The organism is Planomicrobium stackebrandtii (genome assembly GCF_030814955.1).
Classification (GTDB): Bacteria; Bacillota; Bacilli; order Bacillales_A; family Planococcaceae; genus Planococcus; species Planococcus stackebrandtii.
Genome location: NZ_JAUSWB010000007.1, coordinates 115092 through 294658, shown reverse-complemented (window position 1 = coordinate 294658; position 179567 = coordinate 115092). Strand labels below are relative to the sequence as shown.

At 44.7% G+C, this 179567-nt stretch carries 182 protein-coding genes and 1 riboswitch (1 of these 183 only partly in view); of the genes, 33 read left to right on the top strand and 149 right to left on the bottom strand.

The window, feature by feature from the left end:
* Positions 1-512: 512 nt before the first annotated feature.
* On the bottom strand, positions 513-875 hold the full coding sequence (locus tag QOZ98_RS14880) for a hypothetical protein (protein ID WP_308788164.1): 363 nt from the start codon (positions 873-875) through the stop codon (positions 513-515).
* A 236-nt stretch (positions 876-1111) separates the two neighbouring features.
* Here QOZ98_RS14880 and QOZ98_RS14875 point away from each other — a divergent pair, with 236 nt between their 5' ends.
* A complete protein-coding gene (locus QOZ98_RS14875) occupies positions 1112-1609 on the top strand; it encodes a hypothetical protein (protein ID WP_308788163.1) in 498 nt (165 codons plus the stop codon).
* 183 nt (positions 1610-1792) lie between these two features.
* Here QOZ98_RS14875 and QOZ98_RS14870 read toward each other — a convergent pair whose 3' ends face one another.
* The 9 genes from QOZ98_RS14870 to QOZ98_RS14830 all read right to left on the bottom strand — a co-directional run bounded on the left by QOZ98_RS14870 (position 1793) and on the right by QOZ98_RS14830 (position 12070).
* A complete protein-coding gene (locus tag QOZ98_RS14870) occupies positions 1793-2758 on the bottom strand; it encodes an oxidoreductase (RefSeq protein ID WP_308788162.1) in 966 nt (321 codons plus the stop codon).
* Positions 2759-2805: 47 nt separating this feature from the next.
* Complete coding sequence (locus tag QOZ98_RS14865; protein WP_308788161.1) at positions 2806-3957, bottom strand: DUF6688 domain-containing protein; 1152 nt, start codon at positions 3955-3957, stop codon at positions 2806-2808.
* A 679-nt stretch (positions 3958-4636) separates the two neighbouring features.
* A complete protein-coding gene (locus QOZ98_RS14860) occupies positions 4637-5386 on the bottom strand; it encodes a hypothetical protein (protein WP_308788160.1) in 750 nt (249 codons plus the stop codon).
* A 262-nt stretch (positions 5387-5648) separates the two neighbouring features.
* Positions 5649-6539 (bottom strand): gluzincin family metallopeptidase, encoded by an 891-nt coding sequence (locus tag QOZ98_RS14855; RefSeq protein ID WP_308788159.1) that lies wholly within the window; start codon positions 6537-6539, stop codon positions 5649-5651.
* 300 nt (positions 6540-6839) lie between these two features.
* Positions 6840-7304 carry a GNAT family N-acetyltransferase gene (locus tag QOZ98_RS14850; protein ID WP_308788172.1) on the bottom strand — a complete coding sequence of 155 codons (465 nt, stop codon included), beginning with the start codon at positions 7302-7304 and terminating at the stop codon, positions 6840-6842.
* Positions 7305-7414: 110 nt separating this feature from the next.
* Positions 7415-9901, bottom strand: coding sequence for an FtsX-like permease family protein (locus QOZ98_RS14845; RefSeq protein ID WP_308788158.1), 2487 nt, complete (start codon positions 9899-9901; stop codon positions 7415-7417).
* Positions 9898-10656 carry an ABC transporter ATP-binding protein gene (locus QOZ98_RS14840; protein WP_308788157.1) on the bottom strand — a complete coding sequence of 253 codons (759 nt, stop codon included), beginning with the start codon at positions 10654-10656 and terminating at the stop codon, positions 9898-9900. Before QOZ98_RS14840 ends, QOZ98_RS14845 begins: the two co-directional genes overlap by 4 nt.
* A 359-nt stretch (positions 10657-11015) precedes the next feature.
* Positions 11016-11684: a hypothetical protein gene (locus QOZ98_RS14835; protein ID WP_308788156.1), complete on the bottom strand. Its 669-nt coding sequence runs from the start codon at positions 11682-11684 to the stop codon at positions 11016-11018.
* Between the two features lie 227 nt (positions 11685-11911).
* The gene (locus tag QOZ98_RS14830; protein ID WP_308788155.1) at positions 11912-12070 is read right to left on the bottom strand and encodes a hypothetical protein; all 159 of its coding nucleotides are present in this window, start codon (positions 12068-12070) and stop codon (positions 11912-11914) included.
* Positions 12071-13199: 1129 nt separating this feature from the next.
* On the opposite strand from QOZ98_RS14830, the gene QOZ98_RS14825 reads away from it, so the two are divergent.
* Positions 13200-13388: a hypothetical protein gene (locus QOZ98_RS14825; RefSeq protein ID WP_308788154.1), complete on the top strand. Its 189-nt coding sequence runs from the start codon at positions 13200-13202 to the stop codon at positions 13386-13388.
* Positions 13389-13541: 153 nt separating this feature from the next.
* Here QOZ98_RS14825 and QOZ98_RS14820 read toward each other — a convergent pair whose 3' ends face one another.
* From QOZ98_RS14820 to QOZ98_RS14810, 3 genes are all read right to left on the bottom strand, one after another.
* Positions 13542-13733 (bottom strand): hypothetical protein, encoded by a 192-nt coding sequence (locus QOZ98_RS14820; RefSeq protein ID WP_308788153.1) that lies wholly within the window; start codon positions 13731-13733, stop codon positions 13542-13544.
* 206 nt (positions 13734-13939) lie between these two features.
* Complete coding sequence (locus QOZ98_RS14815; RefSeq protein ID WP_308788152.1) at positions 13940-14209, bottom strand: hypothetical protein; 270 nt, start codon at positions 14207-14209, stop codon at positions 13940-13942.
* Positions 14210-14518: 309 nt separating this feature from the next.
* Positions 14519-15679 carry an SAP domain-containing protein gene (locus QOZ98_RS14810; RefSeq protein ID WP_308788151.1) on the bottom strand — a complete coding sequence of 387 codons (1161 nt, stop codon included), beginning with the start codon at positions 15677-15679 and terminating at the stop codon, positions 14519-14521.
* Between the two features lie 150 nt (positions 15680-15829).
* Here QOZ98_RS14810 and QOZ98_RS14805 point away from each other — a divergent pair, with 150 nt between their 5' ends.
* Positions 15830-16108 (top strand): colicin immunity domain-containing protein, encoded by a 279-nt coding sequence (locus QOZ98_RS14805; protein WP_308788150.1) that lies wholly within the window; start codon positions 15830-15832, stop codon positions 16106-16108.
* A gap of 120 nt (positions 16109-16228) precedes the next feature.
* On the opposite strand, the gene QOZ98_RS14800 is transcribed toward QOZ98_RS14805, so the two are convergent.
* From QOZ98_RS14800 to QOZ98_RS14785, 4 genes are all read right to left on the bottom strand, one after another.
* The gene (locus QOZ98_RS14800) at positions 16229-16423 is read right to left on the bottom strand and encodes a hypothetical protein (protein WP_308788149.1); all 195 of its coding nucleotides are present in this window, start codon (positions 16421-16423) and stop codon (positions 16229-16231) included.
* Positions 16424-16684: 261 nt separating this feature from the next.
* Positions 16685-17479 carry an aminoglycoside phosphotransferase family protein gene (locus QOZ98_RS14795; RefSeq protein WP_308788148.1) on the bottom strand — a complete coding sequence of 265 codons (795 nt, stop codon included), beginning with the start codon at positions 17477-17479 and terminating at the stop codon, positions 16685-16687.
* Between the two features lie 212 nt (positions 17480-17691).
* Entirely contained in the window at positions 17692-18063 is a 372-nt protein-coding gene (locus QOZ98_RS14790; protein ID WP_308788147.1) for a type II toxin-antitoxin system PemK/MazF family toxin, read from the bottom strand.
* Between the two features lie 79 nt (positions 18064-18142).
* The gene (locus QOZ98_RS14785) at positions 18143-18424 is read right to left on the bottom strand and encodes an AbrB/MazE/SpoVT family DNA-binding domain-containing protein (protein WP_308788146.1); all 282 of its coding nucleotides are present in this window, start codon (positions 18422-18424) and stop codon (positions 18143-18145) included.
* Positions 18425-18845: 421 nt separating this feature from the next.
* On the opposite strand from QOZ98_RS14785, the gene QOZ98_RS14780 reads away from it, so the two are divergent.
* Positions 18846-19286 (top strand): YybH family protein, encoded by a 441-nt coding sequence (locus tag QOZ98_RS14780; RefSeq protein WP_308788145.1) that lies wholly within the window; start codon positions 18846-18848, stop codon positions 19284-19286.
* Positions 19287-19339: 53 nt separating this feature from the next.
* Here the strand turns inward: QOZ98_RS14780 and QOZ98_RS14775 are convergent, their stop codons facing one another.
* The 5 genes from QOZ98_RS14775 to QOZ98_RS14755 form a co-directional block, all read right to left on the bottom strand.
* Positions 19340-19714, bottom strand: coding sequence for a YciI family protein (locus tag QOZ98_RS14775; protein ID WP_308788144.1), 375 nt, complete (start codon positions 19712-19714; stop codon positions 19340-19342).
* A gap of 120 nt (positions 19715-19834) precedes the next feature.
* Positions 19835-19990 carry a hypothetical protein gene (locus tag QOZ98_RS14770; RefSeq protein ID WP_185960044.1) on the bottom strand — a complete coding sequence of 52 codons (156 nt, stop codon included), beginning with the start codon at positions 19988-19990 and terminating at the stop codon, positions 19835-19837.
* Positions 19991-20189: 199 nt separating this feature from the next.
* Positions 20190-20819: a class I SAM-dependent methyltransferase gene (locus QOZ98_RS14765; RefSeq protein WP_308788143.1), complete on the bottom strand. Its 630-nt coding sequence runs from the start codon at positions 20817-20819 to the stop codon at positions 20190-20192.
* A gap of 409 nt (positions 20820-21228) precedes the next feature.
* Positions 21229-22941, bottom strand: a complete 1713-nt coding sequence (locus QOZ98_RS14760; RefSeq protein ID WP_308788142.1) for a sensor histidine kinase — start codon at positions 22939-22941, stop codon at positions 21229-21231.
* Positions 22928-23644, bottom strand: coding sequence for a response regulator transcription factor (locus QOZ98_RS14755; RefSeq protein ID WP_308788141.1), 717 nt, complete (start codon positions 23642-23644; stop codon positions 22928-22930). The genes QOZ98_RS14760 and QOZ98_RS14755 overlap by 14 nt, the downstream gene beginning before the upstream one ends.
* A gap of 175 nt (positions 23645-23819) precedes the next feature.
* Between QOZ98_RS14755 and QOZ98_RS14750 the strand changes: the two genes are divergently transcribed.
* The 3 genes from QOZ98_RS14750 (at position 23820) to bsh (ending at position 26638) form a co-directional block, all read left to right on the top strand.
* Complete coding sequence (locus QOZ98_RS14750; RefSeq protein ID WP_142827976.1) at positions 23820-24509, top strand: ABC transporter permease; 690 nt, start codon at positions 23820-23822, stop codon at positions 24507-24509.
* Positions 24509-25414: an ABC transporter ATP-binding protein gene (locus QOZ98_RS14745; protein WP_308788140.1), complete on the top strand. Its 906-nt coding sequence runs from the start codon at positions 24509-24511 to the stop codon at positions 25412-25414. The genes QOZ98_RS14750 and QOZ98_RS14745 overlap by 1 nt, the downstream gene beginning before the upstream one ends.
* Before the next feature lie 249 nt (positions 25415-25663).
* The gene (gene bsh, locus QOZ98_RS14740) at positions 25664-26638 is read left to right on the top strand and encodes a choloylglycine hydrolase (RefSeq protein ID WP_308788139.1); all 975 of its coding nucleotides are present in this window, start codon (positions 25664-25666) and stop codon (positions 26636-26638) included.
* A gap of 52 nt (positions 26639-26690) precedes the next feature.
* Here the strand turns inward: bsh and QOZ98_RS14735 are convergent, their stop codons facing one another.
* Positions 26691-27596 carry a LysR family transcriptional regulator gene (locus QOZ98_RS14735; protein WP_308788138.1) on the bottom strand — a complete coding sequence of 302 codons (906 nt, stop codon included), beginning with the start codon at positions 27594-27596 and terminating at the stop codon, positions 26691-26693.
* Between the two features lie 105 nt (positions 27597-27701).
* On the opposite strand from QOZ98_RS14735, the gene QOZ98_RS14730 reads away from it, so the two are divergent.
* Positions 27702-28736, top strand: a complete 1035-nt coding sequence (locus QOZ98_RS14730; RefSeq protein ID WP_308788137.1) for a YeiH family protein — start codon at positions 27702-27704, stop codon at positions 28734-28736.
* A 57-nt stretch (positions 28737-28793) separates the two neighbouring features.
* Here QOZ98_RS14730 and QOZ98_RS14725 read toward each other — a convergent pair whose 3' ends face one another.
* The 6 genes from QOZ98_RS14725 to QOZ98_RS14700 form a co-directional block, all read right to left on the bottom strand.
* Entirely contained in the window at positions 28794-29354 is a 561-nt protein-coding gene (locus QOZ98_RS14725; protein ID WP_308788136.1) for a GNAT family N-acetyltransferase, read from the bottom strand.
* 34 nt (positions 29355-29388) lie between these two features.
* Positions 29389-30270, bottom strand: a complete 882-nt coding sequence (locus QOZ98_RS14720; protein ID WP_308788135.1) for a DMT family transporter — start codon at positions 30268-30270, stop codon at positions 29389-29391.
* Between the two features lie 49 nt (positions 30271-30319).
* The gene (locus QOZ98_RS14715; protein ID WP_308788134.1) at positions 30320-31180 is read right to left on the bottom strand and encodes a phosphotransferase; all 861 of its coding nucleotides are present in this window, start codon (positions 31178-31180) and stop codon (positions 30320-30322) included.
* Positions 31181-31320: 140 nt separating this feature from the next.
* A complete protein-coding gene (locus tag QOZ98_RS14710) occupies positions 31321-31761 on the bottom strand; it encodes an NUDIX hydrolase (RefSeq protein WP_308788133.1) in 441 nt (146 codons plus the stop codon).
* Between the two features lie 59 nt (positions 31762-31820).
* The gene (locus tag QOZ98_RS14705) at positions 31821-32345 is read right to left on the bottom strand and encodes an NUDIX hydrolase (protein ID WP_308788132.1); all 525 of its coding nucleotides are present in this window, start codon (positions 32343-32345) and stop codon (positions 31821-31823) included.
* Between the two features lie 108 nt (positions 32346-32453).
* Positions 32454-34505 carry a GAF domain-containing sensor histidine kinase gene (locus QOZ98_RS14700; RefSeq protein WP_308788131.1) on the bottom strand — a complete coding sequence of 684 codons (2052 nt, stop codon included), beginning with the start codon at positions 34503-34505 and terminating at the stop codon, positions 32454-32456.
* Between the two features lie 368 nt (positions 34506-34873).
* Between QOZ98_RS14700 and QOZ98_RS14695 the strand changes: the two genes are divergently transcribed.
* The 4 genes from QOZ98_RS14695 (at position 34874) to QOZ98_RS14680 (ending at position 37087) form a co-directional block, all read left to right on the top strand.
* Positions 34874-35299, top strand: a complete 426-nt coding sequence (locus QOZ98_RS14695; RefSeq protein WP_308788130.1) for a DMT family transporter — start codon at positions 34874-34876, stop codon at positions 35297-35299.
* Positions 35300-35310: 11 nt separating this feature from the next.
* The gene (locus QOZ98_RS14690) at positions 35311-35976 is read left to right on the top strand and encodes a Crp/Fnr family transcriptional regulator (protein WP_308788129.1); all 666 of its coding nucleotides are present in this window, start codon (positions 35311-35313) and stop codon (positions 35974-35976) included.
* An 11-nt stretch (positions 35977-35987) separates the two neighbouring features.
* The gene (locus QOZ98_RS14685) at positions 35988-36479 is read left to right on the top strand and encodes a DMT family transporter (protein ID WP_308788128.1); all 492 of its coding nucleotides are present in this window, start codon (positions 35988-35990) and stop codon (positions 36477-36479) included.
* A 74-nt stretch (positions 36480-36553) separates the two neighbouring features.
* A complete protein-coding gene (locus QOZ98_RS14680) occupies positions 36554-37087 on the top strand; it encodes a 2'-5' RNA ligase family protein (protein ID WP_308788127.1) in 534 nt (177 codons plus the stop codon).
* A 107-nt stretch (positions 37088-37194) separates the two neighbouring features.
* On the opposite strand, the gene QOZ98_RS14675 is transcribed toward QOZ98_RS14680, so the two are convergent.
* A complete protein-coding gene (locus QOZ98_RS14675; RefSeq protein ID WP_308788171.1) occupies positions 37195-39144 on the bottom strand; it encodes a fructose-1,6-bisphosphatase in 1950 nt (649 codons plus the stop codon).
* 316 nt (positions 39145-39460) lie between these two features.
* Between QOZ98_RS14675 and QOZ98_RS14670 the strand changes: the two genes are divergently transcribed.
* Positions 39461-39889, top strand: a complete 429-nt coding sequence (locus QOZ98_RS14670) for a hypothetical protein (protein WP_308788126.1) — start codon at positions 39461-39463, stop codon at positions 39887-39889.
* Positions 39890-39916: 27 nt separating this feature from the next.
* Here QOZ98_RS14670 and QOZ98_RS14665 read toward each other — a convergent pair whose 3' ends face one another.
* The 6 genes from QOZ98_RS14665 to QOZ98_RS14640 all read right to left on the bottom strand — a co-directional run bounded on the left by QOZ98_RS14665 (position 39917) and on the right by QOZ98_RS14640 (position 49183).
* The gene (locus QOZ98_RS14665) at positions 39917-41722 is read right to left on the bottom strand and encodes a M3 family oligoendopeptidase (protein ID WP_308788125.1); all 1806 of its coding nucleotides are present in this window, start codon (positions 41720-41722) and stop codon (positions 39917-39919) included.
* 161 nt (positions 41723-41883) lie between these two features.
* Entirely contained in the window at positions 41884-42447 is a 564-nt protein-coding gene (locus tag QOZ98_RS14660) for a DNA-3-methyladenine glycosylase I (protein WP_308788124.1), read from the bottom strand.
* A 170-nt stretch (positions 42448-42617) separates the two neighbouring features.
* The gene (ilvA, locus tag QOZ98_RS14655) at positions 42618-43907 is read right to left on the bottom strand and encodes a threonine ammonia-lyase IlvA (protein WP_308788123.1); all 1290 of its coding nucleotides are present in this window, start codon (positions 43905-43907) and stop codon (positions 42618-42620) included.
* Between the two features lie 349 nt (positions 43908-44256).
* Positions 44257-46683: a DNA topoisomerase IV subunit A gene (gene parC, locus QOZ98_RS14650; protein ID WP_308788122.1), complete on the bottom strand. Its 2427-nt coding sequence runs from the start codon at positions 46681-46683 to the stop codon at positions 44257-44259.
* Entirely contained in the window at positions 46680-48650 is a 1971-nt protein-coding gene (gene parE, locus QOZ98_RS14645) for a DNA topoisomerase IV subunit B (RefSeq protein WP_142827943.1), read from the bottom strand. The genes parC and parE overlap by 4 nt, the downstream gene beginning before the upstream one ends.
* A 119-nt stretch (positions 48651-48769) precedes the next feature.
* Positions 48770-49183, bottom strand: a complete 414-nt coding sequence (locus QOZ98_RS14640) for a CoA-binding protein (RefSeq protein ID WP_185960052.1) — start codon at positions 49181-49183, stop codon at positions 48770-48772.
* A gap of 130 nt (positions 49184-49313) precedes the next feature.
* Between QOZ98_RS14640 and plsY the strand changes: the two genes are divergently transcribed.
* Together plsY and QOZ98_RS14630 are read left to right on the top strand one after the other, a co-directional pair.
* Positions 49314-49904: a glycerol-3-phosphate 1-O-acyltransferase PlsY gene (plsY, locus tag QOZ98_RS14635; protein WP_142827939.1), complete on the top strand. Its 591-nt coding sequence runs from the start codon at positions 49314-49316 to the stop codon at positions 49902-49904.
* Between the two features lie 22 nt (positions 49905-49926).
* Positions 49927-50217 (top strand): HesB/YadR/YfhF family protein, encoded by a 291-nt coding sequence (locus QOZ98_RS14630; RefSeq protein WP_142827937.1) that lies wholly within the window; start codon positions 49927-49929, stop codon positions 50215-50217.
* A gap of 14 nt (positions 50218-50231) precedes the next feature.
* On the opposite strand, the gene QOZ98_RS14625 is transcribed toward QOZ98_RS14630, so the two are convergent.
* The 4 genes from QOZ98_RS14625 to QOZ98_RS14610 all read right to left on the bottom strand — a co-directional run bounded on the left by QOZ98_RS14625 (position 50232) and on the right by QOZ98_RS14610 (position 54409).
* The gene (locus tag QOZ98_RS14625) at positions 50232-50540 is read right to left on the bottom strand and encodes a hypothetical protein (protein WP_308788121.1); all 309 of its coding nucleotides are present in this window, start codon (positions 50538-50540) and stop codon (positions 50232-50234) included.
* Positions 50524-50964 carry an acyl-CoA thioesterase gene (locus QOZ98_RS14620; RefSeq protein ID WP_308788120.1) on the bottom strand — a complete coding sequence of 147 codons (441 nt, stop codon included), beginning with the start codon at positions 50962-50964 and terminating at the stop codon, positions 50524-50526. Before QOZ98_RS14620 ends, QOZ98_RS14625 begins: the two co-directional genes overlap by 17 nt.
* Before the next feature lie 97 nt (positions 50965-51061).
* A complete protein-coding gene (gene acnA, locus QOZ98_RS14615; protein ID WP_308788119.1) occupies positions 51062-53776 on the bottom strand; it encodes an aconitate hydratase AcnA in 2715 nt (904 codons plus the stop codon).
* 141 nt (positions 53777-53917) lie between these two features.
* Positions 53918-54409 carry a DinB family protein gene (locus QOZ98_RS14610; protein ID WP_308788118.1) on the bottom strand — a complete coding sequence of 164 codons (492 nt, stop codon included), beginning with the start codon at positions 54407-54409 and terminating at the stop codon, positions 53918-53920.
* Positions 54410-54632: 223 nt separating this feature from the next.
* Here QOZ98_RS14610 and QOZ98_RS14605 point away from each other — a divergent pair, with 223 nt between their 5' ends.
* The 3 genes from QOZ98_RS14605 to QOZ98_RS14595 all read left to right on the top strand — a co-directional run bounded on the left by QOZ98_RS14605 (position 54633) and on the right by QOZ98_RS14595 (position 56659).
* Positions 54633-55493 carry a site-specific integrase gene (locus QOZ98_RS14605; RefSeq protein WP_142827928.1) on the top strand — a complete coding sequence of 287 codons (861 nt, stop codon included), beginning with the start codon at positions 54633-54635 and terminating at the stop codon, positions 55491-55493.
* A 273-nt stretch (positions 55494-55766) separates the two neighbouring features.
* Positions 55767-56309, top strand: a complete 543-nt coding sequence (locus QOZ98_RS14600) for a cysteine hydrolase family protein (RefSeq protein WP_308788117.1) — start codon at positions 55767-55769, stop codon at positions 56307-56309.
* Positions 56310-56398: 89 nt separating this feature from the next.
* Positions 56399-56659 (top strand): GlsB/YeaQ/YmgE family stress response membrane protein, encoded by a 261-nt coding sequence (locus QOZ98_RS14595; RefSeq protein WP_142827924.1) that lies wholly within the window; start codon positions 56399-56401, stop codon positions 56657-56659.
* Between the two features lie 42 nt (positions 56660-56701).
* Here the strand turns inward: QOZ98_RS14595 and QOZ98_RS14590 are convergent, their stop codons facing one another.
* Positions 56702-57340, bottom strand: a complete 639-nt coding sequence (locus tag QOZ98_RS14590; protein WP_308788116.1) for a lytic transglycosylase domain-containing protein — start codon at positions 57338-57340, stop codon at positions 56702-56704.
* A 156-nt stretch (positions 57341-57496) separates the two neighbouring features.
* On the opposite strand from QOZ98_RS14590, the gene mscL reads away from it, so the two are divergent.
* Positions 57497-57886: a large conductance mechanosensitive channel protein MscL gene (gene mscL, locus QOZ98_RS14585; protein ID WP_308788115.1), complete on the top strand. Its 390-nt coding sequence runs from the start codon at positions 57497-57499 to the stop codon at positions 57884-57886.
* Positions 57887-57894: 8 nt separating this feature from the next.
* On the opposite strand, the gene QOZ98_RS14580 is transcribed toward mscL, so the two are convergent.
* From QOZ98_RS14580 to QOZ98_RS14565, 4 genes are all read right to left on the bottom strand, one after another.
* Positions 57895-58458 carry an SCO family protein gene (locus QOZ98_RS14580; RefSeq protein WP_308788114.1) on the bottom strand — a complete coding sequence of 188 codons (564 nt, stop codon included), beginning with the start codon at positions 58456-58458 and terminating at the stop codon, positions 57895-57897.
* A gap of 94 nt (positions 58459-58552) precedes the next feature.
* Positions 58553-58681, bottom strand: coding sequence for a YvrJ family protein (locus QOZ98_RS14575; RefSeq protein ID WP_142827916.1), 129 nt, complete (start codon positions 58679-58681; stop codon positions 58553-58555).
* A gap of 86 nt (positions 58682-58767) precedes the next feature.
* The gene (locus tag QOZ98_RS14570; protein WP_308788113.1) at positions 58768-58983 is read right to left on the bottom strand and encodes a DUF2922 domain-containing protein; all 216 of its coding nucleotides are present in this window, start codon (positions 58981-58983) and stop codon (positions 58768-58770) included.
* Positions 58984-59006: 23 nt separating this feature from the next.
* A complete protein-coding gene (locus QOZ98_RS14565; RefSeq protein WP_006831432.1) occupies positions 59007-59225 on the bottom strand; it encodes a DUF1659 domain-containing protein in 219 nt (72 codons plus the stop codon).
* A gap of 119 nt (positions 59226-59344) precedes the next feature.
* Here QOZ98_RS14565 and QOZ98_RS14560 point away from each other — a divergent pair, with 119 nt between their 5' ends.
* The gene (locus QOZ98_RS14560) at positions 59345-59779 is read left to right on the top strand and encodes a DUF2621 domain-containing protein (protein WP_142827912.1); all 435 of its coding nucleotides are present in this window, start codon (positions 59345-59347) and stop codon (positions 59777-59779) included.
* 14 nt (positions 59780-59793) lie between these two features.
* On the opposite strand, the gene QOZ98_RS14555 is transcribed toward QOZ98_RS14560, so the two are convergent.
* The 9 genes from QOZ98_RS14555 to QOZ98_RS14515 form a co-directional block, all read right to left on the bottom strand.
* Positions 59794-60294 carry a CcdC family protein gene (locus QOZ98_RS14555; protein ID WP_308788112.1) on the bottom strand — a complete coding sequence of 167 codons (501 nt, stop codon included), beginning with the start codon at positions 60292-60294 and terminating at the stop codon, positions 59794-59796.
* The gene (locus QOZ98_RS14550) at positions 60287-60610 is read right to left on the bottom strand and encodes a thioredoxin family protein (protein WP_308788111.1); all 324 of its coding nucleotides are present in this window, start codon (positions 60608-60610) and stop codon (positions 60287-60289) included. The genes QOZ98_RS14555 and QOZ98_RS14550 overlap by 8 nt, the downstream gene beginning before the upstream one ends.
* A gap of 24 nt (positions 60611-60634) precedes the next feature.
* Entirely contained in the window at positions 60635-61345 is a 711-nt protein-coding gene (locus QOZ98_RS14545) for a cytochrome c biogenesis CcdA family protein (RefSeq protein ID WP_142827907.1), read from the bottom strand.
* A gap of 289 nt (positions 61346-61634) precedes the next feature.
* Positions 61635-63419: an ABC transporter ATP-binding protein gene (locus QOZ98_RS14540; protein ID WP_308788110.1), complete on the bottom strand. Its 1785-nt coding sequence runs from the start codon at positions 63417-63419 to the stop codon at positions 61635-61637.
* Complete coding sequence (locus tag QOZ98_RS14535; RefSeq protein ID WP_308788109.1) at positions 63419-65173, bottom strand: ABC transporter transmembrane domain-containing protein; 1755 nt, start codon at positions 65171-65173, stop codon at positions 63419-63421. The genes QOZ98_RS14540 and QOZ98_RS14535 overlap by 1 nt, the downstream gene beginning before the upstream one ends.
* 407 nt (positions 65174-65580) lie before the next feature.
* Positions 65581-66954 carry an argininosuccinate lyase gene (gene argH, locus QOZ98_RS14530; protein ID WP_308788108.1) on the bottom strand — a complete coding sequence of 458 codons (1374 nt, stop codon included), beginning with the start codon at positions 66952-66954 and terminating at the stop codon, positions 65581-65583.
* Positions 66951-68186, bottom strand: coding sequence for an argininosuccinate synthase (locus QOZ98_RS14525; RefSeq protein WP_308788170.1), 1236 nt, complete (start codon positions 68184-68186; stop codon positions 66951-66953). Before QOZ98_RS14525 ends, argH begins: the two co-directional genes overlap by 4 nt.
* 131 nt (positions 68187-68317) lie before the next feature.
* On the bottom strand, positions 68318-68878 hold the full coding sequence (locus tag QOZ98_RS14520) for a DUF3221 domain-containing protein (protein WP_308788107.1): 561 nt from the start codon (positions 68876-68878) through the stop codon (positions 68318-68320).
* A gap of 97 nt (positions 68879-68975) precedes the next feature.
* The gene (locus tag QOZ98_RS14515) at positions 68976-69923 is read right to left on the bottom strand and encodes an MBL fold metallo-hydrolase (protein WP_308788106.1); all 948 of its coding nucleotides are present in this window, start codon (positions 69921-69923) and stop codon (positions 68976-68978) included.
* Positions 69924-70296: 373 nt separating this feature from the next.
* Here QOZ98_RS14515 and proC point away from each other — a divergent pair, with 373 nt between their 5' ends.
* Entirely contained in the window at positions 70297-71100 is an 804-nt protein-coding gene (gene proC / locus QOZ98_RS14510) for a pyrroline-5-carboxylate reductase (protein ID WP_308788105.1), read from the top strand.
* 47 nt (positions 71101-71147) lie between these two features.
* Positions 71148-72164 (top strand): NADPH dehydrogenase NamA, encoded by a 1017-nt coding sequence (namA, locus tag QOZ98_RS14505; RefSeq protein ID WP_308788104.1) that lies wholly within the window; start codon positions 71148-71150, stop codon positions 72162-72164.
* Positions 72165-72552: 388 nt separating this feature from the next.
* Here the strand turns inward: namA and rnz are convergent, their stop codons facing one another.
* The 5 genes from rnz to mce all read right to left on the bottom strand — a co-directional run bounded on the left by rnz (position 72553) and on the right by mce (position 77938).
* Positions 72553-73512, bottom strand: a complete 960-nt coding sequence (gene rnz / locus QOZ98_RS14500) for a ribonuclease Z (protein WP_308788103.1) — start codon at positions 73510-73512, stop codon at positions 72553-72555.
* Between the two features lie 7 nt (positions 73513-73519).
* Positions 73520-74755, bottom strand: a complete 1236-nt coding sequence (locus QOZ98_RS14495; protein WP_308788102.1) for a DNA polymerase IV — start codon at positions 74753-74755, stop codon at positions 73520-73522.
* Positions 74756-74844: 89 nt separating this feature from the next.
* The gene (locus QOZ98_RS14490; protein WP_308788101.1) at positions 74845-75963 is read right to left on the bottom strand and encodes a M20/M25/M40 family metallo-hydrolase; all 1119 of its coding nucleotides are present in this window, start codon (positions 75961-75963) and stop codon (positions 74845-74847) included.
* A gap of 20 nt (positions 75964-75983) precedes the next feature.
* On the bottom strand, positions 75984-77525 hold the full coding sequence (locus QOZ98_RS14485) for an acyl-CoA carboxylase subunit beta (RefSeq protein WP_308788100.1): 1542 nt from the start codon (positions 77523-77525) through the stop codon (positions 75984-75986).
* A 14-nt stretch (positions 77526-77539) separates the two neighbouring features.
* Positions 77540-77938, bottom strand: coding sequence for a methylmalonyl-CoA epimerase (gene mce / locus QOZ98_RS14480; protein WP_308788099.1), 399 nt, complete (start codon positions 77936-77938; stop codon positions 77540-77542).
* Positions 77939-78103: 165 nt separating this feature from the next.
* Between mce and prli42 the strand changes: the two genes are divergently transcribed.
* The gene (gene prli42 / locus QOZ98_RS14475) at positions 78104-78199 is read left to right on the top strand and encodes a stressosome-associated protein Prli42 (RefSeq protein WP_185960040.1); all 96 of its coding nucleotides are present in this window, start codon (positions 78104-78106) and stop codon (positions 78197-78199) included.
* Between the two features lie 326 nt (positions 78200-78525).
* On the opposite strand, the gene QOZ98_RS14470 is transcribed toward prli42, so the two are convergent.
* From QOZ98_RS14470 to QOZ98_RS14410, 13 genes are all read right to left on the bottom strand, one after another.
* Positions 78526-79518, bottom strand: coding sequence for an aromatic acid exporter family protein (locus QOZ98_RS14470; protein WP_308788098.1), 993 nt, complete (start codon positions 79516-79518; stop codon positions 78526-78528).
* 54 nt (positions 79519-79572) lie between these two features.
* Complete coding sequence (locus QOZ98_RS14465; protein WP_308788097.1) at positions 79573-80013, bottom strand: BrxA/BrxB family bacilliredoxin; 441 nt, start codon at positions 80011-80013, stop codon at positions 79573-79575.
* 65 nt (positions 80014-80078) lie between these two features.
* On the bottom strand, positions 80079-81146 hold the full coding sequence (gene meaB, locus QOZ98_RS14460; protein WP_308788096.1) for a methylmalonyl Co-A mutase-associated GTPase MeaB: 1068 nt from the start codon (positions 81144-81146) through the stop codon (positions 80079-80081).
* Positions 81146-83293 carry a methylmalonyl-CoA mutase gene (scpA, locus tag QOZ98_RS14455; protein WP_308788095.1) on the bottom strand — a complete coding sequence of 716 codons (2148 nt, stop codon included), beginning with the start codon at positions 83291-83293 and terminating at the stop codon, positions 81146-81148. The genes meaB and scpA overlap by 1 nt, the downstream gene beginning before the upstream one ends.
* Position 83294: 1 nt before the next feature.
* Positions 83295-84989 carry a methylmalonyl-CoA mutase family protein gene (locus tag QOZ98_RS14450; protein WP_308788094.1) on the bottom strand — a complete coding sequence of 565 codons (1695 nt, stop codon included), beginning with the start codon at positions 84987-84989 and terminating at the stop codon, positions 83295-83297.
* Between the two features lie 97 nt (positions 84990-85086).
* Positions 85087-86421 (bottom strand): dihydrolipoamide acetyltransferase family protein, encoded by a 1335-nt coding sequence (locus QOZ98_RS14445; protein WP_308788093.1) that lies wholly within the window; start codon positions 86419-86421, stop codon positions 85087-85089.
* Positions 86422-86876: 455 nt separating this feature from the next.
* On the bottom strand, positions 86877-87860 hold the full coding sequence (locus QOZ98_RS14440) for an alpha-ketoacid dehydrogenase subunit beta (protein WP_191715829.1): 984 nt from the start codon (positions 87858-87860) through the stop codon (positions 86877-86879).
* The gene (locus QOZ98_RS14435) at positions 87860-88864 is read right to left on the bottom strand and encodes a thiamine pyrophosphate-dependent dehydrogenase E1 component subunit alpha (protein WP_308788092.1); all 1005 of its coding nucleotides are present in this window, start codon (positions 88862-88864) and stop codon (positions 87860-87862) included. The genes QOZ98_RS14440 and QOZ98_RS14435 overlap by 1 nt, the downstream gene beginning before the upstream one ends.
* Positions 88865-88879: 15 nt before the next feature.
* Positions 88880-90307, bottom strand: a complete 1428-nt coding sequence (gene lpdA, locus QOZ98_RS14430; RefSeq protein ID WP_308788091.1) for a dihydrolipoyl dehydrogenase — start codon at positions 90305-90307, stop codon at positions 88880-88882.
* Positions 90308-90373: 66 nt separating this feature from the next.
* On the bottom strand, positions 90374-91462 hold the full coding sequence (buk, locus tag QOZ98_RS14425) for a butyrate kinase (protein ID WP_308788090.1): 1089 nt from the start codon (positions 91460-91462) through the stop codon (positions 90374-90376).
* 127 nt (positions 91463-91589) lie between these two features.
* Positions 91590-92684: a Leu/Phe/Val dehydrogenase gene (locus QOZ98_RS14420; RefSeq protein WP_308788089.1), complete on the bottom strand. Its 1095-nt coding sequence runs from the start codon at positions 92682-92684 to the stop codon at positions 91590-91592.
* Positions 92685-92686: 2 nt separating this feature from the next.
* Positions 92687-93619: a phosphate butyryltransferase gene (gene yqiS / locus QOZ98_RS14415; protein ID WP_308788088.1), complete on the bottom strand. Its 933-nt coding sequence runs from the start codon at positions 93617-93619 to the stop codon at positions 92687-92689.
* Between the two features lie 134 nt (positions 93620-93753).
* The gene (locus QOZ98_RS14410) at positions 93754-95799 is read right to left on the bottom strand and encodes a sigma 54-interacting transcriptional regulator (protein WP_308788087.1); all 2046 of its coding nucleotides are present in this window, start codon (positions 95797-95799) and stop codon (positions 93754-93756) included.
* Between the two features lie 125 nt (positions 95800-95924).
* On the opposite strand from QOZ98_RS14410, the gene QOZ98_RS14405 reads away from it, so the two are divergent.
* Positions 95925-96158 (top strand): DUF2627 domain-containing protein, encoded by a 234-nt coding sequence (locus QOZ98_RS14405; protein ID WP_008499061.1) that lies wholly within the window; start codon positions 95925-95927, stop codon positions 96156-96158.
* Between the two features lie 10 nt (positions 96159-96168).
* On the opposite strand, the gene QOZ98_RS14400 is transcribed toward QOZ98_RS14405, so the two are convergent.
* From QOZ98_RS14400 to QOZ98_RS14305, 20 genes are all read right to left on the bottom strand, one after another.
* The gene (locus tag QOZ98_RS14400; RefSeq protein WP_308788086.1) at positions 96169-96903 is read right to left on the bottom strand and encodes a glycerophosphodiester phosphodiesterase; all 735 of its coding nucleotides are present in this window, start codon (positions 96901-96903) and stop codon (positions 96169-96171) included.
* Positions 96904-97284: 381 nt separating this feature from the next.
* Entirely contained in the window at positions 97285-97416 is a 132-nt protein-coding gene (locus tag QOZ98_RS14395) for a hypothetical protein (protein WP_268951304.1), read from the bottom strand.
* 285 nt (positions 97417-97701) lie between these two features.
* Positions 97702-98469 carry a sporulation transcription factor Spo0A gene (gene spo0A, locus QOZ98_RS14390; RefSeq protein ID WP_308788085.1) on the bottom strand — a complete coding sequence of 256 codons (768 nt, stop codon included), beginning with the start codon at positions 98467-98469 and terminating at the stop codon, positions 97702-97704.
* An 80-nt stretch (positions 98470-98549) separates the two neighbouring features.
* The gene (gene recN, locus QOZ98_RS14385; RefSeq protein ID WP_308788084.1) at positions 98550-100247 is read right to left on the bottom strand and encodes a DNA repair protein RecN; all 1698 of its coding nucleotides are present in this window, start codon (positions 100245-100247) and stop codon (positions 98550-98552) included.
* A 16-nt stretch (positions 100248-100263) separates the two neighbouring features.
* Entirely contained in the window at positions 100264-100713 is a 450-nt protein-coding gene (gene ahrC, locus QOZ98_RS14380; protein WP_142827854.1) for a transcriptional regulator AhrC/ArgR, read from the bottom strand.
* A gap of 150 nt (positions 100714-100863) precedes the next feature.
* Complete coding sequence (locus tag QOZ98_RS14375) at positions 100864-101685, bottom strand: TlyA family RNA methyltransferase (protein WP_308788083.1); 822 nt, start codon at positions 101683-101685, stop codon at positions 100864-100866.
* Positions 101682-103586 carry a 1-deoxy-D-xylulose-5-phosphate synthase gene (dxs, locus tag QOZ98_RS14370; protein WP_308788169.1) on the bottom strand — a complete coding sequence of 635 codons (1905 nt, stop codon included), beginning with the start codon at positions 103584-103586 and terminating at the stop codon, positions 101682-101684. Before dxs ends, QOZ98_RS14375 begins: the two co-directional genes overlap by 4 nt.
* A 92-nt stretch (positions 103587-103678) precedes the next feature.
* The gene (locus QOZ98_RS14365) at positions 103679-104560 is read right to left on the bottom strand and encodes a polyprenyl synthetase family protein (protein WP_308788082.1); all 882 of its coding nucleotides are present in this window, start codon (positions 104558-104560) and stop codon (positions 103679-103681) included.
* Complete coding sequence (xseB, locus tag QOZ98_RS14360) at positions 104557-104793, bottom strand: exodeoxyribonuclease VII small subunit (RefSeq protein WP_142827851.1); 237 nt, start codon at positions 104791-104793, stop codon at positions 104557-104559. The genes QOZ98_RS14365 and xseB overlap by 4 nt, the downstream gene beginning before the upstream one ends.
* A complete protein-coding gene (gene xseA, locus QOZ98_RS14355; protein WP_308788081.1) occupies positions 104786-106147 on the bottom strand; it encodes an exodeoxyribonuclease VII large subunit in 1362 nt (453 codons plus the stop codon). Before xseA ends, xseB begins: the two co-directional genes overlap by 8 nt.
* An 84-nt stretch (positions 106148-106231) precedes the next feature.
* A complete protein-coding gene (gene folD, locus QOZ98_RS14350; RefSeq protein ID WP_308788080.1) occupies positions 106232-107092 on the bottom strand; it encodes a bifunctional methylenetetrahydrofolate dehydrogenase/methenyltetrahydrofolate cyclohydrolase FolD in 861 nt (286 codons plus the stop codon).
* Positions 107093-107106: 14 nt separating this feature from the next.
* Positions 107107-107496 carry a transcription antitermination factor NusB gene (gene nusB, locus QOZ98_RS14345; RefSeq protein ID WP_308788079.1) on the bottom strand — a complete coding sequence of 130 codons (390 nt, stop codon included), beginning with the start codon at positions 107494-107496 and terminating at the stop codon, positions 107107-107109.
* Between the two features lie 207 nt (positions 107497-107703).
* Entirely contained in the window at positions 107704-108099 is a 396-nt protein-coding gene (locus tag QOZ98_RS14340; protein ID WP_142827847.1) for an Asp23/Gls24 family envelope stress response protein, read from the bottom strand.
* A 15-nt stretch (positions 108100-108114) separates the two neighbouring features.
* Positions 108115-109464, bottom strand: a complete 1350-nt coding sequence (gene accC / locus QOZ98_RS14335; protein WP_308788078.1) for an acetyl-CoA carboxylase biotin carboxylase subunit — start codon at positions 109462-109464, stop codon at positions 108115-108117.
* Positions 109465-109481: 17 nt separating this feature from the next.
* Positions 109482-109988 carry an acetyl-CoA carboxylase biotin carboxyl carrier protein gene (gene accB / locus QOZ98_RS14330; RefSeq protein WP_308788077.1) on the bottom strand — a complete coding sequence of 169 codons (507 nt, stop codon included), beginning with the start codon at positions 109986-109988 and terminating at the stop codon, positions 109482-109484.
* Between the two features lie 126 nt (positions 109989-110114).
* Positions 110115-110675 (bottom strand): elongation factor P, encoded by a 561-nt coding sequence (gene efp / locus QOZ98_RS14325; RefSeq protein WP_308788076.1) that lies wholly within the window; start codon positions 110673-110675, stop codon positions 110115-110117.
* Between the two features lie 17 nt (positions 110676-110692).
* On the bottom strand, positions 110693-111760 hold the full coding sequence (locus tag QOZ98_RS14320) for a M24 family metallopeptidase (RefSeq protein WP_308788075.1): 1068 nt from the start codon (positions 111758-111760) through the stop codon (positions 110693-110695).
* Positions 111757-112197, bottom strand: coding sequence for a type II 3-dehydroquinate dehydratase (gene aroQ / locus QOZ98_RS14315; RefSeq protein WP_308788074.1), 441 nt, complete (start codon positions 112195-112197; stop codon positions 111757-111759). Before aroQ ends, QOZ98_RS14320 begins: the two co-directional genes overlap by 4 nt.
* A 484-nt stretch (positions 112198-112681) precedes the next feature.
* Complete coding sequence (locus QOZ98_RS14310; protein ID WP_308788073.1) at positions 112682-115240, bottom strand: vitamin B12-dependent ribonucleotide reductase; 2559 nt, start codon at positions 115238-115240, stop codon at positions 112682-112684.
* A 186-nt stretch (positions 115241-115426) separates the two neighbouring features.
* Positions 115427-116206: a lipoate--protein ligase family protein gene (locus QOZ98_RS14305; protein WP_308788168.1), complete on the bottom strand. Its 780-nt coding sequence runs from the start codon at positions 116204-116206 to the stop codon at positions 115427-115429.
* 156 nt (positions 116207-116362) lie between these two features.
* On the opposite strand from QOZ98_RS14305, the gene QOZ98_RS14300 reads away from it, so the two are divergent.
* A complete protein-coding gene (locus QOZ98_RS14300; RefSeq protein WP_142827840.1) occupies positions 116363-116746 on the top strand; it encodes a rhodanese-like domain-containing protein in 384 nt (127 codons plus the stop codon).
* A gap of 196 nt (positions 116747-116942) precedes the next feature.
* Positions 116943-118217: an ATP-binding protein gene (locus tag QOZ98_RS14295; RefSeq protein ID WP_308788072.1), complete on the top strand. Its 1275-nt coding sequence runs from the start codon at positions 116943-116945 to the stop codon at positions 118215-118217.
* 46 nt (positions 118218-118263) lie between these two features.
* On the opposite strand, the gene gcvPB is transcribed toward QOZ98_RS14295, so the two are convergent.
* From gcvPB to comGA, 11 genes are all read right to left on the bottom strand, one after another.
* A complete protein-coding gene (gcvPB, locus tag QOZ98_RS14290; RefSeq protein ID WP_308788071.1) occupies positions 118264-119727 on the bottom strand; it encodes an aminomethyl-transferring glycine dehydrogenase subunit GcvPB in 1464 nt (487 codons plus the stop codon).
* Positions 119720-121087 (bottom strand): aminomethyl-transferring glycine dehydrogenase subunit GcvPA, encoded by a 1368-nt coding sequence (gcvPA, locus tag QOZ98_RS14285; protein ID WP_308788070.1) that lies wholly within the window; start codon positions 121085-121087, stop codon positions 119720-119722. The genes gcvPB and gcvPA overlap by 8 nt, the downstream gene beginning before the upstream one ends.
* A gap of 27 nt (positions 121088-121114) precedes the next feature.
* Complete coding sequence (gene gcvT / locus QOZ98_RS14280) at positions 121115-122215, bottom strand: glycine cleavage system aminomethyltransferase GcvT (protein WP_308788069.1); 1101 nt, start codon at positions 122213-122215, stop codon at positions 121115-121117.
* 167 nt (positions 122216-122382) lie between these two features.
* Positions 122383-122474, bottom strand: a riboswitch (glycine riboswitch).
* A 142-nt stretch (positions 122475-122616) separates the two neighbouring features.
* The gene (locus QOZ98_RS14275; protein ID WP_308788068.1) at positions 122617-123129 is read right to left on the bottom strand and encodes a shikimate kinase; all 513 of its coding nucleotides are present in this window, start codon (positions 123127-123129) and stop codon (positions 122617-122619) included.
* A gap of 22 nt (positions 123130-123151) precedes the next feature.
* Positions 123152-123355: a hypothetical protein gene (locus QOZ98_RS14270; RefSeq protein ID WP_308788067.1), complete on the bottom strand. Its 204-nt coding sequence runs from the start codon at positions 123353-123355 to the stop codon at positions 123152-123154.
* On the bottom strand, positions 123336-123773 hold the full coding sequence (gene comGF / locus QOZ98_RS14265; protein WP_308788066.1) for a competence type IV pilus minor pilin ComGF: 438 nt from the start codon (positions 123771-123773) through the stop codon (positions 123336-123338). The genes QOZ98_RS14270 and comGF overlap by 20 nt, the downstream gene beginning before the upstream one ends.
* Positions 123761-124081, bottom strand: a complete 321-nt coding sequence (locus QOZ98_RS14260; RefSeq protein WP_308788065.1) for a hypothetical protein — start codon at positions 124079-124081, stop codon at positions 123761-123763. Before QOZ98_RS14260 ends, comGF begins: the two co-directional genes overlap by 13 nt.
* Positions 124050-124493 (bottom strand): competence type IV pilus minor pilin ComGD, encoded by a 444-nt coding sequence (comGD, locus tag QOZ98_RS14255; protein WP_308788167.1) that lies wholly within the window; start codon positions 124491-124493, stop codon positions 124050-124052. The genes QOZ98_RS14260 and comGD overlap by 32 nt, the downstream gene beginning before the upstream one ends.
* Positions 124475-124792 carry a competence type IV pilus major pilin ComGC gene (gene comGC / locus QOZ98_RS14250; RefSeq protein ID WP_142827832.1) on the bottom strand — a complete coding sequence of 106 codons (318 nt, stop codon included), beginning with the start codon at positions 124790-124792 and terminating at the stop codon, positions 124475-124477. Before comGC ends, comGD begins: the two co-directional genes overlap by 19 nt.
* Before the next feature lie 11 nt (positions 124793-124803).
* Positions 124804-125847 (bottom strand): competence type IV pilus assembly protein ComGB, encoded by a 1044-nt coding sequence (comGB, locus tag QOZ98_RS14245; protein ID WP_308788064.1) that lies wholly within the window; start codon positions 125845-125847, stop codon positions 124804-124806.
* Positions 125819-126844 carry a competence type IV pilus ATPase ComGA gene (gene comGA, locus QOZ98_RS14240; protein WP_308788063.1) on the bottom strand — a complete coding sequence of 342 codons (1026 nt, stop codon included), beginning with the start codon at positions 126842-126844 and terminating at the stop codon, positions 125819-125821. The genes comGB and comGA overlap by 29 nt, the downstream gene beginning before the upstream one ends.
* 316 nt (positions 126845-127160) lie before the next feature.
* Between comGA and QOZ98_RS14235 the strand changes: the two genes are divergently transcribed.
* Entirely contained in the window at positions 127161-127403 is a 243-nt protein-coding gene (locus tag QOZ98_RS14235; RefSeq protein WP_308788062.1) for a DUF2626 domain-containing protein, read from the top strand.
* An 85-nt stretch (positions 127404-127488) separates the two neighbouring features.
* On the opposite strand, the gene QOZ98_RS14230 is transcribed toward QOZ98_RS14235, so the two are convergent.
* Entirely contained in the window at positions 127489-128127 is a 639-nt protein-coding gene (locus QOZ98_RS14230; RefSeq protein WP_308788061.1) for an MBL fold metallo-hydrolase, read from the bottom strand.
* A 152-nt stretch (positions 128128-128279) separates the two neighbouring features.
* Here QOZ98_RS14230 and QOZ98_RS14225 point away from each other — a divergent pair, with 152 nt between their 5' ends.
* Positions 128280-128462, top strand: a complete 183-nt coding sequence (locus QOZ98_RS14225; protein WP_142827827.1) for a DUF2759 domain-containing protein — start codon at positions 128280-128282, stop codon at positions 128460-128462.
* A 79-nt stretch (positions 128463-128541) separates the two neighbouring features.
* On the opposite strand, the gene QOZ98_RS14220 is transcribed toward QOZ98_RS14225, so the two are convergent.
* From QOZ98_RS14220 to QOZ98_RS14160, 13 genes are all read right to left on the bottom strand, one after another.
* Positions 128542-130446, bottom strand: a complete 1905-nt coding sequence (locus QOZ98_RS14220; RefSeq protein WP_308788060.1) for an LTA synthase family protein — start codon at positions 130444-130446, stop codon at positions 128542-128544.
* Positions 130447-130747: 301 nt separating this feature from the next.
* Positions 130748-130945 (bottom strand): YqgQ family protein, encoded by a 198-nt coding sequence (locus QOZ98_RS14215; protein WP_308788059.1) that lies wholly within the window; start codon positions 130943-130945, stop codon positions 130748-130750.
* Complete coding sequence (locus QOZ98_RS14210; RefSeq protein ID WP_308788058.1) at positions 130942-131517, bottom strand: 5-formyltetrahydrofolate cyclo-ligase; 576 nt, start codon at positions 131515-131517, stop codon at positions 130942-130944. The genes QOZ98_RS14215 and QOZ98_RS14210 overlap by 4 nt, the downstream gene beginning before the upstream one ends.
* A gap of 64 nt (positions 131518-131581) precedes the next feature.
* The gene (rpmG, locus tag QOZ98_RS14205; protein WP_006830468.1) at positions 131582-131731 is read right to left on the bottom strand and encodes a 50S ribosomal protein L33; all 150 of its coding nucleotides are present in this window, start codon (positions 131729-131731) and stop codon (positions 131582-131584) included.
* 233 nt (positions 131732-131964) lie between these two features.
* Positions 131965-132624 carry a phosphate signaling complex protein PhoU gene (phoU, locus tag QOZ98_RS14200; RefSeq protein ID WP_308788057.1) on the bottom strand — a complete coding sequence of 220 codons (660 nt, stop codon included), beginning with the start codon at positions 132622-132624 and terminating at the stop codon, positions 131965-131967.
* A 20-nt stretch (positions 132625-132644) separates the two neighbouring features.
* A complete protein-coding gene (gene pstB / locus QOZ98_RS14195; RefSeq protein ID WP_308788056.1) occupies positions 132645-133457 on the bottom strand; it encodes a phosphate ABC transporter ATP-binding protein PstB in 813 nt (270 codons plus the stop codon).
* 29 nt (positions 133458-133486) lie between these two features.
* Positions 133487-134365: a phosphate ABC transporter permease PstA gene (gene pstA, locus QOZ98_RS14190; RefSeq protein WP_308788055.1), complete on the bottom strand. Its 879-nt coding sequence runs from the start codon at positions 134363-134365 to the stop codon at positions 133487-133489.
* 1 nt (position 134366) lies between these two features.
* Positions 134367-135293, bottom strand: a complete 927-nt coding sequence (gene pstC / locus QOZ98_RS14185) for a phosphate ABC transporter permease subunit PstC (protein WP_308788054.1) — start codon at positions 135291-135293, stop codon at positions 134367-134369.
* 73 nt (positions 135294-135366) lie between these two features.
* Positions 135367-136341, bottom strand: coding sequence for a PstS family phosphate ABC transporter substrate-binding protein (locus tag QOZ98_RS14180; RefSeq protein ID WP_308788053.1), 975 nt, complete (start codon positions 136339-136341; stop codon positions 135367-135369).
* Between the two features lie 173 nt (positions 136342-136514).
* Entirely contained in the window at positions 136515-138692 is a 2178-nt protein-coding gene (locus QOZ98_RS14175; RefSeq protein WP_308788052.1) for a peptidoglycan D,D-transpeptidase FtsI family protein, read from the bottom strand.
* Positions 138693-138803: 111 nt separating this feature from the next.
* Positions 138804-139412 (bottom strand): superoxide dismutase, encoded by a 609-nt coding sequence (locus tag QOZ98_RS14170; RefSeq protein WP_308788051.1) that lies wholly within the window; start codon positions 139410-139412, stop codon positions 138804-138806.
* 154 nt (positions 139413-139566) lie between these two features.
* Complete coding sequence (locus QOZ98_RS14165; protein ID WP_308788050.1) at positions 139567-140046, bottom strand: DUF456 domain-containing protein; 480 nt, start codon at positions 140044-140046, stop codon at positions 139567-139569.
* A gap of 385 nt (positions 140047-140431) precedes the next feature.
* A complete protein-coding gene (locus QOZ98_RS14160; RefSeq protein ID WP_308788049.1) occupies positions 140432-142063 on the bottom strand; it encodes a Na/Pi cotransporter family protein in 1632 nt (543 codons plus the stop codon).
* A gap of 168 nt (positions 142064-142231) precedes the next feature.
* Between QOZ98_RS14160 and QOZ98_RS14155 the strand changes: the two genes are divergently transcribed.
* The 3 genes from QOZ98_RS14155 to QOZ98_RS14145 all read left to right on the top strand — a co-directional run bounded on the left by QOZ98_RS14155 (position 142232) and on the right by QOZ98_RS14145 (position 144658).
* The gene (locus tag QOZ98_RS14155) at positions 142232-142750 is read left to right on the top strand and encodes a DUF1189 family protein (RefSeq protein ID WP_308788048.1); all 519 of its coding nucleotides are present in this window, start codon (positions 142232-142234) and stop codon (positions 142748-142750) included.
* A gap of 182 nt (positions 142751-142932) precedes the next feature.
* Positions 142933-144054, top strand: a complete 1122-nt coding sequence (ispG, locus tag QOZ98_RS14150) for a flavodoxin-dependent (E)-4-hydroxy-3-methylbut-2-enyl-diphosphate synthase (RefSeq protein WP_142827814.1) — start codon at positions 142933-142935, stop codon at positions 144052-144054.
* 13 nt (positions 144055-144067) lie between these two features.
* Entirely contained in the window at positions 144068-144658 is a 591-nt protein-coding gene (locus tag QOZ98_RS14145; protein WP_308788047.1) for a hypothetical protein, read from the top strand.
* Positions 144659-144703: 45 nt separating this feature from the next.
* Here QOZ98_RS14145 and QOZ98_RS14140 read toward each other — a convergent pair whose 3' ends face one another.
* The 5 genes from QOZ98_RS14140 to QOZ98_RS14120 all read right to left on the bottom strand — a co-directional run bounded on the left by QOZ98_RS14140 (position 144704) and on the right by QOZ98_RS14120 (position 149132).
* Positions 144704-145114, bottom strand: a complete 411-nt coding sequence (locus QOZ98_RS14140; protein ID WP_308788046.1) for a Fur family transcriptional regulator — start codon at positions 145112-145114, stop codon at positions 144704-144706.
* Positions 145111-145965, bottom strand: coding sequence for a metal ABC transporter permease (locus QOZ98_RS14135; RefSeq protein WP_142827811.1), 855 nt, complete (start codon positions 145963-145965; stop codon positions 145111-145113). Before QOZ98_RS14135 ends, QOZ98_RS14140 begins: the two co-directional genes overlap by 4 nt.
* A complete protein-coding gene (locus QOZ98_RS14130; protein WP_142827810.1) occupies positions 145962-146729 on the bottom strand; it encodes a metal ABC transporter ATP-binding protein in 768 nt (255 codons plus the stop codon). Before QOZ98_RS14130 ends, QOZ98_RS14135 begins: the two co-directional genes overlap by 4 nt.
* 201 nt (positions 146730-146930) lie before the next feature.
* On the bottom strand, positions 146931-147824 hold the full coding sequence (locus tag QOZ98_RS14125) for a deoxyribonuclease IV (protein ID WP_308788045.1): 894 nt from the start codon (positions 147822-147824) through the stop codon (positions 146931-146933).
* Positions 147825-147836: 12 nt separating this feature from the next.
* Positions 147837-149132: a DEAD/DEAH box helicase gene (locus tag QOZ98_RS14120; protein ID WP_308788044.1), complete on the bottom strand. Its 1296-nt coding sequence runs from the start codon at positions 149130-149132 to the stop codon at positions 147837-147839.
* Between the two features lie 130 nt (positions 149133-149262).
* Between QOZ98_RS14120 and QOZ98_RS14115 the strand changes: the two genes are divergently transcribed.
* Entirely contained in the window at positions 149263-150243 is a 981-nt protein-coding gene (locus QOZ98_RS14115) for a 4-hydroxy-3-methylbut-2-enyl diphosphate reductase (RefSeq protein WP_308788043.1), read from the top strand.
* Between the two features lie 163 nt (positions 150244-150406).
* Here QOZ98_RS14115 and QOZ98_RS14110 read toward each other — a convergent pair whose 3' ends face one another.
* The 9 genes from QOZ98_RS14110 to QOZ98_RS14070 all read right to left on the bottom strand — a co-directional run bounded on the left by QOZ98_RS14110 (position 150407) and on the right by QOZ98_RS14070 (position 160822).
* Positions 150407-152047 (bottom strand): thiamine pyrophosphate-binding protein, encoded by a 1641-nt coding sequence (locus QOZ98_RS14110; protein ID WP_308788042.1) that lies wholly within the window; start codon positions 152045-152047, stop codon positions 150407-150409.
* Between the two features lie 305 nt (positions 152048-152352).
* Complete coding sequence (locus QOZ98_RS14105) at positions 152353-153465, bottom strand: Nif3-like dinuclear metal center hexameric protein (protein ID WP_308788041.1); 1113 nt, start codon at positions 153463-153465, stop codon at positions 152353-152355.
* Positions 153452-154165, bottom strand: a complete 714-nt coding sequence (locus tag QOZ98_RS14100; RefSeq protein WP_308788040.1) for a tRNA (adenine(22)-N(1))-methyltransferase — start codon at positions 154163-154165, stop codon at positions 153452-153454. The genes QOZ98_RS14105 and QOZ98_RS14100 overlap by 14 nt, the downstream gene beginning before the upstream one ends.
* A gap of 63 nt (positions 154166-154228) precedes the next feature.
* Positions 154229-154627, bottom strand: coding sequence for a cytochrome c550 (gene cccA / locus QOZ98_RS14095; protein WP_308788039.1), 399 nt, complete (start codon positions 154625-154627; stop codon positions 154229-154231).
* A gap of 266 nt (positions 154628-154893) precedes the next feature.
* On the bottom strand, positions 154894-156033 hold the full coding sequence (locus QOZ98_RS14090; RefSeq protein WP_142827802.1) for an acyl-CoA dehydrogenase: 1140 nt from the start codon (positions 156031-156033) through the stop codon (positions 154894-154896).
* 148 nt (positions 156034-156181) lie between these two features.
* Positions 156182-157336, bottom strand: coding sequence for an RNA polymerase sigma factor RpoD (gene rpoD, locus QOZ98_RS14085; protein ID WP_142827801.1), 1155 nt, complete (start codon positions 157334-157336; stop codon positions 156182-156184).
* A 33-nt stretch (positions 157337-157369) separates the two neighbouring features.
* Positions 157370-159169: a DNA primase gene (dnaG, locus tag QOZ98_RS14080; protein ID WP_308788038.1), complete on the bottom strand. Its 1800-nt coding sequence runs from the start codon at positions 159167-159169 to the stop codon at positions 157370-157372.
* A 197-nt stretch (positions 159170-159366) separates the two neighbouring features.
* The gene (locus tag QOZ98_RS14075; RefSeq protein ID WP_142827799.1) at positions 159367-160173 is read right to left on the bottom strand and encodes a pyruvate, water dikinase regulatory protein; all 807 of its coding nucleotides are present in this window, start codon (positions 160171-160173) and stop codon (positions 159367-159369) included.
* A 10-nt stretch (positions 160174-160183) separates the two neighbouring features.
* Positions 160184-160822: a helix-turn-helix transcriptional regulator gene (locus tag QOZ98_RS14070; RefSeq protein WP_142827798.1), complete on the bottom strand. Its 639-nt coding sequence runs from the start codon at positions 160820-160822 to the stop codon at positions 160184-160186.
* A gap of 324 nt (positions 160823-161146) precedes the next feature.
* Here QOZ98_RS14070 and QOZ98_RS14065 point away from each other — a divergent pair, with 324 nt between their 5' ends.
* Positions 161147-162523 carry a glycine--tRNA ligase gene (locus QOZ98_RS14065; RefSeq protein ID WP_308788037.1) on the top strand — a complete coding sequence of 459 codons (1377 nt, stop codon included), beginning with the start codon at positions 161147-161149 and terminating at the stop codon, positions 162521-162523.
* 334 nt (positions 162524-162857) lie between these two features.
* Here the strand turns inward: QOZ98_RS14065 and recO are convergent, their stop codons facing one another.
* From recO to hrcA, 18 genes are all read right to left on the bottom strand, one after another.
* Positions 162858-163640 (bottom strand): DNA repair protein RecO, encoded by a 783-nt coding sequence (recO, locus tag QOZ98_RS14060; RefSeq protein WP_142827796.1) that lies wholly within the window; start codon positions 163638-163640, stop codon positions 162858-162860.
* Between the two features lie 12 nt (positions 163641-163652).
* Positions 163653-164570 (bottom strand): GTPase Era, encoded by a 918-nt coding sequence (gene era / locus QOZ98_RS14055; RefSeq protein ID WP_308788036.1) that lies wholly within the window; start codon positions 164568-164570, stop codon positions 163653-163655.
* Complete coding sequence (locus tag QOZ98_RS14050; RefSeq protein ID WP_308788035.1) at positions 164554-164964, bottom strand: cytidine deaminase; 411 nt, start codon at positions 164962-164964, stop codon at positions 164554-164556. The genes era and QOZ98_RS14050 overlap by 17 nt, the downstream gene beginning before the upstream one ends.
* Positions 164965-164983: 19 nt before the next feature.
* A complete protein-coding gene (locus QOZ98_RS14045; RefSeq protein ID WP_308788166.1) occupies positions 164984-165337 on the bottom strand; it encodes a diacylglycerol kinase family protein in 354 nt (117 codons plus the stop codon).
* Positions 165324-165806 (bottom strand): rRNA maturation RNase YbeY, encoded by a 483-nt coding sequence (gene ybeY / locus QOZ98_RS14040; protein WP_308788034.1) that lies wholly within the window; start codon positions 165804-165806, stop codon positions 165324-165326. Before ybeY ends, QOZ98_RS14045 begins: the two co-directional genes overlap by 14 nt.
* A gap of 14 nt (positions 165807-165820) precedes the next feature.
* Positions 165821-167941 (bottom strand): HD family phosphohydrolase, encoded by a 2121-nt coding sequence (locus tag QOZ98_RS14035; RefSeq protein ID WP_308788033.1) that lies wholly within the window; start codon positions 167939-167941, stop codon positions 165821-165823.
* A gap of 183 nt (positions 167942-168124) precedes the next feature.
* Entirely contained in the window at positions 168125-169084 is a 960-nt protein-coding gene (locus tag QOZ98_RS14030) for a PhoH family protein (RefSeq protein ID WP_308788032.1), read from the bottom strand.
* 230 nt (positions 169085-169314) lie between these two features.
* The gene (locus tag QOZ98_RS14025; RefSeq protein ID WP_308788031.1) at positions 169315-169809 is read right to left on the bottom strand and encodes a hypothetical protein; all 495 of its coding nucleotides are present in this window, start codon (positions 169807-169809) and stop codon (positions 169315-169317) included.
* 30 nt (positions 169810-169839) lie between these two features.
* Complete coding sequence (gene floA / locus QOZ98_RS14020) at positions 169840-170826, bottom strand: flotillin-like protein FloA (protein ID WP_142827788.1); 987 nt, start codon at positions 170824-170826, stop codon at positions 169840-169842.
* A gap of 4 nt (positions 170827-170830) precedes the next feature.
* Positions 170831-172156 carry an NfeD family protein gene (locus tag QOZ98_RS14015; RefSeq protein ID WP_308788030.1) on the bottom strand — a complete coding sequence of 442 codons (1326 nt, stop codon included), beginning with the start codon at positions 172154-172156 and terminating at the stop codon, positions 170831-170833.
* A gap of 371 nt (positions 172157-172527) precedes the next feature.
* A complete protein-coding gene (rpsU, locus tag QOZ98_RS14010; RefSeq protein ID WP_008431605.1) occupies positions 172528-172701 on the bottom strand; it encodes a 30S ribosomal protein S21 in 174 nt (57 codons plus the stop codon).
* Positions 172702-172796: 95 nt separating this feature from the next.
* Positions 172797-173465 (bottom strand): deoxyribose-phosphate aldolase, encoded by a 669-nt coding sequence (gene deoC / locus QOZ98_RS14005; protein WP_308788029.1) that lies wholly within the window; start codon positions 173463-173465, stop codon positions 172797-172799.
* A gap of 109 nt (positions 173466-173574) precedes the next feature.
* A complete protein-coding gene (locus tag QOZ98_RS14000; protein WP_308788028.1) occupies positions 173575-174312 on the bottom strand; it encodes a 16S rRNA (uracil(1498)-N(3))-methyltransferase in 738 nt (245 codons plus the stop codon).
* Between the two features lie 12 nt (positions 174313-174324).
* Positions 174325-175266 (bottom strand): 50S ribosomal protein L11 methyltransferase, encoded by a 942-nt coding sequence (gene prmA / locus QOZ98_RS13995; protein ID WP_308788027.1) that lies wholly within the window; start codon positions 175264-175266, stop codon positions 174325-174327.
* Between the two features lie 130 nt (positions 175267-175396).
* Positions 175397-176506 (bottom strand): molecular chaperone DnaJ, encoded by a 1110-nt coding sequence (dnaJ, locus tag QOZ98_RS13990; RefSeq protein WP_142827783.1) that lies wholly within the window; start codon positions 176504-176506, stop codon positions 175397-175399.
* 113 nt (positions 176507-176619) lie between these two features.
* Positions 176620-178446: a molecular chaperone DnaK gene (dnaK, locus tag QOZ98_RS13985; protein ID WP_308788026.1), complete on the bottom strand. Its 1827-nt coding sequence runs from the start codon at positions 178444-178446 to the stop codon at positions 176620-176622.
* A 21-nt stretch (positions 178447-178467) separates the two neighbouring features.
* On the bottom strand, positions 178468-179073 hold the full coding sequence (grpE, locus tag QOZ98_RS13980) for a nucleotide exchange factor GrpE (protein WP_308788025.1): 606 nt from the start codon (positions 179071-179073) through the stop codon (positions 178468-178470).
* Between the two features lie 17 nt (positions 179074-179090).
* A protein-coding gene (hrcA, locus tag QOZ98_RS13975) for a heat-inducible transcriptional repressor HrcA (protein WP_142827780.1) crosses the window boundary here: on the bottom strand, positions 179091-179567 show its 3' end. Its footprint extends 558 nt past the window's final position; the window shows 477 of its 1035 coding nt (coding positions 559-1035); its start codon lies beyond the right edge, outside the window; its stop codon occupies positions 179091-179093.

Genomic DNA, 179567 nt, shown 5'->3' with positions numbered 1-179567 from the left:
CATGGGACATCGCTCCTTCATTTTCTTTTAGTTTACCTCAAAAAAATATCAAAATAAACAAAAAAAGGCTGTCGAGAGGGTTTCTCGACAGCCTGTAAATGGAAACTTGTTTTTATACAAGTTTCCATTTTTTCTATCTATTAGAATTTTGAAGAAAGTTAAAGAAGTTATCTGCGGTATTTATTTATAACTTTTACCATCCACTCTTGGGAGACATTCTATTGCGTATTACCAAGAGAGAAATATTTAGTTCTGTTAAAACTTCAATAACCTTGACGACAACAAAACCTAATTTTGGAAAATAGATAATAGCTAAAATCCGGATTTTTTGTAGTTATAAGTGGAAGGTTGATGCCGCTCATTATTCATCTTGTTCTATAGGTTTTGCACTTAAACTTACCACTTCCGATAACTCAATGATATGTTAACTAGTTTTTTAATTCCTTCTCTATCCGATTCATTTTAGCCTTAGAAATTTCAACGTGTTTTGTTCTCAGTGAGAGTAAAGCTGCTTAGTCAAAATACTTCTTGATAAGCTCCATTTGCACATCAGGGTTCACAGTGTGCTCGTCAGATTCATCAATAAACACCTTTGCCTGAAGTTCCTTCATATAATAACCCATAGTTAACCCGATATCATCTGCAACATAGCCTATTATTTTTCTCATTGCCTGATTATACTTTTCTCGATCCTCTTCTGAAGTGCTGTCTCCTCCATCCTCTCTTGAAGTGTAGTCAATCATACCAATCAGCGCTTTTATGCCTGCTAATATCATGGCCATTTCTTCTGTTTCATCGCTCTTGATCTCTACCTGTACGGCATACTCCCCTTTATTAGTTAATCGGGACTGGATTATGTAATCATTTTTTTTCATCTTTGTGCGCATCCCTCTGGTTATGACTTGTGTAACAGCAGTCTTCTGCTATTACATTCTACCACCTACCAGAAAGTTAAAAAAAGGTATTCAGCTGCCTATTCACTGCTTGGGAAAGTCACTAAACACCTACGGATGGGATTTCCATAAACAGAGCTTCCCAATTAAGATGGTGCTGTATAATGAATGTAGAAGAAAAGAATGCCTAGAAAACTTACTTTGAAAGCGGGTGCCAGATGTTTGTTGTCGATGATTATATCGCTTTAGTAGCCAGTAATTTAGCGGAGAAGGATGACCTTTTGCTCGCGTACCTTCGCAAGGTTAGTGAGCTGAAAATTTCGCCGGATGTAAAGAATCTACTATTTACCCTCTACATCGAACCTTCCAGATTCGAGCTCACTTTTGTTCTCTTTGCGTATGATAACCACGCAAATGAAGTAATGGGACTCACGGAAGGCGGAAATCTCATCAGCAGTGTCTCTTCACAAGAGATCCCTTACCTTTCCCTGTCCAACTCCGAATTCAAGGAGTATGAGGAGTTTTATGAAGAACATGAATGGGAAATTGACACCAAACGGCAGGAAGTCTTTTTTAGCTGGTTTCTTGCCAAGTGGAAAGTTGGAGGACAGGCCCAACATCCGATGCCCATGTACTTGCAAATCCACGATGAAGAACGGACGCTGGACCTAAACCAGGAAAAATGGATTTCTTCCGAGAAAATCTGGAAACGATAATTCCTTTGATAAAAGAACCGTTCGTAAAAGGACACCTTTACAAACGTCCTAAAATAGCTAAATAGGACCAAAAAAAGATAACTCCGGCACAATACCGAAGCCATCTGATTGCAGCCTAGCTGCAGGGTGCTTTTATTAAACTGTCCATTAAATGGGGCTCAGTTCATAGGAACCGCACTTTTTTTATTTCGGATCGACAACTTTCGCAAATGTCCATGAAGCACCATTGTCTGCCGAGGTAAATTCAGCGAGCACTTTGCCGCCTTGATAATCGCCCATCGGCCCTTGATTGACATGCAAAGTTCCTTCAGAGCCTTCGAAAACCGGCATTTCTGCTATCGTAAAAATCCCTTTATATTCCTCTGGAACCGGCACTTCCACCTCTTCCCAATTTACGCCGCCATCCGCTGTCCGGTATAAAGACGGGCGTTCGGGTTCAAAATTGACACTGACGGCCCCAAAGGAAATAAAGCCCAGATTCTTGTCAATAAACGCGCCGTCCGTTACATGCTGATTTGTTTCTTCGACAGAACCAGCACGCCGCCAAGTGTTTCCTGCGTCATCGGTTTTGTAGACGGCATTCGCTTCAAAGCCCATGGTCCGGTCGTTCGTAACAATCGCATAGCCATCCTGCGCCGAGGTGAAGCCAAAGAACCGCGCCCGGATGCTCGGTAATTGAGTGATTTCTGCTTTGCTCCACGATTTTCCTTTATCAGTGGACACAAGCAGCTGCAAATGAACCGTCGAGTAAGAATTATCGCTGCTCATTATTTCTTCCCCTATTACAAACGCTGTCCTGCTCTGCGTGATCTCATAGCTTTCATCAATCAGCTCCTGACTGGACCCGCTGTAATCTCCCGCAAACAATTCTTCCATCGATACAGGAACGGTTTCCCAGTTGGCACCGTTGTCATACGTCACTTTCAGTTCTCCATTTCCAAGCTGGTAGCGGCTGTTTTCATCCGGCAAGGTGAATGCCATGTCTTCTTCAATGCTTCCAGCGTTGTCTTCAACTGATTCTGTAGACAGATTCAAGTCATCTTTGGTGAAAAAATAATAATAACCTGCAGCTCCCGCTGTAATGGCCAGGAACAGCACGATATTAATCAGCCAGATTCTCGGCTGCCGCTGTTTTTTATCTGTTTCCATTTAGAACTCCTCTAAGATAAAGTTTAGTGATTCCAACGTATCAGATTTCATTTTCTCAATTCACTATATTGTACGTTGATTCTATTTTCAGGATTTTTGTCAACCGTATACAAAACGAGCAAAAACAGCCATTCCAAAGGTTTCATCAATATATACACGATATCTGCAGTCCATTTCGAATTGATGTGCCTGCTGAGGGGATAACCATGTTTATCATAAAATTTCCGAATCGCTTTATGGCATTTCGGCGTGTACTCTTCAAGAATGTTTTCAAATGCGTTTGCCACAAGCAGCTGGCGGTTGACGACGAATCTGTTGCCGTGGCGGACTCCTGCCCGAACCGGCTTGACCAGTTCTTTATGCCCTTTGACAGAAACGGTGCAAAGGTAATGACCGTCTCCTTGAATAATTTCCGGTTTTGGCGCCGGCAGCCTGGAATAAGTGAAGCTGCTGGTATCGAGAAAGACGCGAATCGCGCTGTCGGGACGCTGGCCGAAAAGGATCAAAACCAATTGAACGGCAATGAGGACGGGGAATAAAAGCAAACTCCATAAAACAGGCAGCCTTTGATAGCTGAATGATATGCGATACAGAAATAACATGAATTTATTGTCTGGTTGATGTTCTTGTTTTTCTTGCTCTTTCAAAAAATGGTCCAGTGAATCTTTCAGTTTGGCGATATACAAAAAGCTTAAAGATGCATAGCCGATTTGAAGAAGGAAAATAGAAAAATCGATGCCAAATACTGCTTGATTATATAGAAAACCCGTATGTGTAAAATAAATGATTGTGAATATTATATTCAAAATCAGCAGCGAACTGCAGACGGCGTTTACAACAGGCGATAAATTGCCTTTTTCCGCAATCAGCAGCGAGTAAGCCAAACTGCTTAAAACCAAAAATGCGGCTATAGTAAAAATGCTTTCCTGCGAAAGAGCAGCATACGATGTTGCTGCCTTACCTGTCATTTCATAGACGTTAAGCGGCATCCCTCCTTCAACTCCCAAATCATTCAGCAACAGCCCGAGAGCAATGATGCCGAGAACCAAAAAGTAATAACAGATTTCAATAGCTTGAGACTTTGTATCGTTTATAACAGCGGCATCTTTTTTGTTTTTACCGGTCAAACTCCAAACCATCCGCATAAAAGTATAGATAGGTATGGAGAAAAATAGAATACCGAGCAGGATATAGAGCAAGTTGATGTTACTCTCCTCCTTTCTTCCAACATAAAGACCGCTTCCATCCGAGGAAAGTTCCTCGATAATAAGAATATCCGGAAGATTTTGACTGATGAGCTGCTTTAGTGGATGCACTTTTTCCAGAAGTTCCCAAATGTTCCCTGTGTATCAAACATTTATGAATACTTTAGCTAAGACACGAAACTGCATGAAGAATCTCTCCTATTTCTGAATGCGGAGGATTCTTCATACAGTATTTTTGTATAATTAGAATTTTGCCTGACACAGGGATGCTTTTATGAGGAAAATGTTTTGAATATAAATTAAAAAGTTTAACGAAAAAGTAGCATTCGTTCTCATTAACAATGAATTTTCCATTCCTTCTCCTTCTCCCTTTTCACTGCCCTACCGATTAATCTGCGTATCACTATCTACCTTCATTTTATCATCTTTGAAAATTAAAAACTTCTAAACTAAAGCATTCAGCGAGCATCATTACAAACCTACGCTCAAAGCAACTATTTGTAAAATTATACTTCCACATATAAAAAGGGAGAAAATAAGCTTTAATCAGCCTATTCTCCCCTTCTATTTATGCAGCTTTTGATAACCTCATGATATGTAAACTTTTTAATACATCATTAATTAAGAGTACTTTATATTGCTAGATTATCGACGTGAAATTCTAGATAAATACTTACAGCGAAGTTTTTTCTAACTTGAAATATTCAGTAAGGGAAACTTTTCGTCCTTCTGAATCCCATTTGTGATATTCTTCAAAAACCAAATTTACATTATTATGAAATCGATTTTCTACCAAATACTTAATGGCAAGAAAACTTCTCCAATAATCAAACATGATGCTCGATAAACTTGCTGTATAGGAATTGCTTCCAAATTCATCTAAAGACCGATTTCCGTATTCTCTTGTAAACACGTCCACTAATTCCTTCTCTATCGTTGATATTTCATTGAATTCCCTATCAGTTAAAAGAAGTTTTCGTGGCAAATACTCACACATTCCTTCTTCAAACCAAATACTATCTTCTCGTTCATCTTCAAATTCATCTAAAAACAAGTCTGAATGGTGGGTTAATTCGTGACCTAATATTGTAAGTATGTGATTCTCAGAAAGCTGTTCGTAAAAACGTTGAATATGAGGAAGGTCTTTCCCGTCCAGTTGCTGCATAAATAGTTTTCTCCAAGCCTTTACATCCGGTGTTATGTAAATCGTGTCTTTATTCGTAAATGCAGGAATCGGCAGATCAGAAAAAATAGATGTTGCTGCTTCTGCTGAAGTCCAAACCACGCCTTTTGGTTTGTCTACTAAGGCATACTCTTCTTCTAAGAGTAATTGGTACTCGTCTAACCGTTCACTAAAACGCTGAATAACATCTTGATGCTTTTCATATTCCCTTATCTCTTCAAAGGCATAAATATGCTTCATTTACTAAACCCCTTCTTTTCGCATTATTTCTTTGAATAGATAAAAATTAGCATTTCTCAAATTGATCAAATACTCTTACTTTAACTTTAACATAATTTGGATGAAGTTTTTTGAGGAATAAACCGTTCGTAAAAGTACACTTTTCCAAACAAAAAGAAGAGAAAAGCTCAACTAGCTTCTTCCCTTCAGGTCAGTTTGATATGTTCATCCTAATCTCTTGAAATCTTCTTGGATAGTTATATTGAAATGGCGGTAAATTATTTCAGTCTTTATAAGAGCTTAGAAACATACTTTCTAATTCAAGAACTGTTAATCCGGTGATTTCAGTAAAACTTTCTTCAAAATTTCGAGTTTCATCCACTGAATCGATGATTTGTTTAATCACTTCTTCCCCATATTTCGATGTTAGAAACTCGAAAGCATAGTAGCTTTGCACATAGGGGTCACCCGTCGGGATTGTCCGAGCTTCCTGCCATTGTTCAGTGCTTTTTAGTTGATCAAAAGAAATCTTCTCAAAATATGGGAAGTTTACTTCGTTAGGGTCAGTTCCTATGTATTCAGCCGCCCCTTCTATAAACCACATGGGATAATCAGCTGGATTTTGCGCTTTCCGAGCAAATACATAATGAGTGTATTCATGCAGCACCATTTTCTGAAAAGCGTATAAGGCAAGTTTGTCCTCTGCCAGTATAAGTTCCTTCTTTGAGTTATGAAAAGCCAACACTTTATCGAAATCAGAATAGAATCCATCTACAGCTTCAAGTTCAGAGAATCCTCTCAACTCTTCAAGATTCTCAAAGACCAGTAAATCAATCGGGACCAGACTGGTTCCACCGAAGAGTTTTTCATTTTTGGCGATGGCCAAGTCCAGTATTTCTTTGGTAATTGGCAAAAGGGCAGAGAAATTTTTTTCATAGTAGATGGAAATGTGTTGATAATCCTGCCGCATGGAGGATTCTTTTATTTGCTTTTCACTTTCTCCTTCTGCATTTTGAGTTAGAAAGGCCTTCATCGACTGAATATATGTAATATCTGGGTCAATTTCTTCCTCTAAGACTTTATGTAAAAAGAAACTTCCGCCTAGCAGCAGTAGAAATCCTAAAGAAAAAATTAGAACCGAAATGAGAAAGAAAATTTTAATCGGTTTCTTCATGGAATACCCCTTTGTATGATGATTATTTCACTTTTTCTATTGTATTATACATTCGAGAAAAATGGGTCTTTTTGTAAATAAGATTATCTCTCGAAGTGACACTGAATAGTCACCGAAAAATTCATAAGTTCTCTAAAGTAACCGTTCGTAAAAGTACACTTTTGCAAACTAAAAAGACAAGAAATTCGTTTATGAATTTCTTGTCTTACGATAACTGCTGATATGTAAGCTAATTTAAGATGAATTGTTCATTTAGATATTTTTCTTCTTCCATTCAATTAGAAGAGCAGAAGTTATAGATCAGCAAAGAAGAACCATTTTTAAAAATTCAAAACTGCTGCCATTAGTAGCTTGTACAAAAGTTCCTTCTTCTTTAAAACCCACTTTTTTATAGACTTTTATGGCTCTCTGGTTAAAAGTCGCTACGGATAATGTGATTTTTTTTGGATTGTATTTTGATTTAGCGAATTCTAGTCCATTTTTCAAGAATTCTAAACCGTTTCCATTCCCAGTTAAGTTAGGTTTCATGCCTAATCCTATATCAATCGTATCCTCAGTGATTTGATTGAAACTATAAAAACCTATTACCTCTTTATTTTTAGTGACTATAAAATAAGATTCATTTCGCTTTTGTGCATCAAGAAATTCCTTCAAATCTTCTTGATCTGCATCCATATCGTAGAAAGAATATTCACCGTTGTAATGCCAGTTAGTTGCGATGTCTTCTGCCTGCTCCTGAGTCATTGCTTGAAATATGTAATTCATCATTTCTTCCTCTCTTCCATCAAACAAGACCAAAAGCTCATACTTAAGTTTCTTGTCCTTCTGATAATATGGTTATATGTAAACTCATTTATCAGCATTTGAAATTTCCTTTACTTATTGTCACTTAGAATTTCCATACTTATTTTCTTATTTCCCATAACCCATCCTATGGGTATAAAGATAAACAAGCTAACTACCCACATACTCGCTGCTACTCCCAACATCAAAGGAAAGTCGATCGCTACTCTGCCAGAATCAATCAGTGAAACGATAAGAGAGAACACCAACCCGCATAACGCCCCGAAAACAAGGCCAATCAAAAGATAGAAAGAGATTTGTGTGACAATAATTTTCACGATTCCCATTGGCCTGACTCCGATTGTCCGGAGTACTGCAAACTCTTTTCGTTTAGCCAGTATGTTGTTCAGAAGGGTATTCAGGACACCTGCCATGACGGAAACAACCAGTATAATCAGAACCAAAATGAAGATGGCCCATCGCTGCAAGAACATGTTTGAAGCTTCTTCCAGTGCAGCAGCATGCGTATTGACTATGAGTTCTGGATACATACTGGTTAGGGTTTCAAGAGAACTCATGGCCACGGATTCATCAACTGCATTTACATACGCTTTATTGAAGTTAGTGGAAGAAGTATTTAATGCTTTCGCCTGCCAATCAAAAAGCACTTCTCCATTGCCAACTGCGTCAGAAACAGCACTTACCACCATAGTCGCCACATATTCAGCCTGTTGCTTTTCATCCGAGTAGATGCCAATTGATAAGGAATCGCCGACTTTTAAATCGTGCTTTTCAGCAAATGCAGGAGATACAATCGCTGCCTCTGCTAAATTCTTCTCTGCTAATTCCGGTACAATCTTCATACTCTCCAATGCTTTTAGGTCGCCTAGCGTATAGTCAAAAGACATCGTTCCTTCTTCAACGAACAACTCTCCCCCACCAAAAGTGCTGACAGAGGCGACTTGCACGCCATGGACTTGGTTACGTACTTCTTCGCTCAATTTTACCGGATCGATTTCCGATTGGTGAATCCGACTTGTAATGACCACTGAAGTAGAAAACTGTTCATTGATATAGTCTGTATTATTATGCTCTATCGTACTTAGCATAACTGAACCGAAAACAGCGATAATCATGACAACGCTAATCGAAAGAATCACGAAGCTATTCTTTTTGACTTGCGGCTTTAAATTCTGAAGCGCAATTAACACATTGCGGGAGAAGAATTTTCCGGACGTTGGTATTAATGCATCTAGTAGGCTAATCAGCCACATGGGCAATGCTAAGAAAAGACCGGCTAATAGCAAAAAACCACTCAATAAAATCAGCATTGCCCTCGCGCTTTCATCCACGGCGAGAATAACGCCAAACAGAAGCGATACAAGGGATGAAATCCATAGAATTTTGAGTGCTACCTTTCGCATTCCATTGTTTTTAAAATCCAGCTCTTCATTTTCCTGCAGAATCGTCAACGGCAAAATTTTTGATGATTTGAGAACCGGGATATAGAGGAAAAGTTGAATCACCAAACTCGCTACAGCGAGTACAGGAATTGCTACTTCCCATGCAAATGACTCCTGAGTCAAGGAAACGGAAAACCAGCTCCCAAAAATTGACTGTAGGAATTGGTCCGCGGCATAAGCAATTGCTAACCCGAGTAAAGCGCCTGCAACGGTAATCATCGTGCTTTGGATTCGAATGATCTTTGCCAGCTGCGACGTTTTCGCTCCAAGCGCCCGCATAATCGCAAACTGGTTTTTATTCTTATAGATGAACAAGTCAAAATTGGAAATGACCATGATGGCCGTGACAATCAAAATAAGTATTGAAAGAATAACAATAAATAACGTCAGGGAATTCAAGTTACTTTTTGCTGTTTCATCCTCTTCAATAATGTCCACTCGCAAGTCCGGCTGAATTTTTTTGAATTCATTAGCCATTGCAATCAAGTCGGTTTCTTCTGCGGTTTTTACCATTAAAGCGGTTGTTTCATTCTTAAAATAGGACAGTTCCTCTTCATGGAACAGCTTCGCTCTCTCCAATGCGAAAATCACCATATCAGGAGCGATCCCTGTCCCTTGAGCATTCTTCAAAATTTCAGCAATTTCAAAGGAATCTTGTTCAATTTCGATTTGATCTCCCACCGAAAGCTTAAGGGAAGCTGCCAGATTTTCTGTAATGACGACTGTTTCTTCCGTTAAATCTGCGCTTGTTTTATACCTGCTTTTCGCAATTGGATCGTTTTCGATTCCCAGTGTGTAGACTTCTCCACCTAGCGGCGCCACATACGTTTGAGTGACCAATGCTTGCGACACAGCAACTGTTGAAGGATGGTCCGATATCATTTGCAACAATTCCTGCTCATTTTCCACTGGGTTCTCATCACTATAAACAAGGGCTAGATCCATATCGCCATACATTTTTCTCAGGTCATCTTGCAGGGTTTGTTTCGCATTTACGGCAAATAGAGCCATCGTCATCACCAGAGAGACAGCGATGGCAATGCTCATAACCGAAGTGAAGACCAGAAACTTGTTTTCTCTAAATAAACGGAATGCCAACTGATTGAGTGATTTCATACGGCTGAACCTTTTAAAATATCTTGGGAGATTCTCATGATGTGTTCAAGATCTTGTTCACCCATACATTTATACTCATTAATGATGGCTCCGTCGTGGAAAAACAGGACCCGATCTGCATAGGTGGCCACTTTCGGATCATGCGTCACCACTAGTATGCTTTGGTTCAGTTCTTCCTTCATGGAAGTCAATACATCCAAGATTTCTTCGGACGTATTGGCATCTAAGTTTCCGGTCAATTCGTCTGCCAATAGAATTGGAGGTTCACCGATAAGTGCCCGACCAATAGCGATACGCTGTTGCTGTCCGCCCGATAATTGGACCGGACGATGAGCTTTCCACTTTGTTAACCCCATCCGTTCAATCATATTGGTTGTTTTTCTATCAATAACTTCTTTTGATTCCTCTTTCAAGAGCAACGGCAGCGAAATATTCTCTTCCACCGTCAAGTCTTTCAACAAGTTATAGGCTTGGAAGATGAAACCGATGTTTTCACGGCGGTAGTCCGTCGCTTTCGGTTCTGTAAAGAAACTTTCCGAATCTACTCCGTTCAAACGTATTTTGCCACTGGTTGGTTCATCCAATGCGCCGATTACATTGAGCAAAGTGCTTTTTCCGGAGCCACTAGTTCCCATAATTGCAACAAATTCCCCCGCATATAAATTGAAAGAAATACCTTTTAATGCCTCAACTTCGAAGCCTTTTCCTATGTATTTCTTTACTAAATTATTAACTTCCAAAACTACTTTTCTCATTAAAATCGGTAGCCTCACTTGTTATATATAGTTTTTTCTATATTCTGCTCGACTTCAGCTATTGATAAATCAACCAAAAAGCCAGTTCTAAGATTTGAAAATGATTTCTATTACTATATTTAGAACTCATACCATATAAATACAATATCATATATTAAATAGGTTTCTGCCAATATCACTAGTCTCAGTCAAAGTTTATTCAAACTTTCAATTTATTTATTATTTAAAGCTCAATAAAAAGCCGTTTTTGAAATAAAAAAAGAAAAGAACTCTATATTAAGCTCCTTTTCTTATGATAACTCAATGATGTGGAAGCTAAAAATTCTTTAGAATATAGTTTCCGCCTTTACAATAATCTACTACAAAGTGCGTGTTTTCTCAGTGTCAGTTAGTTTAAAATGAATATCAGATGATTCCCCCGCATCGATATGTCTTGGAACACCTGATAAATCGAGCAATTCGTTTAGATGAATAGCTTTTTTTTGATTAGCTTCTATCGTGATCCGATACGGACCCGCTAAATTCATAAGAGATTCCATTCGTACTTTGTCTTCCATAAAAAATGAATCTATAAATTCCAATTCAAATGACACAGCCTCATTACTTCGATTATGTAATACCAGATTGCATTCGCCAGTCATTTTTTGGTCTATCAACTCAAAATTGCATTGACCATTATTATCGTATGATATCGCTGTAATGCCACTTGCTAAGGTTTCTTGATATGTCGTGATTAGAAGATTTGGTAAAAATGTGTATACAAGGACAACTATGAGTAATGCTCTAAATTGGTATTTCTTCATGCCGATGAAAAGTAAAACTAAGGCGATTACAAACAGAACCGACCCCATTATCCCAAGTGAAATATAACCATTTTGATTCTCGATTGGAAATGACATAAACGTAGTTCGCGCTTCTACCATCACATTATTTGGAAACGGAAAAAACAAATACATACAGATACATAAAATAATGAACGAACTAAAGAGTGCTAGTTTATTTTTTACCATTCCATCCCTGTTCTCCACTTTTTCTCCCCCTCCATAACGTGTTGATTTATAAACTATGCCCTTCATAATTCCAGATTAAATGCCGGACAGTATAGCCTTTTGAATGTATCATTTTTTTCTAGAAAATTCACTTTCTCTTGTGGTGCTTTTAATTTCTTTAGAACAAGGGTTTTGAATGTAACTTAATTGTAGTTATGTTACATTCAAAAGCATTAAAAATTTCCTTCAAGTAACTGCTAGCTGCATTAAAAACGTTCTCCTTTTTTCCCAAGCAAAACGGATAAAGCAATAAAAATATAAGGATAAGACAAAAGCGTCAATTCGAGGAAACCGATCCCGAATATCAAATTCGTTGATGGTTCATCCGAATAATACCCAACGCCAACCATATAAGTTCCAAGCAATAAATAACTCCCTATGGATATAACAATGAAAATAAGGCCGATTATGTTTAATTTAATTTAAAGAGCGTATAAAGAAAAACAGGTACATAGATCAGCCCTAATATGAGCAAAAATCCGAAAATATATAATGGCTCAAAAACATCCACTTTCTTTTCCTCCCTTCCAGAAAATTAGGTTTCTCATTAGTTTTTAGGAGCCACGAAAACCCCTGTCATTGATACTAATAACAACGACAAAGGTTTACAAAAGTTTCCATTAAGTGAAAATCACTAAATAAATTGACCTTACTTTATTGGCAGTTTGAATAGAAAAATCCATATGAAGTTCTTTTTTAGAAAAAACGAAACCTTACTGGAAATAAATAGGTATAACAAAGTGCATTATTATTTCTTTAGCGTATGTATGAAAGGTGGAGAAACCAATTGTTCATTTATTTTCTAGTAACGTTCGTTGTCGTCTTTTTAGCTATTTTAATCATTAATTTTATCGTGAATAAACTTTTAAGAATAACGAACAAGACTCATTGGGTAATGTCCATCGTTGCAAGTTTCGTGTTCACATTAATTTTCATAGCAATACTTGGCTTATAAACTGAAAATCATAGGGTTATAAACATTGAATCTGAATGTAACTTAATTGCTAATAAGTTACATTCAGATTCAATAAAAAATCAACTTAAGATAAGCTGATTTTAGTGCTTCCTATGTAATTTAATTTTGATGATTCTGAGTACGCTTTTTGCTCAGGGTATAAGTGTAAAGTAACGCCCCCACAACAAATGGAAGTACAGCAATCAATATGCTCGTCGTCTCTGTATAGATCAGAATGGCAGGTAAAAACATGAGAATTACACTTAAAACTTTTAAAAAAGTAATCATTGATCTTCCACCCCTAAAATTTTTCTCGGCTAGCGAATGAAACAGGCTTACTTGCCTATAACAATTCCTTTCCCTCTAAAAAAATGAAAAACACTTTTAAAGGCGGCAGCAACAAACTGAATGTAATTAGAACTGCTTGGCCATATATCTGCTCTTTTTTATTTAGTTATCTTTATATTTAGTAGGGTAATTACTCAATATAAAGGGAACTTTTTTAACACTGATTAACTACTTTACAAGGAGAGACTCCAATGCAAAAAAAGAGTGGAAAGAAACTAAAAAATCAGCAGATAACCGGCTTTTTTTTCCTGATTTTATTAGTTGTTTTAAGTCCTTTTCTATATGAAAAATTTTCTCTCATCCCTCTCACAATAGGTGTAGCTATTGTCTCTATGGGAATTCTCTATATTGTAGGTAAACTAACAAAAGAAACCGAATAGAGAGGTTTCATACATAATACGAGAAGAGAAATCCTACGATGAAATTCGCTGAGATTTCTCTTTTTAATGTTGAATTTGAATGTAACTAAATTCACAATAAGTTACATTCAGATTCGAAATGAAAATTAATACGAATTTAAATTTTAATATGAATTACATACTCTCTTTTTTTCTCTCTTCTTTGAAAAAATTATACAGGCTAACAATTCCAATCACGCCTAAAGTAAGCATGCCGATGCCAAAGAATATTGATTTAGCTGTTTGGCTAATTGAATCAGCACCACTAATCGCAGCTGATCCTAAGACAAAAAATAAGATAACCGCGAACAAGATTCTGTTTTTCATATAAATCTCCCTTCTTGTTTGAACTAAATAATTTGTTGAATGTAACTTAACTTCACATAAGTTACATTCACTTCCCCAAGATTAGTACCTTTATTTGTTCCAAATCCTTGCCCACAAACTTCGGGGATCCTCCTTAGGTGTTATCGGCTCCGGTTCGCTTTTTTCCTCCTGTGAGGACGGTTCTGACGCATCTAACTCGGATTCTTCTAGTACTGTGCAAGTAATTGTTTTTGTTGTTCTTCCATCCGATCAATCTTCTTCTGCATTTTTTCCAGAACTTCTACAAACATGAGATCTCGTTCTATTTGGTTCTCTTCTTGTTGCTGTAACTGTATTTTCAGCTGTTTTACTTCATCTAGCTTAGCAGCTGCTATGTCGTCGCTACCGCGCTCGCGTGGCGCTATAGAGACGCCCTTTTTTATTTCCCTAAATGCTTCTATGACGGCATCTTCAAGCGATTTCTTACCGCTATGCAATGTTGCTATGATGCTTTTAATCGCTATGTACTCGCTATCCGTTTAAAGAAGGACATTTTTATGGGTTCTTTTGAATTGAATGCCTTCCTGTTCCAGCAAGGCCGAATATTTTCGTAACGTGGAGGGCTGGATCTGTAATTTCGCGCTTACTTCACTTGGAGTCAACACCGAACATTCGCCTCCTTTTCTTTTTCTCCACGTTATAAGAGTCCAATCAATCCTGGATCTTCTTTTTCGGTAAAAAATTGCTAGAAATATAAAAGGACCAAAGAAAATAAAAACTTCTAACCTTCTAGTTTTAGATAATATTTAATTCGTAAGTCTATTGTCAATTTTCACTTTCATTTCCTTTATTACTTCTAAATCTAGAAGATCTATCAGCTCAAACACCATTTCTAACTTTCTATTTTCATCAATAAAAAATAAATCTAGTATGTCCATTAAGGTCTCTTCTTTCTCTTCTATATCATCAAAACCTTTCTGATGATAGTTATTTATATCTTCTTGATAATGTTCATGACCAAATTTTTCTCTATTACTTTGATATAAGTTTCCAAGTAATTCTCTATATAGTTCATCATCAGGATTAGTCATTAGAGCAATAATAATTTCATGAAAGTTGGTAAAGGTTACCAATGAAGGATCTTTTATTGCAAAGTCGTAGATATATTTTAAAATTTCATCTAAATTATCATCACTAATATTTAAGCTCTTGAAGATTGGTTTAAGGGACATAGCCTGAAATTCGCCTAATCCAGCACTTGTGTTAAACCAACCAACTTCTTTACATTTTTCTAATTGCAAATTAATTTCCTCTGTTAATGTCCTAAGCCCATAAAGAAATGATTTTTCTAAATTGTTTTCTATCTGATATATACGTGCTACTATTCCACTATTATCTGATTCATAATAATCAATTATTGTATTTGGCGCATCTAAATCCCAATGATTCATAAAATAATATTCATCAAACTTACTCTCGGAGTTAATTGGATACATAAAAATATACTCTTTATTTTTATGTATCCAAACGACATTCTTATATTTTTCCAGCACCTCTAGACCGAGTTCTGTAAGAACAAAACAACTCTTATCGGTATTATTACTAATATCTTCATCACTTGCATGTGTCTCTATTCTTTTAATTAATACAGCTTTTGTACGATGAACTGGTTTAGATATTGCCTTAAGGATAACTTTCAGTTCTACAATTGTTAAATGCTTTAATATTTCTCTAGGTAGATTCGCTCTTATCAATTCATTTTCTTTTAAATTTGAAACCACTTGAACAAAATCAAGAAATATATTTCTTGATTCAAACGAGTATATCGAGTGTGAATGACCAGTAAAGGTTTTTAAAGGAGCATTTACAAAAGTAGGTCTTTTATTTAACTCATGTAACACTAGAATATCTTCGACTTTATATTTACTATTCTTGTTGTTTATTGCAGGTGGGCTAAATTTCGTCATGACAACACTCCTTAATATTTTTTGATCGCAGGCTTTCGTAATTGACAACGTGCTGATTACATATTATAAATAATAACATTTTCGTAGATTCTGTATTCACGCTCTATACAGTTCTACTTGACATAAAAACGGTTATAGAAAGGGAGAAAAATGTTAGAAGCCAAACATGAAGACCTCATGGTGAAGTTTCTTACTGGTGAACTATCGGCCGAAGAATTTCAAACAGTGTACATGAAAAAATTTATTGAGTGGGATGACCGAATGACGGAAGCTCAATTTAAGATTTTGAATGCGGTCTTTGAAGCTGCAGACTGCTACTGGTACAAATGTCTTCCAGGACAAGAAACTACATTTGAAATTTCCGAGCAACAACTTCGAAAAGAGGTCACGGAAGCGTTATTTAAATTAAATCAATTGATGGCCGATTAATAGGTTATCAATTGAAGCAGAGAAAGAAGATGCTAATAACCAGCATCTTCTTTTTATATAACTGCCTATAATTCTTGATATGTAGACTCATGTTACTATTTTTTTAAATTGAGTAACTCGCTAGTTTAAATTAAGCAAATCGGCAACCACTTCTGCACTTCCTGGTGAAAACATGAAGAGCGCAAATGATGTGCAGATTAGTCCTGTTACTACTAAATTAAGTTTTCTTACAGACGAATAATGCTTTTTCTTAAATAATCCTATAAATAAGAAAACCAACCCCACGAGCAAAATCAAGAAATACCAAAAACCCATTTTTTTACCTCCTTTATACCATATTGATAGAAGATGTTTTTTGTGATCAAAGGTTCTCCTAAATTCTGGATTTCTGATATGTTCGAAGCAAACTGTCACCAGAACTCGGTATTTGAGAAGCTCTGATTCTGTAAATTAAGAAAATAAAGCGTTCGTAAAAGTACACTCATACAGAAAACAGAATTGGAAAGAAGCTATTATGCTCCTTCCCTTCCGATAACTCTTGATATGTAAAATAAGAAAGAGCCTTCACAATCTTCCCTAAGTCCATTCATGACCATGTTCCAGAATAAATTTTACTTCGTTTTGATAATGTTCAACGTGGCCTCCATCAATCATTTTTTGAAAAGCCAAATCCCCTTCACTTGCTTTTCTTACTATTGTTTTGCATAAACCTTCTAGTCGCAGCACGACCATTTCCAAATAATTTTCTTCTACTGCCTCGCCGTAAGCATCAAAAAATAACTTAACCCGCTGTTTTATACGATCTGCATCTTGAACAGAATCATAATAAACTATTTCCTCAGCAGTTTTTGTTAAATTATATCTACTTAATGGAACACACGTGTAAAGTGTATAAGCTATGTCCCAAAGTCTAGGGCCGGGACCAACATTATCGAAATCAATAATAGCTACTGGATTCTTATCTTTAAAAATAATGTTGTATATAGCAAAATCATTATGGCATAACACTTCATGATTTGTTGGCGCATTATCTAACGATTGCCAGGTTTCATCAAATGAAAAATCGCTTACAGCATCGTGGTAAAGACGAAGCATTTTCGCTATTTCTTTTAGAGCATTGTTCGACCACATGTATTCCTTAATTGGGTAATTGCCAGCTTCCCCTTCCACATATGTTAGTATTTCTCTTCTGTCTTTATCTATTCCTAAAAATCGGGGTGCATGAGGATAGCCTTTATTTTCTAAATGCTTCAAGAGCCCATGAATTCTATAACTTTCCGGCTTTAAATCTCGACGTACAGTGTTTCCCAAGCGATATACATTCGAAACATTTCCACCTGTCAATTTTTCTTCATCTTTGTGATTGGACATCCTCTTGTTCCCCTTTTTTAAACTTCTTTAACCCATAATGGAAGTACTGATAGTAATAGTATAAACCAGTGACCTAAATACTATTTCATGTAAGCCAGTAGAAAAAATTGGATACAGTCCCATCCTTTCGTAAAAGAACACTTTCATTTCACAAACAAAAAATGAATTTCAGTACTCAAAAAGACCAATCATGATGATTGGTCTTACTTTCTTTACCCTATAAAAGTAATGGCATCGATAATAGCCTTGCATTCTTCAATCAACTCTTGATCGGCCTTGTCTGTTAATCTTGCAGCTCTGGCCAATGGATCAATTGCCTTTATCTTTTCACACAATACATACCCAGTTGTCTGATTGTTTGCTGCGCTGTTCTTGTTATTCTTGGTTCTTCCATTTACCGGTACATGAGTTGGATACCCTTTATTCGTATTGTTGATTGGCAAGACCCAAATTAAGTCGGTCTTTTTATGTACATTTTCTTCTGAAACTACGATGGCGGAACGATAACCTTGCTGTTCGTGCCCTTTCGCCGGGGACATATCGACCTTTATAATATCCCCAACTTTAAAAAATCTTGTCATCATTACTCCTTCAATTAAATAGTGCCTGTACTTTTCCATTAAGGATTAGTACAGGCAAACGATTTTTGATCCTATTAACCGCTTACCAATCTTCTTTTCCGACTGGTTCTACTTCATCCCAAAGTGTTTCAGGCTCAGGTTTTTCACCATTATAACCAACAAATAACTTTTGAAACGGAGTTAACTTGCTTTTTCGAACTAACGAAATTCGATTTGGTTCAATCTCTACATCAAATACAGCATCATCAGTTGCTTTGAATCCGGCTTCCTCAAGGATATCTCTTGTAAGTCGAACTGCTTTACTGTTACCCCAATTCTGAAGTTTAGCCTCTCGGCGACTAACTTTCTGCTTGATTTGCGGCATGTGAATCAACTCCTCAGAGTGCTATTTATATACAATGTATCTATATTCAGTAAGCAATAGTTCCCTTAAGATTCTTTCTACAATGGAACTTGATTAAAAAAATAGTCACTCTTCGCAATAGATTCTTTTAATTAATCCAGCTGTTTATTTTACTTCAGATAATCCCTCATATATTAACTTATTAAACATCCAACGCTTTATTTCTGTAAGTTTAAGAAATCCCACTTCTTTAAAGAAATCTTAATAAAATACTTCACCTTCTGTTTAGAAAGTTGCCACCTGTTCAGCGCTCCCTATATTAAAGAGATAAATCGGCATCTTTGAAGAAGGAAAAACGTGACAGACCTCGAATTTAGACTAGAGAACTTAAAGAGCTGAGACGTATACTTTTGTTTCGAAGGCAGGAAAGGGGAATACATTAGTGGTGCAAAATTTTTCTAAAGTACACGATGTTCTTGAAACTTACAGAACCGCAATTTATGAAAAAGATGTCGAGAAATTATTGTCCCTGTATGCTTCTGAAATCCACATTTATGACTGTTGGGGGAGCTGGGAAAGCAAAGGAATTCCTTTATGGAAGGCGACTGTATCCGATTGGTTCAATGGCTTGCGTGAAGGAAGCGTTCTCCTTGAAGTTGCTTTTAACGATGTTGTCATTGAAGAGACCTCAACCTTAGCATTTGTACATTGTGCAGTTACATTTACCGGAATCCAAGAAGAATCGGGCATGCAGCTTCAGCAGATGACCAACCGGTTTACCTATGGACTGAAAAAAGCAAAGGGCACATGGGTGATTGTGCACGAACATTCCTCTTTGCCGATAGATTTTGAAACGGGAAAAGGCATTTTTGATTTAAAGTAAAACAGACTCCGAAGATAGTGAAGATGAATAAATGGATTGCAGCTGCAATCCCTTTATTCTTTCATGTCGAAGGAGTCGATTGCGCGGATTTCAATTTCCCACCCCAGCTGTTCTCCATAACCGACTTGAACGGTCGGATGCAAAGAAGCCACTTGGATTGCTTCCTCAATGTCCCGAGCTTGTAATATGAACGCACTGCCGATCATCTTTTCCATCTGTGTGAAGCGGCCATTGTCAACTTGTAACTGTCCATCAACCCGTCGCAAGCTTTTCACTTCTTGTGCAACGCCAGTATCTACCAGCACATGACCACTTTTGTCTAATTCCTTGAGATGAACTCGGCACTCTTGCATGATAGCATCAAATTTTTCCTTAGGCAGCACATCCATCTTCTCCTTATTGAAGCAACCCAAGCACAAGTACTTCATCTGAAAACCTCCCTTGTTTTATATTTTGCTTTCCACTATTCTCAAACTTTTTTAACAGTTGGCTAAAGTCAAAGCCCATAATATCAGTTTTCAATAAAAATTGGCTGCACAATCATTTTACTAAATACCCTCCTTCAAATAACTTTCCAATTCTTCTTTTTGGCGCAAATGATGCCGGAAATGCATGTCAACCAGTTTGTGCCATTCTTTCGCATTAAGCCAGCCAAATCCGCCGTGTTCCACCTTATGATTCGGATCGATGGAAGCTAATTTCACTTCCCCATACAACAGTCATTCATCGACTTCTTCCCTTCATGCCTCCAGTTTTTCTTTGCTATCTGAATTGTTGGGAGGCGCATTCATTTCATCAGGAATATTGCTGATAAGTGCTGATATTTAACTAATTGGAAATGTTAATTGCTCCAAGAAAGCATAATCCCCTCTGATGCTATTAGTGAATAAGCTGATATCTGGGTTAGAGCTTCTTTTTAACAGAAACTGCTACCGTATGAAATTCCCTTGAATCAGGACCTTTTACTAATGCTACATCAGAAAAACCCTTGCCCTTCATAAGCGGAATCAACTGATCGTCTATCATACTATTTATCCCTTCCCACTTTTCCTCGTTCTTGCCATTACAGAACGTAATTGTGCAATCACCCCCAGGTTTTAAGACTCTAAATATTTCTGTTATTGCGGCAGATAATTCATCCCAAAAATATATGGTATGAATGCTAAATACTTTTTCAAAATGTTCGTCTTCACAAGGCAAACTTTTCAGATCTCCTTGCATCAATTTCGCTTTTTTATGTTTTAGTGCTTTTTTGTTTCTAATCGCAGCTGACCGAATAACTGCAGGAGAAAGATCCAAACCTACTACTTCTTTAACCACATTTTTTTCTAAAATAAGTTTCATTGCGTAACCAGAACCACATCCGAGTTCCAATACACTTTCCCCTGGTTGTAGGTTTAACAATTCAATTGTCCAAAGTGTTTCAGGTTTATGTTGCCATACCATCTTCTCGCCGATATAAGTACCGACTAAGCCCTTTGGAGTTTTGTACTGGTTATCAATAAACTTTTTAACTTTACCTTTTAGTTCCATAATTCACCAACTTCATTTTGTTTAGTAAGTTCAGTATCTACTTAATTCTCTTGGGGTACTATAATTTCCTGCTTCACCATCTTGTCACAAAGTTTAGTTGTATTCTTTCATTAAAATTTCTTTTTTGAAAATCAATATCTTTCCATAGATTAAAAAGCAAAAAGGAAGTCAAAAAAATTTAGTAAATAGTGGGTTGCTTTGATTCAAAGAACATAGAAATACTTTAATAACTTCTAGCTCGATGTTTCTAAATATCCAAAATAACCGTTCGTAAAAGTACACGTTTACGAACACTCTATTAACACCACGAAACCAAAACAAAGAACGTTCGCAAACGTGTTAAAACACTTTACAAATGTTCACTAACTAGCATGCACGTTTACGAACTATTTTTAAATACGCCGTTTCTTTAAACCGGAACTATAATTCTCACCGAAGTGCCTTTTTCAGGCGTACTTTCTACATGAATCGACCCGTCATGAAGCTGGATCAGCTGTTTAGTAATTGCCAGTCCAAGTCCTGTTCCTGTCGGCGTGGTATGGGTATTTGTGCCGCGGTAATAGCGATCGAAAAGTTTATCCAGTACATCCGTTTCCATTCCTATACCGTCATCTTCAATAACCACTACAAACAAATGCTGTTCAATAGCTGAGACAGAAATTTTGATTTCCGTTCCTGCTGAATTGTATTTTACTGCATTCGAAATTAAGTTTTCAATGATGCGCTGAAACCATATCGGGTCAATATGGGCGTGAATGCTTTGCGGAGCCGGCACAAATGAAAACTTCATTTCTGTGTTCGACGGATCATTGATAAACTGAATGACAATACGACGGATAAATTCATTGATGTCTGCATGCTCTTTGGCCAAAGGCAGCGCTTGATTTTTTAACCGAAACGTTAAAGTCAACTCTTCCAGCAACTCCATCATATAAGAGGATTTCTTGTTCATGATGGAAGCAAATTCTCGGGTTTCTTGTGCTGACCAATCGTAACTGGATGACTCGAGCATCTGGGCATAGCCTGAAATTGACGACAGCGGTGTTTTCAAATCGTGCGATAGTCCGCTAATCCAATCCTCGCGTGTACGTTCCAGTGTTTTCTGCTGGTGCTGATGAAGTTTCAATGTTGTGGTCAATTGTTCCAGCGTAGCGACCAAGTCTTTATAAAGTTGGAATTTTCTCTTGACCTTACCTTTTTTATTGGTAATCAAAGAGCCGTTATTCTCATTTTTTGGTTGTTCGTAATGGCCTTCTCCTAAGTTTTGGATCCACTGCATCAGCACAAGGAGCGGCAAGCCGAATTTCCGGGCATACCAAAATGTTCCAGCAGCTAATAGGATTAGCGATATTAAAAAAAACAGAAAGAGATTTCGATTTGAGAATGTTTTCTCCCAAGCTGTCGATGGTACGTTTTGGAGTCCTGAGATTACTGTTAATCCTGTTTCCGGATTTGTCAAAGATGCAAGCGACTGATTTTCATTTTTCAAATCGCCCAGCAGTTGGAGGCTATATTGTCTGTTCTTTCCAACTTCTCCAAAACTGTCCAAAACCTTACCTTCAGTACTAAGGAGCTGCATCCACGCTTGCTCTTCTGCCATCTGCTCTTTGTTTTCGGGTGTTAAGTTCAACTTTGCCTGTTGCCAGTCGATGGCTGGCGCAACAGACATTACAAAGTCTTCAGCCAAGTTTCTCTTGCCATACAATAAAAAAAGTGAATCCTCGTCCAGAAATTCAATTTCCCAATAATGGAACTGCTGGTTATCTTCGATGTTTCCCCATAACCGATCCGTAAAATCTCCAACGGTAAATTGCGTTGGCAGTACCTCAGGCGGGTTGAAAGAATCAACCACTGCTCCGCCTGCATCCAATAGGACCAGCCAGCCGTTTTGGCTCTCGGCTAATTCCTCCAGTTCTTTTTTAAGGGAATACTGATTTCTATCTTCCTCAATTCGATTGGTGAAATAGCTGGCATCCGCTTCGGTCAGATCGGTTTGAATCTCGTCTTCTGAAATGGCGAAGCCAATCACTGCCCATACGGTCAACATCAACACCAGAAAAATCAGCGACAGCAAGAATAGCTGGATGAAAAACTGCACCATAAAACGCTTATGCAGATTCATGGCCGCCTCCTTCCGGAATGAACTTATAGCCCAGTCCCCTGACTGTGACAATAAACTTCGGGCTGCTTGGACTAGCTTCGATTTTCTCTCGCAACTTACGGATGTGAACCATCACCGTGTTGTCTTCTCCAAAAAATTCTTCGCCCCATACCTTTTCGTAAAGCTGGCTCTTGCTGAACAATTGATTGGGGTGCCTGCAGAAAAACAGCAGCAATTGATATACTTGAGCAGGAAGTTCAATAGGCTGTCCGTGAAGTTTCACTTGTCCTGCCTTCGTATTGACTGAGAGCGGACCATATTCAAACAAATTCGCTTCGGTTTTCGGTTCGTTTCCAAAGCGCCGTCTCAGGTGGGCTTTAATGCGGGCTGCAACTTCAAGCGGATTGAACGGTTTGGTGATGTAATCATCCGCGCCAACGGCAAAACCAGAAAGCTTGTCCAAATCCGTCGACCGTGCTGTCAGGAAAAAAATAGATGCATCTGAAATTTCTCTAATAAGCGGACAGACTTCAAGGCCGCTCTGTCCGGGCAGCGTAATATCAAGCAAAATCAGATCATACGATTTCGTCCTGCATAAAGTCAAAGCCTCTTCTGCTGATCCTGCTTTATCAATATGAAGAAAACTCTCTCTTTTTAAAATTGTAACCAGCATGAATAAAATTGTTTGCTCATCTTCAACAATCAATAATTGCGGTTCTATCATCTTGACCCGCCCTTTCAAATAGTTTCCTGTAAACTATAATATCATTCTCTTATGTAAAAAAAGGAGAATTAAGGAAAAATTAAGGTAACGGTTCATTCCACTTAAGGAAAAAGTTCTATAATAAAAACATGCCTCACATAGAGGACATCGAAAAGAAAGTTGGAGGGAATTCACCATGATCGCGATTGGAAAAAGAGAATTTATCAGTATGTTCAAAAGCATTAAATCCATTATCATCATTGCAATATTGCTCATTACTTCTTATTATTCAGCAAAATACTCGGAAATTTTGGCTACGGCCATTGCGCTGACAGAAAAAGAAATGGCAAATATCCATACTGTCGGACTTCTGTTCGTCCTGATGTTCTTCGGTCAGCTGTTTGTGATGGGCCTGTCACATGACAGCATCAACAAAGAAAGCCATGAACGTACGATGCGTTTTCTCGTAACACGCACTTCCCGGCTTCGCATTTTGTTTGGCAAATTTGCCGGCGCCTGGTTCTTCTGGTTTGCCTCCATTCTTGTTTCGTTTTTGTTGATTTCCATATTTTCGCTTAAATTTGATTTTTTTATTTTTTCACAAGTGATCGCTTTGTCGACATTCCAAATCTCTTTGGCAATATTAATGTCTGTTGTGGTTCCCAAACCATCGATCACCATGTTTTTGGGCATCCTGATTGGGTTGCTTGCGCCAATTCTTGGAGCATGGATTGCACTGACAGATAACACTTGGATAAGCTGGCTTAAGTTCGCCAGCCCTTATTACTACCTTGTGGAAGACAATTACTTGTTTCTGATTATTTTTTGCCTTGCCGGATTGATGCTGGCAGCTGCAGCAACGATTTTTAATAGGAGGGAATTTTGATGAAAGCGATTGAAACCAGATTTTTAAATAAAACTTACGGTTCTACCCCTGTGGTTGACGGTATCAATCTTATTGTGGAGGAAGGGGAAATTTTTGGATTTCTCGGCCGCAATGGCGCAGGAAAGTCCACTTTCATCAATATGCTGACGGGCATTACGCTTCCGACGAGCGGCAGCTTTTCTCTGCTCGGTGTAGATGGACCGAGTGAACGCATTAAAAAACATATCGGCGTAATGCCTGATTATTCCACACTTTTTAATTCGATGTCAGCTATGAAACATTTGAAGTTTCTTTCTTCCCTGTCTGGCAGATCCGTTTCTGTGGCAGAATGCCAACATGTATTAAAGCTTGTTGGGTTAGAAGAAGCAGGCAAGAAAAAAGTCAGCAAGTTTTCGTTTGGCATGAAGAAGAAATTAGGGATTGCACAAGCCATCATTCATGATCCAAGCCTGATTTTTCTGGATGAACCCACTTCCGGGCTGGATGCCGAATCCGCCTTGCACATACATAAGCTGATCGTTTCATTGCAGCAGCAAGGAAAGACTGTTTTCATGACGTCCCACAACCTTGATGAGGTCGAAAAGATATGCTCCACCATTGCCATCATGAAGGACGGGGGCATCATCAAAAGCGGTACAATGGATGAACTGCGCTCCTATTACCGATCCGCAATCACCGTTCAGCTGAAGCATGATCCAATTCCAGCCGGCGAAGCTCAAAAACTGTATGCCTGGCTGGAAACTGCCGGTACAGAACTTCAGAAAACACCGGCATTCACCACCATTACTGTTGGAAGTGAACTAAAGATTGCCGAAATCATTCGTGCTTTCACAAACTGCCATGTGAACATCTTCCGGGTAGAAGTCAATGAGCCCTCTTTAGAAGAGATGTTCCTAGCAGAGTAGCAATAAATAGTTAAATTGTAGAACAGCGTCACAGAGATGGTTTTTCCATTTCTGTGACGCTGTTCATTGCAAGTTAGATGAAAAATTATTTTAAATGAAACTAATCTTCAGGCCAGCTTAATCCTTTAAAAATTTGCCAGCTATCATGTTCTTTAAGCTATACTACAAGTAATACACTACTCGAGATGCTTTGTCAGTGCCGTTGTCATAGTCTAACAAAATACTAATATCTGATAGGAGTCTAAAGCTATGTGCACATCGCTTACTTATTCGACTAAAGACCATTATTTCGGACGCAATCTGGATTTGGAGTTGTCTTATGGAGAAGCAGTCACCTTTACTCCCAGAAACTTCCCTTTTGAATTCCGAAAGGCCGCTAGTTTGCCCAATCATTATGCTTTGATTGGCATGGCAGCTGTCGTAGATAACTACCCACTGTATTTTGATGCAACGAATGAAAAGGGATTAAGTATGGCAGGATTGAATTTCCCTGAAAATGCTTATTTTTTCCCTGAAGTGGATGGCAAAGATAACATCTCTCCTTTTGAATTTATCCCATGGATTCTTGGACAATGTGAAACAGTCATTGAAGCCAAAAAACTGTTATCAAAAATCAATCTTGTGAATGTTAATTTCAGTGAGCAATTGCCTCTGTCTCCTTTGCATTGGATGATCGCCGATCAATCCCAGTCAATCGTGGTGGAATCTGTAAAAGAAGGCTTAAAAGTGTATGACAACCCTGTTGGCGTTTTGACAAACAACCCGCCTTTTGACTATCAATTGTTCAATTTAAATAATTACCGCCATATTTCCCCAACAGTTTCGGATAATAATTTTTCCCAACAAGTCGAGTTGACTGTTTACAGCCGCGGCATGGGCGGACTGGGGCTTCCAGGGGATTTATCCTCCGCTTCCCGATTTGTCAAAGCGGCTTTTACGAAATTGAATTCCGTATCAGGCGATTCCGAATTTGAAAGCATCGGCCAATTTTTTCACTTGTTAAAGTCAGTAGAACAGCAAAGAGGCGCATGTGAAGTAGAAGAAGGGAAATTCGAATTCACGATTTACTCTTCCTGCTGCAATATGGATAAAGGGATTTATTATTACACTACTTATGAAAACAGCCAAATTTCGGCGGTCAATATGCACCATGAAGATCTGGACGGCTTGGAATTGACGACTTATCTCCTGGTAAACTCGCAGCAAGTCAATTCTATAAATTAATACTCGCAATATAAAAACGATCCTGCATAATATTGCAGAATCGTTTTTTCATTTATTGAATCTTAAAATCAGTGAGTTCCTTATGACTCTTCAACAATTCCAAAAATGCGGAAAGCGCCTTTGTCTGGAATGGCGAACGGGTGACGATGGAAAAATTGCGAGTATAAGGCAACTCTTTCACATCCAGTACTTTTATGTCTCCATAGCGCAGTTCTTTTTGAACCGCCCATTCTGATAAGAGGCTGATGCCCATACCCGCTTCAACCATGGCTTTGATTGGCTGGGTACTGCTGAAATGCATGATGGACTGGGGAGCGATTGAAAATTGCTTGAAGACGTTTTCGGATGCTTCCCTTGTGCCGGAGCCAAGCTCTCGCAAGATCCAAGTTTCTTCGATCAATTCTTTCATTGTTATCGGCTCTTCGCGGCCTGCCAACGGATGATCGGCTGATGCCACAATAACCATTCGATCTTCCGCGAACGGTTCGGTCTTCAATTCCTGCACTCCTTTGAAGTGGCCTTCTACTATGCCGACATCCAGCTGATGGCTGAGCACGAGTCCAGCAATCGTTGTCGTGTTGCCGATGGTGACGGTCGGCTTAATGTCTGGATACTGTTGTTTGGCCTCTGCGATTATCCGCGGCAGCAAGTATTCGCCAAATGTGTAGCTCGCACCGATGGCAATTGACCCGCTTGCTTTGTTGGTCAAGTCGTCAAGAAGGTGGTTCATTTTAGCGTAAAGCTCTTTGATTTCAATGGCGTGGTGATAGACGATTTCCCCTGCTTTGTTCAGCCGCACGTATTTATTGGTTCGCTCCAGCAATTTGACGCCCGTGCTGTCTTCCAATGACCGGATATACTGGCTGACAGCAGGCTGCGTCATGTGCAGCTCTTCCGCTGCTTTGGAGAAATTCTTCTTTTCAATGACTTTGAGAAACACTTCCAACCGCTGATCCATCCTGATCCCCACTCTCATATAGCAGAATACTTATTATCACTATATTAAATAATTATTTTACTAATGTATAGCCTTTTTCTATACTTACTTGCAGGAGGTTTCACCATGACTGCAAACAACACAAACTCTTTCCAACCCAACTCTAATCCTTTGACACCAAAAACTGCCTGGATTGGCGGCGTCCTGTTTACATTCCTGATTGCATTTCTCGGTTATGGATTGGCTCAGGTGCCCGGCTTTGATCAGGTCGGCCAACTGGCTTGTGCCATTATCATCGCTGTTTTCTATCGGCAGATTTTCGGCTACCCAAATGCCATCCGTTCCGGGATCACCTTTTCTTCAAAACGCTTGTTACGTGTTGCCATCATTCTTTATGGATTAAAATTGAACATTGATACGGTCTTTAGCGATGGGCTGGGTTTATTGCTGCGGGATATGGTCGTCATCGCTTTCGCGATTCTACTTACCGTATGGCTGGCGAAACGCTTTAAGGCAGATAAGACCATTTCGCTGCTGCTCGGCGTCGGTACAGGCGTTTGCGGAGCGGCGGCCATTGCGGCAATCGCCCCGATCATCAAAGCAAAAGACGAAGATACGGCAATCAGCGTCGGCATCATTGCGCTTATGGGCACGGTCTTTGCCATTTCCTATACCATTCTTCGTCCATTCTTGCCGCTTGATGACATTGAATACGGCATGTGGGTCGGCATCAGCCTTCATGAAATCGCCCATGTGGCTTTGGCCGGAGCACCTGCTGGAGAAGACGGCTTGGCCATTGCGCTTCTAGGAAAATTGGGCCGCGTCTTTCTGCTCGTCCCTCTTTGCTTTATCTTTATATTCCTGATGAAACGCAAAAACAAAGAGGAGAAAACAGACGCTTCGATCCAATTCCCTTGGTTTCTTCTCGGGTTCATCCTCTTGAGTGTTCTGGGAAGCTACGTCTTTGGACATTCTGTTCCTTTCCCGGAAGCGCTGCGTGAGTTTGTGTCGACAGCGACGACTTGGCTGTTGACGGCGGCAATGGTCGGGCTCGGTTTGACGGTCAGCCTGCGCGATTTGCGGGAACGCGCCATGCTGCCGCTGGCTGCGATGACTATCACATCCATTTTGCTGTCCGTCTTTGCGTATTATGCAGTTTGATGAGATTAGAATACATAAAAAGGAAATGCACTGGCCAATAGGCTGTGCATTTCCTTTTTATGTTTGGTTCCGCGCTGTCCATTCCTCGCGCAGCACCCCCATTTTAATGGCATCAAAATGTTTCCCATCTACAATGCGTGCCTTACGGATGCGTGCTTCTTCCTTCATCCCCAGTCTTTCAGCGACTTTCATCATGCGCTCATTGCCCGACCAAGTCGACATGCCCAGCCGGTGCAAATCGGTGTATGTAAACAAGAAGTTTATCCATAAACGATAGGCCTCAGAACCATACCCGCCGTTCCAGTAATCGGTGTCGTAAATGACTTCACCCGTTTCCAGCCAGTTTGTATGCGGGTCCACCCAATAACCTCCTACATAGCCGATCGCTTTGCCGTCGGCTATGATGACGAGCGATGCCGGAACGCCTTTGGCAATCTCTTGCTCTTCCAGCCACTTGTTTCGGTGTTGCTCTCTATTCAGCCAAGCTTCAGGAATATAAGGACCGTTCCATTTTTTCGCTTCCTGCTGTGGATCTTCATAGCGCCAGTAGTAAAGCTCGCCCAGCAGCGCTTCTGTTGCTCCTGTAAGTTCGATCTTTTTTCCAGCAATCTTTACCAAAATAGAATACATCCTTTCTTACTTGCTTTCTGCTTTAAACCGTTACTTTTACCGCTATTCGCTTTTCTGGCCAATTCACTAAGAAAATTCCCGCAAAGATCAAACTTCCGCCGATCAACAGAGGCAACCCGATTTCTTCTCCCAGCACAAGCCATCCGGAAACGATGCCGAAAAAAGGAGCCAAAAAGAGAAAAGCACTCACTTTTCCAGAATCCCCTTTCTGCAGCAAATGGAACCAGATTGTAAATTGAACAATTGAAGCAGGAATGGTAAGCCATAACAAAATGGATAGGGATGTAGAATTGACGACAAAATAGGCATTTTCCAGTAAGGCAGAACCCACCAGTAAAATGATTCCGCCAAACAGCATCTGGTAGGCGGTCAATACCCACATATCTATGGAAACTCCCCATCTCTTAATCAACAGCGTTCCTACTGCCCAAAAAACTGCGCTTGAAAAGCCAAATAAAGTGCCAATTCCGATGCCTAACTGGCTTCCCATCGTGACGAAAACACCTAGAAATCCGATAATGACCCCTATCCACTGGATCAGCCGGTAGCGCATGCCAAGTGCCAATGTTCCAAATATCACAACCAATAATGGATTCATAAAAGTTAAAATGGCAGATTCCCCGGAAGTGATGGTCCGTAAACTCAAAAAGATGGCACCCATGACGCCTGCGGTTTGAACAGCACCAATCACCACTACTTTTCCCCATTCGACTGCCGTTTTTGGATGTTTTCTTTTAAACAGCAGCACAAAGACGATCATGATGCCGCCGGCAATGGTAAACCGCGTCCCTGCCAACAGCAAAGGTGAGACGTGGATCAAGCCGATTTTCGCCACGACAAAGGAAGATCCCATTAACCCGGTCGTCAAGATTACCAGAAATGAGAAAATCAGTTTTTCTTTCAATCTGCCACACTCCTTTGCATACTAAAACTCAGTTACCTTGGAACATCGTTTAACAATTCCTGCCCTGTGCAAGTCGGCTCCAGTAATCCCATGCCTTCACATATGCGGGAAAGTCTACCGGATGGTGTTTTACACAAATCGCGAGCCGCACGTATAAACCGATCAATACTTCTTCATAAAGCTGCTTTTTCTCAGGCAGATCCGCGGACATGCCTGAGAAAGCGAAATCCAAAGTTTCTTTCGTCAAGCTGGCTGGCGATGAAAAGAACGCATAGATCAAGTCGTAATGCGGCAGCCCTAAGATTGGGGTGGGGTCGATGACACCTGCCAGTTGCTTTTCACGCATAATAAAATTATGGAATCCACAGTCCCCATGAATGAGAAAAGGTTCCCTGTTCCAATGTTGTTCAACTGGAAATGGTGCAGTAATATGTAATTTTTTCTTTTTTAAAAATGGAACTAAAATTTGCTGAGCTGCCTGTACTTCTTCTGTTAAAAATTGTTTCCATGAACTAGCTGGTGCATCCTGCCACCCCCAGGATTCATTTACAGAAACAGGCTGGTAGTGGTTGATCAAACGTTCAACGAGTGTTTGGAGAAGCTCTCCCTTGCCCCCGATAAGGGATGTGGCGGTGGATCCAGGAATGTATGTATAGACTATATACCGATGGGAAACATCCACAGCCACTAACTCTGGCAAAAGGGATGCCTTTTGGTAGGCGATAAGAAATTCAGCTTCTGGCCTGGTTACGTGGGCTTTATTGAATTTCAGGACATAAGCCGCATCCTTTCCGTGGTGAAGGAGAAAAACTTGGCTCATTGTTCCTCCGGTCAAAGCTTTGTATTTCCAATTAGCCGGCGGCAGAAGTTTCTCTTTAGTCAATTGGGTAATAATCGTTGAAATATCCATTTGGAGCCTCCCAACTAGAGTCAACTGGATGCAATAATCATACCATTATTCCGTTTGGCAATTTGCAATACATAATTTATTCCAACCAAACTTAAAAGGCCAGGAGCAGATTCAATCGCTCTTGGCCGAATTGGATGATGCTAAAATTCTATGTAAAACGGATGGCTGCTGCTATCGAGGCAATACTCGATTCGTTCCCTGAAGTTTTTACATGTGACCATAGTGAGGGCCTCGGCAACTGGATAAAAGGCTACTTCCAAGCTTTCAGCCGAGGTGGTTTCTATGCCGCCAACCGGTTTTGCCAGGAAAAGTGTGTTGCAGATGGAACCTTCCACATTTTGAAAAACCCCACAAAACTTTTCGATTCTAATGTCTATACCTGTCTCTTCTTTTGCTTCCCGGATAGCTGCCTCTTTAAGCGATTCTCCTTCCTCAACCTGACCGCCAGGCATTTCCCAACCTCTCCGTGGCCCCTTGATCAGCAAAATTTCACCTTGGTCATTAAGGACGATTGCAGCTGCAGAGAGAATATGTTTTGGCGGTGAAAAATCTGAAGCCACATTGTGTTTTTGTATACTCACGGCATACCCCTCCTAAAATTTCAGAATTTCAATTCATATTAGTCAATCACATCAGTCATTCAATTAATATTTAGTGTCTTTGCCTTTTTACTGATGCAGTTGTTGTAGAGCTTATATCGCTCCCATACTTTTGGGACAACTAGCTGGTCACTATTCATTTCTTCCCATTCAGCCAATGTGACAAATTTGGCTCCGCATACTTCTCCATCTTGGAGGTTAAGATCCGTCAGCTCTAATTGCTTCGGGCTCTTCCACATATAACTGTCCAAAAAGTAGACGTCTTTTTTCAAACTGCCGATAAGCTGTAGGTCTTTCGGATCCGCAACAAGCCCGGTTTCTTCTTCCAGCTCACGAACCGCTCCGACCAAACTTGTTTCCCTGGCAGTAACCGAGCCGCCTGTACATTCCCATAACAACGGATACGTCTTCGCACCATCACGTTGGGTGACCAGCAATTTGCCATCCCTGTTGAAAGTGAAGATTTCCACCACAATGTGGTATTCACCTGGCGTCATTGCTTGACCTCTCATGTGCTGCTTACCAAGCAGCTTTCTTTCATCATCAAATAAGTCCCAGATTTCCATAGCGTTACTCTCTCTTTCTTGTCTGTAAATGACGAATGAATTGTCCGTCCTGTGGAGAAAAAGACAAGATGCAACTGCACCTTGCCTTTTTCTCCTTCCATTTACTTATTATTCAAGATGAAACTTGATTGAAAATACGGTACCTTCATTGCTTGATTGCACTTCGATTTTCGCATTGTGGCGCGCGGCAATGGCATATGAAACACCCAGTCCTAGGCCAGTGCCATTGTCTTTTGTCGTATAGAAGGGCGTGCCGATTTTTCTTAACACTTCCTCACTCATACCGGCACCTTGATCTTGAATTTCAAGAACCACTGTATGCTCGTCTTCCATATAGGTGCGGATAGAGAGCATTTTTCCCGGTTCCATCGCTTCCAAGCCATTTCGGCAAAGGTTAATAAGCAATTGGCGGATTTCGTCACGGTTCAAGAACATTTCAGGGATGCTTCTATTTTCAAACTGGATTACTTTGTTTTGATTGAAGGTATCAATCTCTAATAACGGAGAAATGTCACAAATTATGGCATTCAAATCCAGCATTTCCAAATCTGATGACCGGGTATTGCCCATCGACAAAAATTCCGAAATGATGGAATTGGCACGATCCAGCTCATCAATCATAAGGTCAAAATACATATTGAAATGCTGCAATTCTTTATTGCTTGTCAACAGTTGCAAAAATCCGCGGACAGTTGTCATCGGATTGCGGATTTCGTGGCTGATTCCTGCAGCCATCTGTCCGATCAGTTCCAAATTGGACAAGCGCTTTAGTTCATTTTCATAGATTTTTTTCTCAGTGGTGTTTTTGCATAAGCAGCAAATGCCATCATCAAATGGATACACGACTACGTCGAACCAATAGGAATCCGCTGCAGAAGATACCTCGAAATGCACCGGCAATCGCTCTGACATGGCTCGAGACAACTCTTTATGGAGAATGCCGTGGAATTTGTCAGGAAAGATGGACCAAATCGTCTCACCCATGACACTTTCCGCCGTTTTTCCATGTGGCAGCGGCTGATGGCGATTGATATAGATAACTTCCCACTCTTTGTTCAAGGCGAAAAAACCGTCCGTTATGCTGTCGATTACATTGGTGACTTTTTCATTGGCATTGGCCAATTCACTGGTCCGTTTTTTCACACGAAGCTCCAGGAGGTCCATATACGTTAAATTGGAATACGTTAATGCCGTTGCATCAACGATTGACTGTGCCAAGTGCACCTGTGACTTTTCATCAGACTGCAGCGTTTCCATCAAACAGGCAATGGCGACAAAGCCAAAAGCGTCTCCTTTGGAAATTAAGGGAATGAGCAGCAGCCTGCATCTTTCCTCGCTCGGAATAAATTTGATCTTTTGCTGGACGATCACTTCATCGACAACATTTCCATGCTCCCGATTTGATTGAATATCAATTAACGCTCTTTTCCATTCGTCCTCTGTCCAGTCAGCTTCCTTGCTCATTCCCTTAAAGCAAAGAGCGTCGGCATCGTTCGGATCGTTTAAATAAACCGCAACGTTTTGGCAATCCACCGCTTTGTTTAAATAATAAAAACAAGTATCCAAACTTTCCTCAACGGTTGAACACCTGGAAAGCTCACGATTGGCATCAAGCAGCAGCTGCTTTTCAGCAATCAGCTGTTCTTTCTGCTTTAAGTTGTTAGCGTTTTGGATGGCCACTGCTGCCATATTGACATACGCTTCTACGCTTTGGATCTGAACCTCTGAAATATTCATCGGTTTGCCGCAATCAAACAAAAACACGAGTCCAAATAAGTGATCTTCATAAATGATGGGGAGCCCAAGAAGGGAGTGAATGTTAAATGCAGCGACTGCCCCTGGGTTTGGCCGGTTGTCCCTGAATGTATCCGGAATATAAATGGTCTGTTTAGTAGTGACGACATCTTTTGCAAATGGATCTGTTTCAAGGTCGATTTTTTGTGACAGAATGGAATGTCCATTGATGGATTCCGGTTTCCCTGCCACCGCCTTAAAGTTTCCGGTGCCATCCGGCAAGTATATCCCGACAGAATCACATTGAACGATTTCTTCGGATATAGCGGTGGTGACATGCTTCAGCATCTCGTTCAGTTCAAGCTTCGTATTAATGATTTTCGTTAGATCTGCCAGCCTGGAATATCTATTTTGTTCTTTCAACATGGCTATTCGCTCCGCTCTTGATCATCATGAAATGAAGATTTTCGTATTTGTTGTTGCAAAACCACTCTATTTCATCAAGATATTATGTCAGTAGCTTACCATATATTAATTTATCGGGGCTGATAAATTTTAGCTTCCTTCGGTGAAGAGCTATTTTTTTATTGTTTGTTGTTGCTTGTAAAGAAAAATTGCCTCCAGCAGAATCACACTTAAATAGTTCTCTATCCTCTTCTATGTTTTTAACAAAGTTTAATTATGTCCTGCAGATTTAGCCAGCATCCGATACAATAAACCAAAAGGGACATATGTCCTTTTATACTCCTATTTTGTTCCTGTACATTAAAATGAAAGAAAGGCGGGTGGACGGAATGAAAGGTATCTTTTTTGCACTGGCAGGCGGTTTTTTCCTGACGTTTCAAAGTGTCGCCAACGCGACAATCAGCGACAGCATTGGCACTTGGCAGGCAGCGACCATGACACAATTCACAGGTTTTGTACTGGCGCTCTTGATCGTCCTCTTGCTGCGGGATCAAACCTACCAAAACTTAACGCAAGTTCCACTCCTGTATGCGTCTGGCGGAATGCTGGCAGCCGTGGTCCTTTACAGCAATATGACCGCCGTACACCGGATGGGCGTTACGTTGACCATTGGGATATTCCTGATCGCCCAGCTCATCACCGCCGTGCTGATTGACGGCAAAGGCTGGTTCGACATGACAAAGCAGAAGATTGGCCGCACTCAGATTGCCGGATTAGCATTGATGATCGCAGGTGTTATTGTATTGAAGTGGTAAGGAGGATGACAATGGATCAAGCCATCAACGATTATCTTCATCGGTTTGAACTGGCAGATTTATTTCCGAAACAGATCCAGCAGTCTATGCAGATCGTAAGTTTATCGGGCGGGGAGCGTTTGCTGTCTCAAGGGGACGATTCCGAAGCGTTTTACCTGCTGGTTGAAGGAAAACTGAAGATTTCCATGCTGTCTCCGGAAGGAAAACGGCTGATTTTGGCATTTAAAAGCCCATTCGATTTGGTAGGTGACATCGAATACGTCCAGCACTGTCCGCTCATTAACACGGTAGAAGCCGTTTCCAACACCCGGGTCATCCGGATCCCTTATGATGTATTGCGAAAAGAGATGGGAGACAATGCCGCATGGCTCCAGTTTCTCCTGAAAATCATTACGCAGAAATTCGAAATGAAGTCATCTGCCATGAACTTCAACTTGCTTTATCCGGTAGATGTTCGTTTGGCGAGCTACCTGCTGTCCATGACACCGACGCAGCCGAAGCTTGATGCAACTTCCCTTGTTGATATGGCAGACTTGATTGGCACAAGCTACCGGCATTTGAACCGGGTCCTGCTGCAATTCCAAAAAGCCGGCTGGATCACCAAGAAGCGTGGCAAGATCACCATTCTTGACCGAGCCTCCCTGCTCGCTCAGGCGGGTCAAAATATTTACGAATAGGAGCACACTATATGGCAATCGGCATCTTACTGGCATTACTCGGCGGCGCGTTTGTCTGTCTGCAAAACACATTTAATGCCAACGTCAAAAAACGGGTCAGCGTCTGGTCTACCACGGCCCTTGTTTTGCTGCTCGGATTTTTGGCATCTCTTGCTGCAGGACTGGCTTTTGAAGGGACAGGCCTGTTTAGATTCCAGGCACAGCCCTGGTTCTGGTTCAGCGGCATTCTCGGAGTTGGCGTCGTCGCCTGTGTGACCCAAGGCGTCCAAATTCTTGGTCCGAGCCGCGCCATTTCCCTCATCATGGTATCGCAAATTTTCTTCGGCTTGATGTGGGACACGCTCGGCTGGTTCGGCTTGGAAAAAGTGCCTTTTACTTGGCAGTCCATGTTCGGCGTGCTGTTGATCAGCGGCGGCGTTTTGCTGTTTCAACTGGGTCCGAAACTGGAACATCCTGAACGGAGCCGAAAATCTGTCAGAGTTCGCGAATCTGTAAAAGAGTAAATAAAGTAGAACATGATACTTCTAAAGTTCAACTTAAATGGATTGGTAAAACTAGTTTCATTAGGGGGATTTGTTTGCAGTATTTCATTGGCATTGTGCCGCCAGAAGAGTTTAAAAACAAAATCATAGAATTCCAACAGAAATATAGTTCACCTAAACTTACGGCTAGAGTCGAACCGCATCTCACTTTAAAAGCACAAGGTGGATTGGCCGAGGATAAGGCATGGATTGATCAGGTCAAAATGATATGTGCCAGTTTTTCTTCTTTCAAATTGAGGATTAGTGATCCACAAATTTTTGGAGACGATATTTTATATCTAAGCGCACGCTCGCCTGAACTTTTCAATCTTCACAACAAAATAGTTCAAGAGATCTCTCCAACCCAAGAAACAATAAAAAAATACTTTGAGTCGGAAGATTTTACCCCTCATATAACTTTAGGTAAAACTGTTTACGGAACATCCCAAAAAGAATTGATCGATATGAAAATCCAAGCTGAAAAAGAACTGGGTCCATATCCTTCTTTTGAAGTAACATTTATTAGAATTTACGAAGAAAGCGAATTTGGAAACTACACAACATATTTAGATATCGAGTTGAAACAGTGACATCAAAAGGTTCGACAGATGAATCGCGAAGCATATTTTCAGATTCACTTTTATCCCGACAAAAAAAGGAAGAGCCAGCCCAATCGCTGAAGCTCTTCCTTTTCCTGTTACACTTTAAATGAGGTTCTCTGCATATATCGGTATTCTCTTAAACTGTTCAAATTAAAAATTTCCTGCAACAGCCCTTCACCAATATTCGTTTCCCGCACTTTTTTGCGTTCCAGTTCTTCGTCAACAAGCCGCTTGATGGACAATACATCCGTTCCATTTTGCAGCACTTCTTCTTTTGAGTTAAACAGCTGATGGGCGACCAGCTGCATGCCGTATGAATTGTACAGCAAGGTATAACCGGCGATTCCTGTAGTAGACTGATAAGCTTTTGAGAATCCGCCATCGATGACCAGCATTTTGCCATTCGCTTTGATCGGGTTTTCCCCATCCCGCTCTTTGACAGGCGTATGGCCGTTAATAATGCGGCCATAATCTGGATTCAATTCAAATTCCTCCAGTATTTTGCGGCACATTTCCTCGTCTTCACGCAAATAATAATAAGGGTTTTTACGTTCCTTATGGGTCTCTTTGTCCTTGATAAAGTAACGCTCAAAAGTCGTCATTTCCCGCTTCCCGAAAAGGGATGAATATTCTCCGGTCCACAAGTACCACACCATATCGGTCGCGAAATCATCGGTTTCTTCCGGATGGGCGAAGGAATAGCGCAAATAATGTTCGAAAAGATCCAGCAGTTCCCTGCCAGCATAGCTTTTTCCTTCGATCTCCATTTTCTCCATATTGCCTTCTTCATCAAGCGGAATACAGCCATGAATAAGCAAATTGCCGTTGTATTTTAAATAAAGGCTGCCTTTTTTCATAAGGAAGTTCATATGCCGCGTCATTTTTTCTGAATGCTGCATAGAAAACAGTAGCTTATCCATCACCAGTTTTTCTTCATCCAATAATTCATCCGGCTGCTCGGGATTGATCGTCGCAAAACACGTATTTTCCAACGGGTAGGTTTTGCCGTGGATCGTCGCTTCCTTTTTCTCGTAATCGACTTTTTCCAACAACAAGCGGTCTTCCATCGCAAAGCACGGACGCCTCTTAATGATCGGGCTTTCCAGCTTGAACTGAATAACGGAAATCGCCTGATGAATTTTGGTGATCTGCAGCTGCTCCTGCTCGGTCAGTTTTTCATCTGAAATCCGTTTTGGATGGAATGCCGGATTGTCGTCGTAATACTTCTCCGCAAGATTCAGCAATGGTCTCAAGTTGATGCCATATACATCTTCGATAATATCCAGATTATTGTAGCGTGCACAGATACGAAGAATGTTCGCCAGGCACACTTTCGATCCGGCATAAGCACCGATCCACAGAACGTCATGATTTCCCCATTGAATGTCCACGGAGTGGTAATCGATGAGTGTATCCACAATCTTGTGCGGATCCGGACCCCGGTCGTAAATGTCGCCAACTACATGCAAATGGTCCACCGTTAAGCGCTGCGTCGTATAGGCAAGCCCAACAATCAGTTTATCAGCTTGGCCCAAAGCGATGATTTGTTCAACCATTTTGGCGTAATAGTCTTTTTTGTTTTTAAACTCATCAGTCTTGTACAGCAGCTCTTCAATGATGTAAACAAACTGCTTGGGCAGCGCTTTGCGCAGTTTTGAGCGGGTGTATTTGGAAGCTGCATAGGAAATAAGCTTCAGCATCCGCTCAATCACTTCTATGTACCATGCCTGCAATTCCTTTTTGCTGGTGTAATTGCTTTTGATCAGTTGCAGTTTTTCTTCCGGATAATAAACCAGTGTCGCAAATTCATTAAGCTCTTTTTCGCTCAGTTCATTCTTGAATAAGTCTCTTATTTTCACTTTCACATTGCCGGAACCGTTTCGCAGAACGTGCTGAAAAGCCTGGAACTCCCCGTGTAAATCGCTTACAAAATGTTCCGTTCCTTTGGGCAGATCCAGGATGGCTTCAAGATTGATGATTTCAGTTGCGACTTTTTCTTCACTGTCGTATTTTTGCGCTAACAAATCCAAGTATTTTAAGTTCAACATCACGTAATCCCCCTTCGTGTCTCGCTCCCATTCTTCCATCGGAACAACAGAAACGGATAGTTTAAGAATTCTAATTAAGGATCAACAGCTGGCTAAACTCATTGTACAGATGTCTTTAGACATTTCATAAAATGGTTTTATTTGGATAGAAAAAATCGTATTATTAATTACATAGGTCGCCTTAACCAAATCGTGAAAAAGAAGTATCTCTTATGACTCAGTTTACAGCAGAAATGCGGTAAGCTCTAGTGCAAAAAAACAGGACGGTAAAAAAAAAGCATTCCATCCATCTAGAGAAAACGAGGTAGTTGCCTTGATTAAATTTTCGGTGATCCAAAGTATTGATTCATTTCCCAGATGGGAAGAAATTTTGGCGGTCGCACTTGGCCTGGCTAATGAATTTAGTGTTGTATTCCCAAACGGAGATCCTGATCCAGAAAATCCTTTAATGAACGGCAAACCTGAAATTGAGTCTTTGCCGGATTTAAAAGTGGGGCGCTGGCCAGATATGGAGAACAGCTCGATTTATTTTGGAAGTCTTGACGATTCCATACGCAAGTTGATGATGGAGTTTAACCGCCAAAATCCGGACCAGGACTTCAGCTACCTGTGGCATTACAGCCTGTACCGAAACGGAATTGAATTGCTGAATGTCCAAGATTTTACTGTTTGTCTAACGGATTTGGATACCGAATTGACCGACAGTCTTGAGAAACTGCAGATAGACTGGCGGGATGATTAGGATTGAACCTATATGTTATAACAAAGTTTATTCGGATTTGAAGCCATACTTATCGGTCAGCTTCAGATACATTTCTATCGCTTCTTTCAACGATTGCTGGGCAGCATCCCAAAATTCCTGGTTTGTAAGATCAACCCCTAAAAAGGATTCTGCCAGTTGTTCGATGGTCATTTTACCTGAATGGCGCAAGAGCTCATCATACTGCTTGGAAAAGTCAGCCTCTTCCCTTTGAGCACGAGCGTAAACACCGTTGCTAAACAAGTAGCCTATAGTGTACGGAATGTTGTAGAAGGATTTTTCCGCATCGTAGAAATGGCTGATGTACATCCATTGATAAGCAGCCGGCTCCTCAATGGAATCTTCATAAAACACATTTTCAGTCTCAATGAGCAGGCTGGAGATTTCTTCCGCGGAAAGCAATCCTTCCTTCCGCTTTTCGTAAAACCGCTGCTCAAAACGGAACATATTGGGCACCGTGACAAGGTATTTAAGGCCCTCGATGATTTTAATTTCAAGCAATGCTAACTTTTCCTCATCGCTATCCGCTTGGCTGATGACGGCATCCAGCACGAGGTTTTCCATGAACGTAGAAGCCGTTTCCGCTACGCTTGTACCTTTTTGCTGAGCCAGGGCCGGCTCTTCATGTAGGATGAAGTTGTGATAGGCATGGCCCAGTTCATGGGCAAGTGTAACAATGTCCTGGTACGTTTCACGGTAAGTCAGGAAAATACGGCTTTCCTTGGAAAGCGGCATCGATGCACAAAACCCGCCTTCCGCCTTATTTGGCCGGTTTTCTGTTTCAATCCAACCTTCTTCAAATGCCTTTTCGGCAAAGCACCCCAGCTTTTCACTGAACTGATGGAATTGTCTGCAGATCAGACTTTTAGCGTCAGCATAAACTATTTTCTCAGCTGCAGCAAAACTTGGAGATTCTACGTCAAACCAACTGGTTTTTTTATGCTGGTCCACTTTAATTTTTCGTTGGAAATAAGCCTGGTACAGACTCTTGTTGGCATCAATGGAAGCCATCATCGACTCAATGGTACCCTCCTGAATACGGTTGTGATCCAGCGTTTCTTTCAGGTCATTGTCCCATCCCCGCTGCTTGTAAACATCCAGCCGAAATCCTGCAATTCGGTTCCAAATAGCTGCGAATGCATCAGCTTCTGCAGCACAAACCTTTTCAATAGCCGACGCAGCCGCCTGGCGATCTTTCTGTGCAGCAGAGTAAACCGCTCTGTGGAGACCCTCCCCAATTGACACTTCCTTCCTCTCTCCATCGATTTCCAAAGAAACTTTTAATTTAGTCAGCATTAACTCGTGCTGCTGCTCCCACGCCATAATTCCGTTGACAGACAAGGCATTGATTATTTTTTCCAGTTCAATCGGCAGAAGATTTTTGCTGGCTGCTCTTCGTTCCTCCAAATAAAAAGACAGGGGCCGCACGTCTTCACTGCAAATCCATTTATTCCAAACTTCCTGCGGGATTCCACCAAGAATTCGATCCAGCTCACTTTGTGCAGAAGTTAGCTTCACTTTCACGACGGCACTTTTTTCCATCAATGCAGCTCCTGCCGAATCCGCAACATCCTCGGCGTATACGCAGATTGAATAATCATCGACTTCTTCCCAGCCGCTTAATGCAAATTGGAATTGCTGCAAGATTTCTAATAGTAGCGGCAGTTCAGCACGCGCTTGATAAGCTTGAAGATTGCTTTCCAACTTTTCAAGCGTCTCGGTTAACTCTTCGAACAAACCCATCAACTTACTTGAATGACCTTTTCCCTCGTATAAAGAATCCAAGTTCCAGTTTTGCATAGCTGCCTGTTCCAATCCAATTCCCCTTTTTGTTTGCGTCATTTTCTTGTTTTGAACTTACTCACCTTCTTTACCTTTATTCTGCATTTATCTGGAAATTCCTTGTGAAAATAAAAAAGAACAGAGAAGAAATAAACGGGCTTCTCTGTTTCTTATTTTTTGAGCACTGGAATTCCTCAATCTTTTGGCGTTCGGTAAGCACAGCTTTCGATATGGTCATTGACCATCCCGATAGCCTGCATGAACGAGTACGTAGTGACAGGGCCCACAAATTTAAAACCACGCTTTTTCAAATCTTTGCTCAGTTGGACTGATAACGAAGACTGGGCCGGAATTTCTGCGTCGGTCTTCCAATTGTTGAGGATCGGCTTGCCGTCTGTATAACTCCATAGAAACGCTGCAAAACTGTCCCACTCTTTTAAAATATTCAGAACAGCTTGAGCATTGGTACGGACTGATTGAATTTTAACCTCATGCTTGATGACCGAGTAATTTTCTTTAACCGCTGCCAAATCCTCATCTGTCAGTTCTGCGCATTGCAAGATATCAAAGTGATTGAAAGCCTCCAAGTAAGCTTCGCGTTTGGATAGTACAATATTCCACGACAACCCAGCCTGTGCGCCTTCCAGCGTCAGCAATTCAAAAATATAGCGATCATCCCAGCTGGGGCGGCACCATTCCTCGTCATGATAGTTTTGCATAAGCAAGTTGCTTTCTGCCCATGAACATCGTTTTTCCATTTGCTCCACCTCGTTCCTCTAGATGATTCCACTATACCATTAGATATGCCCGTACAGATGATGATTCCCAGTTGGCTGTCATGCAAAAGGGCGTTCCCCGTTGTGCTGAAGCACACGAAGAACGCCCTTTTTATCTCGGCCAGGCAAAACTGGCCAAACCTGTAGATTTGTTAAATCAATAAATTAAACAATAGTGAATCGTTGTTGATGTCTTTGTATGGAAATCCGTTTTCTGCCATGCGCTTGACGAGCGGTTCATAGTCTTCCCGGCATTTCAATTCAATGCCGACCAGAACCGGTCCTTCTTCGCGGTTTGTCCGTTTCGTGTATTCAAAATGTGTGATGTCATCGGTTTCGCCCAGTACCTGTTCCATAAATTTGCGGAGTGCACCTGCACGCTGTGGGAACGTAACGATGAAATAATGCTTGAGCCCTTCGTAGATCAGGGATTTTTCCTTGATTTCCTGCATCCGCTCGATGTCGTTGTTGCCGCCGCTAATGATGCATACCACGTTTTTGCCTTTGATATCATCCTTGTAGAAATCTAGTGCAGCGACGGACAACGCGCCAGCCGGTTCCGCGACAATGGCATTTTCGTTATACAGCTGCAAGATTGTTGTACAGACCTTGCCTTCCGGTACCAGTGCAATGTCATCCAATACATCCGAACAAATCGCCATCGACAAGTCCCCGACTTGCTTGACTGCAGCGCCGTCAACAAATGTATCGATTGAATCGAGACGCGTCACTTGGCCATTGGCGAGTGAGGTTTTCATGCCAGCAGCACCAGCTGGTTCGACGCCGATCAGTTTTGTCGATGGGCTGATGCCTTTCAAGTAAGAGCCGACGCCTGATGCCAATCCGCCTCCACCAATTGCACAAAATAGGAAATCGACCGGTTCTTGCATATCATTCAAAATCTCTACTGCGACCGTTCCTTGCCCCGCTATGATGCGGCTGTCATTGAACGGATGAACAAAAACTTTTTCTTCTGCCGTGCAATATTCCATTGCCGAAGCGAAAGAGTCGTCAAAGGTATCTCCTGTCAAAACCACAGACACTTTGTCTCCGCCAAAGCGTTTGACTTGCGACACTTTTTGGCGCGGCGTTGTAAGCGGCATAAAGATTTTCCCTTCAATGCCAAGGGCGAAGCATGAGTAGGCGACGCCTTGTGCGTGGTTGCCGGCACTGGCGCAGACAACTCCTCTGGCGCGTTCAGAAGCATTCAGGCTGCGGACAAAATTATATGCGCCTCGCAATTTAAAAGAACGGACGACCTGCTGATCTTCCCGCTTCAAGTAAACATTGCAGCCGTATCGTGCGGACAGCAGCTCGTTTTTTTGCAATGGCGTCTTGATGACGACATCCTTGAGCGCCTGGTTGGCAACCATAATTTCTTCCACCGATACTTTTGAAAATGCTACTTCCCTGTCAAGCTCTGTGATGTTGGTTTTAGCCATAGATGTCACCCTCTTATTTTTATTTATCTCACTACTCTAACACATCAACGCGCTGAATTGGCGACAAAATTGCGACAACTCCACGAAAAGTTTTCGACGTACTTGATTTTAAGAATCCCCATGGCCTAAGACATGCCTGCCAACTTGGCCGTATAGACACTGATCTTAGATAAATGCTTTTTAAAAGCCGGAAAAGTTATTCTGGATGAATCATTCATATGAATAAACAATGAACGGAACTATTGATAATACATATGAATAAATTTAGACGAAATTATTCACAAGTGATATTTTGGATTCAACAAAAATAAGACCCTAACTCTTGAATAAGAGTTAGGGTCTTATGCATTCATTCTTTTTTGTCAAACCGGTAGGCTGCGGTCACTTTTCCGTCAGTTGCTTCATCTGCAATGAAGGAACCGTTTGAATAACGATCCACATTTTTCAATGAATTGGCCACCAAAGGCATGCGAAGCCCTTTGTCGGTTTCTAAAATAATTTCTTCTTTACCGGTTGCGCCAATCACTGCAACAACGCGGTGAGGATTCGATTTCAACTCCCGGAGCATGACCACGCCGCGCTTGGCACGGCTGCCGCTTTCAAATTCCTGGAGTTTCATTTTTTTCGCTGCCCCGCGGTGCGTAATCAGGACAAGTTCCTGTTTAATTTCCGGATGGATCATGACAGCGGAAACTGCCTCATCGCCGTCTTTCAAGTTAACGCCTTTGACGCCTCCAGTGCGAAGACCGGTAAGCGGCACTTCATCCATTGGAAAACGGACACCGTAGGCTTGTTTTGTTCCAATGAACAATTCGGTTTCATTCGTCACCAATGCTGCATAGATCATTGCATCGTCAGATTTCAGGTTCATGGTCTTAATGGCGCGTGAATAGCGCTGAATCTGATAATCTTTTAACGCCGAACGTTTAACCTGGCCCAGTTTCGAAACGGTCAGAATGCTGGCATCTGCATCAAAGCTTTCGAACGGGAAGACTGCAAGAACAGATTCATTGGCATCCAATTGCACGATGCTCGATAAATGCTGGCCAAGATCTTTCCATTTGATATCAGGCAGCTCGTTAATCGGCTGGAAAACGAAATTTCCGGCGGTAGTGAAAATCAGAATGGTATGCTGCGTGTTCAAATTGCCTTCGAACAACAGGTAATCCGATTCTTTCATCGCAAAGTCCTTGCCGTTTGAAGCAGCGTGCGAACGTGTACTGGTCCGCTTGACATAGCCTTCTTTTGTCACCGTCACCACGACTTCTTCACTCGGAATCATGATTTCGCGTGTGATGGTGATTTCTTCGATCTTGTCTTCTATAACCGAACGGCGCGGTTCCGCGAACTGCTTGCGGATGCTGGCCAGTTCTTTTTTGATGACATTTTTCAACTTGGTCGGGCTGGTCAGGATGCCCGTCAGTTCAGCGATCAGTTTTTTCAAATCACTTTCTTCTTTTTGCAAGTCAGTAATATCTGTATTGGTCAATCGGTAAAGTTGCAGCGACACAATCGCTTCCGACTGAGCTTCTGAAAAATCAAAAGACGAAATCAGGTTATTCTTCGCATCGCGTTTGTCTTTTGAAGAACGGATGGTTTTGATCACTTTGTCCAGAATCGACAGGGCTTTCATCAAACCTTCCACAATGTGCATACGGTCGCTCGCTTTTTGAAGATCAAATTCCGAACGCTTGGTGATGACTTCTTTTTGGTGCTCGATATAAGCATCCAGCATCGTTTGCAACGTCATCATCGTTGGACGGCGCTTGTAAATAGCGACCATATTGAAATTGTAGCTGACTTGCAGATCGGTGTTTTTATAAAGATAGCTTAAAATGCCGAGAGCCTGTACGTCTTTTTTCAGTTCGATGACGATGCGCAATCCGCTTCGATCGGATTCATCCCGCACTTCAGAGATGCCTTCAAGCTTGCGGTCAAAGCGGTGGTCATCGATTTTCTTGATCATGTTGGCTTTATTGACCTCAAAAGGAATTTCTGTGATGACGATTTGCTCTTTCCCGCCTTTTAGCGGTTCCACTTGGGCTTTTGAACGGACGATGATCTTGCCTTTGCCGGTTTCGTAAGCTTTCTGGATGCCGTCTATCCCCTGGATAATGCCGCCTGTTGGGAAATCTGGCCCTTTTATGACCGTCATCAGCTCGGCAACTGTCGCCTGTGGATTGTCCATGCGCATCAGTACTGCATCAAGCACTTCATGAAGTGCATGCGGAGGAATGTCAGTCGCATAACCGGCAGAAATACCAGTCGATCCGTTGACCAAAAGGTTTGGGAAACGGGCCGGCAAAACGGTCGGTTCCATGTCGGAATCATCAAAGTTTGGAATAAAATCCACAGTGCGTTTGTCGATGTCACGAAGCAGTTCAGAAGAAATAGCAGACAATCGGGCCTCGGTATAACGCATTGCAGCCGGTGAATCGCCGTCCATCGAACCGTTATTGCCGTGCATTTCAACGAGCATGTGACGAATTTTCCAATCCTGGCTCAAGCGAACCATCGCTTCATAAACCGAGCTATCACCGTGCGGATGATAGTTACCGATCACATTACCGACAGTTTTGGCAGATTTACGGAACGCTTTGTCGTTGGTATTGCCTTCGTGGTACATCGCATATAAAATCCTGCGCTGAACAGGCTTTAACCCGTCGCGGGCATCCGGCAGCGCCCGGTCTTGGATAATGTATTTGCTGTAACGGCCAAACCGATCGCCGATCACTTCTTCGAGCGGCAAATCCTGGTATCTTTCGGTTTGTGTCATACGAGTTCCTCCTCAGCGTGAATCAAATCATTTTCAAGAATATTGCTGTCGTCTTCCATTCCGAAATCGACATTATTTTCAATCCAGCGGCGTCTCGGTTCCACTTTATCGCCCATCAATGTGGTGATGCCGCGTTCTGCACGCGCACTGTCTTCAATGGTCACGCGAATCAACGTACGGGTTTCCGGGTTCATGGTCGTTTCCCATAACTGGTCTGCGTTCATCTCACCCAACCCTTTATAGCGCTGGAGCATATAGCCTTTGCCGACTTTTTTGATGGATGCATCCAAATCTGCTTCGGTCCACGCATAGTCGATCACTTCTTTTTTGCCGATGCCTTTGGATACTTTGTATAGCGGCGGCAATGCGATAAACACTTTGCCGGCTTCGATCAATGGCTTCATGTAACGGAAAAAGAATGTCAGCAGCAGCACCTGGATGTGAGCGCCATCGGTATCGGCATCGGTCATGATGATGATTTTGTTGTAGGCAATATCGTCAATTGAAAAATCGGACGACACGCCTCCGCCAATGGCATGGATAATGGTCGAAATCTCTTCGTTTTTCATAATTTCTTCAAGCTTCGCTTTTTCGGTATTGACGACTTTCCCGCGCAGCGGCAGGATTGCCTGGAAAGTCCGGTCGCGTCCTTGTTTTGCCGAACCGCCGGCCGAGTCTCCCTCAACCAAATACAGTTCGTTTTTAGAGGCGTTGCGTGATTGGGCAGGCGTCAATTTACCGGACAGCAAGGCATCCGATTTTTTGCGTTTTTTGCCGTTTCGCGCATCTTCCCGTGCTTTTCTGGCCGCCAATCGCGCTTGCGATGCCCGGATTGCTTTGCGCACAAGGGACGCGCTGAGATCTGCGTTTTCTTCCAGGAAGTACATCAACTTCTGGGAAACGACCGAGTCCACGATGCTTCGCGCTTCGCTTGTTCCCAGTTTGCTTTTGGTCTGCCCTTCAAATTGCAGCAGCGCTTCCGGGATGCGGACAGACACGATCGCCGCCAAACCTTCGCGGATGTCGGAGCCTTCCAGGTTTTTGTCTTTGTCTTTCAGCAAGTTGATTTTTCGCGCATAGTCGTTGAATACCCGCGTCATAGCAGCTTTAGCGCCAGTTTCATGCGTTCCGCCGTCCCGTGTCCGGACGTTATTGACAAATGACAGAATCGTCTCGGAATAGCCATCATTAAACTGGAACGAAAATTCGATCTCCATTTCGTCCTGCTGGCCTTCGATATAAGCTACGGGATGCAGCACGTCTTTTTCTTCATTGAGGTAAGCAACAAAGGCTTCAATTCCCGTTTCGTAATGAAAAACATCCTTGGCTTCTGTACGTTGGTCAAACAACTCAATTTTCAGTCCTTTTAACAGGAAAGCTGATTCGCGCAGACGCTCTGAAAGAGTTTCGTAATTGTATTTGGATACGGAAAAAATGGTTTCGTCCGGCAAAAAGTGAAGCAATGTGCCAGTTTCTTTTGTTGAGCCGATTTCTTCCAATGTTGTGACCGGCTTGCCGCCGTTTTCAAAGCGCTGGCGGTATTTCTTGCCATCGCGGTAAATAGTCACTTCCAGGAATTTGGACAGCGCATTGACAACAGACGCACCGACTCCGTGAAGGCCGCCGCTCGTCTTGTAGCCGCCCTGGCCAAATTTTCCGCCGGCGTGCAAAACCGTCAAAATGACTTCCGGTGTGGGTTTGCCGCTGCGATGCATTCCTGTTGGCATGCCGCGTCCGTAATCCCGGACACTGATGCTGTTGTCCTCATGGATGGTAACGGTGATTTTATCCCCGTGTCCTGCAAGCGCTTCATCGACCGAGTTGTCGACAATTTCATAGACTAAATGGTGAAGTCCGCGTGTATCCGTCGAGCCGATATACATTCCTGGCCGCTTTCTGACAGCATCTAAGCCCTCGAGTACCTGGATCGCTTCTTCGTTGTATGCTGTGTTTTGAATTTTAGCCATCTAATTCCCTCCAACGAACATTCGTTCGCATATTGATCTCTCTTTATCGTATTCTATTTCCTTGCCTTCTGTCAAACTTCATAGAAAAAGAGCGCTGGGCGCCCTTTAGCAGTAATGCCTTATTTCAGGATGGCGTGTTCCACTTTGATGCAACGGTCCATTATGACTGTATACCCTGCATCAGCCAACCGATTAAATACGTTCTCATCAACTACATTTAATTGTGTCCAAAATACCGGACAATCGATTTTCACGAACTCATCAGCGATATCCTCTAAAAACTCACTTCGCCGGAAAACGTTCACAATGTCCACTTTTTCTGGTATGTCACTCAAAGAAGCATAACTTTTTTCACCCAGCACGGCATCCGTCTGTGGATTGACCGGGATGATGCGGTAGCCGGCCCGTTGCATAGCTTCGGATACCATATAGGAAGTACGGCTCGGGTTTGGGCTAAGGCCAACTACAGCTATGGTTTTCGCGTGATCGAGTACGTTTTTAATCTTTTCGCGGCTTGGATTGTTCAAGAAGATCACCTGTCCTTTTTATTCTATCATACACGATTCTGTCCTGCCTGTTGAATAATCTGGCGCCTATTGTCCAAAGAACTTCAGACATGGTAAACTGAAACTACAAAATAAGGTTGTTTTAAAGGAGTCCATAATGACTATACTGCTTCCCATTCTACTCGCTTACCTGCTTGGCTCGATTCCGTCTGCCTTATGGGTCGGGAAACTATTTTACAACACGGATATCCGTACAAAAGGAAGCGGAAACCTCGGCGCTACCAATACATTCCGGACGCTCGGCAAAAAAGCTGGCATTGCGGTTACTTTGTTAGATATTTTGAAAGGAACAGCTGCAACGCTGATTCCCTTTTACATTGCGACCGATATCCACCCGCTGGTGTTTGGCGTGATCGCGGTTATCGGACATATTTATCCGGTATTCGCCAAATTTAAAGGCGGAAAAGCCGTCGCGACTTCGGGCGGCATCCTGCTGGGCTATCAATGGCCCCTGTTTGTAATGGCTGTTGTGGTGCTCTTGATTGCATTGAAGATCACTAAAATGGTATCGTTGTCATCAATCATCTTGTCCGTTGTGGCAATCATTTACACCACTATTTACGCAATTTTCACCGGAGACTACCTGTTCATGATTGTCATTTATATTTTGGCGTTGTTCATCATTTTCCGCCATCGTGCCAACATTGCACGGATCCGAGCAGGTACAGAGCCTAAAATCAACTGGTAATGCCAGTGGAAGGACGTGTGATATGCAGATCAACATCAGTGACGACGCACTCAATTGGTTTAAGAAAGAAATGGAAGTGGCACCAGGTGAAGCTGTTCGCTTTTTTGTCCGCTACGGCGGTTCCAGCAAGCTGCAGCCTGGATTTTCACTTGGTGTGACCAAGGATCAGCCCCACGAAATGGCTGTCCAGTTGGAACAGGACCAAGTCACCTACTTTATTGAACAAAGCGATGTCTGGTATTTTGATGGGCATAATCTTCAGGTTAGCGTCAACGATGACTTACATGAACTTGATTATTCATACGAAAAATAAAAAGCATGAGCTATTCATGCTTTTTTATTTTGCAATTTATTCAGTTGCTCCAATTGCCCTTCACGCTGGAGAATTGACTGTTGGCGATCGCCAAACAAATCATAATGCGGATAATTGCCCCGCAAATCCATCCATTCGCGCTGCAATCCGTACTGCCTGCCCCAAGATTCAAGCTTGTCCAAGTCGCAGCAGCCCACTTTTGTGACAGTGCTGCAGCCCGGGAAGCGGTCATCCACCCAGTAATGGGTTAAAAACGAAATCTGTCCTTCAGCGACCTCTTGTTTCCAGCGCTCCAGTTCATTTCGCTTAATTCCGAACGCCATCAGGGACCTGCTTTTTGATTTCTTCGTATTTTTCATGCCATTCTGGATAGATTTTCTTGATGGAGACCGGACGGAACGTATCTTTTTTCACAACAACATGTTCAGAAATCGCGGTTGCAGCAATGGTGCCGTCTTCATGGACGATTTCGTAGCCATATTTGGTCCGAAGACGCCCATGCTCTTCCACCCATGTCCGGACAAAAGCTTTTTGCCCGTACCGGAGAACTGCTTTATATTGAATGGCAATATCGGTTACAGGAGACAAATAACCATCCTTTTCCATGCCGGCATAGGTAAATCCCAAGTCTTCAATCAGTTTTGTGCGCCCGATTTCCAGCCAAATGATGTAATTGGCATGATAAACGACACCCATCTGATCGGTTTCCGCGTAACGGATTTCAATTTCTTTTTCGCTTATGTACATGTCCATTTCACCTCTTTACCAGTATACAAGAAATTTCTTTTTTATATAACAGAAAAGGCTGCCGGGAAATTTCCCGGCAGCCTTTTTCTTATCGTTCTTATACTTCTAGCAACTTGTTGCGGAGCACCATTTGCAGGATGCCTCCGTGGCGGAAATAATCCACTTCCACTTCGGAATCGAAACGTGCCAATACTTTGAACTCAGTTACTTTGCCGTCTTCAGCAGTAGCTGTAACAGTCAGGACGTCGCGTGGTTTCACGTCATCAGACAAGTTAACGCTGATGGTTTCGTGTCCAGTCAATCCAAGTGAATCTGCGCTTTCGCCGTTAACAAACTGCAATGGCAGAACGCCCATCATTACAAGGTTTGAACGGTGAATACGTTCGTAGCTTTCAGCGATGACTGTTTTGATGCCAAGAAGGAATGTCCCTTTAGCTGCCCAGTCACGTGAAGAGCCCATGCCGTAATCTTTACCAGTCAAGACCACAAGTCCTGTGCCCTGTTCCTGATACTTCATGGCTGCGTCGTAAATTGCCATTGTTTCGCCTGTTGGCCAGAAAGTTGTATAGCCGCCAGTTGTTCCTGGAGCTACCTGGTTACGGATACGAATGTTGGCGAATGTTCCGCGCATCATGACTTCGTGGTTACCGCGGCGAGATCCGTAAGAGTTAAAGTTACGCGGCTCGACGCCGTTTGCACGAAGGTATAGGCCTGCTGGCGTATCTTTGCCGATCGCACCAGCTGGTGAAATGTGGTCGGTCGTGATAGAATCTGCGAATTTCGCAACTACACGAAGGCCAGATAATGGTTGGATCGGAGCCGGTTCTTTTGAGAGACCTTCAAAGAACGGCGGGTTTTGAATATAAGTTGATGACGCATCAAACTCATACAATGAATCGTCGTTTGTTTCAATTGCATTCCAAGCTTCGTTCTCATTGAATACATGCTCGTACTCTTTACGGAACAATTCTGGAGTAACAGTGTCTTTAACCACTTTTTTGATTTCTTCAGTTGATGGCCAGATATCTTTGAAGAATACATCTTTGCCTTCTTTGTCTGTGCCAATCGGTTCAACTGCAAAGTCGATATCCACTGTTCCAGCAAGTGCATAAGCAACAACCAGCATTGGAGAAGCCAAGTAGTTTGCTTTTACAAGCGGATGGATGCGTCCTTCGAAGTTACGGTTACCAGACAATACAGATGAAACCAGCAAATCGTTGTCCAAAATCGCTTCTTCAATTTCAGGAAGCAATGGACCTGAGTTACCGATACATGTAGTACAGCCGTAGCCGACCAAGTTAAAGCCGATTTGGTTCATGTAGTCCAGCAAGCCTGAATCGTTCAAGTAGCCTGTAACAACTTTTGAACCTGGAGCCAATGAAGTTTTCACGTAAGCAGGTGGAGTCAATCCTTTTTCAACTGCTTTTTTCGCTACTAGTCCAGCACCAAGCATTACGTATGGGTTAGAAGTGTTGGTACAAGATGTAATGGCTGCAATCGCAAGTGCGCCAGTCTTCATTTCAGCAGTTTTGCCGTTTTTGAAGTTGACTGTTGCTGTTTTCGCAATTTCAGCTGCATCAAGTGCAAAGCCGTGCGGTCCTTCTTCGCCTGTTACAGCTTTGTTGAACTCAGGCTTCATTTGAGACAAAGGAATCAAATCCTGTGGACGTTTAGGTCCTGCAAGGTTTGGCTCAATCTCAGAAAGATCGATTTCCACAAGGTCCGTGTAGATCGGATCTTCGTTTTCAACTTTGAAGAACATGTCGTTCTCCTGCAAATACTTTTTCGTTACAGCGATTTGATCTGCATCACGTGCAGTCAAACGCATATAGTCAAGCGCTTCTTCGTCAACTGGGAAGAATCCGCAAGTTGCGCCGTATTCTGGAGCCATGTTGGCAATTGTTGCACGGTCAGCAAGCGGCAATGTTGTAACACCAGGTCCAAAGAACTCAACAAATTTGCCTACTACGCCTTTTTTACGCAAAGTTTGAGTGACTTTCAACGCCAAATCTGTCGCAGTAGCGCCGTTTGGAAGTTCGCCAGTCATTTTAACGCCGATAACTTCCGGAATTGGGAAGTAAGAAGGCTGTCCAAGCATGCCGGCTTCAGCTTCAATACCGCCAACGCCCCATCCAAGAACGCCGATTCCGTTGATCATTGTCGTATGGGAATCTGTTCCTACCAATGTATCAGGGAAAGTTTCGAATGTGCCATCAGCATTTTCAACTGCATGGACAACGTTTGCCAAATACTCAAGGTTAACTTGGTGAACAATGCCAGTTGCTGGTGGAACCGCACGGTAGTTGTCATAAGCTTTTTGAGCCCAGCTAAGGAACTGGTAACGCTCCGCATTGCGGTCAAACTCAAGCTCCATGTTGATGCGAAGTGCATCTTCCGTGCCGTAGTTATCAACTTGTACCGAGTGATCAATAACAAGATCCACTGGAATTTCAGGATTGATTTTGTTCGGGTCTCCACCCATTTCAGCCATTGCTGAACGAAGTGCAGCCAAATCAACGACTACTGGTACGCCGGTGAAATCCTGAAGGATAACACGTGAAGGCTTGAATGGAACTTCTGCTTCTTTGTTGGCATCTTTGCCCCATTTTGCTAATTCTTCAACGTGCTCATCTTTGATGACATATCCATCATGCTGACGCAATACAGATTCCAATAGAACTTTTACTGAATAAGGAAGGCGTGAAACTTTAGCGATCCCTGCTTCTTCTAATGCAGCTAAACGATAGTAGTTATACGTTTTGCCATTTAGCTCAAAAGAAGTGCGGCTGTTGTGCAAACTGCTCTTTGCCATGTGTGTGTTCCTCCTTTGAATCTTCTGAAAAGGCTCGTGACAGCGCTTTTCTCCTCTTCCATCATACCGAAAGCAGGAGCATAAGTAAATTACATTAAAATTATATAATGTGATAAGTTTTTCGAATGACTATAATAGAAATCAATCGAGTTTGCTTAAGGTTTTTTCCAATTGCTTGAAATGCCTTTTTTCATGAAGGCCGACAAATGGGAACCATTGGATCAACGGAACTTTTCCAAATACCGGATGGGCCATCGATTTTTGCTCCAGCTGTTCAGGCGTTGCCTTGCCATATGCTTCGTACAGCAGATTGTGTGAAGCATTCAAGCGTTCTTTCATTTCTTCGAGTGTGACAAATTCATCTGTCGGAATAACGTGCTTTGGCGCATCCACTTTGAATGACCGGCTGACAGTCAGCGCAATCGGCTTTTTCAGCGCTTTTTCGCTCGTTTCTTTCGTTAGCTCATGGGAAACACCTTTCGCAATCGTTTTCTCCATTAATTGCAGATGGTCCAAAATCTGAATAGCCGACCATTCTTCTTCAGACGGCTTTTGGTTTAATTTTTCATCAGTCATCCCCTCCACTGCTTGAAGAATCTGGTTTCTGATTTTTGCATTGTCTTCTTTAAACATAATGGGTTCCACCTTCATTTCATCTGTTTGCCTATCCTTATTAACATACCCTAATCTGCATGAATTATATACATTGGAGTGGATCTGTTTTTCTTCAGTGGTTCCACAGCAGTATACGTCCAAAGTGACTGGCTTAACCCGCTCTCCATAAGGGAAAACACGTTCTATTTTCTTGAATGAATGGTATAATTGTAGGAAATCCCTTAAGAAGAGGTGACGTATAATGCCTTATGGTTATGAGAAATTTCGGCTCGACAATGGCATTAGCCCTAACACCGTTGTCCATGAAGTCCAATTGATCCGCTCGCTCTTCGCTTTTCTTAGGCATACGTATAAAAAACCGGTGGAGCCGCATGATATCCGGCCTTCCGACATCCAACAGTTTCTGATGGACCAGCACGCATCCGGCATTAAAGACAGCACCCTCAACCGAAAACTGATTTACATCAGAAGATGGTTTGACTATATGTGGCAGATTGGGCGCATTCCAAACGATTTCATGCCCAAGTTTAAATTCAGCGAAAAACTGGACTTGACGCCATCCGATATTTACTTGGATTATGAAGACTTGCTGGCAAAGAAAGACGCTGTGCTTGAAGCCGACCAATTATCCTTGAATGCTAAAATTCTCTACATTCTATACCTGCGCGGACTTCGCTTGCGTGATATGGCGACCATTGACATAGACAATTTTGATGACCGCGGAGGGAAATTGAAGTTGGCCGTTGAAAAGAAGGATGGCTACCAGTGCATCCTCGAATTTACGGATAAGGAGATTCCTGTCATGCTGGATGGCATTGAGCGTGCAGTATTCCGAGGCACACCTTATTTGCTGTCGTCTAAAGTGAAAAATGAGTATACCATGTTCCAGATGGGCTCCCTGTCCGACTATACAGAGGCGCTTTCCTCTTTTGTCGGCATGCCGATGCGTTCGGGTGATATTCGTTTTGCCTATGTATATTATCTTTATTCGGTTGAACATAAAAACCTGGAGGAGATCCAGGAAATATTGGGCGTATCGCTCGATTCCGCATCGCGGATCCTCAAGGATTCCCTGGTCCGCCTAAAACGGGGCACACATTAAAACAGCCCATCCCATGAAGTTGGGATAGGCTGTTTTTTGTTTCCGGTCATAGTAAGAAACCGAAATCCAAAGCAAAATTTAAAATGAGCAAAGTATGAATAGCAACAAAAATCATCGCCTGCCGGTCAAGCTTCTCAACGTTTTCGTATTGCATCAGGACCACCCCTTCTCTGTTAATAGTCTGATTATACTGAAAACTAAAGACTCTGGCAAGCTTTGTTTCTTTTGAATTCATTTAGTTTATAATTAAGGAAAAGGATTGGAGTGGAAGGGATGAAAAAAGCATTGCTGGTAGTCGATTACACGGTGGATTTTGTAGCAGATGACGGGGCTTTGACCTGCGGGAAACCTGGACAAGCCATTGAAGAAGAGATTTGCAGACTGACTGAGGAATTTTTAACTGAGAGAGCGCTGGTTGTCATGCCGGTGGATTTGCACGACAAGACCAATGCATTTCACCCGGAAGCAAAACTTTTTCCACCTCATAACATAAAAGGAACTGCTGGGCGAGAGCTATACGGCCGTTTGGCAGATGTTTATAAAGCAAATGCAGACCGCATCATCTGGATGGACAAAACAAGATACAGCGCATTTGCAGGAACCAACCTGGAATTGCTGCTGCAAGAGCGCCATATAGAAGAAATCCATCTTGTTGGGGTCTGTACAGACATTTGCGTTCTGCATACGGCAGTAGATGCCTACAACAAAGGATATAAAATTTTTGTCCACGAAAATGGAGTCGCCAGCTTTGATCAGGCTGGCCATGAATGGGCTTTGCGCCACTTCTCTACAACCTTGGGCGCACAGGTTTTATAATCTTTTTTTCTTTTTATGTTTCAAACGTCCTGAATCCGGTTATACCTAGAGTGTAGCAATTATACATTACTCTAAAGGAGCTGGAAAAAATGGGATTTATTTTATTCCTTATTATGGGCGGTATCATCGGTTGGATCGCTGGAATGATCTTAGGTAAAGACGTACCGGGCGGCATTATCGGTAACATCATCGCAGGTATCATTGGTGCTTGGTTAGGTGGATTAATTCTTGGAGATCTAGGTCCAGTTATTTGGGACGTAGCAATCATCCCAGCATTAATTGGTGCTTTGATCTTTGTATTCGTACTTAGCCTGATCATGGGTTCTATGCGCAAAAACCGTAGAGCTTAATAAAAAGAAGAGTGGACAATTGTCCACTCTTTTTTTTTGCGTTTAATTGTATTCTTCTTCGTACATATTATAGTAGTGAAGCACATCTGCGACGTATTCCTCGCTATGGTTGTATTGGAAAATCGCGTTTTCCAAATCGCCTTCCGCTGCCCCATTCTGCGACAAATAATTTGCTGCACTGTAGAGAGAATCCGTTAAATTATAGGGATCCGCAATGCCATCCCCGTTGCCATCAACTCCATATCCTCCGTAATAAGCAATTACATCTAGGTTTGTTTTGTCTTCTTCACTGATTTCGCCTTGTCCTTTTCCTGAACAGGTAGGATGGCTCCAACCGACAAATGTGCAAGGCATAAACTGAAGATGCCCTTCTGCCCCGACCGGAGACAGCAAAGGATCCATTGTTGAAAACCTGGTCTCAATCCGATGGTGTGCGGCAAGCAAAGTCCATGGAATGCTGTAGACCTCCGCCGCTTCTTTATACAACGGTATGTTTTCTTCTGGAACTTCCATTTCAATTATATGGTTTGGCGCTTCCTTTAAAGTATTCATCATTGATGCCGAATTGACGAGCATATACAAAAGGGCACCGAGAGTTGCAACGACTATTGCTGCAGGCACCAAAAGAATGAGGCAGCCTAATTGACGCTTGTATTTTTTGGGTATTTTCTTTTTTTTCATTTTCCACACCTAATCCTTTATTTGTTTCAGTGTAGCATATCTTCCCTTCGATTGCCGTTTCTCCGCGGATCCGCTGCTTTGTAAAATTTGGCAGATATCTATATTATTCAAAATGTTTCTGATAAAATTAAGTTTTAAAAGCGGGAGGTGAAATTTATGTGGGAAGATTTTAAGAAGTTTGCCTTAAAAGGCAACGTCATCGACCTTGCCGTGGCAGTCGTCATTGGGGCAGCTTTCGGCAAAGTGGTAACCTCCTTAGTGCAAGACATCATTATGCCCCTGGTTGGAATATTAGTCGGCGGAGTCAGTGTCGAGAATTGGAGCTATACTTTCAATGATGTGGTTTTGAATTATGGACTATTTATCCAATCAATCATCGACTTTTTCATCATTGCCTTCTCGATTTTCATGGTTATCCGCATTTTCACCAAACTAAAACGCAAAAAAGAGGTGCCGGCTGCAGAAGAACCGGAAGTCTTGGACAAAACTCAGGAAATCCTGCTGGAAATCAGAGATCTTTTGGGCAAAGAAAAAACCGGTCTATGACCGGTTTTTTACTTTTCTTCAATTAATTCACGCAAGTCGTCCTTAATGTCTTCCACTGGCACATTTTCAAAGCCGTCGTAATTATTAACGACAACACCGTCCTGGTCAACCAGATAGAAAGAGGTACCGTGAATAACCTGATCGCTTTCAGGATCGTCGCGCACAAAAGAGTTGAAATTATCTTTCGCAAACTCCGATATTTCCGATTGTTCATACCCCGTTAGCAAATGCCATTTTGATTCATCCGGAACCGAATACTGTGCCAAATATTCCTGCATGGTTTCCGGTGTATCGACACCTGGATCCACACTGAACGCTACAATTTTGTAATTGTCCAAACCTTCAGCTTCCAGCTCTTCCTGAATTTCGCTTAAGGTAAATGTCATCGGCGGACAAACCGTTTCACAGTTGGTAAAAACAAAAGTCGCCAGCCAAGGCGTCCCTTTCAAATCTTCTAAAGATACCGGTTCTCCCCGGTGATCGGTATAAGAAAAATCCTCAATTGCAGAACTGCCGCATGCCCCTAAAAATAGGACAAGACTCAGCAAAACTGACAAATAAATAAATCGCATGAGATTGCCTCCACTCTTTCATCCTTCTAATCATAGCGAAAGTGTAGAAACTGCACAATACATGTTAAACCGCCATTGTCACGAATTTGTGAAGTCAGGACAGCTTTAACGTGAGCAATGCGTCATGAATGGCGACCAACTTGGTTTCCACACGATGCATCAAATAAAAAGAAACAAAGATAGGAAATCCTAGTTCTTGAATCCATTGCATCCACTCTGCCATAGTTTTTGCCTCCTGTTCTATAAAAGTATAAGTGCCTCTAAATTTTGCTGCTAAAAAAGCTCTCCCGAATCAGGAGAGCTTCTTGCTTATACTTCGTACTCCACAATATTTCGTTCGACAATGCGAGCGCCTTTCACCGCACCAAACGGCGAACCTTCCACTTCGAAAACATCGTGCGCGATAATGGCCTGCATTCCTGCCAGCAATTCCGCATCTGTGACAGTGTCACGCGGTTCATCCACAGTCAAGGTGACATCTTTTCCTGCGGTGGTCGTAAAAATCAATTCCAGTGTTTTAGCCATTCTTTATTTCCCCCTTATTCTTTTTATTGATAGATCGTCATTGCGGATTGTTTTTCAACATCCATTAATGTTTTTGTACCAAAATTCGTCAATACAGCTGCTGTTTCAAAGATTCCGTCTGCAGCTGCTGCTTCTTTGACATTGTGGTACGATTTAAACTTTCTTTTCACTTTGCCGTTGGCATCCAAGCCATTGTCGTACGTGCAGCGTATGCTGGCGTTCTTAAAATCACTAAAGGCCATGTTTCTCACCTCCTTTCATTCGCTATATAGACACAGATGGAAAAAAGAGATACATTTTTAATGAATTCTTTTTCAAACCCTTCTATAATAGAAGTAATGGAAAAATGAGGTGAAACAATATGGAACTGAGTGGCTGGTTTTTATGGTTTATCCTATTCTGGGTAGTTGTGCTGGTGGGGCTTTTCGCGATTGGCGGATATTTCATGTTCAGAAAGTTCCTAAAGTCTATGCCGAAAGAAGATGGCCTTTCAGATTTGAACTGGGAAGAATATTACGTTGATAAAACCATCCATTTATGGGGCGATGAAGAAAAGGCAATGTTGAATGAATTGGTGCAGCCCGTTCCTGATTTATTCCGGCCGGTGGCAAAACAAAAAATCGCCGGCAGAATCGGACAGGTCATGCTTGAAGAAAAGGTCAAAAAGATGAAGCTGGAACACATCATCCGTGGCTATATTCTGGCAACTCCAAAACGCGATCACAAATTCCTGAGAAAAAAATTGGCAGAGATGGAGATTGATGTCCGTCCGTACGAACAGTATTTTGAACAGTAAAAAGCGCCATTCCCTTAAGTGGGAATAGCGCTTTTATCTTTTGCAGCGATTTTTTTATATTGCCACAGCATGGAAAGCCGCCATGGCCAAAGCATTCCAAATGCCAAAATCCAAAACATGCCTGCCAATTCGCCGATATCAATACTCGAACTCAAGACCACTTTGCCGAGAACCCGCACCAGCAACAAGCCAAACAAGATAAAGACAAATGCTTTCGATTGCTTTAAATAAATATCGCCATCACGGACTTCAAATCTGGAAGTCCAGATCAAGACTGTTGAAAACAGAATGCCGACAGCCAGTGCTTCGAAAATCTGCAAAGGTGCAACACGGAAAAATGGGAAAATGAACATCAAGGCGCCAGTCGACATAAAAAACGGCGGCAAAATGATCTTCTTGACCGAGGCCGGTTTCTTGGCCGATTTGGTGCGGACAAACATCGCCAGCAACCCCATTGCAAAGGCACCGATGGTGGAAACGATCAAATAAACTTCAGTAGGGATTTGGTCAAACATTTAAATTCCCCTCCTGTTCATCCAATCTGCGGCGCAATTCATCAATCGGTACAAATCGGGCAAAACGATGAATTTCTTTGCCTTGCCGAAACAGCAGGACAACCGGAGCTGTGAAAAGCATTAACTGACCCGCTAATTCCGGTATTTGTGCTGCATTCGCTAAGTAAAATGGCAGCTTATAGTCCTTTTCAAAAGCTTCGACCTGGGGACGCAACCCTTCACAGACTGAGCAATTATCCGTTTTCACAAAAAGCAGAAAAGACTGCTCTTGACCAATTTTTGATTGGTATTCTTCCATCTTTAGAATGGTTTCCATCTTTGTCACCTGCTTCAAGTCAATTTAAAATCCTTGGAAATCTCCAAAGAATGGGCTCAGGATACGAATCAAATACGTTAGGCCATCAAAAAACAACAGGATGCCGACTCCAATCATAACATAGCCGCCTACCTTCATGATTTTTTGATTATGTTTGCGCAGCCAGCCCATGCGTGCCACAAAGAATGACAAGACAAAAAACGGAATAGCAAAACCGAGTACGTATGCCAGCATATACCAAATGCCCGACCCTGGATTGGCCGCTGCCAATGCATAAATTGCTGCTGTGATCGGACCCGTGCATGGCGTCCATCCTGCTGCAAAAGCCAAGCCGATAACAAATGTCCCCAAAAATCCGGAAGGACGGTTTTTAAACGAAAATTTGCGGTCCTGCATAAGAAACTTCGGAGTAAAAACACCGACAATCATTAGGCCGAACAAGACGATAAAGATGGCGCCTACTTGGCGGATCAGTTCATCATAGCGGATAAACCATTCGTAGAAGAATGACGTACTGAAACCGAGTGCAATGAAAATAGTTGAAAATCCTAATAGGAAAAACAAGGTGTGGAACATGCCCCGCCGTTGCATAACTTTTTTGTCGTTTTTAATTTCATCCATCGTCATGCCTGTTATATAAGATAAAAATGCGGGATACAAAGGCAGTGTACAAGGCGAAATAAAACTTAAAAAGCCAGCTCCAAAGGCCAAAAATAAATTAATATCTGATGCCACTGGTAATTCTCCTTCCTGTGCTCTCCTCATCTTACCAAATTCCCACCGAAAACACTGCCATTGCGCATGTGAAATCTTTGTGGACAATTGGCTCACCAATGAAGAGCACAATCAGTGATTCTAGTTTTTTGTTTAATGTGTTTTTTTTGTTGCTTACGTTTTTGGTTTTTTTATTAAAACCTTTTGTAGTTTGTTACATAGTAAGTGATAACTAGCATTTGATGACTCTGTTGCACTGCGAAACATGAATTAGTGCAAAAAAAAGAACAACCTAAGCTGCTCTTCCGTTTTACTCGACTATACCGTTTTGCAGCAAATACATTTTATGGTATAAGCCGCGCTGCTGAAGCAATTGCTGATGTGTCCCCCGTTCTACAATTTCTCCTTGATGCAGAACCAAAATCAGTTCAGCTTCTTGAATAGTGCTGAGCCGATGCGCGATTGCGATTGTTGTCCGCCCTAGCCGCATGCGTTCAAGGCTTGTTTGTATCGCTACTTCTGTTTCGGTATCGATATTAGCCGTTGCTTCATCAAGCACCAGAATCTTCGGATCAGTCGCCATTGTGCGTGCAAAAGCCACCAGTTGACGTTGTCCGCTTGAAAAAGTGGATCCCCGCTCGGTCACTTTATGGCTATAGCCATTCGGCAATGCTTCTATAAAATGGTTTGCCTGTACAAATTCGGCTGCTGTTCGGACAGCTTCTTCGGTAATAGTTTGATCAAAAAGTCGAATATTGCTTTCGATTGTGCCATAAAACAGGAACGGATCCTGCAGCACGAGCCCCATCTTTCTCCGTAGTTCAGCTGCTTCATAGTCTTTAACTGAAACACCGTCAATCAAAATTTCTCCTTTGTTGAATTCATAGAAACGCATCAACAAATTGATAATGGAACTTTTGCCGCTTCCCGTATGGCCAACCAATGCGACCGTCTGCCCTGGCCAAGCTGTAAAAGAAATATTTTTCAGGACGTCTGCCTGGCCATCGTAAGAAAAGCTGACATTGCAGAATTCAATTTTACCTTCTGTGATTTCTGCCGCATGATCCAATTGACGGGGTGTTTTTTCCTCTTCATCCAACAGCTGAAAAACGCGGGATGCAGCCACAATCGCTTGCTGAAAGATCGACAAACGCTGCATCACTTGATTGATCGGTTCGAAAAAGCGGTCGATATACGTGACAAATGCATAGATGACTCCGACTTCCACCGTATTCGAAAATGACGTGACACCGAAATAGCTCAGCAGCATGATCAAGGCCAGTGCATATACAAGATCGATAGCCGGACGCAGCAGCAGGCCATCGATTTTGATATTGCGTTTGCCCGCCTGCCAGTGCTTATCGTTGATCCTATTAAACTCGTCCTTGAGGCGCGTTTCCTGGCCAAAAGCCTGGATCATGCCCATGCCTTGTACCGATTCGGATAGCTTGGCATTTAATTGCCCCAGACGCTCCCGCAGATCCTGGTAAAACACCGAGCTGTATTTCCGGTACAAATAAATGATCCAGCCAAGAATCGGCAGCAGCATTAATGTGATGAGCGCCAAGCGGACGTTGAGGAAAAACATAGCGATGTAGACCCCGACAATCAAGAACGCACTTTGAATAAAGCCGATAAGAACGGTGACAAACATTTCCTTGATGGCTTCGGTATCATTGGTAACACGCGACACAATGCCTCCGGCAGGAGTTTGGTCAAAATAGCGCATACCGAGCCCCTGCACTTTCGTGAAAACATCGATCCGCAGCTGCTGGATGATTTTCAATGCCGCTTCCTGAAACTTCAGCAGCTGAAAATAGCTGATGATGACATTGGATGTTTGGATAAACAGGTAAGCAATTGCCAATCCAGCGATTGGACCGGTTGGAAAACTTCCGGGCGTCAAATAGTCATCGATAAAAATTTTGATGAGCAAGGGTCCGAGTACATCGCCCAGCACAGTCAAGATCAGCAGGCCCATCGCCAGTGCCAGCATCCTTTTATGCGGTGCCAAATATTTCAGCAAACGCTTGAAGACGATCCACTGGTCTCTTCCAGTCAATTCCTTTTGTTTTACTGTTTCTTTGGCCAGCACTATGCCTCACCTCCCTGTTCGACGAGCGCTTCTAATTGCTGAAGCTCGTACATTTCATAATAGCGCCCTTTTTTCCTCATCAACTCTTCATGTGAACCGATTTCGGCAACCGTGCCCCCGTCCATTACCAGGATTTGATGGGCATGCTGAATAGCGCTCAACCGGTGAGAGGTAATGATGGTGGTTTTTCCCGTGCGGGTTTTTTTCAATGCTTTTAAAATGGCCTCTTCTGTTTTGGCATCTACAGCAGATAAGGAATCATCTAAAATCAGCAATTCAGGCTTTGTCATGAGTGCCCGTGCAATGGAAATACGCTGTTTTTGCCCGCCTGACAACGATACACCGCGTTCCCCGACCATCGTTGCATAGCCGTCTGTAAAGTTCAGGATGTCTTCATGGATATGGGCAAGTGCAGCCGCTTCCTGAACACTCTGCAAGCTGGCATCCGGACGTGCAAAAGCAATATTTCCGGCTATGCTGGTAGAAAACAAGAAATGGTCTTGGGGAACATAGCCGATTGCCTGCCTCAACCGCTGCTTTTTAAAGCTGTCGATTGAGTTGCCGCCAAACAAGATCGAACCTTCGTAATTATCAAATTCACGCAGCAGCAAACGGAGGATGGCGGATTTCCCGGAACCTGTTTTGCCAGCTATCCCAAGCGTTTCGCCGCGCTTCACTGTAAAATGGACATTTCTCAACGCCGTTCGTTGATCTCCGGTAAATTGGAAACGATCGAGCGATACGGTCAAATCGCCTGTCGGATCCTCGTCAATGGCATCTTTACGGTCATCGATATCGATCGGTTCTGCCAGCAGCAAGCGGATGCGGTCATACGAAGCGCGTCCGCGTTCCACGATATTGAACAACCAGCCGAACGCCAGCATCGGCCAAACCAACAGGCCAAGATAGGCAGTAAAAGCAACCAAATCACCGATAGTCATATCCCCATTCACAACGAAATAAGACCCGAAGCTGATGGTCAGAAAATAGCAGACGCCGATGATTGCAGAAATCGTTGGATCAAAAAGGGAGTCGACGCGCGCTACCCGGATGTTTTCAGCCACCACCCGTTCTGACATTTTGGTGAAATCCTCGATATCCTGCTGCTCCTGGCCAAAAGTCTTGATGACTTTCATTCCGGAAATGCTTTCCTGCGTTTTGTCGTTCAATCCTGAAAATGCTTCCTGTGCCCCGTGAAAGCGCTGGTGCATCAGTTTGCCGTAATAATTGGTCATGTAAGCCATCAGCGGCATCGGCAAAAGCACAATCAAAGTCAACTTCCAATCGATGGTGATCGCCATCGCCGCGATGACAAAGCCTCCTGTCGCTATCGAATCCACAAGCGTCAGGACACCCGCCCCGGCTGTTTGCTGAACCGCCTGCAAATCATTGGTGGCATGGGCCATCAAATCACCAACACGCCGCTTCTGGTAAAAAGCGGGAGACATTTGTGTGAAGTGCTGAAACAGCCGCTCCCGCAGATTTCGCGCCAAAAGGATGGACGATCCAAAAATCAGCAGCCGCCATGCATACCTGAGCACATACATTGCCAAAGCTGCCGCTGCCAAAATTCCAAGCCACTGGAGCAGATATTCCGGCGTCAAGGTGTCCTGGCTGATGCGGTCGACCACAAATCCAATAATCCGTGGAGGCAACACACCGAGAAATGCAACTATCAGCAGCAGGAATATACCTAATATGTATTGCTCTTTCCGTTCCTTAAAAAACCAGCCCAACTCCCAAAATACACGCATTGCCTTTGCTCCTTGCTGTTTAAAGTTTTTATTGTTTTGTCTTTGCACTCTGTGGCGATGCGGAGCAGCTTTACTTTTTCTAGCCGTAATGGACGGTTAAGCATAACAAGCACCTAGACACAGCACAGTAAAAAAAACTATGAAAAATGAAAAGCCTACCGAACAAAGTTTCTCTTTATTTTAGCAAAACCTGCCAACTATTGGAAAGAGAATATTTCGATTTGCAAAATAAATCAGTCTTTCGGATGAAGGGGAGGATACTCCAAAAAAGAGAACTGCTAATGCACAATTCATTCTGAAAAAAGACAAAAAAAAATAAAAGCCAATTTTCCATAGGGGATGAGGAAAATTGGCTTTTATTGACCGACAGCGGGTACCAACCGCGGCGGCTTTATAGTATGGACTTTTTACCCGATGAGTTGCTTGGCAAGTCCCAATTGATGATGTACTTGTTCAAAACCTGTGCCGCCCAGTGAGTTTCTTCTCTCTACTGCAGTTCTCGGCATCAATGTATTGTAAATGTCTTCATCGATCAGTGGACTCGCTTCCTGGAGATCAGCGAGCGGCAGGTCTTTTAGGAAATACCCGCGCTGGATGCATGTGAAAACCAGTTTCCCGGTCACATCATGCGCTTCGCGGAACGGCATGCCTTTGGCAGCCAAGTAATCCGCCAATTCCGTCGCATTGGAGAAATCGGAATGCACGGCTTTTTCCATGGAATCCGTGCGTACCGTCATGGTGCGGATCATGCCTTCGAAGATCGGCAATGACCCCATCAAGGTGTGGACCGTATCAAACATGCCTTCTTTGTCTTCCTGCATGTCTTTGTTGTAAGCCAGCGGCAGCCCTTTCAACGTCGTCAGCAAGCCAAACAAATTGCCGTAGACGCGTCCGGTCTTTCCGCGGATCAGTTCCGCCATATCGGGATTTTTCTTTTGCGGCATGATGCTTGATCCTGTCGAGAAGGTATCATCCAGCTCGATAAAACGGAACTCTTCGCTTGACCAAAGGATGATTTCCTCGGCAAAACGCGACAAGTGCATCATTAGCATGGAGGAATTGCTGAGAAATTCAAGAATAAAGTCGCGATCGCTGACAGCATCCAAACTGTTTTGGTAAACAGTTGAAAAGCCCAATAGCTCAGCTGACATTTCACGGTCAATTGGGAAGGTTGTACCTGACATTGCCCCCGCTCCAAGCGGGGAAATATCAATGCGTTTCAGCGATTCCGCCAACCGCTCCTTGTCGCGCTGGAGCATCCAGAAATACGTCATCAAGTGATGGCCGAATGAAATCGGCTGGGCACGCTGAAGGTGAGTATAGCCCGGTACAATCGTTTCCACATGCGTTTCTGCCTGCGTTACGATGGCATCCTGGAAAGCCGTAATGGCTTCAATAATCTCCTGGACACGGTTTTTCAAATACAAATGCATATCTGTTGCTACCTGATCATTGCGGCTTCTGGCCGTGTGCAGCTTGCCGCCGATCGGACCAATTTCGTCGATTAAATGTTTTTCCAAGTTTAAGTGGATGTCTTCGTTGGATACGCTATATTCCAAATCGCCGTCTCGCGCTTTTTGTTTCAGCGTTTCAAGACCGGATAAGATCAGCGCTCCATCTTCTTCAGAAAGAATCTGGCAGGCCGCCAGCATTTTTACATGCGCTGTGCTGCCTTCCAGATCCTCCATTACCAATTTTTGATCGTAGGAAATTGAAGCACCGAACTCATCGACCCACTGTTCGGCCGATTTTTGAAAACGGCCGCCCCACAGTTTGGTCATGATTTCACCTTCTCTTTCAATTCTTCTGGAACCGCAACTTCTTTCTTGTTGACCATTGCATTGACGACTGTCGGAAGGCCCCATAATTCGATAAAGCCGACTGCGGATTCATGGTTGAATGTATCATCTGTAGAATAAGTTGCCAATTGCTCGCTGTACAGAGAGTTTGGTGACTTACGGCCTTCGATGATCGCATGTCCTTTAAACAGTTTTACACGTACCGTTCCGTTGACAAAAACCTGTGTTTCTTTCAGGAAGGCTTCCAATGCGATACGCAGTGGAGAGAACCAAAGACCTTCATAGATCAGTTCGGTTAATTTCTTTTCGATGACCGGTTTGAAATGGGCCATTTCTTTTACCAACGTGATGTCTTCCAGTTCTTTGTGTGCTGCAATTAAAGTCATTGCGGCAGGAGCTTCATAGATTTCACGGGATTTGATGCCGACCAATCTGTTTTCAATATGGTCAATTCTTCCCACACCGTGTTTGCCCGCGATTTCATTCAGTTCAAGGATTAATTTAGAGAATGAGTACGAAACGCCATTCAATTGAGTTGGAACACCATTGACGAATTCAATTTCGACAATATCCGGTGTATCCGGTGTGTTTTCCAATGAAGAGGTGATGTCATAAGCTTCTTCCGGCGGCGTTGCCCATGGATCTTCCAGGACGCCACATTCATTTGCACGGCCCCATAGGTTTTGGTCGATTGAGAACGGGCTGTCCAAATTCACAGGGATCGGAATGTTATGCTCTTTGGCATAAGCGATTTCTTCGTCACGTGACCAAGCCCAAGCACGTACCGGTGCTACGACTTCCAGGTTCGGATTCAATGATTTGATGGAAACTTCAAAACGCACCTGGTCATTGCCTTTACCTGTGCAGCCATGTGCTACAGCAGTTGATCCAGTCGCTTCAGCGATTTCGACCAATTTCTTCGAAATCAACGGACGTGACAGTGCAGATACCAATGGATATTTGCCTTCGTAAAGCGTATGTGCCTGCAATGAGATTAATGCATATTCATCCGCAAATTCATCTCTCGCATCAATCATATAACTTTCAACCGCTCCAACTTGAAGCGCTTTTTGTTTGATAAAGTCCAAATCTTTGCCTTCCCCGATATCCAGGCAAACAGCGACGACGTCGTAGCCTTGTCCTTTCAGCCACGGAATGGCCACCGATGTATCTAATCCACCTGAGTATGCGAGTACAATCTTTTTATTCAATATGAAAACCTCCAATGTATTTTTATGCAATGTTCGAAATGAATATACAAACTATATCATGGATATTTGTCGAGTGCAAGAGATACAATCATAATTTTTCATGAAAAAAAGCGGCAATGGCCGCTTTTGATTTTTTATTCGCTTGGTTCTCCACCAATTGTATATTCATGAGTATCAAGATCAATCCGCACTTCCGAGACTTCTCCGGTTTCCATATTGCTGAACAAAAAACCGATTTCGTTATCGCGCACAATTGGCTGACCCATCATGATCAATCTCGGCAATTGCTCCTGATTGATGAACGCTTCAAGCGCATCAGATTGTTTGACGGAATCCTCATCTGTCAGGATGGTGATGGTTTCTGCTTCCCCTTGCATCGGGAAAGATTCCGCGAGCGGTCCCTGATAATCCATGCTGACTTTCATGCCCGTACGGATATCGCGAATTTCACCTTCAGTCGTTTCAGCGCCATCGCTGAACTGGACATTGACATCTTCAGGAATGCTGAAATAAATGCTGTTGACCAAAATGTCTTCTCCGCTGACTTGCGTAATAAATCCTTCTTCAGTCATGCCTTGCTGTTCTACGGCCATTTCTGTTTCATCCGCTTCTTCAGTTTCAGCCGGTTCGGCTTCTTCGTTTGAACATGCGGCAAGCAACAAGACGCCGGCTAAAAATAAACTCCATTTTTTCAAAGCTACTCAATCCTTTTCCTGTGAATTCGTGATGTATTAAAACTGACAGCCTAATTTTACCTGTTGTACAGAAGAGTTGCAATTATCAGCATTGAGTTTATACCTTATTATAGTAGAAGATGCCGTCATCCCCTAAACGCTCGGAAATCAAGCCTTCTTCCAGCAGGTAATCAATCTGTCCGATCGTCTCGGATAAAGTCAATCCCAATTCCTTTTCATATGCATGAGCAAACAATTCTTTTGTCAGTTCATAGACTGTGAGCTGTCTTTCGCCAATCATGCCGAGGGCTTTCATAGCCCGCTGATGCTGCTTTGCCAAACGGTTGGTAATCAGCTCATTTACATTGTGTACTTCTTCCCCATGCCCACTGTATATTACATCAATCGGCATTTTTAGCAGCCGGCTAAGAGAAGCGTTGTACTGGAGGAGTGATTTTGGGCGTCCCTGTGCTGGGTCGAGCGGCGGTTCGATCAATGGGTTAGACGATACTTTAGCGATGACGTGATCGCCGCCAATCATTTCACGCGTCTCTTTGTTCCAGAACGATAAATGGCTCTGTGCATGGCCAAGCGTTTCGAGAACTTGCCATTCCGGGTGGCCCGGCAAGACATCTCCTTCATTGATCGCCATATCCAAAGGCCTGCTGCCCATCAAGTTTAAGGGCCGTTTCATTTTTTTCACCCAAAATTCCAGGTCGCCCGGCACTCCTTCTTCTTTCAACCGCTCCATGTAGAATGCATCATGATACTCAAAAAAACCTTGATCGCGGCGAAGCCACAGATCATTATACGGATGCCCATATAATTTTGCATTTTCAAAACCATCCACCCATCCGGCGTGATCAGGGTGATGATGGGTCAGCACAACTTGTTCAATGTCACCAGGTTCTACACCAAATTCCTTGAGTCCGGCTTTGATGGCCAGCCAAGCTTCCGGGGTTTTCGGCCCGGCATCAATCAAAGTCAACAAATCGCCTTTCAGCAAATAGGAGTTTACGTCTCCAACTGCAAACGGCGTGGGAATAATAATCTTATGTAAAGTCAAAATGCCATCTCCTCCAAATGAATCACTATTCATCTATCATACATGGAAATCAGGATGCCGTCACTCCTTTACGCAGTTTGACAAGAAGCCGGTCTATCCTCTATAATTCAGTAACATATGTGAGCGAAGATAAAAGGCCAGTACACGGAGTGATGGTGCTAAGAGAGTGCCGCTGCAGCTGAGATGCGCACCCCCTCTCCTTTGTGGAACCTTCTTTTGAGCTGCCGTGAAAACACGGCCGTTAGTCCGCGTTATGGATATCGAGTGGTGTCTTTATGGCAAACTTAGGTGGTACCGCGGAAACAAAGCGTTTTCGTCCTTGTATAAACAGGGATGAATGCGCTTTTTAATTTGAGGAAAGAGAGTGAATAACATGAAAATAGTCTGCGTAGGAGCCGGATCGATGGCTGAGTCCATGATCCACGGCTGGATCAATAAACGAATTATGAAACCGGAAGAAATATCGGTGATGAACCGATCAGATCAAGACCGCTTGGAGTTTTTAAGCGATGAATATGGGGTTAATATTGTCTGCGCCGAAAAAACTGAGTTGAAAGATGCTCATTTTGTTTTGCTCGCGATGAAACCTAAAGATGTAGAAGCAGCACTGAGCGGCATTAAAGACAAGCTATCTGGCAATACGGTCATCTTATCGGTCGCAGCCGGCGTTTCAATCGAAACCATCCAAAAACATGTCGGGAATTTTCCGGTGGCACGTGCCATGCCGAATACATCGGCCAAAATCGGCAAGTCTGCAACAGGCGTGGCATGGAGCAAGCATGTGTCGAAAGAACAGCAGCATGAACTGCGGAATCTGCTGTCTTCGATCGGCAGCGTAACCGTTGTAGAAGAAGAACAATTGCATGCTGTGACAGGCGTTGCCGGCAGCGGTCCCGCTTATATCTACTATTTTGCAGAGGCGATGACCGAGGCCGCTATAGCCAATGGCCTGTCCAGCGCCGATGCAAAAAAACTGGTGCGCCAAACTTTTGCGGGTGCAGCCGAAATGCTGCAGCAGGAAGATTTTGCTGAGCTGCGCAAAAAAGTAACCAGCCCGAATGGTACAACTGCGGCAGGATTGCGCTCTCTCGAGGAAAATCACTTTAAAGAAACCGTTGGCGAATGCGTAACCCGGGCTTCTGAGCGGTCAAAAGAGCTCGGAAAAGAATTTAAATAAATTCTTCTGTATACTTTAGAGTTGTATACCTGTGAGGAGGATGTTTGATGGCGAAGTTATTTGAACCTTATGAAATAAAACAAACCATTTTTAAAAACCGCATTGTCATGGCGCCGATGTGCATGTACCAAAGTGACCTGGAAGACGGCCAAGTAACCGACTGGCATCGTATCCATTACCCGACTCGTGCTGTGGGAGGCGTCGGCCTCATCATCACCGAAGCAACGGCGGTCCAGCCTGAAGGGCGTATTTCATCCAGGGATCTTGGCATCTGGGATGACAGCCATATCGCGGGCCAGGCAGAAATTGTTCGTTTGATGCAGCAAAACGGTGCCAAAACTGGCATTCAGTTGGCTCACGCTGGCAGAAAAGCGACGATTGAAGGTGAGATTTACTCGGCAAGTGCCATCGCGTTTGATGAAAATTACAAAACACCCAAAGAAATGTCTTTCAAAGATATCGAACAAACAATTATGGCATTTAAAAATGGCGCCATCCGCGCAAAAAAAGCAGGCTTTGATGTCATCGAACTTCATGCGGCACATGGTTATTTGATCAATCAGTTCCTGTCTCCTTTGACAAACAAACGCACCGACGAATATGGCGGCAGCGCAGAAAACCGCTACCGCCTTTTGGGCCAAGTCATTGATGCAGTCAATGAAGCATGGAGCGGTCCGCTGTTTGTCCGAATCTCAGCACATGATCACAGCGAAGGCGGCATGACACCGGAACAGTATGTGGAAATGTGCCAATGGATGAAGCAGCAGGGCGTAGATTTGATTGATGTCAGCTCCGGTGCTGTCGTTCCCGCAAAAATTTCTGTCTACCCTGGCTATCAGGTGCCTTTTGCAGAAACTATTAAAACGCACACACCGATAGCGACAGGAGCGGTTGGTTTGATTACCAGTCCCCCGCAGGCAGAGGAAATACTTCAAAATAACCGCGCGGATATGGTCTTCCTTGCCCGTGAATTGCTTCGTGATCCATACTGGGCTTACACCGCTGCCAAGGAGCTAAATGCCGATATCACGGCTCCAGTGCCGTATGAGCGCGGGTGGGTATAAGGCGGTTGCAAAATAATTCAGATTTAGTATACTAAAGGTAACGTAAAAAAACCGAATGCGTAAGCATTCGGCCAGCTGTATGCCGCCACGAGAGCGGTTGGCTGGAATACAGGCTTAAAAATAACCGTCATTCCACGCCACATGGGACGGTTATTTTTTTTTGTTTATGACCAAAATCATGGAAATGACGAGTGTCAATGCGCTGATCGTCAACCCGATGCTCGTAAAAACGAGACCGAATGATTCTGTGATGGTCATGTTACCACCCCCTTTCCTGGGGAATGGCCAAACCGCCCTCATACAGCTGTAACTTTATTTTATCACAAAAAGAACGTATGTTCTATTATTTCCATAAATAATTTTAGCATTTACTAAAAAAAGCCATCTTTTAAGGACGGCTTACCTGTTTTTTCCTAATTTTTTTGTCCTGCTGCACCCAGTCGAATTCGGCGAAATCGTGGGCGATAAATCCCCGCGGATGAATTTCCTTCATTTGCTTGAGCAGCAGTTTGTCGTCTTCCGGCAAAAAACGGGCGCTGATGTGGTTCATGATCAAGGTATCAGCACCGGCTAAACGGGCTGTTTCCGCTGCATCGTAAACAGTTGAATGGCCATATTCACCTGCCATTTTTTTGGAGTTTCCATCAAACGTCGCTTCATGAACCAAAACGTCTGCATTTCGGCCCAGTGCGACAGCTGCTTCGCAAAAACGGGTATCCCCCAGAATTGTGACGATAAATCCAGGCTCTTCCGGTTCTGTCACATCCCCGCTCCGAACCCACTGCCCGTCCGCGATTTCCACATCTTCCCCGTTCTTCAATCTGGCCAGCATCGGACCTTTGGGGACGCCAAGCGCCAGCGCCTTGTTGACCAGCAGTTTCGGCGGCAACGGCTTTTGGGTGATGCGAAAGCCATATGATGGGATGACGTGGTTCAGCAACCGAGTCTCTACTGTCATGAGCCCATCTTCAAACAGCATGCCTTCTGACAGCTCATGATAGGCGATCGTATACGTCAAATGGGTTCGGCTTAGCGATAAGGTCATTTCTATAAATTCTTTGATTCCCGCAGGGCCGTAAATGTCCAGCATTTCGTCGCCGCCCTGGAATGAACGGGATCCAAGCAAACCGGGCAAACCGAAAATATGGTCCCCATGCAAATGGGTGATGAAAATCTTTTCGATTTTTCGCGGCTTTACGGTCGTATGAAGAATCTGGTGCTGAGTTGCTTCTCCACAGTCGAACAGCCAAACCGTTCCCCGCTCTTCAAGCAGTTTCAGCACCAGCGCAGAAGTATTGCGTTGTTTAGATGGCATTCCGGCACCGGTGCCCAGAAATAATAATTGCATGCTTTCCCTACTTTCTTTCATGATCGTCCAGAAAATCTTTGCTGAAACTTGTTTTCGAATCATAATTTGCTTTTTTGATTTTTGTTCCACGCGTCAAGACACTTTTGCCAAATCGGCTTTCCAGTTGGGACATCAAATCAAGAATCGGTTCTTCGCGTGCGTGCTCCTGAAAATTAAAAATCGACAACTGTTCTGTCATATCGCCTTTATCGGCAACATTCGACACCGTGACGCCGATCAGCCTCAGAGGCTCCCCGTTCCAATGCTTAGTGAATAGCTGCCAGGCGTTCCGGTGTATGTCATCTGCTTTCCAGACGGTATTATTCAGAGTGACGCTGCGGGTTCTGTTTTTCCAATCCGAACTGCGCGTCTGGATGCTGACAGTTGGACCTGCCAGTTCTTTTGCCTCCAGGCGATTGGCCACTTTTTCACTGAGCTGGCGAAACAATGCTTTCAGGTTTTGTTCATCCGTTTCATCCACAGGCAAAGTGGTGGAAGTACCGACGCTTTTTGTGTCATAGATTGAATCGGGATCTACCGGCCTGTCATCGACTCCATTAGCGCGAGCTTGCAGGCGTATGCCATTTTTCCCCATCTTTTCTTTGACCAATCCTTCGTTTGCTGCGGCCAATTCACCGATGGTTTCGATTTTCAAGCTTTTCAGCCGTGCAGCCGTACTTTCGCCGATGCCATGCATCTCAATCACCGGCTTTGGCCACAACATAGCCTTAATGTCGCGTTTTCGCAAAACCGTTATGCCAAGCGGCTTTTTCATGTCTGAAGCCGTTTTAGCCAGAAACTTGTTGGGAGCAATGCCGATCGAACAGGGCAGATCCAACTCAGCAAGCAGGCGCTGCTGAATTTCGTCCGCGATTTCCAACGCATGCCGCTGTTCGGCCAATTCAGTAACATCTACATACCCTTCATCAATCGATACCGGTTCCACCATTTCTGTATAGGAACGCAAAATTTCAAATATCGCTTTGGATGCGGCCCGGTAGCGTTCAAAGTTCGGCGGTAGGAGCAGAAGATCCGGATATTTCCGCTTGGCTTCATGTACCTGCATGGTGGTGTAGATGCCATGTGCCCGTGCTTCATAAGAACAGGTGACAATGATGCCTCTCCGTTCTTTTGGATTGCCAGCAATTGCAATCGCTTTACCCTTCAACTCAGGGTTATGCGATTGTTCGACAGACGCATAAAAACTATTCATATCAATATGGAAGATGATTCGGCTGGCCATGAAAATCGCTCTTCTTTCCGTTTTCTTTCAGTGTATCAAAAAAAGAGGGAACATACATCCTGTTCCCTCTTTCCTGCAACTCCAATTATTTAGTTCAGGGCTGATTCTTTGACGATTTCTACGAGCAATTCGGTCAATTTTTCAAGTTCCTCGATCGGCATGCGCTCATTTTTGGTATGGATTTCTTCATAACCGACACATAGATTGACAGTTGGGATGCCAAAACCGTTAAAGATATTGGCATCGCTGCCGCCGCCGCTTGTCAGGACCGGTGACGGGCGGCCAATTTTTGTTGCTGCTTTTTGGGCAATTTCCACAACTGGATCCATATCGTCAAAATGAAATCCTGGATACATGAGCTTGACTTCCGTTTCTGCACGTCCACCCATTTTCTCTGCCATTTGTTCAAAAACAGACTCCATATGGGTGGTTTGACTTGCCAGTTTGTCTTCGCTGATCGAACGCGCTTCCGATAGAATATTGACTTCGTCGCAGACGATATTAGTGGCTCTTCCGCCTTCAAAACGGCCGATATTAGCTGTTGTTTCCTCATCAATGCGGCCAAGCGTCATTTTTGCGATTGCTTTGGCGGCGATGGTGATAGCCGAAATGCCTTTTTCAGGCGCCACGCCTGCATGCGCTGTTTTCCCGTGGATGGTCGTCCACAATTTCGCCTGATTCGGGGCTGCCGTCACGATGCCGCCCACTTTGCCATCGCTGTCCACCGCATAGCCATATTTGGCAATCAATAGAGACGAGTCCAGTTCCTTCGCGCCAACCAAACCGCTTTCTTCTCCAGCCGTAATTACTAATTGAATATCACCGTGTTCAATTTGCTGTTCCTGAAGCACACGGATCATTTCAAACAAAGCCGCTATGCCGGCTTTGTCGTCTGCTCCCAGTATGGTCGTACCGTCCGAGTAGACATAGCCATCACGAATTTCAGGTTTGACGCCAACACCCGGTGTAACTGTGTCCATATGAACCGTAAAATAAATAGCCGGAACTTCGCTCAGTGTACCGCGCAGCGTAGCGATGATATTGCCTGCACCGTGGCCGGTAACTGCCGCGGATTCGTCAATCGCTACATGAAAGCCCATCGCTTCCAATTTGGTTTGCAGGATTGCTGCGATTTCACCTTCGTGTTTGGTTTCAGAATCTATTTGAAGCAATTCCAAAAATTCGTTCATCAATCTTTCGTTATTCATCCAAAGCACCTCTTCTATACTTACAGCGGCATATTGCCGTGTTTTTTGGCTGGCCGTGTATCTTTTTTATTGCGCATCATTTCTAATGCCTGAATTAGTTTGATGCGGGTTTCGCGCGGATCGATGACATCATCGACCATTCCCTGTGCTGCCGCAACATATGGGTTGGCGAATTTCACTCGGTATTCTTCAATTTTTGCTGCACGTGTTTCTTCCGGATTGTCGCTTGCTGCGATTTCACGGGCAAAAATGATATTAGCAGCGCCATTGGGTCCCATCACTGCGATTTCCGCATTTGGCCATGAATACACCAAGTCGGCACCGATCGATTTGGAATTCAGCGCTACATATGCACCCCCATAAGCTTTCCGAAGAATAACTGTCATTTTAGGGACAGTCGCTTCCGAATAGGCATACAGAATTTTCGCCCCGTGGCGGATGATGCCTCCATGCTCCTGCTTGATGCCCGGGAAAAATCCGGTAACGTCTTCGAACGTAATCAGCGGAATGTTGAACGAATCACAGAACCGGATAAAACGGGCTGCCTTATCGGAAGAATCAATATCAAGCCCGCCTGCCATAACTTTTGGCTGGTTGCAGACAAGTCCGACTGTTTCACCTTTGATGCGCGCAAGGCCCACCACAATATTGCGGGCAAATTCAGGCTGCACTTCCATAAAGCTGTCCCTGTCCACCACTTGCTCAACCACTTTCCGGACATCGTAAGGGCGAATTGCTTCATATGGAACGACATCAGCCAGATCTGGCCGGTAATCGTCATCTTCTCCGCCGTCAAGGCGCGGCGGCATTTCTGTATTGTTTTGCGGCAAATAGCTGATCAGTTGACGGACCATTTCCAGTACTTTTTGTTCAGATTCGCCGCGGAAGTGGGCGTTCCCACTGATTGCTGTATGTACTCTCGATCCCCCAAGATCCTCAGAGGAAATTTTTTCACCTGTGACAGTTTCGATGACTTTCGGACCTGTAATGAACATTTGACTCGTTTTATCAACCATGAAAACAAAATCCGTAATAGCGGGCGAATAAACCGCACCGCCTGCAGAAGGTCCCATAATGACAGAAATTTGCGGGATGACACCTGAATAAATGGAATTGCGGTAGAAAATTTGGCCATAGCCATCAAGTGACAGGACGCCTTCTTGGATACGCGCACCGCCGGAATCGTTCAAACCGATAAACGGCGCACCGTTGCGCGCCGCCAAGTCCATGACATTGGCAATTTTTTTTGCATGCATTTCACCTAGAGCTCCACCGAAAACGGTAAAATCCTGCGAAAACAAGTAAATGGGTCTGCCATTTACTTTGCCGTATCCGGTCACAACGCCTTCTCCAGGTCCTTTGGCCATGCCGAAATCCGTCGTGCGATGTTCTACAAAAGGGCTCAACTCGACAAAAGAATCTTCATCAAGCAATAAATCAATGCGCTCACGTGCTGTCAGCTTGCCTTTTTCATGTTGTTTGGCAATGCGTTCTTCGCCGCCGCCCAGCTCGATTTCACGCTTGCGGTCGTACAATTCATTGATTCTTTCGTAAATGTCCATTTTCCCACTCCCAATCACTCTTTTTCACAAAGTTCGTATAATACCCCGTTCGATGATTTCGGATGCAAAAATGCCACCATAGCTCCTCCGGCACCCGGATTAGGCTTGTCGCTCAGCAGGCGAACGCCGTTGTCGCGCAGCTCTTCCATGCGCTGTTCGATGTTTTCAACGCCAAACGCAATGTGGTGGATGCCTTCGCCTTTTTTCTCCAGAAATTTAAAGATGGCGCTTTCATCATCCATTGGTTCCAGCAGCTCCAGTTTGACGTTGCCGGCATCGATAAACGCGACACGCACTTTCTGCGTTTCCACTTCTTCAATTTTCATTAGCGGGAGCCCAAGTGTGTCCGTGTAGTAAGGAAGGACAGCATTCAAATCCCGCACAGCGATTCCGATATGATCTACTTTCTTCATCCTTTTCACTTCCTTTTTTGACTTCTCTCTTATTGTACAGATTCGCTGTCGAAAACTCTAGCTGTTAGCGAATATTTGGAAAACAGTCAGCATGTCTCTTCAACTCTCCATGAAAATATGATATGATTTGCACATAGACCTGATTGAAAAAGGAGTTTTCCACTGATGAGAAATGCCGCTTTCCGTAAGTTTATCGTCTACGCAATGATCGCCATCATGCTGTTATCAAGTTTATTGATGGGATTAAGCTTTGTAATTTAATAGAATTAAAAAGCAGCAAGAGCCTTGAGCTCTTGCTGCTTTTTATTTAAGATTATGTCTGTCTTATGCCCGTCAGAGCTACACGGGCGCTTCCGCTTTTCTTCATTGTCCAGACTCTAGCGCCCAGCTCTTTAGGTCATAAGCCAACCCAGGTGTCCAGTTGCAGTGCCTAGCTCTTCGGGATGTAAGCCAATCTGGCTGTGCGGCTGAAAACACGCCGCTTCGCCAGATCGTCTTACATCTGTCAGAGCTGAACAGGCACTTTCACTTTTCGTGCTGTGTGGCAAAATGCGCCACTTCGCTGGTTCGTCTTATGCCCGGCAGAGCTACATGGGCGCTTCCGCTTTTCTTGTATGAAATCCTTTATAGGATTGCTTGATCTCCAGGTAGGATTCCATTTCGTGAATGACCTGATAGAGTTCGGCCATTGCCAGAAATTTTTCGTGGCTATCCGGCAAAGGCAATTCGGCAAAGTTTTCTTTGACTTTGTCCAGTTTTGAAATATAGCGGTATGCGGTATTGCCTGAGTGAACATGTTCCGATAAATCTTCCAGGAAATCGGCTACCAGATCCGTTTGGTCCACGATTACCGGCAGAGCTGTAATCTTCGGCAAAATGCGTTCGATGATCTCAAGTTGCTGTTCCCGCATTTCAAAATAATGATAATATTTATTTTCGTGCCGTGTAATATGATTTTCAACATCCTGGTAAGCTAAAGCTTTGGCACTCTCCAGCAGTTTTCGGGCTTCCATCAGTTCCTTGCCGCTCCAGGCTGATTCCCCTTCACGCAAATAGACGGCAATTTCGCGGAATATGGATGCATATAAATTTTCAATTTCATGGCGGTAATTTGCCAGCTTCTTCTCGATGCTTGGCATGTACATATTGACTGCCAATGCCGTACCAAACCCTACCAGCATCAAAATCAGTTCATTGACAAGCAAATCAAAATTCAAGTTTTTGGCATCGTATAAATGCAGAAGGATAACGGAACTTGAGACAAAACCGTCCTGGAACCGCAGCGTCACCAGTAATGGAATAAAGAGGACAATGAGGATACCGATCATAATCGGGTGATAAGCGATTCCTTCAAAAAAGATAAATGCGTATAAGATCCCGATCAAACTGGCGATAAAGCGTGAAAAAGCTGCCCAAATTGATTTTTTCTTTGTCGGTTGTATACAGAGGATAGTCAAAATACCAGCAGAAACATAGTAGTCGAGCTGCAGCAGCTGCGCAATATAAATCGCGATTGCCACGCCCAATGCGGTTTTCATCGTTCGATACCCAATGGAAAAAGGCTTTAGATTCAGCTTCATTGTCCCCTCCAAATTTTGACATGAAAAAAATGCCCCCAAAAGAGGCATTCCTTCTTAAACTTCGTCGCAATGCTGTTCGAATATTGCTTGGATATGAGTGATTACAGACATTGGATCGTGGCCTTCGATTTCGTGGCGGCCAATTTCGTCAACCATTTTCCCATCTTTTAAAAAGACGAATGATGGAGAAGACGGCAAGTGGTCATCACCGAAAATTGCGCGTGCTTGAGCAGTCGCTTCCTTGTCCTGTCCAGCAAAAACAGTGAACAAGTTATCTGGGCGTTTGTCGTAATGGATTGAATGCAAAGCTGCCGGACGTGCAATGCCGCCTGCGCATCCGCATACAGAGTTGACCATGACAAGGCTTGTGCCTTTTTGTGAAAATGCTTCATTTACCGCTTCAGCTGTTTCAAGCTGTGTATATCCACCGTCGATCAATTCCTGGCGGGCTTGTGTAGTTATATCATTCATTAGGAAATTAAAATCCATGCTCATCAAATATCACTCCTTATAATTGCTTCTCTAATCATAGCAGGTGTTCAACCGACTTGCAAAAAAGCTTACTCAAAAAGGCGCGCGATTGCTTGTGCCACAGTCAATCTATCATCCAGCACCTGTTTTTCTAGACTCTTGACCAATTGCCGGCGCTCGGGATCATCAAAAAAGCGGCTGTGCAGCTCGTCTGTGATCATCGAACGGAACCAGTCCTGAGTCTGTTTCTGTCGGCGTTTTTTCCAATAGCCGCTGCTTTTCACCGTTGTTTCGAATTCCTGCACCATTTCCCAGACATCGGGAATCCCTGAATTTTCAAGGGACGAAGCGGCAAGCGGCCGGGTTGTCCAGCCTTCAGATGCCGGCTGCAGAAAATGCAGCATCTGCTTGTATTCCGCCACCGTCTTTTTCGCCAGCCGTGCATTGTCTCCATCGGCTTTGTGGACAACGATGGCATCCGCCAGCTCCAATATTCCTTTTTTCATGCCTTGAAGTTCATCTCCGGCACCTGTCAAAACCAGCAGCAGGAACATGTCCACCATGCCCCGCACAAGCGTCTCGCTTTGGCCAACACCGACCGTCTCCACCAAGATTACATCATATCCCGCCGCTTCACACAGCAGCATCGTTTCGCGCGTCTTTTTATGGACACCTCCGAGCGTTCCGGCTGTTGGTGAAGGTCGAATAAAAGCTCTCGGATTGCGTGCCAGCTGTTCCATGCGAGTTTTGTCGCCGAGAATGCTGCCGCCGGTCAGCGACGAACTCGGATCGATTGCCAGAACAGCCACCCGGTGCCCAAGTCCCGTCAACATCTCGCCGAAGGTTTCAATAAAGGTGCTTTTGCCCGCACCAGGTACACCGGTAATGCCGATTCGGATACTGTTGCCGGTAAAAGGCAGCAATTGGTTCAGCAATTGCTGGCCATTCTGTTTATGACCCGGATTTGAGCTTTCAAGCAAGGTGATTGCTTTCCCCAAATACAGGCGTGATCCGCTCCGCACACCTTCTGCGATTGTCTCGATATCCAAAGTCTCAGCTTCCGGTTTCTTGAACTTTTTCCGTGGCAAGGCCTTCATGCCATCATGGGTTTCATGAACACCGTCCATGACGCGCCGGGAATTTTTTTCGCGGCTCATCAGTCTGCCACTTCCTCGTAACCGAGGCGCACATAGATCTCTTCAATGACTTTTTGTGCCGCTACCGGAATGACAGTACCGGGACCAAAAATCGCACTGGCTCCATTGTTGCGCAGGAATTCATAATCCTGTGCCGGAATCACGCCGCCGACCACGATAAGAATATCCTCACGGCCGATTTTCGCAAGTTCTGCCTTAAGGTCTGGCACCAATGTCATATGACCCGCTGCCAGGGAACTGACGCCGATTACATGGACATCATTTTCTGCTGCCTGCTGAGCTGTTTCTGCCGGTGTTTGGAATAATGGACCGATATCGACATCAAAGCCCAAATCGGCAAATGCCGTAGCAATCACTTTCGCTCCACGGTCATGCCCATCCTGTCCCATTTTTGCGATAAGAATACGCGGACGGCGTCCTTCGTTTTCAATAAAGTCTTCCGTCATCTCTTTAACGATTTCCATTTCCTGTTGGTTTGAGAAGTTTGAACTATACACTCCACTCACTGAACGAATCACCGCCTTATGCCTTCCGGATACCCGTTCGATTGCGTCAGAAATTTCACCAAGCGATGCCCGGTGCCGTGCTGCTTCAATCGCACAGGCCAAAATATTGGCTTCGCCAGTTTTCGCCGCTTCTGCCAATGCCTCCAGGGCCGCCGCCACTTTTTCGCTGTCGCGTTCTTCTTTCATGCGATCCAGCCGTTCGATCTGTGTTTTTCGGACCATCGTATTATCTATATTCAAGATATCAATCGGATCTTCCTGATCAAGGCGGTAGCGATTGACCCCAATGATCACTTCTTCATTGGAATCGATTTGAGCCTGTTTTTTCGCTGCGGCTTCCTCGATGCGCATTTTTGGCAGGCCGGTTTCAATGGCTTTTGCCATGCCTCCAAGTTCTTCGACTTCCTCAATCAAATCCCATGCTTTTTCCATCAATTCCTTGGTCAGTGATTCCACATAATACGAGCCGCCCCATGGATCGATCACATTGGTCATCATCGTTTCTTCCTGCAGGAATAATTGCGTATTGCGTGCAATCCTTGCCGAAAAATCAGTCGGCAGGGCAATCGCTTCGTCGAGTGCGTTGGTATGCAGTGATTGGGTATGCCCCATGGCTGCCGCATTCGCTTCAATCAACGTACGGGTGACGTTATTGAATGGATCCTGTTCGGTCAAACTCCAGCCGGATGTTTGGGAATGGGTCCGCAGCGCCAGAGCTTTGTCATTTTTCGGATCGAAACTTTTCATCATTTTCGCCCAAATTTCTCGTCCGGCACGCATTTTTGCCACTTCCATAAAGTAGTTCATGCCAATGCCCCAGAAAAAGGACAGACGAGGGGCAAAATGATCGATATCAATGCCCGCGGCGAGTCCTGTGCGAACGTACTCCAGTCCATCTGCCAGCGTATACGCCAACTCAAGATCCGCCGTAGCTCCAGCTTCCTGAATATGATAGCCCGAAATCGAAATCGAATTGAACTTCGGCATATGAAGGGATGTGTATTTAAAGATATCCGCAATGATCTGCATGGACATCGCAGGTGGATAAATATACGTATTGCGGACCATGTATTCTTTTAAAATGTCATTTTGAATCGTTCCAGCCAGTTGGTCAGGTGATACACCCTGTTCTTCTGCCGCTACTATAAAGAATGCCATAATTGGTACGACCGCACCGTTCATGGTCATCGATACGGACATTTGATCCAGCGGAATGCCGTCAAACAAGATCTTCATGTCTTCCACGCTGTCAATGGCGACGCCCGCTTTCCCTACATCCCCGACCACACGCTCGTGATCCGAATCGTAGCCGCGGTGTGTCGCCAGGTCAAAGGCGACGGACAAGCCTTTTTGCCCCATCGCCAAATTGCGCCGGTAAAAGGCATTGCTTTCTTCCGCAGTCGAGAATCCAGCATACTGGCGTACGGTCCAAGGACGCGAAACGTACATGGTCGGATAGGGCCCGCGGACATTTGGCGCAAATCCAGGCATGCTTTCTTCCAGAAATTCAATGTCCTGCTGTGTATAGACCGGTTTGATATCGATGCCTTCATTTGTGGTAAAGGCGCTTTGCTGCTGAACCTGATGGGAACCAACAGACAATTGATCGAGCTTTACTTTGGAAAAATCAGGTTTGCCCATCTTATAGCGCCTCCTTTCCGAGTGCGAGAATTTTCTCCAGCTTTGCAGTGATATGCTTGCCGGAATACAGGGTGTCCTTGATGCCGTAATTGGTCCATTCCGCCAGTTGATCTTTCGGGTACTTGCCTGCAAGATCGATGCTTGCCTGCGTATCCAATCCTTGAACCACGCCTGCAACTGCATCTTTTGAACCGCAAAGCACCGCATAATCAATGCTTTCGCTTGCTAAGAATTGGTTGATTTCTTCCGCTGTTGCCAGATATGGACTAAGCAGCGGTTCAATTCCGCCAACCGCCAAAAACCCAGAAACAAAATCTACTTGTGCTTTACTGATCTTCAACGGTTCCACTAAAACGATGGCGGTTTTCAAACCCGTCACTCTGCTTTGCGCACGAAGATTTTCAAAAGGTGTCGCCAAGCGTTTTGCGGTCATATATTCCAAGTGGCCATCGTCGATTTTCGCGTCTTTGACCGGCTCTTGCGGATTGGCATAAATGTTGGTCCCGATCAGCGATTGTCTACGCGTCGCCACATTTTTTTCGCGCTCGATCCATTTTGCCTGAATATCATCTGTCAGCCATCCTGATTTGATGACTTCGGAGTAGCCTCCCGCTTCTTCGATCTCAAGGAAATAGCTCCATGCCGCATCTACATACTCTTTTGTTAAAGTTTCAATAAAATAGGAGCCTGCTGCAGGATCGACCACATGCGACACATGCGCCTCTTCCTTGATGACCAGCTGAACGTTGCGGGCAATGCGCCGGCTCGACAGGTCTGGTTCAGTCAAAAAGTCATGCGGGTGAACGGTGTGCGCATCAGTGCCCCCGAGAACTGCAGCAAATGTGGAATTTCCTGCACGCAGCAGGTTTACATATGGATCCAGCTTTGAATAGGAGCGGACAGATGTCTCTGTAAAGAGTGGAATCGTTGGCGCTTCTTCTTCATAGGCAGAGCTGAAAGCGTGCCACAATACGCGGAATGCACGCAGCTTGGCGATTTCCTGGAAAAACTGGGTATCGACCGCAAAGCGGATCCAAGTGTTATCAGCGGTTTCCAAAAAGTCTTCATTCCCCATCCGTTCTGACAGGATGCTGAGAGCGACTCCCAATTCATGGACGGCTGTTCCGCCTGCGTGGTGAATAGGAATGGTATCGACCAGCTGGGTACGAACCTGTTTCGGTGCGCGGATCCCTTCTTCCGAAAAAATGACTCCCTGCACGTGGTCGAGCTTTTCGGTAGCTACAAAATCAAATACCCGCAGGATATCTCGGTCTTCGCCAACCAATTTAAAGTAAAGCGGGTATTTGACAATCAGTTCCGCCAGTTCAGTTAATTGTTCGTCTGTCCACTCAAATTTACGGAAGCCCGTATAGACTACGGTTTCATTCCCCCGGAGAAGGTCGTCTTGCATCAACGCTAAATATTCCTGGGCGGAATCCGCCATCACTTCCTGCGAAACAAGCCAGCTTGGCTGATGCTTGCCATGCTGAATCGCGGCTACTTGCTCCGGAATATAGCTCTCCAATTGATCAAGCATATTTTTTGTATATAAAGGTTCAAGTTTTACATCTTCAATTGTAGGCGTTTTCAAAGTTTCTTCGAAAGGCTTGCCTTTAATCGCTTTTTCGGCTGCCTGCTGCCACTCACTGTATGTACGCGCTGGAAATTTTGTTTTTTTCATCGAATCGATTGTCAAACTATTCCCTCCTCAAAGGCTATCTGTCTTCATTTTACCCGACTGGACGCTGACATTAAAGAAAAAAAAGCTTGGAGTCCTGAGACTCCAGCTTTTCTTAATAAACAGATGTATTTTCTTTTGACATGTTTTCAAGTATTTCTTTGACGCGAGCCAGGAATTGTCCGCAGACAAGGCCATCAAGCACACGATGATCGAGCGATAGGCAAAGATTGACCATGTCACGTGCAGCAATCATCCCGTTATCCATGATGACTGGACGTTTGACGATCGACTCTACTTGCATAATCGCTGCCTGTGGATGGTTGATGATGCCCATCGACTGAACAGATCCGAACGATCCGGTATTGTTGACCGTAAACGTTCCGCCTTGCATATCTGCAGATTTCAATTTGCCTGAACGGGCTTTAAGCGCCAGTTCATTTACTTCTTTACCGATGCCTTTAACCGACTTTTCATCAGAATTTTTGATGACCGGTACAAACAAGGCGCTGTCTGAAGCAACGGCGATGGAAATGTTGATATCTTTTTTCTGGATGATCTTGTCTCCAGCCCACATCGAGTTCATCATCGGGAATTCTTTTAAAGCCTGTGAAACGGCTTTAACGAAGAAAGCAAAATACGTAATATTGAAACCTTCTTTTTTCTTGAATTCGCCTTTGATGGAATCACGGTATTGAACAAGGTTGGTCACGTCCACTTCGATCATCATCCATGCATGCGGTGCTTCGTGTTTGCTCTTCAGCATATTCGCCGCAATCGCTTTGCGGACACCCGTGATTGGAATTTCAATATCTCCAGGTGCACTTTGGATCGGTGCTGCAGCAGCTTTCGGAGCTTCTTGTGCAGGTGCTGCTTGCGGTGCCGGCTGTTCCTGCTGTGGAGCGGGAGCAGTTTTGGCATCTCCTGCTTTCGGAATATTGCCGCTGTCAATCAGCTTCATCAAATCTTTGCGGGTGATGCGCCCTTCATTTCCTGAGCCTTCAACTTGAGCCAGGTCGATGTCGTTATCCTGAGCCAAGCGGAGTACCGCAGGCGAATAGCGCCCTTTCGATCCGGACGGCTTAACAGGCTGGGATGATCCTTCCGTCCCTTCGAGTTTGCTGGTCGGCTTAGATCCTGCTGCCGGCATTTCTGTTGCTTTGTCTCCGCTAACAGGTTTTGCTTCTTCTACCGGTGCAGCGTCGCCGCCTTCTGTTTCGATCGTGCAGACAACTTCTCCGACCGCCAAAGTTTCACCTTCAGAAGCAATCAATTCTTTAACTGTTCCTGTGAACGATGAAGGGACTTCCGCAGTCACTTTGTCTGTATTGACTTCTGCAAGCGGATCGTATTTATTTACATGGTCGCCGGGCTGGACGAGCCATTTTTCAATGGTTCCTTCGGTAACACTTTCACCCAGCTGAGGCATTTTAATGTTTTCTATAGCCAAGGGAGTTCCTCCTTTACTTGATGGTGTCGCGTTGATTGATTCCTATGCCTGTCAGAGCTGACCAGGCGCTTGCGCTTTTCTCACTATCCAGACTTCTGTGCCTAGCTCTTCGGGTCATAAGTCAACCCGATTGTGTGGCAAAGAACGCCACACTGCCGGTCTGCCTTATGCCTGTCAGAGCTGAACAGGCACTTACGCTTTCCTTTTCTGTCCAGCTTCAGCAGCCAGCCCCTCGAGTCGCTTCAGTCTTGCCAGTAATGGCTCAAGAACGCCATTACTGGCAAAACCTCCAGCGCTTGTCGGGGCTAAACGGCTGCTTACGCTTTTCTATATTGTCTAGCTCCAGCGCCCAGATTCTAGGGTCATAAGCCAACCCAGCTGTGTGGCAAAGTGCGCCACACTGCTGGTCTGTCTTATGCCCGTCGAATCTACATGGGCGCTTACGCTTTTCCTTTTTAAAACTCTGCTAACTCTCTCATTGCTTTTTCTACTTTGTCCGGGTTGATCATGAAGAATTTCTCCATGGTCGGTGCGTAGGCCATTGCCGGGATATCGGGTCCAGCGAGACGTTTGATCGGGGCATCCAAGTCGAACAGGCAGTTTTCAGCGATGATTGCTGCCACTTCTCCGATGATGCTTCCTTCTTTATTGTCTTCAGTGACCAGCAGCACTTTGCCGGTTTTCTTGGCTGCTTCAATGATGCCTTCTTTGTCCAATGGATAAATTGTACGCAAATCAAGGATGTGCGCAGAGATTCCATCTTCCGCCAGGCGTTCTGCAGCCTGCAATGCAAAGTGGACCGCTAAACCATAGGTGATGACAGTGATGTCTTCGCCTTCTCGTTTAACGTCCGCTTTGCCGATTTCGATTGTGTAATCTTCTTCTGGCACTTCGCCTTTAATCAAGCGGTAAGCGCGTTTGTGTTCAAAGAACATTACCGGATCTTCATCGCGGATTGCAGCCTTCAAGAGGCCTTTTGCATCATATGGCGTTGACGGGATGACAATTTTCAAGCCAGGCTGGTTTGCGAAAATCGCTTCCACAGACTGCGAGTGATAAAGAGCGCCGTGGACGCCGCCGCCAAAAGGTGCGCGAAATACGATCGGACATGACCAATCGTTATTTGAACGGTATCGGATACGGGATGCTTCTGAAATGATTTGGTTGACGGCTGGCATAATGAAATCCGCAAACTGCATTTCTGCAATTGGGCGCAACCCGTACATCGCTGCACCAATCCCGACTCCGGCAATTGCCGATTCTGCAAGAGGCGTGTCCAGGACGCGATCTTCACCAAATTGATCGTAAAGACCTTGTGTCGCTTTAAAAACGCCGCCTTTTTTGCCGACATCTTCTCCGAGAACAAAGACGTTTTCGTCACGTTCCATTTCTTCCTTCATGGCAAGCGTGATGGCATCAATATAAGACATAATGGCCATTATTCGTCTCCTCCTTCTTCGGCATAGACATATTTCATTGCATGTTCAGGTTCTGCATATGGTGCATTTTCTGCATAATCGGTCGCTTCGTTGACGATGACCATGATGCGGTCATTAATATCTTTTTCCAGTTCATCGTTCAAGATGCCATTTTCTTTCAAGTAAGCACCGAAAGTCAGAATCGGATCCGTCGATTTTTGCGCAGCCAGTTCGTCCGCTGAGCGGTATTGGCGATGGTCATCATCTGAAGAGTGGGCGGTCATTCGTTCAGAAACGGTTTCAACCAAACTCGGCCCTTCACCGCGGCGTGCACGGTCAGCTGCTTGTTTGACATGCTTGTAGACTTCAATCGGATCGTTGCCATCAATTGTCACACCCGGCATACCGTATCCGATTGCACGGTCTGATACGTTTTTACTGGCCAATTGGCGTTCAACTGGCACTGAGATTGCATACTTATTATTTTCAACCATGATGACGACCGGCAATTTATGGACGCCGGCAAAGTTCATGCCTTCGTGGAAATCGCCTTGGTTGGAAGAACCTTCACCAAGAGTCGTAAACGTAATAAAATCTTTTTTCTTCATTTTCCCTGCCAGCGCGACGCCCACAGCATGAGGCAACTGTGTCGTAACGGGCGAAGATCCAGTCAAGATGCGGTTGCTTTTTTGCCCAAAATGCCCTGGCATCTGGCGGCCGCCCGAGTTCGGGTCTTCCGCTTTGGCAAAAGCCGACAACATCAAGTCTTTTGGCGTCATGCCAAAGTGAAGCACGACTCCGATATCACGGTAGTAAGGTGCGATATAATCCTGCGTGTTATCAAGAGCAAACGCAGCGCCAACTTGTGCCGCTTCTTGCCCTTGGCATGAAATCACGAAAGGAATTTTCCCTGCGCGGTTTAACAGCCACATGCGTTCATCGACACGGCGGGCCATTAACATTGTTTCGTACATTTTCAGTAAGTCATCATTAGTCAATCCAATTTCTTCATGTTTAGAAGCCATTAATTGTTTCCTCCCTTAACTATGAATTGCTTTGCCATCAACTGCTAAAGCCGCTTCGCCCATAACTTCTGAAAGTGTCGGGTGCGGATGGATCGTTTCGGCAATTTCCCAAGGCGTTGCGTCCAATACCATTGCCAGGCCAGCTTCGGAAATCATATCCGTCACATGCGGACCGATCATATGGACGCCGAGAATATCGTTTGTTTTTTTGTCTGCGATAATTTTGACAAACCCATCAGATTCACCGTATACCAGCGCTTTGCCGATGGCTTTAAAAGAGAACTTGCCGACTTTGACGTCGTGCCCTTTTTCTTTTGCCTGATCTTCTGTGATGCCAACGCTTGCCGCTTCCGGATTGGAATAAATGCAGCGCGATACCAAATCATAGTTGATGGCATGCGGATTATTGCCTTTAATGTGTTCGATAGCCGTGATGCCTTCGTGTGAAGCAACATGCGCCAACTGCAGGCCGCCAATTACATCTCCGATGGCATAAATATGGGACTCTTTTGTCTGGAAGGATTTTTTCACTTGCACAAAGCCTTTTTCCACTATGATATCCGTGTTTTCGATGCCGATGTTTTCAACATTCGCTTGGCGTCCGACAGAAACCAGCATTTTCTCTGCAGAAAAACTTTCGTTTTTGCCATTGATTTCCGCTTGGATCGTGACACCATTCTCGCCTGTTTCCAACGTATCTGCCATTACTTTCGCGCCAGTGGCAAAAGTAATGCCTTTTTTCTTCAGCAGCTTCAGCATTTCTTTCGAGATGTCTTTGTCTTCTGTCGGAATGATGCGGTCTGCATATTCGATGACTGTCACATCAACACCAAAATCATTGAGCATGGATGCCCATTCGATTCCGATGACGCCGCCGCCGACAATCAGGATCGATTGGGGCAGGCTTTCCATTTTCAATGCCTCATCTGAAGTCATGACAAATTCTCCATCAATAGTCAGACCAGGCAAAGTGCGTGGGCGTGACCCGGTAGCGATAATGACATTGTTTGGGATCAGCATTTCGTTTTCTTCACCATTTTTCATTTCGACCGAAATGGTCCCGGCGTTTGGAGAGAAAATTGATGGGCCAAGAATCCGGCCGATGCCTTCATAAACATCAATTTTGCCTTTTTTCATCAGTCCTTGAACACCAGCGTGCAATTGATCGACGATTCCTTGTTTGCGCTGTTGGACACGCGCAAAATCCAAGGAAACTTCACCAGTTTGAACACCAAAGTCTGCCGCGTGATTTTTCGTGGTTGAATAAACTTCTGCACTGCGGAGCAATGCTTTGCTTGGAATGCAGCCTCTATGCAAGCAAGTACCGCCCAATTCGCCTTTTTCGACGATTGCCGTTTTCAAGCCAAGTTGTGCAGAGCGGATTGCCGCTACATAACCGCCTGTTCCGCCGCCTAAAATGACGACATCATAATTTTGAGCCATGGATTTGTCCTCCTTTTTCTGCTTCAACAAATCGGGGGATTTCCCCCCTGCCAATTGAAGTTTTTCTTACAAACTAAATGTATAGGTTTTTGCTTGTTCTTCCCCGTTCAATATCCGTGCAGCACCTTCAGCCAATGCCTGAAGTTCGTTTTCACCCGGCTGGATCTCCACATCGGCAATCCAGCTGACGCGTTCGGTAATCGCTTCCACAAATCCTTTGCCATGGGCAAGCCCACCGGTCAGGATGATGGCATCTACTCTTCCTTTTAATACAGCGCTTGCAGCACCGATTTCGCGGGCAACTTGGTAAGCCATAGCCTGATAAATCAATTCTGCCCGTTTATCGCCTTTTGAAATGCGCCGCTCCACTTTCACCACATCATTCGTTTCCAAGTAAGCAAACAATCCGCCCTGCCTGACCAATTTTTTCATGATGTCATGCCGGCTGTATTGGCCGGAAAAGCATAATTCCACCAAATCCCCTGCCGGTACGGTTCCGGCTCGTTCGGGACTGAACGGCCCATCGCCGTGCAAACCGTTATTGACATCGATGACCCGGCCCGCTTGATGGACTCCAATTGTGATGCCGCTGCCCATATGAGCAACAATCAAACTAACATCCTCATAGGCACGCCCTATTTTTTTGGCGTAGCGCCTGGCGACTGCCTTTTGATTGAGGGCATGGAAAATGGACTTTCGTTCGATCAAAGAAAACCCGGATATCCGAGCAATCGGCGCCATTTCATCGACGACTACCGGATCGACGATAAACGAAGGAATATTCAAGCCGTCCGCAATTTCAAATGCGATGATGCCGCCTAAGTTGGATGCGTGCTGCCCTGAATATCCTTTTCGCAGATCTTTCATCATTTCGTCATTGACTGCATAAGTTCCGCCTTCAATAGGCCGAAGCAGTCCGCCTCTTCCACACACTGCTGCTAGTTTGGAAACATTCATGCCTTCTTCGTCCAAAGCTTCCAGAATGCTGTTCCTTCTGAAAATATGTTGACCGGCAATGCTCGTATATTCACCCAAATCTTCTATAGAATGGTGTATGGTCTTTTCCATGATCAGGATATCGTTGTCAAAAACGCCGATTTTAGTCGAGGTGGAAGCAGGGTTGATGACTAGAATGCGATTGGGCTGTTTTTGCACATCGATCCCCCGTTTCTTAATTTGATTGTGAAAAGCATTAATTTTGCTTGTTGAAAAAAACAACATAGCGATATTATTTCAGATAAAAACAGCAGGTGAAAAGGAAGGACTCACCTGCTGAATATTATTATCTTCTGCTTAAAATATTGTGTTCGTTCCGCAAGAATTGAGATCTTGATTTGCGGACGCGTTCAATGCGTTCTTCAGCCATGCGGTCTGCTGCAATATAGCTTGGCACATTATCGCGTTTCGAAATTTCAAAGATTTTTGTGATGCTGTCGTAGATCGTTTCAACGCGCTTCATCGCACGTTCATTGTTGTAGCCGTAAAGTTCATCAGCAACATTGATAACGCCGCCTGAATTGATAACGAAGTCTGGTGCATAAACGATGCCGCGCGCTTCAAGCTCGTCTCCGTGGCGTTCTTCTTTCAACTGGTTGTTGGCAGAACCCGCAACCACTTTTACTTTTAATTGTGGAATTGTGTCATCGTTGATGATCGCGCCCATTGCACATGGAGCAAAGATATCTGCTTCTTGTGAATAGATGTCATTCGGTGCAACCGCGGTTGCGCCAAATGCATCTACAGCGCGCTGTACGGCTTGCTGGTTAATATCAGTCACGATTAATTTCGCGCCTTCTTTATGAAGGTATTCGCAAAGCGGGTAAGCTACGTTGCCGACACCCTGTACTGCTACGGTCTTGCCTTCTAAAGAGTCGTCGCCGAATGCTTCCAGAGCAGCAGCTTTCATGCCGATGTATGCACCGTAAGCTGTGACTGGCGACGGATTGCCTGAAGAACCGAAAGCTGGGGAAATGCCGGTGACAAAATCCGTTTCTTCGTGGATCATGTCCATATCCGCCACAGTTGTCCCAACATCTTCAGCAGTTATGTAGCGTCCGTTCAAGCCTTGGATAAAGCGTCCGAAAGCGCGGAACATTTCTTCGTTCTTGTCTTTCAATGGGTCTCCGATAATAACGGTTTTACCGCCGCCAAGGTTCAATCCGGCTGCCGCGTTTTTATATGTCATTCCGCGTCCAAGGCGGATAGCATCTTCAATTGCTTCTTCTTCTGTTGCGTAATTCCACATGCGCGTGCCGCCAAGTGCCGGTCCAAGCGTAGTATCGTGGATGCAAATAATGGCTTTCAGGCCTGAGTTTTTATCCTGGCAAAAAATTAGTTGTTCGTAATCGTATTGTTCCATTCTCTTGAAAATTTCCATTGTCAATTCCTCCTAATATATGTTCCTAAAGTTAACGATGAGCAAATCGCCAAAGCCAATGAATACAATTTGCTTTCGGCGCTGTCGGCTCGTGATGACAAAACTATCGGCGCTTTCGCACCGGCGATGATGCTGCCGACTTTTGCATTTGAAAAAAAGACCAGTGATTTATACAGGATATTGCCGGATTCAATAGTTGGAACGAGCAGGATATCGGCTTTGCCGGCATTGTCCCCCGCAATCCGTTTATGCTTGGCCGCATCGACAGATATGGCATTGTCGAGAGCATAGGGCCCGTCCACGATGCAATCTTTGATTTGGCCACGCCGGTTCATCGCGGTCAATGCCGCAGCGTCAAGAGTGGCCTGCATGTTCGGATTGATGACTTCCACTCCTGCCAGAGGCGCGACAATCGGCAGTTCAACACCGACTGAACGTGCAATCTGAACAGCATTTTGGATAATTTGTACTTTTTGAGGCAAATCCGGGCTGATGTTCATGCCCGCATCCGTTACAAAGATCAGCCTGTCGAAGCCAGGGACTTCAAAAGCGGCAATATGTGACATGACGGATCCGGTTCTGAGGCCATACTCCGGATTCAATACTGCTTTGAGCAGCACTGCCGTCGCAATCTGGCCTTTCATCAAAATATCGGATTCGTTCATGAACACAGACTTTACCGCTTGTTCAGCAGCTTTCTCAACGCTGCTGACATGATAGAGCTGCACATCAGGATGACCGAGCAGCTGCGGAAAATATTCCCGGATCATTGCTGTCATTGCCGCTTCATCATCGTACAGGTGAAAACGTGCCATTTTCCGGCTGACAGCCATACTGATGGCTTCCAAAACTGCTAAATCAGCAGCAGCGGCAACTGCCACTGTGTGGTCAGAACCGTTCGGGGCATTTTCGATTAAATGGTTTAATGTGGCCATAACTGCTCACCTCATTCTTCTTAATTAAAACAGAACAGATGGCTATATATAAGAGATGAAAGCGTTTTATTTGCAATTTTATCCACAAATCTTTGCAAATACTTGCAAAACCCTGCAACAATTTGCAAAACCGATTACATCAACCCGTATTTTTCTAATTTATAGTAGAGGGTGCGCAAGGAGATTTCCAGTTGCTTTGCCGTCTTTGATTTATTGCCATTCGATTGCTTTAAAGCATGGTGAAGAATTCCGCGCTCGACTGTGTCCAACTGCTCCTGCAGTGAAACGGAAGACGGAATCACCACTTCATTTTTGGTATCATCGACGCGCAGCATATTAAGTGGGATATGCTCTTCTGTCAAAATTCTGTCGTTCATTTGCATGAAGATCATAGAACGGCTCAAAACGTTCTCAAGCTCCCGGACATTGCCCGGCCAATCGTATACGCGCAAATATTGCTGCGCTTTGTCGGAGAAGGACTCGACACTCCGGCCGTATTCCTGGTTAAGTTTCAGCAGCAGCCGCTCGGCAATTCGGGGAATATCCTGTTTCCGATTGCGCAAAGGCGGAATGAGGATCGGCATCCGGTTCAGCCGGTAATACAAATCTTCCCGGAATTTGCCGTCCAGCAAAGCTTTTTCCATATTGGCATTAGTTGATGCGATCACACGAACGTTGACAGGAATTGGTTTGCTGCCGCCAATCCGCAGCGTTTCATGTTCTTGCAGCACGCGCAGCAATTTGCTTTGCAGCGAAGAAGACAGTTCACCGATTTCGTCCAGAAAAATACTGCCGTTGTTAGCTTCCTCAAACAGTCCGCGTTTTTCTCCAGTTTTAATGCCGGGAATCGCCCCTTCTTCATAACCAAAAAGTTCGCTTTCCAACAGTTCTTCAGAAAGAGCAGCACAGCTGACACGCACGAATTTATTGTATTTCCGCTCGCTGGCACTATGGATGGCATGTGCAAAAAGTTCTTTGCCGGTTCCCGATTCACCGCGCAGCAAGACGGTAACCAAAGTTTGGGCCGCCAGTTTCGCCTGCTGGAGGGACAATTGCATTTCGGATGACAAGCCGATAATGTCATCAAAAGTATATTTAGATTCTAAAGTTCGGATGATGCTGCGTGCACGGTCGAGTTCTTTCATCAAAGAACGGATTTCAGTCGTATCGTGGATGACTCCGACGCTGCCTTTTAACTTATTGTCGACGATGATCGGCGCAACATTTACGATGACTTCCCGGTTTGCTGGTCCAACTTTCAAATTGACCCCACGCACGGGCTTGCGTGTCCTCAGTGCCTTTAAGTGCATACTTTCCCCTTCCGATATGTCCGCTGATGCGGGCTGGCCGATAACATCTTCCATCTGCAAGCCCGTAATGCGCGTATACGCCGGATTGACAAGCAGGCCATTGCCCCTTTCATCTACAACAGAAATTGCATCGTCACTCGATTGGATGATGGCTTCCAGCATGGTCTGAATTTCCTTCAGGTCGGTAATTTCTTCAGCTAAAGACACCACCTCGGTGATATCTTTAAATACAGCAAATGCACCGATTGTTTCGCCATTATCATCAATCATTGGAAAACGGGAAGTGACAATGGTCGAGCCGTTTTTCAGCTCCAATTCCCTATTCAACTCAATGCGGCCGGTTTCGTAAATTCGCGGCAGCTCGCTCAGCGAGATAAACTCGTGGATGTGCCTGCCAATGGTTTCATCTACAGTCACCTCCAGCATCCTTGCTGCACTTTTATTCATAAAGGTAATGTGGCTGGTGTTGTCAATGCCGATCATACCTTCTTCTATTGAATTGAAAATGATTTTTTCCCGGTGGCTTTCTTTGCTGAGGCGATTGGTAAAATGCTCTTTCTCTTCTAACAGCCGGACCAAAACGTTGGCAAGGGTCCCTGGTATAATGACGGTTTTTTTCAGAAAATGCTCCCGCAGTTTTTCAAGCAGCTGATCGCTGCCCGTCACATTAAAGACGATATCAATATCCTTGTTGCTGAACTCCCGGTAATCCTCTGCAACCGGTATGCCGTGTAACTTTGCAGCCATAACGGCTCCTGCTTCGGGATTTAAGTCAACCACACCGGATACATGCAAATAATCAGATTCCAAAAAGAGGTTTAAAATTGCAGAACCTCCTTCCCCGCCTCCTATAATCAAAACGTTTTGCAAATTGATTCAACCTTTCGCATGAAGTTTTGCAAATAATTGCAACAATAGTTTAAGCGTACATCAGAAAGGTTTTCTTGACAACTTTAATGGAATTCGAAACAATAGACGATGAAGGATGTGGAATTATGGGTCGTCTAGTGGCATTTATCATCTTACTGATTCCTGGGATCATGGCGGCGTATGGCATCAAACTGATGCGCGATACCTTGTTCAATAAATTGCTTGAACCTTATCCGGCTCTTTGGCTCCAATTTACACTCGGCACCATTTTTGTTGTGCTCGGAATTGGATTTTTTGCAGGATTCCTGTTGAACCGGGACCGCAAAAAGGGAAATGTTTCGAAAAGGTTCCAGAAATAAAAAATTGCGTCTACCCAATTGGGGTAGACGCAATTTTTCTTTTGACGCGATCCGGATAGTTGGTGATGATTCCAACTGTCTGGGGACCGAGTTGATCTATGAGTGATTCCGAACCGAGGATTCCATATAGCCGGACTTTCTTGTCCAATTCTAAAATATCTTTCCAGAACAGTTTGGCAAGAAGCCGTTTGTGGAGATGGATGCTGTCGACCCAGTCCATTTCATTAATTCGCGACAACTGTTCATTCTTTTTAATGATCCAAGCCATTTCCATCGAAGGCATCAGTTTTTTCATATCATGCAAGAGCTTAGAGTTGAATGAAGACAAGTGGATATCTTCCATCCCCTCTAGCATGGCTGCAAGAATCTGCGGTCCTTTGGAATTTTTCGCAAACGATTCTTTTAATTCAACATTTAAAGGGATCTTCTTCTTTTTTGCCCATTGGAAAACTTCATAGGCCAATGGCATTTGGTGGTGCTCAAAGTTGCGCATCCACTTCCTGCCTATGCGCAATTCCTTTATTTCTTCGTATGCCAGCGTCTCGATGCCTGCATTAACACCAGTCAGGCGCCGCAGGTTGTCATCGTGATAAACCACTACAACTCCATCATTCGTAATTTGTACGTCAAGCTCGATGCCGACTCCAAACTCACATGCCTTAATAAATGCGTTCCATGTATTTTCCAATGCATATCCTGAAGCGCCTCGGTGTGCATACACTTTGACTTCAGACAATAAAATCATCCTCTTCCATTTCTGAAATATGCCAGACAAATATCGCAGGAATTACCACTGCTGTGCTTGCCGTCTGGATTCATAATTTGTACTATCATTCTAACATTTCGAGTCCTCAAGTAAAAGTGATGCCGTTCATACAGTTTTCCTTGCTGCAGTTTTTGAACTTTTTCATATTTACTTATGTAAAAAACTACATTTATAGCTGGATACAATAAAATTATCTCTGCCTGGAACCAAGTGGGTATAATTCGCAAAAATTACTCTGGAGAAAACATAGGGTTCCAGTTACCCAGGATTTATTTTTGAACACTGTTTTTGCCAAATAAAAAAACCAATGAACGATCCGCTCATCGGCTGCAACCATCTATGGATAAACTTTTAGTTTCGCTACAAAGACAGCATAGTAAACAACGCAATCAGAATGGTGACGCAATAGACACCGTAAAAATACAGCCGGTCGACGACAGTTCCTTCGCCATTCCCTAAAAAATAATCATCAATTTGCCTGATCAATTGCAATTGCGCTCGCCTCTTTTCACTCTGCTGAATTTACCGTTTTTGCATCAGTAAAGATGTTTTGTTCTCATCAGAAAAAACGGCGTCTTTACCTTTTCCTTTATTTCGCCACTCTTAAACCATAATCCTGCTCTCCAAAATCAAAAAAATCAGACGTTCGGCAGACTCGATTAGCGGTATTCTGTCAAACAGCTTGGAACACAACGCTTTTCCAACTCAGCATTTTTGTGTATGCAAAAAAAAACTTTCCGTCGCTTTTGCAGCGATCAGAAAGTTTTGCAAATTTGATTAGTCGTTATTATTGCGCATTTCCAGCCGCAGGCTATCTGCGACCATTGCAATAAACTCAGAATTGGTCGGTTTTGACTCAAGATGTGCTGCACTGTAGCCGAAAATTTTGGAGATATGATCAACGGTTTCATGGCGATTCCACACTTGTTCGATTGCATGCCTGATTGATCTTTCGACCCGGGTAGAAGTGGTATCAAACTTGGCAGCAATGCCGGGATACAGCACTTTGGTGACTTTATTCAGGATATCGGGTTGTTCCAGTACCAGCAAGACCGCTTCCTTTAAATAATTATAGCCTTTTAAATGCGGCGGTATTCCAATATCTTTGACCATATTGGTGATCCGGTCTTCTGTCGTCAGCTTGTTGGGCTGCCCCGACATGCTGGTCCGGCTGTTCATAATATGATTGATCTGCACAGCTAAACGGTCAGCTTCAAAAGGTTTCATGATGAAATAAGAGGCACCGTATTCGGCGGCCTGGCTCATAATCGATTCCTGGCCGAATGCAGAAAGCATAATGACATCAATCTTCTGCAAATCACCATTTTCTTTGATGGCGTCAAGCACTGCAATCCCATCCAAATAAGGCATGATGATGTCCAGCAATAAAATATCGACGGGCATACTGTTCAGCATCTCGATGCAGGTTTTGCCATTGTAAGCAACATCCACCACTTCCATATTGGGCTGTGCATTTAAATAATCTTGCATCAGTCCGACCAATTCGCGATTATCATCTGCAATTGCGATTTTTATTTTGTCCATTCGACTCTCTCCTTGGTGACTGACTCAGGTAGCTACCGATGCGGGCAAAAGGATCGACTTTTCCTAGATTGCCCTACAGCTTATTTCATCAGTAGTTTCCGGTCCGCTGCGAGCGACAGCAGTTCTTCCGCATGCTGCAGTGTCAGATCCGTGATCTCGGCGCCTGACAGCATTCGGCTCATTTCTTCTGTTCGTTCACGTCCATCCAGTTCGGTGACGGCAGTGGTTGTCCGCTGCTTGTCAACTTTCTTTTCAATGAATAAATGCTGATCGGCCATTGCCGCAACTTGTGGCAGATGCGAGATGCACAGCACTTGGGAATGGACCGAGATGGCCGCTATCTTTTCTGCAATTGCCTGTGCCACTCGTCCACTGACGCCAGTATCCACTTCATCGAAAATAATGGAAGTAATGCCTTGGTGCTTGGAAAATATGGTTTTCAACGCCAGCATCATTCGGGACAACTCCCCGCCTGATGCCACTTTTGTTAGAGGTTTTAATGGTTCACCAAGATTTGTCGAAATATAGAAGGAAATCGCATCATGGCCATTACGGTCAAAACGGCCATTTGGCAATACAGAAAAATTCACTTCAAACGATGCTTTTGCCATATGTAATTCCTTTAACTGCTCCATGATGGCCTTGCCCAGGCTTTTCGCGGCTTTCCGGCGGAGAATTGTCAGTTCTTCTGCTTCAACACGCAAATCTTCGGTTAATTCCTTTAACTTTTCCTGATCCAGCTGATAGCGTTGATCACGGTTAACCAATTTATCCAATTCATCTGTCTGCTTCTCATGATACAGCAAAATGTCTTCAACGGAAGCACCATATTTTCTTTTTAAAGATTGAATAACAGCCAAGCGCTGCTCGATGTCATTTAAGCGGGCAGGATCAAATTCCATATCATCCAAAATCCGCTTGATTTCAGTTCCTGTATCTTGAATCAAGTAAAAAGCACTTGAAAGGGTTTCTGAAGATCCAGTGAAGGCTTCATCTACGGCTGCAGCATGTTCAAGTTCAGACATGGCCGAGCCGATCCAGTCCAATCCTTTGCTTTCGCCTTGAATGGCTTCATGGGCTGCAGAAATGGACTCGTAGATCTTGTTGAAATTTTGCAGTTTTTTCCGTTCTGATACCAGTTCTTCTTCTTCGCCAAGAACCAATTCCGCTGATTCGATTTCCTGAAGCTGGAAAGTCAATAAATCAATGCGTTGCGCAATTTGCTGCTCGTTTTCTGTATAGGAAGAAAACTCGCGTTTTAACTTTGTGTATTTATCAAATGTATGGCTGTAGCTTTCTTTTGACTTTGCCAGGCTTTTCCCTGCAAATTGGTCGAGCAAGTGGAGATGCTGTTTTTCATCCATCAATTCCTGCGTCTCATGCTGGCCGTGAATATCGATCAGCGCAGCGCCAACTTCGCGAAGTATGGAAATAGTTACCAATTTACCATTGATGCGGCAAACATTTTTCCCTTTATCATTTAACTCACGGCGCAGCAAAATATCGCCATCACTCCATGTGATGCCGAATTCTTCCAATCTCCGGAACACCGGATGCTTTCCGTCTTCCAACGAAAACAACCCTTCGATTTCCGCTTTTTTAGCGCCATGCCGAATAAACTCCTGGCTTCCCCGTCCACCGGCCAAAAGATGCACTGCATCAATAATAATGGACTTCCCGGCACCGGTTTCCCCCGTCAAGACAGTCAGTCCTTCAGAAAAACTGACAGTTAATGCATCAATAATAGCAAAATTGCGTATGTCTAATTCCCGAAGCATGTCCGTTCACCTCTTCTTAAAGCATTTCAATTAAACGCTGTTTTAGAATTTCACGATGTTCGGTGTCTCTGCAAATAATCAAGCACGTATCGTCTCCGCAAATGGTTCCAAGAATTTCTTCCCAATCCAAATGGTCAATTAACGATCCGATCGCATGGGCATTGCCTGGCAATGTTTTCATAACGAGAAAATGGCTGGCACCGTCGATGCTGACAAAAGCATCTGTCAATGCCCGGTGCAGTTTCTGCATTGGGTTAAAGCGCTGATCCGCAGGCAGGCTGTATTTATAGCGTCCATCCTGAAGTGGCACTTTCACCAAATGCAATTCCTTTATATCACGCGATACGGTGGCTTGTGTCACTTCGTATCCGGCTGACTTCAGCAAGTCTACGAGTTCGTCCTGGGTTTCGATTTCCCGGTTGGAAATGAGGTCGCGAATTTTAATGTGGCGCTGTCCCTTGTTCATGATGTTCCCCCTTGAGTGAATATTTATTCCATATACTTAATATCCTACTGTTATTTCATACATAAAACAAGAAAAGCGTTAGAGATCGATTGTGCGGGCGTCAGCAGAATTAAGGAGCTAAAAGAAAACACATCCCTTTTGGAATGTGTTTTACAAAGATTTGTGTGCAGACTCTACTGTTTCGTTGATCGACGCAACAGAGATATCAGCTATTTCACTGTCTTCGGCTGCAGACTGAAGATGAAAAAGGAACTCAATATTGCCTTCCCCACCGGTAATCGGTGAAAACGACATATTCTTTACATGAAATCCAGATTCCACTGCAAACTTGCCCACTTTTTGCAGCACGTCGCGATGGATTTTCGGATCACGGATAATGCCTTTTTTCCCGACGTTTTCCCGTCCGGCTTCAAACTGTGGTTTGACCAGCGCGATAACATCACCGCCTGGAACGAGCACCTGTTTTAAGACCGGAAAAATGATCCGCAAAGAAATAAACGAAACATCGATTGTTGCGAACTCAGGAAGCCCTTGACCAAAGTCTTCAGGTTTGGAATGGCGGAAGTTCACACGTTCCATAACCGTCACCCGTTCATCCTGGCGAATTTTCCAAGCCAATTGGTTATAGCCGACATCCAGTGCATAGCAATGCTTCGCGCCATTTTGAAGTGCGCAGTCCGTAAAGCCCCCGGTCGATGAGCCGATGTCCAGCATCAGTTTGCCTTCCACCGAAAGGTCGAATTCCTGAAGGGCTTTTTCAAGTTTCAGGCCGCCACGGCTGACATATTTCAAGTCATTGCCTTTCATCTGAAGAGGGGCGTCTTCCATAATTTTCTCGCCGGGCTTGTTCATGCGCTCGGAACCCGAATAGATGATCCCTGCCATAATTGCCCGTTTTGCTTTTTCACGCGTTTCGCAGATGCCCCGTTCAACCAACAGGACATCTACACGTTCTTTTTTGGGTTTGTTCATAGAATGGTCGAACCTGCCTGCTTTTGGGCTTTCGTCCACTTTTTAACGACCCGGACAACTTCGTCGCTGTTCAAATGAATTTCATCCATCAGATCAGAAACGTCGCCATGTTCGATAAATTGGTCCGGAATTCCCAAACGGTCAATCGCGGACTCGCGATAATTATTTTCCTGAGCAAATTCCAGGACGCCACTGCCGAATCCGCCTTGAAGTACAGCTTCTTCGATTGTTACCACCGGGATTTTGCGTTCAAAAATGCTGTGCAGCATCGCCTGATCCATCGGCTTGATGAAACGGGCATTGACCACCTCTGCCGAAATGCCTTGTTCAAGCAATTGCTCGGCCGCGTGCATTGCCATCGGAATGGTCGTACCAAATGTCAGAATGACTGCATCAGTTCCTTTTTGCAGTACTTCCCATGAACCGATTGGCAATGCGTGAAGCTCTTCGTCCATTGGCACGCCAAGGCCGTTGCCTCTTGGATAACGCAAAGCAATTGGGCCGCCGTTGTAATCGATAGCCGTTTTGACCATATGCTGGCCCTCGTTTTCGTCTTTTGGCATCATGATGACCATATTCGGCAAATGGCGCAGGAACGCGATATCAAATACGCCTTGGTGAGTTTCTCCATCTGCTCCAACCAATCCCGAACGGTCGATTCCGATAAAGACATTTAAATTCTGGCGGCAAATATCGTGAACGACCTGATCATACGCGCGTTGCAGGAATGTGGAATAAATCGCAAGAAATGGTTTCATGTCTTGCGTTGCCAGTCCGGCAGCCATCGTAGTGGCATGCTGTTCGGCAATCCCAACATCGAACATGCGGTCCGGGAATTCAGAAGCAAATCCTTCTAGTTTCGATCCGACCGGCATTGCCGGCGTAATCGCTACAATCCGTTCGTCCGTGCGAGCCAGTTTGCGGACAGTTTCAGCTACCAAACCGCTCCATGAAGGCGCTTTAGAAGAAGACTTGACCAAATCGCCAGTTTCCATCTTATACGGGCCAGTGCCGTGCCATGTTCCAATGATATCCTGTTCTGCCGGCAAGAATCCTTTGCCTTTTTTCGTAACGACATGCAGCAAAACGGGTCCTTTTGTTTTCTTGGCATAGCGAAGATTTTCTTCCAGCTCTTCCAAGTCATGGCCGTCTATCGGCCCCAAATAGGTAAAGCCCATTTCTTCGAAGAACATCCCTGAAACCACTAGATATTTCAAGGAATCTTTTACCCGCTCAGCCGTCGAGGCAAGTTTGCCGCCGACTGCTGGAACTTTTTTCAATAAATATTCCAGATCATCTTTTACTTTGTTGTATTTTCCAGCTGTCCGCATCCGTCCAAGCATGCTGTGCATGGCGCCGACGTTTGGAGCAATAGACATTTCATTGTCGTTGAGAATGACAACCATATCCGTTTGCGCATGGCCAATGTGATTTAACGCTTCAAAAGCCATTCCGCCTGTCAACGCTCCGTCGCCGATAATCGGAATTACGTGGTTGCTGTCTTTTTTTATGTCGCGGGCAGCAGCCATTCCCATCGCTGCCGACAATGATGTCGAGCTATGGCCTGTTTCCCAGACGTCGTGATCGCTTTCATTGCGTTTCGGAAATCCGCAGAGGCCTTTAAATTGACGCAAAGTGTCAAATTGGCTGGCTCTTCCTGTCAGGATTTTATGTACGTAAGATTGATGTCCTACGTCCCAGATAAACTTGTCTGCCGGACTGTCGAATACTTTATGCAGCGCAACCGTCAGTTCCACTACACCAAGATTCGGACCAATATGCCCGCCTGTTTTTGATAAATTTTCTATTAGAAACCGTCTTATATCTTCACTTAATACTTCAAGCTGTTTAGTATTCAGCTCTTTTAAGAAAGATGGACTAGTAATCGAATGAAGATCCATTGCCATCACGCACCTTTTATAAAATTTTCCTTCAGACTGCCTGTTCATATTATATCAGTCTCTGGCGAATGTACAAATGAGAGCCTTTAAAATCAGCTTTTTCTTTGAACAATCAATTGCGTCAACTGCAAAAGCAACGATTGTTCGCCTTTTAGCGAATGCAGGGCATCGATGGCTTGTGAAGCATGATATTCAAGCTTTTCCTTTGCTTTAGGCAAAGTCAGAAGACCCGGATAGGTACTTTTTTCACTGGATTCATCTTTTCCGGCCGTTTTGCCAAGCTCTTCTGAAGTTCCTGTAACATCCAGAATGTCGTCCTGGATTTGGAAAGCTAACCCCAAATGTTCCCCAAATCGGCTGAGTGCCATCATTTCCTCGTTGGAAGCCTTTGCAAGGATCCCACCAGCTAAAATGCTGTACGTCAGCAATGCGCCTGTTTTCAATCGGTGCACCTGTTCCAATTCCTGCAGCGTCAGTTTCTTTTCTTCGCCTTCGATATCGAGCACTTGCCCTCCGACCATTCCTTCAGCGCCTGAAGAAACGCTCATCAAATCAATCAAGCGCACTTTATCATCACTTGAAACATGCTGCAGTCGTGCCACGATGCCAAAGCTGTAAGTCAGCAGCGCGTCCCCTGCAAGAATGGCGACAGCTTCCCCGAACACTTTATGGTTGGTCGGCATGCCGCGCCGCAAATCGTCATTGTCCATGCTAGGCAAGTCATCATGAATGAGCGAGTAAGTATGGATCATTTCAATTGCTGCCGCCACTTTCAGCGCATCCGGATGCTCTTCACCGCTCAATTCATGAAGAACAGCCAACAGCAAGATCGGGCGGATCCTTTTACCGCCGGCCTGCAGGGAGTAATGCATGGATTCCTTCAGCGAATTTGGAATCGACAGTGACAGGATTTGTTCGGCCATCTGCTGTTGGATTAGTGGTTCATAATGGGTTCGAAATTCGGTTAAGTTCATTTGGCATTCCCGTCCATTTCAATGTCAGCCGGCACTTCTTTGCCATCTTTCATCATCGTCACAAGCTGGCTTTCTGCATTTTGCAATTTATCGTGGCAAACTTTTGAAAGTTCCATGCCTTTTTGGTAAAGCGTCAATGCCTGTTCGAGCGGCACATCCCCCTGTTCGAGCTGGCGGACAATTTCCTCAAGTTGTTCCATTGCATCATTAAACATGATTTTCTTTTCAGCCATCTTTTTGGTCTCCTTTTTTTGCGGGATTGGTTTCATTGACAGTCGTCTGGACGGTTCCATCCTGCATGGCGATGGTCAGGCGGTCGCCTGATTTCACTTGCGACACGCTTTTGACGACGTTTCCTTCTATATAAGGAATCGAATATCCCCGGTCCATAATTTTCAGCGGACTCAGTGCATCAAGCGTTCGAAGCGCTGACGACAGTTGCTGGGACCGGTTTTTCAACAGATGGTTCATCTGATAATCGAGTCTTCTCGCCAGTTCCGCCACTTCCGTTTCAGATTGGCGGATTCGCTGGAGCGGCACGCGTGATTTCAGCTGCTGATCCAGTGTGCGGTAGCGTTCCTGGGAGCGCTTTATATGCTGGACAGACTCCCGCTGAAGCGACTCAGTGGCGCGTTCAACACGTTCAATGAACGGCCGGTACAGACGCTCCGGATAAGCCAGCGGGAAGGATGAGGTCAATCGGTTCAGCACCTGCTTGTGCTGGCTGACGGTTCCTGAAACGGTACGGTACATCCGGCTGCGGTAGCTGGATATGCGCTCAAGCAGCTCTGCCTGGCTTGGGACCGCCAGTTCTGCAGCAGCAGTCGGCGTCGGCGCCCGAAGATCTGAAACAAAGTCGGCAATGGTCGTATCGGTTTCATGGCCGATGGCGGAAATGACCGGGATGTGTGAATCAAAAATGACCCGCGCCACTGCCTCTTCATTAAACGCCCATAAATCTTCGATCGATCCGCCGCCGCGTCCAACGATCAGTACATCAAAATCACCTTTATTGGCTGATTGGACAGACTGAACGATTGATTGCGTAGCGCCCGCTCCTTGTACAAGCGTCGGATACAGCACAACATCTGCCAGCGGATAGCGGCGGTGCAAGGTAATGATAATATCACGTACAGCAGCACCCGTCTGGGCAGTGACCACAGCTATCCTTTTCGGAAAACGCGGCAAGGACTTTTTATGGCTTGCGTTAAACAAGCCTTCTTTGGCCAGCTTTTCTTTTAATTGTTCAAACGCCAGGTAATAATCACCGATACCGTCAGCCTGCATAGACTGCGCATACAATTGGTATTGACCGGACGCTTCGTAGACTGAGACATCCCCCCGGATCAGCACCGTCATGCCGCTTTCTGGTTTGAACTTAACAGACTTGGCACTTGCTGAAAACATGACGCTCGGCAATCGTGCGGCATTGTCTTTCAAGGTAAAGTAAATGTGGCCGCTCGTATGAATTTTGACATTCGATAGCTCCCCTTTGACGTAAACGTCGCGGAGGTGAGGATCGGCATCAAACTTCTTTTTTATGTATTTGGTTAACGCTTTGACACTTAAGTATGGGTCGTTTGACACACGGTCAACCCCTGTCTGTGAATTTAAAAAGCTGTCTTTCTTTCGAAAAACAGCCCTATTGCTCTTTATTTTACATGCTTATGCCTATTTTGTCTTTGATAACCCTTTTTCAGCCGATTCCAATGTATTGCCCATCAGCATCGCAATGGTCATTGGGCCAACGCCTCCAGGTACCGGCGTCACAAATCCGGCTTTTTCCTGGACATCTTCAAAGTCGACATCTCCGCATAACTTGCCATTTTCGTCCCGGTTCATGCCGACATCAATGATGACTGCACCCGGTTTGATAAACGTATGGTCAATAAATTTAGCTCTGCCGATCGCAGCAATCAAAATATCCGCTTGTGCTGTAAAACTCGCCAAATCCTTTGTTTTGGAATGGCAGTATGTCACAGTTGCATCTTTTTGAAGCAGCAGCTGGCCAATCGGCTTGCCCACGATGTTGCTGCGGCCAATAACCACCGCATGCTTGCCCGATGGGTCAATGCCGTAATGCGACAGGAGCTCCATGATGCCGTGCGGTGTGCATGGCAGGAAGGCGTCTTTGCCAATCATCATATTGCCGACTGAAATCGGATGAAATCCATCCACATCTTTTTCGGGGCTGATCGCTGAAATCACTTTGAATTCGTCGATTTGTTTCGGAAGCGGCAATTGCACCAGGATGCCATGAATTTGCGGATCCTGATTTAATTGGTCTATTTTCGCCAACAGCTCCTGTTCGGTCAATGTATCCGGAAACTGGTGAAGATCCGAGCGCATGCCAAGTGCTTCACAGGTTTTTTTCTTATTTTTCACATATGTAAGGGAGGCGGAGTTTTCCCCGACCAGCACAACTGCAAGTCCCGGAATAATTCCATGCTGCGCAAGTTTTTCTACCCGCTCTTTTACTTGAACTTTAATTTTCTGGCTTACCGCTTTTCCATCAATCAGTTTTGCAGTCATGTAAATTCCCCCAATTAAATTGCTGATTCGTCTGTGAACTTCGAAAGGACCCCATTGACAAAGCGGCTGGATTTGTCATCACCGAAAGTTTTGCTCAGTTCAATCGCTTCGTTCATGATGACGCGCGCCGGTGCATCTTCCATATAGCCCAGTTCAAAGATAGCCATGCGAAGAATCGTCCGTTCAATTTTCGGAAGCCGTTCCAATGACCAATTTTCCAGGTGGCCTACCAGTTTTTCGTCGATTTCTGCCAGATTGGCATGAGTGCCTTGTACCAGTAAACTATAGAAATTATCGTTTTCTCCAGCCATTACATGGTCCATGGCTTCATCGATGGTCAGTTCAGTGCCCTCTAGTTGAAATAAGGTCTGAAGCGCTTTTTCGCGTGCTTCGTGTCGTTTCATAATATATCCGATCTCCTTTTCACAGCTAATTATCCCCCATTATACAGGTATTCCGGCTGAACTTCCATGTTTGAAATGTTCGGTCAATAGGCTGTCAGAGCCTTATGAAACTCGGTTTTCATACAGGTATATTTTGGACTGGCCGTTATAAACAAAGAGGAGGCTGTCCTGTAGCCATTTTTCTGGTCTACGGGACAGCCTCGTTGCTTATTCTGCTGCTTGGGGCTCAAAATTGACGCCCGTAATATGAACATTTACTTCTTGTGTCTGAAGTGAAGTCATATTCTCAAGCGTCTGCCGTACTTGTTCTTGAATCTTTAAAGCGGTCTTTGGAATGGAAACGCCGTAATTGATGACGCAATAAACGTCTATCGCCAGTCCTTCTTCAGACAAATCGGTTTTGATGCCTTTGCCATGGACTTTTTTCCCCAAACGCTCGACAACTCCCGATGCAAAATTGCCGCGCATGCTGGCAACACCCTCAATGTCTGATGCCGCGATGCTGGCGATGATTTCCAATACTTCCGGAGCTACCTCGATATTCCCTAAATCCTGTGCTCCATGCGATTTCATGCGTACGTAAGGTGCCGTTTTTTCTGCCATTTGCCAAGCTCCTCCTTATGATCCCAGTACATCGTATTTTTCAAGGAACTTCGTATTGAAATCACCTGATTTGAATACTTCGTGATCCATTAATTTCAAATGGAATGGAATCGTTGTAAACACGCCCTCGATAACGAATTCATCCAATGCGCGCTTCATTTTTGCAACTGCTTCTTCACGGGTATCCGCAAACGTAATCAGTTTGGCCACCATGGAATCGTAATAAGGTGGGATCGTGTAGCCTGAATACATGGCTGAGTCAATTCTGACGCCCATGCCGCCCGGAGGCAGGTACATATCGACTTTTCCAGCCGAAGGCATAAAGTTCTTGGCCGGATTTTCAGCATTGATGCGGCATTCAATCGACCAGCCTTTGAATGTCACATCTTCTTGTTTATAGGCAAGTGTGTCACCCGAAGCAACTTTTAATTGCTGCTGGATCAAGTCAATTCCTGTAATCATTTCCGTAACCGGATGCTCTACCTGTATGCGCGTGTTCATTTCCATAAAGTAAAATTTCTGATTTACGGCATCAAAGATAAACTCCACTGTTCCTGCTCCGCGGTAGTTGACAGCCAACGCTGCTTTTACGGCAGCATCGCCCATTTCTGCGCGCAATTCGGGTGACAGAGCCGGTGATGGGGCTTCTTCGACCAATTTTTGCATGCGCCGCTGGATAGAACAATCGCGCTCCCCTAAATGAATGGCATTGCCATGTGAATCCGCAAGCACCTGGATTTCGATATGGCGGAAATCCTCAATGAATTTCTCGATATAAACGCCCGGGTTGCCAAAAGCTGCCGCCGCTTCTTTTTGGGTCATGTTCAAGCCTTTGACGAAATCCTCGCGCGTGTGCGCCACACGGATTCCTTTTCCTCCGCCCCCGGCCGTTGCTTTAATGATGACCGGAAAACCAAGTTCATCGGCTATGCGCAGTCCTTCTTCTTCACTGGCTACGATGCCGGTTGAACCGGGTACGACAGGTACGCCTGCTTGCCGCATGGTTTCACGCGCTACGTCTTTTGTGCCCATGCGTGAAATCGCATCTGCGGTCGGGCCGATAAACATGATGTCGCAAGCTTCGCAAAGCTCCGCAAAACTGGCATTTTCAGCCAGAAATCCGTAGCCCGGGTGAATTCCGTCACAATTGGTCAGTTTGGCCACCGACATGATATTGGAAAAGTTCAGGTAGCTGTCTTTCGATAGTTTTGGACCGATGCAATACGCTTCATCTGCAAGTTCTACGTGAAGCGCTTCTTTATCGGCCTCTGAATATACGGCGACCGTCTCGATCCCCATCTCTTTGCAGGCACGGATGATCCGGACCGCAATTTCTCCACGGTTTGCAATCAATACTTTCTTCATCGCCATCTCCCCTTTCCTCAGTTTGCTTTCACGAGGAATAAAGGCTGGCCATATTCAACAAGCTGTCCATCTTTTACAAGAATTTCAGCAATTTCCCCATCCACTTCAGCTTCGATTTCATTGAATAATTTCATCGCTTCAACGATGCAGACCACCTGATCGGCAGTAACTTTTGTTCCCGTTTGCACATATGGTGCCTCGTCCGGCGATGGAGACTCGTAAAATGTGCCAACCATCGGAGAAAGAATTTTGTGATATTCAGAATCATTGTCAACCAGGACTTCAGGCGCTTCCTGTGATACCAACTCTTCTGCGTTCGGTTCTTTTGCCGGTGCTGAAAAACTTGGCGGTCCTACAGTTTTTGGTGTTTGGGGCGCTTGGACGGATGAACTGCCAGCTTGCTGGGCATTTCCTGAACCGCTTTTCTTCATTTTGACTTTGACGCCTTCAAATTCGTATGAGAATTCCTCAATGGACGACCCATCTACCAATTTAATAATTTCACGGATTTCTTGAATTTTCATATTGATCCTACTCCCCTAATATGTATTTAACTGATTTCTATTCCATTTTAGACTTTTTCAGCGTGTTTTGAAATAGCTGAGCCGACTTTTTAAAAAAAGGCCTCTAAAATAGAGGCCTTTTGCTTGTTATTGAGCTCGTGATACGTATGAAGAATCAGTTGTGTTGATGATCAGGTGATCGCCTTCATTGATGAAGAACGGCACTTGAACTGACAAGCCTGTTGACAGGACCGCCGGCTTTGATCCGCCGCTTGCTGTATCGCCTTTGATGCCTGGATCTGTTTGAACCACTTCTAAGACTACTGTGTTCGGCAGTTCAACGCCAAGCACTTCCCCTTGGAACTGGATGACCTGGACTTCCATGTTTTCCTGTAGAAACTTCAATTCGTATTCAATATTTTTTTCAGGCAGTTCGATTTGATCGTATGTTTCTGTATCCATGAAAGCATGCATATCGCCATTGGCATACAGATACTGCATTTTGCTGTTGTCGATTTGTGCCTTGGCTACTTTTTCACCGGCACGGAAAGTTTTTTCTGTAACGCTTCCTGAACGCAGATTGCGAAGCTTTGTCCGTACGAAAGCAGCACCTTTACCTGGTTTTACATGCTGAAATTCCATGACGCGCCAAATTCCGCCGTCTACTTCAATTGTGACACCTGTTTTAAAATCGTTTACTGAAATCATTATAGTTCCTCCGTTTGTTATAAAATGCGAAGCTCTTTTGTGGAGTTAGTCAACCGTTCATTTCCTGACTCGGTTATCAGTATATCATCTTCGATACGGACTCCGCCAACTCCTGGCAGATAAATTCCCGGTTCCACGGTTACAGCCATGCCTGGCTCCAAAACCGTTTCCGATCTGAATGACAAGCCTGGGCTTTCATGGACTTCCAAGCCGATGCCATGTCCAGTTGAATGGCCGAAAGCTTCTCCGTACCCTTTGGACTTGATGAAATCGCGTGCCAGCGCATCAGCCTCGATGCCGCTCATGCCCGGTCCGATTTTCTCTACGCCCAATTCTTGCGCCTTCAATACAATATCATAAATTTCCTTCATCTGCGCTGAAGGTTCACCAACAGCCACCGTGCGGGTAATGTCGGAAATGTATCCGTTGTAGAGGGCTCCAAAGTCCAACGTGATCATGTCGCCTTTTTCAATGACTTTGTCCGTTGCTACACCATGCGGCAAGGCCGAGCGAAGCCCGGAAGCCACAATGATATCAAAACTAGAAGAGGTCGCCCCTTGTTTTCTCATGAAAAATTCAAGTTCATTGGAAACTTCCACTTCTTTTAAGCCTGGACGAATAAATCCACAAATGTGCTCGAAAGCATCGTCCGCAATTTTGGCTGCGGCTTTCAGGATAGAAACTTCTTCCGGCGTCTTGACCATCCGGATTTTTTCTATCAAGTTGCTGATGGGTTCCAGTTCTGCATCCATTTTTTCTTTGTATTGGGTTGCCGTTGAATAAGTCATATAATCCTGCTCAAAAGCAAGCGTTTGGATATCCATAGCTTTAACAGTCTGAACGGCTTGGTCCATCAGATTTTTCTCTGCCTGTACCACTTCAAACTCTGTTATTTGTTCGTTTGCCTGTTCAGTGTAACGAAAATCTGTGATAAAAACCGCTCTTTCCGGCGTAACAATCGCCAGCCCGGCAGTTCCAGTAAATTCTGTTATGTAATGCAAATTATAAGGACTGGTGACAAGTACTGCCTCGACGTTCCGCTGTTTCATTTCAGTTCGTAATTTTTGAAGTTTCAATGTGTTCATCCTCTCTCTTGTTTTAAGATCAACGCTTGCAGCGCCAATTTGTAGACATCCTGCCCAAATCCGACAATCTGCCCGATAGTAACCGGAGAAATATACGAATGATGGCGGAATTCTTCCCGTTTATGGACATTGGATATATGTACTTCAATAACTGGGACCTCGATTGCAGCAATGGCATCGCGTATGGCTATGCTTGTATGCGTATAGGCTCCCGCATTTAAAATGATGCCAGAAAGCGCTTCATCTCCAGCCCCGTGAATCCAGTCAATCAATTCCCCTTCGTGATTCGACTGGCGGCAAATCAACTCAATGCCATGGTGATAGGAAAACTCCACCAGCTCCTGCTCCAGCTCTTCCAAAGTAAAGGTTCCGTATGTTTCTTTCTCCCGCTTGCCCAGGCGGTTTAAATTAGGGCCGTTCAGAACCAGTACACGCATTTGACCTTCTCCCTCCCTTGACACATTCTTAATTATTTTAACATATCGGAAAAATCGAGCAACTTTTTAGAAAAGCGGAAGCGCCTGTTCAGAATCGACAGGCTTAAGGCAGGTTGCCGAAGCGGCGTTTCTGTGCCGCACAGGCAAGCGGACTTAAGACCCCGAGATTCTAGGCGCTGGAGCTGGACAATTAGAAAAGCCGAAGCAGCCAGAAGAAGATGCTAACCCAGCTGCGCGACTTCCTGTCGCACAGGTTAGCTGATCCGCTTCCTGCGGACCCTCGACAGGCATAAGACACATTGGCGAAACGGCCTTTCTTCAGCAGTACAGCCAGGGTGGCTTATGACCCTAGAATCTGGCTGCTGGAGCTGGACAGCAAGAAAAGCGCAAACGCTTGTCCAGTACCCAGAGGCACAAGACAAACTGACTACGCAACCAGCCAATAAAAAAGCGCGATGGCTGCTGGGCCATCGCGCTGGTCATTTTATAATCCGCATTTCAATTGAGCATTGCAGTTGGTGCATGTGTTGCAGCCGCCCATTTCTTCCACCGTCCCCTGACGGCACACTGGGCATGTGTCGCCCACTTCAGAACCTATGCTGACATTGGTAGAACGGATGTCCTGAATGGTATCGACCAGGACGATCGGACGCTTGCCCGTTTCTTCCGGCTGTTGCTCTTCTTCAAACGTGTTGTCTTCAGCTTTCAGCGTCAGAACCTGCGAGTCACGGCTGCCGTCGACGTAAACCGTACCGCCTTTTGCTCCGCCTTTATAGAGACGCTCATAGACGCCTTCCACCTGTTCGACTGTATAGCCGCGCGGTGCGTTGACCGTTTTCGAGATAGATGAATCGATCCAGCGCTGGATGATGCACTGGACATCCGCGTGTGCTTCAGGCGCCAGGTCCATGGACGTGACAAATGCCTTCGGCAAGTTTTCTTCATCCGCTTCCGGATTGTTCTTCAGGTATTCACTGACGATGTCTGCTTTGACCTCGATAAATTTTCCAAGACGGCCGCTGCGGTAGTACGTAAATGAATAGTATGGTTCAAGTCCTGTTGAAACGCCAACCATCGTACCGGTAGAACCTGTTGGTGCTACCGTCAATAGATGCGAATTGCGGATTCCTTTTTCAAGAACCGCTTCAAGCACATGTTTAGGCATGCCTTGCATAAACCCGGTTTGGGTGAATGCTTTGCGGAGTGCTGCTGTTTCTTCATCGGTTTTGCCGACAAGGAACGGGAAGCTGCCGCGTTCCGCTGCCAGGTCTGTCGACACTTCGTATGCTGCAGTAGCAATCGTCTTGAAGATTTCATCCACAAGGTCATTGCCTTCCGGCGAGCCGTATTCTTTATCACAGTAGATCAACAGATCAGCAAGTCCCATAACGCCAAGGCCGACCCGGCGTTCACCGAGTGCCTGAACCTTGTTATCTTCAAGGAAGTATGGGGTTGCATCGATCACATTGTCCTGCATGCGAACTCCGACGCGAACCGTTTCTTTTAAAGCTTCAAAATCGACAGTTTTCGTTTTCGGATCTGCGAACTGGGCCAAGTTGACCGCCGCCAGGTTGCAGACTGAGTACGGTGCCAATGGCTGTTCGCCGCAAGGGTTGGTTGCCACAACTTTTTGTCCATATGCTGCCGCATTCGTTTTTTCGTTTGCGTTATCAATAAAGAAAATGCCGGGTTCAGCTGAATAGGTCGCACAAATATTGACCAGGTTCCATAGTTCACGTGCTTTCATCGTGCGGTAAACACGGACGCCATGGCCCATGCGTTCCCACTCGCGAACATCGCCGACTTCCTGCCATTTTTCATTGTAGATCGCCATTTCCTCTTTCGAATAAGATTCCACTGCAGGAAAGCGCAAATCGAAATCTTCGTCGTTTTCGACAGCCGTCATGAAATCGCTCGTCAAAGTGACTGAAATGTTGGCGCCGGTCAAAAATTCTTCATTATGGACTGAATAAGTTCCGCCATCGCGCAGCTTTGTTTCAGCATCGCGCATGATTTTCTCGTTAAATCCGCCCATTCCAGGAATTGCACGGTAGTTCAGGATTCCCTGGTACATCGCATCTTCCTGATCAGTCAGCGGCTTGAACTTCAATTTATCGTGAGCCAATTTCTTGATCGTTTCATCTGTTGTATTTTCGATTAAATAGCGCAGGATGCGTGGATTCTGCATTTTTGAGATGATGAATTCGGCAATATCGGGATGCCAGTCTGCCAGCATGATCATCTGTGCTCCGCGGCGTGAACCGCCTTGCTCGACAAGATGCGTCAGTTTGGCGATATCGTCAAGCCAAGATACAGACCCTGACGATTTGCCGTTGACTCCGCGAGCCAATGTGTTGCGCGGGCGAAGAGTCGAACCGTTGGTGCCGACTCCGCCTCCGCGGCTCATAATTTCCATCACTTGTTTGCGGTGATCGGAAATGCCTTCGCGGGAGTCCGCAACAAACGGCATGACGTAGCAATTGAAATAAGTTACGTCTGTATCAGCGCCTGCTCCGTATAGTACGCGGCCGGCCGGGATGAATTTTAATCCGACCAATTGCTGGTAGAATTTTTCAAACCATTCCTGACGTTTTTCAGGTGTTTTCTCTACAGAAGCAAGTCCTGTTGCATTGCGTTTCGCAATCTGCTCGTAAAACACTTCAAGCGGCTTCTCAATCACGTCGATTGGGCGATTGACGATGCCTGCTTCCTGCTCCTTCGGATTGTCGATTGCGCTTCGGTAATCTTCCTCAATCCAAACCTGGGCTTTGTTGGCCTGCTGATCGATGGAAACGATAAAGCCAAGGCCGCGGGCCGGGAATTTCGGATCCTCTTTGACAGTCAATACGACAAAGTCGCCTGCCTTCAAGGTTTTTTTCTCCGTATCCTTGAACGAATAACGGTCAATCATCACAAGACGGGATACCCCTTTATGCGTTACTTTCATATCCGGAGTAATTGCATGCACTTGTGGAAACGTTTGGATATCTTCGTTTAAAGATCTTGAATTTAATGAGTACTGGGATTGTGTGGCAGAAACCATTGACAATTCCTCCTTCGTGTTATATGGAGTGAGATACTATATATAGTATTACTTCAATTCCCAGCATACTACATATTGAAACTTCATTTCAATAACAATTTTCTGCTTCAAAACTTCGTCACTTTTAAAAGCTTTATTTAGCAAGGTTTCCAGCTTTGCGGATTTGCAAAATGAGCCAAAAGACACTTAAACGCGGAAATTCCAATCGGCATTGGCATATTTTTTTTCTTCTAAAGCCTTGACATCGGCGAACTGTTGTTCTGACAACGTGTAAGGCTCAAGCTCAATGGAAAGTGCCTGTTCGAATCCAGCTTTAAAAGCATGGATGCATTCTTCCACAGTAGCCGGCTCCTTGCGAATCGAATTGATCGATACCGCTTTTTCGGGGATTTTGATGCGCATCCTTTCTTTGGCTTCTTCACTCGGAAATTTAAAAACGGACAACAGCTTCTCAGCATCCAAGTCAATTAAAATGGCACCATGCTGCAATATCACACCTTTTTGGCGCGTTTGCGCACTGCCCGCCACTTTCTTTCCTTCGACGACCATTTCATACCAGCTCGGTGCATCAAAACAAACGGCCGATTTTGGTTTTTTCAGATCTGCGCGCTTGGCGTCCGTATCCGGAACCGAAAAATAGGCATCCAGCCCGAGATTCTTGAAGCCTTCCAATAAGCCTTCGCTTAATACGCGATAAGCTTCCGTAACGGTTTCCGGCATGTCCGGATAATCCTCGCTGACAATGATGCTATATGTAAGTTCATGTTCATGGAGAACGCCTCTGCCTCCTGTCGGCCGGCGGACAAATCCGAGGCCTAGCCGATTGACGGCATCCATGTCAATTTCCTTTTCCACTTTCTGAAAGTAACCGATCGACAACGCGGCCGGCTCCCAGCTGTAGAAACGGATAACCGGCGGAATAAGCCCTTCACTGTGCCATATCAGCAAGGCTTCATCAAGTGCCATGTTGAAAGAAGGGCTGCTCGCACCGGAGTTCACAAAAATCCATTTTGGATATTTCACAAGATCGCCTCCTATTTCCGCTAATTAGTGTAACATTGGCATTGAATATCCGTCATCTCTTCTCTTATAATAAAGGAAGATGAGAAAGGGGCAAGAACATTGGAATTTTTGTACATCACGATTGCTGTTGTTTTGGCAATCATCATTTACGCGGTTATTACTTATTTCCGCATGAAAAAAGCCGTCACTAATTTGACGCAGGAACAATTTATCGAGGGCTACCGCAGAGCACAGTTAATCGACGTACGTGAGCCGAAAGATTTTGCGGCCGGCCATATTCTCGGAGCACGCAATATTCCACAATCGCAATTGCGCCAGCGCTACAAGGAAATTCGTTCGGACAAGCCGGTCTACTTATATGACCAGAACGGAGCACGCAGTGGACGCGTCGCAATTTTCCTGAAGAAAAAAGGCTACGACCAATTGTTCCAGCTGCAAGGCGGATTTAAACAATGGACTGGAAAAATAAAATCCAAAGCCTAAGTTCTCAACGGGGCTGTCCCAAAAGGTCATGAACATGACCTTTTGGGGCAGTCTCTTTTTTCATTCAAAAGAACGGGCGTATGTCCATTCCGCTATTTCTTAAAAAGCGTACAAAAAATCTTCCGCTCCTGTAAAATTGGAGTTACCACACAACTACGTTTTTCATCCTATTCCATTTGAAATGAGGAAACTATATATGAAACCTGTCGTTCTTTTTCCACATCAAGCGAACATCCGGGAAACGCTCCCGCATTATTCGGACGTAGCAATTGTCTCCCAAAGCATCCTGAGTGTGCTTGATGGCCGTTCTGCCGGCTCCTGGATGCATATTGATATAACAGAACCCATTGAACAATTAAACAGCCACCTGATCGATATGATGGAAAAAGGATTGCTCTCTTTCGAAGTGCTGTCTTACATCTATGAAGCCCGTCCTCTCGGAAAAATCGCCAATGCACCCGATGATTTGCACAGCGGCAATCTAAAAATTCAGGAAAGCTTCGAAAACAAACTCGTTTATTTTCCTGAACACGATGTTGCCATTGCCCAAGTGCCTTTCTACACAGCCTCTGACAACAGCTGGCCGGAATTTCATTGTTTCGCTAAAACAGTCGATTCGGCTTTCGCCTTTCTGACAGCGATGAATGAATTATTGCGCCAGGTGTTGATGAACAACATCACTTATCTTGTCGACACAGAAGACGGCGTCCATCGCCGCAACTTCGGGGAACATGCCATCGTCGACCGGAAGGATGTCATGCTCTCAGATTCCGTCAAACAAGACATCTTCCGTTCGATTGATGAATTTTTCAAAGCGGATGGCCAGTTTTTCCGGGATTACGGCGTTCCTTACAAACGCGGCATCCTTCTGTATGGATCGCCTGGCAATGGCAAGACCACGCTGGTGAAGTCCATTACTGGCTCTACAGAAGCGCCTGTCGTCTATTGGCAGATCACCGAATTCACCAACAGCTACACTGTGCAGGAGGTCTTTGGCATCGTCTCCAGGCTGGCTCCGGCCATCCTGGTGATCGAGGACATTGACTCGATGCCGGACTTTACGCGTTCAGTCTTCTTGAACACTCTGGACGGCACTCAATCGCGCGAAGGGCTGTTTGTCATCGGCACTACGAATTACCCTGAAAAAATCGATCCGGCTTTGATCAACCGCGCCGGCCGTTTTGACCGGGCTTATGAAATTCCAGCTCCGTCCAAATCACTGCGCGAGAAATACTTGCGGAAACTCGACATTAAACACATTTTTTCGGATACAGAACTTGCCGATATGGCCAAGCTGACAAAAGGGCTGTCGATTTCGCAGCTGAACGAATTGTACATGTCTTCGGCCTTGAATTGGCATTATGAAGGCGATTCCGGCTATGCCAAACGCATCGAGGAATTGCAAAAGCAAAACAAACGGGCAGAGAAAAACGATTGGGAAGATCCAGAACTGTCGATCGGGTTTTACTGAACGACAAAAAAGGCACGGAAGCTCAATGGCTTCCGTGCCTTTTAGGTTATTCGCCTTCGTAATAACGAAGTACAGGTTTACGTGCCGCTTTTGTTTCATCCAATCGGCTGATTACCGTTGTATGCGGTGCATTTTGTACGATTTCAGGATTTTCTTCCACTTCTTTGGCAATCTGAATCATTGCGTCAATAAAAGCATCCAAGGTTTCTTTGGATTCTGTTTCGGTCGGTTCGATCATCATGCCTTCTTCCACGTTCAATGGGAAGTAGATCGTTGGCGGATGATAACCGAAGTCAAGCAGGCGTTTTGCCATATCCAATGTCCGGACACCCATTTTTTTCTGGCGGCGTCCGCTTAAAACAAATTCGTGCTTGCAATGGCGGTCATACGGCAAATCGAAATGGGGCTGCAGTCTGCGCATCATGTAGTTGGCGTTTAATACGGCATATTCCGTAACCGCCTTTAGGCCATCTGGTCCCATGGAGCGGATATACGTATAGGCACGTACGTTGATGCCAAAGTTTCCGTAAAAAGGCTTAACACGGCCGATTGATTCCGGGCGGTCGTAGTCAAACGTATAAACGTCTTCATTTTTTACCAATACCGGTTTCGGCAAGTAAGGCAGAAGATCATTTTTCACGCCGACTGGACCAGATCCAGGTCCGCCGCCGCCGTGAGGTCCCGTGAAGGTTTTGTGCAAATTCAAGTGAACCACGTCGAAGCCCATGTCTCCTGGACGTGCTTTTGACATTACCGCGTTCAAGTTGGCGCCGTCATAATACAGCTTGCCGCCCACTTCATGGATAATAGCTGCCATTTCCAGAATCTGTTCTTCAAACAAGCCAAGTGTATTCGGATTTGTCAGCATTAACGCTGCTGTATCTTCTCCAACAACCCGCTTCAAGTCTTCCAAATCCACAAGTCCCTGGTCGCTTGATTTCACCGTCACGGTTTCAAATCCGGCAACCGTTGCTGACGCCGGATTAGTGCCGTGCGCCGAATCGGGAACGATCACTTTCGTCCGTTTCATGTCGCCTCGCGCTTCGTGGTAGGCACGGATCATCATCAATCCAGTCCATTCTCCGTGTGCACCTGCAGCAGGCTGCAACGTCACTTCGTCCATACCGGTAATTTCTTTCAAGTGTTCCTGCAAGTCAAATAACAGTGCAAGAGCTCCTTGAACAGTTTTTTCATCTTGCAATGGATGGATATTTGCAAATCCCGGGAATCGGGCAACGGTTTCGTTGATTTTCGGGTTGTATTTCATTGTGCAAGAACCAAGTGGGTAGAATCCAGAATCCACGCCATGGTTACGGTTGGATAACGCCGTGTAATGGCGCATAATATCAAGTTCCGATACTTCCGGCAGTTCCGCTGCTTCAGTACGGATTAACTCATTCGGCAATAGCTCGCTCAAGTCAACTTCCGGCACGTCAAGAGTCGGCAGGCTATAGCCAATGCGGCCTTCTTTGGTCAATTCAAAAATTAGCGCTTGGTTGTCTTTATGCATGAGTAGCCCCCGCTTCCTTCACTTTTGCAGCAATTTCCTGCACAAATGCATCGATTTCTTCTTTGGTCCGTTGTTCCGTGACCGCAACAAGCACATGGCCTTTAAATTCATCATAGCTCAAGCCAAGGTCATAGCCGCCAATCATATTGTGTTCAAACAAGCGGTCGTTCAGCTGCTTGACCGATTCTTCCGTTTTCACAACGATTTCGTTGAAATGAGCGCCTTCGAATGCAATTTCAAGGCCAGCTCTTTTCAATTGCTGTTTCATATAATGGGTTTTTACGATATTTTGTTTGGCAATTTCCTGCGTGCCGACTTTGCCGAGCGCCGTCATGGCAACCGATGCTGCCAGTGCGTTCAACGCTTGGTTCGAGCAGATATTGGACGTCGCTTTGTCGCGGCGGATATGCTGTTCACGCGCCTGCAGCGTTAATACAAATCCGCGGCGGCCTTCTTCGTCCGTCGTTTCGCCAACTAAACGGCCTGGTACTTTGCGCATCAGTTTTTTCGTTACGGCGAAATAGCCGCAATGAGGTCCGCCGTATGCTTCCGGAATACCGAATGGCTGGGCATCGCCTACGGTAATATCAGCTCCAAGTTGGCCTGGAGACGTTAAGGCACCCAGCGCTAATGGATTGGAAGAAACAGACAATAATGCGCCAGCTTCGTGGACGATGGGTTCAATTTCTTTCAAGTTTTCAACCTGGCCAAAAAAGTTCGGGTACTGGATCATAACAGTTGCGACGTTTTCATCGATCATTTCTTTTAGTGCATCCAAGTCGGTGTGTCCATCTTTTAGTGGAATTTCAATCACTTCAATAGATTGTCCGAGTGCATAGGTACGGACAACATCTCGGGATTCCGGATGAACTGCGCGTGATACCAGAATTTTTTTGCGTTTCGTGTGCCCTGCAGCAAGCATTCCGGCTTCGGCAAGCGCCGTCCCGCCGTCATACATAGAAGAGTTGGCGATGTCCATGCCCGTCAATTCGCTGATCATCGTCTGGAATTCAAAAATAGCCTGCAATTCACCTTGAGAAATTTCCGGTTGATAAGGTGTGTACGCCGTGTAAAATTCAGAACGCGAAATCACGTGATCCACAATAATTGGTTTGTAATGATCGTAAACGCCCGCTCCAAGGAATGACGCATAACGGTTAGTGTCAGCATTTTTAGCTGCAAGCTGCGCCAATTCTTTCGTTAATGAAGACTCGGATTTGGCAGGTTTGATGTTGTATTCGCCTTTAAAACGGACTTTTTCCGGAATATCCGAAAACAATTCATCGATTGAGTCGATGCCGATCGTTTCCAGCATTTCTTTTTCGTCTTGAGACGTCATTGGTAAATAGCGATGCTTCATGGAGTGCTGTCCCCTTTTCAAGTTAGATTAGTTGGATCGTTTGTAAAATGGCGTTTCCACTGTTTTCGCTTTTAATCGTTTGCTGCGGATTTCAACTTCCAATTCAATTCCCAATTCAGCAAATTCACTTGAAACCAAAGCAAGGCCAATATTTTTCTTCAAAGTTGGCGATTGCGTTCCCGTCGTGACTTCTCCGACTTGCTGATTCCCAACATATACCGGATAGCCGTGGCGTGGAATTCCTTTATCAATCATTTCAATGCCCACCAATTTGCGTGGGACGCCTGCTTCTTTTTGAGCTGCCAATGCCTGTTTTCCGGAGAAATCCTGTTCTTTTTTCAGCTTCACAACAAAATTGATACCGGCTTCCAAAGGCGTGATGTCTTTTGACAGTTCCTGTCCGTACAAAGCAAGACAGGCTTCAAAGCGCAATGTATCGCGTGCGCCTAGCCCTACAGGCACGATGCCTTCTGATGTTCCTTCTGACAGGATCTTATCCCAAAGAACAACCAGCGCTTCAGGTGCTGCGTATATTTCAAAACCATTTTCACCCGTGTAGCCGGTCCGTGACAAGATAACCGTTTGGCCTGCCACTTGAACATCATGCTTAAAACGGAATGGTTTGATGCTTGAAAGATCTTCGCCTGTCAGGCGTTGAAGAACCTTTTCAGCCAATGGACCTTGCAATGCCAATAAACCATAACGGTCAGAAGCATTATCCAATGTCACATCACCTTTTTTGGCCTGTTCCATCCATTCAAAATCTTTTTCAATATTGGATGCGTTGACAACAAGCAAATAATGCTCTTCAGCTATTTTATAGACCAACAGGTCATCAACTGTTCCTCCATCTTCATAACACATTGCTGTATACTGGGCCTGGCCATCTTGGATTTTGGAGACATCATTTGTCAGGAGATGCTGAAGATAGTCTAAACTGTCTGCTCCTGTGACAAAAATTTCACCCATATGCGATACATCAAAAAGCCCCGCTTTTGTTCTGACCGCCTCATGTTCTTCTTTAATGCTCGAAAATTGAACAGGCAATTCCCAACCGCCAAAATCGATTGTTTTGCCGCCGTATTTCGAATACGTTTCAAAAAGAGGTGTACGTTTTAACTGTGCCAATGATTTTCCTCCTCATTTTTCAAAGCTCTTCCGTCAGCACTAGATGTGCAAAGACGCGAAAAAGGACAGAGATTTCCCTTTAGAGGGAAATCTCTGTCCTGGAACCTGAAAGTTTACCATAATGGCTTTCCTCGTTGGTAGCTGACATGCAGCATTCTCCAGAGATGCGTCCTATACGAGTCTTTTTGCCTGAGAGATTCATAACTTTTGTCATTTGCTCCTTCGGCGACGCATTTGCGTTCTCTCCCCGTATAATCATCCGCCCAAATCAATATTGATTGGTCCAAACCGTTATACAGAATAGTATAACTTTGAATATATCCTAACATTGTTCCAAGTGAAGCGCAATCTTTTTTCGTTAAAAGGACAAAAGGCGAATGATTAGATTAATTAAAATCAAATCATTCGCCTTTTAGTCGATTTACTTGAAAAGCAGCATATTGGGTAATTTGCCGCAGGGTCCGGAATTCCGTGCGGATCGTAATGTGCGCAGTTTGCTTATAGTCCCGATAACGGGATTTGTGCAGCGCTTCGATTTCCTCGCGGGTTGATTGGCGGACGATGGGACGATTCGGATCCCGATGAATCCGCCGCCAAATCTCACGGAACGGAGCATCCAAAAACAGCACCAGTCCGGTATTTCTCATAATCTTCTGGTTTGCTTTTCGCATGGTGACGCCGCCGCCTGTTGAGATGATGCAATAATCATTTTTAAAATTTTGCAAAAACTGTGTTTCCAAGTCCCGGAAATATTCTTCGCCATGCTGCTCGAAAATTTCTGGAATCGTTTTCCCTGTCTGCCGGACAATCTCTTTGTCCATGTCGTAGAAGGGCAGTTTTAGCAGGAAACTCAGCCTCCTGCCGACTGCGCTTTTGCCGCAGCCCATGAATCCAATCAAATATATTCTGTTCATCCTACCCACCCGATACTTACCTCTACTCAGGTATTTTATTTTGCTCAATATCCTTCAGTAGTTGTATCGTAGCATGTCTGTGCATATTTTCCAAACCATCATATGTTTTATATTGGATGGCATAGACCGTTAAGGTATGGGATAACAACATCAAAGCAGACAGGAAAAAGACGATTGCAACGGGATAAACCGCTCCTTTTTCGTTTCTAAGATTGGGTAAAAACATATTCTGCCTCTTCCATCGTGCCGCTGGTAAATTCAATGCGGACCTTCAACGTACGCCCATCCAGTGTAAAATGGCTTAGCCGGACACGAGTCAGCATGACCTCATGCCCTTTCCGATCTTTTTGTTTGCGGATCATATCGGTATACAGTTCGATATCATATTCCTCTCCCATCTGGACGACACGAATGCCATTGCCTCCATTGATGATTTCAAGTGAGTCACTGTTGTTTAGATAGCTCTGCAAATCCACAGCAAACAATTGCCATTCTGCCCGGTGCGGATCTAGATCTTCAGTAAAGCTAAGGGCGAATCCGAAGAACAGCACAATCAGCGGAAGCATTGTCATCAGTACCAGCAATTCAAAGACGGAAGTTAAAAATGAAAATCCTTTTTCATCCAGGCGAGTTATTCGGCGCATAGCCGCTTCTGCTTTCCTTGATAATCCGCATAATCAACACACAAGAGGTCAGCCATCTGCCAGTTATAGACGATGCCGCCAACAACTCGCTGACCGCGCACAGAACCTGTCGAACTGATTTCTCTGGCAGCTTCGTGCAAGGTCTCATAAGCGCTGACGCGTTCTTTCTTCACGTGCAGGCTTTGCTGCACGCTGAGCATGACCGGCAGCAAACTGCCGAAGATAATGAAGACCATGAACAAGCTGACCATCGTTTCAGCCCAGGAGACTCCTCTCTCATTCAGAAAACACCACTCTCCCTCTCCCAAGATGAACGACCAATGTCTTTTCTCCGCTGCTGGTCGCAAAACGGAAGGTGCCGGATTGGACGACCGAGCCATTGGAATTGAAATAGATTTCATTTAAGTTGCTGGTTTTTTTCAGCGCCACTGATTCTGGAAGCTGCCTGGACAAGACGACTGACTGAAGATCTGTGAATATTTCGTAGGTCCCTTTGGTTTCCCTGAAAACCACTTTCGCGGTTTTCCCCAACGAATAGCTTTGGCTCTGTGCAAAGTAGATGTCCTGCTGGAGTAATTCAAAAAACCGCTGTTCTTCCTTTTTGACGGCAAAGGTCTGATAGCCTGGAATCGACATGGCGACGATGGCCATCAGCACAACAAGCACCAACAGCATTTCCAGAAGTGTAAAGCCCTGTTCTTTTACGACGGTTTTGCAGATGTTACTACTCCATCAACTGAAATATTGACCACATCGCCATTCGGACAATCCGTTTCTCCTGTTTTCAAATAGCCTTCCGTTACAAGATCCGCCAAGGTTGGCATAACTTTCATATCCATGCGGTAAGACTCTACTTGCCCCTGAACCATCTGCACAAAAGCTTTGCATCCTTTTTCATCAACTGCCGATGATTGTTTTGTAACGTTTGGAATGGCGATGGCAATCAGCACCGTAATGATCAACATAACGATCAGCATTTCAATTAGCGTAAATCCTTTTTGGTTTTTTAAAAAGCGCATGGGTTTCCTCCTCAAATGGTATGGACCAGGTTATACATCGGCATCAAAATAGCCAGATAGGCACCTACGATGCAGACGGCGATCATAATAAAAAAACTTGGTTGGATAATGCGCAGCAGCTGCTGCGTCTGCTGTTCAATCCGCTCCATCAGCACTTCGCTGTAAAGAATCAATTCCTTCCCCAGGTAGCCGGTCATTTCCCCGTGGTGGACAAAAGCGGACATGTCTTTGGAAACAAACGAAAAACGCTCGAGCGATGTGGAAAACGTTTGCCCCATCATCAGTTCTTCGTGGGACTGCCGAGTCATAAACTGAATCACTTTATGATAGTTTTGGCGCTGCAGCAGATCGAGTGACTCCTGCATGGATATCCCACTGTGCAGCAATGTGCCAAGCTCGCGTGCCAATAAATGCGACCAGTACAGCTTCATAAAGCCGCGAAGAATTGGAATGGCCAGCAGCCAGTTGATTTGCTGCTGAGTCGCCTGCCTTTTCAGCAGCAGCCTGAAAACATATGCTGATAGGGCGGCAACAGCAAAAAACGCAATGAAAAAATCGGGCAAGCTCAACAAATAAGAAGGAATGCCTGAACCCTCGCTACCGGATTGCAGCGACTCCATCATTTCCGTCAAATTCGGCACATAGCTGGTACGGAAAAACAAAAACAGCACAGAAGTGAAAATCAGCAGGGATACCGGATAGATTAAAATGTTTTTCAGTTTTTTTTGCACTTGTTCAGTCCGTGCGAAACTTTTGGCAATGCTGTCAATCGATTCCGGCAGCCGTCCATGGTATTCCGCGATTTCGACTGGAAACAACACATGGTCCTTAAACCCCAAGTACTTCAGGATTTCAGCAGCATTGCCGCCACTCTTTAAAATAACCGTTATGCCGCTCAACGTTTCTTCCAGCCTGGATGTATGCATGGGCAGCAATAAACTCAAGGCAATCGGCAGCAGATAGCCTTCTTTCATTAAAACAGCCAGGCGCGTCAAGAACTGTTCGCGGTCACGTAGGCAAATTTTGTCAGAGCGTGCAGGAAGTTTGAATCGCACCAATTTTCACTCCTTCCGTAACTTGGCCCTCAAATGACAGTTCCGCAGGCAAAGAGTAAGGTTTTTTCAAGCTAGCTGCCAGCAAAGCATCTTCCAGCCGCTCGCCTTCCAGAATTTCAAAAAGCGCGCGATAGCACGATTCCGATTGGCTGATGTCAGAGAACACCGGAATGATCTTTTGGGCTGAAACGGCAATAAGGGTTTGCGACATGTCTTCAAATGATACGCCCAAATCTCGCAGCCGGTGCAGGCAGCCGACAGAATGCCTGGCGTGGATGGTTGAAAAAACCAAATGGCCGGTCAATGCAGCTCGAACAGCAATTTGGGCTGTTTCAGCATCGCGGATTTCCCCGATCATAATAATGTCGGGATCGTGCCGGAGAATCGCTTTTAATCCAGAAGCATAGCTGAGCCCTGCTTTTTCATTGACCTGGATTTGCAAAATCGACTGGTTCTTCCGTTCAACAGGATCTTCGAGTGTAATAATATTGCGGTTCAACTTTTCCGCACAATGCTTTAACAGCGAATATAAGGTCGTTGATTTGCCGCAGCCTGTAGGTCCTGTGAGAAGAATTAAGCCCTGTGAGGCTTCGGACAGTTTCTCCAAGAGACGGGCCGAGTCACGGAAAGCGGCCAGCTGGTGCAGAGACTCGGCGGTGTCGTCCGGCATGATGCGGATGACGATGCTTTCCTTTGTCAGCACGGAAGGCAGTGTGGAAATTCGGAAATAATGGGATCTTTCGTTGATGGGAAGCTGAAATGAACCGGTTTGGGGTTTTCTCTTTTCACTCATGTCTAAAAGGGATAGGTATTTGAAGTAGGCGATCATGCGATCACCCAGATCCAAGGGGAATTGGGTCACTTGCCGCAAGTTTTGGAACGAGCGATAAGAAACGGTATAGCAGGATGGTTCGGGTTTGATGTGGATGTCTGTTGCGCCATTTTTTGCTGCATCGTGCAGAAGGTCAACACAGCGGCGCTCAATAATTGATTGCATATCCACCTCCTGTTTCGCTGTGAACAGAGGCTGCCTCTCTGTTCACACATAGTATAACCGGCTCTTTTTGAGAAAGAAACAGCTTTTGCCAAAATAAAATTTTGAACCGCGAATAGCCGCCAAAACCCATTTTTGGAGGTCTATCGTTTTTCTACTCAGAGGACAGGTTTACCTATTTTTTTAAAAATTTCAGTGCCGGCAAACAACCGTACACCTGTTTGTCACAAAGAAAGACGAACTCGCTGTTTACACATTCACTCTATTTCCTATATAATAAATAAGAGATTATTGTGTTGTGGCAAAGGAGGGATTACCCATGAATAATATGTTCAAGTTAATGGGATGGTGGACTGGTATATTTGCAGTTCTCTTTTATGTAGGCGATATGGTTGAAGTATCATTATTAATGGTCGCTAACACCGGATTTTTTGTTCTTCTTGGATTCTTAAATATTTCTGAACGCATGTATTTGTATATTTTTGGTGCCTATTTGACAGTATTTTTCGTAGGCTTCACTTATTACACTACGTTCATCCACGTTCCTGGTGCTGGACATTAATCAATACGAATAAAAAACAAAAGGTGCATGGGGGATTTCTCCCATGCACCTTTTGTTTTTTTATAAAGTTTCGCTTTGCAGCGGTTTAAAATCCTGACAGAAACGGATTACTGTTTGTTTCCTGTTCAGGGGTCGTTTCCGGGCCATGGCCAGGATAAAGGATCATGTGTTCAGGAAGCGTCAGCAGCGAGTCGTGAATGGACTGCAGCAGCTTTTTCTCGGATCCGTCGATCAGATCTGTGCGGCCGATGCTTCCGCGAAACAGCGTGTCCCCCACAATAGCAAAACCTTCATTGCCAAATGAATAACTGACACTGCCCGGAGAATGGCCGGGAGTGTGAAGAATGTCCATTTGAAAAGAGCCGATCTGCAGGCGCTTTTCATCCGTCAGTAAAATGTCCGCATCCTTCACCCGGTAATCCGGCAAAGCTGCATACTTGCCTGAACCGTTCAGATTAGGCTTGCTTAGCCAGTCTTTCTCCAAATGATGCAAGTAAACCGGGATTGAATAGCGCTCTCGGACATCATCCACTGCCCCGATATGGTCAAAATGGGCATGCGTCAAAAGAATAGCGATCGGCTTCAAGTTTTTCTTTTTCAGCAGCGCATGGATTCTGGCGCTTTCTTCGCCTGGATCAAAAATCAGGCATTGTTTTTGGTCGTCCGAAATAATGTAGCAGTTGGTCTGGACAGCTCCCAGCTCCAGTTGGTCGATTTTCAGCATCTTCTTCACCTCTCTTCGATTATAGCACGCTGCGCTTTGCAGGACTGTCAACATACTGACACTTTTTGTCCTCGACAAAAGAGAGTAATTTCTTTACAATATAAAGAGAACAAAGCGGCACTGGCTGTTTAAGTTGAAGGGAGTGTCATTCGATGAGTTGGATGTTAATGGTTATTTTTGGACTTACTGCAGTTCTTGCGGCAATCGGCACTGTACAAACCCTAAAGAATAAAGAAGTCCTCGGCTTTCTTTTTAACTTTGGAACGTTTGTGATTTTCGGCGCCTTTACAGTTGCGACAGTTATTACACACGGTTATCCACCAGGACTACATTAATTCGAAAAAAGCTGATGCTGTTAAATGCATCAGCTTTTTTTCATGCCATAAAAAAAAGAGGCGCTGGGCGCACTCTCTTTTATTGCTCCAAATCCCCTTCAGGAATTGTTGTCAATTGGCCGTCTTCTTCATCGTAAAAACGAAGCAGGTCGCCATTGATGATCGACTCGGAATATTCAAGCTCTGTAAACGCCTGCTCAATATAAGGCGCGCACAACTCTTCTTCGGTTGGTTCGCCGGTTTCTTTGTCATAGCAGACATTCCCAGCATAGACCACTTTGTCGGTAACAAATCGCCCATCGCGGAAAGGAACGAATTCCTCATGTTCTTCCGAGAACAAATCGCCGCCAAACTGAATGTCTTTTGACGTATCAATGCCCATCAGGTTCATGATGGTCGGACGCATATCAATCTGTCCGCCGACTTCCTCATTGACATGGCCTTCGCCATAGCCTGGAATGTGGACAAAGAACGGAACTTTCTGCAGTTCAGCAGACGTAAAATCCGTCACTTCTTCGCCCAGGTATTGCGACATGGCTTCGTTGTGGTTTTCCGAAATTCCGTAATGGTCACCGTACATGACGATAATTGAATTCTCATAAAGCCCTTTTTCTTTTAACTCTTCAAAAAAGACTTCGATCGATTCATCCAAGTAGCGGGATGTCTGGAAATACCGGTTTAACGTTCCTGAATTTGAATCAAATTCAGGAATCGATTTGTCTTGTTCATCCAGTGTAAACGGATGATGGTTGGTCAGCGTCAGCAAGCGGCTATAAAAAGGCTGCTCCATTTCAGTCATGTGTTCAACGGACTGTTCAAGAAACGGAATATCCTTCATGCCCCAATTGACTGCTTCACCTTCGCCAACTTCAAAGCTTTCAATATCATAGAATTCGTCGATGTTCATTGATTCGTACATGATGTCGCGATTCCAAAAGCTTTTCGTATTGGCATGCTGGACATTCGTTGAATAGCCCTTGTTGCCAAGGCTCTCAGCCATGGAATTGTACGTATTGCCGCTATGCGTAAAGAATACCGCACCTCCGCTCAACGGATAAAGGGAATTCTCGAGCAAGAACTCTGAATCCGATGTTTTGCCTAATCCCGTTTGGTGATAGAAATTTTCAAAATAGATGGTGTCTTCGTCTTCTGTCAACGAGTTCAGGAATGGCGTAATCGTTTGCCCATTCATTTCGCCGTTGATTGTAAAACTTTGCAGCGATTCCAAAGTGACGACAATCAAGTTGCGTCCTTCTGCAACGCCTTTCATCTCTTCAGATGGTTCTATCTGGTTGGCGCGTACATAGTTATTGGCTTCAACCAGCTCAGAACCGTCAGCCAATGCGCGCTGTGCCTGCGATTTGGATTGGATATACACATCATATAAATGATAATTGTACATCCCCAAATTTTTCACCAGCATCTCGCGGTCAAAGCTGCGCGTCAAAAGCTGTGGCCGCTCTGCCTCTGCCAGCCCCAAGTTGAAGAATAGGACCGCGAGTGCCAAAACATAATAGGCTTTGCGGTGTGCTGAAGAAGATACTGCAGCAAGTGATTTTACATTAACAAACTTTATCGCCAACAAAATAATGGCCACATCTGCGAAATACAGCAAATCTGTCCAGAATATACTGGCTGCCGCACTTGAACCCAAATCACCAAAATTCTCTGTTTGGAAAAGGACCGGCAAAGTGATAAAATCACTGAAAAAACGATAAAATGCGACATTTCCGTAAAGAATGATTGAGGTGACGATTGCCACAGCAATCAAGTAGCGATTTTTCGATTTTTCGCTCTTGAAAAACAGCGAAATCCCGTAAATAAACAGCAGCATGCTCAATGGGTTAATGAACAAGATAAATTCCTGCAGCAAATTGTCTATTGTAATGGAAAAACTGGTCTTATAAACAATATATGTTTTAAGCCATGTGGCGATGATGGCAATTGCCAGGATTGAATGTTTCGGCCATTCTTTTTTCAGCATACCCGGCCCCCCTCCTTGCTCGATACTTTATAAAAATTGAACCAAAAAAACCGGTTATAGCCCATCGCTTTGGGCGCGGTTCTTGCAAATATCAGCAAGCGATAATTACTAGTACAACTTAATTAGCTTTGTTCTGAACGGTTTTTTATAAACCGGGCTACTATCGTTTAATTGTCGGTATAATGATCCTTTTATATCGGTACACTCCATAATAGTTTAGTATAAAAGAATTTTTCTCTTATATGAAGTATTTACCCTTATTCTAGACGTATGAAAACACAAGAAGTTTCGCTTCTCGAATTTATTTTTTATCATATTCAGATTTTTTTTGGCGAAGAATAAGCAGTGCCGAGGCGTATTCTTTTGCGGAGATAAATTGCAAACGATACAGCTCTTTCACTTCATCTTCCATTAAATCCAGATCCGCTTTGTAATCAGCAGTGTAGATGATGGTGCCGTAGCGTTTCAGCAATTGCATGACATCGTACAGGTTTTTCATTTGCCCACCACCTTTGTATTGATATAGCCGCTTTCTGTGTATATTCCCTGAACCGGCAAATCATGAGATTCTACCGGAATCGATTCTGCAATCTGGCAATCAAACGCCAGTGAGCGGGTAATGCCCTCGTAATTCGCCAAAAAGCGGTCATAATATCCTCCGCCAAAGCCTACTCTAAAGCCTTGCTTTGAAAAAACAACGCCCGGCACGATCAACAAGTCGATCGCATCCGGTTTTATGTATGCCGTTTTGGAAACTATCGGCTCCTGAAGTTTCATATAGACAACTTCCAGCTGATCCATGTTGTCGATCACCCGGAAATCCATGGCGCGGGTTGCCGGGTAACACTTTGGCACAGCCACTTTTTTCCCTGCTTTCCAGCAGGCATCCAACAATCCGGAGGTATCCACTTCCGGAAAAGCGGCTAGTGTCATACCGATCGTGTCCGCTTTTAAAAAAGCAGGATCTTCCACCAAACGAGCCACTGCCGCATCCGATTTTATTTTATACTGTTCTATAGTCATCTCATTGAGCAAAGCGAGTACGCTTTTTCTCTGCATAACTTTATCCATATCAGCACGAGCTCCTTTACAAAGAAAAAAGCCAAAACCTCTGGAGGTTTTGGCAATCAATGAATTACTTCGTTTCACGGTGTACTGTCATTTTCTTTTCACGTGAGCAATATTTTTTCATTTCAAGACGCTCAGGGTTGTTGCGCTTATTTTTAACAGTGCTGTAGTTACGTTCGCTACATTCTGTACAAGCTAAAGTGATGTTAACACGCATCGGTATCCCTCCTAATTCTTTCAAAGATCATTTGTAAATAAGCGTGATCTATACGACTTAATTATTATAGCATATTCCATCGTAAAGTCTACTGTAAAAATCCATTTTTTTAAACCTTTCTAAATAAAAATAAATGCGGGAGGCGAAAAAGCTTCCGGCATTTATTTTCACTCTTAACAGAAGAGCATTTGCTGGCAAGGCATAAGGAAACTCCGGCAAATGCTTGTCTTCCATTATTTATTTAAATCGTAATGCTGCCCTCGCACTAAGTAAAACAATTGCTCAGCGATATTGGTGGCGTGATCCGCAGAGCGTTCCATGTAACGGCTGATAAACGCCAATTGAGTTATCTGGCCGAGCCGGTCCGGATTTTCTCCGCCTGCACGCATGAGCTTGCGGATCACATCGCCGTACAATTCGTCCACTTGGTCATCCAGTTCGGCAATTTCTTTCGCTTTAACAATGTCCTCTTCAACAAATGCATCGATGACTTGGCGCAGCATGGCGACAGCCAGCTTTTGCATCTGCTGGATCTGCGCGATTTGCGGCAGCAGTTCCTGATTGCCGATGCGAATGGTCTCTTTCGCGATATTGACCGCATAGTCGCCTACACGCTCCATATCTGAAGCCACTTTAATGGTCACCACTAAGCGCCGCAAATCTGTAGCCACCGGAGATTGCTTAGCAATCAACAGGATCACCCGATCATTGATGAATTCTTCCAGCTGATTGATATCTTTATCGTCTTCGATCACTTCAAGTGCTGCATCTACGTCCTGATTGACCAGTGCTTCCATCGATTTGTTTAATGCATTGACTGCCATTGTACTTAAATCGATTAATTGTTCCTGTGCAGAATTTAGTTCGAACTCAAATTTTTCACGTAATGACAAAAGTTTCGCCTCCTTTTCCCTTAACCGAACCGGCCTGAAATGTAATCTTCCGTCCGTTTGTCGGAAGGGTTTGAAAAGATAGTATCGGTGTGGTCAAATTCAACCACTTCTCCATTCAAAAAGAATGCGGTCTTATCTGAAATCCGTGCTGCCTGCTGCATATTGTGCGTCACAATAATGATGCTGTAGTCTTTCTTCAGTTCCTGGACCAATTCTTCCACTTTTAATGTTGAAATAGGATCAAGTGCTGAAGTCGGCTCATCCATCAGAATAACGTCCGGTTCAATTGCCAGTGCGCGCGCGATACAAATACGCTGCTGCTGTCCGCCGGAAATGCTGTAGGCATTTTCGTTAAGGCGGTCTTTTACTTCTTCCCAAATGGCTGCGCCACGCAAACTTTTTTCAACAATTTCGTCAAGAATTTTCTTGTTTTTAATGCCGTGGATGCGCGGGCCATACGCCACATTGTCGTAAATGGATTTCGGGAACGGATTTGGCTTTTGGAAAACCATGCCGACACGTGTCCGAAGCTCTTCCACTCCATAGTCCTGATCAAAGATATTGCGTCCGCGATACAGGATTTCACCTGAAGTTTTAACGGAAGTCACCAATTCGACCATACGGTTCAAAGTCTTGATGTATGTTGATTTACCGCATCCTGAAGGTCCGATAATGGCTGTCACTTCATTTTCCATAATTTCCAGGTCAATGTTTTTTAATGCATGGTTGCTGCCATACCAAAGATTAAGCTGTTTTGTTTCATAAACTGCCTTTTTAGCTGTTTGGTCTGCAGTTGCCCCAGACACTGATTTATTTGTAATGATTGTTGTCATTTGTAGAACCCCTTCCACATAATTTGCGTTTAGTAGCGTTTATCGAACTTGTTGCGGATGATAACGGCAATCGAATTCATGAACAGCAATACAGCCATTAATACAATAATTCCGGCTGCTGCCACCGCTTGGAACTCCTGCTGCGGACGGCTTGACCAATCGTAGATTTGCATTGGCAAAGCAGTGAATGTGTCCATAACGCCTGCCGGCAAAAACTGAATGATGACCGGCACACCGATAACGATCAATGGTGCTGTTTCCCCGATGGCGCGTGACAACGCTAAAATACTTCCCGTCAAGATTCCCGGAATGGCTGCCGGCAGTATGATTTTTAAAATGGTCTGCCATTTGGTAGCGCCCATTCCGTATGAAGCGTCGCGAAGTTCACCCGGAACTGCGCGGATCGCTTCTTGTGATGCCACGATGATTACTGGTAGGATCAATAAGCTCATCGTGAATCCTGCTGCTAAAATGCTGTTGCCCAGTGCCATTGCACGAACGAATATGGTCAATCCAAGCAATCCAAACACGACCGATGGAACGCCTGCAAGGTTTGAGATATTCATGCGGATAAAGCTGGTGATGCGGTTTTGCTTAGCGTATTCCTCTAAGTAGATAGCTGATCCGACACCTAAAATGATCGATGTAGGCGCAACTACCATCATCAGCCAAAGCGAGCCGATCAGCGCCGCTTTAATGCCTGCCTGATCCGGGAAACGGGAAGCAAAGTTGGTCAGGAAATCAATTGATAAATTTCCGGCTCCCTGCGAAACAATCCGGAAAAGCAAAATGACCAATGCCAATAATGCCAATAAAGTAGCTGCAAGGAAAATATATTTGAAGATGGCGTTGGCAATCAATCTGCCATTCATCCGTTTGACGACTGTTTGTTGTTCGATATATCTCATATTAGTATTCCTCCCTGAAACGTTTGGATACGTAGCCGGCAAGGATGTTCATGGCCATGGTAAAGAGGAAGAGCGTGAATCCTACCGCGTATATGGAATAGTAGATTGTTGTTCCGTATCCGGCATCCCCTTTTGATACTTGTACAATGTAAGCTGTCATGGTCTGGATCGAACCGGTAAAGTCGCCGTCAAATCTTGGCGTCGACCCTGCCGCAAGCGATACGATCATTGTTTCCCCAATTGCTCTGGAAACTGCCAAAACGATGGATGCCACAATACCTGAAAGTGCTGCTGGTATGGTGATTTTCCAGGCCACTTCAAACTTTGTCGACCCCATTGCCAAAGCCCCTTCACGAATGCTTTTGGGTACCGAAGACATAGCATCTTCCGATAATGAAGCAATCATCGGGATGATCATGATGCCGACGACAATACCAGGCGAAATTGCGTTAAAGATTTTAATTTCCGGAAAAACTGCCTGAAGAACCGGCGTTACAAATGTTAATGCGAAAAAGCCATAAACAATTGTCGGCACACCTGCCAGTATTTCAAGAATCGGTTTTATTACACGCCTCACATTCTCGCTGGCGTATTCACTCAAGTAAATCGCTGCTGAAATGCCGATCGGCACAGCTACGATGATAGCAACCATTGTCACTTTGAGCGTCCCGATGATTAATGGCCAAATACCAAATTGGGCTTCGTTATTGGAAAATGGCAGCCAAGTGGTGCCGGTAATAAAATCGAAAAATGGAACGCGTGTGAAGAATGTAATGGTTTCAAAAATCAGTGTTAAGACTATCCCGATGGATGTCAAAACCGAAACAGAAGCAATCAAAAACAAAATGACCGGAATGATTTTTTCAAGTGCTTTCTTGTTTTTCTTGCCTTTCGACTGCGCGATCATTTCCTGCACAGATGGTCGCATATAGAATCCCCTTTCAACCGCAAAAGGCGAGCAGTGGCTGCTCACCCTGAGACTGGACTAGATTATTTATTGTTTATTCTTTTAAAGCTTCCAAATCGGCCAAAGCCTGGTCGTAATTTTCCTGCGGCAAAGATACATATCCGACAGCTTGTGCCATGGCTCCTGCATTTTCAAGCGTGTATTGCATGAAATCGTAAGCTGCATCGTTTTCAGCCAATGCTGCGTTGCTGGCGTACGTGAACAGCGGACGTGACAACGGTGAATATTCTCCAGATTCAATCGTTTCATCGTTTGGCTCAACGCCATCAATAGTTACGACTTTCAATGTATCCTGGTTGGCAACGTAATATGCATAGCCGAAAAATCCGATTGCATTTGGATCAGCCTGAATTCCCTGAACCAATGTGTTGTCGTCTTCAGAAAGTGTTGCTGAGCTGACAAGGTCTTCTTCTTCAAGAATGACTTCGTTAAAGTAATCGAATGTTCCTGAATCTGTTCCCGGTGCATAGAAAACCACATCTTCATCTGGCCATTCCGGATTAATATCCGACCATTTTTTCGTTGTGCCGTCTTCTACCCAAAGTTTTTTCAGGTCTTCCACAGTCAAATCTTCCACCCAGTCATTTTCCTGGCTGACAACGATTGATAGTCCGTCATATGCCAATTGGAATTCTGTGTACTCGATGCCTGCTTCTTCAAGGCTCGCTGCTTCTTCTTCTTTTATCGGGCGTGATGCATTAGAGAAATCTGTTTCGCCTTGGATGAACTTTTCAAATCCGCCACCCGTACCCGAAACACCGACTGTAACTTGGACATCCGGTTGTGCGCCAGCATATTCTTCTACAATGCCTTCCATGATCGGTGCTACAGTAGAAGAACCATCGCCTGCTACAGAACCTTCAACAGCTGCTTCTTCTCCCGCTGTATCTGAACTTGTACCTTCGGTGTTCGTACCAGTGTCTGTAGACTCTTCAGTGCCACCACATGCACCAAGAATTAAAGCTGAACCAAGAATAGTAGATGCCATTGCGAATTTCCAATTTCTCATTGCGTTGTTTCCCCCTAAAGTTTATGTTTGTTTTGTTTACATTCCTTACTATAAACAGTATTTGTTGAGGACATATAAAGGCAATGTTAAGAAATTGTAAATCGGTATTTTTACTATTAAAAAAGCCCTAAGATAACATCCTCTGCATGAGGATATTATCTTAGGGCATTGTGCTATTCGCCTTCTACAACAATGGAATCGCTGTAAGGCTCTTTTATTAAGTTGGATGCTGAATCGGCTTCCTTGTTTTTCAACTCAAAGTACTTATCAGCTGCCGCGCGGGCGATTTCGTTATTGGCTCTTGGAACATTTTCTGGATCGGTTGTAACATAAGGAATCACCACAGCGTATGCAATTTCTGGATTGTCATATGGTGCGTAGCCGACATGCGCGATGTTGATGGCATATTGGCCGTTCATTTCATGGTCTTTTTCATAGAAGTACACTTCTGCTGTTCCGGTTTTCCCGGCTGCGGTATAAGGTGCGTCACTGAATTGTGCACGCGCCGAACCAGAGCTTCCGATATACACATTGCGCATACCTGTCTGGACCTGATCGATTTCTTCCTGCGTATTGTTGATCCGATTCAGAATTTTTGGTTCAACAATGGTTTCAATCGGACCAAGCGATTCCCCGTCTCTGGAAGCTGCGCGGATTTCCTTGACAACATGCGGCTCCATTCGGTACCCGTCGTTGGCAATCGTCGAAATATACTGTGCCAGCTGCAAGGGCGTATAGGTGTCAAACTGGCCAATGGCTAAATCGAGAAGTTTGGCTCCCGGAGAAGTGCCCCCCAGATAACCCGTTGCTTCGTTCGGCAAATCGATTCCTGTTTTAACGCCAAGGCCGAATTGCGCAAACGAATTGCGCATGACATCGAAACTTTCCGGAGCTACATATAAGCCCCGGTTGTACTGATATTCGGCTCCTGCAATTTCCATCGCGATTTTAAACATATAAACGTTTGAAGATCGCTCGATGGCCATAACATCCGACATTGGAATGCGGTTGAACAATTGCGTATTGAAAATAGAATTTTTTTGGGCAGTACCGGCAAACTTCAAAGGTTCGTCAATTTGGACTTCATCCAGCTCGACTGCGCCCTCGGAATAACCAGTCAGCAAGGTCGCTCCTTTAACAGTTGAACCCATTTCATGGGAAGCCGTAAAACTGCCAAATGCATAATCGTTGATAACCTGTTTGCCGTCTTCATCTTCGCCAAGCCGTTTTCCTACCATTGAAAGAACTTCCCCTGTTTGCGGATCCATCATGACCAGGTAAGCATCTTTCACCAGTTTCGAACTTGGGCCAGCTTTCAGTTGAATAAGCTTGTCTTCCACTATTTTTTCCAGTTCGCTCTGCAATTCGCTGTCGATTGACAGAACAAGATCTTTTCCAGCTTGCCCCTCATCTACAGGAACGGTTTCAATGACACTTCCTTTGCCATCTGTTACATTTTTGACGACCGATTTCTGGCCCTGCAGTACTTCTTCATACTGCTGTTCCAAAAAGCTGGTGCCGACACGGTCATTGCGTGAATAGTCCCGTGCCAAGTAATAGTCAAGCTTGTTGGCCGGGATTCCGGTTTCCGGGGTTGTCGTGCTCCCCAGTATCGTCAAGTCGCTCGATTTGACACGCTTCCAGTCTGTTACCGTATTGACGCCTTTAAGGTTCGGGTCGGTCAGACGTTCCGAGACCCGCGCAAACTCTTCATCTGTCACGTCCTCATTTTTGATCATCTGTGGTGCCAGCGCATAGCCGGATGTCATCTCACGGTATATGGCCAACACTTCCAGCTCCTCAGCACTTATACTAGCGAGCTCTTCATCCGTAATTTTCTCTCTGACCAGTGCATCAAGCTTTCGCTGTTTTTCCGGCTCTGTAATATCTTCTGCAGCGATCGCGGCTTTTTCTTCATCTGTCACTTTTTCGCTGGCACTTTCAGTATTTAATTGTATATAGAAGTCCTGTTTATCCCGGAGCGTCACTTTGTCATCATCTTTTTCGATCAATGTGGCCAATTCTTTAGCCACTGTCAGCATTTCTTCTCTTTTGGTCGTCTGCATTGCGGTATACGTAATGGCATTGACCGGCGTGTTGTCAACCTGAATTCGGCCTTCGCTGTCAAAGATGCGCCCTCTTGGCACACTGGTGTTGACAGGCACTTCCTCTGTTCTGGCAATAGCGCGCGCGTAGTCTTCCCCTTTAACAATTTGAAGAAAACCCAGACGCAGAATAAGAACAGAAAACAACAAAAAGATAGTGAAAAAGAGGATATTCATCCGAAAGACAGTATTGGACTGCAGTTTCACTCGTGCAAGCGAAACGCGTCTTTTTTGAGGCGGTTTCATGAGATGTTTGCTCCCTTCGCAAAAATATCCACTTACAAGTATATCACCACATAAAAAAAACACACACTTTTTCAGACGAAAAAGTGTGTGCAAAGTTTCAATTATTGACAATTATTTTGCAGTTTCGTAGCGGTTTGAAACTTCTTCCCAGTTTACTACGTTCCAGAATGCGTTGATGTAGTCTGGACGTTTGTTTTGGTATTTCAAGTAGTAAGCATGCTCCCAAACATCCAGTCCAAGCAATGGTGTTTTGCCTTCCATCAATGGAGAGTCCTGGTTAGGAGTCGATGTAATTTCAAGTTCTCCGTTTGAAAGAACCAGCCAAGCCCAGCCTGAACCAAAACGAGTTTTGCCGGCAGCAGCGAATTTTTCTTTAAATTCGTCAAAGCTTCCGAACTTGCTGTTGATAGCTTCGCCTAAAGCGCCTGTCGGGTTGCCGCCGCCGCTTGGCGATAAAAGCTTCCAGAACAACGAGTGGTTAGCATGTCCGCCGCCGTTGTTGCGTACTGCAGTGCGAGCAGCTTCAGGAACTGCATCCAAATCAGAAATCAATTCTTCGATTGATTTTGACGCAAGATCGTCGTGGCCTTCTAATGCCGCGTTTACGTTTGTAATATACGTGTTATGGTGCTTCGTGTGGTGGATGTTCATCGTTTCTTTGTCGATGTGTGGTTCAAGTGCGTCATACGCGTAAGGTAATTCTGGTAATTCATATGCCATGATTAAATTCCTCCTTGAGTCTATTGGTCTACCTTCTTAGCCTATCAAAATTTTCAGACCTACACAAACATAATGCACGGTAAATCCTGTTATTCAGACCTTTGACTGATTTCTCCTGATTTAACAGCACATGGAACTTTGCAGAAAAACCAATTTAAATGGTGAAGAAGAAAATCGCGACCATGACAATCTGAATAATTCCTTTTGTGAAGACGGAAGTGATAAAACCGACAACCGAACCGATTCCAGACATGAATGACTTTTTCAAAGAAGATTTATTGAACAAGATTTCCGCAATGATGGCACCAACGAATGGTCCGATCAAAATACCGATAATCGGCAGAACAAATGGGCCGATGATCAAGCCAATTGTGCTGCCCCAAAGCCCTGCTCTTGAGCCTCCGAATTTTTTTACGCCAAAAGCATTGGCTATGGCGTCCGCTCCGAACAGCAAAATGACGAACAGGCTCTGGATGGCCCAGAACCACCAAGGCAAATCACTAAAGCTGAAAAACAGTCCATACATGACAAAACCACCAAAGACGAAAAGCACTGCAGGAATGATTGGGTAGATCAAACCAATAAAACCAATTACAAAGCATAGCAGGATGACAATCCAGCCGATAACTTCCATCTGTATTCCTCCCCATAAAAAAAGCTCTCTTCCATCGTGCCCTACATTTTTTAAAATGTAAAGCGAGATGAAAGAGAGTCTTTCTTTAATGCAATTCGGTAATTTGAAGCGTTTGGATAGGCGCATCCGCTTTTCTAGTTGTCTAGACTCCAGCGCCTAGAACCTCGGGGTCTTAAGTCCGCTTGCCTGTGCGGCACAGAAACGCCGCTTCGGCAAACTGCCTTAAGCCTGTCGGTTCTAAATAGGCGCTTCCGCTTTTCTAGTTGTCCAGACTCCAGCGCCCAGCTCTTCGGGTCACAAGCCAACCCAACTGCGTGGCAAAAGCGCCACTCTGCTGGTCTGTCTTATGCCTGTCAGAGCTACACGGGCGCTTACGCTTTTCTAATTAAGCCCGGTTGCCCAGGATAGCTTCTGCAATATTTACTGAATGATCTCCAACTCGTTCCAGGTTGCTGACGATGTCGACAAAAACAATTCCGGCTTGAGCTGTACATGCGCCGTCATTCAAGCGCAAAATATGCTTTTTGCGGAATTTGCGTTCCATCTTGTCGATCAGGTCTTCCTGTTCAGCTACTTCGCGAGCCAATTCGTGGCTTGTTGTATTCAATGCGCTCAGCGCTTTTTCAACAGTGGCAATCGTCAACGTAAACATTTCAGTTAAATCTTCCATTGCCTCTTCCGTGATTTTCACTTTATTGTTTTCCTGGTAATCAACCAATTCAATGATATTTTCAAAATGGTCGCCAATCCGTTCAATATCCCGGACGGTTTCCATCAACATTGTATGGCGAGTTGAATCGGCTGCTGAAATGGATTCTGCTGAAATTAACACCAGGTAATCCGTAATTTTGCTGTCAAGATTATTAATGGCATCTTCCAGCTGATAGCCCATTTCTGCGTGTTTTTTGCCCTTCGTCATCAAATACGAATAAGTTTCCTGCAGACCTTGGACTGAATAAGCACCCATGCGCAGGATTTCTTCTTTTGCCTGTCCAAGCGCAATTGAAGGAGATTGTTCGATAAAATGGATATCGAGATGCTTCGGTTTAAATTCGATTAGAACTTCCTCACCTGGAATGGCTTTTGTGACCAGGTAAGCCCAAGCACCAATCAATGGAAATTGAATAAGTGTATTCGCTACGTTAAATGAACCATGCGCAAACGCAATTTGCATCATCGGCTCTAACGATAATACCCTAGCGATCCATTCTACATAAGCAGTAAAAGGAACCAGTAAAATTAAGAAAATGATTGAACCTACAATATTGAATAGTACGTGCACTGCCGCAGCTCGGCGTGCCGCAATGGAAGTTCCAAGTGCCGCAAGTACTGCAGTGATAGTTGTGCCGATATTGTCACCAAACAGTATCGGAAGTGACGCTGCGAGAGTCAAAATTTCTTCGTCGTAAAGACCCTGTAAGATCGCTATCGTTCCACTGGAACTTTGGACAATCAACGTAAAGACCGTTCCGACTACAACTCCAAGAATCGGAAATTCACTCAAACTGATCGTCAAATCGATAAAGGCCGGCAACTCACGCAGTGGCTTCATGCCCCCGCTCATTAATTCCATACCGTAGAAAAGTCCGCCGAATCCAAAAATGACTTGGCCGATGTTTTGAATTTGATTTTTCTTGATGAAGAAAATCATACCGGCTCCGACTGCCATGATCGGCAATGCATAGGCTCCTACATCAAGCCCGATAATAAAGGCTGTAACCGTAGTACCGATATTAGCCCCCATAATGACACCAATCGCTTGTCTCAATGTCATAAATCCAGCACTAACCAATCCAACCACAATTACGGTAGTACCTGAACTTGATTGAATCAAGATGGTAACGATAATCCCGACCAACACACCCATGAATGGATTGGTTGTAAAACGATCCAGGATGTCGCGAAGTTTATCGCCTGCAGCTTTCTGCAAAGCGTCACCCATAAACTTAATTGAGAATAGGAAAATCCCTAATCCACCGAAAAAGGAAAAGATGATTTCTTGCCAGTTCATTTCCACGATACATATTCAACTCCTAAATTTTCTTATTCACACCTAACCTATTATGAAGAGTTTACTAAGAATTTGTAAACACCTTTATTTAAAATTTACATTCCCGTAACAAAGCGGGATTTTTTTCTCCTTCTCTCATGGTACGATTATTGTATAGAAGAAAGGAAGATAATCGTGAATATTTACCAACTATTCAAGGCGAGTTTAATGGAACCTAAAAAACAGGCGGCCGTCCGTATTATGGCAATCGGCAAAATAATACAGTTCGTTTTCTTCTTTATAGCCTTCTTGACCATTGTTTCTTTTATAGAATGGATTTTTGGTTTCGACACTGCCACCGGCGGCATAGATGGGCTAATTGAGTTTGTGGAAGAAATCGAATGGCTGTTGTATCCTTTCGCACTGGTGTTTCTGTTTGTTTCTACGACACTTTATCATTTCATTAAGATCAGCTTGTTTGCATTGATTGCCCTGCTGATTCTGAATGCCAGAAAACGCCGCGGTGAATACCGCCATTTATGGAGAACTGCTGCTCTCAGTGTCACTGTTCCGACCCTGCTGGCATTTGCATTAAGCTTTTTTGATCTGGGCTTGACCGTTTCACTGGCCACCAGCGCTTTGACAATCCTCTATTTGTATTTGGCAATCGGCTATTATCCAAAAAAACCACCGTTGCAAATGAAACAATCGTAAAGTTAATTTAATGTAAAGAAAGCCGGACATCAGCCCTCTTTCTTGTCTTTTGGAGCGAGACACTGCTAAAATGGCTATAGGTAATGGAATAGAACCGGCAACTTTCGGAAACCCCGGCAATTGTTGGACAAACACAGATGAGCTGAAAAAACTGGCCATCATTAAAAAGGAGAGATTTTTTCATGAGCGAAATGACACACCGTTCAAACACACGCCCCGTAAAAGTCGGAGATTTGACGATTGGCGGCAGTAATGAATTGTTTATACAAAGCATGGCAACGACCAAAACCCACGATGTGGAAGCGACTGTAGCTGAAATCTTGCGCCTGGAAGAAGCAGGCTGCCAGATTGTCCGTGTAGCCTGCCCAGATGAACGCGCAGCTTATGCAATAGGCGCTATCAAAGAACGCATTAATATTCCATTAGTAGTGGATATTCATTTTGATTATAAATTGGCTTTGATCGCCATCGAACAAGGTGCCGACAAAATCCGCATCAACCCGGGCAATATCGGACGCCGTGAAAAAGTGGAAGCTGTAGTTAATGCAGCTAAAGCAAAAGGCATTCCAATCCGCATCGGCGTCAACGCCGGTTCCTTGGAACGCAAAATCCTTGAAAAATATGGCTATCCAACTGCTGAAGGCATGGTTGAAAGTGCTCTTCACCACATCAAGATTTTAGAAGACCTGGATTTCCATGACATCATCGTTTCCTTGAAAGCGTCTGATGTCAGCCTGGCTGTTGAAGCATACGAGCTCGCTTCTAAAGCGTTCGATTACCCCTTGCACCTCGGCATCACGGAATCCGGCACCCTGTTTTCCGGTACCGTCAAAAGTGCCGCTGGCCTCGGCGCATTGTTCGCCAAAGGCATCGGCAACACACTGCGTGTATCATTAAGTGCCGATCCGGTTGAAGAAGTTAAAGTGGCACGTGAAATGCTGAAAATATTCGGCCTTTCTTCAAACGCTGCAACCTTGATCTCATGTCCGACATGCGGACGCATTGAAATTGACTTAATCACTATCGCCAACGAAGTGGAAGAATACATCTCCCACATCAAGGCCCCATTAAAAGTCGCTGTATTAGGCTGCGCAGTCAACGGACCTGGCGAAGCACGCGAAGCTGACATCGGCATCGCTGGCGCACGCGGTGAAGGGCTGCTGTTTATGAAAGGCAAAACCGTCCGCAAAGTTCCTGAAGCGACGATGGTCGACGAGCTGAAAGTCGAAATCGATAAATTGGCGGAAGAATATTTTGCCAAGCAAGCTGCAGAAAAGAAAGAATTAGAACAACAACAAGCATAAGGTTGTGAGCAAAGTGAGATACCGTTTTGGAATAGATATTGATGGAACAGTGACATCTCCAACATCACTGATTCCTCACATAAATGAAAAGTTCAAAAGTGAACTGACATTGGACGATATTAAGGAATACGATTTGACCGCTGCCCTTCCCCATCTGGCACATGGCGAATTTTATTCATGGTTCCGGGATTCTGAACCTCGTATATACGCAGCTTCCCCGGTTTCTGAAAATGCCAAGAACATTTTGAATGACTGGAAAGACCAATACGAGCTGTATTATATTTCTGCCAGAGGTGATAATGTCCGTGACGTCACCTTTGACTGGTTTGCGGAACATGCCATCGCCTATGACCACATTGAACTGATCGGCTCGCACAAAAAGATCGAAACAGCTAAGCGCCACAATGTCCATTTGTTCTTCGAGGACAAACACGACAATGCCGTGGAAATCGCTGAAGAGTTGGATATACCCGTGATACTGTTCGACACGCCGTACAACCGCCAGCCAATACCTGGCAACGTTATCCGGGTGTATGATTGGCTGGAAGCGAACGAATGGGTTAAAAATGAGTTCAGCATCCAAAAAACGTTGAGCGGCAAATAATTGATGCAATTATAAAAGCGAGAGTGGGAAATCCCACTCTCGCTTTTATTTGCATTCGGGACATTTCCCGTATATTTCAAACTTGTGGTTGGCAATTTCATATGCTGGCAACGCAGCTCCGAGCATATCCATTGGGCAAACCGGAATTTCTTTTATTTTGCCGCAGTCCATGCAGATAAAATGATGATGATGGTGATCGCTTTCGCATTGCATCCGGAAATGGCGCTCGCCAGACAGCTCGGTTTCTTCCAGAATGCCCAGAGATACGAATGTCGCCAGATTCCGGTATACCGTGTCATAGCTCATGCTCGGATAATCTTTCTGCATAACATCGAGCAAATCTCTTGCCGTCAAATAGCGCTCATCATTGGAAAACAACTCCAGAATCTGGTTGCGCTTTGATGTTTCTTTAAAACCGTTGTCTTTGAGGATAGTCCATGCATTGGTTAAATTCATGCGATCGCTCCTTTTTTAAGTGAAACCATGATTTTTTTATAGGCAATGACCAGAAGCAACAGGAAAATGGACGTTACAACAATTGTGCCGCCCGGCGCCAAATCAAAATAAAAAGCGGTAACTAAGCCGGTTATGACGGAAACTTCACCGAAAATGATCGATAGAATTATGGTTTGCTTAAAGCTTTTTGTTACCCGCATAGCGGTTGCAACCGGAATCGTCATCAATGACGACACCAGAAGGATGCCGACAATGCGCATCGAACCTGCAATGACCAGTGCCGTGACAATCATGAACATAAAATGAATCCACTTTGCAGGCAGCCCGGAAGCTCGTGCATACTCATCGTCAAACGATAAAACGAACAATTCCTTGAAGAAAAAATAAATAAACGCCAATACGACAACAGCAATCCCGGCTACAATCAACAAGTCTTGTCTGCTTACCGCTGATACTGAGCCGAACAAATAGCCGAACAAGTCATTGGAGAATCCTTGTGCCAACGAAATGAAAATCGCACCAAATCCGATGCCGGCTGACAAAATAATGGGAATCGCCAGTTCCTCGTAATGCTTGTACAAGCTTCTCAACCGTTCAATCAGCACCGAACCGGCAACGGAAGCCGCAATACCGAGAAACAGCGGGTTTAAAAGTGCCAACGACGCAACACTCTGGCTCAAATACAGGCTTCCGGCAATTCCGGCAAGCGTGACATGGCTCAAGGCATCCGCAATGAGGGAAAGCCTGCGGACAACGATAAATACACCGAGCAGCGGCGCGATGACCCCGATGATCAAACCAGCCGCAAAAGCGTTTTGTAAAAATTCATAAGATAAAATAGCTTCAATCATGCATGGCTTCCTCCGATATGATGAATTTTCCGGACAGAATGGCCGTACCACGCTTCGCGCTGTTCGTCGCTCATCGTGTGAAGCTGCTCTTTAAATCCGTGGAAATGAATGGTCTGGTTTAAACAGGCGACATGCGTGATCCGGTCTGTCACGGTATCCACATCGTGCGTCACCAGCACCAGCGTAATATTTTTGTCGCGGTTCAGCGAAGCCAGCATGTCATAAAATGCCTGGACATTCTGGTGATCCACCCCGACAGTCGGTTCATCCAGAATCAGGACTTTCGGTTTTGCCACCAGTGCACGGGCGATGAAAATGCGTTGCTGCTGGCCGCCTGACAGCTCACTGACGCTGCGGCCCATGAAGTCCTGCATGCCGACCGCTTCAAGCGCTTCTGCCACTTCTTGGTGGGCAGATTTTGGCAGGCGATGGAACAAACCGGTTTTTTTTGCCAGTCCCCCTGCTACAACTTCTTCCACAGTTGCCGGAAATCCCGAATTAAAGGAATTGGACTTCTGGGACACATAGCCGATCCATTCGCGATTTTTGAAGTTTTTTGCATCCACACCGAAAAGTTCGATTTTCCCTTTGCTTGGCTTGATGAGCCCCAGCATGATTTTCAGCAAAGTGGATTTGCCGGAACCGTTCGGACCTAAAATCGCTAAAAAATCGCCTTCTTCCACTTTCATGGAAATGTTATCGAGCGCTTTTGTTTGTTCATATTCAAAACTGATATCTTTAATGTCAATTAATGGCGCGACCATTGTGCCGCCTCTTTTCTAATAATAATGATTACGATTTACATTAAGAAAGTATAGTAGAGTTCACCGGGAATGTAAATAGATTGAACTTAAATAACTTTCCCCTCTTCTTACCAATGTTTCTTGCTTGCAGATAAATGAAATGTAAAAAGCTGAAGTCAGTCCCATAAAATCGGGTCTTTCTTCAGCTTCAACATTCAAGTTCTATAGTGGCGATTTCAGCTCTTCAATGGCGCCTGGTGAAAAGATGCCCGCTTTGAACATTTCAATTTCGAATGCGTATGGCGGTTTTTTGTTTTTAGCATCCAGTCCGACATAAGGCGTCTCGAGAATTTTTGGTACGTGCATAAGATCCCGGTGATGGACGATGCCATTCAAAGCCTCAAAGCCGATTTCACCAAAGCCGATGTTTTCGTGGCGGTCTTTGCCCGCTCCGCGAACATTTTTGCTGTCATTGATGTGCAGCACTTGAAGGCGCTCGATGCCGATAATGCGGTCGAACTCTTCCAGCACTCCATCAAAATCTTCTTTGATGTTGTAGCCTGCGTCATGCGTATGGCAAGTATCAAAGCATACGGACAAGCGCTCGTTGTGGGTAACTCCGTTGATGATCGCAGCGATTTCTTCAAAACTGCGTCCACATTCCGTCCCTTTGCCAGCCATCGTCTCAAGTGCGATATTGACGGGATAATCCTGCGTCAATACTTCATTCAAACCTTCGATGATTTTGGCGATGCCTGCCTCTGCTCCGGCTCCAACATGGGCGCCGGGATGCAGAACGATTTGCTGTGCTCCCAGTGCTGCTGTCCGCTCAATTTCTTTTTGAAGAAATTCCACGCCATGCGCGAAAGTTTCGGGTTTTTGGGTATTCCCTAAATTGATGATATATGGCGCATGGACCACAATATTCGTTAAATTATTGGCGGCCATATGGGCAAGCCCTGCGTCAATGTTCAGCTCTTCAATTGGTTTGCGGCGCGTATTTTGAGGGGCACCGGTATAGATCATGAAAGTCGACGCTCCGTAAGAAGCGGCTTCTTCGCTTGCTGCAAGCAGCATCCCTTTGCCGCTCATTGATACGTGAGATCCTAATAGCATGAAACTATCTCCTTACTTTTTGCGATTTTTGCGTCGTTCCATTTTTTTGATTTCGTCCATTTTCCATTTCATTTTCTTCTTGTACATCGGTTTTACCGCTTTTGGCTTGTGAACCATTGTTTTCGCTTTCGCGTCTGCTTCGTTCGTTTTTCTTGTGCGTGTTGTCCGGCTGTGGCGTTCTTTCAAATCCACAAACTCGCCTTTAACGATGTCTTTTTGCTGGAAAGGAATGCCCATTTTTTCAATGCGGACAATGGCGTCATCGTCTTCCGGCTTGAACAATGTGATGGCTACACCTTTCATTCCTGCACGAGCTGTACGGCCAACGCGGTGAATAAAGAATTCCAGGTCTTCCGGCAATTCGTAGTTGATGACGTGGCTGACGCCTTGAATATCAATTCCGCGGGCGGCAAGATCTGTCGCTACGATGTATTGATATTCCAAGTCGCGGATCTGGCGCATCATTTTGACGCGCTCACGCGGAGCCAAGTCACCATGGACGCGGCCAACCCGGATGCCTTCTCTGGCCAATTGGTCAGCTACATAATCAGCGTTGGTGCGGGTGTTGACGAAAATGATTGCCAAATAAGGATTGATGACTTTCATAACATCCTGCAGGCGCTCCATTTTCTTTTTGCTGCGGACAGGCACTAGGTAAAAGTCGAGGCCATCTGCAGTCGGGCGCTTGTCTCCGATTTTCACGTGAACTGGTGACTCCATGTATTTTTTCAGGAACGGTTTTAACTTTTCTGGAATGGTTGCTGAAAAAACATACATTTCCAGTTTGTCTTGCATTTTGCCGGCTACCTGATCGATTTCTTCGATAAAGCCAAGATCAAAAGCCAAATCGGCTTCATCCACTACAAGAATTTTTCCTGTGTGTACCAATAGGGCATTTTCTTTGACCAAATCTTTCAGGCGTCCTGGTGTACCGATGACGATATGAGGCTGTGTTTTCAATTTGTTGATTGAACGTTGCTTGTCTGTTCCACCAATAAACGATTTCACTTCAATGCCGGATCCGACAACCAGTTTCTGCAACTCATTGTAGATCTGCGTTCCAAGTTCACGCGTTGGTGCTGCGATTACCGCCTGCACTTCCTGTTTGCTGACGTCGATGCGTTCTACAATCGGGATAATGAAACTATGCGTTTTTCCAGTCCCTGTATGGGATTGGCCAATCGCACTTGAGCCTTTCAATATATGGGGCATCATTTCCTTTTGGATCGGCGTCGGTTCTGTAAAACCGAGTTTTTCTACCGCTTCCAATAGGAAGGGTTTGAATGGATATTCGTTGAATTTTGTCATGGGATAGAATTCCCTCCTTACGCTCTAGACATTATAGCATAAAATAGTGCCTTTACGCGATGCAACTTTTGTAAACATGCGCCGTCTCCGTTATAATGAATGTATGATTTTGAAAGGAGCGCGGTACTTGATGAAGGTTATGAAAATATCGCCAAGAGGATATTGCTACGGAGTGGTGGATGCCATGGTCATCGCGAAAAACGCTGCAATGGATGAAACGTTGCCACGTCCCATTTATATACTAGGAATGATTGTCCACAATAAACATGTAACAGATGCTTTTGAGGAAGATGGCATCATCACTTTGGACGGCACCAACCGCCTCGAGATTTTGGAGAAAGTCGAAACCGGCACCGTTATTTTCACGGCACACGGCGTTTCTCCGCAAGTCCGCGAGCTGGCCAAACGTAAGGGCCTCGTATCAATTGACGCGACCTGCCCTGACGTCACTGTGACGCATGACTTGATTCGCGAGAAGACGGCAGACGGCTACCAGATCGTCTATATCGGTAAAAGCGGTCACCCGGAACCTGAAGGCGCAATCGGCGTTGCACCGCACATGGTCCATTTAGTGGAAACTGTTGAAGACGTCAACAGCCTGGAATTGGATTCTGACAAGATCATTGTCACCAACCAAACCACGATGAGCCAATGGGATGTTGTGGACATGATGAAACGGCTGAAAGAAAAGTTCCCGCATTCTGAAGTCCACAAGGAAATTTGCCTGGCAACTCAAGTTCGCCAGGAAGCTGTCGCTCAGCAAGCCGGAGAAGCGGATTTATTGATCGTCATCGGCGATCCGATGAGCAATAACTCCAATCGCTTGGCCCAAGTATCACAAGACATTGCAGGCACCCCTGCTTACCGCATTTCCGATTTGTCCGAATTGAAGCTGGAATGGCTGGAAGGCGTTGAAACAGTCGGCATTACTGCTGGCGCTTCTACACCGACGCCAATCGTCAAAGAAGTCATGAAGTTTCTGGATCTTTTTGACCCGGCAGACCCAAGCACACATGCATTGACACGGTCTGTGCCGCTCAATAAGATTCTTCCAAAAATCAAGCACCCAAAACCATCGGAACGCATCGAGCCGTATCCGGTAGGTGAATAAAAAGAAGGCTGCCCCAAAAGTTAGTTTCCTGACTTTTGGCGGCAGCCTTCTTTTATGTCCTATATTATCAAATATAGAAATTTACCTGTTATAAAATCAGTGTAGAAACTGTTCCTTAAATGTGGCTTAAAGCAAACAGTTCAAAGAACAGCTTTTGTTCTTTCTATTTCCCAAAAGAAGATAAGAATTTTACTCTATCTCCCATCGGTGGAATGCTGTTATCGACTAATGCTACTTCTAAGATCGCAGGGCCGTTTAAGTTCGTTAACGCATCAAGCGCATTTTGAGATATATCTTCCAAGGTTTCCACACGAAAACTCGGGATATTCATGGCTGCAGCCATTGCTGCAATATTGACTGGCTCTTGTTCAAAAGATGGGTGTGAGCGTTTGTATTGCAAGGTATGTCCTTGGTACACCATCCCCAAGCGTGCATTATTCATGACGATAAACAAAATAGGCAAATTATATTCTTTAGCCGTTAAGATTTCCATTCCATGCATAAAGAAGCAGCCATCTCCCGTTATTGCCACTGCAGGTCGATCAGGTTCAGCGAGTTTAGAGCCAATTGCTGCGCTTAGCCCGCTCCCCATTGCTCCAAAATGCACATTGATATCAAATGTATCTTCTTCCTTCACTTCCATATGATGAATAACATATGCCATAAACTCTCCTATATCAATGGTATACCTGGTAGAAGGCGGCAGGAATTCTTGCAGCTTCCGCAAGACGTTTCTTGTATTGAATACCTCGTTTGCATTGCTGGCTGATTCTGTTTCATTTAACTTTGTACGCAGAGGCCGCTCCAGTCCTCTTGTTCGGAGTTCTTCATTTAGCGCCTGTAAACTATCTGACATATCGCCAAGCATTGGAATGTCGACCGGATACTTTCGATCAAAAACTGTTGGATCAAAGTCAACTTGAATCACAAATCGGCCTTTCGCCAGATTTGGGTTGTAATTACTTGTCGCGGTCTCACCTAGACTCGATCCGAGGACCAGCAGCGTCTCCGCGTCTCCTTCATTAACCAACAAAGATGTCTGTTCTTTTCCGGCAAATCCAAAAACTCCAGCAAATAGCGGGTGGTCTTCCCGGAAAAGCCCTTTAGCAACGGGTGTCGCGACGATTGGCCAGTTGAGCAATTCCGCAAGCTCTATTACTTGAGCCACCGAATTGCGCACCCCTTGCCCAGCGAAAATGATCCCTTTTTTCTTCTGCATCAAATGGTCGGCAGCTTGTTTTACGATTGCAGGATCAACAGATGGATGCCGCTCGATTTCCAGTGCCGGAATAGATACTTCTCCAACATCTCCCATTTGTACATCAATTGGCATAGCCACATGGACAGGGCCCGGTACTCCCGAAAGTGCAATTTTAGTTGCTTTTACAATCTCATCCAATAAATCAGCTGAATCCAACACCGTTACACTATACTTTGTCACAGATTGAAAGATTGCCTGAGCATCAAGCTCTTGAGAAGCATTCAAGCCCATCGTACTGACAGGAACTGCTCCGGTCAAAAATAGAATCGGCAAGTGTTCCCGCATTGCATTAGCAGCTCCTGTCACCAAGTTAGTCCCGCCCGGTCCACTACTGCCGATACAGACACTTAGCTGCTGCGAATATTTCGCATAGGAAGCCGCCATATAAGAGGCAGCTCCTTCGTGTTTTGTGACAATTGGCGTGATTTCAGGAAAATCGTAAAGTTGATCATAAAAAGCATTGACCGAACCTGCAGGTATTCCAAACACATACTTAACACCGTTTCCCTCTAAAAATTCCAAAACAGAACGAATCGCTTTCATCCTAATACCCACTCTCCATAAATATTGATAGATGCTGCAAATACTTCTTGTCAAATTCTTTTGACACCTTGAATAAACCATCGATTGTTTTTTCAATTCTTTTTTTCCCGAATCTCTTTAGTCCACTATTCAATAATCACTTCCTGCTTCTCCATCTTCATTAATTGGCTTTCCATTCATGATGCTAAAAATAGTCTTATTTCCTTAATTTTAACATTTAAAACTGTAACTTTGCTACTAATTTTTATATATTTTCATTAAAAATCATAAGTAAAACAAAAAGAAGAGGCCGAGGCCTCTTCTTCTTAAACGAACCGGAAAGGTTCTGTATTGGTTTTTGACGGCAAAAATTCACATTGCCAGTTTGGCTGCTGCTTCGACATATGGTCCACGACGCCCTGGATCATCACTTTTTCTACATGATGCCCTGGATCGATAATATTGAGCCCTATCGCCTGCGCATCCTGTGCAACGTGAAAATACATATCGCCTGTTACATAGACATCTGCGCCGGCGCGTTTTGCCTGCTGGATGTATTTATTGCCATCGCCGCCAAGAACAGCTACTTTTTTAATGATGGCATTCGGATCACCGACTAGACGAAGAGCGGGAACATCGAGCTGCTGTTTTGCCCAAGCTGCGAATTCCTCTAATGTCATCGGAGTTTCAAGCGTTCCGACACGGCCCAACCCCATCGCAACTTCTTTGTTTTCCAATGTAAAAACGTCATATGCCACTTCTTCATATGGATGTGCCGCAAGCATCGCTTTGATGACACGGTCTTTTTCACTTTTGCGGACGACCACTTCCACTTTCGATTCGGCCGTCACTTCCATTTTTCCAGCTTTGCCGATATATGGGTCGGCCTCATCTGTTGGCTGGAAACGACCGGTGCCCGACAACGTATAACTGCAATATTCGTAATCACCGATGGCACCGGCTCCAGCTTTGCCAAATGCTTCCCGGATTGCATCTTCATGACTTTCTGGAACAAATACAGCGATTTTCACCAGTTCCGCTTCATAAGTCGGAACCAGCACACTGGTATTCTTTATTCCGAGTGCATCTGCCAACAAATCGTTGACCCCGCCTCTTGCCACATCCAAATTGGTGTGCGCAGCATAGACAGCAATATCAGATTTAATCAGCTTTTCCATCAAACTTCCCTGCGGAAAATCCGTTTGCAGATTTTTCAAGGGACGGAAAATCGGCGGATGATGTGCAATGATCAATCCCGCGCCTTTGGTTATCGCTTCGTCAACCACTTCTTCATTGACGTCCAGGGTAACGAGGACCCGATCGATTTTTTTATTCAATGTGCCTACATGCAAACCGATCGGATCGCCTTCCATCGCCAAATATTTTGGCGACCATTTCTCGAACTGCGAGATAATTTCCTGGCCATTAGGAATTTTCATGCTGCAGCACCTCTTCTACTAACTGTATTTTTTCAACAAGTTCCTGTTTTTTTTCAATGATTTCTTCTGTTTGGGCAGTGGATTCCATTGAAGCGACAATCCTTTTCCATTGATCGCTTTCACGCCGCCATTTTTCCTGAAAAATCGGTGTTTGATCTTTCAGCAGCTTAGGGCCCATCAATAATTGCCGCTGTGTCCACAAGACGGGAGATTGGGCTTTTTCAAGCACCAAAATTTCGTAGATTTTTTCATTTTCCTTTAAAATTTCTTCCTCGGTGATGGTCCAGTTGTTTGCGGCTGCCCAATCACGGATGGATTTGGAATGGACATTCGGCTGCAAAATCAACCGTTCCACTCCAGCCAACTGTTCTTTGCCCTGCTCTAAAATAGAACAAATCAACGGGCCACCCATGCCTGCTATCGTAATTGCCGTTATATGGTCTTCAGGGTGGATGGCATCAAGTCCGCTGGCAAGGCGGACATGGATTTTTCCGGCCAACCCTTCCTGCAGAACCTGTTTTCGGGCCGATTCAAAAGGGCCTATAACAACTTCCCCCGCGACAGCTTTATCCACTACGCCATTTAATACGAGATAACACGGCAAATATGCGTGGTCACTGCCAATATCTGCTACAACCGCGCCTTTAGGCACGTGATGAGCGACTCTTGTCAGCCGATGTGATAATTGTTGAGCATTCATTCGGATCCTCCTAATTTGACAGAAAAACCCTTAGCTCCAGAAGAACTAAGGGTTTTTTAGATGCTATTCGAGTGATAGTACCCACTCAGCCATTGCTGCTACGTTCTCTTCTGGAACAAGCCCGCCTGGCATAGTGCCTTTACCGTTGATCAAAACGTCTTCAATGTCCTCTTGTGGAAGCTCAGTGCCAATCAAAGATGGACCGACTCCGCCTTCATAGCTTGAACCGTGGCAAGAAATACAGTTTGCCTGTGCATGTGCTTCAGGATCGAAATCACCAGCTGCTGCTTCTTCTCCGCCTTCTTCACCTTCAGCCGCTTCTTCTCCGCCGCCTTCTTCTTCTGCTGCTTGTTCTTCTGCGATTTCAGCTTCGTCACTAACTCCTTGTACTGATAAGAAGAAAATTAGACCAATACCGAACGCCATGATTAAGATATAAGGTACAATTGCATTTTTTTGCATCCGTTAACCCTCCCTCTACTAAGTTCTGCTAGATGATATTATTCGTATCATTCATTATTGTACTGTATTATCCATGAAACGAAAAGTCTTAACAGATAACTTTTCCTTGTTTGTGACAAAAACGGTAATTTAATTGTCATTAGGTCTAGCTATAGTCAAGTTCCCTCTATCATTCCCCATAAAACTTATTTCACAAAATCTTTTTGGATAGAAAATTGTTCGCTATCAGAAAAACCCTGCAGTTTGCAGGGCCGCCTATGGTTTCTTTAGCAGCCGATTTGGCGTGCTATAACCATGCGTTGAATTTCGGAAGTGCCTTCACCGATTTCCAGTAATTTCGCATCGCGCATATAGCGTTCAACTTCGTATTCCTTCATGTAGCCGTAGCCCCCGTGAATCTGGATCGCTTCATCGGCCACTTCCATGGAAATCTCGGAAGCATATAACTTGGCCATAGAAGCTTCTTTTGTAAACGGCCTTCCCTGGTCCTTCAGCCAAGCTGCTTTATAGACCATGTTGCGGGCCAGTTCAATTTTCATCGCCATATCGGCCAGCTTAAACTGGGTGATCTGGAATTCGGACAATGGCTTGCCAAACTGTTTGCGTTCTTTGGAATAAGCCAGGGCTTTGTTAAATGCCGCCTGGGCAATGCCTACAGCCATAGCTGCAATGCCGATTCGTCCGCCGTCCAATGTCACCAGGAACTGTTTAAAGCCTTCTCCACGGACGCCTAGCAGGTTTTCCTTTGGTACCCTTACATTTTCAAGAACCAATTCCGTCGTATTGGAAGAATGCAGCCCCATTTTTTCATAGTTATCAATGATGGTGAAACCTTCAGCATCGGTCGGCACGATGATAGCACTGATTTCTTTTTTGCCGTTGTTCATCCCGGTAATGGCCGTAATCGCCAAATGCTTGGCATGGCTGGCGTTGGTGATATAAACTTTTGAGCCGTTGATGACCCAGTCGTCGCCATCTTCAACCGCACGGGTTTCAGTGCCTCCGGCATCCGAACCTGCATTGGGTTCTGTCAATCCGAAAGCACCAAACGAATCGCCGGTGCAAATCGGCGTCAAGTATTTTTCTTTCTGTTCTTCTGTTCCAAACAAATTCAGCGGCGCGCCGCCAAGAGAAATATGTGCAGAATATGTGATTCCTGTGGACGCACAGGCACGGCTCAACTCTTCTGTCACGATCGCAAAACTGGTGGTGTCTGCTCCGGCACCGCCGTATTTTTCATCAAATGGCAAGCCCATCATCCCCATGTTGGACAGCTGTTTGAAGATTTCAGTCGGAAATTCTTTCGAGCGGTCTCGGTCAATGGCACCAGGTGCCACCACCTTGTCGGCAAATTCTTTCATGGTCTTTTTGATCATCTGCTGTTCTTGTGTCAAATCGAAATCCATTTGTGTACATCCCCTTTTTAATGAATACGCTTACACTTTTCATTATATAGGGAAAATTAAGTCAAACTCAAGCTTTAACCCGAATTCCTTTTAACCGCATAAAAAAGCCGCTTTCCAGAAAATCCGGAAAGCGGCTTGATGAGTAGTCTTATTCAAGAAAATCTTTCAAGCGTTTGCTGCGTGAAGGGTGGCGCAGTTTGCGCAAAGCTTTCGCTTCAATTTGGCGAATCCGCTCACGCGTGACCCCAAATACTTTCCCGACTTCTTCCAACGTCCGCGTACGGCCATCGTCCAAGCCGAAACGAAGACGTAGCACGTTTTCTTCACGATCTGTCAAAGTATCCAACACATCTTCCAATTGTTCTTTCAACAATTCGTAAGCAGCGTGGTCAGATGGCGATTGCGCATCTGAATCCTCGATAAAGTCGCCTAGATGGGAATCGTCTTCTTCGCCGATTGGAGTTTCCAATGAAACCGGCTCTTGAGCGATTTTCAGGATTTCACGCACTTTTTCCGGCAGCAAGTCCATTTCCTCTCCGATTTCTTCCGGAGAAGGTTCACGGCCGAGGTCCTGAAGCAATTGGCGCTGCACACGGATCAATTTATTGATGGTTTCAACCATATGAACCGGGATACGGATTGTCCGCGCCTGGTCAGCGATGGCGCGCGTGATGGCTTGGCGAATCCACCAGGTTGCATAAGTGCTGAACTTGAATCCTTTAGAGTAATCGAACTTTTCAACTGCTTTGATCAAGCCCATATTGCCTTCCTGGATCAAATCCAGGAAGAGCATGCCGCGGCCGACATAGCGTTTGGCAATACTGACAACCAGCCGCAAGTTTGCCTCGGCCAGGCGTTTTTTCGCTTCTTCATCGCCTTGTTCAATCAATTTTGCCAAACGGACTTCTTCTTCCGCTTTCAGCAAGTCGACGCGTCCGATTTCTTTCAGGTACATGCGGACCGGGTCATTGATTTTGACGCCCGGCGGTACGCTTAAATCATTCAAATCGAATTTATCTTCGGTCGGTTTCATCAAACGGTCCAAATGTTCCTCATCGTCGGATTTCCGCTCCAATTCGATGCCGTGGCCTTCCAATTGGTCGATAAACTCTTCTACTGCATCGGATTCCATTTCGAAAACCGCTAATTTGTCAGCAATTTGTTCGTAATTGAGCTCTCCGGTTTTTTTACCTGTTTCGATCAGCTGTTTTTTCGCTTCTTCGACAGTTGCTTCCGGACCTTCAGTAGTCAATGGTACATTGCTTGCTTCAACTTCAGTTTGGCGTTCAGATTTCTCGGCCATGTGACTTCCTCCTTTAAAAAAACCGGAATTAACTTACAATGATTTTCGTAAAGCAATCACTTCTTGTGCAAGAAGCAAAGCGCGCTTTAAGTCATGCTGTTTTTCCGCTTCTTTTGATTGCTGGATTTTTAGATTGATTTGTTGTTCGATCCGGTGTTTTTGCAGATGCTTTAAACAATCGGAAATTTCTTCATCTGCATGTTCGGGATCGCGTTCGGACAATGCCGTTTCCATGACAAGCTTGCGGAGTTCAGCGTCTTGCAGGGTTTCCAGAAATTTATGAAAATCAGCTTTGTCCCATTCTTCATAGAAACCGAGCAACTGAACATACAGCGCCTGGAATTCCTCACTGACAAACGGAATGCCGCTGTCTTCGCCTGCCAACTTATCCATAACGGATGGGTCTGCCAGTGCATGTGCCAGCAGCATCCGTTCCGCCCGGTGCAGTGAAGTGATTCGTTTCGGCTCTTTTTTTATCGCCTTCACTGCAGGTGCTTCGGGTCGGTTTCGTTCAATCGTCTTATTTTCCAATTTCCGATAATGCTGTAGGATCGCTTCTTGAGATAATCCGGTTTCCTCTGATAATTGCTTTATATATAAATCCCGCTCTAAGGGCGAGGATCTACCGGCTAATAGTTGCAGCACTTCCTGGATATACTGGAGCAGATCGTTTTCGTACTGGAAATTCTTGTGCCTGCGGGCATGCATCATTGCAAATGCTATAAAAGCGTGCGGCTTGCCGATTATCTGCTCTTTGAAAGCTGCAGCTCCGTTTTCCCGGACATAATCATCCGGGTCCATTTTGCCTGGCAAAACAGCTACTTCCACTTTGAAATTATCTTCGTTCAAGGAAATGGCTGCTCTTTTGGCAGCTTCCCAGCCTGCATCATCACCGTCAAAACAAATCACCACTTCTTGGGCAAAGCGCTTCATTTGCCGAATGTGCTGGGAAGTGAGTGATGTGCCCATAGTTGCTAAAGCATTGTCAACTCCTGCTTTACCCGCTGCGATAACATCCATAAACCCTTCAAACAAAATGATTTTCCGATTTTTGCGTATGGCGCTTCTGGCATGATGCACATTATAAAGCACTTGGCTTTTTTGGAAAATCGGAGATTCCGGGCTGTTCATATATTTGGCTTCCTGTTTGGTGTGCTCAAGGACCCTTCCTGAAAAGGCAATGACTTTGCCGTTTTCGTTCATGATTGGAAACATGATTCTACCGCGGAATCGATCAAAATAACCACTTGACTGCTCACGGGGAATCGCCAATCCGCTCGATTCCAGCTCTTCTTCGCTAAAGCCTTTTCGCTTGAGCGCAGAAGCCATGTAATTCCATTCGGGGAGTGACCAGCCAATTTTATTTTTTTCGATCATTTCCCGTGTAAAGCCCCTATTTTCCAAATAGTCCAATGCCACTTGGCCTTCTTCTGTATTCAGTAGAATATGGTGGTACATATCCGCAGCAAATTCGTGCATCAGAATCAGTTGATGATCGCTTTTTGATTGCACTGGACCGGATTCGGCAGGGCTCTGTATATCGATCTCAATGCCTGAACGGTTTCCCAATCTCGACAAGGCTTCCTGAAACGTTAAGTTTTCAATATCCATCAAAAACGTGATGACATTGCCACCAGCTCCACAGCCAAAGCAATGAAAAATCTGCTTGTCGGCAGTGACAGAAAAAGATGGTGTGCTTTCTCCGTGGAAAGGGCAAAGGCCGAACCAATTGCGGCCCCTTTTTGTTAACTGGACATACTCACCGACGACATCCACAATATCTGTGCTGGAACGGATCTTTTCAATCACTTCTTCAGGAACTCGATTGGACATTTTCTCACCATCTTTGTTTGCTTAACTTACTTTATTCGTGATTGAAAGACAAAATCCTTCATTTTTCGACAAAAAGATAAAGCAAACTATTTTATCCAATAGTAAGCTTTAGCCACAATTCTTCATTATAAAACGTTTATATCAAAAAATCTACCAAAAAGAAAGAAAAACCGCCCACGCAGGGGGTTTTCCTGAATTTATTTTTGAAGTTTGCTTAAGATCAGGTTAGCGGTTTCTTCAACTGCCCGATTTGTCACATCAACAATCTCGCAGCCAATGCGGTCCACTACTTTATGGAAGTGGCTGATTTCCTCGTGAATGCGGTCGATTTTCGCATAATTGGCATCATCGTTCAAGCCGAGGGCAATCAACCGTTCTTTGCGGATGTTATTCAGTTTATCCGGCGAGATCACCAGGCCAAAACATTTGTTTGGATCCACATGATACAGTTCGTCCGGCGGGTCCACTTCAGGCACAAGTGGAACGTTGGCGACTTTCAGCCGCTTATGCGCCAAGTATTGAGACAGCGGTGTTTTCGACGTTCTTGAAATTCCGACCAGGACAATGTCGGCCATTAAAATGCCGCGCGGATCCCGTCCGTCGTCGTATTTGACGGCAAATTCAATCGCTTCTACTTTTTTAAAATAATCATCGTCCAGTTTGCGGACCAAACCTGCTTCCTGCAGCGGTGGAGCATCCAGCTCTTTTTCCAGCGCGTCCAGCAGCGGCCCCATCAAATCAACCGCTGTAACGTAGAATTTTTTTGTTTCAGACTGCATATAGTCCCGCAGTTCCTGGGAAACTAAGGTATAGACGATAAAAGCTTTCTGCGCGACAGCCAATTTGACGATTTCCTGCAGGTGATCGATTGAGTCGATATACGGAAACCGTTTGAGGACTGCATTTTGATCTGCATTCAAGTATTGGCTGATAGCCGCTTTTGCGACCAGTTCCCCTGTTTCTCCGACGGAATCGGAGACAATGAACAAGCGGAGTGAATTCATAGTTGGCACCTCACAAATCGTGGTTTTCCGATAACGATAAAAACGCACGAGTAATATTCGTTTTTGTTAATCTGCCGACGACTTTGAAGCCATCCGGCTGTTCTTCCACCACTGGCAGGGCATCGATTTGCTGATTGATCAGGCGATGCGCTGCCTGGATCAATGATTCGTTTTTTGCGCAATACGTAATGTTCGGCATGCGCGTCATAATAATATGTACAGGAATAGCGGCTAAATTCTGGCTGCCCAAACTTGCACGCAATAAATCTTTTCTCGACAGCACACCGGCGAGATATGATTTTTTGTCCACGACAAAAAGCGTGCCGACATCATCAAGGAACATCTGGCTGATGGCGTCGTATACGCTGACATCATCCCTGACGACAACCGGAATCGACTGAAAATCCTTGACCTTCATGTTGTTCATCGTATCAGTGACGTCCTGCCCCGGTTTTTTTCCCGAATAAAAATAGCCAACACGCGGACGGGCATCTAGAAAGCCTGCCATTGTCAGGATGGCTAAATCAGGTCGTAGCGTTGATCTTGTTAAGTTCAAGCGATCCGCTATCTGTTCACCGGTAATCGGACCATTGCCTTTAACGATTTGAAGAATTTCCTCTTGCCGTTTATTGAGTTCGATTGGACTCACCGCCTCAAAATATATATATGTGATACTCAATACTGATTATTATATACTAATTAACGCGATATTGCGAAGAAAACATTGCCGTGATACAATGTGTAGGAACTTAACACAGGCAATGACGGATAGATAAGTACTGTACACAAAAGCGAGCAGGGATGGTGTAAGCCTGCAACTACAGGAAAAGGCGATCCAGAGCCATTTTTTATTTTAAGCGGACTGCATTTTGCAGTCAATCGAGGTGGAACCGCGGGTCTTAACGTACTCGTCCTCGGACATGTTAACATGTCCGGGGACCGGTGCGATTTTTTATTTTATGGAGGTAATTTTATGTCGATGGAAGATGTAGTAGCGTTAGCGAAACACAGAGGATTTGTATTCCCAGGCTCTGAAATTTACGGCGGATTGGCAAACACATGGGATTACGGTCCACTTGGCGTCGAACTGAAAAACAATATTAAAAAAGCATGGTGGAAAAAATTCGTCCAGGAGTCCCCTTATAACGTCGGATTGGACGCAGCAATCTTGATGAACCCTAAAACGTGGGTCGCTTCAGGGCATGTCGGCAACTTCAATGACCCGATGATCGACTGCAAAAGCTGCAAAACGCGCCATCGCGCAGACAAATTGATCGAAGATGCATTGGATGCAAAAGGCATTGAATTGATCGTCGACGGCTTGTCGTTCGAACGCATGGCAGAACTGATCCAGGAACACGAAGTAAAATGCCCGACTTGCGGCAAACAGGACTTTACGGATATCCGCCAGTTCAACTTGATGTTCAAAACTTTCCAAGGCGTCACTGAAGCTTCAACAAATGAAATTTTCCTTCGCCCGGAAACGGCTCAAGGAATTTTCGTCAACTATAAGAACGTCCAGCGTTCAATGCGTAAAAAAATGCCTTTTGGGATTGCCCAGATCGGCAAAAGCTTCCGCAATGAAATCACACCCGGCAACTTTACTTTCCGGACGCGTGAGTTTGAACAAATGGAGCTTGAGTTTTTCTGCAAGCCCGGTGAAGATTTGGAATGGTACGCATACTGGCGCGACTTCTGTAAAAAATGGCTGTTGGATTTGAATATGGCTGAAAGCAATATGCGCCTGCGCGAGCATGACGAGGACGAACTTTCCCACTATTCGAATGCCACAGTTGACATCGAATACAAATTCCCATTCGGCTGGGGTGAGCTTTGGGGCATTGCAGACCGCACCGACTTTGACCTGAAGCGCCATATGGAGCATTCTGGAGAAGATTTCAATTACATCGATCCAGCAACCAACGAACGTTTTGTGCCTTATTGCATCGAACCGTCTCTTGGAGCTGACCGCGTGACATTGGCTTTCCTTGTAGATGCTTACAGCGAAGAAGAACTTGAAAATGACGACAAACGTACAGTATTAAGATTCCACCCGGCATTGGCCCCTTATAAAGCAGCTGTTTTGCCGTTGTCCAAGAAATTGGCAGAAGGCGCAACTGGCGTATTTGCTGACTTGGCCAAGCATTTCATGGTGGATTACGACGAATCCCAATCCATCGGCAAACGCTATCGCCGCCAGGATGAAATCGGTACGCCGTTCTGCATCACTTACGACTTTGATTCGGTCGAAGATGGCCAGGTTACCGTACGCCACCGCGATTCCATGGAGCAAACGCGCATGCCGATTGCAGAAGTACAAGCATATATTGAAAAGCATATTCAGTTTTAATACGAAAAGCGGAAGCAGCCGTGGAGATTCGACGGGCATAAGACGCGCTTGCGAAGCGGCTTTCTTTGCCGCATAGCAAGAGTGGCTTATGACCCTAGAATCTGGCTGCTGGAGCCTGGACACGAAGAAAAGCAGAAGTGCCTGGTCAGCTCTGACAGGCATAAGGCAGACCGGCAGTGTGGCGTTCTTTGCCACACAATCGGGTTGACTTATGACCCGAAGAGCTAGGCATTGGAGTCTGGACACTGAAAAGCAGAAGTGCCTGGTCAGCTCTGACAGGTACAAAGCGATTTCTTCACTCCTACTAAACAAAACAAAAAGAGTTGCCAAAAGACTATTCGTCTTTTGGCAACTCTTCTTTTTTCGGTAAAAATTCAGGTGTCCGTTCCAATTGCTCGAGAAATTTCCTGGACTTTAAACGGATGCCCGCTTTTTCTTCGTAGATCGTGCGGACGATTTGTTTCAGCAAGGTCTTGGATTCCTTTTTCAAGGTCAAAGAGCCGACACGCTCAATCGGCACAAAATAGAAGGTGCGGATCAGCTTCACTAAAGCCGGGCTTAATCGAATAATATAGCGGTCGATGTGGAAGCAGCGGTGGCAAAGAAAGCCCAGTTCCTGAAACGAAAAAGCAAATTCTCCTTCAGTAGCTCCGCAGTTGGCGCATTGATGCAGCGTTGGCGCAAGGCCTGCCGCCTGCAGCATCTTCCACTCGACAAACAATGTAATCGCCTCTGGATCGTAGCCTTCATCGATGGCATGGAGTGCCTGGTAAAGCATATCGTAGATGACCGGCTGGGGCTCATCCTGCTCCGTCAGCCGATCGATCAATTCGGTGACGTAACTGGCATAAGCGGTAGACATGATATCTTCCCGAATATGCCGAAGCGATTCCAGCGGATCGCCTGCCTGCAATGTCCCCATTCCTCTTCCTTTGTAGATGGAAAAGCTGCCGTGGGTAAACACCTGGGTGATTGCGGCCAAACGGCTCGCCGGCTTTTTCGCCCCTCTTGCCATGCAGGTGATTTTTCCCGCTTCTCTCGTAAACAAAGTGACAATCTTATTCGTCTCGCCATATGGCATCGTACGAATGACAATTCCCTCTACTTGACTTTGCATGGGAAGGACTCCTTAGTATTCGTCTTCTCTGAAGCCGAAATCACGTAAATGCATCGCTTTATTGCGCCAATCTTTTTGAACTTTGACCCAAAGCTCCAAATACACTTTTGAACCAAGTAGATTTTCGATATCTTGGCGTGCGCGCGTTCCTATTTGTTTTAGCAATACACCTTTTTTCCCGATGACAATGCCTTTTTGGGAATCGCGTTCAACCATAATGATTGCCTGAACCCGGATCATGTCTTTGTTTTCGGAATCCGGTGCAATTTTTTCAATAACCACGGCAATGGAATGCGGAATTTCTTCGCGCGTCAAATGCAAAGCCTTTTCACGAATCAACTCGGAAATGATAAAACGCTCCGGGTGATCTGTAATTTGGTCAGCCGGGTAATATTGTGGCCCTTCTGGCAGCCGCTCGTTGATTTTAGCCAATAAAGTTTCGACATTATTACCTTCCAACGCTGAAATGGGAATCGCTTCTGCAAAATCAAATTCTTTGCGGTAGGATTCAATGATTTTCGGCAAATTATCCGGATGCACTTGATCAATCTTGTTGATGACCAGAAATACCGGCACATCGATGCCTTTCAGCATTTCAAGCACATAGCGGTCTTCTTTGCCGACACGCTCAATGCCGCTAGCAACAAACAACAGCACATCCACTTCACGGAAGGCGTTTTTTGCCACTTTCAACATAAAGTCGCCTAATTTATGTCGCGGTTCGTTGATGCCCGGTGTATCGATGAAAATCATTTGGCTTTCATTAGTCGTCACAACACCTTGAACTTTATTGCGTGTAGTTTGGGGTTTATCGCTCATAATGGCAATTTTCTGCCCCACTACACGGTTTAAAAACGTTGATTTACCGACATTTGGACGGCCGATGATGGAAATAAATCCGGATTTGAAGCCATTATTCTCTTGCTGCATATTTTAAATCCTCCGTTGAAAATGCGCCAGGAAGCAATTCACTGATAGTCGTTTCCTGGACGTCACCTTTTAAGTTTGTTAAGTAAACCGGCATATCTGGTGAGCAGAACTCGGCCAACACTTGTCTGCATGCACCACAGGGCGATACAGGGCCCGGCGTGTCTGCAGACACTGCGAGTGCGGTAAAGGTTTTGTCTCCTTCAGACACCGCTTTAAAAACGGCTGTGCGCTCTGCACAATTTGTCATAGAATAGCCTGCATTTTCGATATTGCAGCCTAAGTATACTTTTCCGTCAGCTGTCAGCAATGCTGCGCCGACAGGGAATTTTGAATAAGGCACATAGGCATTGCTGCGTGCCGCGATCGCTTGCTCCATCAATTGTTCTTTTTCCATGTTTATCACCTCTGCGAATTTATAGCCATTTGGGTAGAAATATCAGTAATCCAATTATAGCACTTGCCGCGGCAAATACCAAAACAGCGCCTGCCGCCATGTCTTTGGCCTGTTTGGCAAGCGGATGCAGTTCAGAAGTCGCCAGGTCAACGACACGCTCGATGGCAGAATTGACCATTTCCAATGCAATCATGCCGCCGATCAGCAGGATGACTATCAGCCATTCCATATATGACAAACCTGTCAAAAATCCTGCAAGCACCACCACAACTGCCGCCGTTACGTGGAAGCGGATGTTCTGTTCGCGTTTTAACGCAGTACCTATGCCTTGGGCAGCAAACTGAAATGAACGTAAAAACCTACGCGCCGCCATGCTTGTCACGGGTTATGCCGAGTGAGGCCAAAATTTCCTCTTGACGGGAAAACATTTTCTTTTCATCTTCCTCGGTCATGTGGTCATAACCCAGCAAATGCAGAAAGCCGTGAATGGCCAGAAATCCCAGTTCCCGTTCGAACGAATGGCCGTAATCAGCAGCCTGCTCTTTTGTCCGGTCCAACGAAATGATAATGTCCCCGAGCATGCGCGGCTCCGGGGAACCAATGATGGCAGTCTCTCCTTCACCCAGTTCCTCCATAGCAAACGAAATGACATCAGTCGGCTGATCTTTGCCGCGGTATTCGCGGTTGATATCACGAATCATTTCATTGGTGACAAACGTCACCGACACTTCAGAATCTCCCAGGCCTTCTTCTTTTGCTGCGTGTTCCAGTATTTTTTGAACAAAATCCAGATCCTGTTCGTTCAGGCTTTCTGTTTCGTCCATAAAATCGATGGCTATCATAGCTGCTCCTCCTGTCAGTTGGTTTCTTTCGGGTATTCAATGCGGGAATGGAAAATGCCATTCAAGGTCTCGCACATAACCGCTTTCACTTTCTTTAACTCTTTCAAGGATATATCACATTCCTCGAATTGCCCATCTTTCAGTTTATCTTCTACTATCGCATCCACCAATTTTTTTATTTTTTCTGATGTTGGTTCTTTCATCGAGCGGACAGCCGCTTCCAGGCTGTCTGCTATGCAGACGATGGCAATTTCTTTGGTTTGCGGTTTCGGCCCGATATAGCGGAAAGATTCTTCTTTAATATCAGGGACCGTTTCTTTCGCTTTGTAATAAAAGAACTTTAATAGACTGGTGCCGTGATGCTGTGCAGCCACATCCACAATTTCTTTCGGCATCTTGTATTTCCGGAGCATTTCGGCTCCCTGTGCACCGTGCGCGAGAATGATGTCCCGGCTTTTTTCGGGCGGCAGACGATCGTGTGGATTTTCGATATTCACCTGGTTCTCTATGAAAAACTGCGGCTGTTTCGTTTTGCCGATATCGTGATAATAGCAGCCGACTCTCGCCAGCAATCCATTGGCCCCGATGGCTTCACAGGAAGCATCTGCCAGATTGGCGACCATTAAGCTATGGTGATACGTACCGGGCGTTTCCATTAGAATTTTTTTAAGCAGCGGATGATTCGGATTGGACAACTCAATCAAACGCATCGTCGACAGCATGCCAAACGCCGACTCAAAAAATGGCAGCATGCCGATTGCCAACGCACCGGACATTAATCCTGAGACGATCGCAGCGGTAAAATAAAAACCGATTTCTGACCAGCTGTATTGGGTTTGTCCGATTAATAAGTAAAAAGCAACAAACAGTGCATTCACTCCGGCAACTGCCAAACTAATTTGCATGAGGCGGCCATGTCCGCCGTCCCGGTCAATCAAATAAATTGCAGCGAGCCCACCCAAAAGAATATATAGGGCAACGTCCACCTGCAAGGAAGAAGAATAGCCGCTTTGCAGCATGATTCCTGCTGCAGCACTGATAAGAATCGTTACATAAACAGCTGCCCGCTCATTGACCAGCAGCCTGACAAGCATACCTGCCAATGCTGAAGGAAAAATAAACGCAATCACCAATTCAAAGTTATCGCTGACAGCATATATCAGTTTCATAAGCGCCAATGCAATAGCAATAACCACAATCATGACCATCACTTCAGTGATTTTTCCTCTATCATCTTTTTGTGACCTTGACACGACCGCCATCATAAGGCCCATCGCAATCACTACAAAGATCAGCAATCCCAGCAACGGCTTGTAATTCCGCTGGTCTTCTGTCATTCCAGCCAATTCAAGCTGGCGGTACACTTCACGGTCCACTACCTGCCCTTCCTGAACGAGCACCTGTCCTTGCAGGATGCGCGTTGGCTCGACACTATTGCGGACCTGTTCTATTTGTCCAGCGGTCAGCTCCTCGTTGACCTGCTCGGTCGGAATAATGCCGAACCTTCCAATTGTCACGGCTGCCAGAACAACGTTATCTGGTATTTGTTCGCTTCGGCGGATATCCTGTTCTATTTCTGTCCGAATCCGCGCAACGCCCTCTACCCTTATTGGTTCTTCTAAATAAGACTCCAGCAACCGCTCCAGTTCTTCCTGGACATCCACTAAGCTGTTATTTGAAAGCGACAATAATGCGTCCAGCATTTCATCTGTTAAACGCAGGCCATTCTCACTGGTTTCCATCAGCCGCAAATCCTCTCGCAACTGCGCCATCATTGCTTCGGAAGAACGTTCTTCCCCCTCTTCTTCCGGAACAGCTTTTGCATCCGCCAGGTAACCGAATAAGGATTCAACTACCGCAGTTTGATTGTCAGCGATTTCATCGATGAACTGATAGCTCGGCGCTACTTCTTCCGCTAACCGATCTCTTTCCAGCTCGGTTTTTATCGGATCTTCCACTGTTTTTTCAGAACGAATTGTTTCTGACGACAGTTGAAACAAGTTAATATCATATGTATTTCCGCGAATTGAATCCACTAAAAACCCGTAAAGGATTAGGCCAATCATCAAAATACCCATCATCATTATTTTTTGATAGCCTAATTTTCTGAAAATCTTCTGTGCCCGTTGACGCATGCCCGTACACCCCGCATTTCTTATTTCCATCATAACAATTACAGAAATGGATTTCACGATGTATTTCTAAAATTTTGAAAATATCACCAAATTTCCGGGAAATAATTAGTTCCATTAGCCAAAATATAGTCCCTTCCACGTAAAAAAGTGCAGGAATTTGGATCCCTGCACTTTTTTTGTTTGTTAAGTAGGCTGATTTTCGTATGCTTCGATAATTTTAGCCACCAGCGGATGACGGACAACATCGCCGCTTTCAAGGTATTGAAAATGGATATTTCGAACACCCTTTAAAATCGTTTCAGCAGCAATCAATCCAGATTCGGCGCCTCTCGGCAAATCAATCTGCGTTTTGTCGCCGGTAATAATCATTTTCGAACCGAAGCCAAGCCGCGTCAAAAACATTTTCATCTGTGCCTTGGTGGTGTTTTGCGCTTCATCAAGAATAACGAACGCTTCGTCTAATGTACGGCCTCTCATATAGGCAAGCGGAGCAATTTCAATAGTGCCGCGTTCAATAAAGCGATTAGTTTGCTCCAAACCAAGCACATCGTGCAGCGAATCATACAACGGACGAAGGTAAGGGTCCACTTTTTCCTTCAAGTCGCCAGGCAGGAAGCCAAGGCTTTCTCCAGCCTCTACAGCGGGACGCGTCAAAATGATTTTTTTGACTTGGCCATTTTTTAGCGCCTGTACTGCCATAACCACTGCCAGGTAAGTCTTGCCCGTTCCGGCTGGTCCGATTCCGAACACCAGATCCTTGCTGCGGACAGCTTGGATGTAATGGCGCTGGCCGATGGTTTTCGCACGAATCGATTTGCCGTTGGCATTGCGCGCCACTTCTTCATCATAAAGTTCAGCGAAATACTCAATCGTTCCATTTTTAGCCATTTCGATAGCAGAAACAATATCCCGCTGATCGATATTAATGTTTTTGCGGATAACACGAAGCAATTGTTCGATTAATAATTTCCCTGTATGTTTGCCTTCTTCTGAACCCGATAACTTGATAACTTCGCCGCGGGTAATCACTTGAATGTCAAAGGCTTCTTCGATCAACGTTAAGTGGTTGTCTGATATCCCGAGCAGCTGAACCGCTTCATTTGGGTCTTTCACATGTAATTCTAGTAGGTTGTTTTCTGTCATGTGGACGCTCCTTGGAATCGAGTATTTACTGCTGATTTCACTCTATCATTAAAGATATTCACTTGTAAAATATTTGTCTTGAATTAGTCCGGAGCCGGAATTTTCCTTTCCCAGTTTGCTCTATTTGAAAAAGGCTTTCAGAGCCGAAGGATAACTTGTAATCTCTCTGAAGTTTACATAACATTATTATTTTTAGAAAAAGCCGGCCAGTTTGCACTGGCCGGCGGCTGCTATCTTTTGGACTTTGGCGGCATAAGGATCTCCGCCATGATAATGCCTCTTCGAATATCGTCGCTGCTTAACGGCAGGAGTTCATCCATGTCTTTTTCCACTCCAGGAGCAGGCGGACGGCTTCTCAATACGCTCGCTTCCGTTTCCTTAATGCGGTCATGTATCTCGTTGCGTGTCTCCCTTGGCGGAACGCGGCGCTGCACTTCCTGGCGCGCTTCCCGCAAAGGAGTGCGATTAACAGCTTCTTCGACTTTTTTCTTGGCTTTTTCTGCAAGTTCAGGGCGTTGAGTTTTTTGATTCTGCAGTTCCCCATAAATTTCTTTCGCATAATCTTCTACTCGTTTGAACGTTTTTTGTCCGGAGCGCCTGTCTGTACCAGTTGATGATCTTGTGGGGACAGGTTTTTCCGGAGCATCATCGGCCGAATCTTTTTTGCCTTTACTGAAAAAAGCGCTTACCGCCATGATTACCAGTCCAAATATGAGAGCTTCCATACGACAAACCTCCCTTATGGCTAACGCCGATTATTTATCGTCGGATTTGTCCATGCCTGTTTTCGAGATGGACTCTCGCATACCTGTATCAGCTTGAACATTTTTGTAATTGACATAATCCATTACACCAATGTTGCCAGTACGAAGCGCTTCAGACATTGCCAATGGCACTTCTGCTTCCGCTTCGACAACTTTCGCTCTCATTTCGACGACTTTCGCTTTCATTTCCTGTTCGCTTGCTACAGCCATTGCACGGCGTTCTTCCGCTTTAGCCTGCGCAATTTTCTTATCTGCCTCTGCTTGTTCAGTCTGCAATTCAGCACCAATGTTTTTACCGATATCAACGTCGGCAATATCGATCGACAGAATTTCGAATGCTGTACCTGAATCCAAGCCTTTAGACAATACGGTCTGAGAAATCAGGTCTGGATTTTCAAGAACTTTTTTATGGCTTGTGCTTGAACCGAGTGTTGAGACAATCCCTTCACCAACACGGGCGACGATCGTTTCTTCACCTGCACCACCAACTAAACGGTCGATATTGGCACGAACGGTAATTCTGGCTTTTGCTTTTACTTCAATTCCATCCATCGCAACACCTGCGATAAATGGCGTTTCAATAACTTTCGGGTTTACCGACATTTGAACAGCTTCCAATACGTCACGGCCTGCAAGATCAATCGCTGCTGCGCGTTCAAACGGCAATTCAATATTGGCACGGTGTGCCGCAATCAATGCATTGACGACACGGTCTACGTTACCCCCGGCTAAGTAATGGCTTTCCAATTGGTTGATGGTTACTGTCAACCCAGCTTTTGATGCTTTGATCAATGGATTTACGATCCGTGATGGAATAACCCGGCGCAATCTCATACCGATCAGTGTAAAGATACTGATTTTCACCCCTGCGGCCAATGCTGAAATCCATAATGTAATTGGCACGAATGTGAAGAAAATTGCCAAAACGATGATGATACCTATTATTGCTGCACCTAAACCAATTGTTTCAAGTCCCATTCTTCTATTCCTCCTCTTGTTTTTCAAGTTCGCGAACAACTATACGCGAACCTTCTACCTTAATTATCTTAACATTTTTTCCGCCATCGATGAACCTGCCTTCAGAAACAGCATCTATACGTTCATCGTCAAGCTTGATCGTACCGGACGGACGAAGCGCTGTCACTGTCAGCGCAATTTTGCCGACAAGCTCCGGGCGATTTGTAGTCGATACATAGCCATGTTCCGTATCAGTCGCATCAGTCAAGATAATCCGTTTGAACAAATCCAGCCGTTTACCAAAGAATTTCACTACAATCACCATCCCTACTGTTGCTACAATCATTGCAATAAGTACTGCTATGGCGGTGGATTTAAGATCTCCGCCCGCCAATAAAATACTGCCGAGAATGGCGGCAATCCCGAGGAATCCCGCAACGCCGCCCGGGATGATAAATTCTGCCACCAACAGCCCAAACCCGATTACCAGCAGAATGATGGACTCATATCCGGCCAATCCTGCTACCAAATGGCCGTAGAAAAACAGCAGGAGAAAAGTCAGGCCGACAAGGCCAGGAATTCCGACACCTGGGGTAAACAGTTCAAGAAGCAACCCAAGGCCTGCAAATGATAAAAGGATTGGCACAACAATCGGATTGGTCAGAAAACGGGCCAGGCTTTCCGAAAATGTTTCATCGATCGTTACGACAGTGGCATCTTCAAAGCCTTTCAACGCCAACAGTTCGTCCAGAGTAGAAACAGTTCCTTCCGAATAGCCTACATCCAAGGCTTCAGATGCCCCCAGCGTTAGTAATTCCCCCTCAGCTACGCCCAGTTCAGGAATGGCAGCTGAGGCATCTGCCATTGCCAAAGCGAAGTCAGGATCACGGCCAGCAGTCTGAGCCGCACTTCTCATGGAAGCCAGCCAAGCGCTATTCGCTTTGTCCGCTGCGGCATTTCCAGTTTGATCAATCACTTGTGCCGCACCCATGCGGCCATTGGGATGCATATAAATCTCATCATTATGCAACGCCAGGAATGCGCCTGCAGAAAGAGCATCCTGATTGATGAAAGCCAGTTTTTCCAGTTGAGTTTTGTTCAGCGAACGCGCTATCCCATCTGCTGCATCCACAAATCCACCCGGTGTATCAATTTCGAAAATAATGGCTTCGGCGCCAGCTTCTTCCGCTTCTTCAATGCCCCGTTCGATAAAAGCCTGCAGTCCTCTTTCAACTTCATCTTCGATCGGTATGACATACACTGTCGAAGTGTCAGCCTGGATAGCCGGGAGCATGAGCAGAAACGATAACAGTAAAAGTCCAAAACCTAAATAGACTTTGACTCTGCTCAATGGGACCTCTCCTTTCGCATTACAGATTTACTGTTTGTATATATACGGATGAACAGGAATTAGGTTTCATTTTTCTGGGCTGTGCATGCTATAAAAAAGCATTCTTTAACATCGGTCTGCGTAAATGGGTGATGATTTTAAAAACAAGTCAAACCAGTCTTTTGCTTCCATGAATTGCGAGCATCCAGGAGCCTCTTTTCCTCGCATTGCTTGCAGCCTGTCTAATTACATTATAAAGGAAAGTTTCCCCAATAACGAAAGAATGCGCTTACAAATGTGACAAATAGAAAAACCGCCAACACAATGGATGTGTTGGCGGTTTAGGCTGGTCGTTCATATTTTTTAAAAGTCATTATACTCGTTAAAGTCAATTAAAATTTACGTTTACGCGCAGCTTCTGATTTTAGTTTACGTTTCACGCTCGGCTTATCATAGTACTCGCGCTTTCTTACCTCTTGCATTGTTCCGGATTTAGAAACAGTACGTTTGAAGCGGCGAAGAGCATCTTCAATCGATTCGTTTTTACGAACGGTAGTTTTTGTCATCTCTTTTTCCCTCCCTCCGAACACACGTTGAAGCGAAGAACAACAAGTGTTATATACTCAAAAATTATATCGTATTCTCAAAGAAAGGTCAATAGTTAATAATCGGAATCTGAAGTTAGTCCCTGCATGATTTTAACGCCAGAGCTGGCGCCGATGCGTGTAGCTCCTGCTTCGATCATCGCTTCGACATCTTCCAGGCTGCGAACGCCGCCGGAAGCCTTGACACCCAAATCAGCTCCAACAGTCTGGCGCATCAGTTTCACATCTTCAACCGTTGCACCGCCAGTAGAAAAGCCGGTCGACGTTTTGACAAAGTCAGCTCCCGCTTCTTTAGACAGCTGCGAAGCAGTGGCTTTCTCTTCGTCAGTCAGCAGGCAGGTTTCCAGGATCACTTTGACGATCGCTTTTCCTTTTGCCGCATGGACGACTGCTTCGATATCTTTTTTCACGTGATCCGTGTTGCCGCTTTTCAGCGCGCCAACATTGAGGACCATATCAATTTCGCCGGCGCCTTTTGAAATGGCATCCGTTGTTTCAAAAGCTTTTGTTTCAGGAGTAGATGCTCCCAGCGGAAAACCGATAACCGTACACACTTTTACGCCGCTGCCTGTTAACTCAGACGCTGCTGTTTCAACCCAAGTCGGATTAACGCATACAGATGCAAATTTAAACTCGGCCGCTTCTTTACACAATTGAACGACCTGGCTTTCTGTCGACTCAGGCTTTAACAAGGTATGGTCAATAAAAGATGCAATGTTCGTCATGAATAAAATCTCCATTCTATTAAAAAGTCATTTTGTTTGTCAGTCAATTTTCCCCAACCGGAAAACGTCGCTGCAGCTCAGTGCCCTGTATTTTTAATCACGCTCAGCTTTATTCAAATTCGCAGGAGATAGCAGCCAGTGCATACAAAGGTGCCGTTTCTGTCCGCAAAATCCGAGGTCCGAGAGAAGTAAAAATGGCTCCAGCATTTTTCAGCGCCGCCACTTCCTTGTCAGAAATGCCGCCTTCTGGACCAAAAATAATCAGGACTGAATCTTTATCATACAATGATTTCAAAGTTTCGGCAAACCGCGTTCTGCTGCCTTGCCGCGCCTCTTCTTCGTAAGCTACGATCACCGCATCATACGAACCCGCCTGGCTTAACAGCTGCTTGAAACTACAGATGTTATGGATGTCAGGAACATGCGTCCTGTGCGACTGCTCAGCCGCTTCCTTGGCAATTTTTTGCAGCCGCCCAATTTTTTTCTCACTCTTGGAACTGTCCCATTTTACGATAGACCGCTCTGCCGAAAATGGCAGCAGTGCGTACATACCGAGTTCAGTCGCTTTTTGGGTGATCAAATCAAGCTTGTCGCCTTTCGGGAGTCCGCAGGCAATGGTCACTTTTTTGGGCAATTCCACCTGCGTTTCCAATGGATTTCCAAGCTCTACCTCTACATCAAAGTCAGTAGAACGGATCGTAGCGAGATAAGCCTTGCCTTCCATAACTGCGATCAACTCTTCTCCGGCTGTTTGGCGCATAACTTTGGCGATGTGCTTTGCATCATCGCCGGTTATTGCCACTATTCGATTTTCCGGAAGCTTTCCTTCTATAAAATATCGCTGCATCGTGGCACCCCGTTATTCAGGTTTTTTTGAAATGATGGTAACCCAGTCTTCCATCATCATGACATCTTCAATAACAAAGCCGGAAGCTTCGAGCGCCGCTTTGACGTTGTTTTTTTTCGCTGCGATGATGCCTGAAGTGATGTAGCGCCCACCCGGTTTAACGATTTTGAATGCATCATCTGTAAATGACATGATAACTTCAGCCAAAATATTGGCGACTACCACATCACCTGGCTGATCAATCTTATCAACCAGATTGCCTTCTTCCACCGTAACAATATCCTGTACTTTATTCAGCTTGACGTTGATGCTTGCTGCTTTTACAGCAATATCATCCAAATCAAGTGCGTAGACTTCTTTGGCGGACAAGAGCGCCGCGCCAATCGCCAGCACGCCAGATCCGGTGCCGATGTCAATGACTCGGTCGCCTGCACGAACAGTCTTCTCCAACGCTTGCAGGCTCATGACAGTTGTTGGATGGGTGCCTGTTCCAAAAGCCATTCCGGGATCCAACTCAATGATCAATTCATCACTTGATACCGGATTGTAGGTTTCCCACGTTGGAACTATGGTGAAGCGTTCAGAAATTTTGACGGGATGGTAATATTTTTTCCAGGATGTCGCCCATTCTTCTTCATTCACTTCGCTGATGGTTACTTCATTTTTGCCTATATTGATGTCAAACGAGACCAGGTTGTTGATGGCCAGTTTAATGGCCTCGACTGTCTCGCCCAAAAAGCTGTTGACTGGCAGATAGGCCTTTAAAATAACCCCATCCACCGGAAAATCGTCCGGGTCCAGCGAATAAATTTCACCAAAACGATATTCCCTTTCTTTCGTCAAGTCTTCCGAGTCCTCGATAACAACTCCGCTCGCTCCCGCTTCGTGCATAATATTGGAAACCGCTTCAATCGCTTCATTTGTCGTGTGAATCGCCAACTCTGACCATTTCAATTGCGCCCAGCTCCTTTTTCGTTTTTACAGTCAGCAAGACTCCTGCTTTTGGCAAGAGTCTTCTGCTTGTAAAAAATGGATTTTTTGAATAGACAATAAACCAAAAATGCTGCCCTATTTCCAGCTGTTGTCATTCACCTTTAATGGTGCGTTTGATTTTATCAAAAAGTGAGCTGCTGTGCTCTTCTGGAATATCTCCACTGATTTCTGCAAATTCACGCAACAGCTGCTTTTGCTTCTCGCTGAGTTTTGTCTGGGTTTTGATGCGGACGATGACGTGCTGATCGCCAGTTCCATAACCATGGACATTTTTTACGCCTTTGCCTTTCAGGCGGAAACGCGCACCACTCTGCGTACCGGCTGGAATTTTCAATTTCACTTTACCGGAAATGGTCGGCACTTCGATTTCGTCGCCCAATGCAGCCTGCGGATAGGTGATGGAGATATCCAAGTAAATATCATCGCCTTCACGCTGGAACTGTTTATGCGGTCTTACGCGGAATACCACGTACAAATCACCGTTTGGCCCACCGTTGACGCCTGGAGCACCTTGGCCTGTGACGCGCAATTGCTGTCCGTCATCAACACCGGCTGGGATGGTAACTTTGATTTTTTTAACTTTGCGGACTTTTCCTTCGCCGCGGCAAGTCGTACATTTTTCTTCGATAATCTGTCCTGTACCTTCACAATGCTGGCAGGCACGGCGATTGACCATTCGGCCGAAAGGCGTGTCCTGTGTCACATTCATCTGGCCAGAACCTTCACAGTACGGACATGTTTTTTTCTTAGTTCCAGGCTTAGCGCCCGAACCGTCACACGTACCGCATGTTTCATCTTTTGGAATTTCAACTTCTGTTTCTTTTCCGAAGACGGCATCCATGAAATCGATGGTCATGGAATACTGGAGGTCATCGCCTTTGCGCGGAGCATTCGGGTCACGGCGTCTTGTACCGCCGCCAAAGAATGTGCTGAAGATATCGTCGAATCCGAAGCCGTCACCGCCGCCTCCAAAGCCTTGATTTGGATCTTGATGGCCAAACTGATCGTATTGTGCACGTTTCTGTTCGTCGCTCAATACTTCATATGCATCTTTTACTTCCTGGAATTTCGCAGGAGCATCAGCTTCTTTATTGATATCCGGATGGAATTTTTTTGATAAGGTCCGGTAAGCTTTTTTAATTTCTTCTTTAGAAGCAGACTTGGATACGCCTAATACTTCATAGTAATCTCGTTTATTCATAAGTCACTCTCCCTCTAGCAATCAATTGTAATTGTACACGGTTTAAATCGCTGTTGCAAAGACATTGAAAAAGCCAAAGCATGTTGCTTTGCTTTGACTTTTCCAGGTCCTGCTTATTTTTTGTCGTCGTTTACTTCTTCAAACTCGGCATCGACTACATCGTCGTTGCCTTTCGCTGCGCCCTCTTCTTGGGATGCTTGCTGAGCTGCTGCTGCCTGCTCATAAGCTTTCATTGACAAACCTTGCAGGATTTCCTGGAGCTTGTCTTTTTTCTCACGGATATCGTCAATGTTGTCTGACTCCAATGCTGCTTTTAGTTCGTCGCGAGCATCTTCCGCTTGTTTTTTCTCTTCTTCTGATACCACTTCACCAAGATCGGCGATAGTTTTATCAGTTGTGAAAACAGCTTGATCGGCTTCATTGCGAAGTTCAACTTCTTCTTTTACTTTCGCATCCGCTTCAGCATTTTCTTCCGCTTCTTTGATCATGCGATCGATCTCTTCATCAGTCAACGACGTATTGGACTGAATAGTGATTGTCTGTTCTTTCTGAGTTCCTAGGTCTTTCGCTTTGACGCTGACGATACCGTTTTTATCGATATCAAATGTCACTTCAATTTGAGGCACGCCACGCTGTGCTGGCGGAATATCAGCCAGTTGGAAACGGCCAAGCGTTTTGTTGGCTGCTGCCATCGGACGCTCTCCTTGCAATACGTGAATATCTACAGCTGGCTGGTTGTCAGCGGCAGTTGAGAATGTCTGTGATTTTGAAGTCGGGATCGTTGTGTTGCGCTCGATCAATTTCGTAAACACGCCGCCCATTGTTTCGATACCAAGTGACAATGGCGTTACGTCCAATAATACAACGTCTTTTACGTCGCCAGTCAATACGCCGCCCTGTACTGCTGCACCCATTGCTACAACTTCATCCGGGTTAACGCCTTTATGCGGGTCTTTGCCAGTTTCTTTTTTAACAGCTTCCTGTACGGCTGGGATACGTGTAGATCCGCCGACAAGGATAACGCGGTCAAGTTCAGAAGCTGAAATTCCAGCATCTTTCAATGCCTGGCGAGTTGGCCCCATCGTACGTTCAACTAATGAAGAAGTCAATTCATCAAATTTTGCACGGCTCATTGTAACTTCCAAGTGAAGCGGTCCGGCTTCTCCTGCAGTGATGAACGGCAATGAAATTTGAGTTGAAGAAACGCCGGATAGATCTTTTTTCGCTTTTTCAGCAGCGTCTTTCAAGCGTTGTGTCGCCATTTTATCTTTCGACAAGTCGACGCCGTTCTCTTTTTTGAATTCCTGTACCAAATAATCAATGATTAGTTTATCAAAATCATCTCCGCCTAAACGGTTGTCGCCGGCAGTTGATTTTACTTCGAAAACGCCATCGCCAAGTTCCAGGATGGAAACGTCGAATGTACCGCCTCCAAGGTCATAAACAAGAATTGTTTCGTCCGTATCCGTTTTGTCCAAGCCATATGCAAGTGCAGCTGCAGTCGGCTCGTTGATGATGCGTTCCACTTCAAGGCCTGCAATGCGGCCAGCGTCTTTTGTTGCCTGGCGCTGTGCATCATTGAAATAAGCCGGTACAGTGATGACCGCTTTTGTTACTTTTTCACCAAGATATTCTTCAGCATAGCCTTTGATGTATTGAAGAATCATTGCAGAAACTTCCTGAGGCGTATATTCTTTGCCTTCAGCTGTTACTTTTTCCTGCGTACCCATCAAACGTTTTACCGACTGGATAGTGTTTGGGTTCGTGATGGATTGGCGTTTAGCCACTTCGCCGACTTGGCGCTCGCCATTTTTAAAAGCTACAACAGAAGGAGTTGTACGGTTGCCTTCTGGATTTGGAATAATTTTTGGCTCGCCGCCTTCTAATACTGCGACTGCTGAGTTAGTTGTACCTAAGTCAATACCGATAATTTTGCTCATGTTTAAATTCCTCCAATATTTTTATTCGTTTACTTTTACCATGGCCGGACGAAGTACGCGGCCTTTTAGGATGTAGCCTTTTTGCAATTCCTGTAAAACCGTTCCCGGCTCCGCGGAATCATCCTTTTCCTGCATGACGGCTTGATGGAAATTCGGGTCGAATGGTTCGCCGACCGCTTTGATTTCTTCAAGGCCTTCACGGCTGACAGCTTCAGTCAAGGATTTTTGCACCATTTCGACGCCTTTTAGCAAGGAAGCCGATTCTTCGCTGTTCGTTTTGAGCGATAAGGCGCGCTCAAAATTGTCCAGTACTGGCAGCAGATCCGCCAGCAAGGATTGAGAACGGAATTTATTGGCGATTTCTTTATCTTTTTGAGTACGCCGTTTGAAATTATCATAATCAGCCAAAAGGCGCAAATATTTGTTTTGTTCAGCTTCAAGCTGCTGGCGAAGCTCTTCCGCTTCATCCACAGGTTCTGGTTCTTCTGCACCGGAAGGATCAGTTGCGGATGTTTCTGCATCCGTTAATTCCGCCTGTTCTTCTGCTTCCAGAACCGGTTCTTTCACTTCTACATCTTCAGTTGCTGCATGTTCTTCTGTTTTAAGTGGTTTAATTTTTTTAGGCAATTCTGTTCCTCCTTTGTTCACGTACCTTTAAACATACGGGTCAGTTCTTTCGACAAATCGCCGCTTAACAAATCCAATATGGAAACGATGCGTTTATAATCCATCCGTTTCGGACCGATGATAGCGATTGACCCTGTCTGTTCTTCACCGATATTATACGACACCGTGATGACACTGCAGTCTTCCATTGCCGACAGCGCATTTTCCGAGCCGATGCGAATGTGGAGGCCTTGGCTTCCCACTGGCAGGATCATCGGAATATGCTTGGCTTCTTCCATCACATCCATCAAATCCCTGATTTTTTGAAGATCATGGAAATCCGGCTGTTTCAGGATGTTCAGCTTGCCGCCGTAATAGATATTTTCATCATCATGCGGCAGCAGTACCGCTTTCCTGAATGTATGGAAAAGTTCGCCGTAGCGCTCTACATGCTGCTTTAAAATGGTCAGAGTCTCTTGTTCAAGCCGCAAATGCAAGTTGTTCAGCGACACACC

Bases quoted from the DNA above. Each gene is read 5' to 3' on its own strand.
- QOZ98_RS14030 (WP_308788032.1), bottom strand. From the start codon at position 169,084: ATGACAGAAAACAACCTACTAGAATTACATGTGAAAGACCCAAATGAA.
- QOZ98_RS14745 (WP_308788140.1), top strand. From the start codon at position 24,509: ATGAAAGCGATTGAAACCAGATTTTTAAATAAAACTTACGGTTCTACC.
- QOZ98_RS14700 (WP_308788131.1), bottom strand. From the start codon at position 34,505: ATGTTGAAAGAACAAAATAGATATTCCAGGCTGGCAGATCTAACGAAA.
- accC (WP_308788078.1), bottom strand. From the start codon at position 109,464: ATGAAGAAAGTATTGATTGCAAACCGTGGAGAAATTGCGGTCCGGATC.
- QOZ98_RS14595 (WP_142827924.1), top strand. From the start codon at position 56,399: ATGGGATTTATTTTATTCCTTATTATGGGCGGTATCATCGGTTGGATC.
- parE (WP_142827943.1), bottom strand. From the start codon at position 48,650: ATGGCTAAAATTCAAAACACAGCATACAACGAAGAAGCGATCCAGGTA.
- meaB (WP_308788096.1), bottom strand. From the start codon at position 81,146: ATGAGCCGCGAAAAAAATTCCCGGCGCGTCATGGACGGTGTTCATGAA.
- nusB (WP_308788079.1), bottom strand. From the start codon at position 107,496: ATGAAACGACACGAAGCACGCGAAAAAGCGCTTCAGACCTTATTTCAA.
- QOZ98_RS14730 (WP_308788137.1), top strand. From the start codon at position 27,702: ATGACTGCAAACAACACAAACTCTTTCCAACCCAACTCTAATCCTTTG.
- gcvPB (WP_308788071.1), bottom strand. From the start codon at position 119,727: ATGCATAAAGACAACCAAGCGCTAATTTTTGAATTGACCAAAGAAGGC.
- dnaK (WP_308788026.1), bottom strand. From the start codon at position 178,446: ATGAGCAAAATTATCGGTATTGACTTAGGTACAACTAACTCAGCAGTC.
- QOZ98_RS14625 (WP_308788121.1), bottom strand. From the start codon at position 50,540: ATGGCGTTCGGAATTAAGCGAAATGAACTGGAGCGCTGGAAACAAGAG.
- parC (WP_308788122.1), bottom strand. From the start codon at position 46,683: ATGACACAAACCGAAAGATACCAGGATTTGCCGCTCGAAGAAGTGATC.
- efp (WP_308788076.1), bottom strand. From the start codon at position 110,675: ATGATTTCAGTAAACGATTTTAAAACAGGTGTCACAATTGAAGTAGAC.
- cccA (WP_308788039.1), bottom strand. From the start codon at position 154,627: ATGCAAAAAAATGCAATTGTACCTTATATCTTAATCATGGCGTTCGGT.
- QOZ98_RS14800 (WP_308788149.1), bottom strand. From the start codon at position 16,423: ATGGGTTTTTGGTATTTCTTGATTTTGCTCGTGGGGTTGGTTTTCTTA.
- QOZ98_RS14165 (WP_308788050.1), bottom strand. From the start codon at position 140,046: ATGGAAGTTATCGGCTGGATTGTCATCCTGCTATGCTTTGTAATTGGT.
- QOZ98_RS14705 (WP_308788132.1), bottom strand. From the start codon at position 32,345: ATGGAAATCTGGGACTTATTTGATGATGAAAGAAAGCTGCTTGGTAAG.
- comGC (WP_142827832.1), bottom strand. From the start codon at position 124,792: ATGCGCTTTTTAAAAAACCAAAAAGGATTTACGCTAATTGAAATGCTG.
- QOZ98_RS14090 (WP_142827802.1), bottom strand. From the start codon at position 156,033: ATGGATTTCGATTTGACACAAGAACAGCAGATGATCAAAAAGACCATG.
- QOZ98_RS14220 (WP_308788060.1), bottom strand. From the start codon at position 130,446: ATGCTGAAAAAAGAATGGCCGAAACATTCAATCCTGGCAATTGCCATC.
- QOZ98_RS14810 (WP_308788151.1), bottom strand. From the start codon at position 15,679: ATGACGAAATTTAGCCCACCTGCAATAAACAACAAGAATAGTAAATAT.
- QOZ98_RS14875 (WP_308788163.1), top strand. From the start codon at position 1,112: ATGTTTGTTGTCGATGATTATATCGCTTTAGTAGCCAGTAATTTAGCG.
- QOZ98_RS14115 (WP_308788043.1), top strand. From the start codon at position 149,263: ATGAAGGTTATGAAAATATCGCCAAGAGGATATTGCTACGGAGTGGTG.
- pstB (WP_308788056.1), bottom strand. From the start codon at position 133,457: ATGACAACAATCATTACAAATAAATCAGTGTCTGGGGCAACTGCAGAC.
- QOZ98_RS14805 (WP_308788150.1), top strand. From the start codon at position 15,830: ATGTTAGAAGCCAAACATGAAGACCTCATGGTGAAGTTTCTTACTGGT.
- QOZ98_RS14870 (WP_308788162.1), bottom strand. From the start codon at position 2,758: ATGGAAACAGATAAAAAACAGCGGCAGCCGAGAATCTGGCTGATTAAT.
- acnA (WP_308788119.1), bottom strand. From the start codon at position 53,776: ATGGCAAAGAGCAGTTTGCACAACAGCCGCACTTCTTTTGAGCTAAAT.
- QOZ98_RS14495 (WP_308788102.1), bottom strand. From the start codon at position 74,755: ATGGCCAGCCGAATCATCTTCCATATTGATATGAATAGTTTTTATGCG.
- QOZ98_RS14630 (WP_142827937.1), top strand. From the start codon at position 49,927: ATGCAGATCAACATCAGTGACGACGCACTCAATTGGTTTAAGAAAGAA.
- QOZ98_RS14405 (WP_008499061.1), top strand. From the start codon at position 95,925: ATGGGTCGTCTAGTGGCATTTATCATCTTACTGATTCCTGGGATCATG.
- QOZ98_RS14695 (WP_308788130.1), top strand. From the start codon at position 34,874: ATGAAAGGTATCTTTTTTGCACTGGCAGGCGGTTTTTTCCTGACGTTT.
- rpmG (WP_006830468.1), bottom strand. From the start codon at position 131,731: ATGCGTGTTAACATCACTTTAGCTTGTACAGAATGTAGCGAACGTAAC.
- QOZ98_RS14400 (WP_308788086.1), bottom strand. From the start codon at position 96,903: ATGATTTTATTGTCTGAAGTCAAAGTGTATGCACACCGAGGCGCTTCA.
- QOZ98_RS14440 (WP_191715829.1), bottom strand. From the start codon at position 87,860: ATGGCCATTATGTCTTATATTGATGCCATCACGCTTGCCATGAAGGAA.
- QOZ98_RS14470 (WP_308788098.1), bottom strand. From the start codon at position 79,518: ATGAAGCTGAATCTAAAGCCTTTTTCCATTGGGTATCGAACGATGAAA.
- QOZ98_RS14850 (WP_308788172.1), bottom strand. From the start codon at position 7,304: ATGAATTACATATTTCAAGCAATGACTCAGGAGCAGGCAGAAGACATC.
- QOZ98_RS14170 (WP_308788051.1), bottom strand. From the start codon at position 139,412: ATGGCATATGAATTACCAGAATTACCTTACGCGTATGACGCACTTGAA.
- aroQ (WP_308788074.1), bottom strand. From the start codon at position 112,197: ATGCGTGTACTGGTTCTGAACGGCCCTAATTTAAACCGCCTGGGCAAG.
- plsY (WP_142827939.1), top strand. From the start codon at position 49,314: ATGACTATACTGCTTCCCATTCTACTCGCTTACCTGCTTGGCTCGATT.
- QOZ98_RS14120 (WP_308788044.1), bottom strand. From the start codon at position 149,132: ATGACAAAATTCAACGAATATCCATTCAAACCCTTCCTATTGGAAGCG.
- prli42 (WP_185960040.1), top strand. From the start codon at position 78,104: ATGAGAAATGCCGCTTTCCGTAAGTTTATCGTCTACGCAATGATCGCC.
- QOZ98_RS14600 (WP_308788117.1), top strand. From the start codon at position 55,767: ATGAAAAAAGCATTGCTGGTAGTCGATTACACGGTGGATTTTGTAGCA.
- scpA (WP_308788095.1), bottom strand. From the start codon at position 83,293: ATGGGCAAACCTGATTTTTCCAAAGTAAAGCTCGATCAATTGTCTGTT.
- ispG (WP_142827814.1), top strand. From the start codon at position 142,933: ATGAGCGAAATGACACACCGTTCAAACACACGCCCCGTAAAAGTCGGA.
- QOZ98_RS14535 (WP_308788109.1), bottom strand. From the start codon at position 65,173: ATGCGTGTATTTTGGGAGTTGGGCTGGTTTTTTAAGGAACGGAAAGAG.
- QOZ98_RS14135 (WP_142827811.1), bottom strand. From the start codon at position 145,965: ATGATTGAAGCTATTTTATCTTATGAATTTTTACAAAACGCTTTTGCG.
- QOZ98_RS14130 (WP_142827810.1), bottom strand. From the start codon at position 146,729: ATGGTCGCGCCATTAATTGACATTAAAGATATCAGTTTTGAATATGAA.
- spo0A (WP_308788085.1), bottom strand. From the start codon at position 98,469: ATGGACAAAATAAAAATCGCAATTGCAGATGATAATCGCGAATTGGTC.
- QOZ98_RS14760 (WP_308788142.1), bottom strand. From the start codon at position 22,941: ATGAATCTGCATAAGCGTTTTATGGTGCAGTTTTTCATCCAGCTATTC.
- QOZ98_RS14880 (WP_308788164.1), bottom strand. From the start codon at position 875: ATGAAAAAAAATGATTACATAATCCAGTCCCGATTAACTAATAAAGGG.
- QOZ98_RS14755 (WP_308788141.1), bottom strand. From the start codon at position 23,644: ATGATAGAACCGCAATTATTGATTGTTGAAGATGAGCAAACAATTTTA.
- mce (WP_308788099.1), bottom strand. From the start codon at position 77,938: ATGAAGAAAGTAGATCATATCGGAATCGCTGTGCGGGATTTGAATGCT.
- QOZ98_RS14575 (WP_142827916.1), bottom strand. From the start codon at position 58,681: ATGGCAGAGTGGATGCAATGGATTCAAGAACTAGGATTTCCTATCTTT.
- QOZ98_RS14230 (WP_308788061.1), bottom strand. From the start codon at position 128,127: ATGCTGAAAATCGACCAACTGGAGCTGGGAGCTGTCCAGACCAACTGC.
- QOZ98_RS14765 (WP_308788143.1), bottom strand. From the start codon at position 20,819: ATGGAACTAAAAGGTAAAGTTAAAAAGTTTATTGATAACCAGTACAAA.
- QOZ98_RS14570 (WP_308788113.1), bottom strand. From the start codon at position 58,983: ATGGCTAAAACACTGGAATTGATTTTTACGACCACCGCAGGAAAAGAT.
- QOZ98_RS14225 (WP_142827827.1), top strand. From the start codon at position 128,280: ATGAGTTGGATGTTAATGGTTATTTTTGGACTTACTGCAGTTCTTGCG.
- QOZ98_RS14210 (WP_308788058.1), bottom strand. From the start codon at position 131,517: ATGGATAAAGTTATGCAGAGAAAAAGCGTACTCGCTTTGCTCAATGAG.
- QOZ98_RS14690 (WP_308788129.1), top strand. From the start codon at position 35,311: ATGGATCAAGCCATCAACGATTATCTTCATCGGTTTGAACTGGCAGAT.
- QOZ98_RS14215 (WP_308788059.1), bottom strand. From the start codon at position 130,945: ATGAAAAACCTGTACGATGTCATGCAATTGCTGAAACGCTACGGCACC.
- QOZ98_RS14685 (WP_308788128.1), top strand. From the start codon at position 35,988: ATGGCAATCGGCATCTTACTGGCATTACTCGGCGGCGCGTTTGTCTGT.
- QOZ98_RS14050 (WP_308788035.1), bottom strand. From the start codon at position 164,964: ATGGAAAAAGAACAATTGATGGAGCAAGCGATCGCGGCACGCAGCAAT.
- era (WP_308788036.1), bottom strand. From the start codon at position 164,570: ATGCAGCAAGAGAATAATGGCTTCAAATCCGGATTTATTTCCATCATC.
- QOZ98_RS14035 (WP_308788033.1), bottom strand. From the start codon at position 167,941: ATGCGTCAACGGGCACAGAAGATTTTCAGAAAATTAGGCTATCAAAAA.
- namA (WP_308788104.1), top strand. From the start codon at position 71,148: ATGGCGAAGTTATTTGAACCTTATGAAATAAAACAAACCATTTTTAAA.
- yqiS (WP_308788088.1), bottom strand. From the start codon at position 93,619: ATGGCCACATTAAACCATTTAATCGAAAATGCCCCGAACGGTTCTGAC.
- floA (WP_142827788.1), bottom strand. From the start codon at position 170,826: ATGGGACTTGAAACAATTGGTTTAGGTGCAGCAATAATAGGTATCATC.
- QOZ98_RS14560 (WP_142827912.1), top strand. From the start codon at position 59,345: ATGGAACTGAGTGGCTGGTTTTTATGGTTTATCCTATTCTGGGTAGTT.
- QOZ98_RS14375 (WP_308788083.1), bottom strand. From the start codon at position 101,685: ATGAACAAACCCAAAAAAGAACGTGTAGATGTCCTGTTGGTTGAACGG.
- QOZ98_RS14435 (WP_308788092.1), bottom strand. From the start codon at position 88,864: ATGGCTTCTAAACATGAAGAAATTGGATTGACTAATGATGACTTACTG.
- QOZ98_RS14110 (WP_308788042.1), bottom strand. From the start codon at position 152,047: ATGAAAGCGATTCGTTCTGTTTTGGAATTTTTAGAGGGAAACGGTGTT.
- ilvA (WP_308788123.1), bottom strand. From the start codon at position 43,907: ATGGCTAAAACCAACATCACAGAGCTTGACAGGGAAGTAGCATTTTCA.
- QOZ98_RS14235 (WP_308788062.1), top strand. From the start codon at position 127,161: ATGAATAATATGTTCAAGTTAATGGGATGGTGGACTGGTATATTTGCA.
- QOZ98_RS14855 (WP_308788159.1), bottom strand. From the start codon at position 6,539: ATGAAGAAACCGATTAAAATTTTCTTTCTCATTTCGGTTCTAATTTTT.
- QOZ98_RS14105 (WP_308788041.1), bottom strand. From the start codon at position 153,465: ATGAAAATTCCTAATGGCCAGGAAATTATCTCGCAGTTCGAGAAATGG.
- QOZ98_RS14860 (WP_308788160.1), bottom strand. From the start codon at position 5,386: ATGAAGCATATTTATGCCTTTGAAGAGATAAGGGAATATGAAAAGCAT.
- xseB (WP_142827851.1), bottom strand. From the start codon at position 104,793: ATGGCTGAAAAGAAAATCATGTTTAATGATGCAATGGAACAACTTGAG.
- QOZ98_RS14790 (WP_308788147.1), bottom strand. From the start codon at position 18,063: ATGATGACAAGATTTTTTAAAGTTGGGGATATTATAAAGGTCGATATG.
- QOZ98_RS14305 (WP_308788168.1), bottom strand. From the start codon at position 116,206: ATGGCACTTGATGAAGCCTTGCTGATATGGCACAGTGAAGGGCTTATT.
- dxs (WP_308788169.1), bottom strand. From the start codon at position 103,586: ATGGATCTTCATTCGATTACTAGTCCATCTTTCTTAAAAGAGCTGAAT.
- QOZ98_RS14490 (WP_308788101.1), bottom strand. From the start codon at position 75,963: ATGAATAACGAAAGATTGATGAACGAATTTTTGGAATTGCTTCAAATA.
- QOZ98_RS14465 (WP_308788097.1), bottom strand. From the start codon at position 80,013: ATGAGCATGGATTTTAATTTCCTAATGAATGATATAACTACACAAGCC.
- lpdA (WP_308788091.1), bottom strand. From the start codon at position 90,307: ATGGCTCAAAATTATGATGTCGTCATTTTAGGCGGCGGAACAGGCGGT.
- QOZ98_RS14420 (WP_308788089.1), bottom strand. From the start codon at position 92,684: ATGGAAATTTTCAAGAGAATGGAACAATACGATTACGAACAACTAATT.
- recN (WP_308788084.1), bottom strand. From the start codon at position 100,247: ATGCTTCGGGAATTAGACATACGCAATTTTGCTATTATTGATGCATTA.
- QOZ98_RS14775 (WP_308788144.1), bottom strand. From the start codon at position 19,714: ATGAAGTACTTGTGCTTGGGTTGCTTCAATAAGGAGAAGATGGATGTG.
- QOZ98_RS14175 (WP_308788052.1), bottom strand. From the start codon at position 138,692: ATGAAACCGCCTCAAAAAAGACGCGTTTCGCTTGCACGAGTGAAACTG.
- QOZ98_RS14180 (WP_308788053.1), bottom strand. From the start codon at position 136,341: ATGAGAAATTGGAAATTCGCAATGGCATCTACTATTCTTGGTTCAGCT.
- deoC (WP_308788029.1), bottom strand. From the start codon at position 173,465: ATGACGAACATTGCATCTTTTATTGACCATACCTTGTTAAAGCCTGAG.
- QOZ98_RS14750 (WP_142827976.1), top strand. From the start codon at position 23,820: ATGATCGCGATTGGAAAAAGAGAATTTATCAGTATGTTCAAAAGCATT.
- QOZ98_RS14045 (WP_308788166.1), bottom strand. From the start codon at position 165,337: ATGGCGGCGCGTAGGTTTTTACGTTCATTTCAGTTTGCTGCCCAAGGC.
- QOZ98_RS14820 (WP_308788153.1), bottom strand. From the start codon at position 13,733: ATGAAAAACAGAATCTTGTTCGCGGTTATCTTATTTTTTGTCTTAGGA.
- QOZ98_RS14565 (WP_006831432.1), bottom strand. From the start codon at position 59,225: ATGGCCTTTAGTGATTTTAAGAACGCCAGCATACGCTGCACGTACGAC.
- QOZ98_RS14715 (WP_308788134.1), bottom strand. From the start codon at position 31,180: ATGGATATTTCAACGATTATTACCCAATTGACTAAAGAGAAACTTCTG.
- QOZ98_RS14610 (WP_308788118.1), bottom strand. From the start codon at position 54,409: ATGTTTAAAGAAGACAATGCAAAAATCAGAAACCAGATTCTTCAAGCA.
- QOZ98_RS14785 (WP_308788146.1), bottom strand. From the start codon at position 18,424: ATGCCGCAAATCAAGCAGAAAGTTAGTCGCCGAGAGGCTAAACTTCAG.
- ybeY (WP_308788034.1), bottom strand. From the start codon at position 165,806: ATGATAGCCATCGATTTTATGGACGAAACAGAAAGCCTGAACGAACAG.
- pstC (WP_308788054.1), bottom strand. From the start codon at position 135,293: ATGCGACCATCTGTGCAGGAAATGATCGCGCAGTCGAAAGGCAAGAAA.
- QOZ98_RS14320 (WP_308788075.1), bottom strand. From the start codon at position 111,760: ATGAACACATTGAAACTTCAAAAATTACGAACTGAAATGAAACAGCGG.
- QOZ98_RS14580 (WP_308788114.1), bottom strand. From the start codon at position 58,458: ATGCGATTTATTTATTTGTCAGTTTTGCTGAGTCTTGTCCTATTTTTA.
- QOZ98_RS14485 (WP_308788100.1), bottom strand. From the start codon at position 77,525: ATGGACATTTACGAAAGAATCAATGAATTGTACGACCGCAAGCGTGAA.
- QOZ98_RS14365 (WP_308788082.1), bottom strand. From the start codon at position 104,560: ATGAACTTAACCGAATTTCGAACCCATTATGAACCACTAATCCAACAG.
- QOZ98_RS14620 (WP_308788120.1), bottom strand. From the start codon at position 50,964: ATGTACATAAGCGAAAAAGAAATTGAAATCCGTTACGCGGAAACCGAT.
- comGF (WP_308788066.1), bottom strand. From the start codon at position 123,773: ATGCGCCGAATAACTCGCCTGGATGAAAAAGGATTTTCATTTTTAACT.
- QOZ98_RS14310 (WP_308788073.1), bottom strand. From the start codon at position 115,240: ATGGTTTCTGCCACACAATCCCAGTACTCATTAAATTCAAGATCTTTA.
- pstA (WP_308788055.1), bottom strand. From the start codon at position 134,365: ATGAGATATATCGAACAACAAACAGTCGTCAAACGGATGAATGGCAGA.
- QOZ98_RS14065 (WP_308788037.1), top strand. From the start codon at position 161,147: ATGTCGATGGAAGATGTAGTAGCGTTAGCGAAACACAGAGGATTTGTA.
- comGA (WP_308788063.1), bottom strand. From the start codon at position 126,844: ATGCAATCAATTATTGAGCGCCGCTGTGTTGACCTTCTGCACGATGCA.
- rnz (WP_308788103.1), bottom strand. From the start codon at position 73,512: ATGCAATTATTATTTCTGGGCACCGGTGCCGGAATGCCATCTAAACAA.
- argH (WP_308788108.1), bottom strand. From the start codon at position 66,954: ATGACCAAACTGTGGGGCGGCCGTTTTCAAAAATCGGCCGAACAGTGG.
- QOZ98_RS14100 (WP_308788040.1), bottom strand. From the start codon at position 154,165: ATGAATGCTCAACAATTATCACATCGGCTGACAAGAGTCGCTCATCAC.
- QOZ98_RS14000 (WP_308788028.1), bottom strand. From the start codon at position 174,312: ATGCAGCGATATTTTATAGAAGGAAAGCTTCCGGAAAATCGAATAGTG.
- QOZ98_RS14735 (WP_308788138.1), bottom strand. From the start codon at position 27,596: ATGGATCAGCGGTTGGAAGTGTTTCTCAAAGTCATTGAAAAGAAGAAT.
- QOZ98_RS14825 (WP_308788154.1), top strand. From the start codon at position 13,200: ATGCAAAAAAAGAGTGGAAAGAAACTAAAAAATCAGCAGATAACCGGC.
- mscL (WP_308788115.1), top strand. From the start codon at position 57,497: ATGTGGGAAGATTTTAAGAAGTTTGCCTTAAAAGGCAACGTCATCGAC.
- QOZ98_RS14550 (WP_308788111.1), bottom strand. From the start codon at position 60,610: ATGGAAACCATTCTAAAGATGGAAGAATACCAATCAAAAATTGGTCAA.
- QOZ98_RS14795 (WP_308788148.1), bottom strand. From the start codon at position 17,479: ATGTCCAATCACAAAGATGAAGAAAAATTGACAGGTGGAAATGTTTCG.
- dnaG (WP_308788038.1), bottom strand. From the start codon at position 159,169: ATGTCCAATCGAGTTCCTGAAGAAGTGATTGAAAAGATCCGTTCCAGC.
- dnaJ (WP_142827783.1), bottom strand. From the start codon at position 176,506: ATGAATAAACGAGATTACTATGAAGTATTAGGCGTATCCAAGTCTGCT.
- QOZ98_RS14075 (WP_142827799.1), bottom strand. From the start codon at position 160,173: ATGAATTCACTCCGCTTGTTCATTGTCTCCGATTCCGTCGGAGAAACA.
- folD (WP_308788080.1), bottom strand. From the start codon at position 107,092: ATGACTGCAAAACTGATTGATGGAAAAGCGGTAAGCCAGAAAATTAAA.
- QOZ98_RS14295 (WP_308788072.1), top strand. From the start codon at position 116,943: ATGAAACCTGTCGTTCTTTTTCCACATCAAGCGAACATCCGGGAAACG.
- rpoD (WP_142827801.1), bottom strand. From the start codon at position 157,336: ATGGCCGAGAAATCTGAACGCCAAACTGAAGTTGAAGCAAGCAATGTA.
- proC (WP_308788105.1), top strand. From the start codon at position 70,297: ATGAAAATAGTCTGCGTAGGAGCCGGATCGATGGCTGAGTCCATGATC.
- accB (WP_308788077.1), bottom strand. From the start codon at position 109,988: ATGAAAATTCAAGAAATCCGTGAAATTATTAAATTGGTAGATGGGTCG.
- QOZ98_RS14840 (WP_308788157.1), bottom strand. From the start codon at position 10,656: ATGAGAAAAGTAGTTTTGGAAGTTAATAATTTAGTAAAGAAATACATA.
- QOZ98_RS14125 (WP_308788045.1), bottom strand. From the start codon at position 147,824: ATGCTATTAGGATCTCACGTATCAATGAGCGGCAAAGGGATGCTGCTT.
- QOZ98_RS14660 (WP_308788124.1), bottom strand. From the start codon at position 42,447: ATGGAAAAACGATGTTCATGGGCAGAAAGCAACTTGCTTATGCAAAAC.
- bsh (WP_308788139.1), top strand. From the start codon at position 25,664: ATGTGCACATCGCTTACTTATTCGACTAAAGACCATTATTTCGGACGC.
- QOZ98_RS14270 (WP_308788067.1), bottom strand. From the start codon at position 123,355: ATGTTTTTACCCAATCTTAGAAACGAAAAAGGAGCGGTTTATCCCGTT.
- rpsU (WP_008431605.1), bottom strand. From the start codon at position 172,701: ATGACAAAAACTACCGTTCGTAAAAACGAATCGATTGAAGATGCTCTT.
- QOZ98_RS14845 (WP_308788158.1), bottom strand. From the start codon at position 9,901: ATGAAATCACTCAATCAGTTGGCATTCCGTTTATTTAGAGAAAACAAG.
- gcvPA (WP_308788070.1), bottom strand. From the start codon at position 121,087: ATGAAGCATCGCTATTTACCAATGACGTCTCAAGACGAAAAAGAAATG.
- QOZ98_RS14140 (WP_308788046.1), bottom strand. From the start codon at position 145,114: ATGAATTTAACCAATGCATGGACTATCCTCAAAGACAACGGTTTTAAA.
- QOZ98_RS14555 (WP_308788112.1), bottom strand. From the start codon at position 60,294: ATGTTTGACCAAATCCCTACTGAAGTTTATTTGATCGTTTCCACCATC.
- QOZ98_RS14025 (WP_308788031.1), bottom strand. From the start codon at position 169,809: ATGGAAGCTCTCATATTTGGACTGGTAATCATGGCGGTAAGCGCTTTT.
- recO (WP_142827796.1), bottom strand. From the start codon at position 163,640: ATGCAAAGTCAAGTAGAGGGAATTGTCATTCGTACGATGCCATATGGC.
- QOZ98_RS14605 (WP_142827928.1), top strand. From the start codon at position 54,633: ATGCCTTATGGTTATGAGAAATTTCGGCTCGACAATGGCATTAGCCCT.
- QOZ98_RS14340 (WP_142827847.1), bottom strand. From the start codon at position 108,099: ATGGCAGAAAAAACGGCACCTTACGTACGCATGAAATCGCATGGAGCA.
- QOZ98_RS14590 (WP_308788116.1), bottom strand. From the start codon at position 57,340: ATGAAAAAAAAGAAAATACCCAAAAAATACAAGCGTCAATTAGGCTGC.
- ahrC (WP_142827854.1), bottom strand. From the start codon at position 100,713: ATGAACAAGGGACAGCGCCACATTAAAATTCGCGACCTCATTTCCAAC.
- QOZ98_RS14275 (WP_308788068.1), bottom strand. From the start codon at position 123,129: ATGAACAGAATATATTTGATTGGATTCATGGGCTGCGGCAAAAGCGCA.